The sequence below is a fragment of the Streptomyces indicus genome, assembly GCF_900100315.1.
Lineage (GTDB): Bacteria > Actinomycetota > Actinomycetes > Streptomycetales > Streptomycetaceae > Streptomyces > Streptomyces indicus.
On sequence record NZ_FNFF01000002.1, the window covers coordinates 229,426 to 457,034 of the forward strand.

Annotated in this window: 208 protein-coding genes, 1 pseudogene and 1 riboswitch (1 of these 210 running past the window's edge); of the genes and pseudogenes, 66 read left to right on the forward strand and 143 right to left on the reverse strand. The window is 70.3% G+C overall.

Annotated features, from left to right (window positions below; all coding sequences use genetic code 11):
- Window positions 1–48: 48 nt before the first annotated feature.
- From BLT97_RS07580 to ureA, 5 genes are read right to left on the reverse strand one after another with little or no spacing between them, the layout of a single operon-like run.
- Window positions 49–666: a TetR/AcrR family transcriptional regulator gene (locus tag BLT97_RS07580; protein ID WP_093607989.1), complete on the reverse strand. Its 618-nt coding sequence runs from the start codon at window positions 664–666 to the stop codon at window positions 49–51.
- Window positions 663–1,112, reverse strand: coding sequence for a hypothetical protein (locus BLT97_RS07585; RefSeq protein WP_093607990.1), 450 nt, complete (start codon window positions 1,110–1,112; stop codon window positions 663–665). The genes BLT97_RS07580 and BLT97_RS07585 overlap by 4 nt, the downstream gene beginning before the upstream one ends.
- Before the next feature lie 46 nt (window positions 1,113–1,158).
- Window positions 1,159–2,184 (reverse strand): agmatine deiminase family protein, encoded by a 1,026-nt coding sequence (locus BLT97_RS07590; RefSeq protein ID WP_093607991.1) that lies wholly within the window; start codon window positions 2,182–2,184, stop codon window positions 1,159–1,161.
- A gap of 10 nt (window positions 2,185–2,194) precedes the next feature.
- Window positions 2,195–3,916 (reverse strand): urease subunit alpha, encoded by a 1,722-nt coding sequence (locus BLT97_RS07595; RefSeq protein ID WP_093607992.1) that lies wholly within the window; start codon window positions 3,914–3,916, stop codon window positions 2,195–2,197.
- The gene (ureA, locus tag BLT97_RS07600; protein WP_093607993.1) at window positions 3,913–4,641 is read right to left on the reverse strand and encodes an urease subunit gamma; all 729 of its coding nucleotides are present in this window, start codon (window positions 4,639–4,641) and stop codon (window positions 3,913–3,915) included. Before ureA ends, BLT97_RS07595 begins: the two co-directional genes overlap by 4 nt.
- Window positions 4,642–4,863: 222 nt before the next feature.
- Between ureA and BLT97_RS07605 the strand changes: the two genes are divergently transcribed.
- On the forward strand, window positions 4,864–6,075 hold the full coding sequence (locus BLT97_RS07605; RefSeq protein WP_093607994.1) for a NupC/NupG family nucleoside CNT transporter: 1,212 nt from the start codon (window positions 4,864–4,866) through the stop codon (window positions 6,073–6,075).
- A 103-nt stretch (window positions 6,076–6,178) separates the two neighbouring features.
- On the opposite strand, the gene BLT97_RS07610 is transcribed toward BLT97_RS07605, so the two are convergent.
- The 3 genes from BLT97_RS07610 to BLT97_RS38880 form a co-directional block, all read right to left on the reverse strand.
- Window positions 6,179–7,267, reverse strand: a complete 1,089-nt coding sequence (locus BLT97_RS07610) for a branched-chain amino acid aminotransferase (RefSeq protein WP_093607995.1) — start codon at window positions 7,265–7,267, stop codon at window positions 6,179–6,181.
- A gap of 291 nt (window positions 7,268–7,558) precedes the next feature.
- The gene (locus BLT97_RS07615; RefSeq protein ID WP_093607996.1) at window positions 7,559–8,599 is read right to left on the reverse strand and encodes a 3-isopropylmalate dehydrogenase; all 1,041 of its coding nucleotides are present in this window, start codon (window positions 8,597–8,599) and stop codon (window positions 7,559–7,561) included.
- Between the two features lie 455 nt (window positions 8,600–9,054).
- Window positions 9,055–9,189: a hypothetical protein gene (locus BLT97_RS38880; RefSeq protein ID WP_093607997.1), complete on the reverse strand. Its 135-nt coding sequence runs from the start codon at window positions 9,187–9,189 to the stop codon at window positions 9,055–9,057.
- Between the two features lie 361 nt (window positions 9,190–9,550).
- Between BLT97_RS38880 and BLT97_RS07625 the strand changes: the two genes are divergently transcribed.
- From BLT97_RS07625 to BLT97_RS07635, 3 genes and pseudogenes are all read left to right on the forward strand, one after another.
- Window positions 9,551–10,165, forward strand: a complete 615-nt coding sequence (locus BLT97_RS07625; protein WP_093607998.1) for a CDP-alcohol phosphatidyltransferase family protein — start codon at window positions 9,551–9,553, stop codon at window positions 10,163–10,165.
- On the forward strand, window positions 10,162–11,007 hold the full coding sequence (locus tag BLT97_RS38430; RefSeq protein WP_093607999.1) for a phosphatidate cytidylyltransferase: 846 nt from the start codon (window positions 10,162–10,164) through the stop codon (window positions 11,005–11,007). Before BLT97_RS07625 ends, BLT97_RS38430 begins: the two co-directional genes overlap by 4 nt.
- Window positions 11,004–11,609, forward strand: a pseudogene (locus tag BLT97_RS07635) (lysophospholipid acyltransferase family protein); the annotation flags it as partial. The gene BLT97_RS38430 and the pseudogene BLT97_RS07635, both read left to right, overlap by 4 nt.
- Before the next feature lie 13 nt (window positions 11,610–11,622).
- On the opposite strand, the gene BLT97_RS07640 reads toward BLT97_RS07635, so the two are convergent.
- The 4 genes from BLT97_RS07640 to BLT97_RS07655 all read right to left on the reverse strand — a co-directional run bounded on the left by BLT97_RS07640 (window position 11,623) and on the right by BLT97_RS07655 (window position 15,562).
- A complete protein-coding gene (locus BLT97_RS07640; RefSeq protein WP_093608000.1) occupies window positions 11,623–11,925 on the reverse strand; it encodes an NIPSNAP family protein in 303 nt (100 codons plus the stop codon).
- Between the two features lie 134 nt (window positions 11,926–12,059).
- Window positions 12,060–12,812: a tyrosine-protein phosphatase gene (locus BLT97_RS07645; protein ID WP_245769203.1), complete on the reverse strand. Its 753-nt coding sequence runs from the start codon at window positions 12,810–12,812 to the stop codon at window positions 12,060–12,062.
- A 143-nt stretch (window positions 12,813–12,955) separates the two neighbouring features.
- The gene (gene pruA / locus BLT97_RS07650; protein ID WP_093608001.1) at window positions 12,956–14,587 is read right to left on the reverse strand and encodes an L-glutamate gamma-semialdehyde dehydrogenase; all 1,632 of its coding nucleotides are present in this window, start codon (window positions 14,585–14,587) and stop codon (window positions 12,956–12,958) included.
- 48 nt (window positions 14,588–14,635) lie between these two features.
- On the reverse strand, window positions 14,636–15,562 hold the full coding sequence (locus BLT97_RS07655; RefSeq protein WP_093608002.1) for a proline dehydrogenase family protein: 927 nt from the start codon (window positions 15,560–15,562) through the stop codon (window positions 14,636–14,638).
- A gap of 595 nt (window positions 15,563–16,157) precedes the next feature.
- Here BLT97_RS07655 and BLT97_RS07660 point away from each other — a divergent pair.
- A complete protein-coding gene (locus BLT97_RS07660; protein WP_093608003.1) occupies window positions 16,158–17,354 on the forward strand; it encodes a PucR family transcriptional regulator in 1,197 nt (398 codons plus the stop codon).
- A 55-nt stretch (window positions 17,355–17,409) separates the two neighbouring features.
- Here BLT97_RS07660 and BLT97_RS07665 read toward each other — a convergent pair whose 3' ends face one another.
- Complete coding sequence (locus tag BLT97_RS07665) at window positions 17,410–17,991, reverse strand: TetR/AcrR family transcriptional regulator (RefSeq protein ID WP_093608004.1); 582 nt, start codon at window positions 17,989–17,991, stop codon at window positions 17,410–17,412.
- Window positions 17,992–18,088: 97 nt separating this feature from the next.
- Here BLT97_RS07665 and BLT97_RS07670 point away from each other — a divergent pair, with 97 nt between their 5' ends.
- Complete coding sequence (locus BLT97_RS07670) at window positions 18,089–19,666, forward strand: MFS transporter (protein ID WP_093608005.1); 1,578 nt, start codon at window positions 18,089–18,091, stop codon at window positions 19,664–19,666.
- Between the two features lie 77 nt (window positions 19,667–19,743).
- Here the strand turns inward: BLT97_RS07670 and serA are convergent, their stop codons facing one another.
- From serA to BLT97_RS07700, 6 genes are all read right to left on the reverse strand, one after another.
- Window positions 19,744–21,348 carry a phosphoglycerate dehydrogenase gene (gene serA / locus BLT97_RS07675; protein ID WP_093608006.1) on the reverse strand — a complete coding sequence of 535 codons (1,605 nt, stop codon included), beginning with the start codon at window positions 21,346–21,348 and terminating at the stop codon, window positions 19,744–19,746.
- 253 nt (window positions 21,349–21,601) lie between these two features.
- Complete coding sequence (ilvC, locus tag BLT97_RS07680) at window positions 21,602–22,600, reverse strand: ketol-acid reductoisomerase (protein ID WP_093608007.1); 999 nt, start codon at window positions 22,598–22,600, stop codon at window positions 21,602–21,604.
- A gap of 122 nt (window positions 22,601–22,722) precedes the next feature.
- Window positions 22,723–23,247, reverse strand: coding sequence for an acetolactate synthase small subunit (gene ilvN / locus BLT97_RS07685; RefSeq protein WP_093608008.1), 525 nt, complete (start codon window positions 23,245–23,247; stop codon window positions 22,723–22,725).
- Window positions 23,248–23,278: 31 nt separating this feature from the next.
- A complete protein-coding gene (locus tag BLT97_RS07690; protein ID WP_093608009.1) occupies window positions 23,279–25,156 on the reverse strand; it encodes an acetolactate synthase large subunit in 1,878 nt (625 codons plus the stop codon).
- A gap of 256 nt (window positions 25,157–25,412) precedes the next feature.
- The gene (locus BLT97_RS07695; RefSeq protein WP_176953710.1) at window positions 25,413–28,190 is read right to left on the reverse strand and encodes a putative bifunctional diguanylate cyclase/phosphodiesterase; all 2,778 of its coding nucleotides are present in this window, start codon (window positions 28,188–28,190) and stop codon (window positions 25,413–25,415) included.
- Between the two features lie 563 nt (window positions 28,191–28,753).
- The gene (locus BLT97_RS07700) at window positions 28,754–29,692 is read right to left on the reverse strand and encodes a 2-hydroxyacid dehydrogenase (protein ID WP_093608011.1); all 939 of its coding nucleotides are present in this window, start codon (window positions 29,690–29,692) and stop codon (window positions 28,754–28,756) included.
- Window positions 29,693–29,785: 93 nt separating this feature from the next.
- Here BLT97_RS07700 and BLT97_RS07705 point away from each other — a divergent pair, with 93 nt between their 5' ends.
- Both BLT97_RS07705 and BLT97_RS07710 read left to right on the forward strand, forming a co-directional pair.
- Complete coding sequence (locus BLT97_RS07705; RefSeq protein ID WP_093608012.1) at window positions 29,786–30,778, forward strand: aldo/keto reductase; 993 nt, start codon at window positions 29,786–29,788, stop codon at window positions 30,776–30,778.
- Window positions 30,779–31,098: 320 nt separating this feature from the next.
- Window positions 31,099–32,301, forward strand: coding sequence for a PQQ-dependent sugar dehydrogenase (locus tag BLT97_RS07710; protein WP_093608013.1), 1,203 nt, complete (start codon window positions 31,099–31,101; stop codon window positions 32,299–32,301).
- A gap of 79 nt (window positions 32,302–32,380) precedes the next feature.
- Here the strand turns inward: BLT97_RS07710 and BLT97_RS37780 are convergent, their stop codons facing one another.
- The 14 genes from BLT97_RS37780 to BLT97_RS07770 all read right to left on the reverse strand — a co-directional run bounded on the left by BLT97_RS37780 (window position 32,381) and on the right by BLT97_RS07770 (window position 52,636).
- The gene (locus tag BLT97_RS37780) at window positions 32,381–32,554 is read right to left on the reverse strand and encodes a DUF6191 domain-containing protein (protein WP_176953687.1); all 174 of its coding nucleotides are present in this window, start codon (window positions 32,552–32,554) and stop codon (window positions 32,381–32,383) included.
- 630 nt (window positions 32,555–33,184) lie between these two features.
- Entirely contained in the window at window positions 33,185–36,223 is a 3,039-nt protein-coding gene (locus BLT97_RS07715) for a helix-turn-helix transcriptional regulator (protein ID WP_093608340.1), read from the reverse strand.
- A 231-nt stretch (window positions 36,224–36,454) separates the two neighbouring features.
- On the reverse strand, window positions 36,455–36,631 hold the full coding sequence (locus tag BLT97_RS37785) for a hypothetical protein (RefSeq protein WP_176953688.1): 177 nt from the start codon (window positions 36,629–36,631) through the stop codon (window positions 36,455–36,457).
- A gap of 262 nt (window positions 36,632–36,893) precedes the next feature.
- A complete protein-coding gene (locus tag BLT97_RS07720; RefSeq protein WP_425442673.1) occupies window positions 36,894–37,472 on the reverse strand; it encodes a hypothetical protein in 579 nt (192 codons plus the stop codon).
- Window positions 37,473–37,514: 42 nt separating this feature from the next.
- Window positions 37,515–39,734 carry an MMPL family transporter gene (locus tag BLT97_RS07725; RefSeq protein WP_093608014.1) on the reverse strand — a complete coding sequence of 740 codons (2,220 nt, stop codon included), beginning with the start codon at window positions 39,732–39,734 and terminating at the stop codon, window positions 37,515–37,517.
- A 314-nt stretch (window positions 39,735–40,048) separates the two neighbouring features.
- The gene (locus BLT97_RS07730; protein WP_093608015.1) at window positions 40,049–42,136 is read right to left on the reverse strand and encodes a phosphocholine-specific phospholipase C; all 2,088 of its coding nucleotides are present in this window, start codon (window positions 42,134–42,136) and stop codon (window positions 40,049–40,051) included.
- 232 nt (window positions 42,137–42,368) lie between these two features.
- Window positions 42,369–43,874: an Asp-tRNA(Asn)/Glu-tRNA(Gln) amidotransferase subunit GatB gene (gene gatB / locus BLT97_RS07735; RefSeq protein ID WP_093608016.1), complete on the reverse strand. Its 1,506-nt coding sequence runs from the start codon at window positions 43,872–43,874 to the stop codon at window positions 42,369–42,371.
- A gap of 16 nt (window positions 43,875–43,890) precedes the next feature.
- Window positions 43,891–44,124, reverse strand: a complete 234-nt coding sequence (locus BLT97_RS07740) for a hypothetical protein (protein ID WP_176953711.1) — start codon at window positions 44,122–44,124, stop codon at window positions 43,891–43,893.
- Between the two features lie 5 nt (window positions 44,125–44,129).
- Window positions 44,130–45,629, reverse strand: coding sequence for an Asp-tRNA(Asn)/Glu-tRNA(Gln) amidotransferase subunit GatA (gatA, locus tag BLT97_RS07745; RefSeq protein WP_093608018.1), 1,500 nt, complete (start codon window positions 45,627–45,629; stop codon window positions 44,130–44,132).
- Window positions 45,630–45,635: 6 nt separating this feature from the next.
- Entirely contained in the window at window positions 45,636–45,932 is a 297-nt protein-coding gene (gatC, locus tag BLT97_RS07750) for an Asp-tRNA(Asn)/Glu-tRNA(Gln) amidotransferase subunit GatC (protein ID WP_016432511.1), read from the reverse strand.
- A gap of 258 nt (window positions 45,933–46,190) precedes the next feature.
- On the reverse strand, window positions 46,191–48,338 hold the full coding sequence (locus BLT97_RS07755) for a putative bifunctional diguanylate cyclase/phosphodiesterase (RefSeq protein ID WP_342742716.1): 2,148 nt from the start codon (window positions 48,336–48,338) through the stop codon (window positions 46,191–46,193).
- Between the two features lie 210 nt (window positions 48,339–48,548).
- Window positions 48,549–50,741, reverse strand: coding sequence for an NAD-dependent DNA ligase LigA (gene ligA, locus BLT97_RS07760; protein ID WP_093608020.1), 2,193 nt, complete (start codon window positions 50,739–50,741; stop codon window positions 48,549–48,551).
- A gap of 97 nt (window positions 50,742–50,838) precedes the next feature.
- Window positions 50,839–51,801, reverse strand: coding sequence for a methionine synthase (locus BLT97_RS07765; RefSeq protein WP_425442674.1), 963 nt, complete (start codon window positions 51,799–51,801; stop codon window positions 50,839–50,841).
- A gap of 145 nt (window positions 51,802–51,946) precedes the next feature.
- Window positions 51,947–52,636: an SDR family oxidoreductase gene (locus BLT97_RS07770; RefSeq protein WP_093608022.1), complete on the reverse strand. Its 690-nt coding sequence runs from the start codon at window positions 52,634–52,636 to the stop codon at window positions 51,947–51,949.
- Between the two features lie 168 nt (window positions 52,637–52,804).
- Here BLT97_RS07770 and BLT97_RS07775 point away from each other — a divergent pair, with 168 nt between their 5' ends.
- The 3 genes from BLT97_RS07775 to BLT97_RS07785 all read left to right on the forward strand — a co-directional run bounded on the left by BLT97_RS07775 (window position 52,805) and on the right by BLT97_RS07785 (window position 54,657).
- On the forward strand, window positions 52,805–53,350 hold the full coding sequence (locus tag BLT97_RS07775; protein ID WP_093608023.1) for an LOG family protein: 546 nt from the start codon (window positions 52,805–52,807) through the stop codon (window positions 53,348–53,350).
- A 51-nt stretch (window positions 53,351–53,401) separates the two neighbouring features.
- Complete coding sequence (locus BLT97_RS07780; RefSeq protein ID WP_245769204.1) at window positions 53,402–53,728, forward strand: DUF427 domain-containing protein; 327 nt, start codon at window positions 53,402–53,404, stop codon at window positions 53,726–53,728.
- Window positions 53,729–53,859: 131 nt separating this feature from the next.
- A complete protein-coding gene (locus tag BLT97_RS07785; protein ID WP_093608341.1) occupies window positions 53,860–54,657 on the forward strand; it encodes an alpha/beta fold hydrolase in 798 nt (265 codons plus the stop codon).
- A 35-nt stretch (window positions 54,658–54,692) separates the two neighbouring features.
- Here BLT97_RS07785 and mnmA read toward each other — a convergent pair whose 3' ends face one another.
- Window positions 54,693–55,820, reverse strand: coding sequence for a tRNA 2-thiouridine(34) synthase MnmA (mnmA, locus tag BLT97_RS07790; RefSeq protein ID WP_093608025.1), 1,128 nt, complete (start codon window positions 55,818–55,820; stop codon window positions 54,693–54,695).
- A 170-nt stretch (window positions 55,821–55,990) separates the two neighbouring features.
- Here mnmA and BLT97_RS07795 point away from each other — a divergent pair, with 170 nt between their 5' ends.
- Window positions 55,991–56,686 carry an N-acetylmuramoyl-L-alanine amidase gene (locus BLT97_RS07795; protein ID WP_176953712.1) on the forward strand — a complete coding sequence of 232 codons (696 nt, stop codon included), beginning with the start codon at window positions 55,991–55,993 and terminating at the stop codon, window positions 56,684–56,686.
- A 15-nt stretch (window positions 56,687–56,701) separates the two neighbouring features.
- On the opposite strand, the gene BLT97_RS07800 is transcribed toward BLT97_RS07795, so the two are convergent.
- From BLT97_RS07800 to BLT97_RS07870, 15 genes are all read right to left on the reverse strand, one after another.
- Entirely contained in the window at window positions 56,702–57,865 is a 1,164-nt protein-coding gene (locus BLT97_RS07800) for a cysteine desulfurase family protein (RefSeq protein ID WP_093608027.1), read from the reverse strand.
- 199 nt (window positions 57,866–58,064) lie between these two features.
- Complete coding sequence (locus BLT97_RS07805; RefSeq protein ID WP_093608342.1) at window positions 58,065–58,919, reverse strand: thioesterase family protein; 855 nt, start codon at window positions 58,917–58,919, stop codon at window positions 58,065–58,067.
- Window positions 58,920–58,998: 79 nt separating this feature from the next.
- Complete coding sequence (locus BLT97_RS07810; protein ID WP_093608028.1) at window positions 58,999–59,661, reverse strand: trimeric intracellular cation channel family protein; 663 nt, start codon at window positions 59,659–59,661, stop codon at window positions 58,999–59,001.
- A 70-nt stretch (window positions 59,662–59,731) separates the two neighbouring features.
- The gene (locus BLT97_RS07815; RefSeq protein WP_093608029.1) at window positions 59,732–60,859 is read right to left on the reverse strand and encodes an ABC transporter ATP-binding protein; all 1,128 of its coding nucleotides are present in this window, start codon (window positions 60,857–60,859) and stop codon (window positions 59,732–59,734) included.
- Window positions 60,856–61,938 (reverse strand): ABC transporter ATP-binding protein, encoded by a 1,083-nt coding sequence (locus BLT97_RS07820; protein WP_093608030.1) that lies wholly within the window; start codon window positions 61,936–61,938, stop codon window positions 60,856–60,858. The genes BLT97_RS07815 and BLT97_RS07820 overlap by 4 nt, the downstream gene beginning before the upstream one ends.
- Entirely contained in the window at window positions 61,935–62,945 is a 1,011-nt protein-coding gene (locus BLT97_RS07825) for an ABC transporter permease (RefSeq protein ID WP_093608031.1), read from the reverse strand. Before BLT97_RS07825 ends, BLT97_RS07820 begins: the two co-directional genes overlap by 4 nt.
- 117 nt (window positions 62,946–63,062) lie before the next feature.
- Entirely contained in the window at window positions 63,063–64,829 is a 1,767-nt protein-coding gene (locus tag BLT97_RS07830; protein WP_093608032.1) for an ABC transporter substrate-binding protein, read from the reverse strand.
- 79 nt (window positions 64,830–64,908) lie between these two features.
- Window positions 64,909–65,907 (reverse strand): ABC transporter permease, encoded by a 999-nt coding sequence (locus BLT97_RS07835; RefSeq protein ID WP_093608033.1) that lies wholly within the window; start codon window positions 65,905–65,907, stop codon window positions 64,909–64,911.
- A 244-nt stretch (window positions 65,908–66,151) separates the two neighbouring features.
- Window positions 66,152–67,561: an ABC transporter ATP-binding protein gene (locus tag BLT97_RS07840; protein WP_093608034.1), complete on the reverse strand. Its 1,410-nt coding sequence runs from the start codon at window positions 67,559–67,561 to the stop codon at window positions 66,152–66,154.
- Window positions 67,558–68,595 carry an ABC transporter ATP-binding protein gene (locus tag BLT97_RS07845; protein WP_245769205.1) on the reverse strand — a complete coding sequence of 346 codons (1,038 nt, stop codon included), beginning with the start codon at window positions 68,593–68,595 and terminating at the stop codon, window positions 67,558–67,560. Before BLT97_RS07845 ends, BLT97_RS07840 begins: the two co-directional genes overlap by 4 nt.
- 6 nt (window positions 68,596–68,601) lie before the next feature.
- A complete protein-coding gene (locus BLT97_RS07850) occupies window positions 68,602–69,564 on the reverse strand; it encodes an ABC transporter permease (protein ID WP_093608035.1) in 963 nt (320 codons plus the stop codon).
- A gap of 1 nt (window position 69,565) precedes the next feature.
- On the reverse strand, window positions 69,566–70,570 hold the full coding sequence (locus BLT97_RS07855; RefSeq protein ID WP_093608036.1) for an ABC transporter permease: 1,005 nt from the start codon (window positions 70,568–70,570) through the stop codon (window positions 69,566–69,568).
- 105 nt (window positions 70,571–70,675) lie between these two features.
- Window positions 70,676–72,349 (reverse strand): ABC transporter substrate-binding protein, encoded by a 1,674-nt coding sequence (locus BLT97_RS07860; RefSeq protein ID WP_093608037.1) that lies wholly within the window; start codon window positions 72,347–72,349, stop codon window positions 70,676–70,678.
- A 268-nt stretch (window positions 72,350–72,617) separates the two neighbouring features.
- Window positions 72,618–73,388, reverse strand: coding sequence for an enhanced serine sensitivity protein SseB C-terminal domain-containing protein (locus BLT97_RS07865; protein WP_093608038.1), 771 nt, complete (start codon window positions 73,386–73,388; stop codon window positions 72,618–72,620).
- 216 nt (window positions 73,389–73,604) lie between these two features.
- A complete protein-coding gene (locus tag BLT97_RS07870; protein WP_093608039.1) occupies window positions 73,605–74,387 on the reverse strand; it encodes an enhanced serine sensitivity protein SseB in 783 nt (260 codons plus the stop codon).
- Between the two features lie 226 nt (window positions 74,388–74,613).
- Here BLT97_RS07870 and BLT97_RS07875 point away from each other — a divergent pair, with 226 nt between their 5' ends.
- The gene (locus BLT97_RS07875) at window positions 74,614–75,621 is read left to right on the forward strand and encodes a hypothetical protein (RefSeq protein ID WP_093608040.1); all 1,008 of its coding nucleotides are present in this window, start codon (window positions 74,614–74,616) and stop codon (window positions 75,619–75,621) included.
- 95 nt (window positions 75,622–75,716) lie between these two features.
- Window positions 75,717–76,421 carry a hypothetical protein gene (locus BLT97_RS07880; protein ID WP_093608041.1) on the forward strand — a complete coding sequence of 235 codons (705 nt, stop codon included), beginning with the start codon at window positions 75,717–75,719 and terminating at the stop codon, window positions 76,419–76,421.
- A gap of 177 nt (window positions 76,422–76,598) precedes the next feature.
- On the opposite strand, the gene BLT97_RS07885 is transcribed toward BLT97_RS07880, so the two are convergent.
- Window positions 76,599–77,273, reverse strand: a complete 675-nt coding sequence (locus BLT97_RS07885; protein WP_093608343.1) for an AAA family ATPase — start codon at window positions 77,271–77,273, stop codon at window positions 76,599–76,601.
- Window positions 77,274–77,516: 243 nt separating this feature from the next.
- Window positions 77,517–77,612: riboswitch (glycine riboswitch) on the forward strand.
- Between the two features lie 151 nt (window positions 77,613–77,763).
- Here BLT97_RS07885 and gcvT point away from each other — a divergent pair.
- The 5 genes from gcvT (at window position 77,764) to BLT97_RS07910 (ending at window position 83,951) form a co-directional block, all read left to right on the forward strand.
- On the forward strand, window positions 77,764–78,879 hold the full coding sequence (gene gcvT / locus BLT97_RS07890; protein ID WP_093608344.1) for a glycine cleavage system aminomethyltransferase GcvT: 1,116 nt from the start codon (window positions 77,764–77,766) through the stop codon (window positions 78,877–78,879).
- Between the two features lie 64 nt (window positions 78,880–78,943).
- Window positions 78,944–79,321 (forward strand): glycine cleavage system protein GcvH, encoded by a 378-nt coding sequence (gene gcvH, locus BLT97_RS07895; RefSeq protein WP_093608042.1) that lies wholly within the window; start codon window positions 78,944–78,946, stop codon window positions 79,319–79,321.
- Between the two features lie 13 nt (window positions 79,322–79,334).
- Window positions 79,335–80,594 (forward strand): serine hydroxymethyltransferase, encoded by a 1,260-nt coding sequence (gene glyA, locus BLT97_RS07900; protein ID WP_093608043.1) that lies wholly within the window; start codon window positions 79,335–79,337, stop codon window positions 80,592–80,594.
- 161 nt (window positions 80,595–80,755) lie between these two features.
- Window positions 80,756–82,399 carry an APC family permease gene (locus BLT97_RS07905; RefSeq protein ID WP_093608044.1) on the forward strand — a complete coding sequence of 548 codons (1,644 nt, stop codon included), beginning with the start codon at window positions 80,756–80,758 and terminating at the stop codon, window positions 82,397–82,399.
- Window positions 82,400–82,568: 169 nt separating this feature from the next.
- On the forward strand, window positions 82,569–83,951 hold the full coding sequence (locus BLT97_RS07910; RefSeq protein WP_093608045.1) for an L-serine ammonia-lyase: 1,383 nt from the start codon (window positions 82,569–82,571) through the stop codon (window positions 83,949–83,951).
- Between the two features lie 193 nt (window positions 83,952–84,144).
- Here the strand turns inward: BLT97_RS07910 and BLT97_RS07915 are convergent, their stop codons facing one another.
- Window positions 84,145–85,137 (reverse strand): hypothetical protein, encoded by a 993-nt coding sequence (locus tag BLT97_RS07915; RefSeq protein ID WP_093608046.1) that lies wholly within the window; start codon window positions 85,135–85,137, stop codon window positions 84,145–84,147.
- Window positions 85,138–85,145: 8 nt separating this feature from the next.
- Window positions 85,146–85,502, reverse strand: a complete 357-nt coding sequence (locus tag BLT97_RS07920) for a nucleotide pyrophosphohydrolase (RefSeq protein WP_093608345.1) — start codon at window positions 85,500–85,502, stop codon at window positions 85,146–85,148.
- Window positions 85,503–85,594: 92 nt separating this feature from the next.
- Here BLT97_RS07920 and BLT97_RS07925 point away from each other — a divergent pair, with 92 nt between their 5' ends.
- The 3 genes from BLT97_RS07925 (at window position 85,595) to BLT97_RS07935 (ending at window position 90,512) form a co-directional block, all read left to right on the forward strand.
- Window positions 85,595–87,493, forward strand: a complete 1,899-nt coding sequence (locus tag BLT97_RS07925; RefSeq protein ID WP_093608047.1) for a DNA/RNA helicase domain-containing protein — start codon at window positions 85,595–85,597, stop codon at window positions 87,491–87,493.
- Window positions 87,494–87,558: 65 nt separating this feature from the next.
- A complete protein-coding gene (locus tag BLT97_RS07930) occupies window positions 87,559–88,884 on the forward strand; it encodes an SRA domain-containing endonuclease (protein ID WP_176953690.1) in 1,326 nt (441 codons plus the stop codon).
- Window positions 88,885–89,030: 146 nt separating this feature from the next.
- The gene (locus tag BLT97_RS07935) at window positions 89,031–90,512 is read left to right on the forward strand and encodes a hypothetical protein (protein ID WP_093608049.1); all 1,482 of its coding nucleotides are present in this window, start codon (window positions 89,031–89,033) and stop codon (window positions 90,510–90,512) included.
- A 15-nt stretch (window positions 90,513–90,527) separates the two neighbouring features.
- Here the strand turns inward: BLT97_RS07935 and BLT97_RS07940 are convergent, their stop codons facing one another.
- Together BLT97_RS07940 and BLT97_RS07945 are read right to left on the reverse strand one after the other, a co-directional pair.
- Entirely contained in the window at window positions 90,528–91,550 is a 1,023-nt protein-coding gene (locus BLT97_RS07940; protein ID WP_093608050.1) for an HNH endonuclease, read from the reverse strand.
- Window positions 91,547–92,191, reverse strand: coding sequence for a class I SAM-dependent methyltransferase (locus BLT97_RS07945; RefSeq protein ID WP_093608051.1), 645 nt, complete (start codon window positions 92,189–92,191; stop codon window positions 91,547–91,549). The genes BLT97_RS07940 and BLT97_RS07945 overlap by 4 nt, the downstream gene beginning before the upstream one ends.
- Window positions 92,192–92,445: 254 nt before the next feature.
- Here BLT97_RS07945 and BLT97_RS07950 point away from each other — a divergent pair, with 254 nt between their 5' ends.
- Together BLT97_RS07950 and BLT97_RS07955 are read left to right on the forward strand one after the other, a co-directional pair.
- The gene (locus BLT97_RS07950; protein WP_093608052.1) at window positions 92,446–93,258 is read left to right on the forward strand and encodes a ParB/RepB/Spo0J family partition protein; all 813 of its coding nucleotides are present in this window, start codon (window positions 92,446–92,448) and stop codon (window positions 93,256–93,258) included.
- 406 nt (window positions 93,259–93,664) lie between these two features.
- Window positions 93,665–93,997 carry a hypothetical protein gene (locus BLT97_RS07955; RefSeq protein ID WP_093608053.1) on the forward strand — a complete coding sequence of 111 codons (333 nt, stop codon included), beginning with the start codon at window positions 93,665–93,667 and terminating at the stop codon, window positions 93,995–93,997.
- Window positions 93,998–94,083: 86 nt separating this feature from the next.
- Here the strand turns inward: BLT97_RS07955 and BLT97_RS07960 are convergent, their stop codons facing one another.
- The 4 genes from BLT97_RS07960 to BLT97_RS07975 form a co-directional block, all read right to left on the reverse strand.
- The gene (locus BLT97_RS07960; RefSeq protein ID WP_093608054.1) at window positions 94,084–94,989 is read right to left on the reverse strand and encodes a JmjC domain-containing protein; all 906 of its coding nucleotides are present in this window, start codon (window positions 94,987–94,989) and stop codon (window positions 94,084–94,086) included.
- A gap of 12 nt (window positions 94,990–95,001) precedes the next feature.
- Entirely contained in the window at window positions 95,002–95,400 is a 399-nt protein-coding gene (locus tag BLT97_RS07965; RefSeq protein ID WP_245769206.1) for a hypothetical protein, read from the reverse strand.
- Between the two features lie 186 nt (window positions 95,401–95,586).
- Window positions 95,587–95,823, reverse strand: a complete 237-nt coding sequence (locus BLT97_RS07970) for a DUF397 domain-containing protein (RefSeq protein ID WP_093608056.1) — start codon at window positions 95,821–95,823, stop codon at window positions 95,587–95,589.
- A 136-nt stretch (window positions 95,824–95,959) separates the two neighbouring features.
- Window positions 95,960–96,223, reverse strand: coding sequence for a hypothetical protein (locus BLT97_RS07975; protein ID WP_093608057.1), 264 nt, complete (start codon window positions 96,221–96,223; stop codon window positions 95,960–95,962).
- A gap of 336 nt (window positions 96,224–96,559) precedes the next feature.
- Here BLT97_RS07975 and BLT97_RS07980 point away from each other — a divergent pair, with 336 nt between their 5' ends.
- Genes BLT97_RS07980 through BLT97_RS07995 form a run of 4 tightly spaced genes read left to right on the forward strand, consistent with a single transcriptional unit; the run spans window position 96,560 to window position 98,514 of the window.
- Window positions 96,560–96,967, forward strand: coding sequence for a hypothetical protein (locus BLT97_RS07980; RefSeq protein ID WP_093608058.1), 408 nt, complete (start codon window positions 96,560–96,562; stop codon window positions 96,965–96,967).
- The gene (locus tag BLT97_RS07985) at window positions 96,939–97,463 is read left to right on the forward strand and encodes a DUF6879 family protein (RefSeq protein ID WP_093608059.1); all 525 of its coding nucleotides are present in this window, start codon (window positions 96,939–96,941) and stop codon (window positions 97,461–97,463) included. Before BLT97_RS07980 ends, BLT97_RS07985 begins: the two co-directional genes overlap by 29 nt.
- A 7-nt stretch (window positions 97,464–97,470) precedes the next feature.
- Window positions 97,471–98,316 carry a helix-turn-helix domain-containing protein gene (locus BLT97_RS07990; RefSeq protein ID WP_093608060.1) on the forward strand — a complete coding sequence of 282 codons (846 nt, stop codon included), beginning with the start codon at window positions 97,471–97,473 and terminating at the stop codon, window positions 98,314–98,316.
- A gap of 21 nt (window positions 98,317–98,337) precedes the next feature.
- Entirely contained in the window at window positions 98,338–98,514 is a 177-nt protein-coding gene (locus BLT97_RS07995; protein WP_176953691.1) for a DUF397 domain-containing protein, read from the forward strand.
- Between the two features lie 91 nt (window positions 98,515–98,605).
- Here the strand turns inward: BLT97_RS07995 and BLT97_RS08000 are convergent, their stop codons facing one another.
- The 34 genes from BLT97_RS08000 to BLT97_RS08155 form a co-directional block, all read right to left on the reverse strand.
- On the reverse strand, window positions 98,606–99,241 hold the full coding sequence (locus BLT97_RS08000; protein ID WP_093608062.1) for a hypothetical protein: 636 nt from the start codon (window positions 99,239–99,241) through the stop codon (window positions 98,606–98,608).
- A gap of 968 nt (window positions 99,242–100,209) precedes the next feature.
- Window positions 100,210–100,461, reverse strand: a complete 252-nt coding sequence (locus BLT97_RS08005) for a hypothetical protein (protein WP_245769207.1) — start codon at window positions 100,459–100,461, stop codon at window positions 100,210–100,212.
- The gene (locus BLT97_RS08010; protein WP_093608063.1) at window positions 100,458–100,727 is read right to left on the reverse strand and encodes a holin; all 270 of its coding nucleotides are present in this window, start codon (window positions 100,725–100,727) and stop codon (window positions 100,458–100,460) included. Before BLT97_RS08010 ends, BLT97_RS08005 begins: the two co-directional genes overlap by 4 nt.
- Window positions 100,728–100,741: 14 nt before the next feature.
- Window positions 100,742–101,677, reverse strand: a complete 936-nt coding sequence (locus BLT97_RS08015; protein ID WP_093608064.1) for an N-acetylmuramoyl-L-alanine amidase — start codon at window positions 101,675–101,677, stop codon at window positions 100,742–100,744.
- A gap of 27 nt (window positions 101,678–101,704) precedes the next feature.
- A complete protein-coding gene (locus tag BLT97_RS38885) occupies window positions 101,705–101,827 on the reverse strand; it encodes a hypothetical protein (RefSeq protein ID WP_281251117.1) in 123 nt (40 codons plus the stop codon).
- On the reverse strand, window positions 101,827–102,951 hold the full coding sequence (locus BLT97_RS08020) for a hypothetical protein (RefSeq protein WP_093608065.1): 1,125 nt from the start codon (window positions 102,949–102,951) through the stop codon (window positions 101,827–101,829). The genes BLT97_RS38885 and BLT97_RS08020 overlap by 1 nt, the downstream gene beginning before the upstream one ends.
- Window positions 102,952–102,966: 15 nt before the next feature.
- On the reverse strand, window positions 102,967–103,971 hold the full coding sequence (locus BLT97_RS37795; RefSeq protein ID WP_176953692.1) for a hypothetical protein: 1,005 nt from the start codon (window positions 103,969–103,971) through the stop codon (window positions 102,967–102,969).
- A gap of 117 nt (window positions 103,972–104,088) precedes the next feature.
- Window positions 104,089–104,994, reverse strand: a complete 906-nt coding sequence (locus tag BLT97_RS08030; protein WP_093608066.1) for a phage distal tail protein — start codon at window positions 104,992–104,994, stop codon at window positions 104,089–104,091.
- 4 nt (window positions 104,995–104,998) lie between these two features.
- Window positions 104,999–108,001 (reverse strand): phage tail protein, encoded by a 3,003-nt coding sequence (locus BLT97_RS08035; protein ID WP_093608067.1) that lies wholly within the window; start codon window positions 107,999–108,001, stop codon window positions 104,999–105,001.
- Between the two features lie 26 nt (window positions 108,002–108,027).
- Window positions 108,028–108,465: a hypothetical protein gene (locus BLT97_RS37800; RefSeq protein WP_176953693.1), complete on the reverse strand. Its 438-nt coding sequence runs from the start codon at window positions 108,463–108,465 to the stop codon at window positions 108,028–108,030.
- Window positions 108,417–108,770: a phage tail assembly protein gene (locus BLT97_RS08045; RefSeq protein WP_093608068.1), complete on the reverse strand. Its 354-nt coding sequence runs from the start codon at window positions 108,768–108,770 to the stop codon at window positions 108,417–108,419. Before BLT97_RS08045 ends, BLT97_RS37800 begins: the two co-directional genes overlap by 49 nt.
- Window positions 108,771–108,821: 51 nt before the next feature.
- The gene (locus BLT97_RS08050; RefSeq protein ID WP_093608069.1) at window positions 108,822–109,391 is read right to left on the reverse strand and encodes a phage tail tube protein; all 570 of its coding nucleotides are present in this window, start codon (window positions 109,389–109,391) and stop codon (window positions 108,822–108,824) included.
- Between the two features lie 29 nt (window positions 109,392–109,420).
- Window positions 109,421–109,849: a phage tail termination protein gene (locus BLT97_RS08055; protein WP_093608070.1), complete on the reverse strand. Its 429-nt coding sequence runs from the start codon at window positions 109,847–109,849 to the stop codon at window positions 109,421–109,423.
- A complete protein-coding gene (locus BLT97_RS08060) occupies window positions 109,846–110,130 on the reverse strand; it encodes a DUF5403 family protein (protein WP_093608071.1) in 285 nt (94 codons plus the stop codon). The genes BLT97_RS08055 and BLT97_RS08060 overlap by 4 nt, the downstream gene beginning before the upstream one ends.
- A gap of 7 nt (window positions 110,131–110,137) precedes the next feature.
- Window positions 110,138–110,452, reverse strand: coding sequence for a hypothetical protein (locus BLT97_RS08065; protein WP_093608072.1), 315 nt, complete (start codon window positions 110,450–110,452; stop codon window positions 110,138–110,140).
- Complete coding sequence (locus tag BLT97_RS08070) at window positions 110,449–110,865, reverse strand: Gp19/Gp15/Gp42 family protein (protein WP_176953694.1); 417 nt, start codon at window positions 110,863–110,865, stop codon at window positions 110,449–110,451. Before BLT97_RS08070 ends, BLT97_RS08065 begins: the two co-directional genes overlap by 4 nt.
- Window positions 110,849–111,880, reverse strand: a complete 1,032-nt coding sequence (locus tag BLT97_RS08075) for a glycosyltransferase family 4 protein (RefSeq protein ID WP_093608074.1) — start codon at window positions 111,878–111,880, stop codon at window positions 110,849–110,851. The genes BLT97_RS08070 and BLT97_RS08075 overlap by 17 nt, the downstream gene beginning before the upstream one ends.
- On the reverse strand, window positions 111,880–112,860 hold the full coding sequence (locus BLT97_RS08080) for a phage major capsid protein (protein WP_093608075.1): 981 nt from the start codon (window positions 112,858–112,860) through the stop codon (window positions 111,880–111,882). The genes BLT97_RS08075 and BLT97_RS08080 overlap by 1 nt, the downstream gene beginning before the upstream one ends.
- 28 nt (window positions 112,861–112,888) lie before the next feature.
- On the reverse strand, window positions 112,889–113,410 hold the full coding sequence (locus BLT97_RS08085; RefSeq protein WP_093608076.1) for a hypothetical protein: 522 nt from the start codon (window positions 113,408–113,410) through the stop codon (window positions 112,889–112,891).
- 60 nt (window positions 113,411–113,470) lie between these two features.
- Window positions 113,471–114,472 (reverse strand): VG15 protein, encoded by a 1,002-nt coding sequence (locus BLT97_RS08090; RefSeq protein WP_093608077.1) that lies wholly within the window; start codon window positions 114,470–114,472, stop codon window positions 113,471–113,473.
- Window positions 114,456–115,910 carry a phage portal protein gene (locus BLT97_RS08095; RefSeq protein WP_093608078.1) on the reverse strand — a complete coding sequence of 485 codons (1,455 nt, stop codon included), beginning with the start codon at window positions 115,908–115,910 and terminating at the stop codon, window positions 114,456–114,458. The genes BLT97_RS08090 and BLT97_RS08095 overlap by 17 nt, the downstream gene beginning before the upstream one ends.
- 25 nt (window positions 115,911–115,935) lie before the next feature.
- Complete coding sequence (locus tag BLT97_RS08100; protein ID WP_093608079.1) at window positions 115,936–117,600, reverse strand: terminase; 1,665 nt, start codon at window positions 117,598–117,600, stop codon at window positions 115,936–115,938.
- Between the two features lie 792 nt (window positions 117,601–118,392).
- The gene (locus BLT97_RS39160; protein ID WP_483883496.1) at window positions 118,393–118,881 is read right to left on the reverse strand and encodes a phage terminase small subunit; all 489 of its coding nucleotides are present in this window, start codon (window positions 118,879–118,881) and stop codon (window positions 118,393–118,395) included.
- A 769-nt stretch (window positions 118,882–119,650) separates the two neighbouring features.
- The gene (locus BLT97_RS39075) at window positions 119,651–119,857 is read right to left on the reverse strand and encodes a helix-turn-helix domain-containing protein (protein ID WP_107406997.1); all 207 of its coding nucleotides are present in this window, start codon (window positions 119,855–119,857) and stop codon (window positions 119,651–119,653) included.
- A 34-nt stretch (window positions 119,858–119,891) separates the two neighbouring features.
- Window positions 119,892–120,575 carry a hypothetical protein gene (locus BLT97_RS37510; RefSeq protein WP_143041316.1) on the reverse strand — a complete coding sequence of 228 codons (684 nt, stop codon included), beginning with the start codon at window positions 120,573–120,575 and terminating at the stop codon, window positions 119,892–119,894.
- A 126-nt stretch (window positions 120,576–120,701) separates the two neighbouring features.
- Window positions 120,702–121,352, reverse strand: a complete 651-nt coding sequence (locus BLT97_RS08115) for a hypothetical protein (RefSeq protein ID WP_093608081.1) — start codon at window positions 121,350–121,352, stop codon at window positions 120,702–120,704.
- A 45-nt stretch (window positions 121,353–121,397) separates the two neighbouring features.
- Window positions 121,398–121,745, reverse strand: a complete 348-nt coding sequence (locus tag BLT97_RS08120; RefSeq protein ID WP_143041317.1) for a hypothetical protein — start codon at window positions 121,743–121,745, stop codon at window positions 121,398–121,400.
- Window positions 121,742–122,056, reverse strand: a complete 315-nt coding sequence (locus BLT97_RS08125; RefSeq protein ID WP_093608083.1) for a hypothetical protein — start codon at window positions 122,054–122,056, stop codon at window positions 121,742–121,744. Before BLT97_RS08125 ends, BLT97_RS08120 begins: the two co-directional genes overlap by 4 nt.
- Window positions 122,053–122,463 (reverse strand): hypothetical protein, encoded by a 411-nt coding sequence (locus BLT97_RS08130; RefSeq protein ID WP_093608084.1) that lies wholly within the window; start codon window positions 122,461–122,463, stop codon window positions 122,053–122,055. Before BLT97_RS08130 ends, BLT97_RS08125 begins: the two co-directional genes overlap by 4 nt.
- A complete protein-coding gene (locus BLT97_RS08135; RefSeq protein WP_093608085.1) occupies window positions 122,460–123,446 on the reverse strand; it encodes a hypothetical protein in 987 nt (328 codons plus the stop codon). Before BLT97_RS08135 ends, BLT97_RS08130 begins: the two co-directional genes overlap by 4 nt.
- 27 nt (window positions 123,447–123,473) lie before the next feature.
- On the reverse strand, window positions 123,474–123,815 hold the full coding sequence (locus BLT97_RS08140) for a hypothetical protein (RefSeq protein WP_245769208.1): 342 nt from the start codon (window positions 123,813–123,815) through the stop codon (window positions 123,474–123,476).
- Window positions 123,812–124,255, reverse strand: coding sequence for a hypothetical protein (locus BLT97_RS08145; RefSeq protein WP_093608086.1), 444 nt, complete (start codon window positions 124,253–124,255; stop codon window positions 123,812–123,814). The genes BLT97_RS08140 and BLT97_RS08145 overlap by 4 nt, the downstream gene beginning before the upstream one ends.
- A 13-nt stretch (window positions 124,256–124,268) precedes the next feature.
- On the reverse strand, window positions 124,269–124,547 hold the full coding sequence (locus BLT97_RS08150) for a helix-turn-helix domain-containing protein (protein ID WP_093608087.1): 279 nt from the start codon (window positions 124,545–124,547) through the stop codon (window positions 124,269–124,271).
- Complete coding sequence (locus BLT97_RS08155; RefSeq protein ID WP_093608088.1) at window positions 124,540–124,764, reverse strand: helix-turn-helix domain-containing protein; 225 nt, start codon at window positions 124,762–124,764, stop codon at window positions 124,540–124,542. Before BLT97_RS08155 ends, BLT97_RS08150 begins: the two co-directional genes overlap by 8 nt.
- 178 nt (window positions 124,765–124,942) lie before the next feature.
- Here BLT97_RS08155 and BLT97_RS08160 point away from each other — a divergent pair, with 178 nt between their 5' ends.
- From BLT97_RS08160 to BLT97_RS08180, 5 genes are all read left to right on the forward strand, one after another.
- Entirely contained in the window at window positions 124,943–125,449 is a 507-nt protein-coding gene (locus BLT97_RS08160; protein ID WP_176953695.1) for a helix-turn-helix domain-containing protein, read from the forward strand.
- 109 nt (window positions 125,450–125,558) lie between these two features.
- Complete coding sequence (locus BLT97_RS08165) at window positions 125,559–126,104, forward strand: ImmA/IrrE family metallo-endopeptidase (protein WP_093608090.1); 546 nt, start codon at window positions 125,559–125,561, stop codon at window positions 126,102–126,104.
- Window positions 126,074–127,507 carry a tyrosine-type recombinase/integrase gene (locus BLT97_RS08170; protein ID WP_107406998.1) on the forward strand — a complete coding sequence of 478 codons (1,434 nt, stop codon included), beginning with the start codon at window positions 126,074–126,076 and terminating at the stop codon, window positions 127,505–127,507. Before BLT97_RS08165 ends, BLT97_RS08170 begins: the two co-directional genes overlap by 31 nt.
- A gap of 295 nt (window positions 127,508–127,802) precedes the next feature.
- Window positions 127,803–128,258: an NUDIX domain-containing protein gene (locus tag BLT97_RS08175; RefSeq protein WP_093608091.1), complete on the forward strand. Its 456-nt coding sequence runs from the start codon at window positions 127,803–127,805 to the stop codon at window positions 128,256–128,258.
- A gap of 81 nt (window positions 128,259–128,339) precedes the next feature.
- Window positions 128,340–129,851: a DUF4246 domain-containing protein gene (locus BLT97_RS08180; RefSeq protein WP_093608092.1), complete on the forward strand. Its 1,512-nt coding sequence runs from the start codon at window positions 128,340–128,342 to the stop codon at window positions 129,849–129,851.
- A 25-nt stretch (window positions 129,852–129,876) separates the two neighbouring features.
- Here the strand turns inward: BLT97_RS08180 and BLT97_RS08185 are convergent, their stop codons facing one another.
- The 8 genes from BLT97_RS08185 to BLT97_RS08220 all read right to left on the reverse strand — a co-directional run bounded on the left by BLT97_RS08185 (window position 129,877) and on the right by BLT97_RS08220 (window position 137,345).
- Window positions 129,877–131,121 (reverse strand): NADH:flavin oxidoreductase, encoded by a 1,245-nt coding sequence (locus tag BLT97_RS08185; protein WP_093608093.1) that lies wholly within the window; start codon window positions 131,119–131,121, stop codon window positions 129,877–129,879.
- 173 nt (window positions 131,122–131,294) lie between these two features.
- The gene (locus BLT97_RS08190; protein WP_245769209.1) at window positions 131,295–132,002 is read right to left on the reverse strand and encodes a winged helix-turn-helix transcriptional regulator; all 708 of its coding nucleotides are present in this window, start codon (window positions 132,000–132,002) and stop codon (window positions 131,295–131,297) included.
- A gap of 128 nt (window positions 132,003–132,130) precedes the next feature.
- Window positions 132,131–132,988, reverse strand: a complete 858-nt coding sequence (pstB, locus tag BLT97_RS08195) for a phosphate ABC transporter ATP-binding protein PstB (protein ID WP_093608095.1) — start codon at window positions 132,986–132,988, stop codon at window positions 132,131–132,133.
- A gap of 40 nt (window positions 132,989–133,028) precedes the next feature.
- On the reverse strand, window positions 133,029–133,934 hold the full coding sequence (gene pstA / locus BLT97_RS08200) for a phosphate ABC transporter permease PstA (RefSeq protein ID WP_093608096.1): 906 nt from the start codon (window positions 133,932–133,934) through the stop codon (window positions 133,029–133,031).
- On the reverse strand, window positions 133,934–134,884 hold the full coding sequence (gene pstC / locus BLT97_RS08205; RefSeq protein WP_093608097.1) for a phosphate ABC transporter permease subunit PstC: 951 nt from the start codon (window positions 134,882–134,884) through the stop codon (window positions 133,934–133,936). Before pstC ends, pstA begins: the two co-directional genes overlap by 1 nt.
- Entirely contained in the window at window positions 134,881–135,867 is a 987-nt protein-coding gene (locus BLT97_RS08210; protein WP_245769210.1) for a PstS family phosphate ABC transporter substrate-binding protein, read from the reverse strand. Before BLT97_RS08210 ends, pstC begins: the two co-directional genes overlap by 4 nt.
- Window positions 135,868–136,121: 254 nt before the next feature.
- Window positions 136,122–136,334: an EF-hand domain-containing protein gene (locus BLT97_RS08215; RefSeq protein WP_093608098.1), complete on the reverse strand. Its 213-nt coding sequence runs from the start codon at window positions 136,332–136,334 to the stop codon at window positions 136,122–136,124.
- A gap of 96 nt (window positions 136,335–136,430) precedes the next feature.
- Complete coding sequence (locus BLT97_RS08220) at window positions 136,431–137,345, reverse strand: helix-turn-helix domain-containing protein (RefSeq protein WP_093608099.1); 915 nt, start codon at window positions 137,343–137,345, stop codon at window positions 136,431–136,433.
- A gap of 68 nt (window positions 137,346–137,413) precedes the next feature.
- On the opposite strand from BLT97_RS08220, the gene BLT97_RS08225 reads away from it, so the two are divergent.
- The gene (locus tag BLT97_RS08225; protein ID WP_093608100.1) at window positions 137,414–138,055 is read left to right on the forward strand and encodes a GNAT family N-acetyltransferase; all 642 of its coding nucleotides are present in this window, start codon (window positions 137,414–137,416) and stop codon (window positions 138,053–138,055) included.
- A 97-nt stretch (window positions 138,056–138,152) separates the two neighbouring features.
- On the opposite strand, the gene BLT97_RS08230 is transcribed toward BLT97_RS08225, so the two are convergent.
- From BLT97_RS08230 to BLT97_RS08265, 8 genes are all read right to left on the reverse strand, one after another.
- Entirely contained in the window at window positions 138,153–139,358 is a 1,206-nt protein-coding gene (locus tag BLT97_RS08230) for a YVTN family beta-propeller repeat protein (protein ID WP_093608349.1), read from the reverse strand.
- Window positions 139,359–139,378: 20 nt separating this feature from the next.
- Window positions 139,379–140,146: a polysaccharide deacetylase family protein gene (locus BLT97_RS08235; protein ID WP_425442664.1), complete on the reverse strand. Its 768-nt coding sequence runs from the start codon at window positions 140,144–140,146 to the stop codon at window positions 139,379–139,381.
- Window positions 140,147–140,541: 395 nt separating this feature from the next.
- Complete coding sequence (locus BLT97_RS08240) at window positions 140,542–142,089, reverse strand: choice-of-anchor I family protein (RefSeq protein ID WP_093608102.1); 1,548 nt, start codon at window positions 142,087–142,089, stop codon at window positions 140,542–140,544.
- Between the two features lie 126 nt (window positions 142,090–142,215).
- Window positions 142,216–142,719, reverse strand: coding sequence for an ATP-binding protein (locus BLT97_RS08245; protein WP_093608103.1), 504 nt, complete (start codon window positions 142,717–142,719; stop codon window positions 142,216–142,218).
- 319 nt (window positions 142,720–143,038) lie between these two features.
- The gene (locus BLT97_RS08250) at window positions 143,039–143,812 is read right to left on the reverse strand and encodes a hypothetical protein (RefSeq protein WP_093608104.1); all 774 of its coding nucleotides are present in this window, start codon (window positions 143,810–143,812) and stop codon (window positions 143,039–143,041) included.
- Window positions 143,813–143,918: 106 nt separating this feature from the next.
- Window positions 143,919–144,686, reverse strand: a complete 768-nt coding sequence (locus tag BLT97_RS08255; protein WP_093608105.1) for an enoyl-CoA hydratase/isomerase family protein — start codon at window positions 144,684–144,686, stop codon at window positions 143,919–143,921.
- 157 nt (window positions 144,687–144,843) lie between these two features.
- The gene (locus BLT97_RS08260; RefSeq protein ID WP_093608106.1) at window positions 144,844–146,100 is read right to left on the reverse strand and encodes a L,D-transpeptidase; all 1,257 of its coding nucleotides are present in this window, start codon (window positions 146,098–146,100) and stop codon (window positions 144,844–144,846) included.
- A 285-nt stretch (window positions 146,101–146,385) separates the two neighbouring features.
- Entirely contained in the window at window positions 146,386–147,603 is a 1,218-nt protein-coding gene (locus BLT97_RS08265; RefSeq protein WP_425442665.1) for a L,D-transpeptidase, read from the reverse strand.
- A 223-nt stretch (window positions 147,604–147,826) separates the two neighbouring features.
- On the opposite strand from BLT97_RS08265, the gene glgX reads away from it, so the two are divergent.
- Window positions 147,827–150,154, forward strand: a complete 2,328-nt coding sequence (gene glgX, locus BLT97_RS08270) for a glycogen debranching protein GlgX (RefSeq protein ID WP_093608107.1) — start codon at window positions 147,827–147,829, stop codon at window positions 150,152–150,154.
- 52 nt (window positions 150,155–150,206) lie between these two features.
- Here the strand turns inward: glgX and BLT97_RS08275 are convergent, their stop codons facing one another.
- From BLT97_RS08275 to BLT97_RS08290, 4 genes are read right to left on the reverse strand one after another with little or no spacing between them, the layout of a single operon-like run.
- Window positions 150,207–150,854, reverse strand: coding sequence for a response regulator (locus tag BLT97_RS08275; RefSeq protein ID WP_093608108.1), 648 nt, complete (start codon window positions 150,852–150,854; stop codon window positions 150,207–150,209).
- Window positions 150,844–152,343 (reverse strand): sensor histidine kinase, encoded by a 1,500-nt coding sequence (locus tag BLT97_RS08280; protein ID WP_425442666.1) that lies wholly within the window; start codon window positions 152,341–152,343, stop codon window positions 150,844–150,846. The genes BLT97_RS08275 and BLT97_RS08280 overlap by 11 nt, the downstream gene beginning before the upstream one ends.
- A gap of 8 nt (window positions 152,344–152,351) precedes the next feature.
- Window positions 152,352–153,110, reverse strand: a complete 759-nt coding sequence (locus BLT97_RS08285) for an ABC transporter permease (protein ID WP_093608110.1) — start codon at window positions 153,108–153,110, stop codon at window positions 152,352–152,354.
- Window positions 153,107–154,078, reverse strand: coding sequence for an ABC transporter ATP-binding protein (locus BLT97_RS08290; RefSeq protein ID WP_176953696.1), 972 nt, complete (start codon window positions 154,076–154,078; stop codon window positions 153,107–153,109). Before BLT97_RS08290 ends, BLT97_RS08285 begins: the two co-directional genes overlap by 4 nt.
- A 256-nt stretch (window positions 154,079–154,334) precedes the next feature.
- On the opposite strand from BLT97_RS08290, the gene BLT97_RS08295 reads away from it, so the two are divergent.
- Window positions 154,335–156,332, forward strand: a complete 1,998-nt coding sequence (locus tag BLT97_RS08295; RefSeq protein ID WP_093608112.1) for an ABC transporter ATP-binding protein — start codon at window positions 154,335–154,337, stop codon at window positions 156,330–156,332.
- A complete protein-coding gene (locus BLT97_RS08300) occupies window positions 156,329–158,176 on the forward strand; it encodes an ABC transporter ATP-binding protein (RefSeq protein ID WP_093608113.1) in 1,848 nt (615 codons plus the stop codon). The genes BLT97_RS08295 and BLT97_RS08300 overlap by 4 nt, the downstream gene beginning before the upstream one ends.
- 71 nt (window positions 158,177–158,247) lie before the next feature.
- On the opposite strand, the gene BLT97_RS08305 is transcribed toward BLT97_RS08300, so the two are convergent.
- The 3 genes from BLT97_RS08305 to glgP all read right to left on the reverse strand — a co-directional run bounded on the left by BLT97_RS08305 (window position 158,248) and on the right by glgP (window position 161,832).
- A complete protein-coding gene (locus BLT97_RS08305; protein WP_093608114.1) occupies window positions 158,248–158,622 on the reverse strand; it encodes a type II toxin-antitoxin system VapC family toxin in 375 nt (124 codons plus the stop codon).
- The gene (locus BLT97_RS08310) at window positions 158,622–158,864 is read right to left on the reverse strand and encodes a type II toxin-antitoxin system Phd/YefM family antitoxin (protein WP_093608115.1); all 243 of its coding nucleotides are present in this window, start codon (window positions 158,862–158,864) and stop codon (window positions 158,622–158,624) included. Before BLT97_RS08310 ends, BLT97_RS08305 begins: the two co-directional genes overlap by 1 nt.
- Window positions 158,865–159,219: 355 nt before the next feature.
- Window positions 159,220–161,832, reverse strand: a complete 2,613-nt coding sequence (gene glgP, locus BLT97_RS08315) for an alpha-glucan family phosphorylase (protein WP_093608116.1) — start codon at window positions 161,830–161,832, stop codon at window positions 159,220–159,222.
- 344 nt (window positions 161,833–162,176) lie between these two features.
- Between glgP and BLT97_RS08320 the strand changes: the two genes are divergently transcribed.
- On the forward strand, window positions 162,177–163,379 hold the full coding sequence (locus BLT97_RS08320; protein ID WP_093608117.1) for a S8 family peptidase: 1,203 nt from the start codon (window positions 162,177–162,179) through the stop codon (window positions 163,377–163,379).
- Between the two features lie 157 nt (window positions 163,380–163,536).
- Here the strand turns inward: BLT97_RS08320 and BLT97_RS08325 are convergent, their stop codons facing one another.
- Window positions 163,537–165,081: a DEAD/DEAH box helicase gene (locus tag BLT97_RS08325; protein WP_093608118.1), complete on the reverse strand. Its 1,545-nt coding sequence runs from the start codon at window positions 165,079–165,081 to the stop codon at window positions 163,537–163,539.
- Between the two features lie 189 nt (window positions 165,082–165,270).
- Window positions 165,271–165,474: a cold-shock protein gene (locus BLT97_RS08330; protein WP_093608119.1), complete on the reverse strand. Its 204-nt coding sequence runs from the start codon at window positions 165,472–165,474 to the stop codon at window positions 165,271–165,273.
- 395 nt (window positions 165,475–165,869) lie between these two features.
- Between BLT97_RS08330 and BLT97_RS08335 the strand changes: the two genes are divergently transcribed.
- The 4 genes from BLT97_RS08335 to glgB all read left to right on the forward strand — a co-directional run bounded on the left by BLT97_RS08335 (window position 165,870) and on the right by glgB (window position 173,863).
- Window positions 165,870–167,873, forward strand: a complete 2,004-nt coding sequence (locus tag BLT97_RS08335) for an alpha-1,4-glucan--maltose-1-phosphate maltosyltransferase (RefSeq protein WP_176953697.1) — start codon at window positions 165,870–165,872, stop codon at window positions 167,871–167,873.
- 20 nt (window positions 167,874–167,893) lie between these two features.
- A complete protein-coding gene (treS, locus tag BLT97_RS08340) occupies window positions 167,894–169,594 on the forward strand; it encodes a maltose alpha-D-glucosyltransferase (RefSeq protein WP_093608120.1) in 1,701 nt (566 codons plus the stop codon).
- 120 nt (window positions 169,595–169,714) lie between these two features.
- Complete coding sequence (locus tag BLT97_RS08345) at window positions 169,715–171,148, forward strand: maltokinase N-terminal cap-like domain-containing protein (RefSeq protein ID WP_093608121.1); 1,434 nt, start codon at window positions 169,715–169,717, stop codon at window positions 171,146–171,148.
- A gap of 78 nt (window positions 171,149–171,226) precedes the next feature.
- Window positions 171,227–173,863 carry a 1,4-alpha-glucan branching enzyme gene (glgB, locus tag BLT97_RS08350; protein ID WP_425442667.1) on the forward strand — a complete coding sequence of 879 codons (2,637 nt, stop codon included), beginning with the start codon at window positions 171,227–171,229 and terminating at the stop codon, window positions 173,861–173,863.
- Between the two features lie 111 nt (window positions 173,864–173,974).
- On the opposite strand, the gene BLT97_RS08355 is transcribed toward glgB, so the two are convergent.
- Both BLT97_RS08355 and BLT97_RS08360 read right to left on the reverse strand, forming a co-directional pair.
- Complete coding sequence (locus BLT97_RS08355; RefSeq protein WP_245769211.1) at window positions 173,975–176,248, reverse strand: HelD family protein; 2,274 nt, start codon at window positions 176,246–176,248, stop codon at window positions 173,975–173,977.
- Between the two features lie 164 nt (window positions 176,249–176,412).
- Entirely contained in the window at window positions 176,413–177,189 is a 777-nt protein-coding gene (locus BLT97_RS08360; RefSeq protein WP_093608122.1) for an NAD(P)H-dependent oxidoreductase, read from the reverse strand.
- Window positions 177,190–177,456: 267 nt separating this feature from the next.
- Here BLT97_RS08360 and BLT97_RS08365 point away from each other — a divergent pair, with 267 nt between their 5' ends.
- Window positions 177,457–178,350: a helix-turn-helix transcriptional regulator gene (locus tag BLT97_RS08365; protein WP_093608354.1), complete on the forward strand. Its 894-nt coding sequence runs from the start codon at window positions 177,457–177,459 to the stop codon at window positions 178,348–178,350.
- Here the strand turns inward: BLT97_RS08365 and BLT97_RS08370 are convergent.
- The 4 genes from BLT97_RS08370 to BLT97_RS08385 form a co-directional block, all read right to left on the reverse strand.
- Window positions 178,327–178,878, reverse strand: a complete 552-nt coding sequence (locus BLT97_RS08370; RefSeq protein ID WP_143041320.1) for a hypothetical protein — start codon at window positions 178,876–178,878, stop codon at window positions 178,327–178,329. The two genes, BLT97_RS08365 and BLT97_RS08370, sit on opposite strands and share 24 nt — an antisense overlap.
- 115 nt (window positions 178,879–178,993) lie before the next feature.
- Complete coding sequence (gene trxA / locus BLT97_RS08375) at window positions 178,994–179,326, reverse strand: thioredoxin (RefSeq protein ID WP_093608124.1); 333 nt, start codon at window positions 179,324–179,326, stop codon at window positions 178,994–178,996.
- Between the two features lie 5 nt (window positions 179,327–179,331).
- The gene (locus tag BLT97_RS08380; RefSeq protein WP_093608125.1) at window positions 179,332–179,808 is read right to left on the reverse strand and encodes a MerR family transcriptional regulator; all 477 of its coding nucleotides are present in this window, start codon (window positions 179,806–179,808) and stop codon (window positions 179,332–179,334) included.
- Between the two features lie 92 nt (window positions 179,809–179,900).
- Window positions 179,901–180,248 (reverse strand): DoxX family protein, encoded by a 348-nt coding sequence (locus tag BLT97_RS08385; protein ID WP_093608126.1) that lies wholly within the window; start codon window positions 180,246–180,248, stop codon window positions 179,901–179,903.
- Between the two features lie 107 nt (window positions 180,249–180,355).
- On the opposite strand from BLT97_RS08385, the gene BLT97_RS08390 reads away from it, so the two are divergent.
- Both BLT97_RS08390 and BLT97_RS08395 read left to right on the forward strand, forming a co-directional pair.
- Window positions 180,356–180,811 (forward strand): MarR family winged helix-turn-helix transcriptional regulator, encoded by a 456-nt coding sequence (locus tag BLT97_RS08390; protein ID WP_093608127.1) that lies wholly within the window; start codon window positions 180,356–180,358, stop codon window positions 180,809–180,811.
- Window positions 180,812–180,815: 4 nt separating this feature from the next.
- A complete protein-coding gene (locus BLT97_RS08395) occupies window positions 180,816–181,304 on the forward strand; it encodes a cytidine deaminase family protein (RefSeq protein ID WP_093608128.1) in 489 nt (162 codons plus the stop codon).
- Window positions 181,305–181,418: 114 nt separating this feature from the next.
- On the opposite strand, the gene BLT97_RS08400 is transcribed toward BLT97_RS08395, so the two are convergent.
- Window positions 181,419–182,798: a cation:dicarboxylate symporter family transporter gene (locus tag BLT97_RS08400; protein ID WP_245769212.1), complete on the reverse strand. Its 1,380-nt coding sequence runs from the start codon at window positions 182,796–182,798 to the stop codon at window positions 181,419–181,421.
- Between the two features lie 229 nt (window positions 182,799–183,027).
- Between BLT97_RS08400 and BLT97_RS08405 the strand changes: the two genes are divergently transcribed.
- The 5 genes from BLT97_RS08405 to BLT97_RS08425 all read left to right on the forward strand — a co-directional run bounded on the left by BLT97_RS08405 (window position 183,028) and on the right by BLT97_RS08425 (window position 188,700).
- Entirely contained in the window at window positions 183,028–184,665 is a 1,638-nt protein-coding gene (locus BLT97_RS08405) for a sensor histidine kinase (RefSeq protein WP_093608130.1), read from the forward strand.
- A complete protein-coding gene (locus tag BLT97_RS08410) occupies window positions 184,662–185,372 on the forward strand; it encodes a response regulator (protein ID WP_093608131.1) in 711 nt (236 codons plus the stop codon). The genes BLT97_RS08405 and BLT97_RS08410 overlap by 4 nt, the downstream gene beginning before the upstream one ends.
- Before the next feature lie 169 nt (window positions 185,373–185,541).
- A complete protein-coding gene (locus BLT97_RS08415) occupies window positions 185,542–186,909 on the forward strand; it encodes an extracellular solute-binding protein (RefSeq protein ID WP_176953698.1) in 1,368 nt (455 codons plus the stop codon).
- A 23-nt stretch (window positions 186,910–186,932) separates the two neighbouring features.
- Complete coding sequence (locus BLT97_RS08420; protein ID WP_425442675.1) at window positions 186,933–187,841, forward strand: carbohydrate ABC transporter permease; 909 nt, start codon at window positions 186,933–186,935, stop codon at window positions 187,839–187,841.
- A 1-nt stretch (window position 187,842) separates the two neighbouring features.
- On the forward strand, window positions 187,843–188,700 hold the full coding sequence (locus BLT97_RS08425; protein ID WP_093608133.1) for a carbohydrate ABC transporter permease: 858 nt from the start codon (window positions 187,843–187,845) through the stop codon (window positions 188,698–188,700).
- A 47-nt stretch (window positions 188,701–188,747) separates the two neighbouring features.
- Here the strand turns inward: BLT97_RS08425 and BLT97_RS08430 are convergent, their stop codons facing one another.
- From BLT97_RS08430 to BLT97_RS08440, 3 genes are all read right to left on the reverse strand, one after another.
- Window positions 188,748–190,001 (reverse strand): glycoside hydrolase family 64 protein, encoded by a 1,254-nt coding sequence (locus BLT97_RS08430; RefSeq protein WP_093608134.1) that lies wholly within the window; start codon window positions 189,999–190,001, stop codon window positions 188,748–188,750.
- A 132-nt stretch (window positions 190,002–190,133) separates the two neighbouring features.
- A complete protein-coding gene (locus BLT97_RS08435) occupies window positions 190,134–191,222 on the reverse strand; it encodes a hypothetical protein (RefSeq protein WP_093608135.1) in 1,089 nt (362 codons plus the stop codon).
- Complete coding sequence (locus BLT97_RS08440; protein ID WP_093608136.1) at window positions 191,219–192,439, reverse strand: hypothetical protein; 1,221 nt, start codon at window positions 192,437–192,439, stop codon at window positions 191,219–191,221. Before BLT97_RS08440 ends, BLT97_RS08435 begins: the two co-directional genes overlap by 4 nt.
- Before the next feature lie 177 nt (window positions 192,440–192,616).
- Between BLT97_RS08440 and BLT97_RS08445 the strand changes: the two genes are divergently transcribed.
- Window positions 192,617–193,300 carry a helix-turn-helix domain-containing protein gene (locus tag BLT97_RS08445; protein WP_093608137.1) on the forward strand — a complete coding sequence of 228 codons (684 nt, stop codon included), beginning with the start codon at window positions 192,617–192,619 and terminating at the stop codon, window positions 193,298–193,300.
- A 268-nt stretch (window positions 193,301–193,568) separates the two neighbouring features.
- On the opposite strand, the gene BLT97_RS08450 is transcribed toward BLT97_RS08445, so the two are convergent.
- Window positions 193,569–194,594: an ATP-dependent 6-phosphofructokinase gene (locus BLT97_RS08450; RefSeq protein WP_093608138.1), complete on the reverse strand. Its 1,026-nt coding sequence runs from the start codon at window positions 194,592–194,594 to the stop codon at window positions 193,569–193,571.
- A 407-nt stretch (window positions 194,595–195,001) separates the two neighbouring features.
- Here BLT97_RS08450 and pta point away from each other — a divergent pair, with 407 nt between their 5' ends.
- The 3 genes from pta (at window position 195,002) to pyk (ending at window position 199,903) form a co-directional block, all read left to right on the forward strand.
- The gene (pta, locus tag BLT97_RS08455; protein WP_093608139.1) at window positions 195,002–197,083 is read left to right on the forward strand and encodes a phosphate acetyltransferase; all 2,082 of its coding nucleotides are present in this window, start codon (window positions 195,002–195,004) and stop codon (window positions 197,081–197,083) included.
- 34 nt (window positions 197,084–197,117) lie between these two features.
- Complete coding sequence (locus tag BLT97_RS08460; protein WP_093608140.1) at window positions 197,118–198,338, forward strand: acetate kinase; 1,221 nt, start codon at window positions 197,118–197,120, stop codon at window positions 198,336–198,338.
- Window positions 198,339–198,472: 134 nt separating this feature from the next.
- A complete protein-coding gene (pyk, locus tag BLT97_RS08465) occupies window positions 198,473–199,903 on the forward strand; it encodes a pyruvate kinase (protein ID WP_093608141.1) in 1,431 nt (476 codons plus the stop codon).
- Between the two features lie 111 nt (window positions 199,904–200,014).
- Here the strand turns inward: pyk and BLT97_RS08470 are convergent, their stop codons facing one another.
- The 4 genes from BLT97_RS08470 to BLT97_RS08490 form a co-directional block, all read right to left on the reverse strand.
- The gene (locus BLT97_RS08470; RefSeq protein ID WP_093608142.1) at window positions 200,015–201,418 is read right to left on the reverse strand and encodes a prolipoprotein diacylglyceryl transferase; all 1,404 of its coding nucleotides are present in this window, start codon (window positions 201,416–201,418) and stop codon (window positions 200,015–200,017) included.
- On the reverse strand, window positions 201,408–201,929 hold the full coding sequence (locus BLT97_RS08475; protein ID WP_093608143.1) for a DUF6114 domain-containing protein: 522 nt from the start codon (window positions 201,927–201,929) through the stop codon (window positions 201,408–201,410). The genes BLT97_RS08470 and BLT97_RS08475 overlap by 11 nt, the downstream gene beginning before the upstream one ends.
- Window positions 201,930–202,119: 190 nt before the next feature.
- A complete protein-coding gene (locus BLT97_RS08480; protein WP_093608144.1) occupies window positions 202,120–202,758 on the reverse strand; it encodes a DUF6230 family protein in 639 nt (212 codons plus the stop codon).
- A 761-nt stretch (window positions 202,759–203,519) separates the two neighbouring features.
- On the reverse strand, window positions 203,520–204,488 hold the full coding sequence (locus tag BLT97_RS08490; RefSeq protein WP_093608145.1) for a tetratricopeptide repeat protein: 969 nt from the start codon (window positions 204,486–204,488) through the stop codon (window positions 203,520–203,522).
- A 979-nt stretch (window positions 204,489–205,467) separates the two neighbouring features.
- Between BLT97_RS08490 and BLT97_RS08495 the strand changes: the two genes are divergently transcribed.
- Window positions 205,468–206,085 carry a TetR/AcrR family transcriptional regulator gene (locus BLT97_RS08495; RefSeq protein ID WP_093608356.1) on the forward strand — a complete coding sequence of 206 codons (618 nt, stop codon included), beginning with the start codon at window positions 205,468–205,470 and terminating at the stop codon, window positions 206,083–206,085.
- Between the two features lie 40 nt (window positions 206,086–206,125).
- Window positions 206,126–206,761 (forward strand): CatB-related O-acetyltransferase, encoded by a 636-nt coding sequence (locus tag BLT97_RS08500; RefSeq protein WP_093608146.1) that lies wholly within the window; start codon window positions 206,126–206,128, stop codon window positions 206,759–206,761.
- A gap of 63 nt (window positions 206,762–206,824) precedes the next feature.
- Here the strand turns inward: BLT97_RS08500 and BLT97_RS08505 are convergent, their stop codons facing one another.
- Window positions 206,825–207,838: a GDP-mannose 4,6-dehydratase gene (locus tag BLT97_RS08505; RefSeq protein ID WP_093608147.1), complete on the reverse strand. Its 1,014-nt coding sequence runs from the start codon at window positions 207,836–207,838 to the stop codon at window positions 206,825–206,827.
- A complete protein-coding gene (locus tag BLT97_RS08510) occupies window positions 207,835–208,995 on the reverse strand; it encodes a UDP-N-acetylglucosamine--N-acetylmuramyl-(pentapeptide) pyrophosphoryl-undecaprenol N-acetylglucosamine transferase (RefSeq protein WP_093608148.1) in 1,161 nt (386 codons plus the stop codon). The genes BLT97_RS08505 and BLT97_RS08510 overlap by 4 nt, the downstream gene beginning before the upstream one ends.
- Window positions 208,996–209,059: 64 nt before the next feature.
- Here BLT97_RS08510 and BLT97_RS08515 point away from each other — a divergent pair, with 64 nt between their 5' ends.
- The 3 genes from BLT97_RS08515 (at window position 209,060) to BLT97_RS08525 (ending at window position 211,919) form a co-directional block, all read left to right on the forward strand.
- A complete protein-coding gene (locus BLT97_RS08515) occupies window positions 209,060–209,782 on the forward strand; it encodes a response regulator transcription factor (RefSeq protein WP_093608149.1) in 723 nt (240 codons plus the stop codon).
- A 179-nt stretch (window positions 209,783–209,961) separates the two neighbouring features.
- A complete protein-coding gene (locus BLT97_RS08520) occupies window positions 209,962–211,338 on the forward strand; it encodes a sensor histidine kinase (RefSeq protein WP_245769234.1) in 1,377 nt (458 codons plus the stop codon).
- Window positions 211,339–211,361: 23 nt separating this feature from the next.
- Entirely contained in the window at window positions 211,362–211,919 is a 558-nt protein-coding gene (locus BLT97_RS08525) for a sugar O-acetyltransferase (RefSeq protein ID WP_093608150.1), read from the forward strand.
- Between the two features lie 6 nt (window positions 211,920–211,925).
- Here the strand turns inward: BLT97_RS08525 and BLT97_RS08530 are convergent, their stop codons facing one another.
- Window positions 211,926–212,912, reverse strand: coding sequence for an ArsR/SmtB family transcription factor (locus tag BLT97_RS08530; RefSeq protein WP_093608151.1), 987 nt, complete (start codon window positions 212,910–212,912; stop codon window positions 211,926–211,928).
- Window positions 212,913–212,985: 73 nt separating this feature from the next.
- Here BLT97_RS08530 and BLT97_RS08535 point away from each other — a divergent pair, with 73 nt between their 5' ends.
- Complete coding sequence (locus tag BLT97_RS08535) at window positions 212,986–214,233, forward strand: MFS transporter (protein ID WP_093608152.1); 1,248 nt, start codon at window positions 212,986–212,988, stop codon at window positions 214,231–214,233.
- On the opposite strand, the gene BLT97_RS08540 is transcribed toward BLT97_RS08535, so the two are convergent.
- Window positions 214,224–215,144 carry an EamA family transporter gene (locus BLT97_RS08540; RefSeq protein ID WP_093608358.1) on the reverse strand — a complete coding sequence of 307 codons (921 nt, stop codon included), beginning with the start codon at window positions 215,142–215,144 and terminating at the stop codon, window positions 214,224–214,226. The genes BLT97_RS08535 and BLT97_RS08540 overlap by 10 nt on opposite strands.
- A 99-nt stretch (window positions 215,145–215,243) precedes the next feature.
- Between BLT97_RS08540 and BLT97_RS08545 the strand changes: the two genes are divergently transcribed.
- From BLT97_RS08545 to BLT97_RS08565, 5 genes are all read left to right on the forward strand, one after another.
- On the forward strand, window positions 215,244–216,146 hold the full coding sequence (locus BLT97_RS08545; protein ID WP_093608153.1) for a LysR family transcriptional regulator: 903 nt from the start codon (window positions 215,244–215,246) through the stop codon (window positions 216,144–216,146).
- Window positions 216,147–216,257: 111 nt separating this feature from the next.
- Window positions 216,258–216,767, forward strand: a complete 510-nt coding sequence (locus BLT97_RS08550) for a MarR family winged helix-turn-helix transcriptional regulator (protein ID WP_093608154.1) — start codon at window positions 216,258–216,260, stop codon at window positions 216,765–216,767.
- A gap of 67 nt (window positions 216,768–216,834) precedes the next feature.
- A complete protein-coding gene (locus BLT97_RS08555; RefSeq protein WP_093608155.1) occupies window positions 216,835–217,176 on the forward strand; it encodes a DUF3817 domain-containing protein in 342 nt (113 codons plus the stop codon).
- Between the two features lie 79 nt (window positions 217,177–217,255).
- Window positions 217,256–218,956, forward strand: a complete 1,701-nt coding sequence (icmA, locus tag BLT97_RS08560) for a coenzyme B12-dependent isobutyryl-CoA mutase large subunit (RefSeq protein WP_093608156.1) — start codon at window positions 217,256–217,258, stop codon at window positions 218,954–218,956.
- A 200-nt stretch (window positions 218,957–219,156) separates the two neighbouring features.
- Window positions 219,157–220,197: a glycoside hydrolase family 6 protein gene (locus BLT97_RS08565; protein WP_093608157.1), complete on the forward strand. Its 1,041-nt coding sequence runs from the start codon at window positions 219,157–219,159 to the stop codon at window positions 220,195–220,197.
- Window positions 220,198–220,300: 103 nt separating this feature from the next.
- On the opposite strand, the gene glxA is transcribed toward BLT97_RS08565, so the two are convergent.
- From glxA to BLT97_RS08600, 7 genes are all read right to left on the reverse strand, one after another.
- Window positions 220,301–222,259: a radical copper oxidase GlxA gene (gene glxA / locus BLT97_RS08570; RefSeq protein ID WP_093608158.1), complete on the reverse strand. Its 1,959-nt coding sequence runs from the start codon at window positions 222,257–222,259 to the stop codon at window positions 220,301–220,303.
- A 3-nt stretch (window positions 222,260–222,262) separates the two neighbouring features.
- Window positions 222,263–224,137 (reverse strand): glycosyltransferase family 2 protein, encoded by a 1,875-nt coding sequence (locus BLT97_RS08575; protein WP_093608159.1) that lies wholly within the window; start codon window positions 224,135–224,137, stop codon window positions 222,263–222,265.
- A gap of 203 nt (window positions 224,138–224,340) precedes the next feature.
- Entirely contained in the window at window positions 224,341–225,018 is a 678-nt protein-coding gene (locus BLT97_RS08580; RefSeq protein WP_093608160.1) for a TetR/AcrR family transcriptional regulator, read from the reverse strand.
- Complete coding sequence (locus BLT97_RS08585; RefSeq protein WP_093608161.1) at window positions 225,015–225,695, reverse strand: DUF4166 domain-containing protein; 681 nt, start codon at window positions 225,693–225,695, stop codon at window positions 225,015–225,017. The genes BLT97_RS08580 and BLT97_RS08585 overlap by 4 nt, the downstream gene beginning before the upstream one ends.
- A 1-nt stretch (window position 225,696) precedes the next feature.
- Window positions 225,697–226,488: a hypothetical protein gene (locus BLT97_RS08590; RefSeq protein WP_093608162.1), complete on the reverse strand. Its 792-nt coding sequence runs from the start codon at window positions 226,486–226,488 to the stop codon at window positions 225,697–225,699.
- Between the two features lie 165 nt (window positions 226,489–226,653).
- A complete protein-coding gene (locus tag BLT97_RS08595; RefSeq protein ID WP_093608163.1) occupies window positions 226,654–226,953 on the reverse strand; it encodes an MTH1187 family thiamine-binding protein in 300 nt (99 codons plus the stop codon).
- On the reverse strand, window positions 226,950–227,294 hold the full coding sequence (locus tag BLT97_RS08600; RefSeq protein ID WP_093608164.1) for a DUF3817 domain-containing protein: 345 nt from the start codon (window positions 227,292–227,294) through the stop codon (window positions 226,950–226,952). Before BLT97_RS08600 ends, BLT97_RS08595 begins: the two co-directional genes overlap by 4 nt.
- Window positions 227,295–227,403: 109 nt before the next feature.
- Here BLT97_RS08600 and BLT97_RS08605 point away from each other — a divergent pair, with 109 nt between their 5' ends.
- On the forward strand, window positions 227,404–227,609 hold the beginning of the coding sequence (locus BLT97_RS08605; protein ID WP_093608165.1) for an AIM24 family protein. It continues 433 nt past the right edge of the window; the window shows 206 of its 639 coding nt (coding positions 1–206); the start codon lies at window positions 227,404–227,406; the stop codon falls past the right edge of the window.

Consider the following 227,609-nt stretch of genomic DNA (forward strand, 5'->3'; position numbering starts at 1 on the left):
GTCTCCTCACCCCGTCTCAGGATGCGGTCTGTGGTCCGCGCCACGTTCTCATCGGACCGCGAGCGATGCGTCGAGGAACTCCCGTACGTGGACGAGGACTTCATCCCGGTCCGCACCCGGCAGCCCCACGGCCACATGCACCGAGAACCCGTCGAGGAGCGCGCGCAGCCGCAGCGCGAAACGCTCGGGGTCGAGCGCGGCGAACTCGCCGCGCGAGACACCCTCCGCGAGCAGCGCGACGAGATCGCGATGCCAGGCCCCTTCGATCGCGGCCTGCCGCCGCCCCGCCTCCACGCCGGGATCGGTACGCGGCGAGCGGTTCCAGACCTCGAGCCACAGCGTCCAGTGCGGGTCGCGCGGCCCGGCGGGCACGTACAGGTCGACGTAGGCGTCGAGCCGCGCCCGCACGGACCCCGGCCGGGAGAGCACCGCACGCCGCTCCTCCCCCAGCTTCCCCTCGCTCCACTCCAGGGTCTGGAGCAGCAGCTCGTCCTTGGTCTTGAAGTAGTAGAGAAGATGCCCGCTGCTCATCCGGACCGCCCGCCCGAGCGCGGCCATGGTGAGCCCTTCGAGCCCGCCTTCGGCGACCATGGCCATGGCGGCGGCGAGCACGTTTTCGCGTGGGGGTGCGTGCTTGCGGGGGCGTGACACGGCCTCGGGGCTCATACGGCGGGCTCCACTCGGACGGCGTCGGGGACGAACCTCAGCTCGTAGGACGTGTAGCAGTCGGCGCTCAGGATGGCGACCTCGGCGCCGCAGGTGCAGAGGCGGTTGACACCGTCCCGGCCGGCGGGACCGCAGCACCCCACGTTGCGGCGCGGGACGGGGTGCGGCTCAAGGTCCAGGACATCGTCCGGGTTCAGGACCATGGTGCCGCGCGGTCCGTCTGCGATGCACGGGTCCCACTCACCGGCACCCGAGGGCTGGACGTATGGGGCACCGAACGGCGCCTCGTCGATGCAGTACGCCCCGCGCGGCAGCGTCGCAGGCGCCCGGTACAGCCCGTCGGGCGCGGCGCCCCCCTCGTACGGCGGCGGCTCCGGCACGGCGTCGAGGCGCCGCACCGGCTCGGTCAGTCGACGGCCGCACGCGGCGCAATGCAGCACATTCACGCGTACGTTCTACCTCACTCGATCCCGCACGTACCCGGCCCGCCCGTCACACCCGCGGCTGCTGCTGGGTGATGCAGTGCACGCCGCCCCCACCCGCGAAGATCGTGCGGGCGTCCACCAGCGTGACCGTGCGGTCCGGGAAGAGGCGGCGGAAGATGCCTGCCGCGTGTTCGTCGCGCGGGTCGTCGAAGGCGCAGAGGACCACGCCTCCGTTGCAGAGGTAGTGGTTGATGTAGGAGTAGTCGGCCCAGCCGCCCTCCTCGTCGCGGACCTTCGTCGGGGCCGGGATCTCGACGACCTGGAGGCGGCGGCCCTTGGCGTCGGTCTGGGTGCGCAGGAACTCGACGTTCTCGCGGCAGAGTTCGTGGTCCGGGTGGGAGGGGTCCGGCTGGGTGTGGGCGACCACGACGCCCGGTCCCGCGAAGGCCGCGACGATGTCGACGTGGCCGAGGGTGCCGTAGCCGTGCGGCGGATAGTCGGCGGTGAGGCCGCGCTTGAGCCAGATGGCCTTGGTCGTGCCGAGCTTCGCGTGGATCTCCGCCTCGACCTGTTCGCGGGTCCAGCCGGGGTTGCGCTCCGGGCCCAGCTGCACGGTCTCGGTGAGCAGGACCGTGCCCTCGCCGTCCACGTGGATGCCGCCGCCCTCGTTCACCAGAGGGCTGCTCAGGACGGGGACGCCGGCCAAGTCCGCCACGTACGAGGCGATCTTGGAGTCGTGCTCCCAGGTGGCCCAGTCCTGGGCGCCCCAGCCGTTGAACACCCAGTCCACGGCGGCCAGTTCGCCGCCTTCACCGACCACGAACGTGGGGCCGATGTCCCGCATCCAGGCGTCGTCGAGTTCGCGCTCGACCAGGTCGATCTCCGGGCCGAGCAGCGCGCGGGCGGAGTCCGCCTGGCCGGGGCCGTGCACGACGGTGACCGGCTCGAAGCGGCGTACGGCGCGGGCCACCGCGGCCCAGGCCACGCGGGACTCGGCGAGTTCCTCGGCCGAGGAGAAGGTGGTGTTGGGGCCGGGCCAGGCCATCCAGGTGCGCTCGTGCGGGGTCCACTCGGCGGGCATACGGAAGGTCATCACTGGATCCTCAGAGGAAGTAGAGGCGGTTCAGGGACACGGAGTCGGCGGGGTCCGAGCGCATCGGGCGCCCGTCCAGCGTGACGAGGCCGCTGCGGGCGTCCACGTCGACCGCTCCGATACGGGAGTTGAGGAGCAGGTCGCCCGGGCCGATCCCCCGCGTGCCGCGCACGCCCACGCGGCGGCGGCGCGTGGGCAGCCGGTCTCCTTCGAGCGCGGCGGCGGCCTGCGAGACGAAGGCCACCGAGAGGTCGGCGGCGGTGGCGCCGTGGGCGCCGAACTGCGGCCCGAGGACCAGGGGTTCGCAGGTGTCCGTGGCCGCGTTCGGGTCGCCGGTGACCCCGTACGCCGGGAAGCCCGACTTGAGGACCAGCTGCGGCTTCGCGCCGAAGAAGGCGGGCTGCCAGAGCACGATGTCCGCCAGCTTGCCGACCTCGATCGAGCCGATCTCGTGCGCGAGGCCGTGGGCGATCGCCGGGTTGATGGTGAGCTTGGCGATGTAGCGAAGCACACGCGCGTTGTCGTCGTGCGCCCCGTCGCCTTCCAGCGGGCCGAGTTCGGCCTTCATCTTGCCCGCCATCGCGAAGGTGCGGCGCACGGTCTCGCCGGCCCGCCCCATGCCCTGCGCGTCGGAGGAGGTGATGCCGATGGCGCCCAGGTCGTGCAGCACATCCTCGGCGCCCATCGTCCCGGCGCGGATCCGGTCGCGGGCCATGGCGGCGTCGCCCGGCAGATCGGTCTTGAGGTCGTGGACCGAGACGATCATCCCGTAGTGCTCGGCGACCGCGTCCCGGCCGAAGGGCAGGGTGGGGTTGGTGGAGGAGCCGATGACGTTGGGGACGCCCGCCATCTTCAACACGTTCGGCACGTGGCCGCCGCCGCAGCCCTCGATGTGGAAGGCGTGGATGGTGCGGCCGTCGAGCACCCGCAGGGTGTCCTCGACCGACAGGCACTCGTTCAACCCGTCGCTGTGCAGGGCGACTTGGACGTCGTACTCCTCGGCCACGCGCAGCGCCGTATCGAGCGCCCGCGTGTGCGCGCCCATGTCCTCGTGCACCTTGAAGCCGGAGGCGCCGCCCTCGGCGAGCGCCTCGACCAGCGGGGCCTCGTGCGAGGAGGAACCGCGGGCCAGGAAGCCGATGTTGACCGGCCAGGCGTCGAAGGCGTTGAAGGCGTGCTTCAGGGCCCAGGGCGAGTTGACGCCCACGCCCCACACGGGCCCGAACTCCTGCCCGATCACCGTGGTCACGCCGGAGGCGAGCGACGCCTCCATGATGCGCGGCGAGAGGAGGTGGACGTGGGTGTCCACGGCTCCGGCGGTGGCGATCATGCCCTCGCCGGACACGATCGAGGTGCCCGTGCCGACGACGACCTCCACACCGTCGAGCGTGTCCGGGTTCCCGGCCCGCCCGATCGCGCGGATACGGCCTTCGCGGATGCCGATCGAGGTCTTGCGGATGCCCTGCACGGCGTCGATCACCAGGACGTTGCTGATGACGACGTCGCAGGTCTCGCGCACGGCGGCGGCCTTGAGGTGCAGCCCGTCGCGGGCGGTCTTGCCGAAACCGGCGAGGAATTCCTCGCCGTACGCCTGCGAGTCCGACTCCACGCGGACGACGAGGCCCGAGTCGCCGAGGACGACCCGGTCGCCGGCGCGCGGGCCGTGCGTGGCCGCGTACTCCTCGGGGGTCAGCCGGCGGGCTTCGGCGGGGTGGCCTCCGGGACGGCTCATCGGCCTTCCCCCTTCTGTGTCGTCTCGGCCCGCGCTTCGGCCGTCGTTCCGGCTCCGAGATAGCCGCAGGCGGCCGCGCGCCGCAGCGCCTCCTCGCGGGCGCCGGGCGCGTCCAGAGGTCCGTCGACCAGGCCCGCGAACCCGATCGCGATCCGCTCGCCGCCGATCGGCACGAGGCCGACCTCCGCCGACTCCCCGGGCCCGAACCGCTCGGAGGCCCCGGCCGGGATCGCGAGCCGCATCCCGTACGCCGCCGCGCGGTCGAAGTCGAGCCGCGGGTTGGCCTCGAAGAAGTGGAAGTGCGAGGTCACGCTGACGGGGACGGACGCGGTGTTGCGTACGGAGATCCGTACCGCCGCGGCCGGCTCCTCGTGCGCGGGCCCGGGCAGCACCGCTCCGGGAGCGGTCTCGCCCAGCGAGCCGCCGCCGAGCGGATCGGACACCACGGCGAGCCGCGAACCGTCGTCGAACACGGCCTCCACATGCACCTCGGTGACCACGTCGGCCACCCCCGGCAGCACGTCCTGCGGGCCGAGCACGGCGCGGGCCCGCTCGATCGCCTCCGCGAGCCGCAGCCCGTCGCGGGCGGCCTCGCACACCGTGTCGGCGATCAGCGCGGTGGCCTCCGGAACATTGAGCCGCAGCCCGCGCGCCCGGCGGGCCCGGGCCAGCTCCGCGGCCCCGAAGAGCAGCAGGCGGTCGCGTTCGGTGGGGGTGAGTCGCATGGGGCCGGGTGCTCCCTCGGTAGCTTTTAGAGCACCACTCTAAACATGGATCGCCCGTGAAAGAAAGCAACGGGCCGCCATGGGATCTCATAGATCGAGTGCTGTTCAAACCCAACGGCGCAACCAGCCCCCTCTCCCTCCGGCTACGCGGCACGGGTGGACTCGCCCCGCACGGCCGCGTGGATGCTCCGGCGGACGGGTCCGGCCGGGTCTCCTTGCCGGATGCACATCCTCATCGGACTCGTCGGCCTCGTGGTCTTCCTGCTGCTCGCCTTCCTGCCGTCCCGCGATCTGAAGCTGCTGCGGGTGAAGGCGCCGTATGTCGCGCTGATGCTCGTCGTCCAGTTCGCCCTCGGGCTCGTGATGCTGAAGACGAGCCTGGGGCAGAGCGCCGTCAACGCGCTCGCGGACGGGTTCGGCAAGCTGCTGGAGTACGCGGGGGAAGGCACGGCTTTCGTGTTCGGGAGCCTCGCCGATCCCGACGCCGAGGGGAATGTGCCCTTCCTGCTCAGCGTCCTGATGCCGATCATCTTCGTGTCGGCGCTCATCGGGATCCTGCAGTACCTGCGGGTGCTGCCGCTGATCGTGAAGTACCTGGGCATCGTGCTCTCGAAGGTGACCGGGGCCGGGCGGCTCGAATCGTTCAACGCCGTGTCGGCGGCGATCCTCGGGCAGTCCGAGAGCTTCATCGCGATCAAGACGCTGCTGCCCACGCTGACCCCGAAGCGGCTCTACATGCTGAGCGCCTCGGCGATGTCCACCGTCTCGATGTCCATCGTCGGCGCCTACATGACGATGATCGAGCCGCGGTACGTGGTGGCCGCGATCGTGCTCAACCTGTTCGGCGGGTTCATCGTAGTCTGGCTGCTCAATCCGTACGAGCTGACGCCCGAGGAGGACGTGGTCGTCACGCCCGAGCGCAAGAAGCGGTCGTTCTTCGAGATGCTCGGCGAGTACATCCTCGACGGGGCGAAGATCGCGGTCACCGTCGCGGCCATGCTGATCGGGTTCGTGGCGCTGATCGCGCTGATCAACGGGCTCGTCTCGGGGCTCACGGGCGGCACCAGCTTCCAGGAGCTCCTCGGGTACGTCTTCGCGCCGTTCGCCTTCCTCACCGGGGTGCCCTGGGACGAGTGTGTGGACGCGGGCCAGATCATGGCCACCAAGCTGGTCTCGAACGAGTTCGTCGCGATGCTCGCCTTCACGGACTCCAACCCGGGCGGCAAGGTCGAGCTGAGCGAGCGCGCCACCGCGATCGTCCAGACGTTCCTGGTCTCCTTCGCCAACTTCAGCTCGATCGGCATCATCGCGGGCGCCGTGAAGTCCCTCTCGCCGCCACACGGTGACCAGATCGCCCGCTTCGGCCTGAAGCTCGTGTACGGGGCCACGCTGGTGTCGTTCATCAGCGCGACGATTGTGGGGTTGATCTCCTAACTCCCCTACTCCCCGCACTCCCGCACTCCCGTATTTCCGCACAAGGGAAGGCCGGGCCCCCGAACGGGGAGCCCGGCCCTTCCTTGTGAATGGGGTGCGGGGACTAGCCCAGCGTGTGCATCCAGCCGTGCTTGTCGGAGGCCGTGCCGCGCTGGATGTCGAGCAGTGCCTCGCGCAGGCGGAGCGTGACCTCGCCGGGCTCGCCGCCGGACTGGGTCCACTCGCCCGCGTTGCACTTGACCGTGCCCACGGGGGTGATCACCGCGGCCGTACCGCAGGCGAACACCTCGGTGAGGGAGCCGTTCTGGGCGTCGCGCTGCCACTGGTCGAGGGAGATGCGGCCCTCGGTGGCCTCGTAGCCGAGGTCGCGGGCGACCTGGAGGAGGGAGTCGCGGGTGACGCCTTCGAGGATCGAGCCGGTCAGCTCGGGGGTGACGATCTTGTCCCCGTACACGAAGTACAGGTTCATGCCGCCGAGTTCCTCGACCCACTTGTGCTCGACCGCGTCGAGGTAGCAGACCTGGTCGCAGCCCTTGGCCGCGGCCTCGGCCTGGGCCAGGAGCGACGCGGCGTAGTTGCCGCCGGTCTTCGCGGCGCCCATGCCGCCCGGGACGGCGCGGACGCGGTCCTCGGAGAGCCAGATCGAGACGGGCTTCACGCCGCCCGCGAAGTACGCACCGGCGGGCGAGGCGATGACCATGAAGAGGTACTCGTTGGCCGGCTTCACACCGAGGCCGACCTCGGTGGCGAACATGAACGGGCGCAGGTACAGGGACTCCTCGCCGCCGTGCGCCGGCACCCAGTCCTTGTCCTGCTGCACGAGCAGGTCGCAGGCCTCGATGAAGGTCTCGACGGGCAGCTCGGGCATCGCGAGGCGACGGGCCGAGGCCTGGAAGCGCTTGGCGTTGGCCTCCGGACGGAAGGTGGCCACGGAGCCGTCGGGCTGGCGGTAGGCCTTGAGGCCCTCGAAGATCTCCTGCGCGTAGTGCAGCGTCATGTTCGCCGGGTCGATCGAGAGCGGGCCGTACTCGACCAGCTGGCCGTCGTGCCAGCCGCGGCCCTCGGTCCACTTGATCGTCACCATGTGGTCGGTGAAGTGGCGGCCGAACCCGGGGTTGGCCAGGATCGCCTCGCGCTCCGCGGCGGAGAGCGGGTGCGAGGAGGGCTTGAGCTCGATCGTGGGCGTCGTCATGAGTGGATGTCCTTCACCGGTTATGTGTGTGACGGACCGCGCCTCACGCCTGGTCTCCCGGACGACTGAGAGCTTGCGGCGGAGTGCTTGCCACCCCACATTCCGCGGCCCCACGTTCGATTATCGCTCGTGACCGGGCGTGGACGAAACGGGTCCGGTGCGGGGGCTGTACGGGTGTGGTGCGGCGTGCTGCGGCCCAGGGGTCGATGGTGGCATCCGGCGGTGCATACGAGAAGCCGCCGGGTGCCTCTGCGGCTGCCCGACGGCTTCTGGTTTCCGTATCCGCGGGCGTCAGCCGGATACGCGTACGGCGAGCGCGTCGCCGATCTCCTCGGTGGTACGGGTGGTCTCACCGCGCTCGCCGAGGTCGGCGGCGACGGCTTCCTCGATACGGACGGCCTCGTCCTCGTAGTCGAGGTGACGCAGCAGCAGGGCGACGGACAGCACGGTGGCGGTCGGGTCGGCCTTGCCCTGGCCCGCGATGTCCGGGGCCGAGCCGTGGACGGGCTCGAACATCGAGGGGAATTCGCCGGACGGGTTGATGTTCCCGGAGGCGGCGACGCCGATGCCGCCGGAGACGGCCGCGGCGAGGTCGGTGATGATGTCGCCGAACAGGTTGTCGGTGACGATCACGTCGAAGCGGCCGGGGTCGGTGACCAGGTAGATGGTCGCGGCGTCGACGTGGATGTAGTCGGTGGTGACGTCGGGGAACTCCTTGGCCACCTCGTTGAAGACGTTCGTCCACAGGTGGCCGGCGAAGGCCAGCACATTGTTCTTGTGGACGAGGGTGATCTTCTTGCGGGGGCGGGCCTGGGCGCGGGCGAACGCGTCGCGCACCACGCGCTCGACACCGAAGGCCGTGTTCACGGAGACCTCGGTGGCTACCTCGTGCGGGGTGCCCTTGCGGATGGTGCCGCCGTTGCCGGTGTACGGGCCCTCGGTGCCCTCGCGGACGACCACGAAGTCGATCTCCGGCCGGCCCGCGAGCGGGGAGCCGACGCCGGGGAGCAGCTTGCTCGGGCGCAGGTTGACGTGGTGGTCGAAGGCGAAGCGGAGCTTGAGCAGGAAGCCGCGCTCCAGGACGCCGCTCGGCACGCTCGGGTCGCCGATGGCGCCGAGCAGGATGGCGTCGTGCGCCTTGAGCTGCTCGAGGTCGGCGTCGGTGAGGGTCTCGCCGGTGGCGTGGTAGCGCTTGGCGCCGAAGTCGTACTCCTGCGTCTCGAGCTTCACGTCCTGCGGAAGCACGGCACGGAGCACCTTGAGGCCCTGGGACACGACCTCCTGGCCGATTCCGTCGCCGGGGATCACTGCGAGATTGATGCGTCGAGACATGTTCCTCACGGTACTCGGGGTTTCAGCTGCTGACACAGGGTGTCCAGCATGCGGACGCCGTCCGCGGGGGTTGCTCCGCCGCTCCGCGCCGGGTCCTTGCTGTGGGGGCTGCCGCCCCACACCTCCGCGACGGGGAGTTGGGGCAGGGCTGACGCCCCACGCCCGCCCCGGCGGGGGCTGCGCCCCCTGCACCCCCGCTCGGGGGCTGGGCAACTGCCTGCTCGTGGGCGGCAGCCCGTGGGCGACCACTCCTCGTGAGGGCAGCCCTCTGCCTGCCGGGCAATCGGCAGGCGGTGGGGCAGCTTTCAGCCCGTCCGGCGTTTGAGGACGAGCACCCTTAAGGCGCGAAAGGGAGCAAGGGGCGAAGCCCCAACCGGGGGGCAGGGGGCGAAGCCCCCGCGTGGGTGCCTGCCCAAGTAGGCAGCCCATCGGCGCCGTACATCAGGACGTACAGGTCAGTGACCCGCCGCGCCGCCGTTGTCCCTGCGGTCGAGGGCGCGCTGGAGGGCGGCGGCGGCGTTCTTGCGCTCGGCTTCGGCGGTCCGCGAAACGTGGCGGACACGGCGGGCGGCGACGGTCGTCTCGGACATGCTGACTCCTTGGGGCATGAGTGGAGTACGTGACTGAGGGGTCGACAGAGTCGACGGGATATCGAGACGCCGGAGGGGCGGGGAGCGGAGGCCCGCAGGGGTTGCCTGCATGGGGGCACGGCCCACAACCGCCATTCGCTTGATCGAGCGATTCGTTCGGCTCCTACCAAGCTAGGACAGCTGAGCCGGTCTGTCTCTACAATTAGTCGGACTTCCTAGTATCTGAGACGGCAGGCAAAATCCCGGCTCGTCACGTTTGACGTGAAGGAGCCCGTACGGGGGTTTCAACTCACCGGTACTCAGGCCGGTTTGAGTACCTGAGCCGTGTCGGGCCCCCGCCCCGCGGCGGGACAGTCCCCGTATGAACGGCCTCTACGCATTGAAGCCCTGGTACGCCGAGCGGCTGGCCGGCGTCCGTGCCGCGCTGGTGCGCCGCGCGGTGTCGCCGGACACCCTCACGTGGGCGGGTGTGCTGTGCGCGGCCGGCGCGGGCGCGGCGCTCGGGCTGCTGCCCGCCCCGTATGCCGCGCTCCCGGTCGCCGTGCTGCTCGCGGCCCGGCTCGCCTTCGCGAACCTGGACGGTGCGCTGGCCCGCGACACCGGGCGGTGCACCCGGCGCGGTGCGGTCCTCAACGAACTGGGCGACCGGCTCGCCGACTTGGCGGTGCTCGCCGGGTTCCTGTGGGTGGCCCCGGTGGGACCGGTCGCCGCCGCCGCGCTCGCCGCGACGCTCCCCTCGTGGGTGGCGCTCGCGGGCGCGGCGACGGGGGCGCCCCGGCGCAACGGCGGCCCCATGGGGAAGACCGAGCGGTGCGCGCTGGCCGTGGTCGCGGCGGCGTCCGGCTGGTACGTGCCGGTGCTCGCCCTCGTCGCAGTGGGTTCGGTGGTGACGGCGGGGGTGCGGCTGCGGGGAGTGTGGCGTGAGCTGACCGACCGCCCGGCGCCCGCCGCCGATCTCACCGGGAGCCCGCGATGAGCGCCCTCTCGCGCGCGGTGCCCGTCGTCGCCGGCGTACTCGGCACCGCCGGGATCGCCGTCGCCGCGCTCCCGGCCCGGGTGCGGATGCGCACCGAGCTGCGCCGGCGGTGGCGCACCTGGGCCTTCGCCGCGCCGCTGTTCCTCGGCGCCTTCTTCCTCGGCACCGGCGGCGTGGCGGTGTTCGCCGCCGGGCTCGGGGTGGTCGCCGTCGCGGAGTACGTACGGATGGCCGGGCTCACCCGGGCCGATCAGTCGGTCCTGGTCCTCGCGGCCATGGCCCTGCCCGGCCTTGCCTGGCTCGCCCCCGGCGCCCTCGGCCCCCAACTTGCCCTCGGCGCGCTCCTGTTGGCGGCGGGCCCCGCCCTGCTCACGGCCGACGCGGCCACCGGCTTCACGCGCGCCTGCCGTACCGCCTTCGGACTCCTGTGGATCCCGCTCGGCCTGGCCTGTCTCGTCCTGCTCGGCGAGACCGCACTGGCCGTCGGGGTCGCGGTGGCGTTCGGGGACGTGGGCGCTTGGTGCGGGGGCATGGCGCTGGGCCGCAGCGGACCGTTCGCCCGCCGGCTCTCCGCCCTGTCGCCGCACAAGACGTGGGCGGGCGTCCTCGGCTGCGCGGCCGCGACCGCCGGTGCGCTTGCCGTGCTCGGCGCCTTCACGTTCCCCGTCTGGGCCGCCGTGCTCGCCGGCTGCGTCCTGGGCGACCTGCTCGAATCCATGGTCAAGCGCGAGGCGGGCGTGAAGGACGCGGGCAGCTGGCTGCCCGGCTTCGGCGGTCTGCTCGACCGCATCGACTCGCTGCTCGTCGCGCTGCTCCTGACGGCGGGAGTGACGTTCCGGTGAGCCCCGTACGGCACTGCGCCCATCTGCCCGCACTCCCCCGGCGGCTCTCCGCCCGGCTGCGCAAGTCCCTGTGGCGCGCCACGCTGACCGCGACCGGCGGGGTGCGGCGCGAGGGCCGGCTGCCGCGCGGCGGCTGCGTGGTGATCGCGAACCACACCTCGCACGCCGACACCGCGGCCCTGCTCGCCGCGCTCGACGCCCGCCACGCGCCCCGTATCGCGGCCGCCGCCGACTACTGGTTCGCCACCGCGTGGCGGCGCCGGATCTGCCGCCGGCTCGCGGCGGGTTTCCCGGTGCGCAGGACGGGCGGCGGTCTGCGCGACCTGCTCGCCATGACCGAGGCGCTGCACCGCGGTCATGCGGTCGTCCTGTTCCCCGAGGGGACGCGCGGCCGGGAGGGCTCACTCGGCGCGTTCCACCGCGGCGCGCTGCTGCTCGCCCGTCATGCCCAGGTGCCGGTGGTCCCGGTGGCCCTGATGGGGACGGGTCAACTGCTGCCGAAACACGGCTCGTTGACCCGTACGCGGCTGCGGGTGCGGATCGGTGCGCCGCTCGCGCCCACGGCGGGCCCGGCCGAGGCGCGGGCCGCCGTGGAGGCGCTGCTCACGGGGGCGGTCACGCCAGAGGACGGAGGAAGCGGCGCTCGTACCGCCTGATGCACTTGGTCCGCCGGGCCAGTTCGAATGCCTCCTGGCAGTCGGGGTCGGCCATGGAGTCGGTGCGGTAGCGCTCGTAGGCGGCGAGGCTGGGAAAGGAGAACAGCGCGTACGCGATGTCGCTGTCCCCCTCGCTGGGCAGGAAGTAGCCGTGGTGGGAGCCGCCGAACCGGCTGACCAGGTCGACCCAGCGTCGCCCGTACTCCTCGAAGTCCGCGATCCGGTCCGGGTCGATCTCGTACCGCAGATGAATCGTGATCATGCGGTGATGATGCCCGCTGGGACGCCGCGGGTCACCGCCCGTGCATCAACCGGAGGATGAAGTTCGGGCGGCGCCCGGGCGGAATGTCAGGCGGCGCGCAGGCGGAAGTTCCGGCGGCGGCTCGGCCCTCCGCGTCAGCCGGAGACGCGGGCGCGTACGGCGGCGAGGTCGGCGGGGGTGACCCCGGCCGCCAGCAGATACGGCTCGGCGGCCAGGGCCCGCGCGGCGGCGGCCATGTCCGCGTGCGGCGTGGAGCCGTGCTCGGCGTAGGCGGCCTCGATGGCCTCCTGGTGGCTGGGCCTGCCGGTGGCGGCTTCCAGCGCCGCCATGTTGGCCGCGCTCGCCACGTAGTCCGCGGCGATCTCCTCGGGTCCGGCGCCGAGCAGGGAGAGCAGGACGAGCGCGATGTTGCCCGTACGGTCGCGGCCGGCCGCGCAGTGGAAGGCGACCCCGCCGGGAGCGGCTTGGGCCACGGCCTCGACCACCGCCGCGACCCGGTGCGGGAAGCGCTCCATGAACGGCCCGAAGAACTGCGGGGTCCCCCACCGCCAGTCCTCGGTCCACCGTCCCCAGAACTCCGCGTCCTCCGCCATGCCGTCCAGCGCGACGCGCAGCGTGGTGATCCCCTCGGGCCGGGGCGCGGCGTCGGTGCCGTACTCGTCGGGCTCCCTCAGGTCGATCACCGTACGGATGCCGTGCGCGTGCGCGGCGGCCCAGCCCTGCGCGGTGAGCTTGTCGAGTCCGTCGGCGCGGACGAGGGCGCCCCGGGCGACGGAGCCGAGCCCGCCGAGGTCCCGGACGTTGTGGCAGCCGTCCCAGTACAGGTCGCGGCCCGTGCCGGAGGTGCCGGTGGCCGTGCTCGGCGTCATGCTCGGGGTGGTCGTCATGGTGATCAAGATGCCGGACGGCGGGCGCGCGGTTCCTCCGGGGGCACCAATGGAAACCGCCCCCGTCCAGGTGTGGGGCCTGGATGGGGGCGGAGTCTCAAGGGGCGTCGGCCTTGTACGCGGCGTCGGCCCCGTGGGCGGGGTCAGCCCATGTGCGGGTAGCGGTAGTCCGTCGGCGGGACCAGGGTCTCCTTGATGGCCCGGGTCAGGGTCCAGCGCATCAGGTTCTGCGGAGCGCCCGCCTTGTCGTTGGTGCCGGAGGCGCGGCCGCCGCCGAAGGGCTGCTGGCCGACCACGGCACCGGTGGACTTGTCGTTGATGTAGAAGTTGCCCGCCGCGTAGCGGAGCTTCTCCATCGCGTCGGCCGCGGCCGCGCGGTCACCGGCGATGATCGAGCCGGTCAGGGCGTACGCCGAGACGGACTCCATCTGCGCCAGCATCTCCTCGTACGCCTCGTCCTCGTAGACGTGGACGGCGAGGATCGGGCCGAAGTACTCGGTCGTGAAGACCTCGTTGGCCGGGTCGGTGCACTCGATGACGGTCGGGCGGACGAAGTAGCCCACCGAGTCGTCGTACGTGCCGCCCGCGACGATCGTGCAGGACGGGTCGGCGGCGGCGCGGTCGATCGCGGCCTTGTTCTTCGCGAAGGCCCGCTCGTCGATGACGGCGCCGATGAAGTTGTCCAGGTCGGTGACGTCACCCATGGTGATGCCGTCGACCTCGGCCGCGAACTCCTCCTTGAAACCGTCGTTCCAGATGGAGGCCGGGATGTACGCACGCGACGAGGCGGAGCACTTCTGGCCCTGGAACTCGAAGGAGCCGCGGGTCAGGGCGGTCTTGAGGATCGCGCGGTCCGCGGACGGGTGCGCGACGACGAAGTCCTTGCCGCCGGTCTCGCCGACGATGCGCGGGTACGAGCGGTACTTCTCGATGTTGTTGCCGACCGTCTTCCACAGGTGCTGGAAGGTCTTGGTCGAACCCGTGAAGTGGATGCCCGCGAGCATCGGGTGCTCCAGGGCCACGTCGGAGACGGCGAGGCCGTCACCGGTCACCAGGTTGATGACGCCCTTGGGCAGACCGGCCTCTTCGAGCAGCTGCATGAGGAGGACAGCCGCGTGGGTCTGCGTCGGGGACGGCTTCCACACGACCACGTTGCCCATGAGGGCCGGGGCGGTCGGCAGATTGCCCGCGATGGCCGTGAAGTTGAACGGCGTGATCGCGTAGACGAAGCCCTCGAGCGGGCGGTGGTCCAGACGGTTCCAGACGCCCGGCGAGTTGGCCGGGGGCTGCTCGGCCAGGATCTGGCGGGCGTACGCGACGTTGAAGCGCCAGAAGTCGACGAGCTCGCACGGGGTGTCGATCTCGGCCTGCTGGGCGGTCTTCGACTGGCCGAGCATCGTGGAGGCGGCCATGGTCTCGCGCCAGGGTCCGGCGAGCAGCTCGGCGGCGCGCAGGATGATCGCGGCTCGGTCGTCGAAGGACATCGCGCGCCAGGCCGGGGCGGCGGCGAGCGCGGCGTCGATGGCGTCCTGCGCGTCCTGCTGCGTGGCGTTGCGGTACGTGCCGAGGACGGCCTTGTGGTTGTGCGGCTGCACGACCTGGAACGGCTCGCCGCCGCCCATCCGCTTCTCACCGTTGATGGTCATCGGCAGGTCGATGGGGTTCTCGGCCAGCTCCTTGAGCTTGGCCTCCAGGCGGGCGCGCTCGGGGGAGCCGGGGGCGTAGCCGTGCACCGGCTCGTTGACGGGAGTGGGGACCTGGGTCACAGCGTCCATGAGTCTCTGAACTCCTTTGTGAGGGGTGTCGTTACTGCCGGAGGGGGCTCAGCCCTTGGTGAGGATCGAGCGGGCGAAGAAGAGGAGGTTGGCCGGCTTCTCCGCGAGGCGGCGCATGAAGTAGCCGTACCAGTCGGTGCCGTACGCGGTGTACACCCGCATCCGGTGGCCTTCGGCCGCGAGGCGCTCCTGCTCCTCGCTGCGGATGCCGTACAGCATCTGGAACTCGTAGTCGTCGAGCTTGCGGCCCGCGCGACGGGCGAGCTCCTGCGTGATGGCGATCAGGCGCGGGTCGTGGGACCCGATCATCGGGTAGCCGTCGCCCTCCATGAGGATCTTCAGGATGCGGACGTACGCCTTGTCGATCTCGGCCTTGTCCTGGTACGCGACCTCTGCGGGCTCCTTGTACGCACCCTTCACGATACGCACCCGGGAGCCGGCGGCGGCCAGGCGGCGGGCGTCGTCCTCGGTGCGGAACAGGTAGGCCTGGATGACGCAGCCGGTCTGCGGGAAGTCCTTCCGCAGCTCCTCGTGGATTGCGAACATCGAGTCGAGGGTGGTGTGGTCCTCGGCGTCGAGCGTGACCGTGGTGCCGATGGCGGCGGCGGCCGCGACGACGGGCTTGATGTTGGCGAGTGCGAGCTCGTGGCCGCCTTCGAGGGCCTGGCCGAACATGCTGAGCTTCACGGACATCTCGGCCTTGGTGCCCAGGCCCAGGTCCTTCAGACGCTCGATCAGCTCCAGGTACGCGTCACGCGCGGCGTACGACTGCTCGACCGTGGTGATGTCCTCGCCGACGACGTCCAGTGTGAGCTCCAGGCCCTTGGCCGCGGTCTCCTGGACGATCGGGATCACCTGGTCGACGGTCTCGCCGGCGATGAACCGGTCGACGACCTGCTTGGTGCCCGGTGCGGCAGAGACGAAACGGCGCATCTTGTCGCTGCGGGACGCGGCGAGGATCACGGGACCCAGCACGGGGCACCTCCAATTTTACGGGGGGTCAGGGGTGCCGCACCAGGAAACGTCAACGATCCGGGAACGGCACGGAGAACCTCCGTGAAACCTAAGGATCCCGCCGATTCGGGGCCATCTACAGGTGTCACGCATCCGTGCCGTGGATCTCGTACATCTGTATGAGGGTGCGGTGCGCTTGCCCTGCGCCTGCGCCGCACTGTGCTGCGCCGCTCCGCGGCGCGGGGTTCTTCGGGGGCTGACGCCACCCCGGCCACACGCACCCCGTCCCTGCACCCCCGCCCCACGCCCTCGCTCCTGCACCCCCGCCCCGCGCACCCCACGCCCCCTGCACCCCGGCCCCCCCTTCGACGGATGGGGCACCTCTCAGCCCGTCCGGCGCTTGAGGACGAGCGCGTTCAGCGCGACAGGGGGCAAGGGGCGGAGCCCCAAACGGGGTCCGGGGGCGGAGCCCCCGGTTTCGGGAAGGGGCGGGTAGGGGAAATCCGCCCGCCGCAGGCGCCCCACCGCAACCACGACGCACCCGCACCCACACCAGCACCCGCACCCACACCCACACCCACACCCACAAAGGAACCCACCCCGCCCCTCCCCCAGAATGGAACCCGTGAAAGGCGACTACCAGGACCTCGTGGACGAGATCTCCGCCCTCCTCGGCGCACCCGCGACCCTCGAGGACCGCGATTTCCGTCTCGTCGCCTTCGGCGCGCACGAAGGCGACGACGAGATCGAGATGGACCCCGTGCGGACGCGGTCGATCCTGACGCGGAAGTCCACCGCCGCCGTGCGCGCCTGGTTCGAGGGGTACGGGATCGCTCGTGCCACCGAGCCCGTTCGGATCCCCGCGGCCCCCGACGCGGGGGTGCTCAGGGCCCGCATCTGCCTTCCCGTACGGCATCGCGGCGTCGTGCACGGCTACGTGTGGCTGCTCGACACCGACCCGGGCCCGAGCGCCGAGCAGCTCGCCGCCGCGATGGACGTGACCGAGCGCATCGGCGTGCTGCTCGCCGACGAGGCGAGCGCCGGCGAGGACGTCACGCGCGAGCTGCGGGCCGTCCTGACCAGCGGCCGCGGCTGGCAGCGCGACATGGCCGTGGCCGCGCTGCGGGCCGCGCTCGGCCCGGGCGCCGACGACCTGCTCACGGTCGTCTGCGTGACCCCGTGGCCCGGCACCGGCACCAGCGCGCTGCGCGTCCCCGGCACCGTCGCCGCCTGCTCCGTGCCGCCCGCCGCCGACGACGACCAGGCACCCACGGCTTTCGCCGCCCTCGTACGGGTGCGCGCCACCGACGCCCTCTCCCCCGCCCGCGCGGTCGCGACCCGGCTGCTGTCCACGGCCCCCGCCCGGGCCGCGGCCGGCATCGGCGGCGCCCGGCGCGGCCTGGCCGAACTGCCGGACGCCTGGCGGGAGGCGCTCGCCGCGGCCCGTACCGCCGCCGCGCGCGACGGGTCCGGCCATGGCGGACCCTCCCGTACGAAGGAGGACGGGGCACGCATCGCCGAGTGGTCCGGACTCGGCCCGTACCGGCTGCTGACCGCGCTGCCGCCCGGCGCCGCGCAGGACCCCGCCGTCACCGCACTGCTGCGCCATCCCGAACTCGCCCACACCGCCGAGGTGTTCCTCGACCACGCCGGCCAGGCGGGCCGGACGGCGGCCGCGCTCGGCATCCACCGCCAGACCCTCTACTACCGGCTGTCCCGCATCGAACAACTCACCGGCCTCGACCTGGACGCCGGCGAGGACCGGCTGCTGCTGCACATGGCGCTCAAGACAGCCCGCCTCCAAGGCAGTTGAGGATGCAGCAGTTGAGGACGCAGAGCGGACGCGTATGCAGGGCGGACGGGGTCCGTCAGGACTCCGCGCCGTCCGCCGCCTTCATCAGCCGCCGCAGCCCCTCCGTCAGCTCGCGCCCGCTCGGCGCCGTCTCCGGGGCGAACGAGTACTGCGCGATCAGCCCCGTCATCATCGTGGTGAGGAACTTGCCGAGGGTCGCGACCTCGTCGTCGGACACCGCGGCCTCCTCGACCCCCATGAGCATCGCGATGAACCCGCGGCCGCCCTCGGCCTGCTCCTTGGCCAGGTAGTCCCGTACGGCGGGCATCTTGTCGCCCATGGCGATGATCTCGATGCTGAGCCGCCACACGGAGCCGGGCTCCTTCATGGTCCGCACGACCCCGCCCCAGACCTCCTCGAAGCGCTCCAGCGAGCCGGGCCGCGTCGCGAAGCTCGCCTGCTCCCAGTCCGCGGACGCGGAGCTGACCAACGCGATGTAGGCCTCGGCGAGCAGCGCGTCCTTCGAGCCGTAGTGGTAGCCGATCGACGCGAGGTTGGTCCCCGACTCCTTGACGATGTCGCGCGCCGTCGTGCCGACGAAGCCCTTGGCCAGCAGACAGCGCTTCGCGCCTTCGAGCAGATCCTCACGGTGTCCCATGCCGGACAGCCTACCCAGCGCGCAGACACACGTACAAGACGAGCGTTTTACACACTCGTACTAGACAGGCGTTTAATACGTCCGTACAGTCGCTGTCATGACGAACTCACCGCGCACCACCCCGGGCCCCCCGCAGGAGCAGGGCACCGTCCCCGAGCGGGCAACGCGCAAGGAATGGACGGCACTTGCGGTCCTGATGCTGCCGCTGATGCTGGTCTCGATGGACGTCTCGGTCCTCTACTTCGCGGTGCCCGCGATCACCGCCGACCTGGAGCCCTCCGGCACCCAGCAGCTGTGGATGTTCGACATCTACGCCTTCGTGCTCGCCGGCCTGCTGATCACGATGGGTTCGGTGGGCGACCGCATCGGCCGCCGCAAGCTGCTGCTGTTCGGCGCCGCGGCCTTCGGGGCGGCCTCGGTGCTCGCGGCGTACGCACAGAGCGCCGAGATGCTGATCGCGGCCCGCGCCCTGCTCGGCATCGGCGGCGCGACCCTGATGCCGTCCACGATGGCCCTGGTCAGGAACATGTTCCGGGACGCGGGTGAGCGCGCGAAGGCGATCGGGATCTGGCAGGCCGTGATGGTCTCCGGGGTCGCGCTCGGCTCCGTGATGAGCGGTGTGCTCGTCGAGCACTTCTGGTGGGGCTCGGTCTTCCTGGTGAACCTGCCGGCGATGGCGCTCCTGCTCCTCCTCGCGCCGGTCCTGATCCCCGAGTTCAAGGACCCGGCCCCCGGGCGCTTCGACTGGGTGAGCGTGCCGCTGTCGATGGCCGCGGTGCTGCCGGTGGTCTACGGCCTCAAGGAGTTCGCGGCCGAGGGCTTCGAGCTCGCGTACGCGGTGTGGGTGGCCGTCGGTCTGGTCTTCGCCGCCCTGTTCGTGCGGCGGCAGCGCACCTCGGCGTCCCCGATGATCTCGCCGGACCTGTTCCGCGGCCGCAGCGGGTTCGGGTCGGCCGTCTCGCTCAACCTCGTCTCGTCGATCACGATGATGGGTTCGGCCTACTTCACCACGCAGTACCTGCAGTCGGTGCTCGGCAAGTCCGCGATGGAGGCGGCCCTTTGGGCCCTGCTGCCCTCGGTCCTGATCGGCTTCGCGGCCCCGGTCGCGACGGTGCTCGTGCAGCGCGGCGTGAACCGGGCCACCGTCGTGGCCACCGGCTTCCTGACCTCGGCGGCCGGCTTCGCCCTGCTGCTCCCGGCCGGCACGGACTCGATGTGGACGGTCCTGGTCGCGGCCGGTGTCCTCGCCGGCGGTGCCGTGATCATCGGCGCGGTGCTCACCGACCTGGCGATGGGTGCGGCGCCGCCCGAGAAGGCGGGCAGCGCCTCCTCACTCCTGGAGACCGGTACGGAGTTCGGCGGCGCGATGGGCATGGCGCTGCTCGGCTCGATCGGCAACGCGGTCTACCACGCCCAGGCCCCCGCCTCCGCGCCGCCGGAGGCCCGCGAGACGCTCGGCGGAGCGGTCGCGGTGGCCGAGGCGCTGCCCGGCAAGGCGGGCGAGGCCCTGCTCGCGGCGGCCCGGGAGGCGTTCACGAGCGGGATGCATGTGGCCGCGACGGTGGGCGTGAGCATTCTGCTTGTGGCGGCGGGGGTCGCGGCGGTGACGCTGCGGAAGGTGCGGGTGCGCTCACCTCAGGCCGAGACCGAGGAGCTCACACCCTCGGGCGTGTGAGCGTGACGAACGGAGCTCGGAACGCATGAGGGGGCCCGGTCACCGCGAACGGTGACCGGGCCCCCTCAACGTACCGACTACTCCGCCAAGTTGACCGACCGGGCCGAGACCGCCCCGATCTCCTCGGCCAGCTCCGTGAGCACGGCCGGCGGCACCGTGTCGTCCACGGTCAGGACGGCCAGCGCCTCGCCGCCCTCCTCGGCGCGCGAGACCTGCATGCCCGCGATGTTGAGACCGGCCTCGCCGAGCACGCGGCCGACGGTGCCGACGACACCCGGGCGGTCCGCGTAGCGCAGGACGACCATGTGGTCCGCGAGGGCCAGCTCGATCTCGTGCTCACCGATGCCGACGATCTTCTGGTGGTGCTTGGGCCCGGCGAGCGTGCCGGACACGGCCACCTCGTCGCCGCCCGCGAGCGTGCCGCGCACCGTGACCACGTTGCGGTGGTCGGGCGACTCCGAGCTCGTGGTCAGGCGCACCTCCACGCCGCGCTCCTGCGCGAACAGCGGCGCGTTCACGTACGAGACCGTCTCGTCCACGACATCCTCGAACACGCCCTTCAGAGCGGACAGTTCGAGCACCTTGACGTCGTGCTGCGTGATCTCGCCGCAGACCTCGACGTCGAGGCGGACGGCCACCTCGCCGGCGAGCGCGGTGAAGATCCGGCCGAGCTTCTCGGCGAGCGGCAGACCCGGGCGTACGTCCTCGGCGATGACACCACCCTGCACGTTGACCGCGTCCGGCACCAGCTCGCCGGCGAGCGCGAGGCGCACCGACTTGGCGACGGCGATACCGGCCTTCTCCTGCGCCTCGTCCGTGGAGGCGCCGAGGTGCGGGGTGCAGACGACCTGGTCGAGCTCGAAGAGCGGGGAGTCCGTGCAGGGCTCCTTCGCGTACACGTCGAGGCCGGCGCCGGCGACGCGGCCCTCCTTGAGCGCCGAGTACAGCGCGGTCTCGTCCACGATCCCGCCGCGCGCGGCGTTGACGATGCGGACGTGCGGCTTGACCTTGTGCAGCGCCTCGTCGCCGATGAGACCGAGGGTCTCGGGGGTCTTGGGCAGGTGCACGGTGATGAAGTCGGCGACCTCGAGCAGCTCGTCGAGGGTCAGCAGCTTCACGCCCATCTGGGCGGCGCGGGCGGGCTGCACGTAGGGGTCGTACGCGACGATCTTCATGCCGAAGGCCGACATGCGCTGGGCGACCAGGACACCGATGCGGCCCAGGCCGACGACGCCGAGGGTCTTCTCGCTGAGCTCGACGCCCGTGTACTTCGAGCGCTTCCACTCGCCGTTCTTCAGCGCGGTGTTGGCCTGCGGGATGTTGCGCGCGGTGGCGATGAGCAGACCGCAGGCGAGCTCGGCGGCGGTGACGATGTTGGAGGTCGGCGCATTGACGACCATGACGCCGGCCTTGGTGGCGGCGGAGACGTCGACATTGTCGAGACCGACGCCGGCGCGGGCGACGACCTTCAGCTTCTTCGCGGCGGCGATGGCCTCGGCGTCGACCTTGGTGGCCGAGCGGACCAGGATCGCGTCGACGTCGGCGATGGCGGGCAGGAGCTCGGCGCGGTCCGCTCCGTTGCAGTGGCGGATCTCGAAGTCCGGGCCGAGCGCGTCGACGGTCGCGGGCGACAGCTCTTCAGCGATGAGTACGACAGGTTTGCCGGTGGCAGCAGTGCTCACGTGAGTCCTCGCAGGTTCCAGTGCAGGCGGCCGTCCCGTGGCCGCAGGCGGTGGAGGTGGCTTGCCGCGTGGAAGACGCACGACGCTGTGGGCCTGACGCGTATGTAGTTGAGCAGTGTAGTGGGGCCGAAGGTCCCGTAATCCGCCGGAGCGGAAGGATCACTCGTACGGGGTTCGACAGAGTGTCCAGTGCGATTCCAGTGGTACGCGGGAGGGCCGGACCGCCGTGGTCCGGCCCTCGCGCCGTACGGGCTTACGCCTCGGTGTCGACCCAGCTCATGAGCTTGCGCAGCTCCTTGCCGGTGGTCTCCAGGAGGTGGTTCTCGTCCTGCTTCTTGTACTCGTTGTACTTCGGCAGGCCCGACTCGTACTCCTTCATCCAGTTGTTGGCGAAGGTGCCGTCCTGGATCTCGGCCAGGACCTTCTTCATCTCGGCCTTGGTCTGGTCCGTGATGATGCGCGGGCCGGTGACGTAGTCGCCCCACTCGGCGGTCTCGGAGATCGACCAGCGCATCTTCTCCAGGCCGCCCTCGTACATGAGGTCGACGATGAGCTTCAGCTCGTGCAGGCACTCGAAGTACGCGATCTCGGGCTGGTAGCCGGCCTCGACCAGCGTCTCGAAGCCCGCCTTGACCAGCGCGGAGGCGCCACCGCACAGGACGGCCTGCTCACCGAACAGGTCGGTCTCGGTCTCCTCGGTGAAGGTGGTCTTGATGACGCCGGCGCGGGTGCCGCCGATGCCCTTGGCGTACGAGAGGGCGAGCGCGAAGGCGTTGCCCGAGGCGTCCTGCTCGACGGCGGCGATACACGGAACGCCGCGGCCCTCCTCGAACTGGCGGCGGACCAGGTGGCCCGGGCCCTTCGGGGCGACCATGCAGACGTCGACGTTCGCCGGCGGCTTGATGAAGTCGAAGCGGATGTTGAGGCCGTGGCCGAAGAACAGGGCGTCACCGTCCTTGAGGTTGTCCTTGATGGACTCCTCGTAGACCTTCGCCTGGATCGGGTCCGGGACCAGGATCATGATGACGTCGGCCTCGGCGGCGGCCTCGGCGGGCGTGACCACGCGCAGACCCTCTTCCTCGGCCTTGGCCTTGGACTTGGAGCCCTCGTGCAGACCGACGCGGACGTCGACGCCCGAGTCCCGCAGCGACAGCGCGTGGGCGTGGCCCTGGCTGCCGTATCCGATGACCGCGACCTTGCGGCCCTGGATGATGGACAGGTCGGCGTCGGCGTCGTAGAACAGCTCGGCCACTGGAAATCTCCTCGGTGTACTGGTGTTGCGTCCCACCGTACGGCGGGCGGGGGAAAGGGGTCTGACGGTCTTACGATGCGGTCGGATCCGGTCGCGCCGGCTGCCCGCCGCGACCGGAACTGCTACGCGCTGCGGTCCAGTGCGCGCAGCGAGCGGTCCGTGATGGAGCGCGAGCCGCGGCCGATGGCGATGGTGCCGGACTGGACGAGCTCCTTGATGCCGAAGGGCTCCAGCATCTTGAGCATGGCCTCCAGCTTGTCGCTGGAGCCGGTGGCCTCGATCGTGACGGCCTCGGGCGAGACGTCCACGGTCTTGGCGCGGAACAGCTGCACGATCTCGACGATCTGCGAGCGGGTCTCGTTGTCGGCGCGCACCTTCACCAGAACGAGTTCACGGGCGACGGCCTGACCGGGCTCCAACTCGACGATCTTCAGCACGTTGACGAGCTTGTTGAGCTGCTTGGTGACCTGTTCGAGCGGCAGGTCCTCGACGTTCACCACGATGGTGATGCGGGAGATGTCGGGGTGCTCGGTGACTCCCACCGCGAGCGAGTCGATGTTGAACCCGCGCCGCGAGAACAGGGCGGCGATCCGGGCGAGGATGCCGGGCGTGTTCTCGACGAGAACGGAGAGCGTGTGCTTGGACATGGCGTCTGTCTTCCTTTTCCGTCTCTCGTCCTCAGTCGTCCGCGCCGTCGCCGAAGTCCGGGCGGACGTCGCGGGCGGCCATGACCTCGTCGTTGGAGGTGCCGGCGGCGACCATCGGCCACACCTGCGCGTCCTCGTGGACGATGAAGTCGATGACGACGGGGCGGTCGTTGATCTCGTTCGCCTTCTGGATGACGGCGTCGAGCTCGGCCGGGTCCTCGCAGCGCAGGGCGACACAGCCCATGGCCTCGGAGAGCTTCACGAAGTCCGGGACGCGGGTGCCCTTGCGCGGGGCCTCGCTCTCGCCGACCTGCGAACCGGGGCTGTGGTTGGTCTTGTCACCGTGCAGGACGGTGTTGGAGTAGCGGCCGTCGTAGAACAGGTTCTGCCACTGGCGGACCATGCCCAGGGCGCCGTTGTTGATGATGGCGACCTTGATCGGGATGTTGTTCAGCGCGCAGGTGACCAGCTCCTGGTTGGTCATCTGGAAGCAGCCGTCGCCGTCGATCGCCCAGACCGTACGGGTGGGCTGGCCGGCCTTGGCGCCCATCGCGGCCGGGACCGCGTAGCCCATCGTTCCGGCGCCGCCGGAGTTGAGCCAGGTCGCGGGCTGCTCGTAGTCGATGAAGTGCGCGGCCCACATCTGGTGCTGGCCGACGCCCGCGGCGAAGATCGTGTCCTTCGGGGCGAGCTTGCCGATCCGCTCGATGACCTGCTGCGGGGCGAGCGAGCCGTCCTCGGGCTGGTCGTAGCTGAGCGGGTAGGTCTTGCGCCAGCGGTTGAGGTCCTCCCACCAGGCGCTGTAGTCACCGGTGTTGCCCTCGGTGTGCTCGGCCTGGATCGCCTGGATCAGGTCGGCGATGACCTCGCGGGCATCGCCGACGATCGGCACGTCGGCCGCACGGTTCTTGCCGATCTCGGCCGGGTCGATGTCGGCGTGCACGACCTTCGCGTACGGGGCGAAGGAGTCCAGCTTGCCGGTGACGCGGTCGTCGAAGCGGGCGCCGAGGGCGACGATCAGGTCGGCCTTCTGCAGCGCGGTGACGGCGGTGACCGCACCGTGCATGCCCGGCATTCCCACGTGCAGCGGGTGGCTGTCGGGGAACGCGCCGAGCGCCATCAGGGTGGTGGTGACGGGCGCCTGGGTGAGTTCGGCCAGGACCTTCAACTCGGCCGTGGCGTGGGCCTTCAGGACACCGCCGCCGACGTACAGGATCGGGCGCTTGGCCTGGGTGATCAGCTTCGCGGCCTCGCGGATCTGCTTGGCGTGCGGCTTGGTCACCGGGCGGTAGCCGGGCAGGTCGGTCTGCGGCGGCCAGCTGAAGGTGGTCTGGGCCTGCTGCGCGTCCTTCGTGATGTCGACGAGGACGGGGCCGGGGCGCCCGGTCGAGGCGATGTGGAAGGCCTCGGCGATGGTGGGCGCGATGTCCTCGGCCTTGGTGACCAGGAAGTTGTGCTTCGTGATCGGCATCGTGATGCCCACGATGTCGGCTTCCTGGAAGGCGTCGGTACCGATGTTCTTGGAGTTGACCTGACCGGTGATCGCGACGATCGGCACCGAGTCCATGTGCGCGTCCGCGATCGCGGTCACCAGGTTGGTGGCGCCGGGGCCCGAGGTGGCCATGCAGACGCCGACCTTGCCGGTGGCCTGCGCGTAACCCGTTGCGGCGTGGCCTGCGCCCTGCTCGTGGCGGACCAGGACGTGCCGGACCTTCGTGGAGTCCATCAGCGGGTCGTAGGCGGGCATGATCGTGCCGCCAGGGATGCCGAATACGACCTCGGCCCCGACTTCCTCGAGCGAACGAATAAGGGACTGCGCGCCCGTGACGTGCTCGACGGGGGCGGTCTGCTGCTGTCCAGAGGATCGGGGCCGCGGCTGCGGATGGGCCCCGGTGGCCTGCTCGGTCATCGGCGTCTCTTCTCGATGCTGAGGGTGGTTATGCGAGGGTTTTCGAGCTTACGGGCGGTGCTTATGGATGCTTTTGGGCGGTGCCTGTGCAACAAAAAACCCCCCGTGCCCGGAGGCAAGCGAGGGGAGCGCGTCGGTGCGGTGCGCTGAGCGTTCTAGGTCCTGTCCAGAAGGCTCAGCTTCAGCCGACGCGCTTTCCAAGTACGAGAATTCGGGTGCGCATGGCACTGACCCTCTCTCCAGCGCCAGGGGACTGTCAAGTGGGTGGGACAGCCGTCTCATTATGTGAACGGACGACCGTCCCTCCTGCGAACACAGGCTCGATCGGGCCGTGCGGCAGCGGGTAGTGCCCGGAGGCCAGCGCACGCCGCAGGCGGTACTCGTCCAAGGGGCCGGAGAAGGCCATGCCCTGCGCGTGAGTACAGCCCATCGCGCGCAGCGCCACCACCTGTTCGGGCAGATCCACGCCCTCCGCCACCGACTGGAGACCGAGATCGCCTGCGATCTTCAGGAGACCACTGGTGATCTTGTGCAGCCGGGCGGACTCCACCACGCCCTCGACGAGGGAGCGGTCCAGCTTCAGTACGTCCACGGGGAGCCGGCGCAGTGCGGTGATGGCCGCATACCCGTTGCCGAAGCCGTCCAGGGCGATGCGGACGCCGAGCCGGTGCAGGGCGGTCAGGCGCCGCTCCAACTCGTCGAACGGGATCCGCGGGTCGTGGTCGGCGAGCTCCACGATCAGGGCGCCCGAGGGCAGCCCGTGCCGGGTCAGGAGCGCCTCCACGCTGCCGAGCGGCATCGAGCGGTCGAGGATGCGGGCCGCGCTGATCCGTACGGAGACCGGCACCGCGTGGCCGGTGGCACCGCGCTCGGCGGCCTGCTCGACGGCCTCTTCGAGCAGCCAGCGGCCGAGCTCGGCGGTGCGGTCGGTGTCCTCGGAGACCCGCAGGAATTCGGCCGGGGTGAACAGGATCCCCTGGGCGCTGCGCCAGCGCGCCTGCGCGGCGACCGCGGTGATACGGCCGGTGTCCAGCCGTACGACGGGCTGGTGGAGCAGGGCGAACTCGCCCTCGTGCAGGGCCGACCGCAGGCGCGTGGCCAGCTCCGCCTTGCGGACGACCTCGGCCTTCATCTGGGGCGCGAACATCACCACGCGGCCCTTGCCCGCGGCCTTCGCGCGGTACATCGCCAGGTCCGCGTTGCGCAGCAGGTCGCCCGCGGAGATGCCCGGTTCGGCGAAGGCGACACCGATCGAGGCGGCGACGCGGACATTGCTGCCGTCCACTTCGTACGGCTGCGAGAGCGTCACCCTGAGGCGGTCGGCGAGCTCCTGGATGTGGCGCTCGCGGGCCGCGTGGTCGCGGGTGCCGTCGCCGACGATCAGGGCGGCGAACTCGTCGCCGCCGAGGCGGGCCGCGGTGTCGCCCTGCCGCACGGAGTCGGCGAGGCGGCGGGCGGCCTGGACGAGCAGGTCGTCGCCGGCCTGGTGGCCGAGCCGGTCATTGACCGCCTTGAAGCCGTCGAGGTCGATGAAGAGCACGGCGGTGCCGCGGTCGGTGGCGCGGCGGCCGTGCAACGCCTGGCCCACGCGCTTGGTGAACAAGGCCCGGTTGGGCAGGTCGGTGAGCGGGTCATGCTCCGCGTTGTGCTGCAACTGGGCCTGGAGGCGGACCCGTTCGGTCACATCGCGGCTGTTGAAGAGCAGGCCGCCGCCCTGGTGCCGGTTGACCGTCGACTCCACGTTGAGCCAGTCCCCCGAGCCGGACTTGAAGCGGCATTCGATACGGGTGGTCGGCTCCTCGAGCGGATTGGCCGTGAGGAAGCGGCGGATCTCGTGGGCGACGCGGCCGAGGTCCTCGGGGTGGATGAGGTCGGCCAGCTCGGAGCCCTTGAGCTCCTCCGCGCTGCGTCCCCAGACGCCGGAGGCGGCCGGGCTGACGTAGTGCAGTATGCCGCTGGGCGCGGCGATCATGATCACGTCGCTGGAGCCCTGGACCAGGGAGCGGAAGTGGTTCTCCTTCTGGGCCAGCTCCTGCGTGAGCGTGATGTTGTCGACGAGCATGATCGCCTGCCGTACGACCAGGGCGAGCACCACGGTGCAGGCCGTGAAGAGCACGACGCGGTCCACGCTGCGGCCGTTGAGCGTGTTGTAGAGGATCCCCAACGTGCAGACGGCGGCGGCCAGATACGGCGTGAGCGCGGAGATCGAGCCGCCGAGCCGGCCGCGCGTGCGGACCGTCGCGCGCCGCACCACACGGGGGTGCTCGACCGCGGGGCCGCCGCGGGTGCCGACCCACGGCGCGTACGCGAGGAGCAGCGAGCCGGCGAACCAGCCCGCGTCGAGCAGCTCACCGGAGCGGTAGGTGGCCTTGAGCAGCGGGGAGGTGAACAGCGCGTCGCACATCACGGTGAGCGCGAGGGCGGCGATCGCGGTGTTGATCGCCGAGCGGTTGGCCGAGGAGCGCCGGAAGTGCAGCGCGAGCACCATGCTCACGAGCACGATGTCGAGCAGCGGATACGCGAGGTCGAGCGCCGCGTGCGGCACGCTGCGGCCGTCCAGCTGCGAGTTGTGCGCGAGGGCCAGGCTCCACGACAGGGTGAGCAGCGAGCCGCCGATCAGCCAGGCGTCGAGGCCCAGGCAGACCCAACCGGCCTTGGTGACCGGCCTCTTGGCGAGGACGAGCAGGCCGACGATCGCGGGCGGCGCGAAGCACAGGAAGAACAGATCGGCGATGCTGGGGCTGGGCACCTCGATGCCGAGCACGACCTCGTACCAGCCCCAGACCGCATTGCCCAGGGCCGCCATCGCGGAGGAGAGGGCGAAGAGGAGCCAGGCGGGTCGAAAACGGCTCTCGCTGCTGCGCCCGTAGAGGAAGCAGGAGACGGCCGCGGTGGCCGCGGCGACGCTCAGGCCGAAGTCGCCCATGATCAAGGCGAGTTGTTCGGATCCCCAGCCGAGGGCGGAGCCCACCGCATAGCCCGCGCAGATCAGGGCGAGCGTCAGCTGGGACAGGAGTCCCGCCCTGCCGCCCATCGGTGCGGCACGGCGGGTGAGAAGCGCCCCCGGGGTGCTCACCGCGCCGCCCGGACCGGGCTCGTCGGCCTCCCCCAGGCTCCGCCCGGGGGCCTTCCCGGCGGCTGCGTGCGCGCCGTCGTCCGGCGGTGTGCACGCGGCTGCGCGGTGATCGGTCTGCGGCAGGTCGGCGCATGCGAGGGCCGCTGTCGGCGGTCCTGCCGCGTCGGAATGTTCGTCCATAGGCCGTGCATCGCCCGTCGCCCCCCTCGCAGTTCGGTGCCTTGTGTGTGTCCCCGGCGTATCCCGGCGCACCCGGTCTCTTCCCGGCGCCGAACAGTGCACGGCGCAGCCCCTGTCGGGACGATACACCAGTCTCGTCACTCAGGGACATAGTTCCTCTACTCTCCGTGACGACCGAGGTCGCCGCGGGTGCCCTGCGCCGGGGAAATGTTGCAGAGCGTACCGAGACGGGGGCTCTCCGTACGCCCGCAGTGCAGTCTGGCCGAACTCCGTTGAGCGTGTGGGGCGTTCGAGTGTCCTGGGGCGTCAGGCCGCGGTGCGCGCGCCCGCGCCGGGGCGGCTCACTCCGTCGTGAGGACCACGTTGTCCAGGGGCTCCCCGGCCGCGAAGCGGGTCAGCTGGCGCGCGAGCAGCCGCTTCGCACGCGGCTCGAACGCCGAGGTGGAGCCACCCACATGAGGGCTGATCAACAGGTTGGGCGCATGCCACAGGGGGTGACCCGCGGGCAGCGGCTCGGGGTCCGTGACGTCGAGCGCCGCCCGGATGCGGCCCGACTCCAGCTCCGCGAGCAGGGCCTTGGTGTCGACCACGGCACCGCGCGCGACGTTCACCAGCAGGGCGCCGTCCTTCATACGCGCGAGGAAGTCCGCGCCGGCCAGGTGGCGGGTGGCGTCCGTGAGGGGTGTGGAGAGGATCACCACGTCGGCTTCGGGGAGCAGGGCGGGCAGTTCGCCGAGCGGATGCACGGGGCCGCGCTCCGTGGTGCGTGCGGAGCGCGCGACGCGCGCCACCCGCGCGCACTCGAAGGGCGCGAGCCGGTCCTCGATCGCGGCGCCGATCGATCCGTATCCGACGATGAGCACGGACTTGTCGGCGAGCGCGGGATAGAAGCCGGCGCGCCACTCCTCCTGCTGCTGCCCCTGCACGAATCCGGGGATGCCGCGCAGCGAGGCGAGGATCAGGGCGAGGGTGAGCTCGGCGGTGGAGGCCTCGTGCACGCCCTTCGCGTTGCACAGGCGCACGCCCGGCGCCAGCGAGCCGAGTCCGCCCTGTACGTGGTCCACGCCCGCGGAGAGGGTCTGCACGACCTGGACGGAGCTCATGCGCGGCATGGGCCGTACCGCGATCTCGGGGCCCTTCATATAGGGGACGACGTAGTACGCGCAGTCGGCGGGGTCGGCCGGGAAGTCCGACGCACCGTCCCAGAAGTGGTAGGTGAGGCCTTCGGGCAGGCCGTCGATGTCCTCGGCGGCAAAGGGGAGCCATACGTCTGCGGTCATGGTCAGGAGGCTAATCGGCGCGGGGCCGTTGGCCGCGGGCGGGAGGCGAGAGGTTAGTTTGGGGCCCGTCGGTCGAAGGGGAGGCACAGCCAGGTGGAGCGCAGGACGGTCGGCTCGGCGGCACTCGAAGTGGGCGCGATCGGGCTCGGCTGTATGCCGATGAGCTGGGCGTACACCGCTTCACAGCAGTACGGCGAGGAGTCGCTGCGGGCCGTGCACACCGCACTGGACGCGGGGGTCTCGCTGCTCGACACGGCCGACATGTACGGGCCGTTCACCAACGAGCTGCTGCTCGGGCGGGTGTTGAAGGAGCGGCGCGCGGACGCCTTCGTTTCGACGAAGGTGGGACTGCTGGTGGGCGAGCAGCACATCGTCGCCAACGGGCGTCCCTCGTACGTGAAGCGGGCCTGCGACGCCTCGCTGCGGCGGCTGGGGACCGATGTGATCGACCTGTACCAGCTGCACCGCGCGGACCCCGAGGTGCCGGTCGAGGAGACCTGGGGCGCGATGGCGGAGCTGGTGACCGCAGGGAAGGTGCGCTCGCTGGGGCTGTGCGCGGTGGGCGCGCGGGCGGGGCGGCGTCCCGGCGCGCGGCTGCACGACGCGACGATCCGCCAACTGGAGCGGGTGCAGCAGGTGTTCCCGGTGAGCGCGGTCGAGGCCGAGCTGTCGGTGTGGTCGCCCGAGGCGCTCGACGCGCTGCTGCCGTGGTGTGCGGCGCGCGGGGTGGGGTTCCTGGCGGCGATGCCGCTCGGGAACGGGTTCCTGACGGGGACGCTGACGCCGGGCGAGGGCTTCGAGCCCGACGATCTGCGGGCCAGGCACCCTCGGTTCACGGCGGAGATGATGGCGGCGAACCAGCCGATCGTCGCGGGCCTGCGCCGCATCGCCGACCGCCACGGCGCCACCCCCGCGCAGATCGCGCTGGCCTGGGTCCTGACGCGCGGCCGCCACGTGGTGCCGGTGCCGGGCACGAAGCGCGCGGCGTGGGCGGCGGAGAACGCGGGCGCGGCGGGGGTGCGGCTCGGCGAGGAGGACCTGCGGGAGATCGCGGAGTTGCCGGCTGGGGTGGGGTCTTGGGAGTAGGTGGGTGGGGCGGTGGCCGGGCGGCGGGGGTCGGGGGTCGGGGGTCGGGTGAATGGCGCGCGGTGATCGGGGTGGCTCGTCGGGTGGTGGCTGACGGTTGGCCGCAGAAGGCTGGCGGTTGATGGTTGGCCGCTGAGGGCTGGTGGTGGGCGGTTGGCCGCTGACGGCTGGTGGGCGGCTGCGGGCGTACGAGGATCCGCGGCGCACGCGCGTGGCCCGTGTGTGCTGACCGGCCGGACCGCCGGGCGGGGCAGGCGATCCCGGTGCGGTGGGCCGGGCGCGGGGAGAAGTTGTGGGAACCCGGGCGGCCCGAGCGGTGTATGAACGATAGGACCGCGATCGTCGAAGGGACCTCGGCTGTGCAACGAACCGCAGTACCCGCCGTGTTGGCCGCCTCCGTGCTGCTGCTCTCCGCCTGTTCGGGCGACGGGGACGGCTCCCCCAAGGAGAGCCCGCGCGCCTCGACCCCGGGCAAGCAGGGCGAGCCCTCGGCCTCGGGCAAGCCCGACCCGGACCTGCCGCCGGCGGAGGGTTCGGCGAAGGTGGTCAAGACGCTGGCCGCGGACCTCAAGTCGCCCTGGGGGCTCGCCGCCCTGCCCGACGGCGACCTGCTCGTCTCCTCGCGCGACGAGGCCACGATCACCAGGATCGACGCGGAGAGCGGCAAGAAGACCGAGATCGGCGAGGTGCCCGGCGTGGCGCCCGGCGGCGAGGGCGGCCTGATGGGCCTCGCCCTCTCCCCCGCGTTCGCCTCGGACCAGTATGTGTACGCGTACTTCACCACCGCGTCGGACAACCGCATCGTGCGGCTGCAGTACGACGAGAAGAAGCCCGCGGGGCAGCAGCTGGGCGCGCCCGACACAGTGCTGCGGGGCATCCCGAAGGGGTCGAACCACAACGGCGGGCGGATCGCGTTCGGCCCGGACAAGATGTTGTACGCGGGTACGGGCGAGACCGGGGACACAGGTCTGTCGCAGGACAGGAAATCCCTGGGCGGCAAGATCCTGCGGATGACGCCCGAGGGCGATCCCGCGCCGGGGAACCCGGAGGCGGACTCGGTGGTGTACTCGTGGGGCCACCGCAATGTGCAGGGGCTCGCCTTCGACAAGGAACAGCGGCTGTGGGCCGCCGAGTTCGGCCAGAACACGTGGGACGAGCTGAACCAGATCGGGCCCGGCAAGAACTACGGCTGGCCCGATGTCGAGGGCAAGTCGGACGATGAGTCGGAGTTCGTGAACCCCGTGGAGCAGTGGTCCACCGACGAGGCCTCGCCCAGTGGCATCGCCTGGGCCAAGGGGTCGATCTGGATGGCGGGGCTGCGTGGCGAGCGGCTGTGGCGGATCCCGCTGGACGGCACGAAGGCGCTCGCGAAGCCGCAGGCGTTCCTGGAGGGCGAGTACGGCCGACTGCGGACCGTGCTGCCCGCGGGTGGGAACCGGCTGTACGTGGTGACCAGCGAGACCGACGGCCGAGGGTCGCCCGAGGGCGGGGACGACAAGGTGCTCGTGGTGGAGGTGGAGTAGGACGCGCGCGGGGCGAGCCCGGAAGGCGGCGGTAGAGCAAGGGGCCCGGAGGAGCAGTGGGGGCCGGGCCCGCGCCCGGCTACTCCTTCGGCTGAGCGGGGACGCGGATGACGACCTTGCCCGAGCTGAGGTCGATCTCGCCCTTGCCGGGATCGCCGTCGTTGATGTCGACCTTGGTCAGGGCGAGGCGCTTGCGTTCCTCGTCCGTGTGCTTGCGGCCGGGATTGAAGAGCTCTTCGATCAGGTTGAACATCCTGCACCTCCAGGGGTGGGCTCTGCCTGACCAACGGAGACGGGGCCCGGGAAATTCCCGAAGCGGGGCTCGGGGATGGGCGAGGCAGGGGCGGCCGGAGGGTGGCGCGGGCTGCGGATGGTGCGGGCTGCGGATGGTGCGGGCTGCGGATGGTGCGGGGAGGGCGCCGGTCCCGGCCGGAGACGGCGCCGGAGCATGGGCGGGGCGGGTCCCGGCCCATGGGCGGCACGGGCTCCGGACCACACGGGCGACTCGGATCCGGTCCGCGGGGCGACTCGGATCCGGTCCACAGGCGAACCGGTTCCGGCCCACCAGGGCAACTCGGAATCCGGCCGGCAGGCGAGACAGGTTCGGCACCGCCACGGATGGCGCGGGCTCACAGCCGCGGCAGGCTCCGGAGCACGAGCGGGCGTGACGGGCCTCCCGAGCACCGGGAGACAGGCTCCCGCGCACGGCGGAACAAGCCTCCGGAGCACCGGAGAGACAGGCCCCGACCCACGGACGGCACAGGGCCACGGCCCGCGCGCGGGACAGGTCCGGCTCGTCGTCGGCGGGCGGGCCCCGGACCACAGGCAGGGCGCCAGACCACGGGCCGGGCGGCCCACCTCGCCCGGCCCGGACGCCCCCCGCTCAGAACAACCGCAGCCGGTGGGCCAAGGCCGCTGCCTCGCCTCGGCTTGTCACGCCCAGTTTCGCCAGGATGTTGGAGACGTGGACGCTTGCCGTCTTCGGGGAGATGAACAGGGACTCCGCGATGCCGCGGTTGGTCTGGCCTGCCGCCACCAGGCCGAGGACGTCCCGTTCGCGGCTCGTCAGGCCGAAGGTCTCCAGGGGGTCGTCCGGGGCCGTGTCCGCTTCCGTGAGCGCCGGCCGGTCCTCGGTGAGCGTGAGGCGGGCGCGCCGGGCCAGCAGTGAGATGTCCTCGATGAGCGGCTTCGCGGACAGGGTCTCGGCCACCTCGCGGGCCGCCAGGAGCAGGTCGCGGGCGCGGGCGCGGACGAGGTCGCCGGTGCCGGAGGTCAGCAGGGACTCCGCGTAGCGGTAGTGGACGCGGGCCAGTCCGTAGGGGCGCTCGGCCGCTTCGAAGGGCTCGACCACCTCGGCCCAGTCCTCGGGCGTCGCGCGGTCCTCGGCGCGCAGCAGCTCGGCCCGTACCCACCGCTCGTACCCCTGCCATACGGGCACGGGCGTGGCCACGGTCTTCGCCGCGCGGCGGATCAGCTCGATCGCCCGCTCCCGGCCGGCCTCGGCGGCGGGCAGCCCGCGGGCGTCCGCCTCGGCCACCGCCGCGGTCAGCAGCAGCGGCCAGGCATAGCGCTGGGTGCCCGGCGGCAAGCCCTGCTCCAGGGTCTGCGCCAACTCGGCGCGCAGATCGGCGATCCGGCCCTCGCCCGCCGCGACGCCGAGGGAGAGGCGTACAAGGGGAATGAGGTACTGCGGCTGCGGGTCCTGGCTGCCGTAGAGCCTGCGGGCCTGGGCGAGATGGCCGGCCGCGGCCTCCCACTCGCCGCGGTACAGCGCGAGCCTGGCCAGCCGCTCGGCGGCCCCCACGCGGGGTTTTGCGCTGGAGGCGGTACGGCCGACCTCGGCCACCGCTGCCACCGCCTCGTCCCACTTGCCGTAACTGATCAGGGATTCCGCGAGGTTGGCCCAGACCCAGCCCTCGGCGTCGGCGAGCCCGTAGCGCCGGCAGAACTCGATGCCCTCGCGGCCGTACGCGATGGCCTCGGCCGAGCGGCCCACGCCTTCGAGTACGGACGGCAGATTGACGTGGACGCGCGTGAGGTCCCGGGTGAGCCGGCCACCCGAGACCTTGCCGCGCACGGCCAGCATCAGCTCGAGGCCTTCGTCGATCTGGCCGGACTCCACGAGGAGTCCGCCGAGCGTGAGCTGCGCATTGGACTCGATGTCCGTGGCGCCGACCATCCGCGCGTACTCCACGGCCCGTTCGGCCGCGACGAAGGTCTCGGGGCCCGGGTGGTGCAGGGAGCCCCAGGTGGCGCGGTACGCGAGGATCTCGGCGTGCACCGGGGAGGGTTCGAGGCCGCGCAGGAGCTCCTCGGCGCGGGCCAGCTCCGGCCAGCCGTCGCCGCGGCCGAGGGAGGTGAACAGCCAGGACTTCTGGTTCCAGAACCAGGCCTCGCGCAGCGCGTCCGGCTCCTCCTCCAGGAGACGGAGCGCCCGCTTGGTGATCTTCAGGGCGCGCTCGCGCTCGCCGCAGAAGCGGCCCGCGATCGCCGCCTCCGCCATCAGGTCGAGGTATTGCAGCGGCTTGGTCCCGGGGTCGCTGCCGCACGGCGGGTACGCCTCGGTGTAGTCGGCGGCCCGCAGCCGGCCGCGCACCTCGTCGCCCACCAGCTCCCAGAGCTCCATCGCCCGCTCCAGGAGCCGCAGTTGCTCCGAGAAGGCGAAGCGCCGGCGGGCCACGACGGCGGCGGTCAGGATGGCGGGCAGGGCCTTGGCGGCGTCCTTCGCGCAGTACCAGTAGCTGGCCAGGCGCGGCGCGCGCTCGTCGGCGCGCAGCAGTCCGGGGTCGGCCTCCAGGGCTTCCGCATAGCGCCGGTTGAGCCGGGAGCGCTCCCCCGGCAGCAGGTCGTCGCTGACGGCCTCGCGCACCAGGGAGTGCCGGAAGCGGTAGCCGTCGCCGGCCGGGGTGGCGAGCAGGATGTTGGCGCCGACGGCGGCGCGCAGGGCCTCGATCAGCTCGTCCTCACCGAGCCCGGCGACGGCGGCGAGCAGGTCGTACTCCACCGTGGAGCCGCCCTCGGCCACCACGCGGACCACGCGCTGGGCGTGCTCGGGCAGCGCCTCGACCCGTACCAGGAGGACATCGCGCAGCGTCTCGGGCAGGGCGTGGTCGCAGTCGTCGTCGGAGCAGGCGAGCTCCTCGACGAAGAACGCATTGCCGTCGCTGCGCTCGAATATCCGCTCCACCAGGGCCTCTTCGGGCTGCGCGGCGAGGATGCCGGCGAGCTGGCGGCGCACCTCGCCGCGCGTGAAGCGGGACAGCTCGATGCGGCGCAGGGTGCGCAGCCGGTCGAGCTCGGCGAGGAGGGGGCGCAGCGGGTGGCGCCGGTGGATGTCGTCGGCGCGGTACGAGGCGATCACGACGAGGCGGCCGCTGCGCAGCGTACGGAAGAGGTAGGTGAGCAGATGGCGCGTGGAGGCGTCGGCCCAGTGGAGGTCTTCGAGCACGAGCACGAGGGGGCGCTCGGCGGCGACCCGTTCGAGCAGGCGGACCGTGAGCTCGAAGAGGCGGGCCATGCCTTCGTCCTCGCCCTGCAGGCCGTGCGCCGGCGGGCGGGCGGGGTCGGCCAACTCGGGGAGCAGCCTGGCCAGTTGCTCCTCCTGGCCGGCCGCGGCGGCGGCCATCTCGTCCGGGAGCTCGCGCAGGAGGGAGCGGAGCGCGGTGGAGAACGGCGCGAACGGCAGCCCCTCGGCGCCGATTTCGACGCACCCGCCCACCGCGACGACCGCGCCGTCCTTCGCCGCGGCGGCGCAGAACTCCTCCAGGAGACGGGTCTTGCCCACCCCCGCCTCACCGCCGAGCAGCAAGGCCTGCGGCTCGCCGGCGGTGGCGCGGGCGAGCGCATCGTTCAACACGGTCAGCTCATCGGCACGACCCACGAACACCGGACTGACGGACCTGGTCTCCACAGCGCCGAGCATCGCACGCGGGTCCGACAACGCGGCACCCTCTACCGGGATGACCCCGGTCACCTGCGGTGATGCGGTCCTCCAGGGTGCGGGCACGGCACGTGTGCCTTCCTCTGTACCCGACAGCGGAAGGGCCCCGCCACCCGGCCCGGTGCCCGGGCCGGCGGCGGGGCCGGTCGCTGCTGCTTCTGTGCTCATGTGGGTGCTCCCTCGACGCTCGCGCGGCGGGTACGGACTCGTCGCTCACGCGGCGCGTACGAAGCGGAGCTTCCGCTGCAGGTGTGTCACCCGCCCCTCCGTGTCCTGGTCGGCGGCCCTGCGCTGACGGCGCAGCTTGCGGGCCTCGGCGGCACGGCGCTGCTCGGCGGCCTCACGGACGAGCTCGGCCTGGCGCAGCTGCTGCATCTCGTACTCGAACATCTCGGTCTCCCCTGGGAGTCGGCGGCCGGTCGGTTCCGGCCTCTCGCTCTCTGCGATGCCTCTACTTTCGCGGCCCAGAGGGGTCCGCCACATCGGGAGAACGCCGCATCTGCGGGACCCGTATGCCTTAGTCCGCGGGCCCCACCCCCCTCAGACACGCCTAAGCCCCCTGGATCCGCGGGGATTCAGGGGGCTTAGACGGCTTAGACGGCTTAGAAGACTTAGAGGGGTCGGGGGCTGAGGGCAGGGGCGGTACGAGACCTCAGGAGGTGGACGGCAGTCCCATGAAGAGGTCCAGGTACTTCGCCACGGCGAGCAGCAGGCCGATGATGCCGAGCGCGACACCCGCCCAGGCCACCGACTTGATCCACGGCGCCTGCACCCGGCCCGGTGCGCCGAACGCGGGCCGCGCCAGCACGAACGCGCCGATGAGCAGCGCGACGAGCGCGAAGGCACCGCCCACCAGGGCGGTGGCGTGCCAGGCGTTCCCGTACACCGCCTCCACCTGCTTGGCCACGCTCGCGGAGCTCGAGGTCTCCAGCTGGCCGACCAGCGAGGTGCGCGCGGAGGCGATGGTGCCGACCCAGCTCCCGGTCAGCGCGACGATGCCGAGTCCCGCGGAGACGACGGCGGCGGCACCCTGGCCCACGCCGGCGGAGGGCCGCTCCACCGGAGCCTCCGCCTCGTCGAAGCCGTCATCGTGGCCGCGCGTCGAGGCCGTCCTCGGTGCCGTCCCCGTCGACCTGGTCCGCCCGGCCTTTCTGGCCCTCGGCCCGCTCGCCCGAAGCCGAACCCTGCCCGTCCGCCACCCCGGCGTCCGTTTCACGCTTCTCGATCTCAGTGCTCATGCACGGCACGCTAGGTGGACCGTCTGAGAGCTTCCTTAACGTTCCCCGGCCAGCTCGGCACCGGCGTCCACCGCACCCGGCACCCGCTGCCCCGGCACCGCCACCCCGCGGCACTCCGGCGGCTCGATGCTGATCCGCGGCAGGATCCGGTCCAGCCACTTCGGCAGCCACCAGTTCGCGCCGCCCAGCATGTGCATCAGGGCGGGCACGAGCAGCGTGCGCAGCACGAACGCGTCGAGCGCCACCGCCGCGGCAAGCGCGATGCCGAACATCGCGATCACCCGGTCCCCGCTGAGCACGAAGGCCAGGAAGACCGAAATCATGATCACCGCGGCCGAGTTGATCACCCGGCTGGTCTCGGCGAGGCCCACCCGGACCGCACGCCGGTTGTCCCCGGTCTCCAGCCACTCCTCGTACATCCTGCTGACCAGGAACACCTGGTAGTCCATGGAGAGCCCGAAGAGCACCGACACCATGATCACCGGCAGGAAGGGCTCGATCGGTCCCGCGGTCCCGAGCCCCATCGCGTCGGCGCCCCAGCCCCACTGGAAGATCGCGACGACCACGCCGAACGCCCCCGCGACGGCGGCGATGTTCATCGCGGCGGCCTTGAGCGGGATGCCGATCGAGCGGAACGCGAGCAGCAGGAGCACGCAGCCGAGGCCGACCACCACGCCCACGAAGAGCGGGAGTTTGCCGACGATGATGGCCGCGAAGTCGTCGTATCCCGCGGTGATGCCGCCGACGTAGGTCTCGAGCGAGGTGCCCTTCTCGGCGGCCGGCAGGAGCTCGCCGCGCAGGGTGTCGACCAGGCGGCTGGTCGCCTCGGACTGCGGCGAGGACTCGGGGACGACGGTGAGGTGGGCGACCCGGCCGCTCTCGTCGTACGTCACCGGGGTCACGGACGCGATGCCGTCGGTGGCCGCGAGCCGTTCGGCGAGCTTGTCGAGGGCGAGGCGGTCCTCGGCGCCGTTCACCTCGGCGGCCACGGTGAGCGGGCCGTTCACGCCCGGCCCGAAGCCCTCCGCGAGGAGGTCGTAGGCCTGGCGCGTGGTGGACGAGCGCGGGTTGTTGCCCTGGTCGGAGGTGCCGAGCCGGAGCGAGAACGTCGGCAGCGCGAGCACCGTGATCACCAGCAGCGCGAGGGCGCCGAGCAGCTTGGGGCGGCGCTCCACGAAGGCGGACCAGCGGGCGGCGAGCCCGGTGGGCAGCTCGGGCGTGGGCCCGTCGGCGGCGAGCTTGGCGCGTTCCCTGCGGCTGAGGGCGCGCATCCCGATGTACGACAGGAGGGCGGGCAGCAGCGTCACCGATGCGGCGACCGTCAGGACCACGGTCAGGGAGGCGGATATCGCCACGCCGTTGAGGAAGTTGAGGCGCAGGATCAGCATCCCGGCCAGGGCTATGCACACGGTCGCGCCGGCGAAGACCACGGCACGTCCGGTGGTGGCCACGGCCTCGCGGGCGGCCTCCGCGACCGGCAGGCCGCGCTTCAGGCCGCGGCGGTGGCGCGTCACGATGAACAGCGCGTAGTCGATGCCGACGCCGAGGCCGATGAGGGTGCCGAGCATGGGCGCGAAGTCGGCGACGGTCATGGTGTGGGCGAGCAGCACCGTACCGGCGTACGCGGTGCCGACGCTGACGAGCGCGGTCGCGATGGGGATGAGGCTGGCGGCGAGCGACCCGAACGCGAGGAAGAGCACCACGGCCGCGACGAGCACACCGACGGCTTCGGCCGTGTGCCCGGTCTTCGCCTCGGTGAGGCCGATCGCGCTGCCGCCGAGCTCCACCTGGAGCCCGTCGCCGGCCGCGTCCTTGGCGGTGTCGACGAGCGCCTGCGCCTCGCCCCTGTCGATGTCGTTCGCCGCCTTGTCGAAGGTGACGACGGCGTACGCGGTGTGCCGGTCCTGGCTGATCTGGCCGGCGCCGGCCTTGTGGTACGGGCTGACGACGGTGGAGATGCCCGGCAGCGCGGCGACCTCGTCGAGGGTCTTCGTCATCGTCTGCTGGACGTCGGCGGCGTCGACGGTGCCTTCGTCGGTGTGCCACACGATGGTGTCGCTGTCACCGCCGAGCTGCGGGAAGCCGCTCTCCAGGAGTTCGGCGGCGCGGCCGGACTCGGTGCCGGGGACGCTGTAGTCGTTGGAGTAGGCGCTGCCGGCGAGCATCGCCGCGGTGCCGGTGCCGAGCAGGGCGCCGATCCACAGCAGGACGGCGGCCAGTCGGTGCGTGATGCACCACCGTGCGAGTGCTGCCACGGAGCTGCTCCCTGGTCGTGCTGGACTTCAACGGTCTGGGGGTCGGGAACAGCCCTGGTGGAACTCGCGCCCTGTGCACGGGCGTCCGCCCGCTGCCTGTGCGGGCACGCGGCCCGTCACGCGGACACTCTTGCAGCGAATAGAGATCGATTGTCCCTTTCGTGTCCTTCCTCACAGGAGTGCTCGGTCATACGGTGCGTTGGTCCCGCGCCCCACGGGCAACGGCCCGCGGACGCGGGACCAACGGCAAGGGCGCCCGCCGGGGACGCGCGCCCGCTCGTGCGCCATCCGGAGACGCGCGCCCCGCCCGTGCCCTATCCGGAGACGCTCGCCCGCCCGTTCTCGATGTGGCCCGCGAGCCGGCGCCGGAAGCCCTCGTCGCCCGCGGCCGTGATCTCCAGGTCGTACCAGCCGTGCGCGTCCCCGGTCCGGTGCGTGAGGGTGCGGGCGCGCCCCGGGCGGACGTGGAGCTCGCGCGGCCGCTCGTCCCCGTACGCGAGGGAGCGCACCGTGAAGGTCAGCTCCTTCTCGCCGTCGTTGCGCAGGGTGATCCGCACTCCGCGCCCGTGCCCGTCGATCTCCGTGGCCACCGCGGCCGTCCCCGCCGCACGTCCCGCGAACTCGCGCCGGAAGCCGTTCGGCCCGGTGACCGTGAACTCGTACGCCTCCCCGGCGAGCGGCACCTGCCACTCCTTGCGGCCCGTCACGTCGGTGTGCTGGGGCACGGCGAACTCCCCCGCGTACGGGTAGAGCGCCAGCGGCACACTGGAGCGCCCACTGTTCGTGACCCGCAGCCGGAAGACCTTCTCGCGTACGGATCCGTAGGCGTCCGGCTGGTACGGCAGCGCGCGGGCGGGCCGGCGGCCGGGCTCCTGCTCGGGCATCTTCTGGTCGGCGGGCGGCTGCGGGCGCCAGCGCCCGGTGAACGGCGGGATCGCGGCGGGCTGCTCGACCTCGGGCTGCCTGCGGCCCCTTTTGAAGTCGAAGGCTCCCGTCAGGTCGCCGGTGATACGGCGGCGCCAGCTGCCGATATTGGGCTCGCGGATGCCGGTCCACTTCTCCAAGAAGCGGATCACGGAGGTGTGGTCGAAGACCTCCGAGGAGACGTAACCGCCCACCGACCAGGGCGAGATGACCAGCATCGGCACCCGGATCCCGAGCCCGGTCGGCAGGTCCTTCCAGTACTCCTCGGTGTCGCCGGCGGGCGGCACCGGCGGCGGTACGTGGTCGAAGAAGCCGTCGTTCTCGTCGTAGTTGATGAGGACGACGGTGTGCCGCCACACCTCGGGGTGCGAGGCGAGCGCGTCGAGCACCTTGTAGACGAGGGTCGCGCTGTGGATCGGCGAGGAGGTGCCCGGGTGCTCGGAGTCGATCGCGGAGGGCACGAGGTAGGAGACCTCGGGGAGCTCACCGGCGGCCACGTCCGCGGCGAAGGTCTCGGCGAGCTTCCCGGTGGGGACCCGCCGCAGCCCGCGCTCGAACAGCGAACGCTCCGCCTCGTCAAGGGCCTTGACGCCCTCCTCCAGAGCGGCGAGCAGCCGGGTGCGCTCGGCCTCGTCGGCCGTGTCCCGCACCTTGGCGTAGAACGCCTCCATGTACGTGAAGCCGGTGCCGGCGAGCACCTTGCGCGCGATGGCCTTGAAGGGGGTGAAGAACTCGATCTGGTTGTCGGTGAAGTTCTCCCACTCGGTGTACGTCTGCCACGTGCGGCCCGCCTTCTCCAGGCGCTCCGGGTACGAGGTCCACGCGTAGCCGGGGTGGGTGCCCTCCGCGTAGGCGCCGTTGCCGACCGCACGGTCCCCGTTGGCCTCGAAGCCCGTCTTGCCGCTCCACAGGTGGTTGCGGTTGGGGCTGGTGGAGGTGTGGATGGACGAGTGGTAGGCGTCGCAGATCGTGAAGGTGTCGGCGAGCTCGTAGTGCAGCGGGATGTCCTCGCGCGTGTAGTACGCCATCGTGGCGGCCGACTTGGCGCTGATCCAGTTGTCCATCCAGCCGCCGTGCCAGGCCTTGCCGCCGCCGGTCCAGTCGTGGTTGAGGTCGCCGATGTACTGGAGGTCCTTCTGCGCGGCCGCCGCGGCCTCGCGCACCGGGAAGGGCAGCACGGTGCGCAGCAGGTCGGGCTGCTCGAACACGCTCTTGCCGGTGGGCAGCCGGATGGCGTTGCGGTCCCCGAAGCCGCGTACGCCTCTGAGCGTGCCGAAGTAGTGGTCGAAGGACCGGTTCTCCTGCATGAGGATCACCACGTGCTTGACCGCCTTGAGCCCGCCGGGCGGCGGCTCGTGCGCCAGGGCCTCCTGGAGCGAGGGCGGGAGCAGCGATCCCGCGGCGGCCGCGCCCAGCGCTCCGCCGCCGAGGGCGAGCAGGCGTCTGCGGGAGATGTCGGAGGGCGTCGTCGAGGACACGGTGGCTGACCTCCTGGTCGGGGGCTCGGACGTTCACCGGCGCCACAGGGGCACCGTCCGTGGACGCTAGGCCGCGACGGTGGCGAGGAGAAGTCACCGGCACGACTTGACAGTGAACGACCAACTCCCGCGGCGCCTGGCCGGAATACGCAGAACGGCGCCCCCGCCGCGTACAACCGATGAGGTCGTACGGGAACGGGGGCGCCGCTCGTGGTGCGGTGAAGCGGGAGGATCAGCCCTCGACGCCCAGCTCCTTGAGGATCAGCTCCTTCACGCGGGCCGCGTCGGCCTGCCCGCGCGTGGCCTTCATGACCGCGCCGACCAGCGCGCCCACCGCGGCGACCTTGCCGCCGCGGATCTTGTCCGCGATGGCCGCATTGCCCGCGATGGCCTCCTGGACCGCCGTGGTCAGCGCGCCGTCGTCCGAGACGACCTTCAGACCGCGCTTCTCGACGACCTCGTCCGGGGTGCCCTCGCCCTTCAGGACCCCTTCGAGGACCTGGCGGGCCAGCTTGTCGTTGAGGTCGCCGGAGGCGACGAGCTCGCAGACGCGGGCGACCTGCGCCGGGGTGATGCCGAGCTCGTCGAGGGCCTTGCCCGACTCGTTGGCGTGACGGGCCAGTTCGCCCATCCACCACTTGCGGGCCTGGTCCGACGGGGCGCCGGCCTCGATCGTGGCGACGATCGGGTCGACCGCGCCGGCGTTGAGGATCGACTGCATGTCGAACTCGCTGACGCCCCACTCCTCGCGGAGCCGGTTGCGGCGCACGCGCGGCATCTCGGGCAGCGCGGCCCGCAGTTCCTCGACCCACTCGCGCGCGGGAGCCACCGGCACCAGGTCCGGCTCGGGGAAGTAACGGTAGTCCTCGGCATTGTCCTTGATGCGGCCGGAGGTCGTGGAGCCGTCCTCCTCGTGGAAGTGCCGGGTCTCCTGGACGATCTTGCCGCCGTCCTTCAGGACCGCCGCGTGCCGCTGGATCTCGAAGCGGGCCGCACGCTCGACGGAACGCAGAGAGTTCACGTTCTTCGTCTCGCTGCGCGTACCGAACTCCTTGGTCCCGTGGGGACGCAGGGAGAGGTTCACGTCGCAGCGCATCTGGCCCTTGTCCATCCGGGCCTCGGAGACGCCGAGCGCCTTGATGACCTCGCGCAGCTCGGCCACGTACGCCTTGGCGACCTCGGGAGCACGCTCGCCCGCGCCCTCGATCGGCTTGGTGACGATCTCGATCAGCGGGATGCCGGCGCGGTTGTAGTCCAGCAGGGAGTGGGACGCGCCGTGGATACGGCCGGTGGCACCGCCCACGTGCGTGGACTTGCCGGTGTCCTCCTCCATGTGGGCGCGCTCGATCTCCACGCGGAAGACCTCGCCGTCCTCCAGCTGTACGTCGAGGTAGCCGTTGAAGGCGATGGGCTCGTCGTACTGGGAGGTCTGGAAGTTCTTCGGCATGTCCGGATAGAAGTAGTTCTTCCGGGCGAAACGGCACCACTCGGCGATCTCGCAGTTGAGCGCGAGGCCGATCTTGATCGCCGACTCGACGCCGATCTCGTTCACCACCGGCAGCGCGCCGGGCAGGCCGAGACAGGTCGGGCAGGTCTGGGAGTTGGCGTCCTGCTTCAGCTCGGTGGAGCAGCCGCAGAACATCTTGGTCTTGGTGCCGAGTTCGACATGGACCTCAAGGCCCATGACCGGGTCGTACGACGCCAACGCGTCCTCGTACGACAGAAGTTCGGTGGTCACGGTGAAACTTTCCCTCTCAGCCCAGCAGGACGTCGTCGTCGCCGAGCTTCTTCAGCTCACGGAAGAGCAGCGCCAGGCCGGTGACGATGGCGGCCGCGGAGACGGCGGCGTCGACGAGGCGCAGCGTGTCGTGCTCCTTGCGGGCCATCCGCGCCTGCTTGACGACGCCGATCGCGCCGGCGGCGGTCGTGGCGATCGACAGGTACGCGCCGGGCTTGGACTTCTTGAAACCCTTGGCCTTGGCAGTCATGGGACTCACAGCGACGGTGCCTCCTCGAGCAGCGGGTGACCCCACTTTTCCACGAAGGCGGCCTCGACGGCAGCGCCCACCTTGTACAGGCGGTCGTCCTTCATGGCGGGGGCGATGATCTGCAGGCCGACCGGCAGACCGTCCTCGGGTGCCAGGCCGCACGGGAGCGACATGGCGGCGTTGCCGGCCAGGTTGGTCGGGATGGTGCACAGGTCCGCGAGGTACATCGCCATCGGGTCGTCGGCGCGCTCGCCGATCGGGAAGGCCGTCGTCGGGGTCGTCGGGGAGACGATGACGTCGACCTGCTCGAAGGCGGCCTCGAACTCGCGGGTGATGAGCGTGCGGACCTTCTGCGCGCTGCCGTAGTACGCGTCGTAGTAGCCGGAGCTCAGGGCGTACGTGCCGAGGATGACGCGGCGCTTGACCTCGTCGCCGAAGCCGGCCTCGCGCGTGAGCGCGGTGACCTCCTCGGCGGACTTGGTGCCGTCGTCGCCCACGCGCAGGCCGTAGCGCATCGCGTCGAACCGGGCGAGGTTCGAGGAGCACTCGGAGGGCGCGATCAGGTAGTACGCGGACAGCGCCAGGTCGAAGGTCGGGCAGTCCAGCTCGACGATCTCGGCGCCGAGCTCCTTGAGCAGCTCGACCGACTCGTCGAAGCGCTGCACGACACCGGCCTGGTAGCCCTCGCCGCGGAACTGCTTGACGACACCGACGCGCATGCCCTGCACCGAGCCGTTGCGCGCGGCCTCGACGACCGGCGGGACCGGGGCGTCGATGGAGGTGGAGTCGAGCGGGTCGTGCCCGGCGATCACCTCGTGCAGCAGCGCGGCGTCCAGGACCGTACGGGCGCAGGGACCGCCCTGGTCGAGGGAGGACGAGAACGCGACCATGCCGTAGCGGGAGACGCCGCCGTAGGTGGGCTTCACGCCGACCGTGCCGGTGACGGCCGCGGGCTGGCGGATGGAGCCGCCGGTGTCCGTGCCGATGGCGAGGGGGGCCTCGTACGCGGCGAGCGCGGCGCTGGAGCCGCCGCCCGATCCGCCCGGGATACGGGTGAGGTCCCAGGGGTTGCCGGTCGGGCCGTACGCGCTGTTCTCGGTGCTCGACCCCATGGCGAACTCATCCATGTTGGTCTTGCCGAGGATGACGACGTCGGCGGCCTTCAGCTTCTTGGTGAGCGTGGCGTCGTACGGCGGGATCCAGCCCTCGAGGATCTTGGAGCCGACCGTGGTCGGGATGCCCTCGGTGGTGAAGATGTCCTTGAGCGCGAGCGGGACGCCGGCGAGCGGGCCGAGCTTCTCGCCGTTCGCACGCTTCTGGTCGACGGCGCGGGCCTGCGCGAGGGCGCCCTCACGGTCGACGTGCAGGAAGGCGTGCACCTTCTCGTCCACGGCCTCGATCCGGGCCAGGTGGGCCTCGGTGACCTCGACCGCCGTGAGCTCGCCGTCCTTGATCTTCTGCGCGATCTCGGCGGCCGTGAGCTTGATGATGTTGCTGTCCGTCATGGTGGGTTAGTCCTCCCCCAGGATCTGCGGCACCTTGAAACGCTGCTGCTCCTGGGCCGGGGCGCCGGAGAGCGCCTGCTCGGGGGTGAGCGAGGGGCGGACCTCGTCCTTGCGCATGACGTTCGTCAGCGGCAGCGGGTGGGAGGTCGGCGGTACGTCTTGGTCGGCGACCTCGCTGACGCGGGCGACCGCGCCGATGATGTCGTCGAGCTGGCCTGCGAAGTGGTCGAGCTCTTCGGGCTTCAGCTCCAGACGCGCCAGCCGGGCGAGGTGGGCGACCTCCTCGCGCGTGATGCCAGGCATGCGGATCCTCACGGGGGTGCGATTTCTATGGTTCGGCGTTTGGGGCAATCCTATGGGGCCCGGCCCTGTGCCCGTTAAACGGTTTCGCGCGGGCGCGGACCGGGGGCGCCTGCGGCGGGCGGATTTCCCCTACCCGCCCCTTCCCGAAACCGGGGGCTCCGCCCCCGGACCCCCGTATCGCGCTGAACGCGCTCGTCCTCAAACGCCGGACGGGCTGGAATGCCGGCCCCCCACCGGCCTCGCACCCGGGAACGAGACCTACGGCACAACCGACCCGGACGCCCGGTCCACGTCGTCCACATCCGCGGCGCCCGCCTCCAGCTCCGCCGGCCGCCGCCACCCCCGCGACCCCCGCGCCAGGAGCCACGCCGTCGTCTCCTCCGCCGGCATCGCCGCCGCGACCAGCCAGCCCTGGACCGCGTCGCAGCCCAGGTCCCGCAGGCGCTCCCAGGTCTCGTCGTCCTCGACGCCCTCCGCGACCACGACGAGGTGCAGGGAGTGGGCGAGGTCCACGGTGCAGCGGACGATCTCCGCGTCCTCGGCGTCCACCGCCAGGCGGGCGACGAAGGAGCGGTCGATCTTGAGCTCGCTGACCGGCAGGCGGCGCAGGTGGACCAGGGAGGAGTAGCCGGTGCCGAAGTCGTCCAGGGACATCTTCACGCCGTGCGCCGTGAGCCCGGCGAGCGTGTCCGCGGCACGCTGCGGGTCCTCCAGGAGGACGTGTTCCGTTATTTCCAGCTGCAAGGCGCCCGCGGGCACCCCGTGGCGCGCGAGGCGCGCGGCCACCGAGCCGGCGAAGCCCGGGGTGTGCACGTCGCGCGGCGAGACATTGACCGCCACGGGGACCTCGAGGCCCTGGGCGCGCCAGCGCGCCACCTGGGCGAGGGCGGTGTCCAGGACGTACTCGGTGAGGTGCGGCATCAGGCCGGAGGACTCGGCGATGGCGATGAACTCGTCCGGCGGGACCTTTCCGCGCTCGGGATGCACCCACCGTACGAGCGCTTCGAGGCCCGCGACCTGGCCGTCGAAGCGGACCTTCGGCTGGTAGTGCAGCTCGACCTCGCCGGCGTCGAGCGCGCGCCGCAGGTCGCCCAACAGACCGAGCCGGTCGGGGGTGTTGGAGTCGCGCTTGGACTCGTAGACCTCCACGCCCGTGCGGTCCACCTTCGCCTGGTACATCGCCACGTCCGCGCGGCGCAGGAGCCCCTCGGCGTCCAGGGCGTGGTCGGGGTAGACCGCGAGGCCCGCGCTCGCTTCGAGGACGAGGGTGAGGCCGTCGAGGTCGAGCGGCGAGGAGAGTTCGGCGACCAGGAGGCGCGCCATGCGCTTGGCCGTCGTGGTCGAGTCGCAGGTCGGCAGGAGGACCGCGAACTCGTCCCCGCCGAGGCGGGCCGCCTCCGCGCCCTTGGGCAGGGCGAGTTGGAGCCGGTCGGCGATCTGAAGCAGGAGCCGGTCGCCCGCGAGATGACCGAGGGTGTCATTCACCGAACGGAAGCGGTCGAGGTCGATCAGGACCAGGGCGGAACGCGCACCGATCCGCTCGGCCTCGTCCAGTGCCGCCCAGGTCCGCTCCAACAGCCACTGCCGGTTGGGCAGTCCGGTGAGCGGGTCGCGCAGCTGCTCCTCGGCCCGCGCCCGCGCGATCCACAGTGTGGAGTCGAGGGCCACGAGCGGGATCGCGAAGAGCGGCAGCAGGACGGGCAGCGCGACGGCGACCACGCAGATCAGCGGGGCGATGCCGAGCAGCGCGACACCGACCAGACCCTGGCGGACCATCGCGGTCCGGGCCACCGTGGGCAGTCCGGCCGCGTGCGGCGCGTGCACGTACCAGAGCAGCAGGCGGGTGACGACGAGATACGCGCCCGCGACGAGCGCGACCTCGGGGACGGCCCACAGGTCCCAGGCCTCGGGCGTCCAGGGCGTCTCGACGGTGGGCACCTCGCCGAACGCCGCCATGACCAGCGCGCCGGCGCCGATCCCGAGCACGTCGACCGCCCCGTGCACCAGACCCTGGCGCCAGCGGCGCCTGCGGGCCGCGCCCACCAGGATGATCACGGTGAGGCTGACCATCCCGGCCGGCACCCAGCCGTAGAGCAGCAGCACCGCAAGGGTGAGGGCGGCGCCCGAACCGGTGCCGCCCCACCAGCGCTCCCGCCCGAGCGCGACCAGATGCGCCACGATCACGCCGACCAGGACGGCGAGCGACCAGCCGACGGTGGAGCCGGGGAACAGCGCATGGTCCTCGGTCAGCGCTCTGTACACCCCGGCGCCGAGCACGACCGCGGCGACGGAGACGACGGCGGTGGGCAGCGCGGGCGCCCATGACCAAGGCAGCCGGGACACCGGATCGGCGCTCTCGGTCGGTTTCATTCCCGTCCCTCTCACAGCCGGCGGTGCCCACGCCACGCGGCCCCTGTCAAAAGTCACCGCGTCCGAAACCTTTTCCCCCGCTCCTGGTGAGCGGGAGAAGCCCCATCCGCAACTGGACACGGCAGGTGCACACCTCAACAGTAGGCCGCAGAAGGCTTCCACGGGCAGCGGTCGAGCACGGTTGCCCGAATGCGACCCGGCCACCCGTATGCATCTGGTATGCGCCGAACGGGTGGCCTTCAACCGCTACTCGGGTACCGGAAGTGCAACGTCCTGTGCGGCCTCCGGGCCTTGTTCCAGCAGGACGGCGAAGCCCTCCTCGTTCAGAACCGGCACCTTCAGCTGCATCGCCTTGTCGTACTTCGATCCAGGGTTGTCACCCACCACCACAAAGGAGGTCTTCTTCGAAACCGAACCGGTCACCTTCGCTCCGCGCGTCTGGAGCGCCTCTTTCGCGCCATCTCGCGTGTGGCTCGCGAGGGTGCCCGTGACGACCACGGTGAGCCCTTCGAGGGGCCGCGGACCCTCGTCCTCGCCGCCCTCCTCCTCCATGCGGACCCCGGCGGCGCGCCACTTGCGGAGGATCTCGCGGTGCCAGTCCTCGGTGAACCACTGCTTGAGCGAGGCGGCGATGGTCGGCCCGACGCCCTCGACGGCGGCCAGCTCCTCCTCGGTGGCCTGCTCGATGCGGTCCATGGAGCGGAACTCGCGCGCGAGCGCCTCGGCGGCGACCGGGCCCACGTGCCGGATCGACAGGCCCGTGATGATGCGGGCGAGCGGGCGGTCCTTGGCCGCGGCGATGTTGTTCAGCATCGCCACCGTGTTGGTCTTGGGCTCGCCCTTCTGGTTCGCGAAGAAGGTGACGACCTTCTCCTCGCCCGTCTTCGGGTCGCGCTTGGGCAGGCCGGTGTCCTGGTCGAGGACGTACGACTTGATCGGCAGGAGCTGCTCGACGGTGAGGTCGAACAGGTCGCTCTCGTCCCGCAGCGGAGGCTCGGACGGCTCCAGGGGCTGGGTGAGGGCGGTGGCGGCGACGTATCCGAAGTTCTCGATGTCGAGGCACTTGCGGCCCGCCAGGTAGAACAGGCGCTCGCGCAACTGGGCCGGGCACGAGCGGGAGTTGGGGCAGCGCAGGTCGATGTCCCCCTCCTTCATGGGCCGCAGCTCCGTGCCGCACTCGGGGCACTCGGCCGGCATCACGAACGCGCGCTCGCTGCCGTCGCGCAGGTCGACCACCGGGCCCAGGATCTCGGGAATGACGTCACCGGCCTTGCGCAGCACGACGGTGTCGCCGATGAACACGCCCTTGGCCTTGACCACGTCCTGGTTGTGCAGCGTGGCGAACTCGACCTCGGAGCCCGCGACGGTGACCGGCTCGACCACCGCGTAGGGCGTCACACGGCCCGTGCGGCCGACGCCCACGCGGATGTCCACCAGCTTGGTGTTGACCTCCTCCGGCGGGTACTTCCAGGCGATCGCCCAGCGCGGGGCGCGCGAGGTGGAGCCGAGCCGGCCCTGGAGCGGGATCTCGTCCAGCTTGACGACCACGCCGTCGATCTCGTGCTCGACGGAGTGCCGGTGCTCGCCGAAGTACGCGATGAACTCCCGTACTTCTTCGAGGGTCTGCACGACCTTGTTGTGCTGCGCGGTGGGCAGGCCCCACCCCTCCAGCAGGTCGTACGCCTGCGAGAGGCGGGTGATCTCCAGGCCCTCGCGGGCGCCGATGCCGTGCACCACCATGTGCAGCGGGCGCGTGGCGGTGACGCGCGGGTCCTTCTGGCGCAGCGAACCCGCCGCGGCGTTACGGGGGTTGGCGAAGGGCTTGTCGCCGCCCTCGACCAGGCGCGCGTTCAACTCCTCGAACTTCTCCATCGGGAAGTAGACCTCCCCGCGGATCTCCACCAGATCCGGGATCTTCTTGCCCTTGAGGCGGTCGGGGATGTCGGCGATCGTGCGCACGTTGGGCGTGATGTCCTCGCCCTCGCGCCCGTTGCCCCGGGTGGCCGCGCGGGTCAGGCGGCCCTTCTCGTACGTGAGGTTGACCGCGAGGCCGTCGACCTTGAGCTCGCACAGGAAGTGGTGGTCGGAGGTGCCGACCTCGGCGGACACGCGGCCCGCCCAGGCCGCGAGCTCCTCGTCGTCGAACGCGTTGTCCAGCGAGAGCATGCGCTCGCGGTGCGCGACCGTGGCGAAGTCCGTCTCGTAGGAACCCGCCACCTTCTGGGTCGGCGAGTCGGGCGTGCGGAGCTCCGGGTACTCCTCCTCGAGCGCCTCCAGGGAGCGCAGGAGCTTGTCGAAGTCGGCGTCGCTGATGACCGGTTGGTCCTTCACGTAGTACCGGAAGCGGTGCTCCTCGATCTCCTCCGCGATCTGCGCGTGCCGCTCACGCGCCTCGCCGGGCACCGAAGACGTGCCGCCTGCCTGCTCCGTGCCGACCATCGTGTGTCCTCCCACGCCTTTGAAGAAAGCCAGTCCCGTTGGCCTGTCGTCCTGCGTCTCGTGCTGCGTCACCGCGGTGCTGCTCGCCCCGGGCCCGTCACTCAGGGTTGTCCGCGAGCGAACGCGCCGCCGCGACGCAGTGGGCGAGCGCCTTGCGCGCGTACGCGGGCGAGGCCCCCGCGAGCCCGCACGACGGCGTGACCACGACCGACTCCGCGAGCAGCCCCGGATTCAGGCCGAGCCTGCGCCACAGCGTCCTGACACCCATGACGTTACTGGCAGGGTCCGACAATGCGGCCTCCGACGACGGCAACGACAGCACGACTCCCGCGAAGAGTTTCAGTCCGGCCTCCACGCCCTCGCCGATCGGCTCGTCGTCACGCTCGGTGAGCAGCGCGGCGTCGAAGGAGACACCGGCCGCGCCCGCGCGGCGCAGGAGGCGGAAGGGGACGTCCGGGGCGCAGCTGTGGACGACCGCCGGGCCGTCGTGCGCCTCGATGAGGGTGCGGAGCGCGGACTCGACCACCTGGCGGTCCACGGCGCGGTGGGTGCGGTAGCCGCTCGCCGTCTTGATCTGTCCGCGCAGGACGGCGGTGAGCGAGGGCTCGTCGAGCTGGAGCACGATCTGTGCGCCCGGGATGCGGCGGCCGACGTCGGCGAGGTGCTGGGTGAGACCCTCGCGCAGGGAGCCCGTGATGTCGCGGCAGGCGCCCGGGTCGGACAGCGCGGACTCGCCGTTGCGCAGCTCCACGGCGGCGGCGAGCGTCCACGGTCCGACGGCCTGGATCTTCAGCGGGCCCTCGTACCCTTGCGTGAACTCCTCCAGGGCGTCGAGGTCCTCGCCGAGCCAGGACCAGGCGCGGCGGGTGTCGCGTCCCGGCCGGTCGCCGAAGCGCCAGCCGCTGGGCTCGACGCGCGCGTACATCTCGACGAGCAGGCCGAGGGTGCGGCCGATCATGTCGGCGCCCGGGCCGCGGGCAGGCAGCTCCGGCAGGAACGGGAAGTCCTCGAAGGTGCCCGCGGCGGTCTTCGCGGCCTCGCGTGCGTCGCCGCCGGGCATCGAGCCGACACCGGTGGCCGGGCCCCAGGTGAAGGTGGTCTTTTCGCTCACCCCGGAAGGGTACGTAACCGGCCGGGCCCCGGCGGCCCGCCCCGGGTGCTGCGGCACCCGGAGCGCCCGGCAGGCGGGAGAGGGAAGACAGGCCCTAGCGCCCCGGCCGGACCGTCAGGTCGTTCACCTCGGCGTCCCGCGGCAGGTCGATGGCCATGAGGATGGTGGTGGCCACCGACTCGGGGTCGATCCAGCGCGCCGGGTCGTACTCCTTGCCCTCCTGCTGGTGCACCTTGGCCTGCATCGGGCTGGTGGTGCGGCCCGGGTAGACGGTGGTCACGCGCAGGCCGTTGGGCTTCTCCTCGTGGCGCAGCGCGTCGGCGAGCGCCTTCAGACCGTGCTTCGATGCGGCGTACGCGGACCAGTCGGCGTGCGCGTTGAGGCCCGCGCCCGAGTTCACGAAGAGCACATGGCCCTGTGTGACGCGCAGTTGGGGCAGGAAGTGGCGGGTCAGCTCGGCCGGGGCGATCAGGTTGACCTCCAGCTGGGAGCGCCAGATCTTCGGGGTGAGTTCGCCGACGGGTCCGAGGTCGACGATGCCCGCGATGTGCAGCAGCGTGTCCACGCGGTCGGGCAGCGACTGGTGCGAGAAGGCCCAGGAGAGGCGGTCCGGCTCCGCGAGGTCGCCGACGAGGGTCTGCGCACCCGGGTAGCGGTCGGCGAGTTCCTTGGCGCGGCCGGCGTTGCGGGCGAGCAGCACGAGGTCGTCCCCGCGGGCGTGCAGCCGGGCCGCGACGGCGGCGCCGATGCCCGAACCTGCTCCGGTGATCACATGAGTAGCCATGCGTTCATCGTGCCAGGAGCCGCCTGACCTGCGTCGCGGCGCCCGGGATCCGGGAGGGGCCCGCGTTCTCCGCACGGCCCGCGATCCGGGACGGGCCCGCCTTCCCGCGTACGGCCCGCGATCCGGGACTCCCCGCGCCGCGCCGCGTGCCGGGCGTACGGTTGCCGCATGAACATCTGCGTCTTCCTCTCGGCCGCCGACCTCGACGAGCGCTACACCCGCCCGGCCCGCGAGTTCGCCGAGCTGCTCGGCAAGGGCGGGCACACGCTGGTGTGGGGCGGGTCCGACGTGGGCCTGATGAAGGTCGTCGCGGACGGGGTGCAGGAGGCGGGCGGCCGGCTGCTCGGCGTCTCCGTGGAGTTCCTCGCCGCGAAGGCGCGCCCGGTGACCGCCCCGGACGAGATGCTCGTGACGCGCGACCTCGCCGAGCGCAAGGCGCAGCTCCTGGAGCGGGCCGACGCCGTGGTCATCATGGTGGGCGGCACCGGCACCCTCGACGAGGCCGCCGAGATCCTTGAGCTGAAGAAGCACGGCCACACGACGAAGCCCGTGGTGCTGCTCAACACGGCTGGTTTCTACGACGGGTTGAAGCAGCAGTTCCGCCGCATGGAGGACGAGGGCTTCCTGCCGGTCCCGCTCACCGACCTGGTGTTCTTCGCGGAGGAGCCGGTGGGCGCGCTCGCGTATCTGGAGGAGTCGCGCGGCGTCGCCTAGCCCGCACACTCCCCCATGGAGTATTCCACCGACCGCCGAGGAGGACGCACAGTGAGCCAGGGACACACGATCACCGTCGAGCAGGGCACGCAGCGGGTGCGCGTGGTGCACGACGGACAGGTCGTCGCGGAGAGCGACCGCCCGCTCGTGCTGCGCGAGACCGGCTGCCCGGTGCGCTACTACCTGCCGCCGGAGGACGTCCGTACGGACCTGCTGACCGCATCCGAGACCCACACGTTCTGCCCGTTCAAGGGCACCGCCTCCTACTGGTCGCTGCCCGGCAGGCAGGACACGGTCTGGGCGTACCCCGACCCGAAGCCCGAAGTCGCCGCGATCAAGGGGCACTTCTGCTTCTACGAGACCGAGGAAGCCTCGTAGAAGAATTTCCGGCGACTCGGCATCGACTGAACTCGCAGGTCAGGGCGGGTGGTTGAGGGAGTCTCCGGGATCCGCCGAAGTTTTTCGCGGCGCGGCGATGAGTTCCGGTGACGGCCGGAGTCTGCACCGTCATGGACACCCTTGGAAAAGTTCTGTCGGCCGACGGAACCCCCATCGCCTACGAACGGTTCGGCACCGGTGGCCCGGTCGTCATCCTCGTCGCCGGCGCCCTGTGCACCGGCATCACCGAGGACCGGCCGCTCGCCGAGCGGCTCGCGTCCCTCGGCTGCACAGCGGTGACGTACGACCGCAGAGGCCGGGGCAACAGCGGTGACACCCTGCCGTACGCGGTCGCCAGAGAGGTGGACGACCTCGCCGCGGTCATCGACTCCGTGGGCGGCCGCGCCGCCCTGCACGGCAACTCCTCGGGGGCCGCGCTCGCCTTCGAGGCGGCGGCCTGCGGCCTGCCGGTGACCCATGTGTCGGGCTACGAACCGCCGTTGACACTCGACGAGATCGGCGTCGCGGCCCGCCAGGAGCAGGCGGACCGGCTGCGCGCGCTGCTGGCCGAGGGCCGGCGCGACGCCGCCGTGGCGCACTTCATCTCGGGCACCGGCGCACCGGCCGAGGTCATCGAGCAGCTCAGGCGCTCGCCGCTGTGGGACGAGTGGGAGGCGCTCGCGCCGACGATCGCGTACGACTACGCGGTGCTCGGCGACAGCCTCGTGCCGGTCGACCGGATCTCGCAGATCGACGTGCCGCTGCTCGTGGTGAACGGCGCGGCGAGCTTCGAGTGGATGGGCGCCTCGGCCGACCTGGTCGCCCGTTCGGCCCGCGCGGGCCGCCACCTCACCCTGGAGGGGCAGACCCACATGGTGGACCCGGACGTGCTTGCGCCGGTGCTCGCGGGGTTCTACGCGCACGCGTGAGGGGCGGCAACTCCCCCGCCCGAGAGGGGAGTTGCTCAGACCGCCGCCGTCGCCCGCGTGGTGGCGGCGATGGTGGCCGAGCCGACCACGCGCGTGCCGTCGTACAGGACGACCGCCTGACCGGGCGCCACGCCGCGTACGGGCTCGTCGAAGACCACACGCAGCTCGCCGTCCACGAGCTCGGCGGTCACCGGGGTCTCGTCGCCGTGCGCCCGCAGCTGGGCGGTGTAGCGGCCCTCGCCGACGGGTGCGGTGCCGCACCAGCGCGGCTTGATCGCGGTCAGCGCGGTGACGTCGAGCGCGGCCGCGGGGCCGACCGTCACCGTGTTGTTCACGGGCGAGATGTCGAGCACATAGCGCGGCTTGCCGTCCGGCGCGGGCGTGCCGATCCTGAGGCCCTTGCGCTGGCCGATCGTGAAGCCGTACGCACCCTCGTGCGTACCGACCTTCTCCCCCGACTCGTCGACGATGTCGCCCTCGGCCTTGCCGAGCCGGTCGGCAAGGAAGCCCTGGGTGTTCCCGTCGGCGATGAAGCAGATGTCGTGGCTGTCGGGCTTCTTGGCCACCGCGAGCCCGCGGCGCTCGGCCTCGGCGCGGATCTCGTCCTTGGTGGTGACGGTGTCGCCGAGCGGGAAGAGCGCGTGCGCCAGCTGCCGGTCGTCCAGGACGCCGAGCACGTACGACTGGTCCTTGGCCATGTCGGAGGCGCGGTGCAGCTCGCGCGTGCCGTCCTCGCGGGTGATCACCTGCGCGTAGTGGCCGGTGGCCACGGCGTCGAAGCCGAGCGCGAGCGCCTTGTCGAGCAGCGCGGCGAACTTGATCTTCTCGTTGCAGCGCAGGCACGGGTTCGGGGTGCGCCCCGCCTCGTACTCGCTGATGAAGTCCTCGACCACGTCCTCGCGGAAGCGCTCGGCGAGATCCCATACGTAGAAGGGGATGCCGATGACGTCGGCGGCGCGGCGGGCGTCGCGGGAGTCCTCGATGGTGCAGCAGCCGCGGGCGCCGGTGCGGAAGGACTGCGGGTTCGCCGAGAGCGCCAGGTGGACGCCGGTCACGTCGTGGCCCGCCTCGGCGGCGCGGGCGGCGGCGACGGCGGAGTCCACACCGCCGGACATGGCGGCGAGGACACGGAGGCGGCGGGGCTCGGCAGGAGTCTCAGTCATAACCCCTCCAGGGTAAGCCGGAACCAATGGCCGCCTTCCACCCGTTTCTCTGTACGGAGATCAGCGCGGCTCCATCAGGAGACGAGCACAGCTCCCCCGGGAGACCAGCGGGTCTCGATACGGACATCAGCAAGACATCAGCACGGCATCTGTGAAGAACGGGGGTGGCCGTGGGCCAGGACCGGGCCAAGGGCGACAAGGGCGAGGGCGTCCCGCGCCGCGGGCTGCTCGTCGCCACGGGTGTGACCGTGGCGGCCGGGGTCAGCGCGCTCGCCTTCCGCGAGGAGCTCGGGCGGCTGTGGTGGCAGATCCCGGGGGTGGACAAGCAGCGCACCGAGGGCGAGGTGGATCAGCCGGGAGCCCGCTGGGTGGCGGCCTCGGCGGCCAATCTGCGGCTCGCGGACCGGCCGGCGGACTACGAGATCGACAAGATCGTCGTCCATGTGACCCAGGGCAGCTATGCCACGGCGATCAAGGTGTTCCGCGACCCGGCGCACGCGGCGGCCGCGCACTATGTGATCCGCGCCAGGGACGGCGAGATCACGCAGATGGCGCGCGAGCTGGACGTGGCCTTCCACGCGGGCAACCGCTCGTACAACGAGCACAGCGTCGGCATCGAGCACGAGGGCTTCGTCGACCGGCCCTCGTCCTTCACCAAGGCGATGTACGAGTCCTCGGCGCGCCTGGCCGCGGACATCTGCGGGCGCTACGACATCCCGATCGACCGCGAGCACATCGTCGGCCACAACGAGGTCCCGGGCGCCACGCACACGGATCCGGGGCCGCACTGGGACTGGGACCGGTACATGGAGCTGATCCGGAGGGCGGCGAGCCGGCCGAAGTCCACGACCGCTGCCGAGCGGTGAGCCCGGCCGCCCGGCTCAGCTGAGGCCGGCCGCCCGGGCCCGTTCCACCGCCGGGCCGATCGCCTTCGCCACCTCGTCCACGTCGGCGCGGGTCGAGGTGTGTCCGAGGGAGAAGCGCAGGGTGCCGCGGGCCAGGTCCGGGTCGGTGCCGGTGGCGAGCAGTACGTGGCTGGGCTGGGCGATGCCGGCCGTGCAGGCCGAGCCCGTGGAGCAGGCGATGCCCGCCGCGTCGAGCAGCAGCAGCAGGGAGTCTCCCTCGCAGCCGGGAAAGGTGAAGTGGGCGTTGGCCGGGAGGCGGTGCTCGGGGTCGCCGCCGAGGATCGCGTCCGGGACGGCCTCGCGTACGGCCTCGATCAGCGCGTCCCGCAGGCCGCCGATCTCCGCGGCGAAGCGCTCGCGGCGCTCGACGGCGGTCTGCGCGGCCACGGCGAAGGCGGCCGCGGCGGGCACGTCGAGGGTGCCGGAGCGGACCTGGCGCTCCTGGCCGCCGCCGTGCAGCACGGGGACGGGGGTCTGGTCGCGGCCGAGCAGCAGCGCGCCGATGCCGTACGGGCCGCCGATCTTGTGGCTGCTGACGGTCATGGCGGCGAGTCCGGACGCGGCGAAGTCCACGTCGAGCTGGCCGAAGGCCTGCACGGCGTCGGAGTGCAGCGGGATGCCGAACTCCTGGGCGACTTCGGCGAGTTCGTGCACCGGCATGACGGTGCCGATCTCGTTGTTGGCCCACATGACCGTGGCGAGGGCGACATCGTCGGGGTTGCGCTCGATCGCCTCGCGCAGCGCTTCGGGGTGCACCCGGCCGTACGCGTCCACCGGCAGGTACTCGACCGTCGCGCCCTCGTGCTCGGCGAGCCAGTGCACGGCGTCGAGCACGGCGTGGTGCTCGACAGGGCTGGCGAGGACGCGGGTGCGCGCGGGGTCCGCGTCGCGGCGGGCCCAGTACAGGCCCTTGACGGCGAGGTTGTCGGCCTCGGTGCCGCCGGAGGTGAGGACCACCTCGCTGGGCCGGGCGCCGAGGGCCGCGGCGAGGGTCTCGCGCGCCTCCTCGACCGTGCGGCGGGCCTGGCGGCCGGCGGCGTGCAGTGCGGAGGCGTTGCCGACGACGGTGAGCTGGTTCGTAAGCGCCTCGATCGCTTCCGGCAGCATCGGGGTGGTCGCGGCGTGGTCGAGATAGGCCATGGTGCGTTTGATTCTACGAGGCGGTGGGTGGGGGTATGTCCGGCGCACGGGTGCAGGGCCGTTGCACCTGCGGCGGGCTTTACCCCCTCCCCGCCCCTTCCCGCTGTATTGATTTGCGGCTCCGCCGCGGGCGGGGGCTCCGCCCCGGACCCCGCATCCGGCCTCCGGCCGGATCTGCTCAAACGCTGCAGGGGCTGAGTTACCGCCCCAACGGCGTGCGCGCCAACTGGCGCGACTGGGCCACCAAGCGGTCGGCGCTGTCCCAGACTTCGGCGTCCTCCTCCAGGAAGCCGCCGGCCAGGTTGCGGGTCGAGATGGCGATACGGAGCGGGCCCGGCGCGGGGCGGCAGCGGACGTGGACCGTGAGCTCGACCGTGGGGACCCAGCCCTGGATGCCGAGTTCGAAGGCGGTGGGCGGCAGGGCGTCGACCGCGAGGAGCAGGGACAGCGGGTCCGCGTCGCGGCCGTCGGCCAGGCCGAACCACGAGCGCATCTCGCCCTTGCCGGAGGGCGCGCCGAGCGCCCAGCCGAGCGTGGCCGGGTCCAGCTTCAGCCAGAGCCGGTCGGTGATCGCGGTGCTGCCCTTGATGGGCGCCGGGGCGTCCTGCGGGCCGAAGCACTGGTCCACGGGCGGGATGGCGGGCAGGGCGGCGGAGGTGCGGACGTCGTCGGGGAGCGCGTCGAGGTCTCCGTACGAGGCGAGGACGCGGATGCGCTCCACCTCGCGGCCCTCCTCGTCGTACTGGAAGAGCGAGGCCTGGCCGGTGGAGAGGGTGCGGCCGCTGCGGACCGTCTCCGTGCGGATGACGGCCGGGCCCGGCTGCGAGGCGGTGAGGTAGTGCGCCGAGACCGTGAACGGGTCCGGGTGCGGCAGCGCCTGGCCGAGCGCGCGGCCGATGACGGCGAGCAGGTAGCCGCCGTTGACGGCGTTGATGATCGTCCAGCCGGCGGAGAGCTCGGTGTCGTACACACCGGGCTCGCGCAGGGTCACCGCGGTGTCGCGGTCGAACTCGCTGTCGCCGATGGTGGCCTGTGCGGACGTTCCCTGAGTCATGTCGTGCACGGTACATCAGGTTGCTACTGAGCGGTAGCTTTGTGTCGGGGTACGCAGGCCCGGCTGCACGGCAGACCGGTCAGGCCGTCTCCTCCTGCGCATGCGACCTGCGGTTCCACGCCCGCGGTGCCCGCCAGTGGTAGCGCATCGCGAGCAGGCGCAGGACGAAGGCGGTGATGACCGCGGTGCCCATGGTGAAGGTGTTGAGGGCGTCGTAACGGATGCAGAGCACCACGATGCCGGCGCCGACCATCGCGGGCACCGCGTAGAGGTCGCGGTCCCAGCGCAGCAGCGAGGGCACCTCGTTGGCGAGCACGTCGCGCAGCACGCCGCCGCCGACCGCGGTGGCCAGGCCCAGGGCCGCCGACGAGGTGAGCCCGAGCCCGTACTCGTACGCCTTCGTGGTGCCGGTGACGCAGAACAGGCCGAGGCCGGCCGCGTCGAAGGTGTTCACCGCACGGTTGATCCGCTCGACCTGGGGGTGCAGGAAGAAGACGAGCGCCGCGGCGAAGAGCGGGGTCACGAAGTAGCCGAGGTCCGTGAACGCGGCGGGCGGCACGGCGCCGATCATCAGGTCGCGGAAGAGTCCGCCGCCGAGGGCGGTGACCTCGGCGAGCACGGCGATGCCGAAGACGTCGAAGTTCTTGCGCACGGCCAGGAGCGCGCCGGAGATCGCGAAGACGAAGATGCCGGCGAGGTCGAGGCCGTGTTGGACGGAGGGGGAGAAGAGGTCGTGCAGCACGGTTCATTGTGACGTGCGGGAGGGCGCGGTCCTGCCGGAGCCGGGCCGTCCCGCACGACCGATGAGCCGGTCAGCCGGGTGGCGCGCCGTCCGCCGCCGGCACCTCACGGGCGTCCTCGGCCGGTGTCCCCGCCAGTGGTTCCGTGTCCGTGGGGACCTGGTCCGGTGCGTTCTCCGGGTGGTGGCAGGCCACGCGGTGCGACGGGGCCAGCTCGACCAGCGGCGGCTCGGTGGACTTGCAGACCGCGGTGGCCTTCCAGCACCGCGTGTGGAAGCGGCAGCCGGACGGCGGGGAGATCGGGGAGGGCACGTCGCCGCGCAGCAGAATCCGCGACGCGCGGGCCGATTGGCGGCGCCTGGGGTCGGGCACCGGGACCGCCGACAACAGCGCTTTGGTGTACGGGTGCATCGGCCGCTCGTACAGCGGCTGCCGGTCGGCGAGTTCGACGATCTTGCCCAGGTACATCACCGCGATGCGGTCGGAGACATGGCGGATGACCGAGAGGTCGTGGGCGATGATCACGTACGTGAGACCGAGCTCATCCTGGAGGTCGTCGAGCAGGTTGACCACCTGGGCCTGGATGGACACGTCGAGGGCGGAGACCGGCTCGTCGGCCACGACCAGGCGCGGTTTGAGGGCGAGCGCGCGGGCGATGCCGATGCGCTGGCGCTGGCCGCCGGAGAATTCGTGCGGATAGCGGTTGTAGTGCTCGGGGTTGAGGCCGACCAGCGAGAGCAGGTCCTGGACGCTCTTCTTGACCCCGCCCTCGGGGGTCACGCCCTGGAGCCGGAACGGCGCCCCCACGATCGTGCCGATCGTGTGCCGCGGGTTCAGGGAGGAGTACGGATCCTGGAAGATCATCTGGACGTCTTTGCGTAGCGGGCGCATCTCGCCCACGGACAAATGCGTGATGTCCTTGCCCTCGAACTCGATCCGCCCGCCGGTCGGTTCGAGCAGCCGGGTGATCAGCCGGCCCATGGTGGACTTGCCGCAGCCCGACTCCCCCACCACGCCGAGGGTCTCGCCCTGGCGGACGTCGAAGGAGATGCCGTCCACGGCCTGCACCGCGCCGACCGTGCGCTGGAGCACCCCCTTCTTGATGGGGAAGTGCTTGACCAGTCCCTCGACCTTGAGGAGCGGTTCGGTCGTCGCGGGGGCATCGGTGCGCTTCGTCAGGTCCGTCGCATCGTCGCTCACAGCTTCGGCTCGACCTCCTCGGTCCAGATCCGGGTCCGCTCCTCCTGCGGCAGATGGCAGGCCGTGAAGTGCCCGCTGCCCACGGTCTCGCGCAGCTCGGGCCGTACGGTGCGGGTCACGTTGTCCTCGGGGATGTCGGCGTACGGACAGCGCGGGTGGAAGGGGCACCCGTCGGGGACGTTGATCAGGCTGGGCGGGGTGCCGCGGACGGGGACGAGGCGTTCGGTCTGGGCCCGGTCGATCCGCGGCATCGAGCCCAGCAGGCCCCAGGTGTACGGGTGTTGGGGGGACTCGAAGACCTGCTCGGCCGTGCCCCGCTCCACGCACCGGCCCGCGTACATCACCAGCAGGTCGTCCGCCATCTCTGCCACCACGCCCAGGTCGTGGGTGATCACGATGACGGCGGAGCCGAACTCCTTCTGCAAGTCGCGGATCAGGTCCAGGATCTGCGCCTGCACGGTGACGTCGAGCGCGGTGGTCGGCTCGTCGGCGATGAGCAGTTCGGGGTTGTTGACCAGGGCCATCGCGATCATCGCGCGCTGGCGCATGCCGCCGGAGAACTCGTGCGGATAGCCCGCGTAGCGCTTGTGCGGTTCAGGGATGCCGACGCGGTCGAGCATGTCGATCGCGCGGGCCTTCGCCACCGCCTTGGACACCGGGTGGTGCACCCGGTAGGCCTCGGTGATCTGCGCGCCCACCGTGTAGTACGGGTGCAGCGCGGAAAGCGGGTCCTGGAAGATCATGGCCATCTTGCGGCCGCGCTGGCGGCGGACGAAGTCCTCGCTCGCGGCGATCAACTCGTCGCTGTCCAGCCAGACTTCACCGGTGATCCGGGCCCGGCGCGAGCGGTGCAGGCCCATGATGCCGAGCGAGGTCACCGACTTTCCCGAGCCGGATTCGCCGACGATGCCGAGGGTGCGTCCGCGCCGTACGTCGAAGGAGATCCCGTCGACCGACTTGACCAGGCCGTCGTCCGTGTCGAAGTGGATGCGCAGATCCCGTACGGAGAGGAAGACGTCGTCCTCGGTCCGCGGACCCGGCACCGACGAGCGGCCCACGGTGGATTCGAGTTCGCTCACGAGTACCTCACCCGGGGGTCGATGGCCGCGTACAGCAGGTCCACGATCAGGTTGCAGAAGACGATGAAGAACGCGGCGACCAGCGTGACGCCCATGACGATCGGCAGATCGCTGTCCTTGACGGCCTGCACCGCGTACGCGCCCATCCCCTGGAGCGAGAAGACCTGTTCGGTGATGATCGCGCCGCCCACGAGGAGGCCGAAGTCCATGCCGAAGATGGTGACGATCGGGGTGAGGGCCGCGCGCAGACCGTGCTTGGTGACGACCTTGGACTCGCGCAGTCCCTTGGCGCGGGCCGTGCGGATGTAGTCCTCGCCCATCGTCTCCAGCATTCCGGCGCGGGTGAGCCGGGCGTAGAGTGCCGAGTAGAGGAAGGCGAGGGAGCACCACGGGATGATCAGGTTCCAGAACCATTCACCGGGGTCCTCGGTGATCGGGATGTAGTCCACGCTCTCCCAGATCGGCCACTGCGAGGTGAAGAGCGCGAGGCCGAGCAGACCGGTGAAGAAGATCGGCAGCGAGACGCCGAGCAGCGCGACGGTCATCGCGAGGCGGTCCACGAAGGTGCCGCGATTCAGGGCCGAGATGACGCCGATGGTGACGCCGGAGACCACCCACAGGACGGCCGCGCCGACCGCGAGGGACAGGGTGATCGGGATGCGCTGGGTGATCTCGGGCCAGACCTCGACATGCGTCTTGAACGAGTAGCCGAAGCAGGGGGCGTCGCAGGTCGAGGCGTCGGGGCCGAACTTGTACTCGGCGCCCACGAAGATCGCCTTGATGAAGTCGGCGTACTGCACGATCAGCGGCTGGTCGAGGCCGAGGTTCTTCTTCACGGCCGCGACCGACTCGGGGTTCGCGTCCTTGCCGACGTACTGCACGGCCAGCTCGTCGATCGACTGGCCGCCGAGCCTGGGCACGAGGAAGAAGATCGCGAAGGTCACGGCGCTGACGACGAACAGGAGCATCAGCGCGGCGAAGAGCCGGCGGATGAGATACGCGGTCACAGTGGCGCGGCGCGGGCGCCGCCGGACCGGGTCCCTTCACCCGGCCCGGCGGACGCCGATGCCTTCACCTGCCTTTCCGAATTCCCTTGAGCGGACGGGGAGTTGGCGCAGGCGGCGCTACTTCTTGGACGTGCTGAGCAGCAGGTAGTCGTACATGCCCAGATACGCCTGGGTGACCGTGACGTTGGTCGCCGAGTCGGGGCGGTAGAGCAGGTTCTTGCGGTAGATCAGCGGCACCGCGGAGGCGGTGTCCATGACCAGCTTGTCGACCTCGCCCCACTTCTTGGTGCGCTCTTCGGCGTCCGTCATGCCGATGCCGTCGGCCAGGGCCTGGTTGACCTTGGGGTCGTCGAGCTCCATCAGGTTGTTGCCGCCGGAGGGCTTGATCGCGGAGCCGTTGACGATCTGGTCGAGGAAGCCGAAGCCGGTGGGCCAGTCGGCGCCCCAGGCCATCATCATCAGGCCGAGCTTGTGCTCGTGGACGTAGGACGGGTTGCCCGCGAAGTTGGCGAAGTACTTGCCGGAGGGGAACTGCTTGATCTCGGCCTTGATGCCGACCCGCTCCAGGGAGGCCTTGATGGCGGTGGCCATGGCGATCTCGTCCGGACGGTCGGAGCGCGCCGAGAGGTTGGTGGTGAAGCCGTTCGGCTGGCCGCAGGCCTTCAGGTGCTCCTTGGCCTTGGCCTCGTCGCCCTTGTTGCCCTCGCTCGGGTACGTGTCGAACTTCGTGTAGCCGTTGACCGACGGCGGGAGCAGCGTGGTGGCCACGTCACCCTTGGTGTCGCCGCCGAGCGCCTGCTGCACCGAGGCCTTGTCGACCGCGTACTGGACGGCCTTGCGGCACTCGATGTTGTCGAACGGCGCCACCTTCACCGACATCGCCAGATACGAGGTCGCACCGGCGTACGGGTTGTCGGTCTGGTTCTTCTCGGAGGCCTTGAGGACCTTCGGCTGGGTCTTGGACTGCACGCCGGTGCCGGCCGCGTCCACGGTGATCTGGTCGTTGAGCAGGTGCTGGTCGACCGTGGTCGGGTTGACCTTGAACTTGACCTCGATGCGGTCGGGGAGCGCCTTGCGGACCGGGTCGGTCTTCTGGTCCCACTGCTCGTTGCGCACGAGGACGGCGCTGCGGCCCTCGTTGTACGACTCGAACTTGTACGGGCCCGAGGACACGATGTTCTGCACGTACGACGCGCCCTTGTCCTTGGCCTGCGGCACCGGGGCCGTCTGCGAGAAGGTCGCGAGGTAGTCGAAGTCCGCGAAGGGCTTGTTGAGTTTGAAGACGATCGTGTGGTCGTCCGGGGTCTCGATGGACTTGATGCCCTCAGGGCTCTTGTCCTTGTACGGACCCTTGTACTTGTCGCCGCCCACCAGGTACGCCTTGAAGTAGGTCGGCCCGTTGGACAGCGCCTCCGGCGCGAAGTTGGAGCGCTGGATGGCGTACTTGACGTCCTTGGACGTGACCTCGGTCCCGTCCTCGAACTTCACGCCCTTGCGCAACTTGTACGTCCAGGTCTTGGCGTCCGCGCTCGGCTCGCCGAGCGACTCGGCGAGGTCCGGCACGACTTCGAGGCCCTCGGCGCCGGCGGCCGGCTTGAAGGTGGTGAGCGTGCGGCCGTACAGGCGCGAGAAGTTCTGCACCCAGCCGTAGTACGTGTTGCCGGGGTCGAGCGAGTCGGGAACGTCGGAGTGCTCGTACTTGACCGTGCCGCCCTTCTCGGAGGACTCGTTCACGATCGACTCGAGTGCGGCGTCGGCGACGGCGTTGCTCTTGCCGTTCTTCTTGTTGCCGTCACCGTCGTCGTCGGAGCCGCCGCATGCGGACGCGGTGAGCGCGAGGGTCAGTGCCGTCGCGAGAACGGCCGTGACTTTCTTGGTCTTCATGCTGAGGCTGCCTCCTGAATCGCTGCCTGCAGGTGCATGTCGCTGCCGTGAGCTGCATGTCGCTGCCTGGGGACGTGGACTATTTGCTCCGGGGGTCGAGGGCGTCGCGCAGCCCGTCCCCGAGAAGGTTGAAGGCGAGGACGGTGATGAAGATCGCGAGGCCGGGCACGAACATGTACTGGAGGTCGGCCTCGTAGCGGTCCGCGGCGTCCGTGAGCATGCCGCCCCACGAGGCCTGCGGCGGGGCGATGCCCACGCCGAGGAAGCTGAGCGCGGCCTCGAAGAGGATGTTGGTCGGGATGAGGAGCGTGGCGTACACGAGGATCGGCGCCACCAGGTTCGGCATCAGCTCGCGGAAGATGATGAACGGGCCGCGCGCGCCGAGCGAGCGCGACGCCTCCACGAACTCCCGCTCGCGCAGGCTCATCGTCTGCGCCCGGACGATCCGGCCGATGTAGGGCCAGGCGAAGAAGCCGATGACGAAGATCAGGACGGCGATCCGCAGCGGGAGCCCCGTCAGCCCCCAGAAGCCGTCCTGCACCGAGGCCGAGAGCGAGATCGCGAACAGCAGCAGCGGGAACGCCAGGAAGGTGTCCATGAGCCGGCTGACCACACTGTCGACCCAGCCGCCGTAGTAGCCGGCGACCACACCGAGGATCACGCCGATCAGGACGGAGACCAGGGTCGCCCCAACCGCGACGAGCAGCGAGACCCATGAGCCCTCGATGACACGGGCGAGCAGGTCGCGCCCGAAGCCGGGGTCGACACCGAGCGGGTGCTCCCAACTCATCCCGCCCCAAGGCCCCTTGGGCGCCTGGAGCGCGGGGTCGACGAGGTCCTGGTTGAACTTGTTCGGGTCCAGGTCGAAGACCGCCTGGATCGGCTTGGCCAGGGCGGCCATGAGCACGAGACAGACCACGACGATGCCCCCGGCCACCGCCGCCTTGTCGCGCTTGAACCGGGTCCAGGCGATCTGGCCGAGCGAACGGCCCTCGATCTGGCTGCGCCCGGCTCCGGCGAGCACGGCTTCCGGCTGCGCCTCGGCGCTCGCCGATGTGGTCTCGATTGGTGCGGTCACGCGCGTCGGACCTCCCTCTGAGATGGGGATTGGCCTGAACATTCGCTTGCCTTCGGGGAGTGTTCATTGTGATCAAGATCACGCGCCAGAGGGCGGCCAGGAAGTTTGCGCAACCGTAATTCCTGTGCTGGGAGCACCGGTTGGGCGCAGAGGTGTCATGAGCAGCACGAAGCCCCCGGGAGAATCTCTGGGAGATCCCGGGGGCTTCTGTGGTGCCGGTCGGGGCCGGCGGGGTGTGACGGTGTTACGCGCCGCGCGCGCTGGAGTCCTTCGCCGATTCTGTCGAGTCGGTTTCGGCCGGGGTGGTTTCGGCCGGGTCGGTTTCGGCCGGGGCGGTTTCAGCCGGGGCGGCGGACTCGGGGGTTTCGTCGGCGCCGGAGGCGGGGGCCTCGTCCGCGTCGGAGGCCGAGGTCTCGTCCGCGTCCGAAGCCGGAGCCTCGTCCGCGTCGGAGGCGGCCGGTCCGGATTCCGTTTCGGATTCCGCTTCCGCCTCGGACCGCGCGTCCGCCGGCGTGACGTCGGCGTCCCCGTCCGCCATCGCCTCCGCGTCCTCCGCCTCCAGAGCCGCCTTGGTCCCGGCCGACTTGGCCACGGCCTCCTCGACGGCGTCCTGCTCCGTACGGGCCGCGGGCACCACGGCCGCGCGCTCGGTGCCGATCTGGAGCAGGCCGGACTCGATGTCCTCCACGAAGTGGCAGGCCACCCGGTGGCCTTCGCCGACCTCCCGGAGCTGCGGACGCTCCTCCTTGCACTTGGGCTGGGCCCAGGGGCAGCGGGTGTGGAAGCGGCAGCCGGACGGCGGGTTGGCGGGCGAGGGCAGGTCGCCGGTGAGCAGGATGCGCTCGCGCGCCTCCTCCACCGTCGGGTCCGGAATCGGCACCGCCGACATCAGGGCCTTGGTGTACGGGTGCTTCGGCGCCGCGTACAGGTCGTCGCTCGGCGCCTCCTCGACCAGCGAGCCCAGGTACATCACGCCGATGACATCGGAGATGTGCCGGACGACCGCGAGGTCGTGGGCGATGACGACGTACGTCAGGCCCAGCTCCTCCTGGAGCTCGTCGAGCAGGTTGACCACCTGTGCCTGGATCGACACGTCGAGCGCGGAGACCGGCTCGTCGCAGATGATCACGTCCGGCTCCAGGACCAGGGCGCGCGCGATGCCGATGCGCTGACGCTGACCGCCCGAGAACTCGTGCGGGTAACGCGACAGGGCGTTGGACGGCAGCCCCACCTTGGCGAGGATCGCGCGGATCTTCTCGCGCCGCTCCTCCTGGTTGGCGCCGATGCCGTGCGCGGCCATGCCCTCGGAGAGGATCGACTCGATGTTCTGGCGCGGGTTGAGGCTGCCCAGCGGGTCCTGGAAGACCATCTGGAGCCGGCGCCGCATCGTGCGCATGTCCTTGTCGGGCAGCGAGGCCAAGTCCGTGCCGTCCAGGACGACTTCACCGCTGGTGATGTCGACCAGGCGCAGCACGGCACGCCCGAGGGTGGTCTTGCCGCAGCCCGACTCCCCCACGAGGCCGTAGGTCTGGCCGGCCTCGACCTTCAGGGAGATGCCGTCGACCGCGTAGACGTAGCCGACCGTGCGGTCGACGAACAGGCCCTTCTTGATGGGGAAGTGGACCTTGACGTCGTTCAGTTCGAGGAGGCTCATGCGTTCTTCCCTCCGTGTGCCGTCACGGTGGCGTCGCCGGCGTCGAGCGTGGCGATCTCGACAGGCTCCCGTACGGGGTTGACGCACCGGACCTGGTGGCCGGCCGCGGCGGGCTCGGTCAGGGCGGGAGTGCCGGTCAGGCACTCCATCGTGTAGTAGTCGCAGCGGGGCGCGAAGGCACAGCCCTCGGCCCAGGCGATGCGGTCGTTGATGGACCCGCGGATCGGCTTGAGCGGCTCGCCGCGCGGCGCGTCGAGCCGCGGGATCGATTCGAGCAGGCCGTGTGCGTACGGGTGCATCGGGTGGGCGAACAGCTCGTGGCGGTCCGCGGATTCCACCACCTTGCCCGCGTACAGCACGTTGACCTGGTCGCACAGGCCGGCGACGACACCCAGGTCGTGGGTGATCATCAGGAGCGCGGTGCCCTCCTCGTCCACCAGCTCCTTGAGGAGCTCCAGGATCTGCGCCTGGATGGTGACGTCGAGCGCGGTGGTCGGCTCGTCCGCGATCAGCAGGCGCGGGGCGCAGGCCACGGCCATGGCGATCAGCGCGCGCTGGCGCATACCGCCGGAGAGCTGGTGCGGGTACTCCTTGAGCCGGCGGGCCGGGTCCGGGATGCCCACGCGGTCGAGCAGGTGCGCCGCTTCCTTGCGGGCGGCCTCGCCCTTCAGGCCGCGGTGGCGCTGGAGGATCTCGGTGACCTGGATGCCGATCGGCACGACCGGGTTCAGCGAGGACAGCGGGTCCTGGAAGATCATCGCCATCTGGCTGCCGCGCATGTCGCGGAGTTCGCGCCGGCTCATGGTGAGCAGGTTGTTGCCGTCGAAGTCGGCGCGGCCGCCGAGCTTGACGCCCTTGTCGGGCAGCAGGCCCATCAGGGCGAGCGAGGTCACGGACTTGCCGCAGCCCGACTCGCCCACGAGGCCCACGACCTGGCCCTGGTCGACGTCGAAGGAGACGCCGTCGACCGCCTTGGACTCGCGTCCGCGGGCGCCGAAGGTGACGGTCAGTTCGTCAACGGAAAGCAGTGCCATGGCAGATCAGCCTCGCAACTTCGGGTCGAGCGCTTCTCGCATGGCCTCGCCGAGGAGCGTGAAGCCGAGGGCGGTGATGATGATCCCGACCGCCGGGTAGACCGCCATCATCGGCGCGTGCTCGAAGAAGCGCTGCGCCTGGGAGAGCATGACGCCCCACTCGGGGACCGCCGGGTCCGGGTTGCCGAGGCCGAGGTAGGACAGGGCCGCGGCTTCGATGATCGCGGTGGCGAGCGAGAGCGTCGCCTGGACGATCACCGGGCTGAGCGAGTTCGGCAGGATGTTGGTGACGACGATGCGGCGCTTGCGGATGCCGAGCGACTGGGCCGCGAGCACGTAGTCCTTGCTGCCCTGCGCGAGCATCGAACCGCGCAGCAGACGCGCGAAGATCGGGATCTGCACGACACCGACGGCGATCATCACAGTGGTCAGGGACTGGCCCATGACGGCCGCGATGGAGACCGCGAGGAGCAGCGACGGCAGCGCCAGCATCATGTCGACGACACGCATGATGACGGTGTCGATCTTCTGCCCGAGCCGGCCGCCGAGCGTCGCCGCCGCGCCCGACGCGGCGCCGATGACGGCACCGACGATCAGACCGATCAGCATCGAGACGACACCGACGAGCAGGGTCTGGCGGGCGCCGATCAGGAAGCGCGAGAAGGTGTCGCGGCCGAGGTGGTCGAGGCCGAACCAGTTCCCGCCGCGCGGGGAGTCCACGAACTTGCCCTGGTTGACCAGGACTTCGCTCTTCCACGTCAGCGCGGTGGCGCTGTGCGGGGCGAGCCACGGCCCGACGATCGCCATCACGATGAACACGGCGATGATGGCGGCGCCGATGATGGCCATCTTGTTGGTCTTCAGGCGCCGGAAGGCCTCGCGCCACAGGCTGGCACCGCTGGTGGTCTCGTTCTGCGCGGTGAGTTCGGCCAGCCGGTCGATCTTGGCCGTTTTGGTGCTGGTGGTCATGTCAGTGCACCCGCACTCTCGGGTCGATGAGGCTGTACGCAAGGTCGACCAGCAGGTTGATCAGCACGTAGATCATGGCGATGAACATGATGAAGCCGACGAGCACCGGGTAGTCGCGGGCGTCGATCGCGGTGCGGATGAAGGAGCCGATGCCGCCGAAGGTGAACACGGACTCGGTGAGCACGGCACCGGAGAGCAGCGAACCGGTCAGCAGACCGATGGCGGTGATGACGGGCAGCAGCGCGTTGCGCAGGATGTGCCGGCCGCGGACGACCTTCTGCTCGAGACCCTTCGAGACGGCCGTGCGGATGTAGTCCTCGCCGACCACTTCGAGCACGCTGGCCCGGGTCATCCGGACGATCACGGCGAGCGGGATCGAGGCCAGGGTGATGGCGGGCAGGATCAGGTGCATGATCGCGTCCCACGTGGCGTCGAACTCGCCCGTGAGGATGCCGTCGAGTGTCGCGAGCCCGGTCACGCTGGTGGCGTCGATCCCGGTGGACAGACGTCCGTACGACGGGAAGATGCCCAGCTCCACCGAGAAGATCCCGCGCAGGATCATGGCGAGGAAGAAGACCGGGATGCAGATGCCGACCAGCGAACCCGAGACGCTGGCCACGTCGAGCCAGCCGCCGCGCTTGCGGGCGGCGAGGTAGCCGAGCGGCACACCGACGACCACCGCGATGATCATGGCGGCGATGGAGAGTTCGACGGTGGCCGGGAAGCGCAGCGTGAACTCGTCCCAGACCGGCTGACCGGTCTGCGTGGAGGTGCCGAGATCGAGCTCGGCGATGCGCTTGAGGAACCGCCAGTACTGGACGTAGACCGGCTGGTCGAGCCCCAACGCCCGGTTGATGCGCGCCACATCGGCTTCGGTCGCCCGCTCGCCCAGGATCGCTGAGGCGGGTCCGCCGGGCAGTCGGTTCAGCCACAGGAAGAGCAGAACCGACAGGCCGAGCAGGGTGGGTATGAGCTGTAGCAGTCTGCGTATGACAAGTCGCAACACCCCGCGTGCCCCTTTCTGAGTGTTTCTACGTGGATCTGTGTGGGGAGATGCAGGTCCGCCCGGCCACCTGAGGTTCTGTGGCCGGGCGGACCCTGCGAGGTGTGCTTACTTGAAGGAGACCTCGGCGAAGTTCTCCTGCGTCAGCGGGGAGACCTTCGGCGGGTTCACGTTCTTGCCGAAGGCGATCGCCGGCGGCGAGGACGAGATCGGAACGCCCGGGACGTAGTCCATGAGCGCGACGTTGGCGGCCTCGTACGCGGCGACGCGGGCGGCGGGGTCGCCCTCCTTCGAGCCGGCGTTCACGGCCTCGAAGAGCTTCTTGTCGTCGAAGCCCCACTGCTTGGACTTCGCGGCGAACCAGGTGCCGATGAAGTTGAAGCCGTCGTTGAAGTCACCGGTCCAGCCCAGCATGTGCAGGGCGCAGGCGCCGGCCTCGGTGGCGTCGGTGTAGTCCGGGTTCCACTTGAGCGGCTTCGGGGTGACCTTGATGCCGGCCTTCTCGAGGTCGTTCTTCATGAGCTCGAAGAGGTCCTGCGGGTTCGGCATGTACGGCCGGGTGACCTCGGTCGGGTAGCAGAACTCGATCTTCAGGTTCTCTTCGCCGGCGTCCTTGAGGAGCGACTTGGCCTTCTCGGTCGAGTGCTCGTACTTGGCGACCTTGTCGGTGTGACCCGCGATGGTGTCCGGCATGAACTGCGTCGCGACCTTGGCGCCCTCGGGCAGCTGGGTCTTGACGAGGTTCTCGCGGTCCAGGGCGTGCGCGATGGCCTTGCGGACCTCGGGCTTCTTCAGGGCCGGGTTCTTGCCCTGCGACATGCCCACGTAGAGCAGGTTGAAGACGTCACGGGTCGGGACCTGGAAGCCCTCGCCCTCGAGGGTCTTCACGTCGGCGGGCGAGACGAGGTCGTAGCCGTCGATGTCACCGGCACGAAGGGCGTCGCGACGGCCTTCCTCGGTGTCGATGGTACGGAAGACCAGGTTCTTGACCTTGGCCTTCTCGCCCCAGTAGTCGTCGAAGCGCTCGAGCGTGACTTCCTTGTTGCCCTTGTTCCACGACTTGTACTTGTACGGGCCGGTACCGGCGAGAGCACCGGCCTCCTGGCTGTACTTCGGGTACGTGATCGCGTCGTCCTTGGCGGTGGCCTCCTGGCTCGCGAAGGTCTTGAGCGACTTCGGCGAGTGGATGGCGAGCGCCTGCAGCGAGAAGCCGCCGGGCAGCTGCGCGGAGGGCTCGTTGACCTCGATGACGGCGGTGTTCTCGTCCTTCGCGGTGCAGGACTTGTAGTTCGCCTTCGGCGTCTCCTTGTCCTCGTTCTTCGCGAAGCCGCCCATGATGGTCTGCCAGTAGTAGGAGACCGCCGAGTTCTGGTACGTGCCCTTCCAGTTGAACCAGTAGTCGTAGTTCGCGCAGACGGCCGCGGCGTTGAACGCCTCGCCGTCGTGGAACTTGACGCCCTGGCGCAGGTTGAAGGTCCAGACCGTGCCCTCCGGGTTGGAGGACCACTTCTCGGCGAGGCCGCCGACCATCTTCGAGCCGCCCGGCTCGTGCTCGATCAGCGCCTCGAAGGCCTGACGCGTGACGCGGAAGGTCTCACCGTCACTCGCGAGCGCAGGGTCGAGAGAGGCCGGGTCGCCGGCGCCGGCGAAGACGAACGTGTCGTCCTTGCCCTTGCCTTCGTCGCCGCCCTTGTCGCGGTCGCTGCCGCACGCGGTGACGACCAGCGTGGCCGCGACGGCCGCCGTGGCCATACGCGCACCACGGGATTTCAGTATTCGCATTGCTCCACCCCTGAGTTCGGCGAATGCCGGGATCTTGAACTGCGCCGCACACTACAGTCACCGCTCACAACGGAGAATGGTCCGCATAGCGGTGATACCTAGATGAGACCCAGGGCCCCAACAAATCGGTCACGTACGGGACATGGCGCCCCAACCAGCGCAGATTCCCTGCGATGGGGCGGATTCGCCGGTTCCGCTCACTCAGCGCCGACGGCCGCTCACCGTCAGCGGGCGCAGGCCCGTCCCGGCCGGGGGACGGGTGTGCGGCTCAGCCGACGGGCGGATACCCGTATCCGCCGCCTGCCGCGGGTCCGTGTGCCTCGCGGTCGTAGAACGGGCGGGAGTTGGCGCGCAGCCACATCGTGACCGGGTCGTACTCGTCGGACATCGCGACCGTGGAGACCGGCAGGCCGTCCGGGACGGAGGCGATGGACTGCTGCATCATCACGCGCACCGAGTCGACGGCCGCCGGGGAGGTGTCGTACACGTCGAGGCCGATCGCCAAGTACGGGGCGCCCAGCGCGGGTTGCACCCAGGCGCGGCGCAGCGAGCGGACCGCGGGGGTGCGGTGCGCGTTCTGGCTGAGCTGGGCGTAGAACTGCGGGATGTCGATGGCAGGCTCGGTCAGCCGCAGCGGTCCGGCCGGCACCTTCGCGAGTCCAGTGGCGATACGGCGCAGATCCAGCCACGGGACACCGACGCCGCCGCCCGGGGCGTGCGGGTTCAGCCACAGGCCGTAGTGGTCGGGGTAGAGGGTGTGCGCGACGTCGAGTCCGGAGACGACCTCGTGCGCCCTGTTCCAGCCGGAGGCGGCGAGCTCCTGGGCGGAGGTCACACAGGGGGCGTACGAGAAACCGTCGACCTCCATGTTCCCGTACTGGGCGTCCGGCGAGCCGGCCTGGCCGTGCCAGAGCAGCATCCAGATCCGGCCATCGGTGATGGCCTGGAGCAGCGCCTCGTACGCGTCGTACCGCCCGGGTGTCACCTGGCGCAGCATGTGCTCGACCTGCCCGGCCGCAGCCGTGCCCGACGCACTCACTCTTGACCGCCCCTTCGCCCCGTTGTCCTGCCCCGTACCGGTTCGTCCGTCACTGCGGCACGTACCGGCCCGGGCTATGTAACCAGCTTATGCGGCGGTCCTGACACCGACTTGACGCTCCCCGTGACGTAATTCGCGTCGGCCCTCGCGGCGGCGGGACGCGCGCGGCCGGATCGTACGGGGTCGTACGGATCAAGCCGCCGCGTGCGGTGGGGCTCAGGCGGGCTCGCGGCGGTAGAACGGGCGGACCTTCTCGGTCATCCAGTCGCCCACCGGGTCCTGGGCCACGTCCAGGAGGACCAGGTTCACCGGCCAGGGCGGTGCGATCCGGCCGAGCGCGCGGCCGAGGGCGTCCATCGGCAGGTTGCGGTCCGGGCCCTCCCAGTGCGCGAGTTCGACGCCGACGAAGAGCACGGGGTCGGCGGTCTCGATCGCGGCGAGACAGCGGCGCGCGGAGAGCACCACGCCGGTGGCCTCGAACTCCTCGGACGCGGCGCGCAGGAAGTCGACCGGGTCCTCCTGCCAGTCCGGCTCGTAGAGGCGTACGCGTCCGCCGCTCGCCGGCCCGTCGAGCGGGGTGCGGCCGGCCCGGCACAGTTCGGCGACGGCCGCGGGCGGCAGCGGGATGCCCACCGCGCCGTCGGGGTTCACGGCGATGCCCACCTGGGGCGGCAGGCCGCGCGCGAAGTCCACGGCGGGCGCGATGGTGAAGGACATGGCGGGCCCGGTGACCTGCGCCAACTGCTGCTGCGAGCTGAAGACCGGCACGTAGGCCTGGCCCTGGAGTTCGAGCGTCGGCACGTCGAGGTTCCGGCTGCCGCGCCCGCCGCCGTTGGGCAGCGGCACCCAGACGAAGCTGCGGCCGAGCACTTCGAGGATGCGGCCGGCCGCCGCGGGTCCGGCGCCGAGGGAGGCGGCGAGCACCTCTTCGAGTTCGTTGGCGGGCCAGCCCTGCGGTTCGCCGTACGCGCCCGCCGTCCCGTTCGCCGGAATGTCCATCTGCCCGCCCCGCCTCGCTCGTCCTGCGCGCGCACCTTGCTGCCGCGTGCGCGCCCTGCTCCTTGCCGTGTGCGCGCTCGACCCTAACGCCGTCGCCCGGCAGGCCGCCTCGTACACCCGTATGGCCACGCTCCGCATCTGTCTGGTTGCGGAGTGTGTACGGCGCTTCGAGGGTGGCCGTAACGAGCGCCGGGCCTCCGGCGACCCTTGTCGAGAGGACTTCCCAATGACGGCGCACCGGGCGAAGCCCCTGACGGCGCACCGGGTGAAGAAGGCACCGCGCAGGTGGCGCGGGACGCTGCCGCTCACGGTCGGCGCGTGTGTCTGTGCGCTGGCGCTGGGACTGCCGGGCGTGGCCGCGGCACACGCGTTCTCCGCACCGGGCCCGGACGGCACCCCGCCCGCGGCCGGTCCCGCCGCGGCCGAAAGGCCGGCCGCGCTGGAACGGCCCGCCCTGCCCGAGCGGCCCCGCAAGCCGGGCCGCCCCTCGCTCCCCGACCGCCCCTCGCTGCCGGAGCGCCCGGCCGCGCCCGAGGCGCCGTCCGTGCCCGTCGACCTCGAGGACCTGATGGAGGCGGTGGAGGGGCTGAGCGCCTCGCCGCTCACCAACCTCGGGGTGGCCGACCCCTTCTGGCTCGCGGAGATCGACCGCGAGATCGAGACCGTGCTCGGCGAGGAGGACGGCGGCCAAGGCGCCGACGACTGGCCCGTGGGCCCGGCCCGGATCAAGCTCAAGAAGGAGATCCAGCGGTTGCAGGAGGCGGCGCTCAACGGCGACGTGCTGACGGCCGCGGACGCCAAGACGAAGATCCCGAAGCTGACGGACGAGCTGCTTCAAGCCGCGGGCCTCGGCTCCTTCCTCGACCAGCTGCCGCCTCCGCCGGAGCCCGGTGAGGACGAGGCGACGGAACCGGCCGACCCGGCGGACCCGACCGCGGACGCGGGCGACACCGGCACCGAGACCGGCGCCGATGCGGAGGCCGAGGAGACCGGGGACGGCTCCACGCAACCGCCCGTGCTGCCGCCGCCGGTGCCCTCCACCCCGACCGCGCCTCCGCTGTTCCCCGGCTTCCCGCCCGCTCAGCCCGCGAAGCCGGCCGCGTTCCCGTCGCTGCCGCTCTTCCCGTCGGCGCCCACCGCCCCCTTCGGCGGTCTGCCGCCCGCACCGGCCGCCGTCCCCGGGCTGCCGGCCTTCCCGCCCGCGCCGTTCGGGGGACTGCCCAAGTTCCCGTGATCCGGCCGGAGTCCGGGTCGGCCGCGGCCGGCCCCTCGCGTTGCCCGCTCCCCCACCGAATGTCCCCCGCTCATCTCCCGAAAGGCACTCTCCCCATGCGAGTCACCAGAACCCTCACCGCCCTCGCCGTCACCGTCTCCCTGGCCGGCGGCGCCGCCGTGCTCAGCGCCTCCCCCGCCCTCGCCGCCGCGCCGGCCGCCGCGACCGCGCCGGTCGACAGCGAGACCGAGCGCCGGGTCCAGCGCAGCCTGGACGCGCTGTACGCGGCGATCGACGAGGCCGCCAAGAACGGCGCCGAGGGCACGTACGACGAAAGCCACCGCACCCAGCTCGACCACGCGGTCATGGAGCTGATCGCGGCGACCAGCGCGGTGGACCCGGAGCCGGTGGCCGAGGCGCCGAAGGCGGAGGCCGTGGACCCGAAGGAGGCGGTGGACGAGGCCACCAAGAAGCTGGAGGCCCAGGTCAAGGTCATCGTGGACGCCGCGGCCAAGGGCGATCTGGCGAAGCTGACCGCGTCGGTGGAGGTCTCCACCAAGATCGTCGTCGACCTCCTCGTGAAGGTCGGTCTCGGGCCGCTGCTCGCGAAGCTCGGCCTCGGCGACGTATCGAAGCTGCTGCCGGGTCTGACGGACCTGCTCACGAAGCCGGGCGCGCCGGTCGCGGGCCTGCCGGCCACCGGTCTTCCGCTGCCCGCGCTGCCGCTGCCTGCGCTCCCCGCCGGCCTGCCGACCGGCCTTCCCACGGGCCTGCCCACGGGCGGCCTGCCGCTTCCGCTGCCCCTGCCGCTGGGCAAGTGAGACCGGGGCCGGCCCGGTCCGGCCCCCGCAACTCCCCCGCCCCGTCCCGCCGTTCACGGCAGGGCGGGGCGTGGTCGTGCTCACCTCTTGCGAAGCTCCTCAGGCCGTACGCAGCCCCGCCGGTCTCACGCCGTACGCAACTCCGCCGGTCTCACGCCGTACGTAACCCAGCCCGTCTCACGCCGTACGGAACCCCACCAGGCTCAGCGACCCGGCCGATTCACGGTCCAGCAGGACCGCGGAGGAACAGCCCGCGGGCAGCGTGCCCGCTTCCGCGTCGCGGACCAGGCGGCGCACCGCGCCCCGGTGGCGGGTGAACGCGTACCGCGAGACGCCGCGGCCGCGGTCGCGCTGGCCGGCGAGCGCGGTGGAGGGGTCGACGTCGAGCAGCAGCAGGTGCAGCGAGGTGCCGCGGCGCCGGGCCTCGCGGGCGAGCCAGCGGCGCACCCAGGCCTGGGTGCCGCAGTCGTGCACGACGGCCTCGGCGCCCGAGCGGAGCGTGCGGCGCAGCCGCGCGTAGTGGGCGAGGCGGACGAGGGGGCGGTAGACCGCGTACGGCAGGAAGCGCGGCATGAAGGCGGCCCAGCGGTCGCGGGAGTCCTGCGAGTCGAGGCGGGGTGCGCGCACCGCGCGCTGGATGAGGGTGGTCTTGCCGCTGCCGGGCAGTCCGGAGACGACCACGAGGTCACCGGGGCCGAAGACCAGCCGGTCGGGAGCGGGGCGGCCGCGCAGATCGCGGACCACCGTCCGCTCGGTGTCGCGCACGACCGCGAGCCGTCTCGCCGGTCCTGCCTGCTTGGGCACCGCCACTCCGTTCGTGGCGTACGCGCTGCTGTGCGATCGCACGGTGATCGTCCTCCCCCTCGATGGACTGGGGACCGCCTCCTGTGTGGATCCGCCCTTCCTCTTCCGCTTCTCTTCCGCTCCGGTGTGCTCCGAAACCGGGAGGCCGTCCTCGCACTCTGCCCTCCCGAGTGTAAAGAGTCGGTAATACAGAAGGGTCTGCTTTATCGCGACCCCACCCGTCGCAACGCTGCGGCAGACGGGTTCCCGCGGACGTGCAATGATGTGCGCGCCAACTGCATACCGGCCGTTCGAAGCCACGCGGGAGAGTCCTGGACGCAAGCGTCCGGGCGCCGAAGGAGCAAGTCCCTCCCTTGAATCTCTCAGGCCCCGTACCGCGTGGACGAGGCAGATCTGAAAAGCGGGCTGCGCTGTGATGTGCGGCTCCACCCAAGGTGCAAGCCGCACCGTCTTTTACGGACGGGCGTGGTGAACCTCTCAGGTTTATGACAGATGGGGAGGACCGACCTCACCAGTCATGCCCTGGGAGCCCTTGAAGATGAGCAACGCCCCCCGACTCACCGCACTCGACGCCCTTCACCGGTCGCTCGGCGCCACGATGACCGACTTCGCCGGCTGGGACATGCCGCTGCGGTACGGCAGTGAGCGCGACGAGCACAACGCCGTCCGCACGAAGGCCGGCCTCTTCGACCTCTCCCACATGGGTGAGATCACCGTCACCGGCCCCGAGGCCGCCAAGCTGCTCGACTACGCCCTCGTGGGCAACATGGGCACGATCGGTGTCGGCCGCGCCCGCTACACCATGATCTGCCAGGCCGACGGCGGCATCCTCGACGACCTGATCGTCTACCGCCTCGGCGACACGGAGTACATGGTCGTCGCCAACGCCTCCAACGCGCAGGTCGTGCTCGACGCGCTGACCGAGCGCCAGGCCGGTTTCGACGCCGCCGTACGCGACGACCGCGACGCCTACGCGCTGCTCGCCGTGCAGGGCCCGCACTCGCCCGCGATCCTCAAGGCGGTCACCGACGCCGACCTGGACGGCCTGAAGTACTACGCCGGTCTGCCCGGCACGGTCGCGGGCGTGCCCGCGCTGATCGCGCGCACCGGCTACACCGGCGAGGACGGCTTCGAGCTCTTCCTCAAGCCCGAGCACGCCGAGACGGTCTGGCAGGCGCTGACCGAGGCGGGCCAGGAGTACGGCCTGGTTCCGTGCGGTCTGTCCTGCCGCGACACCCTCCGCCTCGAGGCCGGCATGCCGCTGTACGGGCACGAGCTGAGCACCTCGCTCACGCCGTTCGACGCGGGCCTGGGCCGGGTCGTGAAGTTCGAGAAGGAGGGCGACTTCGTCGGGCGCGAGGCCCTGCGGGCCGCCGCCGAGCGCGCCGAGCAGAACCCGCCGCGCAAGCTCGTCGGCCTGATCGCCGAGGGCCGCCGCGTCCCGCGCGCCGAGATGCAGGTCGTCGCGGACGGCGAGGTCATCGGCTCCGTCACCTCCGGCGCCCCGTCCCCGACGCTGGGCAAGCCGATCGCGATGGCGTACGTGGACGCCGCGCACGCCGAGCCCGGTACAAAGGGCGTGGGCGTGGACATCCGCGGCACGCACGAGCCGTACGAGGTCGTCGCGCTGCCGTTCTACAAGCGCCAGAAGTAGTTCCCGTATACCCCTCTGCACCTCACTGAGATCCCACTCCCCCGCGTACAGGAGAATTCAGGCCATGAGCAACCCCAAGGAACTGCGGTACAGCAAGGAGCACGAGTGGCTGTCGGCCGCCGAGGACGGCGTGGCGACGGTCGGCATCACCGAGCACGCGGCCAACGCGCTCGGCGATGTGGTCTTCGTGCAGCTCCCCGAGGTCGGCGAGACCGTGACGGCCGGTGAGTCCTGCGGCGAGCTGGAGTCGACCAAGTCGGTCTCCGAGCTGTACTCCCCGGTCACCGGCGAGGTCGTCGAGGCCAACCAGGACGTGGTGGACGACCCCTCGCTCGTCAACTCGGCCCCGTTCGAGGGCGGTTGGCTGTTCAAGGTGCGTGCCACCGCCGAGCAGGACGACCTGATGTCCGCCGACGAGTACACCGAGTTCTCCGGAAGCTGAGGCCTGTACCTACATGTCTTCTCTGAACACCTCGCTGCACGAGCTCGACCCGGACATCGCCGCCGCGGTCGACGCCGAGCTGAAGCGCCAGCAGTCCACGCTGGAGATGATCGCCTCGGAGAACTTCGCTCCGGTCGCGGTCATGGAGGCGCAGGGCTCGGTCCTCACCAACAAGTACGCCGAGGGCTACCCGGGCCGCCGCTACTACGGCGGCTGCGAGCACGTGGACGTGGCCGAGCAGATCGCGATCGACCGGGTGAAGGAGCTGTTCGGCGCCGAGTACGCCAACGTGCAGCCGCACTCGGGCGCTTCGGCCAACCAGGCCGCGCTGTTCGCGATCGCCTCGCCCGGCGACACGATCCTCGGCCTGGACCTGGCGCACGGTGGTCACCTGACCCACGGCATGCGCCTGAACTTCTCCGGCAAGCAGTTCAACGTGGTCCCGTACCACGTGGACGACGCCGGCCTGGTCGACATGGCCGAGGTCGAGCGGCTCGCCAAGGAGCACCGCCCGAAGGTGATCATCGCCGGCTGGTCGGCGTACCCGCGTCACCTGGACTTCGCCGAGTTCCGCCGTATCGCGGACGAGGTCGAGGCGCTGCTCTGGGTGGACATGGCGCACTTCGCCGGTCTGGTGGCGGCGGGTCTGCACCCGAACCCCGTCCCGTTCGCGGACGTGGTCACCTCCACCACGCACAAGACCCTCGGCGGTCCGCGCGGCGGCATCATCCTGTCGCGCGACAAGGCCTTCGCGAAGAAGCTCAACTCGGCGGTCTTCCCGGGCTTCCAGGGCGGTCCCCTGGAGCACGTGATCGCGGCCAAGGCGGTCTCCTTCAAGGTCGCGGCCTCGCTGGAGTTCAAGGAGCGCCAGGAGCACACGATCGAGGGTGCCCGCATCCTCGCCGAGCGCCTGACCTCCGCGGACGCGCGTGAGGCGGGCGTCAACGTGCTGTCCGGCGGCACGGACGTGCACCTGGTCCTCGTGGACCTGCGCGACTCCGAGCTCGACGGCCAGCAGGCCGAGGACCGCCTCCACGAGGTGGGCATCACGGTCAACCGCAACGCCGTCCCGAACGACCCGCGGCCGCCGATGGTCACCTCGGGTCTGCGCATCGGTACGCCGGCGCTGGCGACGCGCGGCTTCGACGCCGAGGACTTCCGCGAGGTCGCGGACGTCATCGCGGAGGCGCTGAAGCCCTCGTACGACGCATCGGCGCTGAAGGCGCGTGTGACGGCCCTGGCCGAGAAGCACCCGCTGTACCCGGCGCTGTAAGGCGACCTGTCGAAGGGCCCGCCCCGTGGTTATCCACAGGGCGGGCCCTTCGTCGTGACCTAGGGCCTCCGCATACGTGCCGAAGCGCGGACTTGTCCGCGGATGTTCCCAAATACGTTCTGGATAAGGACCTCGTACGACCACCAGAACGGTACGCACCCATGGATATGAGCGCGGGCAACCGCAAGGGGCTCAGCCTCTTCGCCCTCATCATGATCGGGCTCGGCTCGATCTTCGGCTCCGGATGGCTCTTCGGCGCGGGCACCGCCGCCTCGGTCGCCGGCCCCGCCGCGATCATCGCCTGGGTCATCGGTGCCGTCTTCATCGGCATGATCGCCATGTCGTACGCGGAGGTCGGCGCGGCCTACCCGCTGCCCGGCTCCATGGCCCGCTTCGGCGCCATCTCGCACGGTCCAGTGCTCGGCTTCATGACCGGCTGGGCCTGCTGGATCGCGATCGCCGCCCTGATCCCGATCGAGTCGATCGCCTCCACCCAGTACATGGCGTCCTGGAACTTCGGCTGGGCCAAGGGCCTGGTCGAGAACGGCGGTCTGTCCACGACCGGCATGGGCATGGCGTTCGTGCTGACCGTCGTGCTGTGGCTGACCTGCTACTGGTCGGTGGCGCTGCTTGCCAAGGCGAACAACGCGCTCACCCTGGTCAAGTTCGCCATCCCGGTGCTCGCGGTCGTGGCGCTGATCGCCTCCGGGTTCCACACCTCGAACTTCACCGACCACGGCGGTTTCGCGCCGAACGGCTGGACGGCCGTGATGACGGCCGTCACCACCTCCGGTGTGGTCTTCGCCTTCAACGGGTTCCAGGCCGTGGTCAACCTCGGCGGCGCCGCCAAGAACCCGGGCCGCGCCATCCCGCTCGCCCTCGTGGGCGCGCTCTCCCTCGGTCTCGTGATCTACCTGGCCCTCCAGGTGGCCTTCCTCGGCGCCGTACCGCCGGAGCGGCTGGCGGCGAACGGGGGCTGGGCCGGGATCAACTTCGCCTCGCCCTTCGCCGACCTGGCCAAGATCCTGATGCTGCACTGGGTCGTGATGATGCTCCAGTTCGGCGCGTTCATCTCGCCCTCGGGCGCCAACATCGGCAATGTCTCCTCGGCCTCGTACATGGCCGCGAACCTGGCCGAGTCCGGGTTCTTCCCGAAGAAGATCCGCGAGGTGCACCCGAAGTACGGCAACGCGCGTCCCGCGATGTGGCTGAACCTCGTCTTCGCCTTGGTCCTGCTCTTCACCGTGGGCCACAGCTGGGAGGCGCTCAGCGCCGTGGTCTCGGCCGCGATGGTGGTCTCGTATCTGATCGGCCCGATCGCCGTCGGAGTCTTCCGCGAGACCAAGCCGGAGCTGCCGCGCCCGTTCCGGCTGCCGGCGGCCCGCATCCTGTGCCCGGTCACCTTCGCCTTCGCCGCCTGCGCCCTGTACTGGTCGAAGTGGCCGGACACCGGCAAGGTGGTGGGCCTCACCCTGGTCGCCGCGCCGATCGCCGCGATCGTCCTCAAGCGCAAGGGCGCCGATCTGCGCGAGCAGTTCGCCCCGGCCTGGTGGCTGATCGGCTTCCTGCTCTGGCTGGGCACGCTGTCGGCGCTCGGCTCCCCGGAGTTCGGCGGCCACGGGGTCATCCCCGGCGGCGTGGACATCGCCCTGGTCGCGGTCTCGGCGCTCGGCTTCTACTTCTGGGCCGTACGCTCGGGTATCAGGGCCCACATGGCGGGGCTGCCGGGTCCGGACCCCGTGATGGACCTCCCGGCCGAGGTACCCGCCCAGGCGGCGGACGAGCGCGAGCTCACGCCCGCCTGAGCCGAGCTGTGACCCGATGGTCACCGTCCTGCGGACGAGCCGTACGCCGGTCCGCGTTAGGCTCGTCTGCCGGACACAATCCGTACAAACACGCCTCGTACGCACCCGCTCACGCAGCAGGTACACGCCCCCTCGCACACCCCACGAGCAGACAAGGGAGTCGGCCACCGTGGCAATCTCCGTCTTCGACCTCTTCTCCATCGGCATCGGCCCGTCCTCCTCGCACACGGTCGGTCCGATGCGGGCGGCCCGGATGTTCGTCGGCCGCCTGAAGAAGGACGGTCTGCTCGCCCAGACCGCCTCCGTGCGCGCCGAGCTCTTCGGTTCGCTGGGCGCCACGGGTCACGGGCACGGCACCCCGAAGGCGGTGCTCCTCGGCCTCGAGGGCCACTCCCCTCGTACGGTCGACGTGGAGGTGGCCGACGACGAGGTGGAGCGCATCCGGCAGACCGGCAAGCTGCGCCTGATGGGCGCCGAGATAGGCGATGCCCACGTCATCGACTTCGACGAGCCCAACCAGCTGATCCTGCACCGCCGCCGTGCGCTGCCGTACCACGCGAACGGCATGACGCTCGCCGCCTACGACGCCGCCGGCGCCCCGCTCCTGGAGAAGACCTACTACTCGGTGGGCGGCGGCTTCGTCGTGGACGAGGACGCGGTGGGCGAGGACCGGATCAAGCTGGACGACACCGTCCTGAAGTACCCCTTCCGCTCGGGCGACGAGATGCTCCGTCTCGCCCGCGAGACCGGCCTGTCCATCTCCTCCCTGATGCTGGAGAACGAGAAGGCCTGGCGCACGGAGGAGGAGATCCGCGAGGGTCTCCTTGAGATCTGGCGCGTGATGCAGGCCTGCGTATCCCGCGGCATGTCCCGCGAGGGCATCCTGCCGGGCGGCCTGCGCGTCAAGCGCCGCGCCGCCGCCCAGGCCCGCCAGCTGCGCGCCGAGGGCGACCCGATGCTGCACCGCGGCGAGTGGACCACGATCTACGCGATGGCGGTGAACGAGGAGAACGCGGCCGGCGGCCGTGTCGTCACCGCCCCGACCAACGGCGCGGCGGGCGTGCTCCCCGCCGTCCTGCACCACTACATGAACTTCGTCCCGGGCGCGGACGAGGACGGCGTGGTCCGCTTCCTCCTCGCGGCCGGCGCGATCGGCATGCTCTTCAAGGAGAACGCCTCCATCTCCGGCGCCGAGGTCGGCTGCCAGGGCGAGGTCGGCTCGGCCTGCTCGATGGCGGCCGGCGCCCTCGCCGAGGTCCTGGGCGGCACCCCGGAGCAGGTCGAGAACGCGGCCGAGATCGGCATGGAGCACAACCTGGGCCTGACCTGCGACCCGGTCGGCGGCCTCGTCCAGATCCCGTGCATCGAGCGCAACGGCATGGCGGCGGTCAAGGCGGTCACCGCCGCGAAGATGGCGATGCGCGGCGACGGCTCCCACAAGGTCTCCCTCGACAAGGTGATCAAGACCATGAAGGAGACGGGCGCGGACATGAAGGTGAAGTACAAGGAGACCGCCCGCGGAGGCCTCGCGGTCAACGTCATCGAGTGCTGATCGAACTAGTTCTGACCTGGGAGTTCTTGCGTTTCGGAGCGTTCACGACGCAGTGTCGTTGATCGCTCCGGCGCCCCCCAAATAGCCCCCAGGGAAAGCTGGTTCCCCCCAGCCACCCCCCAGGAACGCGCTGAAACGGCCGCTGCTCCTCCCCGTTGTCGGGGAGGAGCAGCGGCCGTTGGCCTTCATGTGGTCATGCCGGCGGGCTGTCCTTGAACGTGTGGGTACGGTGCCACTGGTAGTACTTCTCCCGGTCCTCGTTCCACCAGGTGACCTTCCGCCCGGCCAGTCTTTCCTCGATGTGCTTCGCGACTTCAGGCAGGTCCTTGGCGAGGGGACTCACCTGGATCACACCGTCAGGAGCCACCGCGATATAGCCGTGCTCGTAGAGGGCGTCGCAGCCGAAGGTGCAGGCGAGCATCGCGATGTTGGCCAAGTCACGCTTCTCGGCGTCGTCGCACACCGAGCGCTTCTTGATGTGGGCTCCTATGAGGAAAGCACCGGGAAGGTGGCGCCCGCACAGGGCACACTCACCCGTGTTGCCGGGCAGGAGACGGCGCTTCAAGGCAGCCTGCTCGCCCCGGTGGGCCCGTTGAGACTTGCGCTCCAGCTCCCCGTCGAAGTTGGCAATGGCCGCTTCTTCCTCCTGCTCATCGACGGGCGCAGGTGCGGCCGGCGCCGGGTCGAGCGTCAGGAGGGAGTGGAGGGTGTCGCTTTCGTCGTCGCCGAGGACCGTGATCCCCATGACGTTCCGCTTCTCGTTCCACTCAAGAAGCTTGCGAACTTCCGCGATGGGAATGTCGAAGCCCTGCACGCCGGAGATGGCGTACATGAACTCCCATGTGCTGCCGTCGTCTTCGGTCTCCCATAGGTTCATCGCCATGGCCTTGTTGCGCCAGGTCAGTGCAATGGTTCCACCGAGGTAGAGCTTGTTGTCGCCGGTGAAGACCACCCCATCCCCCGGACGCATCTTCTTGATCTGGGGGGCGTTGGCGTCGTTCTTTCCTGGCGCGACGCCCCACATGGGGGCAGAGCCATCAGGGAACAACGTGTGGAGTTGGTCAAGGACCTGGGCGTCGAGCAGATGCGCGTAGTCGTCAAAGACCACCGGTTTCGCGATCGTGTCCTGGTAGTGCTTGTTGACGACCTTCCTCGAGCGCCTGGCCGGCTGCATGACGATGCGCATCGGCTGACTCATCCCCCCAGCTGTGTGTACTTGTCCGCCCGGCCTCGTGCGAGGTGCGCCGGGTACTTCCGGTGGTTGGTCTCGATCTTCTCAACCAGAGCCTGCTCCAGGTCAAGATCGAGAACGTCGGCCAGCCTGAGCAAGTACGCGAAGACGTCGGCCATTTCCTCGCGCACTTGCGGCGCCCGGACGGGATCCTCCATGACGGCGCTGGACTCTTCAGGTGTCAGCCACTGGAAGATTTCGAGGAGTTCGCCGCTCTCACCGGCCAAGGCCATGGCCAGGTTCTTCGGGGTATGGAACTGTTCCCACTCGCGTTCAGCGGCGAAGTCGGCCAGCGACTTCTGCAGAGATCCGATCGTCATGCTCCCAGCAATACCAGGCACCACTGACATGCTGTCGCGATCTCATCCAGCCCAAAGCCGAGTTGTCAGTCACAGCTGGTATACGTCTGGCCATGCATCTTCACGGGGGAGAAGTCGCCGAGGTAGCGCGGGTCGTCACACAGCCCGCGTTCATCGAGGAGTGCGAGCGGCGGTTCATCAAGGTGTTCGGCTTCGCGCCGAGCCCTGAAGAGGTACGAAGCTGGAAACGCAGCTGGCCGGCCCTCATGTCTGCGCTGTGCAACGCAGGCCTGGGCGAACTCCGTGTCCTCCTCGAGTACTCCCTTCCTGCCACAGGGGAGCGCATCGACGCACTCGTCATCGGCGAGACCGCCGACGGCCAGCTGTGCACCGTGGTGATCGAACTCAAGCAGTGGACCAGTGCCCAGACGACCCCATTGCGCCCAGGCATGGCAAAGATCGGCCAGCGCACGGTCCAGCACCCTGCCCGGCAGGTCCGCGGGTACGTCCGCTACCTGGAGGACTGGGTCGCTCGGGACGAGATCCCGCTGCTGACGCGCGGCATCACCGTGCTTCACGATGCAGGTCCTGAACTGATCCGCCAGCTCCGGGCAGGGGTAGCCCGTGGGGCAGCCGCCGAGTTCCCGCTGCTCGGCCGTGATGACCTCGCAGCCGAACCCTCGCGTGAAGCTCTTGCCGAGCGCATGGGATGCGCCGCATTGCGGCCGGCCGAGCAGGAAAGCGTCAAGGCCTTCTTGGACGCAGAGCACCGCCCCTCTCCCGCCTTGCTGACCAGGGTGGGCCACCTGATCGAGGGGAACGATGCATTGACGCTCCTCGGTGACCAGGACCTGGCGCTCCAGGAGGTATGGCACGCAGTCAAGGCATCGCAGGAGCACGGGAAGCGCAGCACGATTGTCGTGACCGGAGGCCCCGGCACCGGAAAGACCGTGATCGCTTGTCGACTACTCGGCGATCTCTGCCGCGAGCGAAACGCCAACCCGCGGCTGCTGTCGCCTTCCGGCACGCTCACCCGCCAGCTGCAACGCACAGTTGGGGATACGTCCCGTGGTCTCATCGCCACGTTCACCAACAACATCCCGGCTGGGGTGACGGCCAACAGCGTTCTGTTGCTCGACGAAGCCCACCGGGCGCGCACGTACCCCGACTACAGCCACGGCGCCTTCCCGCTCACCCTGGGGAAGCTCCTGAATCAGGCATCGGTCGCCGTCCTCTTCCTCGACGAACAGCAGATCGTCCGACCCACGGAAGGCGTCACACTCGACGAACTCGAACGGCATGCCCGTGACCAGGGCCGGTACTTCTGCCACATCGACCTCACCACTCAGTTCCGCTGCAACGGCTCGAGTGCCTACCACCGATGGATCGACCAGTTCCTCCAGCCGGAGGGACCTGCCGTGCCCTGGTCCGGCTCGGACTACGACCTCGCCGTGATCGGCGACCCCGACCAGTTCACCGATTGGGTCAGTTCACATACGGACAACCGTCTCACTGCCCGGATCACGGCGGGCTTCTGCTGGCCCTGGAAATCACCCGACACACCCCCACTTCGCCCTGAGGTCGAGATCACCTGGAGTAGGCCCGACGGGCCTCGAACCTGGATCCGGCCGTGGAATGCGCGCATGGAGCGGCCCGACCTCGACCACCCGCATGTACCGGCGCGGCCCTTTTGGGCCACAGACGAAGGTGGTCATGAACAGGTTGGCTGCATCTACACCGCCCAAGGCATGGAGTACGCCTACAACGTCGTCGTCATCGGCAAGGACCTCGTCCGCCGAGGCGACAAGTGGGTTGCCCAGCCCCACGAGAGCCGCGATCCGGCGTTCAAGGACGTCTCCCCGGACCGCTACCTGCGATACGCCCTCAACAGCTACCGCGTCCTCGCCACCCGGGGAACCAGAGGTACCCGCCTCTATTCCACAGACGACATGACCCAAGCCCACCTCGAGGCACTGCTGCCACGTCATGGTCGACGTCCCGGCCAAGACTGAGTGTCAGTGGGGTGCCGTAGCCTCGGTCAGCAGCTGAAGTCATTCGACTGCCTGACGGGGATGCTGTGACTGCGTGGATCCTGACCTGCAATCTCGACACCTTTGATCTTGAAAAGTTTCGGCGTGACGGTCAGGAGCTCCAGTCATGGAGCGTGGGCCGCTTCCGCGATGAGCTCACGGCCGGCGATACCTTCGCCTTGTGGATCACCGGTGCTGGCGGAGGTGTTGTCGCCCGCGGTCACCTCACCGGGCCGCCTACCCAGACCTTGTCAGCTGACGAGGCTTACTGGAAGAAGGACCCTGGAATTCGTTGGTACGTCCCGCTGGTCGTCGACGAGTGGCTGGAGCGCCCCATCCCGCGCAGCCAGATCATCGACGATCCGCTCTTCTCCAACTCCTCCCTGCGCAAGCAGCCCTTCGCCGCCAATCCGCACCGCCTCGACGCTCAGCAATGGGACTTGATCACCAGTGCGCTCGAGCACGCCACCGGCGAAGACCCAAACTGGCACCTGCAGCCTGGGGACACCATCCGCCGGGTCGACCTGCATGACCGCTACGGCGGCAGCAGCCAGGGCGGGATCTGTCCGTCAGGGCGCACGCCGAACGTACTGATCTTCACGGATTCACGCTCAGGCCATCAGCACGGGTACTACGACGAGTGGAGCGAGGACGGGACCTTCCACTACACCGGCGAAGGCCAAAAGGGCGATCAGGTCTTCACCAAGGGCAACAAGGCGATTCGCGACCACAGCCTCACGGGAAACCGACTGCGCCTCTTCGAAGGCGCGCGAGGCACCGTGCGCTACGTAGGGGAAGTAGTCCTAGACCCAACCACCCCGCACTCCTACGGCCAGGCCCCACCGACCGGTGGCGGCGCCCTGCGCCAGGTCATCCGGTTCCACATGGTGCCGGCCGGGACCAAACCCCAGGCACCGGACGTTCCCGTGGGCACCGAGTACCGACCAGCCGACGAGAGCGTCCAACCTGCCATCGCACAGCCTGGTCCTCCCGACCCGGATCTCTCAGGACGAAATCTCAAGGCCCACCGGCGACTCCAGAACGAGCTCGCTGCTACCGCCCAAGCCCGAGGCATGGAGGTCTTGTCTCCCACAGCCTCTGACCCCGACTTCGACCTGGCATGGCGCGCCCCCGCTGGCCATCTCACGGTCTGCGAGGTCAAGTCGTTGACGCTCTCGAACGAGGCACGTCAGCTGCGCACCGGCTTGGGCCAGATCTTGGACTATCAGGACCAACTGCAGGGGCGGAACAGCGAAGTTCGCGCCATCCTGTGGGTGGAACGGGCACCGACTGACCCGCGATGGGTCGGCCTATGTAATCGAGTTGGTGTCACGCTCTCATGGCCTGGTGACGAGGACGCGGTCTTCGCGTAGACCGCTCAGCTGCCGCTTGAACATCGTCGCCCCGGCGCTGCTGTTTCCGGCCAAGTCAATGCCTCCAACGGGTGATTGAACCTCACTGCGGGTATCCATGCCCCTCCCAGGAGGGGCTGGGCTACAACATGGGGGCTTCGATGCGAGTGTCCGAGCACTACAAGCTGAGCCGTACGCAGCCGACACTCGATTTCGTCGATGTCGACGTGGAAAATGACACGCCTGTTTACATCGATCCCAGCTCACTTAAGAACCTTCCGGACGAGTGGTCGAGCCAGTGTCACACTATGCTCTCCACCTTCTTCCACAGCGTGGTGGACGCCATCAACCACCGCGATCAGACACGACTTCGCGAACTCCTGATCCGCTTACAGGAGCCGAATGAGACGCACTTCGGGCTCTCGAAGGGAAAGTCGCGAGGCCGAGCCCTCGGCCCTCACCTCGTGGAACGGATATCCAACAACCTAGCAGTGAGCAAGGCGGCAGAAACGGGGCTTCTTGAAGACCTCGAGGACACCGCACTGTTCATAGAGGGCATCGGACGCGACATCGTCTCCGACGTAACCACGAACATAATCCGTGGAATGCTCATCTCGTACACTCAGTCAATGGCATCGATGTATGGCATGCCACTGCTGGACGGCATCCGAAGCGGCCTCGTATGGAATCCTTCGAACCGTGAATGGGAAGAGGGGAACACCAGGATGCTGGTACCAGTCGGAACCCCTCTATTGCTGGTACCCAAGGCGGTGGTCCGGCACGACCTCCTCTTGACCAAGGAAGACTACTTCAGGAATTACCTAGCTCCTGTGCTCCAAGACGAGGAGCTAGATAACCCCGCAAGCAAGCTCGTCCAAACCGCTAAGAGCGGACGCAAGTATGTGACAAAAATGGATATCGAGATCGAGTACGGCGGCAACAAGGCCAAAATGGTTGATCTGTCCGCAGGGCGATCGGGCGTATTCCGTGCCTACAAGGAAGACAAACGACGGAACCCATCTCCCCCAATGGAGCACGACGAGCTGAGTGCCGCCACTGGAACAAAGCCGGTGAACTTCCAAGCACTGTTGGCGGAAGTCCTTGAAACGCCACCCGGCCTTGAGCATGCCACGACTTACCACAAGAAGGTACACGCCCTTCTTAGCGCAATCTTCTATCCATGGTTGACATACCCTGTCGTCGAGCACCCTTTGAATGAGTCCAGGAAACGAGTCGACATAACCTACACCAACCGTTCCACGGACGGCTTCTTCGGGTGGGTTACGCGACAGGGCCATCCAAGTTCGCACATATTCGTCGAGTGCAAGAACTACAATTCCGAGCTCGGAAACCCCGAGCTCGATCAGCTTTGCGGCAGGTTCTCTCCGCTCCGCGGCAAAGTTGGTCTCCTGCTGTGCAGGTCACTGACAGACAAAGAGAAGTTCCTCCAGCGCTGCAGGGACGCTGCCATCACCCGACATGAGTTCGTCCTTCTCCTCGATGACAGCGACCTAACTGCGCTCGTCGAAGAGGTCGTAGCCTCATATGCTCCGGAGGACCCAGACGTTGAAGCTACGGAGGAGCCGGAACCTCCGTCGCCTGGAGAGTTCCGTCTGCTCTTCGAACGGTTCCGAGGCCTCGTCAGCTGAAGCACGACGACTCTTTCAGCTGCAACACTTCTGAACCTCGAGCAGGAAATCTACCCAAGAGGCACCCTGCTGGCCCCTGTTCGTCCGGCCCAGAGCGATGGACAGCGTCTTCCTCAGCGGATGGGGGGAGCCCATGATCGCCTCGTTGCGCCGCGCCAGCCGCTCGAGTTCGTGGGGACGTGGGAGGCGATCGCTCTTGGTGCTGTTGCACGTCTCATGGGCGGGGGCGAGATTCCACAGCACGTCCAGGTCGGGGCCGCTCCAGCCGCCCACACTCGCGTAGCGCTGCATGAGCGAATAGGGGAAGACGTGGTCGACAGCGACAGCGACCGCGTCGGCGAGGTCGAGCACGTCGTCGCAGATGAGGCAGCGGCCGTGCTGGAAGCCGATCAAGGCGTCGGCTACACCAGTGACCGGGCGGCGTCGGCGCTTGTCGGTGAGTTTCAGCGTCGCCCAGTCGACGGTCACGCCCTCCTCGATGAGGGCGCGGCCGATGCCGGCGGCAAAGGAGGACTCCACGATGCTCCACCGTGCGCCGAGCTCCGCACGGAGTCCAGGAGCTTGTTCCGACTGCGCCACCTGCACGAGTTGTGGCGTGAGGCGAACGATGCGCTGGCGCGGATTCCCGGCCATCTCGTAGAAGCGGTGGGGGACTTCGGTGCCGCCGCGCAGGTTGTGGAACTTCTGCATGACCATCGCCGGCATCGACTTGACCGCGGCGTCCAGCAACAGGTCGGTGGGCCGGCCGAGCTTCCGTGCCTCCGCGCACTCGGCGGCAGCGATGGCGAGGAAGTCGGTCTTGCCGATCGCGGTTCCTTCGGGTGCCTGCGGGGCCGTGGCCGCGTGCTCGACCAGGCTCATGGCATAGGGGACGGCGAGCTCGCTGAGCGGGATCTCGGCGTGGCCGTGTCGGGCGTGCTCGAGCAGCGCGTCGCCGAGGGCGAACTTGTACGTGCGGGAGTTTGCCCCCATCAAGATCGCCAAACGCCAGGACGACCGGACGGAGGGCTCGGCCGAGAAGAAGGCATCCACCGTCATGCGTGCTCCTTCCGCAGGGCCAGCTCACTCCAGCGGACGTCGTCCCGGCCGAGCTGATCCTGGCCGCCGCCAAGGTGCAGGACATCCAGTCCGCACTCCTGAGCCAGGTTGGCCGTCTCGTCGGCGGGCACGTCGAACATCTTGCGGTCCGAAGGAGGTGGTCCATGTCGGAGCGAAATAATCAACAAGCCTCCAGGGGAGAGAAGTTCGGCCAGCCGCCGCATTGCGTCGGCGCGCTCCTGTTCATCCAGGTGCATCCACACCGCAGACAGCAGGATCAGCCCGAAGTCCCCCTCCAGCCCCCGCAGTCCAGGCAGCGAGTCCTCCACCCAGTCAATGGGGGCATCACCGTGCAGCCTCTGGGCCACCAGCCGAAGCTCCCGCACGGGCTCGACCGCCGTGACTTCGTGACCTCGTCCAGCCAGGGCCGCCGCGTCTCGGCCGGTGCCGGCACCAATGTCGGCGACCCTGACGGGGGCGTCCGGCAACAGGTGGAGGATCTCCGCGTGTACGGACTCGAAGGTCAAGCTCTCGTACCGCTGGGCCAGCTGATCGGCAGCGTGAGCGTAGTAAGGCTGGGCACCTCCGACCGGGTCATGGGGCGTGGTGGGTACGTCTCCCTCGGCAGCAGATCTCGTCATGCAGGGACACTACGGCGCCCCACTGACAACTCCCCCGGCCGGCACGGCCCGCTGAGGTGCGGACCCAACCAGCGGATGAGGACCGTACGTTCACGTGGCACCCGCTCCACCAGGTCAGCTGGACGGGTGAACTCCCCTACCACATCGAACACTTGACGTACGCCTGGTCTCATGATTGGCTGCCCGGCGCGCTGTATCCCACATCCCGGCTCCGGCCTCTGAATCCCCTGAACGCAGCGCGGAAGGGCACCTCCATGCCTAAGCCCCAGTACAACTATGACCTGCCACCTCACAAGGTGGAGTACGGGCTGGAGGTCGCGGTCAGCGATCTCGACATCGACCCTCAGGCGCAGCGGACGCTCAGCGAACCGCGGGCCCAGCGTATGGCCGACAACCTCGTCGTTGAGGCCATCGGCTTGATCATCGTTTCGGAGCGGGACGACGGCAAGAAGTACATCGTCGATGGCCAGCACCGGAAGCGCGCCTGCGAGCTCGCGGGTATCCCCACCGTCAAGGTCGAGATCCACTATGGACTGACTCTTGATCAGGAGGCAAAGCTCTTCCTGATCAAGAACCGCGAATCCCACAAGCCGCGCCCTATCGACGAGTACCACGTGGGGCTTACTGGCGGAGTGCCTCTTTTCGTAGACACCGACCGCGTCCTCAAGGCCCACAACCTGACGCTTGGCTCCACGTCCACCAACGGGGTCGGCGCCGTGTCCGGAGTTCTGCGGATCGTGGAGCGCTGGGGCGCCGACGCCCTGGACCGGACCCTCACGGTCGCGGAGGAGGCGTGGGGGCGAACCGAGCAAACCTGGGACGGCATGCTCCTGGGGGGCATCGGACAGTTCCTCGGCCGGTTCGGCGGTGAGATCGACGACCAGGAGCTCTCCAAGCGACTCCTCGAGTCCGGTTCCGCCGCCGCTTGGCGCGCCGAGATCCTCACCCAGTCGTCCCGCGGCGGATTCAACAACAGCGGCACTGGCTCCCGTGTGACCACCGCCTACAGGCTCGTCGCGCAGGCATGGAACAGGCGGCGCAAGGCGGCAAACCGCATCGAGATCTAGCTCATCTGAGTCGGCCGGTGTCCCTTGCAACCTGGGCAGGGGACAAGAATCCTCCGGCTTGACCAGAGCAGCCGCGATCTTCTGCCAAGCTAGATGCGTGGAAGGGCCGAAAATCGTCAGGCGACTCGGTGCTGCGCCGCGGATGCCGCTGCGGATGTGGCGTCTGATCGTCCTGCTGTGCGCGCTGTTCGTTTCGCGCCGAGGGATCCAGTGCTACTTCGCACTTCTCGCTGCACTCCACGAGCCCCTCGATGCTGGCGTACCGGTACCCCTGCGTATCTGACAGACCCTCCTGCCCTGCGTGATCCATAGTCCTCAAGGCGGGGTAACTCTGTGCCGTGGCAGGCGCGCTTTCGATGTGCTGCTCTCGTCTTGCCGACCGCAGTGAAGGGTCAGCAAATCCGCCATGTTCCAACTTCCTGACGGCATGCCGCTGTGGGTGATCCTCATCCTCAGCGTCGTCGGTATCGCAGTTTTCGGCCTGGTCCGCATGGTCGGGAAACTCCCGAAGGACTGGTACAAGCACCGCTCCGAGTTCCTCACGCGCAGGGAGGAGTTGAGGAACAGCCACAAGGAGGGCCGAGCGGCCACACTCGAGAAGCCTCGGCTGATCTTCTCCGGGTTCGTGCTCGCGTGCATCGTCATTGTGGTCGTGGTCATCGTGGCCGTGACGTCCCGAAACAGTGAGGCGTCCCCGACTCCCGGCACTCCCCCGGCGAGTTCGGCCTCGGCTCGCTGAGCCTGGTTGTCGATGCTCGGCGCCGCGTCTCGACCCAGTGCATGGGTTGAGACGCGGCCGGCAGGTTGGTCCGCCTCTGGGGTCCGTCAGCTCGTGTACTCCAACTCCGTCATCGCGACCTTGTGCACATTCGAGGCCACTTCCTTCAGGTCCAACCCCTCCAGATACTGGATCAGGGCCGCCCGGGTCTCATACAGCTGGCTGCCCAGTTGGGCGCTCGTGATGACGCTGGGGAGGAGAACTCTCCGGAAGTCCGGGGTCGCGATGGCCCCCTCGACGAGCTTCTCGGCCAGCCACAACGGCGTGCGTTCCCGTATCGCGAAGGTCAGATGAACGCTGAGCTCGTCGGAATCGAGTACGTGAGGGTTGTGGACCCAGCCGCGCGGTAGCAGTAACGACTGGCCGGCCCGCAGGTCGATCTCGACGTCGGGACCAGCTGCTTCCCACGTGGCTATGTAGTCGTCCTTCCAGACCCGGAAGCTTTCGTTGTACTCGCGCATGGGCGCTTCCACTGGCGGTCGCCAGAGCTGCCACCGCTTGGTGCCCGAAACTTGGACGATCACCGCCATCTGCTGGTCCCAGTGGTGGCGAAGCCCTTGGTTGCCCGGCGGGGTCAGGAACGCGTGCACGTAGTTCGAGTAGCCCGTGTCCTCCTGGATCTGGCGGGACACCTGGGCCAGAAACGGCATGACCCGCTGAAGGTTTCCCAGCCGGATCGTGTGCCCCTGGCCGTAGAGCTTGCGCAGCTTGGCCGGGTCGCTCCGGCCGCTGCCGTCCATGAAGGCCCTCTGGTTCAGGGACGGGTTCGGGGCCTTGATGACCGCGATCTCGTCTGCGGGCACGCAGCCAGTGAACACGTAGTCCGTGAGGTACTCCGCGGTAATGGTGTCGTCGAGCGCTGTTCTGCCGCGCTCGAAGACGCGCGGCTCGTCCGGCCACGTGAGCATCAGCTCGGACACTCCGTCCTCGGGCAATAAGAGGCGCAGAGACATGGCTTCGACTCCTTACGACGGCGGGAGCGGGCAGGGGATCTGCGGATGGAATCGGTTCGGGCAGCACACGACGGAGAACGAGATGAGGTTCTTCGACGGCATGTAGTACACCCAGCTCACATCGACGCCACGAGGGAGGACGTCCGAGGCGTACTCCAACTTGATGTCGAGGCCGCTGTACGCCTGGAGCCCGTCTTCCCGTTCGAACGGCGGACTTGCCTCGTACTGCTTCGTCAGCCAGGCGAGGGCGATCCCCAGATCGGCCCAAGTGCGCTCGGCTGAGGCCTGGTTCTTCTTGAGGAGCCAGTAGCCGGTCATCGTGGGCGGGACGTTGCCTGTCTGGAACTCCGCGGCAGCCTCGCGGTAGCGATCAAGTACTTGCTGTTGCTTCTTGTCCTCGGGGTTGAGCACCGAAGGTGGTCCATTGGAATGAGGTGGCCGCCGGCCGCCTTCCTGCCCGTACACCTTCGACGCCCCGACCCACGGCCCGTACCCGTGCCAGTGCCCTGACCAGCTCATTTGCGCCCTTCTGTGAAGTGCCGGGCCGCCCCGCCGAAGCGGGGTGGCCCGTCTGATGCGGCATAGGGAGGCGCCAGACTAGAGCGCCAGGCCCCGCATCTTGGTCCAACCGGCCGCGAAGTCGTCGAGCTCTGCGGCGGTAAACCTCAGTTCGACACCGGCTCCCTCGGGCTTGCTGTCACGGACCACGAATCCGGACTCTGTGCCGGGGATGGCGGCCACGTCCACGCAGGACTCGTGCTCGCCCTGAAGGTTGCCGCCGCAGAAGTTTTCGAACTGCGCTCCGTCGACCGGCAGGCGGTAAAGGTCGCTCATGAGAGGGTCCTCCTGGTGCTTGGCTGTCCGGAGATTCGTCCTCCGGGCCGTCGTGCACTGCTACGGACCCGCCTTGGGCGGGTCGGCCCCTCCCCGGCCGCCGGTCCAGGGGTCAGCCGGGGAGGGAATTCGCGGGCTACTCCGTGCGGATGTAACGGAGCGTGCCGGAAAGGGCGTTGAAGTCGATCGGCCGATAGGCCAGCGTCGGGCCGGCCACCGTGTACGGCTCACGCCCCTTGAAGATCAGAACCTTCGCTCCGCCTCGACCGGCGACCATGTCCCTCACGGGGAAGAAGACCCCATCGAAGCGGATCAGATCCCCGATCTTGAGCTGCCCCGGGGCCAGGATCGTGCCGGTGGTGCCCGGAGGGCCCGGCGGAATCTTGTCCTCGTCAGGCATCACGGCGCGGTCCCGGCAGGACTGGGGCGTCGTCTAAGTCCATCAACTCCGGGGCGAGTTGCTCATCGACGTAGACCCGCCCTTCTCGCGTCACCCGGTAGACGCGGATGGTGTCCGGCCCGGACAAAGCAACCGGTCTGGGCTTTGAAGGTGTCACGCTCATGGATTCCCCTCGTTGCTGTGCCGGTGGGTTCTGACACGAACGTAGGGCGGGCCTCAGCCAACTCCCAAGCAGATTGCGCGAGTTTGCAGCAGCGCGATTGACTAGGTCGAACGGCTCGCCGAGCATCGAGTTGCCACGCAAACTCGCGCAAGACAGCGGACGGGAGAGCGGCCATGAAGTTACGGTTCCTTGGTAAGAACTCCACTCCCGGAGACAGCCCCACCCTGTATGCCAGCGACCAGGACAGCTACGTCGTCCAGGGCTGGAAGGTCTACGCGAACGACCTGCTGATGCAGCTCGATGTCCCCGACGGCCACACGGTCGTCGAGGTACCCACCGAGCTCTTCGAGCACTTGACCAAGGACGGCTTGCCGTCCGGCGAGATCAAGAATTTCGCGGCACCGATCATGCTCCTTACCGAGCAGGGAACGTGCATCGTCCAGGGTCCGGAGATGCACGATGCCGAGGCCTTGAGTCAGATGCGCATGCCCGACTATGAAACCTGCATCGAGGTGCCGAAGTCCTCGATCACGGCCCTGCTGGAGGAGAACGGTGGACCTGATCACCAGCGCCCAGCGTGACGAGCTGTTCAACAGCTTCGAGCGGGATGCCTTCCACCTGGAGCTGCGGGACGACTACGGGTCGCCTGTCGAGGACACGCCCTACGCCCGTTGGCAGCGCGGCGAACCCGATGACTACGCCTGGCTCGACCCGTGGATGACGCTCATGAAGCGGGTCACCAGCGAGGGCAGGACCGTACGGAGGGTGCGCGTCATCACGGAGCCGCATTCCCAATACGTCGGCTGGGAGCACTCGTTGACGCGCCTGAACCTGGAGGCCGGGGAGGACATCCGGTGGATGCCACGGCACCAGCTACCCGAAGGCGTCACCTTCCCCGTGGCCGGCAACGACTGGTGGCTGTTCGATGACCACCTGCTCGCCGTGGGCCACTTCGACCAGGACGGAAGAGTCCTTGGGTCCGAGCTGATCGAGGACCCGGAGACCGTAGCGGAATGTATCCGCGTACGGGACTTTCTCTGGACCGTCGCCACCCCACACACCGAGTACAAGCCCTGAATCATCCGTGAGCACTGAAGCACAGTCACAGCGCGAGGCCTTGGGTGCCCGGCTTCGGGGATTCCGTAAGGACGCGGGGTTCTCGAGCGGCCGGGCATTCGCCCAGGCGACCGGTTGGGCAGAGTCCAAGGTCTCTCGGATCGAGAACGGCCGGCAGAACGCCAGCGAGGACGACATACGCCTCTGGTGTGCCCTGACCGACAACCAGGAGCACGTCGGCGACCTGATCGCCACGGCCCGGCACATCGAGGAGCTGTGGCTCGAATGGCGCCGGCAGCTCGCCACCGGCGCCGCACCTCGGCAGCAGAAGGCCCTGCCGGTCTACTCCAAGACCAAGGTGTTTCGGATCTGGCATCCGACCCTGGTCTGGGGATCGCTCCAGACGGCGGACTACGCGGCGGAGACCTTCAAGCAGGTGATCGAGTTCTACGGCATCCCGGACGACATGGACGCCGCCGTGGCGAAGCGCCTAGAGAGACAGAAGTACCTCCACCAAGGAGACCGCATCTTCAACGTCCTACTCGCCGAACAGGCGCTGTACAGCAACTTCGGCGGGACGGACGTGATGATCGGGCAGCTCGACCGTCTGCTGGCTGTGATCGGCCTGCCGAGGCTGAGCCTTGGTCTGGTTCCCCGGTCTGCGCCCATGCACATCTGGCCCGGAAACTCGTTCTCGATGTTCGACGACAAGTTGGTACTCGTGGAGACCTACTCCGCCGAGCTCTCTGTGACTCAGCCCAGGGAGATCGCTCTGTACGCGAAGGCTTTCAAGCTCTTGAAGCGGTCGGCCGTCTACGGCGACAGGGCCAGGGCGCTCATCTCGCAGGCAATCCAGCACCACGACCGGCACTAGCAATCAGCATGGAGAGGCATCATGTCAGACGCCCCGAACTGGCGAACGAGCTCCTACACCGGCACCGAGAACTGCGTGGAAGTCGCTGACAATGACCCCAGTGTCGTCAGGGTCCGCGACAGCAAGAGGCGCGAAGGCCCAACCCTGGATATCGCCCCCGCAAGCTGGCAAGCGTTCACGGATTGCATAAAGTCCTAGACGCCTTAGATGTCGAGTATTCATGCCAGCTCGGGCCTGTCTCAGTGTTCGAGTGATTCCTGATTGTCCCCCAACATCTCCGGCATTGATGTCAGCTCAATCGCCGCTCGATAGCTTCGCGGATCGTCGGCACAGCCTGCTGGTCGAAGCCCTCACTCAGGAGTCTGAAACGGTGCAGCTTGGGTGGATCGCCATCCTTGTATCCGGTCACCTTGTCACCCTCAATGTGCCGGTTTGGATCCATTTCCACGTCAACTAGGCCAAAACGACTGAGTATTCGATGGGACTCATACGCGTCTCGGCCAAGCCCAAAGTGGAGAAGCCTTACGTCACTCGGAACAAACACCTGCTGCTGCCAACCGAAGTGCGTGTGCAAGCACGCCAGCATCAGCAGGAATGCAAGCTCGCTGTCTTCCAGTAGGTGGATCCAACCATTGAGGAACAGACCAGCAGGCAGCCGCAGTAGACCTCGTTGGTCCGACGGCACCGTGTAGCGATCTGTGTCACCTCCGTCATACGGCGCCCCAGACTCCTGAAGCAACAGGAACCCTTCGTACTTGCCCGTGGCTTCACGAAGGTTCGGTAGGTGCACTAGCCGGAACTCGGGCTCAGCTAGCCGCTTCAGAGCATGCTGGAGCTGTCGAATCTTCTTGTCCCGCACACTGGCATAGCTCAGTGCGCCGCCGCCCTGCTGGGCGGTGGTGGCTAGCAGGTCGACCCAACTCACAGAGCTATCCGCTGCGTTCAGGCGAAGCCGGTTGCCTGGACGTGTGCCTGCGCGCCCTACCTGCGCGACAAAGAGAGCAGTGAGGTACGTCTTCAGAGCGATGCCACGAGGCGACGACAGGCGGGTCGCAGGCGGCCTATCGGCAAGTGGCGGCAGCAGCCGATCCGAGGGCTCACCTAGGACGTCGGCAGGCTCGTCCCGGTACACGAAGCTTCTACGGATCACCAGTTGCTCGCCATGCGGGATTCTGGCGAACGCTCCACACGCTCGACCGACCTCGGTCTCGCTCCTCTCAAGCTTGACCTGGCGAGCCTCAAACCGCTTGCGCTCGCTAGGCGACGGCGGGAAGAGCTGAGGAAACGACAAGCTCAAAACGACTTTTCCCCCTCTGATCTGAGCCTCTTGATCCGCCAGAGATGGGCTCCATTTAGTCAACCATGTGCACTCACTGGCGGATCAAGCCGCGCTCGGAGTCTACTCGCCTCGCCGAGACAACGCGTGCATTCTCATGTGCAGGAGCCCCGGAAGTGCCGATCGGTTCATGTATATGAGCGGCCCTCGGCTGTCACCCAAGGGCCGCTCATCCGGTGCTCCATTCCTGATCGCATACAGAGTTAGGAGACGCACCAGTGCCGAGAGTACGCAACGGAGGCCAGCACGACGAGCCCGAGCGGCTCCCGCTTCGGTGGGCAGTGATCTTCGTGGCCTCAGTCGGGGCCGCGGCATTCACCGCAGTGGTAACCGGTCCCGTTGTAGCTATAGGAGTCTTCTTTGCCGTAGCGGGCGGTTTGCATGTCATGGTGGCTTGACCACGCTCGACGACGAGCGTCGGGCCGTGCATGCACCACCGTGTGCGCTCCCCGCTCAGCCCCCGCGTGCTAGACCCGGCTCAGACGCTCTTCCCAGTCTTGCCACTTGAACGTAAGTCCGCGCCCCGCTCCGGCACTGTGCCGGAGCGGGGCGCGGACTTACGTGGCCGCGAGCTGCCACGCGGTCGCGAAGGCTGCGACCGCTGTGGCCAGGGCCACGATGATCTGCCAGGGCCATCTGTTGGCTTCGAGACGGCGGAGGCGTTCCTCGTGGTCGTCGAGCTGCTCGTTGATGCCGGCGAGGCCGTCAAGTTTGCCCTCAATGCGGCTGACGCTTTCACGGACGCCGCGGAGTTCGCCGTACATCTCGGCGGCGGTGATGGTGACGACCGGAGCGTCGTCCCCGCTCACCGATTCAGCCCCTGCGGGGCGGCACCCTCAACGGTGTTAGCGGTCTCGGTGATGCCAGGACCGCTGCTGCCGGTGGTGCCCGTGGCTATGGACGTGACAACCGAGAGAATCGCGGCGATGCCGGCAAGGGCGAGTCCGCGGCCCCAGGGGAGAGCGAGGACGTCGGCCGCGTCGAGGCCGAGGGCCGCGATGAGAGTCTGGGCGAAGGTGCGGACCGCTCGCTCGGTGGTGGCGAGCCAGAAACCAGTGCTGTTGATGGTGGCCATGGTGGATCTCCTGTTCAGCTGTAGACGGGGAAGGCGTGGCGAGTGCCGAGGGCGGTGAGGGACTTGCGGCCAGGGATGCCGTCCGCGTCGGCACCGGAGTAGCCGAGACGGCGCTGCCAGGCCGCGTAGGCGGCGAGGGTCTTGGTGCCGTACGAGCCGTCGATCCACTTCTCGGCGAGCAAGCCCTCGGCGTGCAGGGCTTTCTCGACGGTGAGGACGCCGGAGCGGTAACTGGTCTGGCTCTGCGGGGCACTCGGGTCCTCGCGGGCTGCAGTTCGCAGGCGGGCGAGGCTGACCGGTGATCCGACCGGCAGAGTCTGGGGATGTGTCCCGCTCCCGGCACTGGGCTTGTGCTTGAGGCGCTCCGCGATGCGGGCGCGGATGGTCGTGATGCTCACGCCGCGGGGATCAATCTTGGCGTTCGTCCACTCTTTGTGTCCGATGACGGACTTCGCGGTCCATCCGTGGCGGCGGCAGATCGCGGCGGCGACGCGCTCAATGGCCTCGATCTGGGCGGCGGGCCAGGGGTCTTGGCCATCGCCGAGGTTCTCGCATTCGAAGCCGTAGAAGCGGGCGTTGCCGTCGGTGTCGTTCTGGTTCGGGCGCGGTGGGGTGGTGGCGTAGCTCTCGCGCTGGACGGCGTGCAGGACGTCTGCGTCGCCGCTGCCGGCGTGGTTGGCGCGGCCGTGGCCGATGAGGTGGACGGTGCCGTCCTTAGCGATGACGCCGTGGCAGAGCGGGCCGGGGAGGTTGGTGTGGCCGTCACGGCAGATACGGACGGTGTTGTCGGTGCCGCGGGTGACGGTGTGGTGGATCACAATGCCGTTGACCGGTCCCCAAGGTCCTTTGTGGTTGCGGTTGTGGGTGCGCCAGCCGTTGTGTTCAACGACGGTGACGCCTTCGGCGCGCAGTGCCTTGATCAGGGCGTCGGCGGACAGGGGTATGGCCATGCGGTGGGGCTCCTTCGGGTTGGATCGCTATTCGTCTGCTGTCTCGGTGGCCTCGCCGTCGGGTGGGGCGGGCAGGCGGCCGCGGAGTTCGCGGACGTCTTCTTCGAGGCGGCGGATGCGGTCGAGCAGGTCGGGCGGGATGACAGCCACTACTCGTCTCCTTGATCGGTACCGGTGTGGGTGGCGGTGTCGAGGAGGAGGGAGGCTGTCTCGGACTGGCCGCGTTCGGGGGCGCGGGCGGTGAAGCCGACGACGCGGTAGCGGCCGGCCAACCGGTTGGTCCACACGTCGGCGATGCGCAGGCGGATGGTGGAGCCGAGGACGGCTGGGGTCAGGGCGGCAGCGTCGAGGTTGACGGTGATCTGGGGGACGGTCTGCCGGTTCCATGCCTCGCGAAGGTCGGCGGTGGCGTGCTCATTGAGGACGGATGTGCGGGTGACGGTGGTGTAGTCGCTAGTGCCGTCGAGGCGGGGCCAGCCCTCCTCGATGGCGCCCGGAATGTAGAGGGCGCTGGACATCAGCGGGCGTTGGCTGGTCTTTCCCGAGGCGCCTCGCGAGCGCCAGTGGGTGGCACGGGTGGTCGCGTCGTACGGAAAGCGGTACGAGGTGACGGGGCCGGGAAAGTTGAGGACCGTGTCGTTGCCCGAGCTGGACGTGGTGATGCGTGGGTAGCCGAGGTGGAGTTCCTTGACCCGTTCGCCGGCGGTGTCGCGGTAGCTGCGGATGCGCCACTCGAAGCCGTTGTCCGTGGCGGCCAGCTTGTCGAGCAGTTCCCGGACCTTGGGCAGGTCGTAGCGGGAGTAGCCGCGGGTCCGTTTGACGCCGGAGGATTGGTCATCGTTGACGCGGAGGCCGATGTCGCCGCCCTCGGCCGCTTGCACGAGGCCGATCAAGCGCCGAGCGATGGCGAGTTGATCGATATCGGTGGCGGTGAAGTCGACGGTCAGGAGCCGGTGGCCCAAGTAGCTGTCGAAGGTCGCTGCCTGGATCTCCGCCTTGGCTGGGGTGCCGCGGGCGGTGGCGGACAGGGCGCTGGTCCAGACGATGCCGCCCCACCAGATGGTGCGGTCGCGCTCGATCCAGACCGCGGTGCGGCCGGGTATAACGGCGGTGGTGATGCGCTCGGCGGTGACCGTGTCGGGAGCGGCGAGAGTGCCGGACATGGTGCCGGTCTTGCCGATGTAGTCCTCGATGCTCACGCCGGAGATCGGGAAGGCGTCGCGGATCTGGTCAGTGCGCAGATCACAGAACAGGGCGCGGTACATCGCCGTCATGCACGCTCCCCTCGGTCAAAGCGCGTACATGACGCCGTTCAAGCTCACCCATGGCGGGGCGTCCCCTGGGTCGCTGAGGAGCACGGCAGTGCCATTGGTGTGGAAGTCGGCCTTGAGGGCCAGGATGGTGCTGTTGGAGGCCGAGCACGCCACCGGAACTGTCCGCAGCCCGGTGGGCCGGGCGGTCGAGGGGAGCACGCTCCGCAGGAACTTGCCCTCGCCGCGTGGGGCGCCTCGGCTGTAGCTGACGTTCATGCCGCCGCGCCATTGCACGAAGCGGGTGCCGAGCAGGTCGATGACGCGATAGCGGACGTCGCCGTTGCTGTTGCCGTTGTGGCCGTAGCCGGAGGCCAGGGACGCCTTGGTCCAGCCGATGATCTCGGCGGCCAGTCCGGACCAGGTGGTACCGGTGAAGCGTTGCAGGCCGGTGCCGGTGTCGCGGTACTGACCGCGGTAGGCGCCGCCGACGCTGTAGGGGGTGATGCCGCCGACCGCGGTGGTGTAGCGGCGTACGTCGGTGGTGGCGGCGGGGAAGTCGATGCCGCCACTGCCAGCGGAGAGTCCGGCGGCGACCTGGACGCGGTATAGGGCCAGGGCCCCGGCCGGGGTGGGCGGTGGTGTGGGGGCGGCGCCGGGGGTGCCGGGGATGATCTCGACGGTGGCGAGGGTCTGGCCGGAGCTGTCGTATGCGGTGTCGTAGATCCGTAGGACCACGAGGTCGATACGGGAGTTGGCGGGGTCTCCGTCCGCGAAGACCAAGGCCTCCGGGGCGGTGATCGCTACGGGGTAGGCGCCCTGGGGAATGGTGCCCTGGACGATGGCCCGCCCGGTGGCCAAAGTGGCGGTCATGGGTCCGGTGGCGGCGAGTTCGAAGGGATCGCCGCCGGGGATGACGCCGGGCGCTGTGGTGAGTTCGGCGGCTGGGGTCATGGCGCCGAGTGGGGCGAGACGGGTGTCGTTGCGGGTCTGTCCGCCGGCGGCGTCGCCCCGGGTGGTCAGCCACACCGCGCGTACAGGCATGAAGGCTCCTAAGGACGGTCGAACACAGTCGAACGATGTGGCTCGAATTCGAGCCAGACCGTTCGATTACTTACGAACGGTCTGAGGCCTTTCGCTTCTCCGAGAGGTCACGTCGGGTCACCAGTAGGCGGAGCGCCAGAGCACGGTCAGGGCCCCGTTGGGGTTGAACTCGGCGGCGCGGAAGGTGAGCAGCGAGTCGCCCGGCGGCAAGGTGAACGCCTGCTCGGGGGTGCTGCGGGCGGTCGCGGTGTAGAGGCGCGGCGCGGTGTCGTTGAGGGTGACGGTGCCGGCCTGGGTGTCGATGACGAGCCGGTCGGTGGCCGCGAGGGTGATGTCGTACTCGAACGTGGCGCCGGTGGCCTGGTTGGTGACCGTGGGGTGTGTGACCGGGCCGGTGATCGCGAGTACGGGGTGGGTGTCGGCGTCGCCGGTGTTGTCGATGAGGACGGCGCCGGGGGTGCCGGCGGCGCCGTAGTCGAGGTCCCATTCGATGCCGGGCGGTGGCTGGGTGGGGTGCCAGTCGATGCCGGGTTCCGGCTCGGGCAGTCCAGTGCGGGCGACTTGCTCCTCGACCTGGTACCGGCGTGGGTCGGCACATGTGAACTGGACGGAGCCGGTGGGCTTGCCCCAGGTGTAGGCGCGGGAGGCCGGCAGGGTGCGGCGGGTGACGCGAGCCCACATCAGGCGGCGGGATCCGGCGAGTTGGACGATGAGCGGTGACTCGTCTTGGCGTACGGCGGTGGCCGTGTGCAGCTCCTCGAGTACGCCCGGGAGCCCGGTAAGGCCGTTGTCGGCGTAGATGAGGAAGTCGAAGACGAGGACGCGAGGCCCAGCGAGCAGCCAGCCGGGCCAGGCGCCGTGTGCGGAGGGCATGGGGACGGTGGCGTCGTCCAGGTCGGGCAGGTCGTCCCAGCCGGACAGCTGCCGACCATGGACGGGTGTGGTCTCCCCCATCAGATAGGCACCGAACTGGAGTTGTCCGTCCTGGGTGACCTTCACCTCGCCGAGCGGCAGTCGGGCCATGGGCTCACCCCCTTGCCTTGGCGAGCCAGGTCAGTTCGCGCGCGATGGCTGCCGGACTCTGGTTCTGCTGGGCCACGAACGTGCCGATCGAGACCGCCGAACCGGAACGATCTGCCGCCGTCGCGAACTCCGGTTGCATCGACTCAAGTTGCGGTGTCACGGTGGGCCGGTATCCGGCGACCTCGTCGGTGACCGCTCGCAGGCGGGCGCGCAGGTCAGGCACGGCGTCGGTGATGCCATCGGTGAATCCGGCCAGGACCAGGCGGCCGGCCGGGCGCAGGAGGACAGCGTCGCGCTTCGGCGGGCCCTTCCATGACGTCAGGGAGTCGGTCAGGTCGCCGAGGGTGTCCTTGACGCTGCCCAGCATGCCCTTGATGCCGTCGATGAAGCCTTTGATCAGGTCCTTTCCGGCGTTGATCAGGACCTTTCCGAGATCGCCGAGGGCCTTGCCGATGTTGCTGGGCAGGTCCTTGAACCACTGCTTCAGGTCCTCCCACTTCTCCCGGAGGCCGGTAAGGAAGCTGAGCAGCCCGTTGACGGCCGCGGTGCGCAGCCGCGGGCCGAACTCCTGGATGGCGTTCCAGGCGCGTCCGGGCAGTCCGGCGAGCCATTCGATGACGGCGGAGATTCCGTTGGCTGCCCAGCGGCCGAAGCTGACGAAGATGTCCCGGAAGAACTTGCCGATCCCGGCTATGAGGTCTTTGGCGCTCTGCCAGGCGCCGGAGAAGTCGCCGCTCAGCAGGTCAGTGATCATCTTGAGGGCGGGGATCAGGATGTTCGTCACGGCCGAGGCGAGGACGTCCGCGAGGATGCCGGCGAGCTGGCCGACCACGCCGATGATCGGGGTCAGGATCGGCATGAGCGCGGACAGGACGTTGACCATCAGCTCGGTAAAGGCTGCGATCAACGGGGCCAGGGCAACAAGGAGTTGCCCGAGGATCTGGCCGACCTGGGCCAACGAGGGCGCGAGCGCGGAAATGATCTGCGTCGCGATCGTGACCAAGATCGGCGCAAGCTGGGTGGCCATCGCGAGGAACGGCGCCAGCAGGGCTGGGAGTTGGGCGAGGATCGGTTGCAGGGTGGTGCCGAGCGCGGAGACCAGCTGCCCGATGACGGGGCCGAGCGAGGCCAGGATCGGAGCGAGGGCACCCGCGATCATGGTGACGACCTCGGCGACGATGGGCACGATGTCGGCCAGCATGCCGGCGACCGCGGAGACCACCGGCGCGAGCCCGGTGCCCAGCGCGGTGATCAGGGTTTCCAGCGCGGGGCCGATGGCCGCGAAGGCTTGTTGTAGTGGCCCGGCCAGGGCGCCGATCAACGAGGACAGCAGAGGCAGGGCGGCCTGTAGGGCTGCGCCGAGGACGCCGGAGATCACGCGCCCGGCCGCGGCCAGGGTCTCGAAGAGCCCGCGGAAGGCTTCCTGCGCCGCGTCGGTGCCGGTGACGTCGGCGAGAGTCTGGGAGACGCTGTTCAGGACGCCGAGGAAACCGGCGCCCGCGTCGGCGGCTGGGCCGAAGATGTTGCCGAGGGCCGTGCCGAGATTGCCGAAGGTATCGAAGAGCTGCCGCACCTGGCCGAGTGCGCTCTCGATGCTGGCCTGCATGGAGCCGGAGTTGAAAGCCCGGTCCATCTTTCCTGAGAGCCGTACGAGCGCGTCGTCCGCGCCCTTGGTGAGCCGTTCAAAGGCGGGTCCGGCAGCGGCGCCGATTTGTACCAGGCCCTGGATGAGGACCGCGGGTGCCTTGGACAGGTTGCCGAGGCCCTTGTTGGCCGAGGTCATCGCCTCGCCGAGCGGGCCGCGGAAGGTGACCGCGGCGCTGGCGGTCTCCCGTGCCATCTGGTTCAGCGATGTGGCGGTGACAGTGAGCCCGGTCTTCACCACCGGCAGGACGGAGTTGCCCAGCTCCTTCAGGCTGGCGCTCATGTCCTTGAACAGCGCGCCCTGCACCGAGGAACGCACGCTCTGCCAGGCGGGTGCCATGGCGCGCAGCTGACCCACCGTTGCCTGAGCGGCGGGTGCCAGTTTCGCCAGCGCGTCGGCGTCGCCCTTGAGTGCCTCCGCCACCCCGTTGGTGCCTATCTTGATGACAGCGGCGGCGGACGCCATGGCGATCAGACCGGTCGCGGCAACGCCAGCGGCGGGTGCCATCTGCACCAGTCCGGCGCCGAGTCCTGCCAGGTTCGGGATGGCGGTCAGGGCGGCGGTGCGCACGCTGCCGATGGCGCGTGCCACGTTCGCCAGCGGGCGGCCGGCACTGTCGCCGCGGCCGCCGAGTCCGCCGATGGCGGAGGCGACTCGGCTCAGGCCCGAGCGGTCGACATCGACACGGACGGTGGTGCGGTGGTCCCGGGTCAGCAGAGCGAGTTGGGCCCGTGCCGCTGCTTCGTCCAGGTCTACGTCGACGGTGGCGCGGCGGTGACGGGTCAGCAGCGCGAGCTGGGCACGGGCCACGCCGTCGTCGAGATCCACCCGGAGGTCGATCTGCCGCGGCCGGGTGAGCCGTTCGAGGGCAGACAGCACGCGGCTCGTTGCGGCGCGCTCGAGTACCGGCGCGATCGGCACCCGTACCGGGCGGGCGAGGCGTTCCATCCGGGTGGCGAGGTCGCCGAGCGTGGCGGTGTTGAGCCGCGGCTCGACTGCGACCTCGATACGGCCGTCCAACGTGCTGGTCAGCGCGCGGAGTTCGGCGGCGAGGCGGGAGGTGTCGGCTTCGACTGGAACACGCACCTTTGCCCGCGTGCCGGCGAGGGCGGTCTGCAGGTCGGTGCGGAAGGTCCGGGCGTCTGGTGTGACGGGAATGGTGACCCGGGTCTGGATGGCGCCGAGCTTGTCGCGCAGCTCGGCGCCGAAGCCGCGGGTGTCGGGGGTGACGCGTACGGCGATCTTGGCGCGCTGCTCGATCCGGTCGAGGAACGTCTGGAGCGAGGCGCCGAAGCCGGAGGTGTCGGGCAGGACGCGGATGGCCAGGCGCTCGACTTCGCGGCCTCCGGGTGATCCAGCCAACCCTGATCACCTCCTCGCCACGGGGGTCAGGGCGGTGCGCTGCGATAGCGCTCCGGGAGGGGCTTGGCGAGGGGGTGCGCCGAGAGGTCCAGCGGGCCGCGGCGCACGGAACGTGTGCCGGGTCGGGGCAGCGGTCTGGGGCGCTGGACTGGCTTGCGGCTGTTGGCCTGGGCGACGGTCCAGGCGGTGTGATGGGCGGCGTCGATGACGTGCGCGATCAGGTGGGCGTGTAGGTCCCAGCCGCGGTGGGCCGGGTCGCCGCCGAGGCTGGTGGCGAGGGCGGAGCCGGTGGGAAGGTGCTCGGCCAGATCAAGGACACGGCGCGGGGCGAGGCGACCGCGCCATATGTCGGCCAGATCGAGGCCGTACTGGTGCTGGAGATCAGCGCGCAGGGCGGCGCCGTGTCCCTCGCGGATCAGTTGGCCGAGCTGGAGGCTTCCGGGACCTGGGTGCCGTTCTGCCAACGCTCGATCAGGGTCACGAGCAACCCCAGGGGCCACGTGGCAAGTTCGGCCTCAAGGGTCGCCGCATCGTCGGCCACCAGAAGGAGTAGGCGCCGCATCGCGCCGATGGCAGCGGTAAGGCGGTTGTCCGTGCTCGCTGCGTTGATCTCTTCGAGGAGCTGCTCGACCACGACGTAGTCGGCCTCGGCGAGCATGAGTGTGGAGCGCAGCCAGATGGCGGAGCCGGATTCCAGGGTCAGGGGCAGTGCTTCGTAGGTGGTCTCGGCTTCGGCGCGCAGGGCGGCGATCGAGAGGGCTTCAGCCACGGTCGGGGTTCTCCATCACGGTTGCAGGGGTGGACTGTTGGCGGTCGGTGATCAGGAGCCGGGGCCGGCGCCGAGGATCGCAGCCCATTCGCCGATAGCACCGCCGAGGGTGGAGGAGCCCAGGAAGGTGCCGGTGATGGGGAAGGAAATGAACGCCTCGGCATCCAGGCTCACCGCGTCCGAGCCGAGCAGCGAGGTACGCGGGTGCCACAGCGGGACGAAGTTCTGCCCGTCCACGATGATGAACAGCAGGGCGCGCACCTGGGGTTCGGGCCGGGCGGGGATACGGAAGGAGCCGTCCGGCTGCACGGCTTCCTCGCCGGCGCCGAAGTAGAGGCGGTAGGTGTCGGTCGATGCCTGGACCGACTGGAAGGTCACGGCGTAGGTGACGTCGGGGGAGGTCTGGCGGAGCTTGGCGTTCTGCCAGGAGCCGATCGTTTCGGGCTCGTCGCCGTCGCGGGCGAACTCGGGGAGCTCGTCGCGGGAGGTGTGGCCGATGTTGGTCCAGCCGGGCCCGGGGTTGAGCGGGTCAGTGATGGCGGTGGGCTTCGGGGTGTCGGGGTCGGCGAGGTAGATGTAGCCGGTCCCCGGGATGAGGGCGGCCTCGTCGATCAAGGGCATGGCGGGTCAGCCTCCAAATGGGCGGACGGTCAGGTCGGTGGTAGCGGCCGGGCGGTGATCCGGTAGGTGGCCTGGAACCGGAACAGGTCTGCGCCCGGGGTGGGGAAGGTGTCGCGGATCTCGGCGGGGCCGGAGGGCTCGGCCGCGAACCGGGAGAGGTAGCCCTCTGCTTCGGGGTGGGCGAACTGGGCGGCGCAGGCGTCGAAGAGCACGGCTCTCACCTGCCGGGCCAGCCGGTGGGCGGTGCGCCGGTCGGCGGCAGCGCACTGCACATCGACTACGGCGGCGTCCAGGCCGCGCGGGTCGGGGGCGGCGCCGGCGACGCGGCGGGCCACGACGAGCGGGAGACGCTGGGGCCAGTCGTCGGGCCACAGCGTGAACACGCTCGTCCCGGCGGGCAGTCCGGCGGTCAGGGCGGCGCGGACGAGTTCGTCCACGTCGGGCAGGACGGGGGTCATGCCTGGCCCGCCTCGATGGCGTGGATGCCCTCGACCCAGCGGCCGTTGGTCGCGGTGTGCCCGTAGTTGATGGACATGACCAGCGGGTGGGCGATGGAGACGGTGGAGTCGGTGGTGTTCGACTCCACGCGCAGCGAGGCGCGCAGCCGTCCGGTGTGCACGTGCTGGTCGACCACGGCTTGTACGCGGGCGGCTCGGGCTTCGAGTTCGGCGCGTACCGCGGCGCGTACGGCGGGCAGGTGAGCGATGCGGGCGTCCAGGTTGCGGGAGACGCGGGCCATGGGCTCCTCACCTTCTGCGGATCGTCGCGGTGTCGTGCCGGGTGCGGGCCGACCCGCGGCGGTGGGCGGGTTCGCCGACGACGGTCCAGGTGCGGCCGCGCCACGTGACGCGGGCCCAGGGGCCGGCGGGCAGTGTGCGGGCGATGACCCGGTAGACGGTGGTGTCGAGGTAGCCGGGCTCGGGCTGCTCGGTGGAGGTGACCGGCTGGACGCGGCAGCGCACGGCGACGGGAGCGCCTTCGGCGCCCCGGGTGCCATCCGGCAGCACGGGGCCGGCCGGGTAGATGACGACGGTTTCGGGACCGCGGTCCAGCAGGCTCATCCCCGCCACCAGTCGGGGGGCCAGACCGGGCCGGGGAGGTGACGGTGTCGGCGACGGGGCGGGTTGGCGGGGGCGATGGTGAAGGCGCCGCGGCCGATGCCGAGCATGATCAGCTCGTCGGGGAGCAGGGTCAGGAAGCCGGCCGCGGCACGGGAGTCGAGTTGGTAGGAGTAGTCGCCTTCGGTCTCGGCGCGGTAGCCATCGGGGTTGCGGGCCACCCGGGCGACCATGGATGCCTCGATGAAGTCCACAGTGGCCTGGGTGACTTGGCCGCAGGCGATACGCCGATCGAGATCCGGGACGCGGGCGTACAGATACGTTTCCGCCTGGGTGATCAGGGCCTGAATCTGCGGGTCGCCCAGGTCGGTGCCCTCGGGCAGCAGGGCCTTGACCTGCTCAACGGTCGCGGTCACCTTCCCCCCTTCGCCGGGCAAGGGCTTCGACCGCTTCCGCCCAGGTCTTCAGGTCGCCTGCCGGGTCCAGCTCGGCGGAGCGTTCCAGGGCGCGGGCGGACGCGGTGGCGTAGGCGTCCGGTTCCAGCACTGTGGCGAGGACGGACAACCAGGAGTCGAGGTCGTCCCGGTCGGCGAAGATCCCCGCGTGGCCGAGGGACTCGGTCAGTCCCGGGGTGGGGTGGGCGATGACCGGGATTCCGGAGGCGAGGGCTTCGACGCCGACGCGGCCCCAGGACTCGTACGAGCTAGGCATGAGGACCACGCGGGAGCGGCTGTAGACCTTCTCGCGCATGTCGTGCCCGGAGATATGGTCGATGATCTCCAGGTTCGGCAGCGGGTGCGGCGGTCGGATCTGGTCCCCGTACGCGCCGAGCACGCCGAGGAACTTCGTCTGGGGCATGCGGGCGGCGAGGCGCCAGAACAGGTCGCCGCCCTTGTCCGCGTTGAGGTTGACCAGGGTCACGCACTCCCCCGGCGTCGTGCGGTACTCGTCTGCGTACACCGGGGGCCGCACGATCGCGCTGTCCTGCGGGCGGGCGTGGTCGGCGAACTCGCCGTAGAACACCTCGGCTTCGGCCCGCATCCAGTGCGAGTTGTAGACCGCGAGGTCCACCCCGGCGGCGTGCCGGAAGGTGGGCAGGTGGGTGTTGTGGCAGATCGCCGCCATCGGCACGCCGTACTCGCGAGCCAGGGCGGCGACCATCGGCACGTTCTCCAGGTGGGAGAGAAGTACGTCGCTGTCGCGGGCGTGGGCGGCGAAGTCGATGCGGGCCTGGAACGGGATGACCTGCACGCCGTCCAGGGTGTAACGGTGCGGGATCGGCCCGTACCGGGAGAGCCACACGGTGGCCTCGTGGCCACGCTCGACCAGGGCGCGGAGCATGGAGTGGAGCATCCATTCCCCGCCCGCGTTGTGGGCGGGCGGGTAGGCGTGCACCCGGGCCGTGACCTTCAGCGGGCGGGGGTCGGTCATCAGCTGCTGCCGCCCTTGGCTGTCAGCGTGACGAACGCCTTCGGGTTGCCGACGACGAACCCGAAGTAGGCCTCAGCGAGGACGAGGACGAGGTTCTCCTGGAAGGCGGAGTGCCAGATGCCGTCCGCGTCGACGTATCCGGCCTCGGTGGAGATGCGGAGCGTGATGTCCATGCCGACGCCATACGCGCACTGGGAGAAGTCGCCGCCGATCAGGCGCAGTCCGCTGTCACGCAGGCCGCTCTGTCGAACGAGCTTGCCGGAGATCGCGCGGCTATAGGTGAGTGGTTCGCTGAGCAGGGTGCCGGAGCGGACCGCGTCAACACCAGGGGTGGTGGTGTCGACAAAGATTGGCCGGCCGTTGAGGTCGGTGGCCAGGAGGAGTTCGGGGCGCAGGCGGGGGTCGCCGACCCAGCCAGTGACGTCGTATCCCTCGGACGGGTCGTTGGGGTCGTCGTCGCCGTCGACCACGAGCTTCATACCGTTCACGAGGTCGGCCCAGACGCCCCCCTTGTTCTGCGCCGCGGCGCCGAGCTGCACGGTATAGGGGGTAGCGGTGAGGAAGTCGTCGAACGGTCCAGGACTGCCGAGCAGGGTCTTGCCATGGATGGCAGCCATGTCGAAGGCGCGGGCGAGGGCGACTGGGAGATCGCGCTGGACCTGGGAGTACAGGCCGGCCGCGTTGTTGTTGGCGACCTCCTGGGAGATCGGTACGAGGACTGCGACCTTCTCGCCGTGAATCTTTTTGGCGCCCTTGCCAGCGGTGCCGGTGGGCTTGGGGCCGCCCTCCTTGACCCACCCGGCCACGGGCACGTCGAGGGAGATCGGGATCGCCGTTTCCGCGACCATCGACAGCGGTACGCGATCGGCGAGCCGCATGACTGCGGAGGTCTCCGTCGTGCGGTCGAAGATCGGGCCGGTGATCTCCGGTGGGAGGAGGACCGGTTCAATCGCGGAGAGCTTGACGGGGGTATCTGCCATGACTGGCCCTTCGGTGGGGGCATGCGCGTCAGCGCAGCCGGGTCTGGATGATCTGGGCGAACTTCTCGGCCGCGGACAGCGGCGCCGCCTCGCCGCCGCCTTGGAGGCGGTCGGGGCGGGGCGGACGTGCGGCGCTGGCCGGGGCCAGCTCGGCGAGCGCCTTGGCGTCCTTGTCCATCGCCGCCTCGTCCTCGCCCTGAATGCGGGCGACCAGGACGTCGGGCAGCTGGTACTTGCGGCCCAGCCGTTCCCGGGTGAGCTGCAACTCGGTCGTGGCGAGCCGGTCGTGGGCCTCTTGGATGGCGACCTTGGCCTCTTCGGGGTCGGCCGCCTTGGCGAGCTGGTCCTTCAGTTCGCGCAGTTCGATGCGGCGCCTGGCCGCCTCGTCGCGAGCGCGGGTGAGCTCGCTGCGGGCCCAGTCCGGGAGCGTGGTCTCGTCCCGCTCGGCGGTCAGGTCCTGCCCGCCCAACTGCGGGTTCTCGTCGGTGCCGTCCGCGGCGGTCTCGCTGCCGGGGGTCGGGGGTGCTGGCGCGGTCGACGCGTCAGACATGCGTGATCAACTCCCTTGAGGCCGCGGCGCGGCGGGGTAGTGGCGTGGGTGGGGTATGCGTCAGGCGAGTGGTGCGCCGCGGGTTCGGGCGCGGCGGCGCCGGGCCTCGATCGCGCGGCGGTAGGCGTTGATCGCGTCCTGCCCGGTGTGGCCCTGGGTGGCCTCGTCCCACAACTCGCGGAAGGCACGGCCCTGTTCGGGCAGCCAGTCCGTGCGGGAGTAGATGGGCAGTACCTGGCAGTGGCACAGGTCGTGGTACTTGGCCAGGTCTTCCGGATCGACGGCGGGCGGGGTCTGTCCGGCGCGGCCGCGGAGCTGTCCGGCGTCGCGGGTGCGGTAGACCGCGCCGCGGGAGGCGAGCATCGCGCACCATGCGCACGGGTCGGTGTCGGTGACGCGGGCCCAGCCGATGACGCGCGGGTCGGTGGCCGAGGCGGTGTGGAGGAGGTCGCGGCCGCCGCGGAGTACCTCGCGGTCGGCTGCTCCGGCGGCGGTGGCGCCGGCGTCGCGCATCAATGCGTCGAGTTCTTCGAGGAAGTCGGCGTCGTCCAGGCGGCCGCTGTCCACGCTGCGCTCGGCCTCGGTGAGCCGTTGGCGTGCGTGTGTAGGGCCGGTGACGATCAGCGAAGTGCGGGCCGCGGCGTTGTGGCCGTCCGTGTCCGGCTCGGGCCAGGTGTAATCGTCCTCGATGACGACTACGACGCCGTCGTCGCGGGCCCGCCCTAGTTCGGTCTCGGCGAGGTCGGCGAAGTCCTGGCGCAGTTCGCCGAGCGTGATCACGTCGTCGGCCGGGTGCTCGTCGTACGGCGGCAGGGTCGTGTCGGTGCTGAGCGCCCGGTGCAACCGCAGGTAGGAAGCGGCGAGTTCGCGGGACTGCGTACGCTCGACGCTGACCACATCAAGGGATACATCCAGCCAGCGCGGCGCGCTCTCCTCTAGCCGCCTCGGCTGGACCAGGCGGTGCCAACCGTCCAAGACCTGGGCGGCGGTCCGGGAGGCGACGGCGGTCTGGGCGCGACGGTGTTCGTCGGCAAGCTGCCGGGCGCTATTGATCGTCGCCATTCGGCCCCTCCTCCGCTGCGTCGCCGGGATCGGCCGATGGAATGCGAGAGGCACGGTTCAGCGAGTCGGCCAACCGGGAGGCAGGGTCAGCCTGTTGCCATAGGTCAGCGATACGTTCCTGCTCACTGACCGGGAGGCCGAGGGCCTCGGGGCCATAGGCGGGCGGAAAGACCTGGGCTGCGACCATCTTGGAGACGTAGTCCGCTTTCGCGGCCATCGTCGGCGTGGACGGATCACGCCACACGGTCGCCAACTTCTCCATGCCCTCGGGATAGTTGCCGCCCTCGGCGATCCAGACGGCGAGCCGGAGCACCTGCTCCCACGGTCCGCCGAAGGCCCGTTGACGTCGCTCGCACGCCTTGACCAGCCGGGCCTCCTCGGCCCGGATCGCGTCCGCGCTGGTGGGGTTGTCCGCGCCGGCTGCGAAGTACGACAGCGGCACCCCCTGCAACGAAGCGGCGAGCTTTCCGTACTGCGTGATCGCGTCCGTGAAGTTCCGCAGCTCGGCGGCTGGGAACTGCCCCGCCTTGGCCTGGTCGTTGGCGAGCGCCCAGACCCGGCCGAGGTACGCCTCCCACGCGGGGATCTTGTTGCCGTCGGCGTCCTCGAAGTCCTCCGGTGTGGCGCCGAGGATGTAGCGCTGCGGGACGGCCTGGAACTCGGTGGCGATCTGCATGTTGGTGATCGCCCGGCAGCAGGCATCGGCGACGGGGATCACGCGCAGCATTTCCGAGCGCCCGGCCCGGTCGGCGACCCGGGGCCGGTTGACCAGCGGGACGACGGGGATCTGCGGCATGCCGTGTGCATCCCGATCCACCACCGCCCAGCCGCCGGCCGGTCCGCCTTCACGGATCACCTGCACGGTCTGGCCCGGCAGGAAGAGTGAGGCGGCGACCGCGGTGGAGCTGTGCGCGTACTGCGGCAGATCGACCTCGCGCGGGTCCTGCACGAAGCGGGCCGCGCCGCGGACCTGGCGGGTCAGCGGGTCGCGCTCGTGCGTCATCCACAGCGGCGACTCCACGGTGATCGCCGGACCGCCGGTCGCGTCGGTGCCGACGACGACGTAGGAACGGCCATAGATCAGCGCGTCGGCGTGGGCGAGCTGGGATTCCTCGTCCAGGCCGCTGGCCTGCCAGATGTCCCACAGGATCTCGGACGGGGCGTCCGTGGCCGAGGTGCGAAAGCCCTCGACGTCGAGGCGTTCCTCGATGGTGTCGGCGGCCTGGGCGGGCCAGGCGATCACCGTGCGCAGCGCCTCGTACCCGGGCGGGACGTTCAGGCCGATGGAACGCATGTAGGTGTCGGCGTCGTAGTAGCGGCTGAGCACCTCCAGTCCACCATCGTGCAGCGACGCCGTCCGGGCGTTGAGGAGCCGCTGGTAAAGCCGGTTAAGGATGCGCTCCTCGTCCCCAGTGAGCCGCTCGGCGGGGGTAGACATGTGCGGCCACCCCCGTCCCTAATGGTCAGCGCAAGATCATGACCTTGCGGGAGCGGTTGCGAGCGCCGGTGGCCACGGCGTCGAGGCGGCACTGCCAGGCGAGGACCGAGGCGACCGCTGCATCGATCTTCCGAGGCGAGTCGGGGTGTTCCTTAGCGATCTGCAGTCCCGACGCGGAGGGGCGGCGCCGCGCGTTGAGAATGTGCCGGGTCAGCACCGACGAGCCGTTGTGGGTCAGCTCGCGGTCGATGACCGCGGCGTGGAACTTGTCCAGGGCACGGACGATCAGCCCGGAGCGGCCGCCGGTCATCCACCATTCAATAGGGTGCTGGCGGCCTGCCTTCACAGGGAGCTTGGCCCCGTACTTCGCTTCCCAAGTGGCGATGTGTCCTTCCCACTTGGCAGGGTCGGCGTAGAAGCCGACCACATCGAAGCGACGGAAGGTGTCCTCCACCGCGGCGAGCACCTCGGCGACCGGCACCTCCCAGTCGTCTCCGGCCGGGCCGTCCGGCTGTTCCCAGACCTGGATCGGAAAGAGGTGACCGTCCTCGACCCGGCAGGCAATCAGGGCGGTGGCGTCAGTGACGCCCTTGCGGCGCCGGCGCGAGCCGTCGAAACCAAGCACGATCCGGTCACCGCCGCTGACGGTCTTCTCGGAGGCGGCGCAGCCGGCCCATTCGGGCTGGGCCAGCCAGGAGTCAGTGGCGTGCGTGACCTGGTTCAGGAAGTAGCGGCGCGCGTCTTGCGGGTCGGTGTCCGGGTCCCAGTAGTCCATCAGGACCCGGCGCAGGTTCACCCAGCCGCCATTCGCGTCCGCGCTGCCCCCGTAGGCGACCGCGAGGCCGGCAAGCAGGGAGTCCTCTTCGGCGGGGTCGGTCTCGGCCGGGGCCTCACGGTGGTCGAAGAGGAGGCCGTCGTCGGCCTTGGTCTTCCCCTCTACCTGCTTCTTCCAGGCTTCGAAGGACCGCTCGGCCACCGAGTCCTCACCGGGCACGAAGGCGTTCGGCGTCTCGACCGACGCCCCGTTGACCTTGGTCAGGTTGCGACGGATGGTCGCGGCGAGTTTGCGGCCGCCGTTGCTCGGCGTCCAGGACTCGGTCTGGTCCATCACGGAGAACACCGGGCGGAAGCCCTCGCGCGAGTTGGCCGCCGAGGTCGTGAACTCGATGCGCCCATCGGGGACGTTGACGAACGACTCCATCGGCTCGATGGCGTACGCATCGCGTACCCCGCCGTTCCGCGCCATCTCCAACAACGGGTCCCAGGTGTTCGCCGTCTGATCCTCAGAAGTGGCGACCACCTGCACCTTCGCCTTGAACCCTAGGGAAGTCCACTCACGCCCCACCGGCTCTCCGTCGGCATCCCAGCCGTCCGGCACTACCGGACCGAGCGCCTCGGCCAAGCAGAGCGCCGCCAGGAGCGGGGATTTACCCCAGCCCTTGGGGCGGGACAGCACCGCGCGGCGGATCCGACGGCCATTAAGAAGGGAACGCCCGCGGATCGCGGGGCCGTTGAAGTGCGGGTCGATGGCGTAGAGCTGCAGGACGAACATCGCCTGCTCGTCAGTAAGCACGAGCGGCTCACCGGCGGCGGGTCCATCTGGAACGATCAGGTACTCGCCAATCCAATCCAGGATCTTCCAACCCAACGTCGGCAACTCGCCGGGATAGTTCGAGCCACGCCAAGGCACAAGGAGCCCTCCATCAAGCCGCCGGTGCGTGCCGAGCTACCGAGACACACACGTCGACCCGGTGCCTCCACAGCGCGGCGCACCAAATGACAGCAGAGGCAACGCCTCCGAAAAGGCTAGCCCTATCGCAGTCCAGCATGGACAAGAGGAAGGGCTGCCGGATTCGCTCCTCCCGCGGAATGTTCCATCCACGGATGGAACGTTGCCCGGAACCACGGAACCCTTAACGCACGGCTCTGCACCCCAGAAGCCAATTTCCTGTTTCGGCCGCGCACACCCATGCGCCTGCCATAAAGTCGGAAACTGCGGTGCTGCTCTCGCACCACCACGCACTTCCCTACCGCGGACAACCAATGTCCGAATTGCGCGGAAGGGGGCGTTAGATGGAGAACGCGAAGAATGGCCCGCAACGAGACAGGCCCCCGGACTCGGGCCGCCGACCCTCTTGGGTCGACATCGCTCGACTGATCCTCGAGCTGCTCAGGTTGATCCTGGGCTCCTAAGTCCGGGGCCTGCATCCGGCGGGGCCGTCTTCCCAGGTGGGAGGCGGTCCCGCTCCTCATCGCACGCAACCTCGCGGCTCGTTACGACACGTCGTAGATTACGCGAAACTCGTAACGATTGCCGGAGCTTTCGCGAATCTAACTCTCCTTGAATCATCTTTGATTCACGTCTTCGTTCGCGTCTTCTGGAACGTCCTAGCCTGCGTATCACAACTCGTCTTCGTTCGCGTCTTCTGGAATGTCTTCGCTCAGGCCCCAATCAGCTTCTCCGTTACGTCCCTGAACCTACTTAACATCCACCCGAACCGTCTTCGCGAAACTTGGGTTCTTCGCTACTTCGCCGAACCTGTACCACTCTGAGTCCCGAGTAGCGTTCCTGCGCTCTAACTAGCCCCTCGCTCAGCCCATCTGCAGTCTCTTCAACCTGAGAAAACTGCATCCGGAGCCGAGCTCGATCCTCTGGCGTTGCACCAAACTTGGCGACACGAAGCCGCAGCTCAGCAGCAGCGGAGAGGTCACCTGACCACAGACGCGCATGAACGAGCGCGGTGTCGAGGAGGAAGTCCCAGTCCGTGGACGAGAGGTGCTCGGCCTGCGGCGAGGACTGCCACATCCTCCACCACGCCTGTGTGCGCTGCGGCCAGTCACCCTCATCAGGCCACGAAGGTAGCTCTGGAGGAACGGACCGCTCGAATCTCAGGACCGTCTGTGGCGCAGGGTCTCTGTTCCGGCGCGCTCGGCGCCCTGGGTCCTTCGGTGCTGGGCCTCGGCCACTCACATGATCCCCTCCTCACGCGAGTAGAGGTTCCACCGCGAGGCCCTACTCACGCGAGTAGGGGGTCCGATCCAGATCCCCAGACCCGTACATGGGCCGAGCCGCAATACGCTTGCGGTCTTCCAGACGCCAGGGAGGGGGGCTCCCCCCAGCCTTCGCGTCAGCGCAGCCCCGGATGGCGCTCAGCGGGGCGACGTCGTAGTGGCTGCTTGGCACGACGTGCTGCTGCACTCTCCATGGCTGTCTTCCGCCTGTGATGCCAACGGCAAAGCGACTGAAGATTGTTGTCACTGTGATCGCGACGGTCGCCGATGTGGTCCACATCAGTAGCTGCTGCCGGGCAACGGCTACCGTCTCGCATCCGTGCAACGCATCGGTACCCGTCGCGAGCCAGGATTCGGGGACGCCGACGGGAAGCCCAGTCCGCGGGAAGTTCTGCCCGCCGGCGGCTGGTAGACCAGGCCATCGGTGATCACACTCCCGCCAGTTAGGGACTGGACGGTGGGTTGTTGATCCCTATCAGGACGCCCACCAGGACGATGACAGCCAGCCAGAAGATCCTTTTCCTCACCTCGGCTACCTCCCGTTCGCGCATGCCGCCGGGGCGTACATCGACCCTGCCTGGCGGCGTGACGCTGCGAAAGCAGGTAAGAGGAAACCCCCGAGCAATGCAGTCTCGGGGGTTTCATGAAGATCCGTGCGGCGGGTACAGGTCACCACCATCTGATGGAAGTGTGACACCAACCAGCGTCAAGATCAAGGCTGTTCTAGTTCAGCCTGCACGCCGACCGCCACGTCGACGGGTCTCCCGCTCCACCGTCAGTACATCCAGCTCCCGCCACCAGGATGAGCGCGAGCCCGGGATCCGGACAGGCTTCAGATAGCCGCGGCGCGCCCACTGACGCAGGGTCGTTGGCTGGACTCCAGCCGCCTCGGCGGCCTGCGCTGTGGTCAGGAAGTTGTTGTTCAGCCTGGGCATGCGTTGAATGCGCTCCCTACTCCGCCGATGCGCGTCACGGTCGCGCCAGTGCCGCCCGACGTACTCGACGGCCGTACCCGTCGGAGGTACCGAGGAGTTGACCAAGTTCGACGCCGTTCAGGCTCGGGTTGTCGGCGAGCAAACGCCGGGCGGTGGCCAGATTCTCCGGACTTACACGCTCTTGCGATCCCGCGGCACCTCTCCCCTCGTTGGTGCCGCGTGCCTTGCCGCCCACTTTCGAACCCCGCTTCGCCGCGGCCGGCACCAAGTACGGAACCAGTACCACTCGAGGCAGTGCCGCTGGTCCGGTGTCGGGAACCGCAGCCGATGCCACCACAGGTTCCGCTACGGAGTCAGGTCTCGGAGGCGCCTGGAGTGCGTGCACCCGCCAGATCACCAACGGAACCAGCAGGGAGACCCCAACGATCAACGGAACTGTGGCAATGATCAGTTGGGCTTCGAGCAGGTGGGCCGCCACCTGCGCGCTACCCATGATTGCGAGAGCGCCAGCGATGTCCCCGGCGCGGCCACGCCGTACGGCGGCAATCACGTACACGTCTATGGCTGCGGGCAGCAAGGCTGCGACGAACTGTCCGGAGCCGAGAGCGCGGGCCAGGTGGTATTCGGCTACCGCAGTGAAGAGCACGCCGGCAGCAAGGGCGATGTTCACCAAGGCGGTGCCGGTTCTGTCGGTGCCGGTAGCGTGGGAGCTACGCATTCAGGGCCTCCTATTAGGTCCTGGGTGTCAGGCCCCGGGCCGGTGTTCGAGCACCGCCTGGGGTCGATTCATGTGCGGATCATGGTTCCGGTGCCGGAATCCTCGGCGTGGTTCCGCTACTCGCGGTCAAGCGGCGGAGTTCAGGAAGGTTCCGGCCCAGGCGTCGTACCGGTCCCAGGTGGTGAACCAGCGGCAGACTCGGCACCGGACGGTGTCGGTTCCGCCCTCCCGCTCGAGGGCCCGCAGATCGCACTGCGGGCAGGGTGCCGAAAGGCGGGAGGTTCCGCGATCGGCGCGGAGGAGGCGCCGGGTTCCTGCTGCCAGCGCGAGGATTTCGTGTCCGTAGTCAGTGGCGAACGGGGTGGACATCGCGGCGGTGTGGCGGCGGCCGAGGTAGTCCACAGCCGAGGTGAGGGCGCGGCCCGCACCGGTGTGGTCGGTGCCGACCGCGGCGGCTGGGTGGCTGAGGTGGGTGCGCAGCGCGTCCTCCCAGGCGCACGTGGTGCGCAGGATCTCGTCAGCCTGGTCGGCGCCTGGACTCACGGCGGGTGTTCTGGTGCCGCGACTGGTGGTGACCTTCTCCCCTGCTCTGACCGCACGTTGGCCGACGCCCCACAGGGCGGCGTACAGATCGACCAGTTCCTGCAGGGCGACGTGGATGGCCTGCTGGCACGCACGGCACCACACCGGGGAGCCCGGTATCTGGTCACCGTCGACGCGGTCACGATTGCAGCGGCCGGGGCAGGGCGGCATTCCGGTGTCCGCGAAGTCGTTCACGTTAGGCCTCCCTCGAGTTAGGCGAAGTGGCTGGTATCGCCAGGGTCAGCTGATGGCACGCCCGCCGAAGGCGTCGGTGGCGATGGCATGGGCCAGCTCGTCGATGGTGTGCTCGCCGAGGTGTTCAGCGAGCTGCTGCCGTGTGTACGTCCGGTCGTCCAGGCATTGATACAGCGGGCAGACCATGGCCTCGGCCGGGCCGGGTATGGCGGGCATCCGCTTGTCCGGTGCCATGGTCGACAGAGCGCTGATGGTCCAGCCGTCCACAGCCAGGGTTGTAATGATCTCAACGGCCGCTTCGTCAGGAGTGGCTGTCGGGCTGTGCTCGAGGACGGCGGCGATGGTGTCGGTGATGGCGTCGGCCATCGGTGCCGGCGTGGATTTTGTGATCATGCGGCAGCTCCGTATCGGGTGTGGGCGCGCTGTGCGGCTTCGGATATCAGGGCGACGAGGGCGGTGCGTGTGGGGCTGTTGTTGTGGCGGCCGTTCCACCGCTCGGGCGGCAGGTAGCCCGTCCATGCCTGCGCAGTCGCGTAGTTCAGCGGTGCGATCGTGAGCCGATCTGCGAGGTCAGGGTGGGCAAGGACCTGAGCGCGGCGCCGTGCGCAGTCGTTGCGAGCGCGGGTTACCTCGGCGCGTATGAAGTCGGCGAGGTCGCCTTGGCGGCGCATGAGCCCGATGTCCTCTTCGCTGACATCGGTCATCGCGCTTGCCCGGCGGGAACTCGGTGACCGACTCCGCCAAGGAGTGCCTGGACTTCACCTGGATCTCCGCTGATAGGGCTGGCGGCGCGGAAGCGCTGCTGGCGCAGAGCCGCGAGGTAGGCAGGTACATCGTCTGGGTCGGCGTCGGGGATCTGGGCAGCAAGTCCCGGTCCTTGGAAGTCCTTTGCGCGATTGCTGCGGGCTCGACGTATCTCGGTGACGATCTCGCCGACCGCGACGAAGGCGTGTCCGGCTTCGACGTGGGCGACGACCGCAGCGCGTGCCTCTGCCAGCGAGTAGCGCTGGAGGACGTCGTGCCACGCGTCGGGGGTATATTCGTCGAATTTCTGCTGCGGGCATTGGGCGTGGACGTAGGCGGCGAGCATCACGGTCTCGTCGGGAGTCATCCGGGTGGCACCTCCTGGTTCATGCGGGTCTGGGCCCGGATCATTGCTCGCCCGAACAAGCCGTCGGCTGGCCCGGATTGGCCAGAAGCGGTAGGCAGAGCAGCTGCGGCATCGGGCGGCGGAGGGGCGGCGCTGGCCCCGGTGGGTAGACCGGCCCAAGGCTTGAGCCAGGCACGGGCCGAATGCGCTGGAGTGCTCCGTGAGGCATGCAGGCGCCGGGCGTGCTCAACCAGAGCAGGGATGCCAACGCGATCTATGAGGGCTTCGATCTTGAGCCACTCCGCATCGGTGAGCCGCCAGGCGACCACCAGTCCGGTCGCGGTGCACGCATCGATCAGGGGCACGGCTTTGGCGGGCGGTGGCGGATCGTCGGCCGTGGGGGCGACGACAAGCCGAGGGCGCCCGTGCGTCCCCGCGCCCGCGCGCTGCTTGCCTACCTCTCCGTTAGGAGAGGTAGTGGGGTTGGGGTTGGGAGCAGGCGTTACAGGAGCGTGAGTAACGGAGTTACGCGCACCGTCATCGCTCGCGTCACTCTGAGAGGGCCGCGTCGAGTCCGGCTTCTTCCTACGGTCGCGAAAGGCCTTCTGGCGTGCGGCGCTGCTCTTACGCTCGCCTTCGATTTGCTCGGCGGACTTCTGGTAGTCGAGGTAGTCGTGAATGCGGAAGCCGCCTTCGACCTCCTCCCACAGTCCAGCCATGACCAGGCGCCGGACGGCGAACCGTGCGATCAACGGGGCGAGGTCCTCGTGATCCACGTCGTGAGTAACGGCGTTACTTCCTGCGTGATGCTCGGCGTACCGCACCGCTTCAGCGGCGTCCTCGAAGTCCAGCAGCCGCAATGCAGATCGGCGCGGTATGAACCCGTCCGTCAGGTTGCGGTTGGACCACGCCAGGCCGGCCACCCACAGTGCGGTCCCGAGGGCGCCGGCGGCGTCGCACTTCGGGTGGTCGTAGAAGTCGTCGGAGATACGGACCCAGGCCATGAGACGGGTTCCTCTTCCCGTAGCAGATCAGGCAGCGGCAGTGTGATCAGGCGACAACGCCAGGCCAGTCCAGGTCTTCACTCCCGAGCCGTGGACTGTCGGACGAGTCCCGTTGGTCCAGCCGTCATGGCGGATCAGGCCTTCGTCCCGCAGCAGGCTCATCAATCGGCCCCACAGGCACGAGTGCGGCGGGTCGGGGAGCTGTCGCTCACTCGCAACTTCATAGGTGGTGAAGACCCGGCCGGATGCCGCTGCCTCCTCGAAGGCCGGACGCACTTGCGTCAACCAGTCCTCGAACCCCAGGACCGCATGCTCGTCTTCGCCCGTGGTGATCGGCTCGAGGAGGTTGAACGCCGGCTGCTTGCTCACGGAGCGGCGTCCGGGGCTACGTCACGCAGTGATTCCAGCGCCAAGTCGTAGACGGCAATGGCGCATTGCGGGAAGTAGAAGGGGTCAGGGTGGCCAGCCGCCACCTCGAAGAGCGCGGCCATCATTGCGTCGTCGTCGTTGGCACACGCGACGGTGAACCGCATGGCGAAGATCTGGTGTTGCTCGACGGCATCGATCGGGACATCTGCGCCTTCCTCGTCCACCGCGCCGAACACCCACAGCCCGTCGCGATCCGCCTCGCCGTGCCGCTGCACCCAACTCCGAGTCGCGATAAGCGCGTACGCGTGCAGCATCCCGAAGGCGTTCGCCCGCCCTCGGAGGATGAGCGTTGCCAGCGTGCCCATCGCCTCCTGCCGCTCATCGGCAAGGCCTTGCCCCAGGGCGCTGAGCGCCAGGTTGGTGAGCTCCTCACGGGTCATGAGCGATCTCCGTTTATGCTGCATATGGCGGTCGGGCGCGACCTTTGCGGGACTCCGGATCTTGTTGGAGCGGGTCCAGCTCGGAGTTGCTGCGGGAGTCCACTGACTCGCACTCGGCGATCCAGGCGTCCAAGTCGGCGATTCGGTACATGACCTTGCGCCCTTGCCGGAACGACGGCGGCCCGAAGCGGCGGTGGCGCCAGACGCGCAGGGTGTCCACCGGACGGTTCAGGTACGCGGCTGCTTGCCGAGTCGTGAAGAACGGCGACGCCGGCAACGCCTGGTCAGTCATGAACGGGCTCCTCTGGTTCGTGGTGGCACGCGATGGTTGTGATCCGAACCCCGAGGCCTTCAGCAATCCGCTTCAAGAGATCCGGCCGTGGGTTGGACTGGCTGCGTTCGATCCGAGAGAGCTGCGCAGGGCTCACCTGCACCCGGCGCGCGAAGCCGCGCAGCGGAAGCCCCCGTTCCTCACGCAGCGTCCGGATGGTGTCTCCGTTCGCTCGCATGACGGGAACTTTAGGGAACGATGAGGAACGAATCAAGTATTGACGTATCTCGTTTCCGTCGGACAGGATGCCAGACATGGGGAACGAGAGACAGGAGGGAACGCCATGGATGGGAAACGGCGGGCGTATCGACTCCCCTGGGTTCCAGTTGTTACGTGTTTTGGGGGAGACTGCCCCCATGCAGGCAACGGACGAGCAGTGGAAGCAGCTCGGTCAGCGGATCGCGGACCGGCGGCGAGAGCTCGGGCTCACACAGGTAGAGCTCGCCCAGGCAGCAGGCGTGGACGTGAAGAGCGTCGTCAGCATCGAAAAGGGGACCACCCGCAAGCGCTGGCCGATCTCGCTGCCTCGACTCGAGGCACCGCTCGGCTGGGCGCCGGGGAGCACCCGCGAGATGATCAACGGCGGCGACCCCACCCCCCTGACGTCAGCCAATCAACCCGGACGCGCCCCGCAAGGCACGGCAAGCGCAGGCCTCGACGCCGAACTCCTCATGGAGCTCGCAACGGCTACCCCCGAGCAGCAGCAGCGCGTCAAGGACTTCCTCCTCGGCCTGAAGCAGGCGAGCCGGTCCGACTACGCACTCGCCGCCCACCGACCGCACGCCGTCTCCGACGGCCCGGCCAACCAGGACCTGCGCGACGCCCTCGACGTCCTGGACGGGATCCAGCCGGAAGACGGCTGACCTGCCGATCCACCAGCGAACGAGCTTGCTGTCGCGACGTCGCCTTGATTGAATCGAACATTCATTCGGCATATGCGTCACTCGCGACGCCTGACACAGTGGGGGTGGCGTGCCCGCCATCCAGAACGAGGGCCCGTCCGATCAGTCCAACGAGCAGCGCTCCAGCAAGCGCTCCGCCTTCAAGCGGAGACTGATGGGCGGAAGCCCTCGCGGCAGCGCAGCACAGCCATCCGGCCCCTACGCACCCGACATCGAGCTGTCGAAGCTCGGCGTCATGGTCAAGCGCAAGCGGATGCAGGACACCTGGGCCATCTGGTTCCCCCACCGACGGGCGATCGTCGTCGCCTCCGGCCTCACGCGCGTTCAAGAACGCTGCGTCCTCGCCCACGAGCTCGAGCACGTCCTCGCTGACGACGGCGAGTGCATTCCCCACGATTCGCTTCGCGAGCACATCACCGTGCGGCAGGAGCGCATCGCCGACATACGTGCCGCACGCAAACTGATCGCTCTCAGCGACCTCGCCCGCGTCCTCCCATGGGCTACCAGCTACGAGGAGGCCGCAGCCGAGCTCGACGTGACCGAGCGCATGCTGCGAGTGCGGCTCATGGACCTGGAAAAGGATTCATGGCTGGCCACATCGAAGACCGCTGGCTGAACAAAAGACCCGACCCCAAGACCGGGAACCGGGAACGTACCGACCGCTGGGGCAAAGGCAAGCGCTATCGCGTAGCTCGTATCCCCGGCGTACGAGATCGCAGTTTCGACAACCTCACCGACGCCAAAGCGTGGAAGGCCAAAGCCGAGCACGAGTCCCGGGTAGGCGACTTCGTCGACCCCAGGCGCGGTGCCATGACGCTCACCGAATACATCGAAGACCACTGGTGGCCAGGGCGGACGGACGAACCCTCGACTGCAGCCCCCATGCGCAGCAGGATCTGGAACCACATAGTTCCGCTGATCGGCAGTAAGCCCCTCCGCGCAGTGGACGCCTCCGTACTGCGTGCGTGGAAAGGGGACCTTTTGGCGCGCGTCGAATCGTCGACAGCCGAGGTCATCTGGATCCATCTAGCAACGATCTTGCAGGCGGCTGTAGATGACGGCCGCCTGACCAGGAACCCCTGCCGCGTCCATCGCAGCATCAAGCCACCGAAGCGGACGAAGAAGAAGGCGAAGGCGTGGGCGCGGGAGATCGTGGATGCCGTCCGAGCTGGGCTGCAGGAGCGATACCACCTGGCGGTGGACCTCGGCGTCGGCCTCGGACTCCGACAGGGGGAGGCATTCGGTCTCGGTGAGGACGACTTCGACTTCGAAGCCGGCGTCCTGCACGTAAGGCGCCAGCTGCGCTGGGACTCCCGCGGCCGTCCGTACTTCTGCCTACCGAAGGGAGGCAAGACTCGCGACGTACCTGTGTCCCCTCGTCTGGCCCACCGGATCCTCGATGCCCTCAAGCGCTTCCCGGCGGTCGAGTGCACCCTGCCCTGGCGGAACCCCGAAGACCCTGAGACCGAGCTGCAAGCCCGCCAGCGGAAGCCCATCACGGTGCGGCTCGTGCTGACGACCTCCCACGGCAACCGGATCTACTACCGCACATGGAACGACCGCAGCTGGAAGCCTGCCCTCTTCGCCGCGGGCGTCATCAAGAAGATCGGCGAGAAGGTTCAGAAGTACAGCGGCCGAACCCGCAAGAACCCGATCTTCGAGCAGTCCCGCGAGGACATGTTCCACGTGCTCCGGCACACCTACGCCAGCGTGCAGCTCGAGGCGGGCGAGTCCATCGTGTCGCTCTCCCAGTGGCTCGGTCATGCCTCACCAAACATCACACTCGAGCACTACGCTCACTTCATGCCGCAAGCCGGAGCACGCGGATTGCAGGCCATGGACAGCTGGTTCGCTCCCCCAGCGCCCATTCCCCCCAGCCACCCCCCAAAGGCTCCAGTCCCCTACTGGGACAAGGCAAAGGCGCTGGCTAACCTCAAGATCAGCGCGTTTGACCACAAGAAGGTCAAGTACAAGGAGACGGCGCGGGGCGGGCTTGCGGTGAACGTGATCGAGTGCTGAGCCGGCCGCCCTCGGCGGTCTGAGCGACGGGAAGCGCCTCGTACCCCTGACTCGGGGTGCGAGGCGCTTCCCGTGGGCCGGCCGTGCGTGTCCGGATCCCGCCGTGGTCGCAGCCGGTCCGTGCCGGTCCCGCGCCCCGGTGCGCGCCGTGCGGTGATGTGTGCGCCTCGGTACCGACTCCCCTGCTGCACAAGGCGTATCTACGCTCGGCCGTCTCGACGAAACCGTCGGGAATGTCCACACGACCGAGTCGTCGGGGCCGCCGGGCGCGCGGCCCGGGATCAGGGGCCTGGCCATGCAGCATCGCGTCATCGTCGGTGTGAACCTCGTCCTCGTCCGAGGTGATCACGTGCTTCTCGGGTTGCGCCGCAACACCGGCTGGGCCAACGGCCGCTGGTACTTCCCGGCCGGGCGGCTCGAGGAAGGCGAATCGGTCCTGCACGGCATGGCCCGCGAAGCACGCGAAGAGCTCTCCATCGGCATCGCCCCGGAGCACCTGTGCCTCTTCCACACCCTCCACCATCCCGCCGCGGACCAGGGGAAGGGGTGGCTGCAGCTCTACTTCACCGCCTCCCGGTACACCGGGCACGTGACCAACGCCGAGCCGTCGCGGTGCGAAGAGGTGCGGTGGTGGCCGATCGGCGGGCCGCCGCCCGCGCAGTCCGTGCCGTACGTCGCTCCGGTGCTCGAAGCTCTCGCCGCGCGGCGCCGGCTCACCGTCCTCGCCTCCGATGTCCGGCGTATCGCCTGACAGTTCACGCGCCCGCGGGGCCTGTCAGTGCGCTCGCGTAGTCTTCCCGCCACCGCACCCCGACCGGGAGGATCAAGCACCGTGACCGGCCTGTCCGCCTTTCCCCTGCCGTTCCAGGCGTCCCGCTCCATATGGTTCGCGAAGCCCCGTACGCTGCGGGAGCTCGAGATGATGGCGTGCAGTGCCCAACTGCGGGCCAAGGAGCGGTGGTTCGAGAAGAAGGACGACACCGGGATCGTCGCCAAGTGGACGCGGGAGGCCTTGGAGCAAGGGCTCACCGAGGCGCAGGTGCGGTATGTGCTCGACGAGCTCGCGCACTATGCCGTGCTGCGGGACGAGCGCACCGGGATCGAGGTGTCCGCCGTCGACGGGGTGTGGCAGTCGGACGTGCTGGTCGAGGACGGGCTCAGGGAGCGGCTGCGCGCGGCGGTGCGGGTGCTCGAGGACGTGCCGGAGGCGGAGCGCGACTGGCACCCCGGGTCCGGCGGGCAGGTGCTCGACCTGGTGCATCCCTCGCTGTTCTGCCTGGTGAACGGGGTGAGCGGCGGGCCTGAGAGGGCCTGGGCGAATCCCACCGACAAGTACACGCGGCACGAGTTCTCGGAGAAGTTCCAGTGGCTGCCGACAGATGTCGAGGTCGACGAGGACGGGCGGGTCCGCTTCCTGTCGTACGTGAACAACGTCCATCCGGAGCTGCACGGTGAACTCGCCGCTGTGCTGCCGGAGTTGTTCGGGCGCATGCGTCCCCTGTTCGAGCGTGTGCTGACCGATCTGCGTCATCCGCGGCCGCTGCGGATCACGGCCGATCCGTACAGCTGGTACGAGGACTCGGAGCCGGAGTATCCGGACGAGGACGACTTCAGCGACGAGGAGGCCTACGAGGCCGCCGTGCTCGCGCACGAGGAGGCCCAGGACGACTGGTGGGAGAACCGCCGCCCGGTCATTCCCGACGCCCCCGGGTTCACCCCGCCCCCGCTGCCGGCCGAGGCCGACCGGGTCGGCCTGCGCGGCCGCCGTCTCCAGGTGATCGTCAAGCTCGCGAGCATCCACCTCACGCCGGACCGGCCCGAGTACGCGGGCGGCTCCTGGCACGTCGAGGGCATGCTCAACGAGCGGATCGTCTCGACCGGCCTCTACTACTGGGACAGCGAGAACATCACGGAGAGCCGGCTCGGCTTCCGCACGGCCCTCGACGACCCGATGTACGAGCAGAACGACGACAACGGGATGCGGGAGGTCTACGGCCTGGAGAACGAGGAGGCGCTCAACCAGGTCCTCGGCTCGGCGGCGACCCCGGCCGGCCGCTGCCTGGCGTTTCCGAACGTGCTCCAGCACCGCGTCAGCCCGTTCCGCCTCGCGGACCCCACGCGCCCGGGGCACCGCAAGATCCTCGCCTTCTTCCTCGTCGACCCCTCGGAGCGGATCGTCTCGACCTCGGACGTGCCGCCGCAGCAGCCCAGGGCGTCGACCTCGACCATGACCCTGGAGCAGGCGAAGGACTTCCGTGAACAGCTCATGCGGGAGCGGAAGTTCTTCGTCGACGAGCACAACGAGCAGGTGTACGAGCGGGAGTTCTCGCTCTGCGAGCACTGAGCGCCGCAAGGCAGGGTACGGGGGCTCAGTCCACGTACCCCTCCGGTGTCCCCCACGTCCCGCTCCGGCTGGTCGTCGGGGAGATCAGGACGCAGCGGGTGCCGGTGAAGTTGGTCGGCATGCACTTGTTGCAGTGGATGCACAGGGAGGGCGTGGCCGCGTCCGCCGCGATGCGCCGCACGAGGTCGGGCTCGCGCAGCAGCGCGCGGGCCATGGCCACGAAGGCGAAGCCCTCGCGCATGGCCCGGTCCATGACCGTCCGGTCGGTGACCCCGCCGAGCAGGATCATCGGCAGCCGTACGGCCTCCCGTATCCGCAGCGCGTCCTCCAGGAGGTAGGCGTCGCGGTACGGGTAGCTGCGCAGGAAGCGCCGGCCCACCAGCTTCAGGCCGAGCCGGACCGGCTGCGGGAAGACCTCGGCGAACTCCGCGTGCGGCGCGTCGCCCTTGAACAGGTACATGGGGTTGAGCAGGGAGCTGCCGGCCGTCATCTCCAACGCGTCGACGGTGCCGTCCTGTTCGAGCCACCGCGCCACCTGGACCGCCTCGTCCGTACCGAAGCCGCCGGGGACCCCGTCGTCCAGGGTGAGCTTGGCGATCACCGCGATCCGTCCGCCCACCGCGTCGCGGACCGCGCGCATGACCTCGCGGGGGAAGCGGGCCCGGTTCTCCAGGCTGCCGCCGTACGCGTCCTTGCGGCGGTTGAGCTTGGGGCTGAGGAAGGCGCTGGCGAGGTAGTTGTGGCCGAGGTGCACCTCGACCGCGTCGAACCCGGCCCCGACCGCCCGGCGCGCCGCCTCGGCGTGCGCCTGCGTCACGCGGTGCAGGTCGGCGGCCGAGGCGGGCCGGGTCAGGCCGAGCCCGCGGGGGTCGAAGCGCCGCGACGGGGACAGGGCCGGAGCAGCGTTCGCCCGGGCGTCGGCGACCGGGCCCGCGTGCCCGATCTGCGCGGAGACCGCGGCGCCTTCGGCGTGCACCGCGTCGGTGAGCCGGCGCAGCCCCGGGAGCGCCGCGTCGCTCCAGTGGATCTGGTGCCGGTCGGTACGCCCGTCCCTGCTGACGGCGAGGTAGGCGACGGTGGTCATGCCGACGCCGCCGCGCGCGTAGGCGACATGGAAGCGAAGCAGGTCCTCGGTGACCCGTCCGTGGTGGCTGAGGCCTTCGTAGGTGGCGGCCTTGATGACCCGGTTGCGCAAGGTGACGGGCCCGATCCGTCCCGGCGACAGGACGTCCGGGGGCGGGGGTGCGTCGGGTGGGTGGGGCGTACTCACGTGGCTCTCCCCTCGGTTCGGTTCCCCGGCGGGCTCCGCGCTGCGCACCGCCGGGGCGGCGACCGTAGTGAAGCCGGGCACAAGGCGGAAGAGGCAACCACCGAAGAGACGTCACCGATGAGACGTCACCGAAACGGCGGTCAACGCCCAATGACCGCTCGCCCACCGGGAGTTCACCGACTCACCCGCGCCCCTTCCAGCCGGTACCCCATCCCCCGTATCGCGTCGATCGTGCAGGAACTCCCCCCGTCCTCACGGAGCTTGGTGCGCACGCGGCGGATGTGCACCGTCAGCGTGTTGCTGTCGAGCGTGTCCGTGCCCCACAGCGCCCGGGTCAGCTCGGCGCGGGAGACCACCCGGCCCGCGTGCTCCATGAGGTAGTGCAGGACCATGAACTCCCGTACGGGGAGCCGCAGTCGGCGCCCTCGTACGTGCACGTGGAAGCCGACCGGGTCCAGTTCGATGTCGCCGACGACCAGCGGCCCGTCCGTCCGCGGTGCCCGCAGGAGCGGGATGATCTCCTGGGTGCGGTAGGGGCGCGCGACGAAGGCCGTCGCGCCGGCCGCCACCGCCGCCGAGGCCTCCGCCGCGCCGTCCGCGCCCGCCGCGACCACCACGGGTACGGGATGGAGGCGGGCGACCAGCGCCGTGACGCGGGCGCAGTCCACCACCGGCAGCGGGGCGCCGAGCAGCAGGGCGCGCGGGCGCCGGGCACCGGCCTGGAGCAGCGCCTCGGCGCCGTCGCCGCAGACCACCGTCGCCACGCCTGCCGCCTCGAAGCGGGCGGCCGCGGCGGCGGCCAGCGCGGGGTCCGGGTCGGCGAGCAGCAGGCCGGGCGGTCCTGCGCCGCCCGGCGGGGCGGCGGTCGCGTGGGGGGTCACGTGTGGTCCTCCTTCGGACGGGCCACCAACCGTGGTGCTGCGAGGGCCAGTTGGGTGCGGGGCGCGGCGTGGCGCGGCGTGGTGCGGGCGCCGCACGGGTCGGGTGCGCCGCCGCATGGACCGGGCGGTCAGCCGAAGCGCCCCGAGATGTAGTCCTCCGTCCTGCGGTCGGAGGGGTTGGAGAAGATGCGTGCCGTCTCGTCGTACTCGACGAGCCGCCCGTGCCGCTCGCCCTTGTCGTCCACATCCGCCGTGAAGAAGGCCGTGCGGTGCGAGACCCGGGCCGCCTGCTGCATGTTGTGCGTGACGACGATGATCGTGAACTCCTCGGCCAGCTTCTCCATCAGGTCCTCGATCTTGGCCGTGGCGATCGGGTCGAGCGAGGAGCAGGGCTCGTCCATGAGGATCACCTCCGGCTTCACCGCGATGGTGCGGGCGATGCACAGGCGCTGCTGCTGGCCGCCGGAGAGCGCGAGGGCCGAGGTCTTGAGCTTGTCCTTGACCTCCTCCCAGAGCGCCGCGTGCGTGAGGGTCTCCTCGACGAGGTCGTCGACGTTGCCCTTGAACCCGCCCACCCGGGGCCCGTAGGCGATGTTGTCGTAGATGGACTTCGGGAAGGGGTTGGGCTTCTGGAAGACCATGCCGATCCGCCGGCGCACCTCGATGGGGTCGACCTCGCGTCCGTACAGGTCCTCGTTGTGATAGTGGATCTTGCCGTGCACGCGGGCGGTGGGCACGAGGTCGTTCATGCGGTTGAAGCAGCGCAGGACCGTGGACTTGCCGCAGCCGGAAGGGCCGATCATGGCGGTGATCTGGCGGTCGCCGATGGACATGTTGACGTCGCGCACGGCCTCGTGGTCGCCGTAGAACACGGAGAGTCCGCCGACCTCGAAGACCGCTTCCGCGAGCGAGCGGGCCTGCCGGTAGGAGACCTGGGGGGTGCGGGTGCCGCCGCCGGCGGCTCCGGAGGTGTCGGGGGTCGTCATTGCGGGCTCCAGACGGGGATACGGGGGTACGGCACCGCACTCACCACCGGCGCGCGTACCGGTTGCGCAGCCAGATGGCCAGGGAGTTCATCGCGAGCAGGATCACCAGGAGGATCACGATCGCCGCGGACGCCAGGGCCACGAACTCGGCCCGTGACTGGCTGATCCAGTTGAAGATCTGAATCGGCAGGACCGTGAACTCGCTCTGGATCCCTGTGGGGTTGAAGGTGATGAAGGTCAGGCCGCCGAGCAGCAGCAGCGGCGCGGCCTCGCCGATCGCGCGGGACAGCGCGAGGATCGAGCCGGTCGCCATGCCGGGCACGGCGGCGGGCAGGACCTGCCGCCAGATCGTCTGCCACTGCGTGGCGCCGAGAGCGAGCGAGGCCTGGCGGATGGACTGCGGGACCGCCCGGATCGCCTCGCGCGAGGCGATGATGACGATCGGCAGGACGAGCAGCGAGAGGGTCAGCGAGGCGGTGAGCACCGTCTGGCCGAAGCCGAGCCCCCGGGAGATCACGCCGAGTCCGAGGATCCCGTAGACGATGGACGGTACGGCCGCGAGGTTCTGGATGTTGATCTCGATGACCTTGTTCCACCAGCGGTCCGGATCGGCGTACTCCTCCAGGTAGATGGCCGCGAGGATGCCGGTCGGCAGACAGTAGACGGCCGTGAAGGCGATCACCCAGAGCGTGCCCATGATCGCGGACTGGGCGCCGGCGTTGGTGGGGTCGATGATGTCCGGGAAGTTCGACCAGATACGGGAGTCCAGGCGCGGCCACGCCTCGACCACCACGTACAGGAGCAGGCCCGCGAGGAAGACCACGCCGACCGCGAGCGAGGCCCACAGGCCGAGCCGGAAGAATCGCTCGCGCAGGGGGGTGCCGCGGCCCTTCAGGCGCGGCGGCGGCAGGGCGGGTGCGTCCTGCGTGACGACGGGGGCGCCCATCACTCGTACACCTCCCGGTACTTGCGGACGAGGCGGATGCTGATCAGGTTCATCACCAGCGTCAGGACGAACAGCAGCGAGCCCACCGCGAAGATGGTCTTGTAGCCGATCGAGCCGACCGGGACGTCGCCGATGCCGGCGGCCGCGATGAAGGCGGTCATGGTCTGCATGCCTTCGAGCGGGTTCCAGGACAGGTTGGGACGCAGGCCCGCGGCGATGGCGACGATCATGGTCTCGCCGATCGCGCGCGAGATGCCGAGCACCACCGCGGCCACGATGCCGGACAGGGCCGCCGGGAAGACCACGCGCGTGGAGACCTGCATCCGCGAGGAGCCCAGGGCGAACGCGCCGTCGCGCAGGGCCCGCGGCACCGCGGCCATGGCGTCCTCGGAGAGCGAGGCGATGGTCGGGATGATCATGATGCCCATGACGAAGCCCGCGGAGAGCGCGTTGAAGATCTGCGGCGGCTCGTCGAACCACCAGTGGTCGCGCAGGAAGGGCGTGATCGCCTTGAGCGCGAAGAAGCCGTAGACGACGGTCGGGATGCCGGCGAGGACTTCGAGCACCGGCTTGAAGACCGTGCGGGTGCGCGGACTCGCGTACTCGCTCAGGTAGACGGCCGCGCCGAGCCCCAGCGGCACCGCGACGACCAGCGCGATCAGGGTGATCAGGAGGGTGGCACCGACCAGCGGCAGCACACCGAACTCCGGCGGGTTGAACAGCGCCGCCCACTCCGTACCGGTGAGGAACTCACCGATGCCGATCTCGGCGAAGAAGTCCCGGGTCGGCGGGATGAGGGCGACCACGATCCCGACGGTGGTCAGCACCGAGACCAGCGAGGCGGCCACCAGGAGGACCTTGACGGCCTGCTCGCCGTAGCGCGGCTGGGACCGCTTCAGGAACCCGGGGGTCCCCGAAGCGGTCCGCTGCCTCTGCTGCGGGACGCTCATGACGTGTGCTGTGCACGCAGCTTGTCGAGGGCCGACTTGAGTGCGGTCTCCTGCTCCGTGTTCAGCGGCACGAAGAGGGCCTTCTCCGCGATCTCGGCGTGCTTCTCGACGTAGAACTCGACGAAGGCCTCGACCTCGGCACGGTCGAGTGCCTTGGCGCTGGGGTAGATGAACAGCGGCCTGGACAGCGGCTTGTACGAGCCGTCCTGGACCGTCTCGGTGGTGGGCTCGACACAGCCGTCGCCGGCGTCGACCTTCACGACCTTGAGCTTGTCCTTGTTCTCCTCGTAGTAGGACAGGCCGAAGTAGCCGAGGCCGCCCTTGGATCCGGAGACGCCCTGGATGATGACGTTGTCGTCCTCGCTCGGCGAGTAGTCGGTGCGCGAGGCGCCGTCCTCGCCGTTGATCGCCTCGGTGAAGTACTCGAAGGTGCCCGAGTCCGTGCCGGGGCCGAAGAGCTCCAGCTTCTCGTCGGGGAACTCCGGGTCGACCTGGTTCCAGTTGTTCACCTTCGACTTGGGCTCCCAGATCTTCTTGAGCTGGTCGACGGTGAGGCACTCGGCCCAGTCGTTGTCCTTGCTGACGACCACCGACAGGCCGTCGTTGGCGACCTGGAACTCCTCGTACGCGATCTTCTTGCCCTCGCAGGCCGTCTTCTCCTCGTCCTTGATCGGGCGGGAGGCGTCCGAGATGTCGGTCTCGCCGGCGCAGAACTTCTCGAAGCCGCCGCCCGTGCCCGAAGTGCCGACGGTGACCTTGACCCCGGAATTCTCGGCCTGGAAGAGCTGGGCCGCGGCGGAGGACAGCGGCGCGACGGTGGAGGAGCCGTCGATCCGGATGTTGCCCTTCAGATCGCCGCCCTTGCCGCCTCCTCCTCCGCCGCCGCCGGCGTCCTCGCCTCCGCAGGCGGTGGCGGCGAGCAGAAGGGCGGCGGTGAGGGCCAGCGGAGTCCTGGCCCGGCGCAGCGCAGTGGATGTGTTCACGACTCACGACCCTCGCGTCGGCCGGGGTGTGCCCGGCGCCGTGGACCGGGCTCGGAGAGGGCCCGGTCGGAATACTCCGGATCGAAGTCCTCGGGTGTGAACCCTCGGTGTACGCGGACGCGGAAGGACATGAACGCGGGACAGTCTTTGCCCGTACGTTGTTGACAGTCCCAACTCCGCTTTCGCGGCGGGGAGTTGAGGGCGCGCACGAGAAAGCCCACCGACGCACGCGCGCCGGTGGGCTCAGCTCCTGCTCACTTGTTCAGGTGCGTCCAGAACTCGTCGAAGGAGAGCTTCTTGTCGCCGTCGAGGTCCTGGGCGCGTATGACGGCCTCGGCCACCGACTCGGTGACGTTCCAGTCGCCGCCCTGGGCGAGCGCGGTCTTGAACTCGGCCGCGGTGATGAGACCGTCACCATCCGTGTCGATCCGGTCGAACTGCGCGCGTGCCGCCTCGATGTCGGCCATGGCTTCCACCCCTTCTTGGTGCTGAACTGACCGGGTCAGATTAACGACCCGGATGTACGGGGTCGTCGGGGGCCTCGGCTCGGGGCGACCGGCCTCTCAGCGGCCGAGCTCGGCCTCCAGGGCCGCAAGGACCCAGGCGAACTCCTCCTGGTACCGCGGCCCCTCCGCCACCCCGCGCACGCGCGCGATCAGCTCCCGCAGCCGGGCCACCTCCGCCTGGCTCGCGGACCGCATCAGCTCCAGGACGTGCGCGCGGTCCGCGTCCCCGAGCAGCTCCGCGAGGACCTCCCTGGCGGCCGCCGAGTCGGGTGCCACGCCCCGCCGCCGCGCCTCGCCCGCGTGGTGCACGAGCCGGCTCATGAACCACAGCGAGCTGCCGGGCGGGGTGGCGGGCGTGCGGCCCGCCGCGTTGAACTCGATCACCTCGCGCATCGACCTCCGGAACCCGGGGTCCTGCAACATCTCGGCCAGCTCCACCCAGGCGTCGACCTGCTCCGGCGTGGGGTCCTCGGGCAGGTCCGGGATGCCGAACTGGAGGCGCGTACGGATGTCGGGGTCGGTGGTGTCCAGGCCTCCGAACACCTCGGCGGTGAACTCGTCGACGATGCGCTTGCGTTCGGCGGCGGACAGCCGCGCCAGCTTGTTCATCAGGGTCATCTCCTCTGCGGTCGAACCGCGTGCGGCCACGGTGGCGAGGACGGCCCGGGTCACCTTGAGGCTGCTGATCTGCGCGTCGAGGGCGCGCACATGCCGTGCCGCGACCTGCGCGACCGTGACCTGTCCGGCCAGTACGGCCCGTACGTCGTCCAGGCCGAGGCCCAGGTCGCGCAGGGTGCGGACGAGTTCGAGGCGGGCCACGGATGCGGCGTCGTACAGCCGGTAGTTGCCCTCGCTGCGGGCAACCACCGGCAGCGCGCCCGCGTCCGACCAGTAGCGGATGGTGCGCACCGGAAGCCCGGTGCGCCGGGCGAGCTGCCCGATGGTGAACAGCTCGGGGCCGTCGTCGATCATGGAGAGGAGTCTGTGCCTTCCAGTGGGTGGAGACTCAAGCGGTCCCACTCGATCTCGGGGGTACGAGGATGAACAGCACGCTCGGCCGGATTCTGGCGGACGCGGCGGCCGGCCGCTTCCCGGCGCCGGACGGCACGACCACCATCGTGCCGCAGCCGAACCCGCGCGACGCGGGCGTCATCGCCTTCACGGCCCACTCGGTCGTCTTCACCGACGAGGACCCGGCCTGGGTGCGCGAGACCCTCGCCGCGCTGGACTGCGACGCGCTCGCGGCGACGATGAACCCGCGGTTCCTGGCGGCGTTCATGGAGCGGACGGGGCGGCGTACGGACACGGTCGACCTGATGACCTGTGCGACGCCGTTGAGCGGTGAACTCCCGGTCGCCCTGCGGGAGATCGAGGACGTGGACCATCCGCGGGTGGTCTCCGCGCGCAAGCGTCGCGACGACGTACGGGTGTGGACCGCCGAGGGCGGAGTGCTCACCGTGGGGCGCGGCCTCGGCGGGCGCTGGGAGACCTCGGTCGAGGTGGACGAGGCGGCCCGCCACCGGGGACTCGGGCGCAGACTCGCGCTCGCGGCCCGCCACCTCGTACCGGATGACACCGTGGTCTGGGCGCAGGTATCGCCGGGCAATGCACGCAGCCTGCGGGTGTTCCAGGCGGCGGGGTACCGGCCGATGGGGTCCGAGGCCGTGTTCTTCGCGGGCTGAACATCGCCGTACGGCCAAAGAAGAACCGGGTGCGGGCGCCTCCGAGTAGCGTCCGCACCCGGTGGTCTCCGGGAGGGTCTTCCGTGGACTGCGAGGGTCAGCGGAAGATGCCGGTGTGGCCGAGCGAGTAGCGGCCGGGCTGCGGGTAGACCGCGAGTCCGTGCGGGCCGCCGCCGACCGGGATACGGGCCAGCTGGACCCCGCTGTGCGTGTCGATGGCGTACACCTCGGAGTCGTAACGCCCCGAGAGCCACAGCACGTTGCCGTCGGCCGAGACGCCGCCCATGTCCGGGGAGCCGCCGTCCGGCAGCCACCACTTCTTGGTGAGCTTGTTCTTGCCGAAGTCGAAGACGGAGATGGAGCCCTCGCCGCGGTTGGGGATGTACATCTCCTTGGAGTCGCGCGAGATGTACAGGCCGTGGCAGCCCTTGCCGGTCGGCATGAGCTTCGGCGTCGTGAACTTCTCGCCGTCGAGGACCCACATGCCGTGCGCCATCATGTCGGCGATGTAGAAGGTCTTGCCGTCGGGCGAGATCTTCACGTCCTGCGGCATCGCGCCCTCGAAGGGCAGCTTCATCTGGCCGACGACCTTCATCTTCTCGGTGTCGACCTTGAGCAGTTCGGCCGAGAACTCGCAGGACACGATGAAGTAGCGCCCGTCGAGCGAGAAGTCGGCGTGGTTCACGCCGTAGCAGCTCACCGGCTCGGTGTGCTGGCGCTTCATGGTCTGCGGGTCGCGGAAGACCAGCTCGCGGTCGAGCGAGGCCATCACGATGGCGTGCTTGCCGTTCGGCGTGAAGTAGAGGTTGTACGGGTCGTGCACCTCGACGTCGGCGCCCTTGCGCTTGGCGGTGCGCGGGTCGAGCGGGGTGAGCGTGTGCCCGCGGTTGTTGTTGACCCAGAGGGTCTTCATGTCCCAGGACGGCACGACGTGCTGGGGCTGGGTGCCGGTCTCGATGGTGTCGACCACCTGGAAGGTGTTGGGGTCGATCACCGAGACGGTGTTGTCGTTGGTGTTCGGGACGTAGACCCGTTCCTTGACGGTCTTCATGAACGGCGACAGGTTGTTCGGCCGGTTCGCCGCGTAGAGGTCCTTGGGGTTCTCCACCGGCGGCATGCCGGGCAGCCCGTAGACGGGCTTGGGCCCGGCCGGCTTGAGTGCGGCCTGCTGGGCGGCCGGGTCCTTGGCCGGCTGCTCCGGGCTGCCGCAGGCGGCGAGCGCGGCCGCCGTGGCGACCAGGCCGGCGGCGAGCAGCCGGGTCCGGTGCGAGGTGGCGAGGCGGGTCCTGTCCGCGGGTCTCATCGGGTTCTTGTACGGGGGTCTCATGAGGTCAGCAGCTCCGTGGTGGTCACCGCGCTGAGGTCGCGGCGGGCGAGTTCTTCCAGGACGGCCGGGAGCGCGGCGACCGTGTCCGCGTACCCGAAGTGCAGACTCACCACGGATCCGCCGCGCACCGAGCCGGTGACGTTGCGGACCACGGCCTGGGCGCCGGGCGAGGTGAAGTCCAGGGAGTCCGTGTCGTACGACAGGACGTGCGGGTAGCCGGCCCGGCGGGCCAGCTTCTGTACGAGCGGGCTCGCCTGCTGCGTACGGGAGGGGCGGAACCACGTGCCGATCGAGCCGGTCAGCCGGCGCAGGCGGTCCGCGCAGCCGGTGATCTCGGCGAAGGCCTCGGCCTCGGAGAGCTGGTTGATGTCGAGGTGGCGCAGGGTGTGGTTGCCCAGTTCATGGCCGCCGTCGAGGATGCGGCGGGCGATCTCGGGATACCGGTCGAGCCAGCTGCCGACGGCGAGCACCGTGACGCGGGCGCCGGCCTGCTCGGCCTGCTCCAGGAGCCGGCGGGCGGTCTTCGGGTCGCCCTGGCCGTGGAAGGTGAGCGCGACCTGGCGCTTGGTGCGGGGGCCGTGCTCGATCTGGGCGGGGAGGCCGGGGAAGCGGCGCGGTCCGGGCGCGGGCGGCGGGGCGGACGGGCGGGCGGACGCCGGCGCCTCGGGGGCGGGCCGGCCCGCGGAGCAGGCCGTGCCGAGCGGGCTCCCGGCGAGGGCGAGCAGGGCGGCGGCGCGCAGAGCACCGCGGCGGTCGGTGGTCACGGCGCCCATTTAAAGGGGCTATCGCATAAAAGGTAATGATTGACCCAATTCGGGACTGTCGCGGGTCGCGGGCCCCGAGGGCGGCCCAGCCGCCCGGCCACTCACCGTTCAGCTTGCGGAGCGCTTATTTAGCCGATGTTTACAAGGTCAGTGCTCCATCTCACCAAAGATTCATTATCAAACTGTCAGCATTTGTGCCGCTATGTCCAAGTAAGGACCTTTGGCTTGGAGACCCCCCGTCTGCCATAGTCGGAGACACGCGATGCCCATTGACCCGAGCATTCGCCCATACGACCGTGGATCACACCCCCCAAGATCCGCGGCGCACGCAGAAGCCCCCAAGGCAGCCGTCACCCCCGGCGCGATGGGGGCTTCTGCATGTCCGCGTCCGGGACTCAGCGCCCGAGCTCGTACGTGGTGGTCGTCTGGCTGCCCTCGTTCGCGACCAGGAGCAGCGGCTCGCGGGTGGGCGAGGCGTACGCCGGGACGAAGCTGACGCCCTCGGGCGAGGCGTCGCCCGCGGTGCGGGTCCAGCCCTGGAAGCGGGGCTTGCGCGGGTCGGTGATGTCGAAGGTCATCACGCCGCCCGGGCGCTCCAGGAGCACGAAGGCGTACGTGCGGCCGTCCACCTCGCCGACCGTCAGGCCCTCGGGCTCGGGGCCCTTGTTGTCGCTGCGCTTGTCGAAGTCGCCCTCGCCCTCGGCGTTGAAGTTCGCCGGGTCGATCTGCGCGGTGAGCCGCTCCAGGAGGTCGCCGCTGTCCCAGACGAGGCGGCCCTCGGCGTCACGGATCGAGAAGGAGCGTCCGCCGGCGGAGTACAGCGGGCCGCCGGGCCCGGCCGGCGCGGAGTTCAGCACGTCGAGGCGGCCCATCGCCTTGTCGTCGAGCAGCGCGGGGTCGAAGCCCTTAGGCAGCAGCGCCGGGTCGAGGTCGGCGAGCCGGGTGAGGTCCTCGTAATCTCCGTACTCGCGGGCGTCGCCCTCGTTCGCGACCACGTAGTACGTGCGGCCGCGGCGCTCGAACGCGGCGGCCGCGTCCGGCATGTAGACGCCGAGCAGCGGGCGCGTGGTGATGGCGATCGCGCCGTCCTTGTCGCTGGTGTCCAGGCCGTTGCCGGACCGGGAGTGGTCCTTGTACCCGAGGCCCGTGAGGTCGGTGACGCGGCCGGAGCGCAGGTCGACGGTGGCGACGGCGTTGTTCTCCTGGAGGGTCACGTACGCCTTGCGGGAGTGCTGGTCGACGGTGATGTACTCGGGCTCCAGGTCCTGGGCGACGCTCGCGCCCGGGCCGCTGATCCGCACGCTCGGGTCCAGACGGCGGTGGTTGTACGCGCGGAAGTCCGCGGTCCGCGTGGCGGCGCGCTGCCAGCCGCGCGAGAGGTCGACCAGCGTGACGCTGCCCTCGGGGTCGGTGTCGCCCGCCGCGTAACCGCCGGGCTCCCCCTCGTCGGCGACGAGGACCGTGTCCCCGTCCTTGCTGAAGGTGACCATGTCCGGGCCGTATCCGGCGGGCAGGGCGCGCAGGACCCGGCCGTCGGGGCGCAGCAGGACGACGGTGCCGCGCGTGGCCGCGTCGGCGCTCTCCACGGCCACCGCTATGAGGCCGTCGTGCGCGGCGACGCTGGTGACCGCGCCGTCGCCGTACGCGGACAGGTCGACCGTCCGTACGCGGCGCGGGAGTTCGGCGTCGGCGACGTCGACGATGTCGAGCGTCAGGGTGTCCGCGCCGGTGACGAAGGCGTGCCGCGAGGTCCTGTCGTACGCGACGATCTCGGCCGCCTGCGAGGAGAACGTCGACAGGTGCCGGAGCTCAAGTGGCCGCTGGTGGGCGGGGGTTCGGTCGGCCTCGGCCGCGGCGGGCGCGGCGGGGGACGCCACGGCGGTGAGCGAGGAGACGAGAAGGGCGGCCAGGGAAGTGCGGGCCGCGCGCCGGGTGATTCGCATGGGCGCATCGTTCAGCCGGTGGTTGAACGAGCGGGGATGCGGCGGCTGAACCGCCGGGGAACGGAAGGTGTTGCGTGGGCGGCCGACGGGGCTCCGGAGCTCGGGTCACGGGATGCGGAGCCCGGGTCAGCGGTCGGAGATCCGCATTTCGAACCAGGTGGTCTTGCCGCGCGGCAGCAGGTCGACACCCCAGCGGTCGGAGAGCTTGTCGACGAGGAAGAGGCCGCGGCCGCTCGTGTCCATCTCCTGCACCGGCATCAGACAGGGCAGTCCGCGGGAGGGGTCGCGCACCTCGATACGGATCCAGCCGCGCCGGCGCAGCATGCGTAACCCGAACACCCGCGCCCCGGTGTGCCGAACGGCGTTGCCCACGAGCTCGGAGACGAGCAGCACCACCGCCTCGGTGATCTGCGGGCTCAGGCCCCAGTGGCGCAGCACGACGATCTGGGCGAGCCGGCGGGCCGTGCCGGCGGACTCGGGACGGGACGGGAGCGGGACCTCGTCCTCCGTGGGGTTGCCGAACAACTCCAGGGCCCTCAGGGCCCGTTCGTCCTCTACGGCAGGGGTCCACCGCGACACGGTCGCGCTGCCGTGTGGCCGTGTGTGTTCGCCGCTCTCCAGCCCCGCCATGCCCCCATCATGGCGTCAGCGGGGCCCCCTTGGAGCCCTTACGCGAGAAGTCACATCGCGGAACGGGTGGTTCCGCAGGGCGCGTTCGGCATATGCCTACGGCACTTAAGGCGCCGTCGCGGCCCGCGTGACCTGCGATGACACCCCGCTGCCGGGAGATCACCCAGAGTTTTGGCCAAGGCAGGCTTAAGGCTTTCTTAAGGTTCTTATAAGCCGGAGGTGAGGGCGCCGGACGTCAACCGGCCGCCCTCACCTTCACCAACTGGGCGTGCTGCGGGCCGAGTTGGACCGCGGCACGCCCCGTCGGCGGGTCAGCGGCTCACTGCACGACGACGTGGTCACCCGGCGCGTAGGAGACCCCGGTCGTGGAGTTGCCGTAGTACGCCCAGCGCCAGGTGCCGGTCCGGTCGGCCTTCACCGTCGTCCTCAGTCCGCCCGCGCTGTCCGCGTACACCATCTTGACCGTGGTGAAGGAGGTGGCGCCCGCGGGCTTGAACTGGAGGTTGACGTGCCGGCCGCCGTAGCCGGCGTACTTGTTGGTGTCCCAGTTGGCGCGGGTGATCTTGCCCGTGACGGTGATGGTCCTGCCCTTGGCGACCGGCTCCGGGGAGGCGTTGACGGTGAGGTGGGAGTTGCGCTTGACGTGGACGGTGAGGTTCTGGGCGTCGGTGTCCTCTGCGTCGCCCGCGAGATACGCGCGCCCCGCCACCTTCCAGGCGCCCGCGTACTCGTTCCCGAAGTCCCCGTGGGCCGGATCGATCGTCAGGGTTTCGGTGAAGTCACAGGCACCCCTGGTCCCGCTGTCGCAGTCGCTGGACACCAGCAGGGAGTGCCACAGCTCGTTACTGGACGACGTGCTCCCGCGGTACAGGTACACGTGCGCCGAATCCCAGTAGCGCTCGGCCGTCATACGGAAGGAGGCGGGTACCTCCACCTCGTTCGCCACCCCGACCACGACCGCCTTGCCCTTGTTCACCGTGACGCGCGAGAACGAGATCCCGTTCTCCGCAGCCCCGGCCGGAGCCGCCGCCACCGCCGTGAACACCGCAGCCGCACCGCCGGCCACGGCGAGTCTCCATGCGCTCTTCCCCATCTGATCCCCGATCCCCTACGGAAAGACGCCGGAGGATCATCCTCCGGCGCCTTTCAGACACCCGGCACCCGCAAGGGGTTGCACACCCGGGGGTCACGAACAGGGATCAGGCGAACTTCGCCTTCCCCGGCCCCTCCTCCACGAAGCTGCGCATCCCGCGCTCGCGGTCCTCCGTCGCGAACAGGGCGGAGAACCAGGTGCGTTCGATGGCGAGGCCCGTGTCGATGTCCGCCTCCAGTCCCGCGTCGATCGACTCCTTCGCGGCGCGCAGGGCGATCGCCGGGCCCTGGGCCAGCTTCGCGGCCCAGGCGTGCGCCTGCTCGTAGACCTCGGCGGCCGGCACCACGCGGTCCACCAGGCCGAGTTGGAGCGCCTCGTCGGCCTTGACCATGCGGCCGGTGAAGATGAGGTCCTTGGCGCGGGACGGGCCGATCAGGCGCGACAGGCGCTGGGTGCCGCCGGCGCCCGGGATCAGGCCGAGCAGGATCTCGGGCTGGCCGAGCTTGGCGTTGTCGGCGGCGAAGCGGTAGTCCGCGCACAGGGCCAGCTCGCAGCCGCCGCCCAGCGCATAGCCGGTGACGGCGGCGACGACGGGCTTGGGGATACGGGCGACGGCGGTGAAGGCGTCCTGGAGATCGCGCGAGCGCAGGACCATCGCGGTGTGGTCCATCGCCTGCATCTCCTTGATGTCCGCACCGGCCGCGAACACCTTCTCACCGCCGTAGAGGACGACGGCCCGGATGTCGTCGCGTGCGGTCACCTCCTCGGCGACCACCTTGAGCCGGTCCTGGAGGGCGACGTCGAGGGCGTTCATCGGCGGACGGTCGAGCCGGATGGTGCCGACGCCCGCGCTGACTTCGAGGTGGAGGGTCATGTACGGAGGTTAGCGGCCGTTCACGCACGGAGGCCCGGTGCGCTTCGTCACAGCGCGGAACCCGCACTGGGCGGCTCCGCCGCCACGCCGCTTCGCCGCTCCGCGGCGAGGGGGGTGCGGGGGCTGACGTCCCCGCACCCCCCTCCTCACAACGACGTCACTTCTCCCACTTCTCCCACGGGAGGTTCCACACGTTCAGGCCGTTGTGCCACGCGATCGTGTCGTCCTTGGAGTTCTTGATCGTGACCACGTCGCCGATCATCGACTGGTCGTAGAACCAGGCGGCCGGGGTCTTGCCGTCGTAGCCGCCGCGGACGTCGCGGATGCCGACGCAGCCGTGGCTGACGTTGGCCGAGCCGAAGGTGGAGGCGGACGCCCAGTAGTTGCCGTGGATGAAGGTGCCGGAGGTCGACAGACGCATCGCGTGCGGCACGTCCTTGATGTCGTACTCGCCCTCGCCGTCCGCGTCCGTGAAGCCGACCGTCGCACCGTTCATGCGGGTCACCTTGTGCTTCTCGGTGATGACCATCTGGCCGTTCCACGAGGGCGTGGCCGGGGCGCCGGTGGTGATCGGGATGGTCTTGATGACCTTGCCGTCCCGCTCCACCGTCATCTTCTTGGACTTGGCGTCCACCGTGGAGACCTGGCTGCGCCCGATGGTGAAGGTGATCGACTTGTTCTGCGAGCCGTAGACGTCGGGCCGGCCCTCGACCCCGTCGAGGTTGAGCTTGACGGTGACCTTCGTGCCGGGCTTCCAGTACTCCTCGGGGCGGAAGTCGAGCCGGTCGTTGCCGTACCACTTGTGCCGGATCTCGACGGCGGGCTCGGCGGTGACCTCGATCGCGTCCTCGACGGCGTCGGGGTTCGTGATGCCGCGCGTGAAGTTCAGCGAGACCGGCATGCCCACGCCGACCTTGTCGCCGTTCTCCGGCGTGAAGTGCCCGACGAAGGTGTTCTTCGGGGTGAGCGTCGTGAAGGTGGTGTCCTTCGCGGACGTACGGCCTTCGGCGTCCTTGGCCGTGGCGTGCACCTTGTACTTGGTGGACGCGGCGAGGTGGCTCTCGGGCTTCCAGGTGAGACCGTCCTTCGCGATCTCGCCGGGTATCTCGTTGCCCTTGCTGTCCTGGACCTTGACCTCGCTGAGCTTGCCCTTCTCGGCGGTGACCTCGAGCGCGCCGCTCGTCGCGACGTCCTTGGCACCGTCCTTCGGGGATATCTCGACGACGGCGACGGACGGGGTGTTGGGCTTGGCCTTGCCCGCGCCGTCCTTTTCTTCCTTCTTGCCGCCCCCGTCACCGCCGCCACCGCAGGCCGTCACGGCGAGCAGCAGCGAGCCGGTGATCAGTGCCACCGATCCCCGGATCCGGCGCCCTCGCGCACCAACCGACGCCCCCGATATCGGTCGCCCGTTCACGTGTCGTTCTCCCCTCGCACGGCCTGGTCAGGCCTGCACCCCTGGCTGCGCGTTCGCGCGCATGCGCAAGGGGTATCACACGGGCTCGTGGGCCCGCTCCCCCGGGATGTCACTGTTCCGTCCCAACTGGGCGGGTGGGCAGCGGCTTTGTCCCGGGGTGGGTGCCGGTTGCGGCCTGGGGACGCTTCCGGTCGCGGACGCGAGGCGGGCGCCGGTTGCGGCCGAGGACGGGGTTCCGGCTGCGGTCCGGGGTGCGCACGAGCGGGCGCACCCCGGACCGGGAGGTCAGCGCGGGACGCGCCCCTGGCCCTTGCCCCGCACGGCCAGGGCCGAGCCCTTCTTCCACTTCGGCCAGGACATGTTCCAGCCGCCGAGCCCGTTGTCGGGGGCCACGGTCTTGTCCTTGGAGCCGACGACCTCGACCACGTCGCCGATCAGCGAGCGGTCGAAGAACCAGCCCGCGGGCGTCTCCGCGCTGCCGCCCTTGATGTCGCGCAGGCCCACGCAGCCGTGGCTGACGTTGTCGCGGCCGAAGGTGGAGGCCGGCGCCCAGTAGTTGCCGTGCAGGAAGGTGCCGGAGGTGGTGAGGCGGATGGCGTGCGGCACGTCCTTGATGTCGTACTCGCCCTTGCCGTCGGAGTCCGTGAAGCCCACGGTGGCCCCGTTCATCCGGGTCACCTCGAGCATCTCGGTGATCACCATCTTCCCGTTGTACGTGGTGGTCTTCGGCGCTCCCGCGGTGATCGGCACCTTGGACAGGAGCTCGCCGTCGCGGCGTACCTCCATGGTGTGGTTCGCCGCGTCCACGAGGGAGACCTGGCTGCGGCCGACCGTGAACGCGAAGGTCTTGTGCTGGAGGCCGTAGACACCGGGCGCCGCCTCGACGTCGCGCAGGTGCAGGTCCACGGTGACCTTGGTGCCGGGCTTCCAGTACGTACGGGGCCGGAAGTCCAGGCGGCCCGAGCCGAACCAGTGGCCCACGATCTCCACCGGCGGCTGCGCGGTCACCTTGACCGCGCGCTCGACGGCCGCCCGGTTCTCCACCTCGCGGTTGAAGTCGAGGGAGACGATCATGCCGGTGCCGACGGTGGAACGGTTCTCCGGCTTCACGTAGGCCACGAAGCGCTCGTCGGGGACGTACGTGGTGAACGTGGTGTGCCGGGCCGAGCGGCGGCCGTGCCCGTCGAGGGCGACCGCGTCGATCTCGTACTTCGCGGCGAGCGCGAGCCGCGGGTCGTCCGGGGTCCAGCGCAGGCCGTCCGCGGAGATCCGGCCGGGCACCGGGTACTCCTGCGCGTCCTGGTACTTGACCACCTTCACGGTCTCCAGGCGCCCGCTGGGCACCTTGACCTCGATGCCCTCCTCGGGCCGTACCCCGCGCTCGCCGTGCGCGGGACTGACGCGGATCGGCTCGGTCTCGCCCTTGCCGAGCATCTCGTCGAGCCGGAAGCCGTCCGCCGAACACCCGGCGAGCAGACTCCAGCTGATCACTGCGGCGGCCACGGCGTGCAGCGCGCGCCGGGTCCGTCGGCCGGCACCCCTGTCGTTTTGTCTCACGTTGTCCCCAACGACGGGCCCCCTCCTGGGGAAACGTGAGGGCGGGGCCGGTTGGGGGCACAACTGGGGGAAGAGACAGCGAGGACCGCACGGGGGGCCGCGGCCGGGACGCCGTACGCCCGCCGGGTGCGGTCGCTCCGATGCACGCTGAGCCGCGGGAGGCTGACAGGTGTCGAGGGCACCCGAGCAAGAGGCGCAGCAAGAAGAGGCACGGCGAGGGGACCACGGAGAAGCGCGGCAGGGGGCGGCGGAGGGCGGTACGCAGGTCGACCGGCTGCTCGGGGCCGCGGCCGTACGGGAGCAGGCGCGGCGCGGGCGGGAGAGCCCGCTGCCCACGCTGCCGGTGTGGCCGGGGACGCCGACACCGCTGGGCGCGCGGTTCCGTACCGGCCCCGACGGTGTCGCGGGCACCAACTTCGCGCTGTGGGCAGGCGGCGCGGAGGCGGTGGAGCTCTGCCTCTTCGACGAGCAGGGGCGCGAGACCCGCTGCCCGCTGACCGAGCTGACGCATGAGATCTGGCACGGCTTCGTGCCCGGGGTGCAGCCCGGGCAGCGGTACGGGTACCGGGTGCACGGGCGCTGGGACCCGTGGACGGGGGCGCGCTGGAATCCGGCGAAGCTGCTGCTCGATCCGTACGCGCGGGCCGTGGACGGTGACTTCGGCACGTACGGGCGGGCCGCCGAGGTGTACGGGCATGTGCGGGACTGGCCCGAGCAGCATGTCGCGGACACGGTGCGCGACGACCGTGACTCGGCGCCGTTCGTGCCCAAGGGCATCGTCGTGCACGACGACGGCCCGGACGAGTGGGCCGAGGACCGGCGGCCGAAGACGCCCTGGGCGGACTCGGTGATCTACGAGCTGCACGTCAAGGGGTTCACGCAGCTGCACCCGGATATACCCGAGGAGCTGCGCGGCACGTACGCGGGGCTCGGCCATCCGGCGGCGATCGAGCATCTCGTACGGCTCGGGGTGACCGCGGTCGAGCTGCTCCCGGTGCACCAGTTCGCGCACGAGGACCATCTGCTCAAGCGGGACCTGCGGAACTACTGGGGGTACAACTCCATCGGCTACTTCGCGCCGCACGCGGGATACGCGGCCGGCGCGACGACGGGGGCGCAGGTCGGCGAGTTCAAGGACATGGTGCGGGCGCTGCACGCCGCCGGGATCGAGGTCATCCTCGACGTGGTCTACAACCACACGGCGGAGGCGGGTGAGTTGGGGCCCACGCTGTCGCTGCGCGGGATCGACAACCGCGGCTACTACCGGTTGCAGGGCGATCCGCGGCGGTACGCGGACTACACGGGCTGCGGCAACACCCTGCACGTCGTGCAGCCGCATGTGCTGCGGCTGATCACGGACTCGCTGCGGTACTGGGTGACCGAGATGGGCGTGGACGGTTTCCGCTTCGATCTGGCGGCCGCGCTCGCCCGCTCCTTCCACGACGTGGACATGCTCTCGCCCTTCCTCGCGGTCATCGCCCAGGACCCGGTGCTGCGGCGGGTGAAGCTGATCGCCGAGCCGTGGGACGTCGGGTCCGGCGGCTACCAGGTGGGGTCCTTCCCTCCGCTGTGGACCGAGTGGAACGACCGCTACCGCAATGCTGTACGGGACTTCTGGCGCGGGGCGCTGCCCGATGTGCGCGACCTCGGCTACCGGCTGTCGGGGTCCAGCGACCTGTACGCGTGGGGCGGGCGCAGGCCGTACGCGTCGGTCAACTTCATCACCGCGCACGACGGTTTCACGCTGCGGGACCTCGTCTCGTACGAGCGCAAGCACAACGAGGCGAACGGCGAGGGGAACCGGGACGGCACCGGCGACAACCGGTCCTGGAACTGCGGGGCCGAGGGCGAGAGCGACGACCCGCGCATCCAGGCGCTCCGGCGCCGCCAGCTGCGGAACCTGATGACCACGCTGCTCCTGTCGACCGGGGTGCCGATGCTGGTCGCGGGCGACGAGCTGGGGCGGACGCAGGGCGGGAACAACAACGCGTACTGCCAGGACAACGAGACGAGCTGGCTGGACTGGTCGCTGCTCGAACAGCCGGGCTGGAAGGGGCTGTTCGAGCTCACCTCGCGCCTGATCCGGCTGCGGCACGAGCATCCGGTGCTGCGCCGGCGCTCGTTCTTCTCGGGCCGGGCGCACTCGGCGGACGGTCTCAGGGACCTGGCCTGGTTCACGGCGTACGGCGAGGAGATGACCGAGAGCGACTGGTACGCGCCGGCCGCGACGCTCGGGATGTACCTGTCCGGGCGCGACATCCCCGGCCGGGACGCGCGCGGCGCCCCGGTGGTCGACGACAGCTTCCTGGTCGTGCTGCACGCCGCGGACCGCCCGGCGAGCTTCACCCTGCCGGGCCCGCCCTGGGCCACGTCGTACGAACTCGTCCTGGACACCACACGCGAGGACCAGTCGAGCGCCCCGGGCACGACACACACGGCGGGGGCCGTGGTGACGGTGCCGGCGCGGGCGGTGCTGCTGTTCCGGGTGGCGGGATAGCGGCAGCCGGGTGGGGTGCGCCGGGCTCCGTGGCGGGGGTGGCCGGGGCTGCTCAGCCGAGGATGCCGCGGTCGTAGCCCGCCGCCACCGCCGCCGCGCGGTCCTTCACGCCCAACTTGGCGTACAGGTGCGTCAGATGGGTCTTGACCGTCGCTTCGCTGATGAACAGTTCGCGGGCGATCTCGCGGTTCGATGTGCCGCGGGCGACGAGGGCGAGGACTTCGCGTTCGCGGGTGCTGAGCGGGGTGTCTCCGGGGGCGGGCGCGGGGGTGCGGACGCGCGAGACCAGGCGGGAGGCGACGGCGGGCGAGAGGACCGTGCGGCCCTCCGCGGCGGCGCGCACGGCCGTGAACAGCTCGTCGCGCGGCGCGTCCTTGAGGAGGTAGCCGGTCGCGCCCGCCTCGATCGCGGGCAGCGTGTCCGAGTCGGTGTCGTACGTGGTGAGGACGAGGACCTTGGCGCGGGCGCCGCTGCGGGCGAGCTCCGCGATCGCGGCCACTCCCCCGCCGCCGGGCATGCGCAGGTCCATCAGGACCACGTCCGGGTCGAGCCGGGCCGTGAGCTCGACACCCTCCTCGCCGGTGGAGGCCTCACCGAGCACCTCGAACCCGGGCGCCGACCGGAACATGCCGCGCAGGCCGTCCCGTACGACGGGATGGTCGTCCACGATGAGCAGGGTGATCGTCGCGTCAGTCGTCATGGCGGTCCCACCGTACGGGACGATCTTGCGCGCGGACGAGGGGCGGTTGCTCCGCGGTCCTGTGGACGAGGGGCGGTTGCTCCGGCTCCTTGCGGACCAGCGGCACGCGCGCCGAGACGGCCGTGCCGAAGCCCGGCTCGGACTCGATCTCCACGGTGCCCGCGACCCGTTCGGCCCGCGCGCGCATCCCGTCCACGCCGAAGCCGCCCGAACCGGACCGCCGCGGCAGGGCGAGCGGGTCGAAACCGGCGCCGTCGTCGCGGACGTCGAGGGCCACCTCGTCGTCCATGTACGACAGCGTGACGCCGAGCCGGGTCGCGGACGCGTGCCGTGCCGCGTTGGACAGGGCCTCCTGGGCGATACGGACGAGGGTGCCCTCGATCTCGTCGTGCAGCGGCTCGGCGGTGCCCGTGACGGTGAACTCGGCCCGTACGCCGGTACGCGCCGACCATTCCGCGACCGTCTGCTTCAGCGCTTCGGCGAGGCCCTGGTCCTGGAGCGCGGCGGGTCCGAGGTTGTGCACGGAGCGGCGCGCCTCACCGAGGCTCGCGCGGGCCAGATCCGCGGCGCGGTCCAGGTGGGCGCGGGCGAGGGCGTGGTCGTCGGTGTTCGCGACGACCTGGAGCTGGGCGATGATGCCGGTCAGGCCCTGCGCGATGGTGTCGTGGATCTCGGCGGCCAGCCGGCGCCGCTCGTCGGCGACCCCGGCTTCCCTTGCCTGGACGAGGAGTTGGGCGTGCAGGGCGGCGTTCTCGTCGAGGGCCTGCTGGAGCCTCGTGTTGGTGCGCTCCAGTTCGGCGATGGTGGCGAGATGCACCTGGGTGCGCTGGTTCTCGTACGTGTTGAGCTTGCTGAACACCCAGAACAGCGCCACGTGGATGGAGAGGATCGCGCCGAACAGGCCCCAGCGCGCGGCGCTCGGCGGCGGGAAGCCGCCCGACTGCGAGCCGGCGATGGTGACGGCGCTCGCGAACAGGCCGAGCGGGACCCAGCGGTGCGGCAGGTGCCGTTCGGCGCCGAAGTAGCCGAGGGCCGCGTAGAAGGCGGCGAAGGGGTTCAGCCAGGACAGGGCGAAGGCGAGCGCCCAGCGGACCGTGTAGTAGCAGGCGCTGGCCGGCGTGGGCGTCGCGTGGCCGCGGTGGTTGCGGCTCCACCACAGTTCGAGCAGCAGGCCGGCGGCGAACAGCCCGGCGGCCGCCCAGAGTTCGGCGGCCGAGGGCATCAACTGGCCCGCGCTGCCGAAGACCAGCACGGCCGAGACGCCGAGCATGGAATACGGCCCCCAGCGCAGGAAGGCCTCCCAGCGCTCCTCGACGCGGCGGTGCGCGGTGGCGGCGTCGAGCGGGAGGACGGCGGGGGTTTCCTCGGGGGCGGGTGAGGACGAGTTCCCCGAGGCGTCCTCCGTGACGGGCGAGGGCCCCGGCTGCTTCGAGGAGAGCCGGGGCACGCCGTCGGACCAGTTGCCGCGCATGGCCTCAGTCTGCTGCACGGGCCCGGTCATTCCCAGCGGAACCAGCGGGCCGCCGCGGCCGTGAGCACCACCGCCCACAGGGCGCCGCCGCCCAGGTGGGCCCAGTCCGGCCAGTCCCCGGCCCCGGCCTGGCTCAGGGCCTGGGCGGCGGCGCCGAACGGGAGCAGTTCCATGATGCGGGCCAGCACGTCGGGCATGGTCTGCACCGGCATCCACAGACCCGCGCTGAACATCATCGGGAAGAAGGCCGCCGCGCCCACCGCGTTCGCGGCCTTGGAGGTCCGCGAGAGCGCCGAGAGCAGGGCGCCCAGGGACAGGGCCGCGCAGACGGAGAGGGCGAGGGCCACCGCGTATCCGAGGAACTGCTGCGGCAGCGCCACGTCGAAGACCAGCCGGCCCACGGCGACGGAGAGCACCGCAGAGGCGAGGGCCGCGACGCCGTGCAGCGCCATCTGCGCGCCGAGCACCGATCCCGGACGTACCGGCGTGGTGGACATCCGGCGCAGGATGCCGCGTTCGCGGTAGCCGGTGACCACCGGGGGCATGGCCTGGAGGCAGGCCATCAGGAGGGCGGTGAGGATCGCGATCGGCACGTAGACGTCGACGAGCCGGAGGCCCGGGATCGCCTCTCCCACCTCGCGGAAGGTGGGGATGGAGCCGAGGACGACGAACAGGGCGGTCGGGAAGACCATGATCCAGAAGAGGGAGCCGGGCTCGCGGCGGAAGAGGGTGAACTCCGCCTTGAGCACGGCGCCGGTGGCCGGGGAGAGGGTCAGGGCGCTCATGCCGAGGCTCCGTTCAGGTCGGTGGCCGATTCAGGGCCGGCTGCTGCGGGCGCACCCTGCGGACCGGCGGTCTCCGTGAGGTCGAGGAACGCGTCGTCCAATGTGGCGTCGGATACGCGCAGTTGGTGGGCCGTGATGTGGTGGCGGGCGAGCAGGGTGATCACGGCGTTGACGGTCACGTCCGAGCCGTGCACCGTGACGCGGCCGTCGCGGGCGTCGGTGGCGGTCGAGGCCGCGTCCGGGAGTCCGGCCAGATCGGCCGGGGCCAGCGGGCGCGAGGGCGTGAAGGAGATGACCGTCGAGCCCGAGGCGCGGCGGATCAGGCCCGAGGGGGTGTCCAGGGCGGCGACCCGGCCGCGGTCGATCACGGCGATCCGGTCGCACAGGCGCTGGGCCTCCTCCATGAAGTGCGTGACCAGGAGGACGGTGACGCCCGAGGTCCGGATCTCCTCGATCAGCTGCCAGGTGTCGCGCCGGGCGCGCGGGTCGAGCCCGGTGGTCAGCTCGTCGAGGACGACGATCCGCGGGCTGCCGATCAGCGCGAGCGCGATGGACAGGCGCTGCTTCTGGCCGCCGCTGAGCTTGGCGTAGCGGGTGCCGAGCTTCTCGGTGAGGCCGAGGCGTTCGGCGAGGGCGCGCCAGTCGGCGGGGCGGTCGTAGAAGGCGCTGTAGAGCTCCAGGGCCTCGCGCACGGTGAGCTTGGCCTGGAGCTCGCTCTCCTGGAGCTGGGCGCCGAGGATGCGCGTGACCTTGTCGTGGTCCGCGACCGGGTCGAGCCCCGCGACGCGGACCCGGCCGGAGTCGGGCACGCGCAGTCCCTCGACGCATTCGACGGTGGTGGTCTTGCCCGCGCCGTTGGGGCCGAGGATGCCGAAGATCTCGCCCTCCTCGACGGAGAAGGAGACTCCGTCCACGGCGGGCCGGCCGGCGTAGGCCTTGCGCAGGTCTGCGACTTCGATGACGGTCATGGCTCCACGGTCCCGGTGCGGGGCCGCGGCCGGTATCGGCTGTCGCGCTCGAACCGGCATCAACCGATCGGTGGATGGGGTCCGCCGGTCGGAGAGGTTCCGCATCACCGGTGGGCGGCGTTCCGCGTCTCGGGTCGGCGGGATGCCGCGTCTCCGGTCGGCGAGGTCCTACGCCTTGCCGCCCATGCCGTGGGCCCCGTCGTACGACCAAAAACCGATAGGGGAATGTCAGGGGTGAAGCCTAGGCTCGGTACTGATGCCCACTACACCTGTCGCCCCCGACCCTGCCGCCGGAACCACCCCCGAGACCACCCCCGAAGCCGCCGGCTCCGCGGACGCCGAGCCGCCCGAGCGGTCCGCCGTCCGCTCCCTGCTGCGGCTGTGGCCGTATGTGCGGCCCGTGCGGACGCGACTGTTCTCGGCCGCCTTCGTCGCGATCCTCGCCTCGTGCGTGGGGCTCGTCATCCCGCTCGTCCTGAAGTGGATGGTGGACGGCCCGGTCGCCGGCCGCGACCCCGGCGGGGTGTGGCTGGGCGCGCTGTACCTGCTGCTGCTCGGCGTCGCCGAGGCGGCGCTCTTCGGCTTCCGGCGCTGGCTGGTGGCGCGTCCGCTGGCGGGCGTCGAGGCGTCGATGCGGGCGGACCTGTTCCGGCATCTTCAGCGGCTGCCGGTGGCGTTCCACGACCGGTGGGCCTCGGGGCAGCTGCTGTCGCGCGGTACGACGGATCTGATGCTGGTGCGCATGTTCCTCCAGTTCCCGCTGACGTTCCTCCTGGTCAACGGGGTGACGATCCTCGTCGGCGTGGTGATCCTGCTCGCGCAGGAGTGGACGCTCGGGCTGGTGCTGCTCGCACCGGTGGTGCCGATGGTGATCGTCTGCTCGGTGTTCGAGCGGCGGTACGCCGAGGTGGCGCGGCGGGCGCAGGACCAGGTGGGCGATCTGACCACGGTGGTCGAGGAGAGCGTGCTCGGCATCCGGATCATCAAGGGCTTCGGGCGGCACCGCTCGCAGGCGCGGGCGTTCGCCTCGCTCGCGCGCACGCTGCGCGGCACCGAGCTGGGCAAGGCGCGGCTGCTCGCGGCGATCTGGGCGGTGATCGTGCTGCTGCCCGAACTCACCATCGGCGCCGCCCTCGTGCTCGGCACGGTGCAGGTCGCGGACGGCGCGCTGTCGGCGGGCACGCTGGTGCTCTTCCTGTCGACCGCGCTCGCGCTGCGCTGGCCCGTGGAGTCGATCGGCTTCCTGCTCGCGATGAGCCAGGAGGCGGCGACCGCGACGGAGCGGTACTTCGAAGTGATGGACGCGGAGCCGGAGTCCGGGGGGCCGGACTCCAGGGTGACGGCTCCGAAGCAGGGGCTCGGGACGACGGCCCGCACGAAACCGGGACCCGTGGCGGAGGCCCGTACGAAACCGGCAGCCGACGAGGGCTCCCGGGCGGCCGGACTCCGCTTCGAAGCCGTCGAGTTCCGCTACCCGGACGCCGCACCCGACGCCCCGCCCGCGCTCGACCGCATCGATCTGCACATCCGCCCCGGCGAGACGATGGCGCTGGTCGGCGCGACCGGCAGCGGCAAGACCACGCTCACGGCACTGGTGCCCCGGCTGCACGAACTCACCGCGGGACGCATCACGTTGGACGGCGAGGACATCACCGCGATGCCGCGTGAGCGGCTGCGCGAGCTGGTCGCGGTGGCCTTCGAGGAGCCGACCCTGTTCTCCGCGAGCGTGGGTGAGAACGTCCTGATGGGCGCCGGGCACGCCACGGCCGACGATCTGCGGCGCGCACTGGCCGTCGCCCAAGCCGACTTCGTGTACGCGCTGCCGCAGGGCGTCGACACCCAGGTCGGCGAGCAGGGCCTGAGCCTGTCCGGCGGTCAGCGCCAACGGCTCGCGCTGGCCCGCGCGGTGGTGGGCCGGCCGCGCTTCCTCGTTCTGGACGACCCGCTGTCCGCGCTCGACGTGCACACGGAAGCGCTGGTCGAGGCGGCGCTGCGCGAGGTGCTCGCCGAGACGACCGCGCTGGTCGTCGCGCACCGCCCGTCCACCGTGCTGCTCGCGGACCGGGTGGCGCTGCTGTCCGGCGGGCGCATCACGGCGGTGGGCACCCACCAGGAGCTGCTGCGGGACAGCACGGAGTACGCGTGGCTGATGTCGGGCGCCGAGGAGGCGGACGACGGGTCGTACGAGCACGGCGACCACGGCTCGTACACGAACGGCTTCGAGGATCTGACGTACGCGAAGGAGGACCGTTGACCACCACGGTGGACCAGCCGGCCGAGGCCGCCGCCGAGGGGCGGGAGGGCGGCGATCCCTTCGACCGGGACGCCCTGCCGGCGCCCGAGGGCGCGACGGGCGCGCTGCTGCGCTCGCTGCTCGCCCCGCTCAAGGCGCGAGTGGCGCTGACGGCCGTCCTGCTGCTGCTCCAGCAGGCCGCGGTACAGGCGGGCCCGCTGCTCGTCGCCTTCGCCATCGACCGGGGTGTGCCGGCGCTGCGCGAGGACGACGCCGGGCCGCTGATCGCCGTCGCCGCCGCGTACGCGTTGTGCTCGCTGGGTTCGGCGGCCCTCCAGTACGCGTTCATCCGCGCCTCGGCCCGGGTCAACCAGGACGTGCTGCTCGATCTGCGCGGCCGGATCTTCCGGCATGCGCAGGCGCTGTCGGTCGACTTCCATGAGCGCTACACCTCGGGCCGCCTGATCTCCCGCTCCACCACCGACGTCGAGTCCCTGCGCGAGCTGCTCAGCGAGGGGCTGCAGGAACTCGTCACGGTGATCCTGTCGTTCGTGTACATCGCGGCGATGCTGCTCTGGCTCGACCTGGGCCTCGGCGGGGTGGCCGTGGCCTCCTTCGTCCCCCTGTACCTGCTCATCCGGCTCTACCAGCGGCGTGCGGGGCGGATCTTCCGGCGGCGTTCGACCACGATCGCCGCGGTGATCGTGAAGTTCGCGGAGACGATGAACGGGATCCGGCCCGTCCGGGCGTTCCGCCGCGAGCAGGCCAACGACGCGGACTTCGCGGTGCTCAACCGGCGCCACGAGCGCACCAACGGCGACGCGATGCTGGAGATGGCCCGCTATGTGGTCGGCTCGCGGCTGGTCGCCAACACGGCGGTCGCGGGCATCGTGCTGTGGGGCGCGTACCGGGTGGCGGGCGGCACGCTCGCGCTCGGGGTGCTCGCGGCCTGCGTCCTGTACCTGCGCCGCCTGTACGACCCGATCGACCGGCTCGGCATGTTCCTCAACTCCTACCAGTCGGCCGCCGCGTCCCTGGAGAAGATTGCCGGGCTGCTGGCCCAGACGCCCTCCGTGCCCGAGCCGTCCGCGCCGCGCGAGCTGCCCGCCCGCGCCGGCGAACTCCCGGGCCGCACCGTGACGTTCGAGGACGTCAGCTTCCGCTACCGCACCGGCGGCGAGGTGCTGCCGCGCTTCGGCCTGACGCTGCCCGCGGGCCAGACGGTCGCGGTGGTCGGCTCCACGGGCGCCGGCAAGTCCACGCTCGCCAAGCTGCTCGCCCGGTTCTACGACCCTTCGGAGGGCCGGGTCCTCCTGGACGGCGTGGACCTGCGCGAGCTCGCGGTGCCCGAACTGCGGCGCGGGGTCGTGATGGTCACCCAGGAGGCCTTCCTGTTCTCGGGCACGATCGCCGAGAACATCGCGATCGGCCGCCCCGAGGCCACCCGCGAGGAGATCGAGCGGGCGGCGCGGGCCATCGGCGCGCACACCTTCATCAGCGCGCTGCCGGACGGCTACGACACGGATGTGCGCAAGCGCGGCGGCCGTATCTCCGCGGGCCAGCGCCAACTGGTCGCGTTCGCCCGCGCGTTGCTCGCGGACCCGGCCGTCCTGATCCTCGACGAGGCGACCAGCTCCCTGGACGTGCCCGGCGAGCGGGCGGTGCAGGAGGCGATGCGCACGGTGCTGCACGGCCGTACGGCGGTGGTGATCGCGCACCGGCTCTCGACGGTCGCGATCGCGGACCGGGTGCTCGTGATGGAGTCCGGCCGCATCGTGGAGGACGGCACCCCGGCCGAACTCATCTCGGGCACGGGCCGGTTCGCGGAGCTGCACCAGGCTTGGCGGGACAGTTTGGTGGGGTGAGCGGGGCGGGCCGGGTGGGCGCCGCGGTGTGGCGGTCGCCGGGGTGGGCGGGCTGTTCGTCGCCCCGGCGGTCAGACCTTGATGACCTGGACGTCGTACTGCGGGATCCACTGGTCCCTGGTGAGCAAGGTCATGCCCTCGATCTGCGCCTGTGCGACCAGGAGGCGGTCGAACGGGTCACGGTGATGGTTCGGCAGCCGCCCTGCCCGTACGCCGTGGCCCGCCGTGATGGGCAGCGCCGTGAACTGGCTGTCCCGGGCCCGCTCCGCCAGATCGTCCGGCCCGTCCAGCTTCCCGAGTCCTTGCTTGATCGCGATCTCCCACGGCGACACAGCGCTCACGTAGACGGCAGGTTCCGTGTCGAGCAGTTCCTTGATGTCGTCCGTGAGCTCGGCGGAGTCGTCCAGCCACCACAGCAGCACGTGCGTGTCGAGGAGAAGGCGCATCAGCGCATCCCGAAGGCGTCGGCGATGTCGTCCGGCAGCTCATCGAAGTCGTCCGCGATCCGGATCTGGCCCCGCAGCGAACCGCGGCCGGTCCTGCGCACCTTGGGCCGCAGCGGCACGACCTTCGCCACGGGCTCGCCGGCCTTGCTGATCACGACCTCCTCGCCGGTCGCGACCTGCTCCAGAATGCGCGAGAAGTGCGTCTTCGCCTCGTGCACGTTGTACTGGCGCGCTGGTTCCACGGTGACCTCTCAGCGATCGGGAACATAGGTGGACTAAGTCATGGACTAAGGGTAGCGGGGCGAGGCGCCGAGCGCCAACGCCTACCGACTCCCTGCAGAGGGCGCACGGATGACCGATGACCGGGTAACGGACGCCGCACGTCGGGCAACGGACGAAATCCGGCCACCCGGCGGTGATGCCTACTGGCATGGACCCGTCAGCACTGCCACGCTGCCCCTCGCGCGCAGCAGCAGCCAAGCACCCGCCGCGTCGCACCTTCCCCGGAGCCCGGGCGGTCCCCCATGCCGCCCGGGCTCCGCCCTGTCACGGCAGGACGGAGCCCGGGCGCAACAACGCGTCCAAGGAGCCGGCGCATCACCGCATGAGCACCCCGGCCCCCTCCCCCGTCAGCTCCGAGGGCAGCAACACAAGGCCCAGGTCCTGGGGTGCGGCGAGGAGGCGGTGGGAGGGCAGGATGCGGACCGTGTAGCCGAACGGCCCCGTGCGGTCCAGGGCCAGCGGACCCTCGTAGATCCAGCGGCCCTCCAGGTCGGGCCCGCCCGCCGGCTTGAGCGGGGTCGCCACCGCGTCGGTCAGGGTGTCCTCGGAGTCCACACGGCCCGTCACGGACTGCACCTCCACGTCGTCCGGCTGGAGTTCGCCGAGCCGGACGCGCACGCGCAGGGCGACCGTCGCGCCGAGTTCCGCCGTGGAGCCGACGGCCGCCGCCTCCACGTGGTCGACCGCGACATGGGGCCAGGCCGAACGGATCCGGCCTTTCCACGCGGCGAGTTCCCGCGCGGCCCCGATGTCCAGGCCGCGCTGCGCGTGGGCCGCCGGCGCGTACAGCTTCGCCACGTACTCGCGGACCATCCGGCCGGCCAGGACCCGCGGCCCGAGCGAGGTCAGGGTGCGGCGGACCATCTCGATCCAGCGGTCGGGCAGGCCGCCGGGCCCGCGCTCGTAGAAGCGGGGGGCGACCCGCTGCTCCAACAGGTCGTAGAGCGCGGCCGCTTCGAGGGCGTCGCGGCGGTCCTCGTCCATGGCGGCGCCGTCCGCCGTGGGGATGGCCCAGCCGAAGTCCGGCTCGTACCACTCGTCCCACCAGCCGTCCAGGACGGACAGGTTGAGGCAGCCGTTGAGCGCGGCCTTCATACCGCTGGTGCCGCAGGCCTCCAGGGGACGCAGCGGATTGTTGAGCCAGACGTCGCAACCCGGGTAGAGCTTCTGCGCCATCGCCATCCCGTAGTCGGGCAGGAAGACGATGCGATGCCGTACGCGGGGGGCGTCCGCGAACCGGACCAGCTCCTGGATCAGCCGCTTGCCGCCGTCGTCCGCCGGATGCGCCTTGCCCGCCACCACGATCTGGACCGGCCGCTCGGGGTGCGTGAGCAGGTCCATCAGCCGGTCGCGGTCGCGCAGCATCAGCGTCAGGCGCTTGTACGAGGGGACGCGGCGGGCGAATCCGATGGTGAGCACGTCCGGGTCCAGCACGCCGTCGATCCAGCCCAGTTCGGCCGCGCCCGCGCCGCGCTGGCGCCAGGAGGCGCGCAGCCGCTCGCGCACCTCGTCCACCAGGTGGGAGCGAAGGACACGCCGCAGCTCCCAGATCTTGTCGTCGGGGATGTCGGCCACGGCGTCCCAGCGCTCGGAGCCGCCGACCGTGAAGGCGTCCTCGGTGCGCTGCGCCCCGATCTGCTGGGCGCCGAGCCGGAACACCTCGGGCGCGACCCAGGTCGGCGCGTGCACCCCGTTGGTCACCGAGGTGATCGGCACCTCCTCGGGATCGAATCCCGGCCAAAGCCCGGCGAACATCTCGCGGCTGACCTTGCCGTGCAGCGTGGAGACCCCGTTGGCGCGGCCGGCCAGCCTGAGCCCCATCACGGCCATGTTGAACAGGTTGGGCTCCCCGCCGGCGTACGTCTCCATGCCGAGGCCGAGGATCCGCTGCACGTCGATGCCGGGCAGTTCGGCGCCGGGCCCGAAGTGCCGGGCGACCAGCTCGCGGTCGAAGCGGTCGATGCCCGCGGGCACGGGCGTGTGGGTGGTGAAGACGGTCCCGGCCCGTACGGCTTCGAGCGCCGGATCGAACTCCACGCCCTCCTCGGCGAGTTCGGCGATCCGCTCCAGACCGAGGAAGCCCGCGTGGCCCTCGTTCGTGTGGAACACCTCGGGCTCGGGATGGCCGGTCAGCCGGCAGTACGTGCGCACCGCGCGCACCCCGCCGATGCCGAGCAGCATCTCCTGGAGCAGCCGGTGCTCGCTGCCGCCGCCGTAGAGCCGGTCGGTGACGTCGCGCTCGCCGAGGTCGTTCTCCTCGACGTCCGAGTCCAGCAACAGCAGCGGGACGCGTCCGACTTGGGCCTGCCAGACGTGGGCGCGCAGCTGCCGGCCGTGCGGCAGCGCGAGCGCCACCTGGGCCGGGCTGCCGTCGGGCTCCCTGAGCAGGGTGAGCGGCAGCTCGTTCGGGTCGAGGACGGGGTAGTGCTCCTGCTGCCAGCCGTCGCGCGACAGGGACTGCCGGAAGTAGCCGTGCCGGTAGAGGAGTCCGACGCCGATGAGCGGAACGCCGAGGTCACTGGCCGCCTTGAGGTGGTCGCCGGCGAGGATGCCGAGGCCGCCGGAGTACTGGGGCAGGGCGGCGGTGATGCCGAACTCGGGTGAGAAGTAGGCGATGCCCGCGGGGAGTTCGGAGCCGGTCTGCTCCTGGTACCAGCGGGGGCCGGTCACGTACTCGCGCAGATCGGCGGCCGTGGTGCGCAGCCGCGCCAGGAACTCCTCGTCCACGGCGAGCTCGTCGAGCCGCGAGGGAGGGACCCGGCCGAGCAGGTGCACGGGGTCCCCGTCCCACCGCCCGGGGTCGACGGAGGCGAACAGCTCCCTGGTGCCCTCATGCCAGGACCAGCGTAAGTTGCGGGCGAGTTCGGTGAGCGGACGCAGCGGCTCCGGCAGTACGGGACGCACGGTGAATCGACGAATTGCCTTCACGGTTCCACCTTCGCAGGGGGCGGGCGTGCTCCGGGGACCCACGTCGTCGTGGGTCCTCCTCGTCGCCTTCGACGGTAGCGGCGGCCCGGGTTCCCATCCATGGGGCGCGGAGAGGCACGGCACGGGGGCACGAGGGGCGCTCGCCGCGCGGGTACCCGCTTCATGGTCCCTCTACATTCCGTCCACGACCGATATGGCCTGTTCCCCCTTGAGGTACCGGTTGTTCCACTTCGGGGCGTACGGGAGGCTGCGAAGTGTCGCCGGGGGCCGAACGGGGAACGGGCCGCCGACCGGGCCCGCAACTCCTCCTGCGCGACGCCGGATCGAGGAGGGGAACGATCGGCATGCGAAGGGGCAACACTCGGCTGCGGTGGGCCGCCGGGCTGACCGCCGCGACCACCGCCGCGGTGCTCTCGGCCGTCACGGCGCCCGCGCAGGCCGCCCCGCAGGAGGGGCGGATACTCGGCGCCGGACAGGCCGGCGCCATCGGGAACAGCTACATCGTCACGCTGGACGGGGACGTCGACTCCTCGTCGAAGGCGGGCAAGGGGCTGGCCGAGAAGTACGGGGCGAGAATCAGCCACACCTACGACGCGGCGCTCAACGGCTATGCGGTACGCCTGAGTTCCGCACAGGCCAAGAAGTTCGCCGCCGATCCGAACGTGGTGTCGGTGGCCCAGGACAGGAGAGTGACCACCCGGCACACCCAGCCCGGCCCGCCCTCCTGGGGCCTCGACCGGATCGACCAGCCGGACCTGCCGCTCGACGCCTCGTACACCTGGCCGGAGTCCGCGGGCGCCGGGGTGACGGTGTACGTCCTCGACACCGGGGTGCGCGTCTCGCACACCGACTTCGGCGGCCGTGCGCACAACGGCTGGGACTTCATCGACGACGATCCCGTGGCCCAGGACGGTTACGGACACGGTACGCACGTGGCCGGGACGATCGCCGGTGAGCGGTACGGCGTGGCCAAGCAGGCCGAGATCGTGGCGGTGCGGGTGCTCGACGACGAGGGCGCGGGCAGCACGGCCGGCATCCTCGCGGGCATCGACTGGGTGGTGCGCGGCGCCGAGGGCCCCGCGGTGGTCAACATGAGCCTGGGCGGCCCCGCCGACCCGGCGCTCGACACCGCGGTGCGCCGGGCGATCGCGGCCGGGATCACCTTCACGGTCGCGGCGGGCAACGAAGCGCGGCCCGCCTCCCTGGTCTCGCCCGCGCGCGTCCCCGAGGCGATCACGGTCGGCTCGACCGAGGCGGACGACCGGCGCTCGGACTTCTCCAACTGGGGCCCCGCGCTCGACCTGTTCGCCCCCGGCGGCGCGATCACCTCGCTCTCGCACACGAGCGACACGGCCGTGGCCACCGAGTCCGGTACGTCGATGGCGGCGCCGCACGCGGCGGGCGCGGCCGCGCTGTACCTGGCCGACCACCAGGAGGCCACACCGGCCGAAGTGGGCCTGGCGCTCCGGCAGAAAGCCGCCCAGGGCAAGGTGGGCGGCGCGCTGCCGGGCTCGCCCGACCTGCTGCTCCAGGTCGACAACCCGTAGGAACGCGTGTGTTCGGACGGCCGGCCCCTCGGAGGAGAGAGGGCCGGCCGTTCCGTACGGGAATCGGACGCCAGGCGTCAGGCATCGGGCGTACCCCTTGCACGGACGCGTGACGCGAACCCGGGAGACGGACCCGTGACGCGTAACCCGCAGCGCGTCAGGCCGACTTGCGCACCCGAGCCGCCTTGCGCGCCTCCGCCATCTGCCGGGCCTCGGCGGTGCGGCGCGTGCCGCCGCCGGAGCGGCCGCCGCCGGGGCGCCCCTCCTGGCCGCGGCGGGTGCCCCGGCCGCGGAAGGGCGCGCCACCGCGCTGCTTCGGGCGGTCGGTGACCGGCGCGGCCATGACCACCGGCACCCCGGAGGGCGCCTGCGCGCCGGTGAGGCGGCTGAGTTCGGCCTCGCCGGAGCGCACGTCGGTGACGGTCGGACGGATCCCGGCGTCGGACATGAGCCGGGTCATCTCGCGGCGCTGGTTCGGCAGGACGAGCGTCACGACGCTGCCGGACTCCCCGGCCCGTGCGGTGCGCCCGCCGCGGTGCAGATAGTCCTTGTGGTCGCTCGGCGGGTCCACGTTCACCACGAGGTCGAGGTCGTCGACGTGGATGCCGCGCGCGGCCACGTTGGTGGCGATGAGGGCCGTGACCTCACCCGTCTTGAACTTCTCCAGGGTGCGGGTGCGCTGCGGCTGGGACTTGCCGCCGTGCAGCGCCCCGGCCCGCACACCGCTCGCGAGCAGGTGCTTCACGAGCTTGTCCACGGCGTGCTTGGTGTCCAGGAACATGATCACGCGCCCGTCGCGGGCGGCGATCTCCGTGGTGACCGCGTACTTGTCGGCGATCTGGATGTGGAGCAGGTGGTGGTCCATGGTGGTCACCGCGCCGGCCGACGGGTCCACGGAGTGCACGACGGGGTCGTGCAGGTAGTTGCGCACGAGTTTGTCGACATTGCGGTCCAGGGTCGCGGAGAACAGCATGCGCTGGCCCTCGGGGTGCACCTGGTCGAGCAGTTCGGTGACCTGCGGCATGAAGCCCATGTCGCACATCTGGTCCGCCTCGTCGAGCACGGTGATCTGCACCCGGTCCAGACGGCAGTCGCGGCGCTCGATGAGGTCCTTGAGGCGGCCGGGGGTGGCGACGACGATCTCGGCGCCGGAGCGCAGCGCACCGGCCTGGCGGCCTATCGACATCCCGCCGACGACGGTCGCCATGCGCAGCTGTACGGCACGGGCGTACGGCGTGAGGGCGGCGGTGACCTGCTGGGCGAGCTCGCGCGTGGGCACGAGGACCAGGGCGAGCGGCTGCTTGGGCTCGGCGCGCCGCCCGGCGGTGCGCGCGAGGACCGCAAGGCCGAAGGCCAGGGTCTTGCCGGAGCCGGTGCGGCCGCGGCCGAGCACGTCACGCCCGGCAAGCGAGTTCGGCAGCGTGGCGGCCTGGATCGGGAAGGGCGCCGTGACGCCCTCGGCGGCCAGCGTCTTCAGAAGCGCGGGCCGCAGGCCGAGCTCCTCGAAGGACTCGACGGCGGGCAGCGCCGGGGTCAGCGTCTCGGGGAGCGCGAACTCGGCGGGCGGGGTGCTGCGCTTGCGGTTGCGGCCGGCGCTCGCGCCGGCGTTCCGGCCGCCGAAGCGGCCGCGGCGGTCGCCCGGCCGGTTCCGGTGGTCTCCGGAGCGGTTCTGGCGGTCATTCCTGCGAGCGGCATGGTTCATGAGAACCTCCTCGATGGGGCACGTATCGAGGAATTCCCGGCGCAACGACAGCCGGCCGAATTGCAAGAACGAGCCGATAGATAAAGCAAGGGAAATCCCGGAAGTCCCGTGAGTTCCCGTCCCCCGAAAAATCACGACGCAGCCGGGGTCCGCGGGAGCGGACCCCGGCTGCGTCGTGCTGTCCTGCGATCAGGCGGGAACGATGTTCTCCGCCTGCGGGCCCTTCGGGCCCTGCGTGACGTCGAAGGTCACCTTCTGACCCTCGAGCAGCTCACGGAAGCCCTGGGTGGCGATGTTCGAGTAGTGGGCGAAGACGTCGGGGCCGCCACCGTCCTGCTCGATGAAGCCGAAGCCCTTTTCCGAGTTGAACCACTTCACGGTGCCATTAGCCATGACATTTCTCCTTCGGGGCAATGCCCTTGGGTCAACACTGTGCCGACCCGGTGTCGCGCGTGATAAAAGCCCTGTCCGGAAAACGCCAGAAATACAAAAGTGCCTCACGGCATCCAGCCGTCGAGGCACCTGAAGTCAAGGGAAAACCACAACTGCAACTCCTCCAAGGTAGCATCTCCGCCCCCGTAGCGCCTGCCGGTGAGCCGGGTGTCACACACGGACACCCCGCCCCGTCGCACACGGACACCCCACCTCGTCTTGTCCGAGCCGTTACGTGCGAGTAGTTAACAAAGCGGCGGATTGCGTACCCGTGGACCGTGGAAGGCTCCCCCGGTACCTGCTCCCCTTCGCTGCACCACGTCCGCGCCCCGACCACCCCACACCCAGGTGATGTCGTGAATCCAAGCGTGAACTCCCGCACGAGCACCTCCGTCGGACGGATACCCGTCCTCGACGTCCGGCCCGTGGTGGCCTGCGGGAGACGGCCCGCGAAATCCGTGGCCGGCGAGCCCTTCCAGGTCAGTGCCACGGTCTTCCGCGAAGGGCATGACGCGGTCGCCGCCAACGTGGTCCTGACCGGACCCGACGGCCGGGAGGGCCCCTGGACCCCGATGCGCGAGCTGGCACCCGGCACGGACCGCTGGGGCGCCGAGGTGTGCGCGGACCGCGAGGGCCTGTGGACGTACCGCGTGGAGGCCTGGGGCGATCCGGTCTCGACCTGGCGGCACGCGGCGGGCATCAAGATCCCGGCCGGGATCGACACCGAACTCGTCCTGGAGGAAGGCGCGTTGCTGTACGGGCGCGCGGCCGAGGGCATACCCAAGGACCAGGGCAGGGACGCCGTCCTGGAGGCCGCCGACGCGCTGCGGGACACCCGGCGCCCGGCGAGCGCCCGGCTCGCGGCGGCCCTCACCCCGCAGGTCGACAGGGCGCTGAGCCGCCATCCGCTGCGTGAACTCGTCAGCGCGTCCGAGGAGTTGCCGCTGCTCGTGGAGCGGCCGCGGGCGCTCTTCGGGTCCTGGTACGAGTTCTTCCCGCGCTCCGAGGGGGTGCGCGAGAACCCGGACGGGACGCTCACGAGCGGCACGTTCGCCACCGCCGCAGAGCGGCTTCCGGCCATCGCCGCGATGGGCTTCGACGTGGTCTACCTGCCGCCCATCCACCCCATCGGCACCACCTTCCGCAAGGGCCGCAACAACACCCTGTCCCCCGAGCCGGACGACGTGGGCGTGCCCTGGGCGATCGGCTCGCCGGACGGCGGGCACGACGCGGTCCACCCGGATCTCGGCACCCTCGAGGACTTCGACGCGTTCGTCGCCCGGGCCCGTGAACTCAACCTGGAGATCGCCCTCGACTTCGCCCTGCAGTGCTCCCCCGACCACCCGTGGGTGCACAAGCACCCGGACTGGTTCCACCACCGGCCCGACGGCTCGATCGCGTACGCGGAGAACCCGCCGAAGAAGTACCAGGACATCTATCCGATCGCCTTCGACAAGGACATGCCGGGGCTCGTCAGGGAGACCCTGCGGGTGCTGCGGCACTGGATGGACCACGGTGTGCGGATCTTCCGCGTGGACAATCCGCACACGAAGCCGGTGGTGTTCTGGGAGCAGGTGCTCGGCGAGATCCGGCGCACCGACCCGGACGTGATCTTCCTGGCGGAGGCGTTCACGCGCCCGGCGATGATGCGGACGCTGGCCGCCATCGGCTTCCAGCAGTCGTACACGTACTTCACCTGGCGTAATGAGAAGCGCGAACTGACGGAGTACGCCGAGGAGTTGGCGCGCGAGACGGCGCACTACATGCGCCCGAACTTCTTCGTGAACACTCCGGACATCCTGCACGCCTACCTGCAGCACGGCGGCCGCCCGGCCTTCGAGGTGCGGGCCGTCCTGGCCGCCACCCTGTCCCCGACCTGGGGTGTCTACAGCGGATACGAGCTGTGCGAAAACGTTCCGGTGCGGCCCGGCAGCGAGGAGTATCTGGACTCCGAGAAGTACCAGCTCAGGCCGCGGGACTGGGCGGCGGCCGAGCGTGAGGGCCGGACGATCGCCCCGCTCCTCACCCGCCTCAACAGCATTCGCAGAAACAGTCCCGCGCTGCGTCAGCTGCGCCGCATCCACTTCCACGAGGTCGACAACGACGCCGTACTCGCGTACTCGAAAACCCATGGCCCGAACACGGTTCTGGTGGTCGTGAACCTGGACCCGCACCACACCCAGGAGGCCACCGTCTCGTTGGACATGCCACAACTGGGCCTCGACTGGCACGAGTTCACCGGGGTACGCGATGAACTCACCGGTGAGGTCTATCACTGGGGCAGGGCCAACTACGTGCGTCTGGAGCCGGGCCGCGCGCCCGCACACGTCCTCACCGTCCTGCGACCGTCCTCGCCGTGAATCGGAGGGTCACCCACAACATGATCGTCAATGAGCCCGTCCCGGACACCTTCGAGGACACCCCCGCGAAGGACCGGGACCCCGAATGGTTCAAGCGCGCCGTCTTCTACGAGGTCCTCGTCCGGTCCTTCCAGGACAGCAACGGCGACGGCATCGGCGACCTCAAGGGCCTCACCGCCAAGCTGGACTACCTCCAGTGGCTGGGTGTGGACTGCCTGTGGCTGCCGCCGTTCTTCGCCTCGCCGCTGCGCGACGGCGGCTACGACGTCTCCGACTACACCGCCGTCCTGCCGGACTTCGGGGACCTCGCGGACTTCGTGGAGTTCGTGGACGCCGCCCACCAGCGCGGCATGCGCGTGATCATCGACTTCGTCATGAACCACACCAGCGACCAGCACCCGTGGTTCCAGGAGTCGCGCAACAACCCCGACGGCCCGTACGGCGACTACTACGTCTGGGCCGACGACGACAAGCAGTACCAGGACGCGCGGATCATCTTCGTCGACACCGAGACGTCCAACTGGACCTTCGACCCGGTGCGCAAGCAGTACTTCTGGCACCGCTTCTTCTCCCACCAGCCGGACCTCAACTTCGAGAACCCGGCGGTCCAGGAGGAGATCATCTCCGCGCTGCGGTTCTGGCTGGACCTCGGCATCGACGGCTTCCGGCTCGACGCCGTGCCGTACCTGTACGCGGAGGAGGGCACCAACTGCGAGAACCTGCCGCGGACGCACGAGCTGCTCAAGCGGGTGCGCAAGGAGATCGACGCGCACTACCCGGACACCGTGCTGCTCGCCGAGGCCAACCAGTGGCCCGAGGACGTCGTCGACTACTTCGGGGACTTCCGGGAGGGCGGGGACGAGTGCCACATGGCCTTCCACTTCCCCGTGATGCCGCGCATCTTCATGGCCGTACGGCGTGAATCGCGCTACCCGGTCTCGGAGATCCTGGCGAAGACCCCGGCGATCCCGTCCGGCTGCCAGTGGGGCATCTTCCTGCGCAACCACGACGAGCTGACGCTCGAGATGGTCACGGACGAAGAGCGCGACTACATGTACGCGGAGTACGCCAAGGACCCGCGGATGCGCGCCAACATCGGCATCCGCCGCCGGCTCGCCCCGCTGCTCGACAACGACCGCAACCAGATCGAGCTGTTCACGGCCCTGCTCCTGTCCCTTCCCGGCTCGCCGATCCTGTACTACGGCGACGAGATCGGCATGGGCGACAACATCTGGCTGGGCGACCGGGACGCCGTGCGGACGCCGATGCAGTGGACCCCGGACCGCAACGCGGGCTTCTCCTCCTGCGATCCGGGCCGGCTCTTCCTGCCCACGATCATGGATCCGGTGTACGGGTACCAGGTGACGAACGTCGAGGCCTCCATGTCCTCGCCGTCCTCGCTGCTGCACTGGACGCGCCGGATGATCGAGATCCGCAAGCAGAACCCGGCGTTCGGCCTCGGCTCGTACACCGAACTGCCCTCGTCCAACCCGGCCGTTCTGGCCTTCCTGCGCGAGCACGGGGACGACCTGGTCCTGTGCGTGCACAACTTCTCGCGCTTCCCTCAGCCCACCGAGCTCGACCTGCAAGCCTTCAACGGGCGGCATCCGGTCGAGCTGATCGGCGGGGTGCGCTTCCCGGCGATCGGTGAACTGCCGTACCTGCTCACGCTCGCGGGGCACGGCTTCTACTGGTTCCGGCTGCGCACCGAAGCGGCGTAGTTTGGGTGACCGGGACGGGTTTGGCATCGCCCGTCCCGGTCACCGTGAAGGGTGACCTCCCGGCCGTGAGGCCGTCACCGGGCACAGCTCCCCCACCCGTACGGGGAAAGGAAGCACGCCATGTCGGAAGCCGTCGTCCGCCCGGCCGCAGGGCACACGAGTGCGCGGCCGGACCTGCTCGCCTCCCTCGATCCGCTCCTGCGCGCGTGGCTGCCGCGGCAGCGCTGGTTCGCCGGGAAGGGCAGGCCGGTGACGGGGTTCTCGCTGGTGGCCGTGACGGAGCTGCTGCCGGCCGGACTCCTGCACGTGCTCATACGCGCCGAGCAGCCCGCCGTGGCGGAGAGCCCGCCGGCGGCCGACTGCTACCAGCTGTTCCTCGGGATACGCCGGACGCTGCCGCCGCATCTCGCCGCCGCCCTGATCGGCCACGCCGACACAGGTCCGCTGGCCGGCTCGGCGGTGTACGAAGGGCTCCAGGATCCGCGCCTGGCCTCGCTGCTCCTGGAGCGGTTACGGGCCCCGGGCCGCAGCGGGGTGCTGCGCTTCGAGCGGGCCGAGGGCGTGGAGCTGCCGGGCGGTCTGATGCCCCGGACGCTGGGCGCCGAGCAGTCCAACTCCTCGCTGGTGTACGGCGATACGTACATCCTGAAGCTGTTCCGCCGGGTCACCCCCGGCCTCAACCCCGATCTCGAACTGCCGCTGCTGCTCGCCCGCGAGGGCAGCGGGCGTGTGCCCGCGCCGGTCGCGTGGTTCGGCGCCGAGCCGGACGGTCAGTTCCTCTCGGGCCTCGCGGGCGCCGAGTCCGAGGAGACGATGACGCTCGGGGTGCTCCAGCCCTTCCTCGCCGGCGCCGAGGACGGCTGGGAGCTGGCGCTGCGCTCCCTCGCCAAGGGGGACGACTTCCGGACGGAGGCGCACGCGCTCGGCCGCGCCACCGCCGAGGTGCACGCGGCGCTCGCGGCCGCGGCGCCCACCGTCTCGCTCGGCCCGCAGCAGCGCGAGCTGATCGCGGACGGCATGCTGGAGCGGCTGCGGGCCACCGCCCAGGACGTGCCGATGCTGCGGCCGTACGTGCGCTCGCTCGCGGCCGCGTTCGATGAGGTGCGCCGACTGCCGGAATCGGACGCCCTGTTCGCGCAGCGGGTGCACGGCGATCTGCACCTCGGGCAGTGTCTGCGGCCCGCCGACGGAGCCTGGAACATCATCGACTTCGAGGGCGAACCGGCCCGCCCGCTGCCCGAGCGGCGCCGTCCGCAGCCCGCGGTGCGCGACGTCGCGGGGATGCTGCGCTCCTTCGACTACGCGGGCCGCTCCCACCGCCCCTGGGCGCCCGCCTGGGCGGCGGGGTGCCGGGCCGCGTACTGCGAGGGGTACGTGGCGGGCGGCGGCACCGACCCGTCCGTCCACCCCGCGCTGCTGCGGGCCTACGAGACCGACAAGGCCGTGTACGAGGTGCTGTACGAGGCACGGCACCGTCCGGACTGGCTCGCGGTGCCCATGGCCGCGATCCGGCGCCTGGCCGGGGAGGCCGACGAGCACCCCGAAGACAACTGAACTCACTTCGCCCGACCTGTAGTTGGGCCTTTGCCACCGGTACGCCACGCCTGTACGTCCCACGAGGAGGCCCCACCCGTGAGCACGCGTCCGCCCGAGCCCCAGCCGCCCGAGAAGCCCGCCGCCCGGTCCGCCCGGTCCGGCCGCAAGGGCGAGAAGCCCGCGCCGGAGGAGGCGGTGGTGCCGCGGCAGCGGAAGAAGTCCGCGGAGCCGAAGGCGGCGGCCAGGAGGACCACGGACCCGGCCGCCAAGAAGGCGGCGGTGACGAAGAAGGCCGCGGTCACGAAGAAGGCTGCCGTGCCGAAGGCGGCCGCGGTGCCGGAGGCCGCTGTCGAGCCGAAGGCCGCTCCCGCCTCGAAGAAGGCGGCGGCGAAGAAGACCGCCTCCAAGGCCAAGAAGACGGCGGCGAAGAAGACCGTCGTGCGGGCGACGGCCGCGAAGAAGCCTGCGACCAAGAAGTCCGCAGCCAAGAAGCCCGCCGCCAGGCAGCCCGCCGCCGCACCGACCGCCCCGGCCACCTCCCCCCGCGTCCCCTCCGCCCTCCCCGTCGAGGACCGCGACCGGCTCGTGTACGGCACGCATCACGACCCCCACGGAGTGCTCGGTGCGCATCCGCACCCCGAGGGTGTGGTCTTCCGGGTGCTGCGCCCGTACGCGCTGAAGGTGACCGTCCTGACCGAGGGGCTGCGGGCCGAACTCGACGACGACGGCGGCGGTTTCTTCTCCGGGGTGCTGCCACTCCAGTCCGTGCCCGAGTACCGCCTCCTTGTCACGTACGAGTCCGGCGACTTCGAGACCCCCGACCCGTACGCCTTCCTGCCCGCGCTCGGCGAGTTCGATCTGCACCTGATCGGCGAGGGCCGCCACGAGCAGCTGTGGAAGGCGCTCGGCGCCGAGCCCATGACGCACCAGGGCGTGAGCGGCACCCGCTTCACCGTGTGGGCGCCCAACGCGCGGGGCGTGCGCGTGGTCGGCAACTTCAACTACTGGGACGGCACCGGCTTCCCGCTGCGCTCGCTCGGCTCCTCGGGGATCTGGGAGCTGTTCGTGCCGGGCGTCGGCGAGGGCGAGCTGTACAAGTTCCAGATCACCCGGCCCGACGGCTCCATGACCTTCCGCGCGGACCCGATGGCGCGGCGCACCGAGGTGCCGCCGGCCAACTCCTCGGTCATCCACACCTCGCACCACGCCTGGGACGACGAGGAGTGGATGAGCCGGCGCGGTGAGCGGCCCGCGCACGAGAGCCCGTTCTCGGTGTACGAGGTGCACCTGCCGTCCTGGCGTCCCGGGCTCACGTACCGCCAGCTCGCCGAGCAACTCCCCGCCTACGTCAAGGACTTGGGGTTCACCCACGTCGAGCTGATGCCGGTGGCCGAGCACCCCTTCGGCGGCTCCTGGGGCTACCAGGTCACCGGCTTCTACGCGCCGACGGCCCGCATGGGCACCCCCGACGACTTCAAGTACCTGGTCGACGCCCTGCACCGGGCCGGCATCGGTGTGCTCATGGACTGGGTGCCCGCGCACTTCCCGCGCGACGACTGGGCGCTCGCCGAGTTCGACGGCCGTCCGCTGTACGAGCACGAGGATCCGCTGCGGGCCGCGCACCCCGACTGGGGCACCCTGGAGTTCGACTACGGGCGCAACGAGGTGCGCAACTTCCTCGTCGCCAACGCCCTGTACTGGTGCGAGGAGTTCCACATCGACGGGCTCCGCGTGGACGCGGTGGCCTCGATGCTCTACCTCGACTACTCGCGCGAGCACGGCCAGTGGACGCCGAACGCGCAGGGCGGCCGCGAGAACCTGGACGCGGTGGCCTTCCTCCAGGAGATGAACGCGACCGTCTACCGGCGCGAGCCGGGCGTCGTGACCATCGCCGAGGAGTCCACGGCCTGGGACGGCGTCACCCGCGCCACCCACCACCAGGGCCCGGGCGGCTTCGGCGGGCTCGGCTTCGGCCTCAAGTGGAACATGGGCTGGATGCACGACTCGCTCGGCTACGTCCAGCACGAGCCGGTGCACCGCAGGTACCACCACAACGAGATGACCTTCTCGATGGTGTACGCGTACAGCGAGAACTACGTCCTGCCGATCTCGCACGACGAGGTGGTGCACGGCAAGCGCTCGCTCGTGTCGAAGATGCCCGGCGACTGGTGGCAGCAGCGCGCCACGCACCGCGCGTATCTGGGCTACATGTGGGCGCACCCGGGCAAGCAACTGCTGTTCATGGGCCAGGAGTTCGCGCAGGGCGCCGAGTGGTCCGAGGCGCACGGCCCGGACTGGTGGCTGCTCGATCCGCAGTACGGGGCCGAGTCCGACCACCGGGGCGTACGCGACCTGGTCCGCGACCTGAACCACGTGTACCGCGCCCAGCCCGCCCTGTGGGAGCGGGACACCTCACCGGACGGGTTCGCGTGGGTGGAGGGCGACGCGGCGGAGGACAACGTGTTCGCGTTCCTGCGCTACGACGCCGCCGGCAGCCCACTGCTCGCGGTCTCGAACTTCTCACCGGTGGTCCGGCACGGCTACCGGCTCGGCGTCCCCGAGGAGATCCCCGCCTGGTCCGAGGTGCTCAACACGGACGAGGAGCGGTACGGGGGCTCGGGCGTGTCCAATCCGGGGTCACTCAAGCCGGACCCGATGGCCTGGCAGGGCCGCCCGGCCAGCCTTCAACTGACCCTGCCGCCGCTGGCGACCGTCTGGCTGCGGCCGGCATGACGACGCACGGCCGCGGGTGGGTGCCCTCGTCGCACAGGGCACCCACCCCGGCCACCGCACAGGGCACCCACCCCGAAGGTCAGCGCGTCACCGCGTCCGCGAGCCCGAAGGTCAGCGCGTCACCGCCTCCGCGAGCCCGTCGGGCAGCGCGGCCGAGTACAGCACGCCCAGCCGCTGGGTGGCCCGGGTGAGCGCGACGTACAGATCGCTCGCCGACAAGGACCCGGGCTCGACCACCAGCACGTTGTCGAACTCGAGCCCCTTGGACTGCCGCGCGTCGAGCAGCACCACGCGGTGCGTCAGATCGGGTGCCGCACCCGGCACGATCTCCGGCAGCCGCGCGGCCAGCTCCGCGTGCAGCTCCCGGGGCGCGATGACCGCGAGCCGCCCCTCCTCGGGCAGGAACTCCCCGGCCAACTCACCGACACGCGCCGGGAGTTCAGACTCCTCCACGGACACGAACCGGGGCGGCACCCCCGTGGACCGCACCGACCGCGGCGGCTCCAGGGCCGGGTCGACGGACCGCAGCACCCCGGCCGCGAGCTCCATCACCTCCGACGGCGTGCGGTAGTTCACCCCCAGCCGCACGTGCTCGAACCGGTCACCGACGTACGGTCCGAGGATCGACGACCACGAGCCGAGCGCGGCCGCGTCCGCCGTCTGGGCCGGATCGCCCACGAGCGTCATCGACTTGGTGGGCGAGCGGCGCATCAGCAGGCGCCACGCCATCGCCGACAGCTCCTGGGCCTCGTCCACGATGATGTGTCCGAAGGCCCAGGTCCGGTCGGCGGCGGCGCGCTCGGCGGCGGAGCGCAGGTCCTCCTCCTCCTGGCGCTCGGCCATCCGCTCGGCGTCGATGATGTCGTGCGCCGAGAGCACCTCGGCGGCGTCCTCGTCGAGTTCTTCCTTGTCCTCGAACTCGTAGGTGCGCGAGGCGTACGAGAGGTCGAGGACGCCCTGCGCGTATTCGATACGGCGCTGGCGCTCGGCCTCCTGCCGGGCCCGCTCCGCCGAGTCGTCCACCCCGAGCAGCTCGGCCGCCTCGTCGAGCAGCGGCACGTCCGCCGCGGTCCACGGCCCGGAGGTGCGGCGGATCAACTCGGCGTCCGCGGCCGGGAGATAGCCGACGGGGTCGGCGAGCAGCTCCCGTACGAGCTGCTGCGGGGTGAGCTCCGGCCACAGCTCCGCGATGGCCTCGTGCACGGCGGCGCTGGTCGCCACGTCCTTGCCGAGCTGGGCCATGTCGTCGGGACCGAGCAGGTTCGGGCCGCCGTACGGGTCCGCGCCGATGCGCTCCACGAGCTGCTCGGTGAGGGCGTCGATGATGCGGAACGCGAAGTGCGGGCGCGCCAGGTTGTGCGGCAGATGCGTCTCGCGCGCGGCGGCCCGCGCGGTCTCGGCCGTCTTCCGGTCGAGCAGCAGCGTGCCGTGGTCCTCGTGGTCGATCTCCAGGACCTCGTCGGGCACGGACTGCCGGTCCCGTACGAACTCGGCGAGCACCTCGGCCATCGCGGCCCGCCCCTTCACCTCGGCCGCGGCCTGGGTGTCCTCGCCGGTGGCCTCGACGCCCGGGAAGAGCTCGCCCACCGTCGCGAGCAGCACGCCGGTCTCGCCGAGCGAGGGCAGCACCTCGCCGATGTAGCCGAGGAAGGCCGGGTTGGGACCCACGATCAACACGGCGCGCTTGGCGAGGAGTGCGCGCTGTGCGTAGAGCAGATACGCGGCCCGGTGCAGCGCCACCGCCGTCTTGCCGGTGCCGGGCCCGCCCTCGACGACCATCACTCCCTGGTGCGGGGCGCGGATGATGCGGTCCTGCTCGGCCTGGATGGTCTGCACGATGTCGCCCATGCGGCCCGTGCGCGCGGCGTTGAGCGCGGCGAGCAGCACCGCGTCCCCGTTGGGGTCCTCGAAGCCGGTGCGCTCCTCGTCGCTCAGGTCGAGGATCTCGTCGTGCAGCGCGACGACCTCATGGCCCTGCATCGTGATGTGCCGGCGCCGGCGCAGACCCATCGGGACATGGCTGGTCGCCAGATAGAAAGGCCGCGCGACGTCCGCGCGCCAGTCGATCAGAATCGGAGTGCGCTCGTGGTCGTCGGCGCGGATTCCGATCCTTCCGATGTGGAAACTGTCGCGTTCCTCGACGAGATTGTCGGGGTGGTTGAGATCGATACGCCCGAAGACGAGCCCGTTTTCCACTCCGTTCAGCTCGGCGACGAGGCGGCCCTTCTCCAGGACCGCCACATCCCGTTCGAGCCGGGCCTGCCGGCCCGCCCCGACCTGCTCGAGGGCCGCCGCGGCCGCACGCTCGGCGGCCTCCTGGAGCTGCCCCAGACGCGTGTAGACACGGGCGACGAATTCCTGCTCGCTCCGCAGCTCCTCGGACATTGACAATTCGGCTCCTCGCGCGATATGGTGTCTTCATCGGGCCTCTTCAAGAGGTCCTTTTCTGTTTTCACAGAAACACCCAATATACGCGCGGGAATGCCCCGACTGTCAAACAGCCGGGGCTTTTTCATGCCCGCTCACGGGCGCGGGCGCCCACCGGATCCTCACCGCACATGCAGTCCGAATCCGCTGCGGCCCGCGGGCTCCAAGCCCTCCCTGAGCTGGAGCGAGGGGATCGCGTAGTCGCCGAAGTTCTGCCGCCGGAACGGGATCGGCTCCGTGGACTCCAGCATCAGCAGGCGCTCGCGCCAGGCCTTGGCCACGTCCGGGAACTCCTCCTCGGTCAGCCGGTCCGTGCCGTACAGGACGAACGGCGACACGGGCTCGATGCCCGGGTAGAAGAGGATGCCGTGGTGGATCGGGAACAGCAGGTCGTCGATGGGGCCGTTGATCCCGCGCGCCGCGTAGTGCGGCTCGGGCCCGCCGACGGTCACCGACAGCAGGGCCCGCTTGCCGGCGAGGGTGCCTTCGCCGTACCGCTCCCCGTACTTGGTGTCGCTGTGCTCGCCGACCCCGTACGCGAACCGGTAGGTGAACACCCGGTCCACCCAGCCCTTGAGGATGGCCGGCATCGCGTACCACCACAGCGGGAACTGGAAGATCACCGTGTCCGCCCACAGGAGTTTCTCCTGCTCGGCGCGGACGTCCTCGGTGAGCGCCCCGGCCTCGAAGGCGCGGCCCGAGTCGGCGGCGACCCGGAGCGGGCTCGAAGCGTGGGGGCCGTAGTCCGCGGCGTCGACCACGGGCTTCCAGTGCATCGCGTACAGGTCGCTCACCCGCACCTCGTGCCCGGCCCGGGTCAGGGTCTCCACCGCGAGGTCCTTGAGCGCGCTGTTGAGGGAACGGGGCTCGGGGTGGGCGTGGACGATGAGGGTCTTCATGGTCGCTCCTCGGACGGGGTCGGCTGGTCCGTGCCCCACGGAAGGGGGGTGGCTGTGCGCGCCCCTCGGAAGGGGGCGGCCGGTCGCGCCTCTCGGAAGGGGGCGGCCGGTCTGTCTCCGATCCTGGGCGCTGCGGTCCGCGGCGTTCAGGGGCGCCGTATCCGTAGGACCGGACTTCCTGGTACTCGCAGGGCCACCCTCGCCGCGGTCCGGCCGGGCGATACTCGGGGCATGGCCGACGTTGCAGGCATGGACGATCTCGCGGGCATAGACGATCTCGCCGGCTTTCTGCGCACCCGGCGCTCCCGGGTCGACCCGGCGGCCGCCGGCATCCCCACCGACAGCCGGCGCCGGGTCGCGGGGCTGCGCCGCGAAGAGGTGGCGCACCTGTCCGGCGTCAGCGTGGACTACTACGTACGCCTGGAGCAGGGGCGCGCCACGCAGCCGTCCGAGCAGGTCCTCGACGCGCTCGCCCGCGTGCTCGGCCTGGACGAGACCGAGCGCGAGCACCTCCACCGGCTCGCGCGCCGCCGCCGGCCCCGGGCGAAGGCGCCGGGGACGCGGCTGCGGCCGGAGCTGCTCCGCGTCCTGGACCTCGTGCCGGACGCGCCCGCGCTGATCATGAACCACCGCATGGACGTGCTCGCGGGCAACCGGCTCGCGGCGCTCCTGTTCGGCCGCACCTCGGCGGCGGGACTCAACACCGCGCGGCACATCTTCCTCGCGGAGGCCGAGCGCGGGCTCTACGCGGAGTGGGAGCAGTGCACGCTCGACGCGGTCGGGCATCTGCGCCTGGCGGCCGGCAAGTACCCCGACGATCCGAAACTCGCCTCCCTCATCGGCGAGTTGGCGATGGGCAGCGAGCGCTTCCGCAAGCTGTGGGCCCGTGCCGACGTCCGCGCCCGCACCCACGGCCCCAAGCCCTACCGGCACCCGCTGGTCGGCCTGCTCGAGCTGCACCAGGAGAACTTCGCGCTGCCGGACGCGTCGGGCAGGGAGCTGATCGTGCTCTCGGCCGCCCCCGGCAGTCCGACGGAGGACGGGCTGCGGCTCCTGTCCACGATGGGCCCGGGCACGGAACCGGATACGCGGGAGCGGCCGCGGTCCTCGGTGGGCGGCGGCTCGGTGCAGGGCGGGTCAGCGCGAGACGAGCGGGGCTGACGCGGCGGGGCTCAGGTCGGCCAAGGCGTCCGCGAACACCGCCATCAGACCGAGGGCGTTGACGAGATCGCGCTCCAGGCCGGCGGTGGTCTCGCGGACCTGCGCGCCTGCTCCGGGATCGGCGGCCGCGGTGTGCAGCAGCTCCCGGAAGACGGCCGTGCCCTGCTGCACGTCCTGCCGGGTGAGCGCGGCCAGCGGCCGGACCTTGGCGAGCAGCGCGCCGGTGCGCGGGTCCCGCGCCGCGGGGACGAGCACCCGCGCGACCAAGTGGTCGGCGAGCTCGGCCCGTTGGGGCGCGGTGAGGTGCGGGGCGTAGACGGCGAGCCCGCGGGCGAGAACGCTGCGGGCCTGCTCCTGCCGCGCGGCCTGCGCCTGCGGGTCGTCTTCGGGAGCGGAGGCGTCGGCGGTACGGATCACCGAACTGACTGAACTCACCGGTTCCGCCGCGGCCGCCGGCGCGGTGAGAACGGTGCACCCGAGCGGAAGCAGCGCGGCCAGGGCGAGCGCACAGAGCGGGGAACGACGCATGGGGCGGCTCCGGGAGACGTACGGGTACAGGCTGAACACCTCCACCCTCGGCCTCCCGGCGCCGCCCCACCAGCACAGCGGCCCGAACGGGTCCGTGCACGCGAGCCCGGAAGCGTCAGACCACGTCCGCCAGCTCGGCGAGCAGCTTGCGCTTGGGCCGGGCGCCGACCACCTGCCACACCGGCTCGCCGCCCTTGAACACCATCAGCGTCGGCATCGACAGGACACCGTACGCCGTGGTCGTCCCGGGGTTGGCGTCCACGTCCAGCTGGACCACCTTCAGGCGCTCCCCCTCCTCGCGGGCGATCTCGCTGAGCACGGGCGCCAGCTGCCGGCACGGGCCGCACCAGTCGGCCGTGTACTCGACCAGCACGGGCAGCTCCGCCCGCAGCACCTCCTGCTCGAAGTCGGCATCGGTCACCTCGGGCACCCCCTCGGCCTTCACCATGGTCCTCACCCCTTGTTCTCGTACGTGACATGCGCGGGCACGGCCGCATCCGCGGACAGGGCCGCCTCGGCCAGCTCGCACAGCGGCTCGGGTCCGCCCGGCAGCTCCGCCTCGGCCGCGAGCCGCGCCCTGGCCTCCTCGGCGCGCTCCAGCTGGCCGCGCACCTTCGCGCGCACCGACTCCAACTCGCCGATCAACGCGTCGAGTTCATCGAGCTTGCGCCGGTAGACCGCGAGCGACGCGGGACAGGAGTCGCCCTCGGGGTGCCCGGCCCGCAGACACTCCACGAACGGCCGGGTCTCCTCCAGACCGAACCCGAAGTCCTGGAGCACCTTGATCTGCTCGACCAGCCGCAGATCGCTCTCGTCGTACGCGCGGTAGCCGTTGCTGCCGCGCCGCGCGGGCAGCAGCCCGCGGGACTCGTAGTACCTGAGCGTGCGCGGAGTGGTCCCGGCCCGCTCGGCCAGCTCGCCGATTCGCATGCCACGACCGTAATCCTTGACGCCGACGTCAAGGAAAGCCCCGACGGGCGTGATCGGGACGCCGGTGGCGTCAGATCGGAACCCCGGTGGCGTCAGGCCGAGGCCACCCGCAGGACCAGCGCCGCGACGGCGAGCAGCGTGAGCACGGCCGCGGGCGCGAATTCGTAGTCCTTGACGCGCAGATGGGCCACGACGGCCCCGATGAAGTAGAGCACCACGCCGACGCCGGCCGCCGCCCCGATGAACGGGACCGCGAGCCCGGCGAGCAGCCCCACCGCGCCCGCCGCCTTCAGCGAGGCGAGCCGTGGCAGCCAGGCGTCGGGGACCCCCACCTTGCCCATGGACTCCGTGATCGCGGGGTTGCGGGCGAAGGTGAACGTGGCGGAGGCGGCGAGTACGAGGGCCAGCAGGACTCCGACGATCGCGTAGGCAAGGAACATGAGCACTCCAAACGGTCAGGCGCCCTAAACCGTAGAGGGCCCGATATCGTTGAAGGCTATCAATGATTTATCTGGCTCCACAATAGAGCCCTTGATACGGTGTGGGCATGGCAGCCTCCGAGCGCGCAGCAGAACCGCACTACCGTCCGGCTTTCCTGCTCGCGTACCACGGCGGGATCACCGACGGGCTGATCCGCAAGGCGGTCGCCACGGCCGGGCTCAGCCCTCGGCACGTGGCCACGCTCCAGCTCCTCGCCGACGGCCCGGTCTCGCAGAAGGCCCTCATCGAAGGGCTCGGTGTGGACCCGAGCGTGCTCGTCGCGCTGCTCAACGGCCTGGAGAAGGACGAGCTGGTGGAGCGCCGGCGCGATCCGGCCGACCGGCGCCGGCACATCGTGGAGATCACCCCGGAGGGAACCGCCCGCCTGCGCAAGGCGGACGCGGCGCTGGACATGGTGGAGCGGGAACTGTTCGCGGACCTCTCCGAGCGCGAACTCGCCACGCTGCGCGGCCTCCTGGACCGGCTGAGGACCTCGGCCGGGTCCTTCGAGTGCGGTGAGTGAGCCCATGGACGCGAACTTCGACGACACCGTGCTCGACGAAGCGAAGCTCGACGGCACCGAGCCCGACGACGCGAAGCTCGACCAGGAACTGATCGACGTCGCCACCGAGCTGGCCGCCCGCTCCTGCCACGGCGACAACCACACCGTCGCGTCGGCCGCGCGCGCGGCCGACGGCCGGATCGTCTCCGGCGTGAACGTCTACCACTTCACCGGCGGCCCCTGCGCCGAGCTCGTCACGATCGGCGCGGCCGCCACGGCCGGGCTCGGCGAGCTGAGCACCATCGTCGCGGTGGGCGACGGCGGCCGCGGGGTGATCGCCCCCTGCGGGCGCTGCCGTCAGGTGCTGCTCGACTACTTCCCGGAGATCCGGGTGATCGTGCCGACCGGGCCGGGCGCGGTCGGCACCGTTCCCGTACGGGAACTGCTGGCCCATGCGTACGTCTGGCATGACCACCAGGAGCCGAAGGAACCCGAACCCGAACCCGAGGCGTGAAGGCGCCCGAGGCCAGGACGTGAACGCGCCCGGGCCCGGGACCAGTTGAGGTCCCGGGCCCGGGCGTCGGGTGCGGTGCCGCGCGCTGCGGCGGTACGGCGCGGTGCGGAGGAATCAGACCGCCGCGCCCTCCTTCTCACCGCTCTTCTGCAGCGGCACGCCGTCACCTTCCCCGGCGGGCGAGCCGTGGCCGTCGTCGAGCAGGGTGCGCTCGTCGAAGGGGGCCCGGCCGGCCAGCACCTCGTCCACGCGGGCGCGGTCGATCTCCTTGGTCCAGGTGCCGATGAGGACAGTGGCCACCGCGTTGCCCGCGAAGTTCGTCAGGGCGCGGGCCTCGCTCATGAAGCGGTCGATGCCGACGATCAGACCGATGCCGTCCACCAGGGCGGGCTTGTGCGACTGGAGGCCGCCGGCCAGCGTGGCGAGGCCGGCGCCGGTGACGCCGGCGGCGCCCTTCGAGGCCACGAACAGGAAGAGCAGCAGCGGGATCTGCTCGCCGATCGACATCGGCGTCCCCATGGCGTCCGCGACGAACAGCGAGGCCATGGTCATGTAGATCATGGTGCCGTCGAGGTTGAAGGAGTAGCCGGTCGGGACGGTGATGCCGACCACGGGCTTGCTGATGCCCAGGTGCTCCATCTTGGCGATGAGCCGCGGCAGCGCCGACTCGGAGGACGAGGTCGACAGGATGAGCAGGAACTCGCGGCCCAGGTACTTGAAGAGCGTGAGGATGTTGAGGCCGGCCACCATGCGCAGCAGGACGCCGAGCACCACGAAGACGAACAGCACGCAGGTCACGTAGAACCCGAGCATCAGGACGGCCAGCGACTTGAGCGCGTCCAGGCCCGCGGAGCCGGTCACGGCCGCGATGGCACCGAAGGCGCCGATCGGCGCGGCCCACATGATCATGGCGAGGATGCGGAAGACCAGGCGCTGGATGTGCTCGACCCCGCGCAGGATCGGCCGGCCCGCGTCGCCCATGGCCTGGAGCGCGAAGCCGGCGAGCAGCGCGACGAGCAGGGTCTGGAGCACCTCGCCGCCGGTGAAGGCCGAGACGAGCGTGGTCGGGATGATGCCGAGCAGGAACTCGACGGTGTCCTTGGCCTCGGCGTCCACCTGCGCCTGGCCGGTCTCCTTGACCGCGTCGGTCACGGCGAGCCCGGTGCCCGGGTCGATGATGTTGCCGACGATCAGGCCGATGGCCAGCGCGACCATCGACATGACGGTGAAGTAGAGCAGGGCGATGCCGCCGACGGCGCCGACCTTGGCGGCCTTCCGCACGGACCCGATGCCGAGCACGATCGTGCAGAAGATGATCGGCGAGATCATCATCTTGATCAGATTCACGAAGCCGGTCCCGATCGGCTTCAGCTCCACCGCCACCCCGGGCGCCGCGAAGCCCACGGCGATGCCGAGCAGCACCGCCACGATGACCGCGATGTAGAGATAGTGAGTCCTGTCCCGCTTGGCTGTTGGAGCGGCTGTCCCTGCCACGGTGCCTCCTCGCACGTACGGCTCTCATGCGCCTCGATTGCGCCGCCGGGCCCAGGCCCTCCCCTGTACGGCCCTGACAGTTCTGCCCAGCGGGCCCGGCGGCGGTCCCGGTGAATATCCATGAGTCCGTGAGCGGGGTCACCCTTGCGTACATTTAGTTCGCGCTTACGTCGTGTGCACACTGGGCGGCGTGCCACCGATATCCCGGATCCCCCGCATCGCCGGGCCGATGCCCCGGATCCCGCGTCCCCGCTCCCTCGCCGCCCAGCTGTTCGCCATGCAGGTCGTCCTGGTCGCAGTGGTCGTCGCGGGCTGCGCGGTCTTCGCATACGTGAGCGCGCACCACCAGGCCGAGCAGGCGGCGGTGCACCAGGCGCGGGCCGCCGCCCGTGCGGTGGCGCTCTCGCCGTCGGTGCGCCAGGCGATCAGCGGCGAGCATCCGACCACGGAGCTCCAGCCGTACGCCGAGGCGGTACGCGAGGACGCCGACGTGGACTTCGTGACGATCATGGATCCGGACGGCATCCGCTGGACCCACCCGAACCCCGAGAACATCGGCGAGAGGTTCCTCGGCCACATCGAGCCCGCCCTGGACGGCGGCACGTTCTCCGAGACGTACACCGGAACGCTCGGCCCCTCGGTCCGGGTGGTCACCCCGATCCGGGACGGCGAGCGGATCGTCGGCCTGGTGAGCGCCGGCATCAAGATCGAGGAGATCACCGACGGGGTGCAGCGGCAGCTGGCCGCGCTGCTCGCGGTGGCGCTCGGCGCGGTGACGCTCGGCGGCATCGGCACGTATGTCATCAACGCCCGGCTGCGGCGGCACACCCACGGCATGAACGCCGCCGAGCTGAGCCGTATGCACGACTACCACCAGGCCGCGCTGCACGCCGTACGCGAAGGGCTGCTCATGCTCGACGGGCAGCGCAGGATCGCGCTGCTCAACGACGGGGCGCGCGAACTGCTCGGCGTCGAGGGCGAGGTGGTCGGGCGCAATGTCGCGGACCTCGGCCTGCCGGCCCCGCTGACCGGGGCGCTGCTCGCGGCCGAACCGCGCGTGGACGAGGTGTATCTGACGGCGGACCGGGTGATCGTCGTGAACACCTCGCCGGTGTCCGGCGGCGAGCGGCGCGGCACCGTCGTGACCCTGCGCGACCACACCGAACTCCAGGCCCTGACCGGCGAGTTGGACCACGAGCGCGGGTTCACCGAGGCGCTGCGCTCGCAGGCGCACGAGGCCGCGAACCGGCTGCACACCGTGGTCTCGCTGATCGAGCTGGGGCGCGCCGACGAGGCCGTCGAGTTCGCCACGGCCGAGCTCGAACTGGCCCAGGCGCTCACCGACCGCGTGGTCACCGCCGTGGGCGAGCCGGTGCTCGCGGCGCTGCTGCTCGGCAAGGCCGCGCAGGCCAACGAGCGCGGGGTCGAGCTGGAACTCTCCCCCGACAGCCGGCTTGACGACCGGCTGCTTCCGGATACGCTGCCCGCCCGTGACCTGGTCACCGTGCTCGGCAACCTGATCGACAACGCGATGGACGCCGCGACCGGCACCCCCGGCGCCGCGGTCACCGTGACCGCGCTGGTGCACGGGGGCGAGCTGCTCCTGAGCGTGTCCGACAACGGGCCCGGGGTGCCGGCCGGCGCGGATGTGTTCGCGCGCGGCTGGTCCGGCAAGGGGCCCGGGCGCGGGATCGGTCTGGCCCTGGTGCAGCAGACCGTGCGCCGGCACAGCGGCACGGTCACGGTGGACGCGTCCGAGGACGGCGGCGCGCAGTTCACCGTACGGCTGCCGCTCGAGCCGCCGCCGAAGCCGACGAAGCTGCCGAAGCCGCCTGAGCCGACGACACAGAAGGAGATACGGGCATGAGCGTGACCGGCGCGCCCGCGGGCGAGGGCGCCACCGGGCCCATCCGCGTCCTGATCGTCGAGGACGACCCGGTGGCCGCGGACGCGCACGCGATGTACGTGAACCGCGTGCCCGGCTTCAAGGCCGTGGCCAAGGCCCACTCGGGCGCCGCCGCCCGCCGCGCCCTGGAGCGCACCCTGGTGGACCTGCTGCTGCTCGATCTGCATCTGCCCGACGGCCACGGTCTCCAGCTGGCCCGCAGTCTGCGCGCGGCCGGGCACCACGCGGACGTGATCGCCGTGACCTCGGCGCGCGATCTGGCCGTGGTGCGCGAGGGTGTCTCGCTCGGTGTGGTGCAGTACGTGCTCAAGCCGTTCACGTTCGGCACGCTGCGCGACCGGCTCGTGCGCTATGCCGAGTTCCGTACGGCGCAGGGCGAGGCCACCGGCCAGGACGAGGTGGACCGCGCGCTGGCCTCGCTGCGCGCACCGCAGCCGGCCGCGCTGCCCAAGGGCCTCAGCGCGCCCACCCTCGACCGGGTGATCAGCACGCTGCGGGCGGCGCCCGAGGGTCTGAGCGCCGCGGCCGCCGCCGAGACGGCGGGCCTCTCGCGGATCACCGCCCGCCGCTATCTGGAGCACCTGGTGGAGTCGGGACGCGCGGTGCGGGCGCCGCAGTACGGCCAGGTGGGGCGGCCCGAGCTGCACTATCGCTGGCTCACGGGCTGAACCGGCCGCGCGCGGCTGATCAACTCGCGGCCCGGATAACAACGTTGTCACGGATCCGATCTCGCCGGGCGCACGGGCATTGACCCTCGGTGAACAACAACCGTACGTTCACCGAGCAGCAAACGCGTTCCACGCAGCCGCCCCCGCAGGCTCGCAGGAGGTCGTACCCGTGCGTCCCAAGCGTTCCACCGCGCCCCTCGTCCTCGGCGCAGCAGCTCTGCTCGCCGCCACCACGCTGACCGCCTGCGGTGACGACTCCGGGGACGACCCGGACACCCTCAAGGTCTCGTTCAAGCAGTCCACGGACAACTCCATCAAGGTCCAGGACAACTTCCTCGCTGCGATCAAGAAGCAGTTCGAGAAGGAGAATCCGGGCAAGAAGGTCGAGCTCATCCCGATCAAGGCCCCGGATGCCGAGTACTACACGAAGGTGCAGCAGATGCTGCGCTCGGCGAAGACCGCGCCCGACCTCGTGTACGAGGACACCTTCCTCATCAACTCCGATATCACCAGCGGGTACTTGACGCCGCTGGACGCGTATCTGAAGAAGTGGAAGGACTGGCCGCAGTTCATCGAGACGGCCCAGGCCGCCGCGAAGGGCGAGGACGGCAAGACGTATGGCGTTCCGGACGGCACCGACACCCGCGGCCTCTGGTACAACAAGTCGATCCTCAAGAAGGCCGGACTGCCCGAGGACTGGCAGCCGAAGACCTGGGACGAGATCCTCGACGCCGCCCGCACCATCAAGGAGAAGGTGCCGGGCGTCATCCCGCTGAACGTCTACACCGGGAAGCCCGGCGGCGAGCAGTCCACGATGCAGGGCTTCGAGATGCTCCTGTACGGGACGGGCGAGGACCCGCTGTACGACCCGTCGGCGAAGAAGTGGGTGCAGGGCAACCAGGGCTTCAAGGACGCGTTGATGTTCGTGGAGACGGTCTACAAGGAGAAGCTGGGTCCGCCGGTCGAGGACGCGCTCGACCCGAACATCGGCCCGACCGTGCGCGCGGAGCTCCTGCCCAAGGGCAAGCTGGCCATCAACCTCGACGGCTCCTGGCTGCCGCAGGACTGGCTGGAGGGCTCGGGCCACGAATGGCCCACCTGGTCGCAGGAGTTGGGGCTCGCGCACATGCCTACGCAGAACGGCCAGGCACCCGGCAAGGTGTCGCTGTCGGGCGGCTGGACCTGGGCGATCCCCTCGAAGGCGGCCAACAAGGACCTCGCCTTCGAGTTCATCAAGACGATGCAGACCAAGGAGAACGCCCAGAAGTGGTACATCTCCAACTCGGGCATCGCGGTCCGCAAGGACGTGGCCGAGGATCCGGAGTACGTGAAGGCGCAGCCCGGCATCAAGTTCTTCACGGACCTCGTGGAGTTCACCCACTACCGTCCCGCGTACCCGGCGTATCCGAAGGTGTCGGTGGCCATCCAGGAGGCGATGGAGTCGGTCACGACCGGTGACGCCTCCGTGGACGAGGCGGCGGCCACGTACGACGAGGAACTCGCATCGGTGACCGAGGGCGAAGTCATCAAGAAGTGAAAAGCACGCCCGCACCCGCACCCGTGCGCACACCCGGGCCCGCCGCCCCGCGCACACCCGCACCGCGCACCTCGACGAAGCGCACCCTGACCCGGGCCCTGCCCCTGTCGCCGGCCGTCCTGCTTCTGCTGGCGTTCCTGGCGGGGCCCATCGGGTACTGCGTCTATCTGGCGTTCACGGATCTGCAGCTGACCGGCCAGGCGGACTCCTCCTTCATCGGCTTCGACAACTTCCGTGAGGCCTTCGGCGACGAGGACTTCCTCAACGCCGTCTGGCTGACGCTGGTCTTCACGGTGCTCTCCTCGCTGATCGGGCAGAACACGCTCGGCCTCGGTCTCGCCCTGCTGATGCAGCGCGCCTCGAAGACGGTGCGCACGGTCACGGGCGGGATCGTGGTGACCGCGTGGGTGCTGCCCGAGGTGGTCGCGGGCTTTCTCCTGTACGCGTTCTTCCGCCGCGAGGGGACACTCAACGCGATCCTCGACTTCCTCCATCTCCCGTCCCAGAACTGGATGTTCACGCTGCCGATCCTGGCGGTCTCGTTCGCGAACGTCTGGCGCGGCACGGCCTTCTCGATGCTGGTCTACTCGGCCGCGCTCAACGAGATCCCCAAGGAGGTGGTCGAGTCGGCCGAGGTGGACGGCGCGGGCGGCTGGCGCCGCCTGTGGCACATCACGCTGCCGATGATCCGCCGCTCCATCGGCACGAACCTGATGCTCAACACCCTTCAGACGCTCTCCGTCTTCGGTCTGATCTGGGTGATGACCCGCGGCGGGCCCGGCGGCCGCAGCCAGACGCTGCCGCTCTACATGTACGAACAGGCCTTCCAGAACAGCATGATCGGATACGCCACGGCCGTGGCGCTGCTGCTCCTGATCGTGGGCTCGCTCTTCTCGCTCGTGTACATGCGGCTGCTGCGGACGGAGGTCTGAGATGGCACTGTCCCGCCTCGCGCCCCGAAGCGCGCGCAGCCGCCGTACGAGCCGGCGGCTGGCCGCGGACCTGGGCCTGCTGGTCGTGGCCGCGGCCTTCGTGCTCCCCCTGGCCTGGGTGGTGCTCTCCTCGCTCGACGCCGACGCGAACCTCAAGGTGAAGCTGCCGGAGAGCTGGACCTTCGACAACTTCGACGCTGTGCTCGTCGACGAGATCACGTTCACGCCGCTGCTCAACAGCCTGATCCTGTGCGGGTTCGCGACCGCGCTCACGGTGGCGTGCGCCGCCTTCGCCGCGTATCCGCTCTCGCGCTACCGCACGCGCTACAACCGCCCGTTCCTGCTCACGATCCTCTTCGCGACCTGTCTGCCGATCACTGCGGTGATGGTCCCGGTGTACGCGCTGTTCGTGCAGATCGAGCTGATCGACACGATGCACGGCACGATCTTCTTCTTCGCCGCCTCCCAACTCCCGTTCGCCATCTGGTTGATGAAGAACTTCATGGACGGGGTCCCGAAGGAGCTGGAGGAGGCCGCGTGGACGGACGGCGCGTCCACGCTCACCTCCATGCTCCGGATCGTGCTGCCCCTGATGGGGCCGGGCGTCGCGGTGGTGACGGTGTTCTCGTTCGTCATGATGTGGGGCAACTTCTTCGTGCCCTTCATGCTGCTGCTCGACCCCGCGCAGATGCCCGCCTCGGTCTCGATCAACGACTTCTTCGGCAACCGCGGCACAGTGGTGTACGGGCAGCTGGCCGCCTTCTCGATCATCTACTCGACGCCGGTGATCCTGCTGTACGTGCTGATCGCCCGGCGGCTCGGCGGGGGGTTCGCGCTCGGGGGTGCGGTGAAGGGCTAGCGAGGTGGCGGGGCCCGGGGGCAGCCGGACCCCGCCGTCCGAGGGCGTCAGGCTCCGACGCTCACCGTGAACCGCCGCGGGTTGCCGTCGTGCGCTGCGCCGGACACGTCCGGCTGGCCGTCGGGGCGTACGTCGTCATACGGGAAGGCGTACCCGATGGGCGCGTTGGCGTGGACGATGCGCGACCAGTGGTTGGTGGTGGCGTCCCGGTAGTAGTCACCGGCCGTCACCCCGTTCGGCTGGTCGGGGTGCGTGAGCATGATGCTGCGGTTGAACCCGGCGGCGAGCCGCGCGAGCAAGCCCTTCCTGTCGTCGGGGTCGGCGGGGTTGTTGGTGAACGGGCCGTGGTTGCAGGTGAACACGTCCTTCGAGGTGGGCTTCGGGAAGCTGTGCCCGCCGGTGAACGTCAGTGTGTCCCCGCTGACCCGCCCGGTGAACACCCCGCGGCCGCCCTGGAGGTCGATGCGCAGGTCCTCGCCCCGGTACTTCTCCCAGACCCGGTCGATGTAGCCGTTCCACACGTCGCGGAACGGCATCTGGTCGGGTCGGTCGAAGTACGGCGCCATGAGGTTCTGCGGCGAGATGCAGCGCAGCACCTTCCCGTCGCCGGCCCTGATCACCAGCTGGTCCCAGGGCTGTCCGTCGCGGGCGGCCTGGGCCTGGAGATCGGCGGCGATCCGGTCGACCGCGCCGTCGGGCAGCGGGGCGACGGTGTGCGTGGCGTCGCCTTCGAGGCGCAGCCCGATGGGCAGGGCGGTCACGAGGTCGACGTAGGAGATGTTCGCGAACAGCTGCTGCGGGTTGAAGGTGAACTCGCAGAACGACCACGTCTTGCCGTAGTTGGGGTCGGCGGGCGTGGCGAAGGCGGGCTCGACGAGTCCGGGTCCGGGGTTGAGGAAGAAGTCGAGGGTGTCGTCGCGCACGAAGTAGACGCGCGCGCCGTACATCTGAGGCAGCGTCACGACCTTGGGCGGCGCGCCCGCCGGGTTCAGCGGGATGGCGCAGTCGACGGGCAGCGGGGTCTGCGGTGCGGAGGGCGACTCGGGCCGGTAGATCCCGCCGTCGGCCCGGAGCAGCACCCAGGCGCCGCTGCCCTGCTCGTGCCCGGTGACGTAGGCCCGCACGGTGCCGCTCAACGACTTGTTCTCCAGGGCCAGTTCACAGGTCGCGGGGGCGGCGGCCCCGGCTGCGCGGGAGGAGGGGGCGGCGGCTCCGGCCGTCCAGGACGGCACGGCCAGCGAGGCGGCGGCAGCGGCGGCGCTCGCACCGGCGCCCGTGAGGAACAGTCTGCGCGATATCACGATCGGCGCTCCTGAAGTGGGGGGTTGTGGGGGTGAGCCCACTGTTGCGAGCGGTACGGGAGGCGTCAAGACTTGTCACAGGGAGCGCTCCCACTTTTCCGTTCCCTTCAGAAGCCGAAGGGCGCGGGCGGGTCAAGGGACCGCAGGCGTACGGCAGTTGTGGGCCTTCGCCGCGCGTTCGGCGAAGGTCTTCAGGGCGGCACGCTCCTGGGCCCGGTCTCCGGACACGGGCGCGGAGTCCTTGTCGTCGCGGTCCCCGTCGGCGAACAGGGTGAACAGGGCGGTGCCGTCCGGGCACGCGGCCGTGGTCCAGCTGACGCGGCCGTCGCGGGTGCGGTGGTGTGCGGGCTTGTCGCCGGTCGGCAGGTCGTCCTCGCGCAAGGACATGCGGTTGCCCCGGAAGAAGGCCTGGGCGTACGGCCCGAAGGACGCCTCCAGTCCGTAACGGTGCCCGCCGCGCGCGTCGTTGAGCTGACACCGCTCGTACGGGGCTCCGCCGCGCGCGGTCTCGAGCACGGTGCGGACCCCGCGTACCGACGCGATGCCGGCGCAGGTGCCCTCCGCCTCGGCGAGCGGCTTGTATTCGTCCTTGCGCACGGGGAGCGGAAGACTGCGCACTTTCGTGCCCAACTCGGCCTTGCAGCCGCGCACTTCGTCTGCCTTGCGGGCCGTGGCCTCGGCGATCCGGGTGTACGCGGGGCGCACGGCGGGGTCGTCGAAGGAACCGGGGTCGGCGAAGCCGGTCTCCACGGTGACCGTGAGGGCCTTCGTCCCGCCCGCCGTGCAGCGCAGCACCAGCACCGTGGTCACCTCGTCCGCCTCGTCCGTGGCGCCGGTGCGGCCGAACTCGGCGCCGAACAGGCCCGTCCAGCCGTGGCCGACCGGCACGGCCAGCTGCTTCTTCCGGCCGCCCAGGTACACCTCGGCGAGCGGGTCCTCGGCCCCGGCGTCGTCGGTCACCCGCACATCGGCGCGGCCGCCGTCCTCCACGACCACCTCGCAGCGCACGTGGTGCGGCGCGCCTTCCCACGCGCGCACGGTGACGTCGCCGTCGCCGAAGACCTCCTGCACCACCGCCCGGTCGAGCAGCCCGTCGCAGGCGCTGTCGAGCCGGGCCTCGTTGTCCCAGCGCCGGAAGTCCCCGTGCAGCCAGAGGTATCCGGTGGCCAGCACGGCGAGCGCGACCGCCGCGCCCGCGACCCTCAGCACGATCCGCTTCACAGCGCCGCCTCCGCCTTCCCGAGCACGTGGGTGTCGTGGCAGCGCTGCTGCCTCGGCCAGCCGCCGGGGTCCGCGAGGTAGGCGTCGAGGGCCTTGCGGGTCTGCCTCTCGTAGCGGGCCCGCTGCTCCTTGGTCAGGGGCGTCTCGTCGCCGTACTCGTCCGCGTACGGATCGTCGTACTCCAGGGTCACGGCGACCCGGTGCAGCGTCGGGCCCGCGGCGCACCGCGCAGTCGCCCACAGGGCCACTCCGGCGTCCTCGTGGTCACCGTGCCAGGCGGACTCGCGCAGCGGCCCCGCCCAGCTCGCGGCGGAGACATAGAAGACCTCGCCCTCCTCAAGCTCGGGCTCGTCCGTCTCGCCACCGCGCCCGCGCTGCGTGGCATCGCAGACGCTGAGCAGCCGCGACTCCTGAAGGTCCCCGGCCACGGACCACGTACCGGGCAGACCTTTCGCCAGTCCGCGGCACTTGGCGAGGCCGAGTCCGGGAATGTCCACGCCCTGCACCTGGATGTTGCTGCCGTCCGGTTCGCTGGTGACCTCGGCCTCGTACGTGTCGACGACCGCGTCGGGCAGGGCCAGCGCCTCGCTCCCGCACTTCTGCGCCCGGCTCAGCGCGTTGGCGACCGCCACGCCGGTACGGAGCTCCCGCAGCGCGTCCGCCTTGCCGCCGCTCTTCTCCGCCCCCGCGCCGAACCGGTCCACCGACACGGTCACGTACATCCCCGGCACCTCGCGCGCCCGCGTCCCCAGACCTTCCGGACACTCGGCGACCAGCCAGGTCGGCGCCTGTTCACCGGCCCGTCCGGTCACGCCCCGCGCCTCGTACCCCTCCGACGAGGGCCCCGGCAGCAGCTCGCCGGCCGCCACGGACAGCGGCTCGGGCAGCTCGGACAGCAGGGGTGCCGCCTCCACCGACACGCCTCCGTGATCGGGCCAGGTGACCTCGCAGTGCAGCAGCGCGCGGCTCTCCTCATCGGGCGTGAGCTGGGCCCCGTACGCCAGGACCTCACCCGGAACGTCATCCGGCACGAGCCCCCGCAGCTCCTCGTACGGAAGCAGACCACCGCACGCACGCTTCAACTGAGCCCGGTTCGCGGCGAGATGACCGCCTTCGTCCTCCCCGGGCCCCAGGACCAGAACCCCCGCACCCACGATCAGCACCATCGCGAGACCGGTGACCAGCGGTACGCGCAGCGGCGCGGGCAGCCGCCCCATGAGTCCTCCCCCGAGTTCCCCAAGTGTCCGCCGGAGTCCCGGCGTCCCGTCGTATGCGGCCGCCGCGCAAACGGTCGAACCGACTCCGGAACGTATCAGAACCGTAGATTCCTACGACCAGTGATCCTGGGCGAACGCACCGTAGCCACACGCCACTCCCGCCCCTAGCGTGACCGCGTGTCTCAACCCACTCCTCCGTTCAACGCCCTCGCCGCCCGCCGGCTGCGGGAGGCGCTGGGCATGGCGCCCGGGCATGTGGCGTACGGAATCCGGGCCGGCTTCGGCCTCGCGCATGTCACCCCGGACACCGTCACCGCCTGGGAGCGCGGCCTCGTGGCGCCCACCGGCGGCGAACTGACCGCTCTGGCGGGCGCTTTGTGGTGCACGCCGGCCGAACTGCTCGGTGCGGCACGGACGTTGCGCGAGCACCGGCTCGCGCGCGGGATCGCCTCCGAGGACATTGCGCGTGCGGTGGGGATCGAGCACCGCGCGTATCTGCAGATGGAGGAGCGCGACGCCTGGAAGGGCAACGAGCGCCAGTCGGCGACGCTCGCCCGCCTCCTCGACCTGTCCCCCGAGGCGTTCAGCACGGTCATGGGCCGCGACGACCGCCTGACGGAACTGCTCACCTTCGCGGTGACGGCGCGCTGGCAGCCGTACGTGAAGCCGATCGCCAAACTGGTCCCGCTGGCCCACCGCCACATCGAACCGGCCCTCGAATCCCTGCACGAGGAGTACCAGGGCCGGATGGCGGCCACCCTCGTCTGGGGTGATTCCGGCGACACCGGAGAGTCGGGCCGCGCCTTCCTGGCGGAGATCCGGTCCCTTTTCTGGGCGCGGGTCGGGTCGAATCAGGCCTGAGGTCCCGCACATCGGGGACTTTCGCCCCCACGCCCAGCCCTGGGCTTCTCAGTGCGGCAGCTTTCAGCCGGAGGGCAACTTCCAGCCCGTCCGGCGTTTGAGGACGAGCGCGTTCAGCGCGATAGGGGGTCCGGGGGCGAAGCCTCCGGTTTCGGGAAGGGGCGGGGCGGGGAGAAAAGCCCGCCGCAGGCGCCGAACCGCACCCCGAATCCGCCCAACACAAAGGCCCCCGGCACAAGCACCGGGGCCCGACAAGAGAAGGCGCGGCTCAGAACACCGACTCCGCCTCCGCCATCCGGTACTCCGGCACCGTCTTCAGCTCACTCACCGCATCCGCCAACGGCACCATCTCGATATCCGTCCCCCGCAGCGCCGTGAACTTCCCGAACTCACCGCGGTGCGCCGCCTCCACCGCATGCCACCCGAACCGCGTCGCGAGCACACGGTCGTACGCGGTCGGCGTGCCGCCACGCTGGACGTGACCGAGGATGACCGGCTTGGCCTCCTTGCCGAGCCGGTGCTCCAGCTCGTGCGCGAGCGCCGTGCCGATGCCCTTGAAGCGCTCGTGGCCGAACTGGTCGATCTCGCCCGTGCCGTAGTCCATCGAGCCCTCGATCGGATGCGCGCCTTCCGCGACGCAGATGACCGCGAACTTCTTGCCGCGCGCGAACCGCTCCTCGACCATCTTGACCAGGTCGGCCGGGTCGAAGGGCCGCTCCGGGAGGCAGATGCCGTGGGCGCCGCCCGCCATGCCGGACTCCAGGGCGATCCAGCCGGCGTGCCGGCCCATGACCTCGACGACCATCACGCGCTGGTGCGACTCGGCGGTGGTCTTGAGGCGGTCCATCGCCTCGGTGGCGACACCGACCGCAGTGTCGAAGCCGAAGGTGCGGTCCGTGGCATTGATGTCGTTGTCGATCGTCTTCGGGACGCCGACCACCGGCATGCCCGCGTCCGACAGCATGCGGGCCGCGGTCAGCGTGCCCTCGCCGCCGATCGGGATCAGCACGTCGATGCCGAGCTTCTTCGCGAGCGCGGGCGCGTTGGCGACGGCGTCCTCCAGGCGGCCCTTCTCCAGCCGGGCCGAGCCGAGGATCGTGCCGCCGCGCGAGAGGATGCCGCTCACGCCGGTCAGGTCGAGGGGACGGTAGTAGCCGTCGAGGAGACCCTTGTAGCCGTCCTCGAAGCCGATGACCTGGTCCCCGTGCGCCGCGACGGCGCGGTGCACGACCGACCGGATCACTGCGTTCAGGCCGGGGCAGTCGCCGCCTGCGGTGAGTACTCCGATACGCATCGTGCTGTGTCTCCTGCTCGCTAGTCGTACGCGTGAGCCCGGGTCCGATTGTTCCACGGGCCACACAGGTGCGCCCCTTTCACTTACTCCACGTGAAGGGACCCTCGGGGCCCTTCGTCCCACCGGTCTCGGGGCCTTCGTCCGGCGGGCGCCCTATCCACCCACGGGGGTATTGTCAAGAGGGCAAGCACACCATAACGGGTAATTTTCAGCCGTCCCGCCTCGGTGGATGACCATACGAACTCTGGTACCCACACCGCAGGCGCGACACCGCCTGTCACCCGACAATCGGGGAAGCCGACCGGTGCGGCAGCCGGACCGGCCGGCGACCGCGGGCCGGCCGTGCGGGAAGGCCCTGCGGGCAGGGCCCGACAGGCGACGAGTGAAGCGAAGAACGGAGAGCACGCGTGACGCGCAGCGTGTACGTGACCGGGATCGACCGAGGAGACGGCCGGCAGGTCGTCGAGCTGGGAGTCATGGAGCTGCTGACCCGGCAGGTCGACCGGGTGGGCGTGTTCCGCCCGCTCGTCCACGACGGTCCCGACCGCCTTTTCGATCTGCTGCGGGCGCGCTACCGCCTCACGCAGGACGCCTCGTCCGTGTACGGCATGGACTACCAGGAGGCCTCCGCGCTCCAGGCCGAGAAGGGCACCGACGAGCTGGTCTCGCAGCTGGTCGACCGCTTCCACCAGGTGGCACGCGAGTACGAGGTGGTTCTCGTGCTCGGCACCGACTTCGCCGACACCCAGCTCCCCGACGAGCTGGCGCTCAACGCGCGGCTCGCGAACGAGTTCGGCGCCTGGGTGCTCCCGGTGGTCGGCGGCAGGAAGCAGGCCGCGGGCTCGGTGCGCTCCGAGGCGCGCAACGCCTACCGGGCGTACGAGGCGCTCGGCTGCGATGTGCTCGCGATGGTCGTGAACCGCGTCGCCGGCGAGGACCGCGATGTGATCGCGGAGAAGCTCGGCACCCAACTCCCCGTCCCCTGCTACGTCCTGCCCGACGAGTCGGCCCTGGCCGCGCCCACCGTCGCGCAGATCACGCACGCCCTGGACGGCAAGGTGCTGCTGGGCGACGACTCCGGCCTTGCGCGCGACGCCCTTGACTTCGTGTTCGGCGGCGCCATGCTGCCGAACTTCCTCAACGCCCTGACCCCGGGCTGCCTCGTGGTCACCCCCGGCGACCGCGCCGACCTGGTGGTGGGCGCGCTGGCCGCGCACAACGCCGGTACGCCGCCGATCGCGGGCGTGCTGCTCACCCTCAACGAACGGCCCAGCCAGGAGATCCTGCGCCTGGCCGAACGCCTCGCGCCCGGCACGCCGGTGATCTCCGTGGCCGGGAACTCCTTCCCGACCGCGGCCGAACTCTTCGCGCTCGAAGGCAAGTTGAACGCCGCCACCCCGCGCAAGGCGGAGACCGCGCTCGGCCTCTTCGAGCGGCACGTCGACGGCCAGGAGCTGCTCGGCCGCCTGGAGGTGTCCCGCAGCGGCAAGGTCACGCCGATGATGTTCGAGCACAAGCTCATCGAGCAGGCCCGCTCGGACAAGCGCCGCGTCGTACTGCCCGAAGGCACCGAGGAGCGCGTGCTGCGCGCCGCCGACGTGCTGCTCCGCCGCGGCGTCTGCGACCTGACGCTGCTCGGCGACACCGAGGCCATCCGCAAGAAGGCCGCCGACCTCGGCATCAACCTGGCCGACGCGCAGATCATCGACCCCGCGACCTCCGAGCTGCGCGCCCGCTTCGCCGAGGACTACGCGAAGATGCGCGCCCACAAGGGCATGACGGTCGAGCTCGCCAACGACGTCGTCGTGGACGTGAACTACTTCGGCACGCTGATGGTCCAGAGCGGTCTCGCCGACGGCATGGTCTCCGGCTCGGTGCACTCCACCGCGGCCACCATCCGCCCGGCCTTCGAGATCATCAAGACCAAGCCGGACGCGAAGATCGTCTCCTCGGTGTTCTTCATGTGCCTGGCCGACAAGGTCCTCGTGTACGGCGACTGCGCGGTCAACCCGGACCCGAACGCCGAGCAGCTCGCCGACATCGCGCTCCAGTCGGCCGCCACCGCCGAGCAGTTCGGCGTGGAGCCGCGGATCGCGATGCTCTCGTACTCGACCGGCACCTCCGGCAAGGGCGCCGACGTGGACAAGGTGCGCGAGGCCACCGAGCTGGCCCGCGGCCTCAACCCGGCCCTGAAGATCGAGGGCCCGATCCAGTACGACGCGGCGGTCGAGCCCTCCGTCGCGGCCACCAAGCTGCCCGACTCCGAGGTGGCGGGCCAGGCCAGCGTGCTGATCTTCCCCGACCTCAACACCGGCAACAACACGTACAAGGCCGTGCAGCGCTCGGCCGGCGCGATCGCCGTCGGTCCGGTGCTCCAGGGTCTGCGCAAGCCGGTGAACGACCTGTCCCGCGGCGCCCTCGTCCAGGACATCGTCAACACCGTCGCCATCACGGCGATCCAGGCCCAGACCCCCGCCCCCACCGCGTAACACCCGTACCCCCCCACAAGGAAGCGCCACCTCAGTGACTGTCTCTCGCGCAGCGAATCGCGTACTCGTCCTCAACTCCGGCTCCTCGTCGGTGAAGTACCAGCTGCTCGACATGGCCGACGCCTCGCGTCTGGCCGTCGGCCTGGTCGAGCGCATCGGTGAGGAGACCTCCCGCCTCAAGCACACGCCGCTGACCGGCGGCGGCGCGGAGGCCCGGGTCTTCGAGGGCCCGATCGCCGACCACAAGGCCGCCCTCGAAGCGGTCGCGGCCGAGCTGGCCAAGGACGGCCTCGGCCTGGACTCCCCCGAGCTGGCCGCGATCGGCCACCGTGTGGTGCACGGCGGCACGAAGTTCACCCAGCCCACCGTGGTGGACGCCGAGGTGCTCGCCGAGCTGGAGCAGCTGGTGCCGCTCGCGCCGCTGCACAACCCGGCGAACGTCACGGGCATCGAGGTGGCCCGCGCGATCCGCCCCGACCTGCCGCAGGTCGCGGTGTTCGACACCGCCTTCCACGCGACGATGCCGGAGGCCGCGTACCGCTACGCGATCGACCGCGAGACGGCCGACGCGCTCTCCATCCGGCGCTACGGCTTCCACGGCACCTCGCACGCGTACGTGGCGCGCGAGACCGCGAAGCTGCTCGGCAAGGCGCCCGAGGAGACCAACGTGATCGTGCTGCACCTGGGCAACGGCGCCTCGGCGTCCGCGGTCCGTGGCGGGGTGTGCGTGGACACCTCGATGGGGCTCACGCCGCTTGAGGGGCTCGTGATGGGTACCCGCTCCGGTGACCTGGACCCGGCCGTGATCTTCCATCTGGCCCGGGTCGGCGGGAAGTCGGTCGACGAGATCGACGCGCTCCTGAACAAAAAGAGCGGCCTGATCGGCCTGTGCGGCGACAACGACATGCGCGAGATCCTGCGCCGCCGCGACGAGGGCGACGCGAGCGCCGCGCTCGCCTTCGACGTCTACATCCACCGCCTGAAGAAGTACATCGGCGCGTACACCGCGGTGCTCGGCCGGATCGACGCGGTGGCGTTCACCGCGGGGGTCGGAGAGAACTCCACGCCGGTGCGCGAGGCCGCGATCGCGGGCCTGGAGGAGCTGGGCCTGGCCCTCGACGGCGAGCGCAACGCCGTGCGCGGGGACGAGCCGCGGCTGATCTCCGCGGACTACGCGCGGGTCGCGGTGGCCGTCGTACCGACCGATGAGGAACTGGAGATCGCCACGCAGGCGTACGCGCTCGTGACGGGATGAAAGGCGTGAATGCAGGTGAATGCAGCGTGGAATGCAGCCCCCTGAATTCCCCTCATCTGAGCGGCAGTTCGCCCCTTTGGACTTTCCACTAGACGGAATATTCCGCACCGAAACAAACCGATAGGATCCGCCCCATGCGCCGTTCCAAAATCGTCTGCACTCTGGGCCCCGCCGTCGACTCGTATGAGCAGCTGAAGGCTCTCATCGAGGCCGGAATGAATGTGGCCCGCTTCAACTTCAGCCACGGATCCCACGCAGAGCACCAGGAGCGGTACGACCGTGTCCGCCAGGCCTCCGCCGACACCGGCAAGGCCGTGGGTGTGCTCGCCGACCTTCAGGGGCCCAAGATCCGCCTGGAGACCTTCGCCGAGGGTCCCGTCGAGCTGGTGCGCGGTGACGAGTTCACCATCACCACCGAGGACGTGCCGGGCGACAAGTCGATCTGCGGCACGACCTACAAGGGTCTGCCCGGCGATGTGGCCAAGGGCGACCAGGTGCTCATCAACGACGGAAACGTCGAGCTGAAGGTCGTCTCCGTCGAGGGCCCGCGGGTCAAGACCGTGGTCATCGAAGGCGGTGTGATCTCGGACCACAAGGGCATCAACCTGCCCGGCGCCGCGGTCAACGTGCCGGCCCTTTCCGAGAAGGACGTCGAGGACCTCCGCTTCGCGCTCCGCATGGGCTGCGACATGGTCGCCCTGTCCTTCGTGCGCGACGCCAACGACGTCAAGGACGTCCACAAGGTGATGGATGAGGAGGGCCGCCGCGTCCCCGTCATCGCCAAGGTCGAGAAGCCGCAGGCCGTCAACAACATGGAGGGCGTCGTCTCGGCGTTCGACGCCGTGATGGTGGCCCGTGGCGACCTGGCCGTCGAATACCCGCTGGAGAAGGTCCCGATGGTGCAGAAGCGCCTCGTGGAGCTCTGCCGCCGCAACGCCAAGCCGGTGATCGTGGCGACCCAGATGATGGAGTCGATGATCACCAACTCCCGTCCCACGCGCGCCGAGGCCTCCGACGTGGCCAACGCGATCCTGGACGGTGCGGACGCGGTCATGCTGTCGGCCGAGTCCTCGGTGGGCGCCTACCCGATCGAGACGGTCAAGACGATGTCGAAGATCGTCGCCGCCGCCGAGGAGGAGCTGCTCTCCAAGGGTCTCCAGCCGCTCGTACCCGGCAAGAAGCCGCGCACGCAGGGCGGTTCGGTGGCCCGTGCGGCCGCCGAGATCGCCGAGTTCCTGGACGCGAAGTCGCTCGTCGCCTTCACGCACTCCGGTGACACGGCCCGCCGGCTCTCCCGCTACCGTCCCGTGCAGCCGATCCTGGCGTTCACCACCTCGCAGGACACCTGCAACCAGCTCACCCTGAGCTGGGGCGTGAACACCCAGATCGTGCAGCACGTCGACAACACCGACGACATGGTCGAGCTGGTCGACGCCGAGATGATGAAGATCAACGCGTGCAGCACCGGCGACACCATCATCATCACCGCCGGCTCGCCCCCCGGTATCCCCGGCACGACCAACATGGTCCGGGTGCACCACCTCGGCGGCGGCCGCCGCGACTGAGGTTCTTCCGGTACGACGAAGAGGGCGCCCTCCGCTGCGGAGGGCGCCCTCTTCGTATGTGCGGCAGGAGCGGGCTGCTGCGGGCAGCCGCGGGCGGCTGCCGGAACTCCCTTACTCCACCACGTAATTCTCGAACCCTGGCACCGTCAGCGTGCCGCCGAACTGGCCGGCCTGCATCACGGTGACGTTGGTGAAGAACGCGAACGGCACGTTGAGCGGCGGCGGCGTCTTCGGCGTGAACTCGACGGGGATCAGCCCGAAGAGGTTGCCCTTGAGCGACTCGGTGTACATCGTCACCGTGCCGCCGCGGATCTTCGAGGTCGCGCCCTTGGAGCCGTTGACGTGCGCGGCGGGCCCGCCCTTGGGGTCCTGCACGATCTGGTGCAGGTCCTTGATGTCCACCTCGTCGGCGGTGAACTTCAGGACCGGCTTGACCGTGCCGTTCGCCGTCTTGACGTTGACGACACCGTGGTAGTCGAGGCCGCGCAGCGTGAGCATGCTGGACTCGAGCTTCCACGGGTAGTCGGGCAGCGCCGGGATGCCGGGCTCGAGGTCGGCGTCCGCCAGGGCCTTCGGGTCCGACTCGGCACACGGGAAGCGCGGCTTGCCGTCCTCGCCGAGCGGCAGGTCCTTCAGGGCTTCGTCGAGCGTCGGCACGTCCAGGCCCTCGACCTCGGCGCCCACCTTGTCGGCGGCCTCCTCGATGTCGGCCTTGAGCTTGTCCGCGGCCTTGTCCGCCTCGTCGGTGACCTTGTCGGCCGCGTCCTCGGCGGGCTTGTCGGCAGGCTTGTCCGCGGCCTCGTCCTCGGCGGGCTTGTCCGCGGCCGGCTTATCGGTCTCCTCGGCGGAGGGCTTCCCGCTCGGCTCGGCCGAGGGCTCCGCGGAGGGCTCGGGAGCGGCCGTCTCCTCGTCGCCCGGCGTGAAGAAGTCCTTGACGTCCTCGCCGAACTGCTCCAGCTTGTCGCCGACGCCCAGCGGGTCCAGCGGGTTCTTGGACTCGCTCGGCGCGGGCGTGGGCTCGGCGGCGGGCTCGTCGGCCGCCTTCGGCTCCGCGGCGTCCGCCGTGCCGTCCTCGCCCGAGGCACTGGCCGACGGCGAGGGCTCCCCGGAGGGCTCCGCGCCGGGCTTCTCGGTGTCTGCCGTGTCCTCTTCGCCCTTGGAGTCCTCACCCGTCTCGGAGGCCGAGGGAGTCGGCGTCGGGGACGCGCTCTCCTTCTTCTCCTCCTCCTGGGCCGCCTCGACGTCCTCGCGCGTCACGCACGGGCCGGAGGAGAAGGGGATCGCGCTGTCGTCGGCCACCGCCGGCTTGGGCATGAGGCCCATGCCGACGAACACGGCGGTGGGCATCGCGGCGAGCGCCATGGCCTTGTTGGCCGGCAGTTGCAGCTTCGTCAGGAGCGACTTGCGCGGAGCCGCGTGCTTGGGACCGGTCTTCCCCGTGCGTATGCCGTCCAGCGCCGGGCTCTCGGCGCCGTCCGCGGCATCGAGGGCCAGTTGCGTACCGTCACCCGGCACTGTGGTGCCTCCCGCCGTTGGTCTCCAGTGTGGTGTCCGCACCGCTGGCGTCGTCGGTGTGCGGTGCGGGGGCCGGCTCCGGCTGCTCGTCCGCCGCCTCCTCCTTCGCGGCCGGCCGGCCGGGCGCCCACGAGATGGACAGCGCGCCGCCGATCATCGCGAGCAGGAAGCCGATCAGGAAGCCGCCGAGGTTCGACACGGGGATCGAGATCAGGGCGAGCAGAATCGCCGCGACGCCCGCGAAGACCCGGACGATGTGGTGGAACCACATGGTCAGGCCGAGCGTGACCAGGAGCACGCCGATGATCAGCGAACCGGCTCCGGCCGTGGTGGCCATGGCGAGCGTGACATTGCCGAGCTTGATGTTCCCGTACGGCAGATACGCGATCGGAATGCCGCCGAGGATGGTGAAGAGGCCCGCCCAGAACGGTCGGGCACCTCGCCAGGCCCGGAACTTCCTCCAGTAGACCTTGACGATGTGGTCGTTCGGCCCCGGTGCATCGGCGCTCATGGGACAACAGCTCCTTGGAACCGGCAGTACATGAATTCAGAAGGTCTGTGTGGCGGGCGGGGAGACGATGCTCCGCGCCCGCCGGGCCAGTCGCCCGACGGCCGGCCCCTCTCAGCGAGGGGCGGCGGCCGCAGTGCGCAGCGAGTGCGCGGCAGCGCTCAGCGAGTGCGCGGCGGCACCCGGCGAGTGCCTAGTAGCACTCGTTCTTGCCCTTGCTGAGCGCCATGCCGAAGCCGCTCAGCTTGAACGTGCCCGCGCTGGTCGCCCAGGCGGTCTGCTTCACGTCCTTGATGACGGCACGGTCGGCACGCTGGGCGAAACCGTTGGGGTTCGCCTGCTCGCCGCCGCCCTTCATCGGGGGCACCTTGTCGCCGGCGGAACCGGCGGCGACGCCGATGTCCACGTTGGAGAACGTGGCCTCGGACGACTCGAGCTGCGCGACATCGATGTAGATGTTGTCGGCCTCGACGGGCGTGCCCTTGCCACCGGCGGTGAGCTTCAGCGTCACGTCACCGATGACCGGGACGTGCGTGACCACCGACTGGCACAGGTTGGTGATGTAGGCCTTCTTGAAGGCGTTGATGGCCACCGGGTGGGCGGCCTTCTTGCCTTCCATGTCCACGCCGACGTCAACGCCGCCGTACTGGAGCATGTTGCGTCCGTCGAGTTCGTTCGCGGTGACCTTGAACGACTGACCGGACACGCTGAACGATGCCGCGAGCGCACCCTGCGAGAGGGCGACACCTATCGCGGCAGTAGCCGCGACGCTCGGCACCATGACGACGGCGAACCGCTTCCATCTGGTTCCGCCACGAGCCACGGATTCCATGACTTTCCTCCTTCTCGGACGTACATCTCCTGCCCCTGACTGCCTCTAGCGGCTCAGCCGGGCAGGGATGGGAGAAGTGCTACGTCCTCGGGAAGGAGAGCGCCTCTATCCGGTACGCAGGCATGTACTGCGGTGCGGAACACGGGCGATCACCCCCGAGCGACAACCACGAAGCCGCGCCGGAGCGCGACCGGTCGGACAGGCCCCGCCGGTCGGCGGAGACCCCCCTGTCCAGGCCGGCGACGTGTGTCTCCGGCCGCTCGGTGGGGACCCAGGAACCCGCTTCCCGAGCTGGCTGTCGGGCGTACGTGAATGGACCGAGCGTGGCCGATCGTGGTGCATTCGGAGCGCCCGCACAAGGGGGTTCGTTACTCACTGGTAACGGCTCCATAACCCCGTCACTGCAGCGTGATGCCGGGCGGGCACACAGGGTGCATACGACCCTGGGGACAGATCAGTTGATCGTCTGGCAGAACCGGACAGAACACCAGCTTCGCTTTACTCCAAGTAACAGCGGCCGCGATTACCAAGATTTGGTAAAGCGCGGCCGCCGTGTCGCTGTGTCGTCAAATCTTCACAAGACCACTGGTGGGTGGCCGGTTTAACGACTGGTCAGCTACGCACCATCCGGATGATTCGGGTGGATGGTGCGTACTGACGTGTCAGAACCGGGATTTATCCCTCCGGTCCGCCTCCGGCCACTCGTCCGATCCTCGTCCGATCCTCGTTCGCTCCTCGTCTCGTCCGTATACGAGGAGCGGTCAGAACAAGGCGCGGGCGAGGGCCGAACGGGCCTTGGCCACGCGCGGATCGTCGGCCCCGACCACCTCGAACAGGCCGAGCAGATGCACGCGTACGGCATCGCGGTCGTCGCCGAAGACCTTCTTGACCGTGTCCACGAGCCGGCCGAAGGCGTCCTCGACGTGGCCGCCGACGAGGTCCAGGTCGGCCGCGGCGATCTGCGCCTGCGGGTCGGCCGGGTTCTCGGCCGCCGCCTGGCGCACCTGCTGCGGGTCCAACCCCTGGACGCGCTGGAGGAGTTCGGCCTGGGCGAGGCCCAGCTTGGCCTCGGTGTTGGCGGGGTCGTCGGCGAGGACATTCTTGTACGCCTGCACCGCGCCGCCCAAGTCGCCCGCGTCCAGGGCCTGTACGGCGGCTTCGAGCAGGGCGTCGTACGGTCCGGCCGGCTCGGGCGCGGCCTGCGGTGCGCCGCCCTCCGCGTCCGGGTCGACGACGAGGCCCGTCAGACCGAAGCGCTCCTCGCCGACCTGGATCAGCTGGTCGAGGGTCTGGCGGATCTGGGCCTCGGGGGCGGCGCCCTGGAAGAGCGGCAGCGCCTGCCCGGCCACGACCGCGAAGACGGCCGGGATGCCTTGGATCCCGAACTGCTGCATCAGCATCTGGTTGGCGTCGACGTCGACCTTCGCGAGCACGAAGCGGCCGTTGTACTCCAGGGTCAGTTTCTCGAGCAGCGGGCCGAGCTGCTTGCAGGGCTCGCACCACTCGGCCCAGAAGTCGATCACGACGGGCACTTCGGTGGAGCGCTGGATGACGGCGCTCTCGAACGTCGCCTCGCTGACGTCGATCACGAGGTCGGCGGGTGAGACGGCGCCGCCGCCCTGCCGGGCCGCTTCGGCCCGCGCCTGCTCCGCCTTGGCCTTGGCCTCCTGGGCCGCCTTCACCGCGGCGAGGTCGACGACTCCGCTCATGGACATGTTCCGTGGCTGCATGGTCCTATCCTCCCCCCTCGGGGTGGGCCGGTGAAAAGCCGTTGCCCAATTCATGGGCAAACGCTCTCCCCTGCCGGGGTGGGACCTGCGCCCCGCGCCCGCCTTCCGGGGCTGCGCCCCGCTCGCTGCTCCGCCGCTCCGCGGCGGGGTTGGGATGTAAGGGCTGACGCCCCCACGCCCCGCTCCGGGGCTCCGCCCCAGACCCCGCTGACGCTCCGCCGCTCCGCGGCGGGTGAGGTTCCAGGGGCTCACGCCCCCACACCCCCTCCGGGGCTTCGCCCCTGACCCCGCTGATGCTCCGCCGCTCCGCGGCGGGTGAGGTTCCAGGGGCTCACGCCCCCACACCCCCTCCGGGGCTCCGCCCCAGACCCCGCTGACGCTCCGCCGCTCCGCGGCGGGTGAGGTGGCAGGGGCTGGCGCCCCTGCACCCCGTTCGGGGGCTCCGCCCCCTGGCCCCCGCGTGGTGCGGGGAGCACACCGGGGCGCCCCGTGACGTGCGCAGTACACCGGGCCACCCCGTGACGTGCGCAGTACACCGGCGCGCTCGCGTGGCATGCGCAGTGCACCCGCGCACCCGCGTGCCGGCGCGGCGGGTCGCACACCAGCCGCCCCAAAAGCTCATCGGCTGCAGGCCTGCGCCCCGTCCGTAAGCCCCCCGCCGGATGCGGGGCGTACGGGTAGGGCGCGGCCGGTGGGCCCGGTGCGGTGGCCCGGTGGTCCCGAGGAGGCGGGACCGGTGGTCCGAGGAGGACCGGGTGGTGCGGGGTCCCCACCCCGCACCTGTGGTTGCCGCTCGCGGTGAGAGGTTCACGTGCGAGCTTTCGCTACGACTCGTAGCGTATATCGTCTGCCGGGCGCTCGGCTCGTGATCTCCCTCACGGGGGTGGGGCGATCACGGGCCGGGCCGCCCGCCCCGCCACGCCCTCGGCACCCCACCCGCACCCCCGCCCGTCCCGTACCGCCCGGTATGGTCACCGCCATGCACAGCAGTACCGAGCGGTCCGGCCGCACCGGGCGCCCCCGCAGCGTCGAAGCGGATGCCGCGATCCTCGGGGCCACCCGGGACGCCCTCGTCGAACTCGGCTGGTCGAAGCTGACGCTCGGGGACGTGGCCACACGCGCCGGCGTCGCGAAGACCACCCTGTACCGGCGGTGGGCCGGCAAGAACGAGCTCGTCGTGGACGCCGTCGCCGTGCTCTTCGACGAGCTGGAGCTGCCCGACCTCGGCAGCCTCGCGGCCGATGTCGAGGACGTGGTGCTCCAGTTCGCGCGGCTGCTCGAGCGCCCCGAGACGCGTACGGCCCTGATGGCCGTCGTCTCCGAGTCCACCCGCGACGACGCCCTGCGCGCGCGGATCCGCTCCTCCATCGTGGAGCGGCAGAAGCGGCTCGTCCTCGAAGGGCGGCAACGGGCCCAGGAGCGGGGCGAGTTGCCCGTACAGAGTGACGACGAGGCCGCCGCCCGTACCGCCGACCTCATCTTCGACGTCGTCGCCGGCGCCGTGGTCCACCGCTCCCTGGTGAGCGCCGAGCCGGTGGACCGCGCGTGGGCGGCCTCGTTCGTGCGCCTGCTGCTCAACGGACTGACCCATGTGTGACGGCATGGGTGAAGACGCGTAAGAAGAGAGGCTGCCCGCGATGCCCGTGCCCGCCGATCCGACCGTCCTGCACGCCATGCCCGACCAGCCGCGCGTGGTGCTGCTCAAGCCGCTGGTGCAGTCCCCGCTGATCGAGGTCGGGGAGTTCTCGTACTACGACGATCCGGAGCACGCCACCGCCTTCGAGACGCGCAATGTGCTCTATCACTACGGGCCCGAGCGGCTGGTCATCGGGAAGTTCTGCGCGCTGGGCACGGGCACGCGCTTCATCATGAACGGCGCCAACCACCGTATGGACGGCCCCTCCACCTTCCCCTTCCCCACCATGGGCGGGTCCTGGGCGGAGCACTTCGACCTGCTGACCGGCCTGCCCAACCCCGGGGACACCGTGGTCGGGAACGACGTCTGGTTCGGCAACGGCGCCACCGTGATGCCGGGCGTGCGGATCGGGCACGGCGCGATCATCGCGACCGGCGCGGTGGTCACCGGCGATGTGCCCGACTACGGGATCGTCGGCGGGAACCCGGCCCGCCTCATCCGCACCCGCTTCGACGAGCAGACCGTCGAGCGGCTGCTCGCTGTGGCCTGGTGGGACTGGCCGGCCGAGCACATCACCGCACACGTCCGCACGATCATGTCCGGATCGGTGACGGAGCTGGAGGACGCGGCTCCGTGACGCGGACCGGGGTGGACGCGCCCGGCACGTCCACCCCGGATCGGCCGGACACCCCGACCGGCCTCAGACCTGGTAACGCTCCACGTCGAACAGCCGCAGGTTCTCCGCCACCCACTCCGACGTCCGCTTCAGGCCCTCGCCCAGCGACATCTGCGGCTCCCAGCCCGCCCATTCACGGGCCCGGGAGTTGTCCGAGAGCAGGCGCTCCACCTCGCTGCCCGCGGGCCGCAGCCGCGCGGGGTCGACCACCACGGTGGCGTCCCGGCCCGAGGCCGCGATGAGTTCCTCGGCGAGACGGCCGATGGAGATCTCGCGTCCGGTGCCGAGGTTCACCACCTCGCCGAGCGCCCGGTCGCACGCGGCCACCGCGAGGAACCCGCGCGCGGTGTCCGTGACATACGTGAAGTCGCGGGTGGGCGTGAGCGAGCCCAGCTTGATCTCCCGTACGCCCGCGTGCAGTTGGGCCAGGATCGTCGGGATCACCGCGCGGGCCGACTGGCGCGGGCCGTAGGTGTTGAAGGGGCGGACCACCGCGACCGGCAGCTCGAAGGCGTGGCGGTGCGAGAGCGCCATCATGTCCGCGCCGATCTTCGAGGCCGAGTACGGGGACTGCGGCTGGAGCGGGTGGTCCTCACTGATCGGGACGGTGAGCGCGGTCCCGTAGACCTCGCTGGTGGAGGTGTGGATCAGGCGGCGCACTCCGTGGCGTCGGCAGGCCTCGGCGATGTTCTCGGTGCCGACGACGTTCGTCTGCACGTACGCGCCGGGCGAGTCGTAGCTGTACGGGATGCCGATGAGGGCCGCGAGGTGGAAGACGGTGTCGCAGCCGGCCACCGCGTCCATCACGCGCCCGGGGTCGCGCACGTCGCCCGCGAGCATCTCGACCTCGGAGGTGCCGAGGTAGCGGGCGAGGTGCCCCTTCTCGGCGTACGGCTTGTAGTGCACCAACGCCCGGACGCGCGCGCCCTGTTCGACGAGCAGGTCGACGAGCGTGGAGCCGATGAAGCCCTCGGCGCCGGTGACGAGGACGGTGCGACCGCTCCAGTCGAAGGAGTTCCGGTCGGATACGGGGTTCATGCGGCGTTCTCCATCAGGGTGAGGCGGGCGGGGTGGCCGGCGAGGCGCAGGACCTCGGCGGTCAGGTTGCGGGCGGCGTCGGCGTGCGGGCCGGGGTCGGCGGCGCGGGCCATGGCGGCGAGGCGTTCGGGACGGTCGAGCAGCGGGCCGACCAGGTCGGCGAGGTGCTCGGCGGTGGTCTCGGCGTCGGGCAGGAGCAGTCCCGCGCCGACGTCGCTGAGCACGCGCGCGTTGTGGGTCTGGTGGTCGCCGGGCGCGTGCGGGTACGGGACGAGGACGGCGGGCACGCCCGTGGCAGCGAGTTCGGCGACGGTGGCGGAGCCGGCCCGGCAGACCACCAGGTCGGCGGCGGCGTACGCGTGGTCCATGCGGTCCAGGTAGGGCACGGCCCGCGCGACGGGCGAGGCGCCGAGCCGGCGCCGGGTCTCCTCCAGGGCGGCCGGGCCCGTCTTGATGAGAAGGAACACGTCGGTGCGCGAGCGCCACAGCTCCGCGAGGCCGAGTGCCGCCTCGGTGAGGCGGGCCGCGCCGAGGCTGCCGCCGTTGAAGACGATCACGCGCGCGTCCTGCGGCACCCCGAGCGCCCGGCGCGCCTCGGCGCGCAGGGCGGGACGGTCGAGGCCGGCCAGTCCGGCGGCGATGGGCATGCCGACCACCCGGGCCCGCTCACCGCCCGCGAGATGGGCGCGGCTGCGGTCGAAGGCGACCGTGAGGTGCGGGGTGAGGCGGGCGGCGAACTGGTTGGCGCGGCCCGGCACGGCGTTGGACTCGTGGATCACGCTCGGCAGCCCGGCGAACCGCGCACCGACGATCACCGGCGCGCTGGGATAGCCGCCCATGCCCACCGCGACCTGCGCGCGCTGCTCGCGCAGGATCGAGCGGACCTGCATCCCGGACTTCACCAGCGCCGCGGGCAGCAGATAGCGGCGGGCGCCGAGGGAGGGGTCGAAGGGGATCATGTCGACGGTGTGCAGCCGGTAGCCGGCCCCGGGTATGAGGCGGGTCTCCAGACCGCGGGTGGTGCCCACGAAGGAGATCTCCGCGTCGGGCACGGCACGGCGCAGGGCGTCGGCGAGCGCGAGACCGGGATAGATGTGGCCCCCGGTCCCGCCCGCACCGATCACCACGGACAGGGGCGGTGTGGGTGAAGTCAGCATGCGAAGCACCCTGACGAACCGGACTAAGAGGGTTCTAAGAGTCCGGTTTGGCAGTCTTTACGGCATGGCAGCGAACTCCCCCGCCCCACCCGCCCCTCCCGTACGCGCGCGGATCCTCGTCGTCGACGACGAGCCCGAGGTGCGGGCCGCCGTCGAGGACGGCCTCACGGTCGAGGGGTACGAGGTGCGCGGCGCGGGCGACGGGCTCGCGGCCCTGTCCGCGGTGGCCTCCTGGCAGCCGGACGCGCTCGTCGTGGACGTGATGATGCCCGTGATGGACGGGCTCGCGCTGTGCCGCCGGCTGCGCGCGCTGGGCGACCGTACGCCGGTCCTGGTCCTGACCGCGCTCGGCTCGGTGAGCGAGCGGGTGGACGGCCTGGACGCGGGCGCCGACGACTATCTGGTGAAGCCCTTCGCCCTGGACGAGCTGGCCGCGCGGGTCCGGGCGCTGCTGCGCCGGGCCGCGCCGGACCCGGTCGAGTCCGGCGAGCTGCTCGCGTTCGCGGATCTGACGGCCGACCCCGTGACCCGCACCGGGCAGCGCGGCGGCCGGCCGCTCGAGTTCAGCCGGACCGAGTTCGCGCTCCTGGAGCAGCTGCTGCTCAGCCCGGGCCAGACGCTGCCGCGCGAGCTGCTCCTGGAGCGCGTGTGGGGCCAGGACTTCGGCCCGGACTCCAACTCCCTCGCCGTATACGTGGGTTATCTGCGCCGCAAGCTGGAAGCGGGCGGCGAGCCGCGCCTCGTCCACACCGTGCACGGCGTGGGCTACCGCCTGGACGTGGCGTGAGCTCGGCACGGGACGCGGGCCAGGAGCGCGGCGGCGCGCCCTCCCGCGGCAACGGGCCCGCCCACGACAGGGAGGCGACCGGACACGGCCGGGGATCCGCACACGACCAGGGACCCTCCCGCGGAAGGGGATCCGCCCCCGCCCACGCCCTCGGCGCCCGCTGGCGGCGGCGCCGTCCGCTGCGCACCCGGCTCGCGCTCGCCGCGACGGCCGCGGTGGCGCTGGTCGCGGTGGGGATCTGCACGGCCGCGTTCTTCGTGATCCGCTTCAAGCTCTACCAGCAGCTCGACCAGAACCTCGCCCAGTCCGCGAACCTGATCGCCCAGCAGCACCAGCGCGAGTCCATCGGCGTGTACACCGGCGAGTGCCGCTACCTGGGCGCGCCCGCCTGCGTCCAGCGGGTGCCGGAGGATCCGGCGAAGGACCCGTCGAAGCCGTACGCGGAGAAGGGCCCGGAGGGGGACGCGCGTCCGGACGATCCGTACGTCCTGCCCGTGTCGGGCACGACCCGGCAGGTCGCGTCCGGTCAACACCCCGCGTACTACACCAACTTCACGCTCGACGGCCATCCGGCCCGGATGTACACCACCCCTTCGACCGACGGCACGGCGCTCCAGGTGGCGCTGCGCGCCGACATCGCCGACCGCGGGGTGCGCCAGGCCGCGACCCTGCTCGCCCTGGTGGGCGGGGCCGGGGTGCTGCTCGCGGGCGCGGCCGGGTACTGGGTCTCGCGCACCGGGCTCGCACCGGTCACCCGGCTCACCGCCACCGCCGAGCGGATCGCCGCCACGCGCGACGCCCGGCACCGCATCGAGCTGCCGCCGGGGCGTGCGGGCCGCGAGGACGAGGTGACGCGGCTCGCGGCCACGTTCAACACGATGCTCGGCGAGCTGGAGCAGTCGGTCACCGCGCAGCGCCGCCTGGTCGCCGACGCCTCCCACGAGCTGCGCACCCCGCTCACGGCGCTGCGGACGAATGCCGAACTCCTCGCCCGCGCCGACCGGTTGACGCCCGCGCAGCGCGACCGCGCCGCCCAGGCTCTCGGCCGGCAGCTGCGGGAGGTGACCGGGCTGGTGAACGACCTGATCGAGCTGGCCCGCGACGAGGAACCGCTGCCCCTGCTGGAAGAGGTGCGGCTGGCGGCCCTGGTGGGGCATGCAGTGGAGGCGGCCCGTACGCACTGGCCCGCGGTCTCCTTCACCTGGGACGTGGACGAGCCGGCCGCCGCCCTGACGCTGCCCGGGGTCCCCTCGCGCCTGTCCCGCCTGGTGACGAATCTGCTCGACAACGCGGCGAAGTTCTCCCCGCCCGGCGGCCCGGTCGAAGTGACCCTCACCGAGCGGACGTTGACCGTGCGGGACCACGGCCCGGGCATCGACCCGGCGGACCTGCCGCATGTCTTCGACCGCTTCTACCGCGCCGAGTCCGCCCGCGCCCTGCCCGGTTCGGGGCTCGGCCTCGCGATGGCCCGCCAGATCGCCCGCGCCCACGGGGCGGAGCTCACGGCGGGCCGGGCGCCGGGCGGCGGGGCGCTGTTCACCCTTGCGCTGCCTTGATCCCGCTGATCCATAGTGGGGCCATGGGAGAGAACAAGAAGCGCATGCTGGCGGGTGACTGGTACATCGCCGACGACGAGGAGCTGCTCGCGGCGACGGTGCGGCGGGCCAAGCTGTGCGAGCTCTACAACGCGGCCTCGACGGCGCCGGCCGACCAACGCCGCAACCTGCTGAAGCAGTTGATCGGTGAGCTCGGCGAGGACGTGCGCATCCGCCCGCCGTTCCAGTGCGACTACGGCACGTACATCTCGATCGGCGCCCGCACCTTCGTCAACTTCGGCGCGGTCTTCCTGGACGCGGCCCCGATCACGATCGGCGAGGACGTCCAGATCGGCCCGAACGTCCAACTTCTCACCCCCACCCACGAGTTGGATCCGGTGCGCCGCCGGGAGGGCTGGGAGAAGGGCGAGCCGATCACCATCGGCGACAACGTCTGGCTCGGCGGCGGCGTGATCGTCTGCCCGGGCGTGACCATCGGCGCGGACACCGTGGTCGGCGCGGGCTCGGTGGTCACGCGCGACCTGCCGGCGGGCGTCCTGGCCGTGGGCAACCCGGCGCGGGTGGTGCGCAGCCTGCGCTGACCGCCCTCACACGTCGGCCCCCGCCAGGGCGATCCCCAACGGCGTCCGCTCGTAGAGGACTTGGTGCCCGTAACGGCGCGAGGTGAGCAGGCCCGCACCCTTGAGGGCCGACAGATGCGCGGATACGGAGGAGGGGGCGAGGCCGAGCCGGTGGGCGAGCGCGGAGGTGCTCGCCGGGTCGGCGAGTGCGGTCAGGACGTCTGCGCGGGCCCGGCCGAGCAGGCGAGCGAGTGCGTCGGCGGTACCGGCGCCCGCCTCGCTCCACAGGCCGCCGATGCCGCGCGCCGGATAGATGATCGCGGGCCGCCACGGCTCCTCCTGGCCGCTGACCACATGCGGCCAGGTGAACACCGAGGGGATCAGGACCAGGCCCTCGCCGTGCAGGGTGCGCTCGTACTCCCCCAGGCTGCTGACCACGGTCAGGGTCGAGCCCTCCCAGCGCAGATTGGGGTTCAACTCGCCGAGCAGCTCCCGGAATCCGACCGCCGCGAGCACCCGCGAGTGGTACGCGATATCCGCTTCGAGCAGCGCGCGCAGGCGCGGCCACTCGGGGGCGATCAGCCGGTGCCAGGCCTGTTCGATGCGGTCGGCCAGGAGCTGGACGGCGGCCGCCGGGTCGGCGAGCAGCTGCCGCCCGAGCGCGCTCTCCAGCGCTCCCGGCTGGTCCGCGAGCGTCTCGTACAGATCGGTGTACGCGTCGTCGGCGGGCGTCTCCCGTACCCGCGACAACTCCTCGTCGAAGGTGGAGAGCGCGTTCGTCGGCGGCGGGCACCAGAAGTCCGGGTAGCGCCCGCGCTGCGGCATCAGGCGCAGGACCGGGGCGAGGTCGAGCTCGGCTGCCGCGTCCTTGATCCGGCGCAGCCACGGCAGGTGGTAGCCGTGGCTCTCGGGTCGCCCGAGCATGCTGATCGCCGCCTGCGTCTCCCAGATCGGCGAGATCGCGAACCGGCAGTGCAGCAGGTCCTGTTCACCGAAGTGCAGATGGAAGGGCATGCCTTACGGTACGAAGATTCGGCCTGAGCCGAAAGTCTTAGCCGTACGGGCCCGGGAGGCCACGCTGCTGCACATGTCGACCGAGACCCGTGCCAGCGCCCTCGATGCCGCCCCGCCCCAGGGGTACGGCGCCGTCTTCCGTGTCCGCGAGTTCCGTGCCGTGTTCGCGGCGCATCTGCTCTCGCTGCTCGGCGTGATCGTCAGCGAGATCGCCCTGACCGTGCTCGTCTACGAGCTCACCAACTCGCCGCTGCTCAGCGCCCTCACGTTCGCGCTCGGCATGCTCCCGTACCTCATCGGCGGCACGCTGTTCGCCGGGGTCGCCGACCGCTACCCGGCCCGCCGCGTCCTCGTCGTGTGCGATCTGGTCTGCGCCGCCTGCGTGGCCGTGATGATCGTGCCGGGCACCCCGGTGGCGGCGCTGCTCGCGCTGCGCGTCCTGATCGCCGCGATCGCGCCGGTCTTCACCGGCACGCGGATGGCCGCACTCACCGACATCCTCGGCGAGGGCGACCTTTTCGTCCTGGGCCGCTCGCTCCTGCGCATCGTCTCGCAGAGCGCCCAGCTCGCCGGGTTCGGCGTGGGCGGCATCCTGCTCGCCGTGGTCTCGCCGCGCGGCGCGATCACGATCACCCTCGGCACCTTCCTCGCCTCGGCCGCCCTGCTGCGCTTCGGCACGAAGGCCAGGCCCGCCCGGACCCGCGGCAGCGCCACCCTCCTGCGCGAGTCCCTCTCCGGCGCCCGCCTGGTCTTCGCCGACCGGCGGATGCGCGCCCAGATCCTGCTCTTCTGGATCCCCGCCATGTTCGTGGTCGCGCCCGAGGCGCTCGCCGCCCCGTACGCCGCGCACATCGGCGCGGGTCCCGCGGCGCTCGGCCTGATGATGTGCGCGATGCCCGTGGGCCACATCGCGGCCGAGCTGTGGGTCGGCACCCGTCTGAGCGGACGCACCCGCTCGCGCATCGTCTACCCCGTCGCGGCGGTGGGCCTGCTCCCCTACCTGGGATACGCGATGGCGCCCGGCCTCGGCCTCACGCTGCTGCTGCTCGTCCTCGCGGGAGCCGGCGGCGCGTACGTGCTCGGCCTCGACCAGTGGTTCGTGGCCACCGTGCCCGAGGAGCTGCGCGGCCGTGCCATGACCCTGATGACCGCGGGCCTGATGACGGTCCAGGGCGCGGGCATGGCGCTCGCGGGCCTGGCCGCTGAGTTCTGGCCCGTGCACCAGGTGGTCACCGGCGCCGGCGTCCTCGGTACGGCGCTGTCCGTACTCCTCGTATGGGAGGCGCGGCGGGCCGGGGCCGAGCCTCCGGTTCACACCTGAGACCGCTCCACAGCCGGAGCCGGAGTCACCGGAGCCGGGGCGGGCGGCCGCGCGCCGCCCGCCCGCGCCAGCGAGGTGACCGCGACCCCGCCCACGAGCAGCACCGCCGCGGCCCAGCGCAGACCGCTGACCGACTCGTCGAGCAGCAGCGCCGCCGAGGACATCCCGAAGACGGGCACGAGCAGCGAGAAGGGGGCCACGGCGGAGGCGGGGTAGCGGCGCAGCAGGAAGCCCCAGGCGCCGAACCCGAAGACGGTCGCGCCCCAGGCGACGTAGACGAGCGCGCCGAGGCCGCCCCAGTCGAGGCCGCGCAGCGCCGCCAGGCCCGCGTCCGGCCCCTCGAAGAGCAACGACAGGGCGAGCAGCGGCAGTACGGGGATCACGGACACCCAGACCATGAAGTTCAGCGCGTCCGGCGGCGCGGCCTTGCGGGTGAGCACGTTGGAGACGCCCCAGCAGGCCGCGGCCGCGATGACGAGCACGAAGGCGAGCACGGGGCCCGACGCCCCCTCGTCCACGGCGGCGAGCGCGATCCCGCCGAGCGCGAGGGCCATGCCCGCGACCCGCACCTTGCCCGGCCGCTCCCGCAGCACCAGCGCCGCGAACACGGCCGTGAAGACCGCCTGGATCTGGAGCACCAGCGAGGACAGACCGGCCGGCATCCCGCGGTCCATCCCGAGGAAGAGCAGCCCGAACTTGGCCACGCCCAGGGCGACTCCGACCCCGATCACCCACTTCCAGGCGACCTTGGGCCGGCCCACGAAGAAGACGGCGGGCAGCGCCGCCACCAGGAACCGCAGGGCGGAGAAGAGCAGCGGCGGGAAGTGCCCGAGCCCCACCTCGATGACGACGAAGTTCACGCCCCAGACGGCGGCGACCAGGACGGCGAGAGCGATGTGTACGGGGCGCATGCACCGAGGATCGACGACCGCGACCATTCAGCACCAGCGCGGATTTCTTCATGGTTGGATTGAGCATTGCTTACGGATCGCCAGGCTGTGGAGGCAGACATGCTCGACCTGGGACGCCTGCGGGCGCTGCACGCCGTGTCCGTGCACGGTTCCGTGGCCGCGGCGGCGGCCGCGCTCGGCTACACCCCGTCCGCCGTCTCGCAGCAGATCACGAAGCTGGAGCGGGAGACCCGCAGCAAGCTGCTCGAGCGCCGCGGCCGGGGCGTCGCCCTCACCGAGGAGGCGCTCCATCTGGCCGCCGCCGCCCAGGAGTTGCTGGCGATCGTGGAGCGCGCCGAGACAACCCTGGAGGAGCGCCGGGGCAAGCCGACGGGCCTGCTGACGATCGGCGCCTTCGCCACCGCGGCCCGCGGCCTGCTCCCCGGGGTGCTCGCCACGCTCGCGCGCGAGCACCCCGGACTCGACGTGCGGATGAACGAGGTCGATCCGCATCTCTCCGTCGACCTGGTCGCCCGCGGCATGCTCGACCTCGCGGTCGCCCACGACTGGGACATCGCACCGCTGCCGGCGCCCGAGGGCGTGGAACAGGCGGTGATCGGCGACGACCGCTGCGATCTGCTGGTGTCCGAGCACCACCCGCTGGCGGCACGCGCGTCCGTACGCCGTGCGGAACTCGGCGGCGAGCGCTGGATCTGCCAGCCGCCGGGGACCGTGTGCCACGACTGGCTGGTGCGCACGCTGCGGGCGGCGGGCTGCGAGCCGGATCTCGCCCACCAGGCGGCCGAGTACCACACCCAACTCGCCCTGGTGGCGGCCGGCCTGGGCGTCGCCCTCGTCCCGCGCCTGGGCCGCGGCCCGCTGCCGGCCGGCGTGCGCGCGGTGCCCATCGAGCCGGTGCCCGTGCGGCGGCTCTACGCGCTGTGGCGGCCGGGCGCGGCCCGCCGCCCGGCCATCACGGCGACCGTACGGCTGCTGCAACAGCACTGGGCGCACACCGGCTGACGCGACCGGCACCCGCCGCCTCTGCTGGAGGCCCGGCACCCCGCCACCGGCGGCAGACCGAACTGCGAGACAGCTGTGGCCAGAATGTGACTGCCCGGTAAGGTCGGTGCCGTGCCGAAGCCGCTCAGCCTCCCCTTCGACCCCATCGCCCGAGCCGACGAACTCTGGAAGCAGCGCTGGGGAACGGTGCCGTCCATGGCCGCCATCACCTCGATCATGCGCGCCCACCAGATCCTGCTCGCCGAGGTCGACGCGGTGGTCAAGCCGTACGGACTGACCTTCGCGCGCTACGAGGCGCTGGTCCTGCTCACCTTCTCCAAGGCGGGCGAGCTGCCGATGTCGAAGATCGGCGAGCGCCTCATGGTCCATCCGACCTCGGTCACGAACACCGTCGACCGCCTGGTGAAGTCGGGCCTGGTCGACAAGCGCCCCAACCCCAACGACGGCCGCGGCACCCTCGCCTCGATCACCGACAAGGGCCGCGAGGTGGTGGAGAACGCCACGCGCGACCTGATGGCGATGGACTTCGGCCTCGGTGTGTACGACGCGGAGGAGTGCGGCGAGATCTTCGCGATGCTGCGGCCGCTCAGGGTCGCTGCGGCGGACTTCGAGGAGCGCTGAACCGGCGCCTCCCGGGCGCCCGCACCCACGTAAAGATCACGCAAACCGGGCGGTTACCCTCGTCCGTATGAAGAAGAGCGTCCTGACCCGCTACCGCGCCCTCGCCTACATCACGGGTGTCCTGCTCGTCCTGCTCACCCTGGGCATGATCGGCAAGTACGCCCTGGACATGGACGGCGCCGCGGACTTCACCAAGGTCGTCAGCATCGCGCACGGCTGGCTCTACGTCGTGTACCTGGTCTTCGCCTTCGACCTGGGCTCCAAGGCCAAGTGGCCGGTGGGCAAGCAGCTCTGGGTGCTGATCGCGGGCACGATCCCGACGGCCGCCTTCTTCGTCGAGCGCAAGATCTCCCGCGAGCTGGAGCCCCTCTTCACCGAGGACTCGGACGCCGCGGTCGCCAAGGCGTAAGGCTTCCGGTACCCCCGTGGCGCGCACCACGGGGGTTCGCCATCGACATTTACTAGGACGTCCTAGTAAATTCGAAGGCATGGACGCTGACGCCATCGAAGAGGGCCGCCGCCGCTGGCAGGCCCGGTACGACAAGGCCCGCAAGCGGGACGCCGACTTCACGACGCTCTCCGGCGATCCGGTCGAGCCGGTCTACGGGCCGCGCCCGGGCGATACGTACGAGGGCTTCGAGCGCATCGGCTGGCCCGGCGAATACCCGTACACGCGCGGTCTGCACGCGACGGGTTACCGCGGCCGGACCTGGACCATCCGCCAGTTCGCGGGCTTCGGCAACGCCGAGCAGACCAACGAGCGCTACAAGATGATCCTGGCGAACGGCGGCGGCGGGCTGTCCGTCGCCTTCGACATGCCGACCCTGATGGGCCGCGACTCCGACGACCCGCGTTCGCTCGGCGAGGTCGGGCACTGCGGTGTGGCCATCGACTCGGCCGCCGACATGGAGGTCCTGTTCAAGGACATCCCGCTCGGCGATGTCACCACGTCCATGACCATCTCCGGTCCGGCCGTCCCCGTCTTCTGCATGTACCTGGTCGCGGCCGAACGCCAGGGCGTGGACCCGGCCGTGCTCAACGGCACGCTCCAGACGGACATCTTCAAGGAGTACATCGCGCAGAAGGAGTGGCTCTTCCAGCCGGAGCCGCATCTGCGCCTGATCGGCGACCTGATGGAGTACACCTCCGCCGGGATCCCCGCGTACAAGCCGCTCTCCGTCTCCGGCTACCACATCCGCGAGGCCGGGGCGACGGCCGCGCAGGAGCTGGCGTACACGCTCGCCGACGGCTTCGGTTACGTGGAGCTGGGGCTCTCCCGCGGCCTGGACGTGGACGTCTTCGCGCCCGGCCTGTCCTTCTTCTTCGACGCGCATGTGGACTTCTTCGAGGAGATCGCCAAGTTCCGTGCGGCGCGGCGCATCTGGGCCCGGTGGATGAAGGAGGTCTACGGGGCGAAGACCGACAAGGCGCAGTGGCTGCGGTTCCACACGCAGACCGCCGGGGTCTCGCTGACCGCGCAGCAGCCGTACAACAACGTCGTACGGACCGCGGTCGAGGCGCTGGCGGCGGTGCTCGGCGGGACGAACTCGCTGCACACCAACGCCCTCGACGAGACCCTCGCCCTGCCGAGCGAGCAGGCCGCGGAGATCGCGCTGCGCACGCAGCAGGTGCTGATGGAGGAGACGGGCGTCGCCAACGTGGCGGACCCGCTGGGCGGCTCCTGGTACATCGAGCAGCTCACGGACCGGATCGAGGCGGACGCCGAGAAGATCTTCGAGCAGATCAAGGAGCGCGGTCTGCGCGCCCACCCCGACGGTCAGCACCCGATCGGCCCGATCACCTCCGGCATTCTGCGCGGGATCGAGGACGGCTGGTTCACGGGCGAGATCGCCGAGTCGGCCTTCACGTACCAGCGCGCCTTGGAGAAGGGCGACAAGAAGGTCGTCGGCGTCAACTGCCACACGGGTTCCGTCACCGGTGACCTGGAGATCCTGCGGGTCTCGCACGAGGTGGAGCGCGAGCAGGTGCGGCTCCTGGGCGACCGCAAGGCCGGCCGCGACGACGCGCGCGTCCGGGCCGCCCTCGCCGCGATGCTCGACGCCGCGCGCGACGGCTCGAACATGATCGAGCCGATGCTGGACGCCGTACGGGCCGAGGCCACGCTCGGCGAGATCTGCGGGGTGCTGCGGGACGAGTGGGGTGTGTACACGGAGCCGGCCGGCTTCTGAGTCCCGCCCGCCGCGACGTCGCCGTCGCCGCATACGACCGGGGGCGCCCCTCCTGACGGGGGCGCCCCCGGTGTCGTGCCCGCCCCGGCAAGGTCTGCCGCTGGCGCCCGCACCGATGGGCCCGGTGTCGTGACCTGCCGATTCCTGTCCGTTATGTAACGATTGCCCGGTCCCGTGCGCCGTCCCACCAAGGGGTCCGGATGACCGCCCGCAATGCCCGCACCGTCCGCGGCAGGCTGGCCATCGCCGCCGCTCTCTGCGCCTCGGCCGCCCTCACCGCCGCCTGTTCCGGCGGGGACGCCGGCCCGGGCGCCGACCACCGCGAGGCCGGCCTCGTCCAGTCGCCGCCCAAGCCCGCGCCCGCGGGCCAGCCGTTCTGGGTGGACCCGAACAGCCCGGCCGCCCAGCAGGTCAAGCAGTGGCAGGCGAACGGCCGCGCCTCCGACGCGGAGGTGCTGCGCCGTATCGCCGACCGGCCGCTCGCGGTGTGGCCCGCGGGCGACGAGCCGGGCTGGCAGATCCGGGCCGCGCGCGACGGCGCCGCGAAGTCCGGCAGCACGATGGTGCTGGTCGCGTACAACATCCCGCACCGCGACTGCGGCCAGCACTCGGCCGGCGGTGCGCACAGCGAGGACTTCTACCGGCAGTGGATCGGCGCCTTCGCCGACAACATCGAGGACAAGAAGGCCATCGTCATCCTGGAGCCGGACGCGCTGCCGCACGTGGCCGACGGCTGCACCCCGGCCGAGTACCACGAGCAGCGCTTCCGGCTGATGTCGGAGGCGGTCGCACGCCTGAAGAAGCAGAAGAACACCAAGGTCTACCTGGACGCCGGCAACCCGGACTGGATCAGGAACCCCGGCGATCTCGCGCAGCCGCTGTGGCGAGCGGGCATCGCCCAGGCCGACGGCTTCGCGCTCAACGTGTCCAACTTCCAGCCGACGGCCGAGAACATCGCGTACGGCAAGAAGCTCTCCGCCCTGGTCGGCAACAAGCACTTCGTGATCGACACCAGCCGCAACGGCAACGGGCCGCTGCCCGGCCGCGGCGGCGAGGCCTGGTGCAACCCGCCGGGCCGCGCGCTCGGCGCCGCGCCCACGACGAGGACGGGCGAGAAGCTGGTGGACGCCTTCCTGTGGATCAAGCGGCCCGGCGAGTCGGACGGGCAGTGCCGCGGCGGCCCGCCGGCCGGCAAGTGGTGGCCGGAGTACGCGCTCGGCCTCGCCCGCAACAGCAAGTAGCCGAACAGCCCGGCAGGACAGGAAACGGCCCGTCCCCTCTCGCCAGAGGGACGGGCCGTTTCGTCTGCGGGGTCCGGTGGCCTCGAGTCACCGGACCGTGCGGCTACTTCGCCACGTGGATCCACTTCGCCGCCGAGGGTGTCCCCTCGCCGTCCACGGCGAACACCATGTACCAGCCGGGCGGCACCAGCGTCCGGTCCTTCGGCACCGTGACGGTGACGGAGTCCCTGCCCTTCGTCAGGTCCAGGGCGATGGAGCGCTGTTCGACGTCCGTCGTGTGCGTGACCGCGCTAGGCCGCATCAGCCGCGCCTTGACGATCTTCGACGGGTCCTGCGTCCTGAAGGTCGCCCGGCCCTGCGCGTCCGGCTCCCGCGGCCCGTCGCCGAGCTGCGGACGGCTCTCCTTGTCGCGGTAGAGGTACGGCGGTGTGTAGACCTCCATCCGCTGCTCGAACTTGCCGAGCTTGGTGTTGTCCTTGTCGCCGAAGAGCGAGTCGGAGCCGAAGGTGGCCACGCGCCCGTCGGGGAGGAGCAGCGCCTCGGAGTGGTAGTTGCGGCCCACGGTCGGGTCGGCCGCCGCGAAGAAGCGGTCCGCCTCGGGGTCGTAGAACTGGGCCTTGAGGATGTTGGAGGCGCCGCGCCCGCGGTAGTCGTACGAGCCGCCGCTGGTGAACACGGTGTCGTCCGGCATGATCACGCTGTTCAAGTAGCGCGTGCCCTGCGGCAGTTGCGGACCCGTGCGGAACTCCGGGTCGTCCTCCTTGAGGTCGATCACGGCCGTGCGCGCGGTGGACTTCTCGGACTCGCCGACCCCGCCGCCGCCGAGGATCATCACCTTCTGGTCCTGCGCGGGCGGCAGCAGCAGCGAGGCGGAGGTCTCGGTCTGGTCCATGTCCTCCAGGCCGGGGACCTTCTCGAAGGTGTTCTTCTCCAGGTCCCACAGGCCCGGCTCGCGCCCCTTCTCTGCGGGCCCGTAACCGGCGTTGGACGCCGGGTAGAAGAGCTTGCCGCCCTTGGTGAGGAAGAGCGCGGGGTACGTGGGGAAGTAGCGGAACGGGCCCTTCTTCCACTTCTTCGTGGACGGGTCGTAGATCTCGTTGTCCCCGGGGTCGACCACGCCGACCTCGTCGAGCCCGGAGACCGCGAGCACCTTGCCGTCCTGGAGCGTGACGAGGGTCGGGTACCAGCGGGCCTTGGCCATCGGGTCGACCTGGATGTACTTCTCGGCCACCGGGTCGAACTCGTATGCGGCCCGGATGCCCTGGAAGTCCTGCTTCTCCATGTCGATCTTCTCGGTGAGGCCGTAGACGTTGTCGGCGTCCTTGCCCCGCAGGCCCTCGATCTCGTACTGCGCCCGCTTCGTGGTGACGGAGGCCTCGCCCTCCTCCACGGCCTCGACGAAGACCCGTTCCTCGGCGGCGAGGACCTTGGTCTTCCAGGGCTTCATCGCCCCGCTCCGCGTGTACGAGATGTCGAACTTCCGCTTCGCCTTGGGGATCTTCACGTCGAAGCGGCTCACGTACTTGGTGCCCGTCGGGGAGCGGAAGACCGTGCCCTTCGCGAGGGTCACCTCCTTGTCGGGGCTCTCGTTCTTGACCCGCATCAGGCCGCCGGCCCGGGTGACCGCGCCGTCGAGTACCTCGTAGCGCGCGGTGCCGCCGGCCACCAGGAGGCGGCCGTCGGCGAGCTGGGTGTGGCCGGAGCAGAAGAAGTCCTCGGGGGTGGGGATCTTCTTGAAGGAGTTGTCGGCCGGGTTCCAGAGGATGGTGTCGAAGGTGCCGGCGTCGAAGTTCTTCTGGTTGTTGCCCGAACCGGCCACGATCAGGACCTTGCCGGTGTGCAGCAGGGCCGCGTGGATGGCGTTCGTACGGAACTCCTCGGGCACGTCCACCGTGTTCCAGGAGCCGTACTTCGCCTTGTAGCCGGGCTGGGAGATCTTGTACGCGTGGTACTGGTCCTCGGCGAAGCCGACGGCGGCGGGGGCGTTCAGACCGGCGAGCAGGACGACGGCTCCCGCGCCCAGGACCGTCTTCTTCTGACGCTTGGTCGGTGAGAACGGCATGGGTCAGTTGCCTCCCGTCGTGCTGCTGGACACCGTCGAGCCGGTGGGGACCGCGGAGCCGGTGGCGACACCGGCCTGCGAGACATGGGCGGGCGCGGGCCCGGCGGCCGCCCGTGCGGCCGTCGCCGCGGCAGGGGCGGCCGTGGCTGTCGCCGTGGCCGTCGCCGCCGCGAGGGCCGGTTCGGGTGCGCCGGCCCGCAGGGTGCGCCGCCTGCGGATCTCGCCGCCCGCCCAGACGGCCACCGGCGCGAGCGAGATGGCGAGCGCGAGGAACGCCCAGGTGCGCATGGCGACATGGGTGTGGCCGAGCACGAAGGAGGCCACCAGGGAGGTCGCGAGGATCGCCGCCCAGAAGAGGTGGATACGGAAGGTCAGGAGCCGGTCGGGCGAGGCGTCGCCGCCCTTGGGCGTGACCACGAAGCGGCTCGGGCGGCGCACGACCGCCTCGCCGAGCGACTTGGCGTAGATCGGCGCGGAGAGCGCGGACATCGCCATGCCGGCCAGCCCGCCGGAGCCCTCGGGCTCGTGCGGCGAGACGTTGTGCCGCCGGTTCCACAGATAGAGGCCGACCTGGAGGGCCGCCGCGTCGCTGTAGAGCATCAGCCAGATGGAGGCCGCGACCTGGGTCCCGGAGGCGCCGAACCAGAGGAAGAGTCCGCAGCTGAGGATGCCGAGCACCCAGTTGACCGCGGTCATGGGGTAATACACCAGCATCAGCGAGTAGTTGAAGAACCGCCCCAGCGGCATCCGGAAGGGCGCCTTCCAGTACTGCTTGATGAGGGTCTCGTACGTCCCGCGCGACCAGCGCATCTGCTGGGTGAAGAAGTCGGTCCAGGACTCCGGGCCCTCCCCCACGGCCAGGACGTCCGGGGTGTAGACGGAGCGCCAGTGGTGCCCGGTGCGCGGGTTCTTGGTGCGGTGCAGCTCGAAGCCGGTGGCCATGTCCTCGGTGATCGAGTCGTAGAGCCCGCCGACCTGCTTGACGGCGCTGATCCGTACGGCGTTGTTGGTGCCGACGAACATCGGGGCGCGGTAGCGGTTGCCCGCGCGCTGGATCAGCGCGTGGAAGAGGAACTGCTGGGATTCGGCGGCCTTGGTGACGGCCGGGGAGTAGTTGCCGTACACCTGCGGTCCGACGACGAAGGCGATGTCCGGGTCGCGGAAGTAACCCAGCATCCGCTCGAGGAAGTTGGGCATCGGCACGTGGTCGGTGTCGACGGAGGCGAAGAACTCGTAGTCGTCGCCGTGCATCGCGAGCCACGCGTTGTAGTTGCCGTGCTTGGTCTTGGCCTTGTGGACACCCTTGTCGCGGTTCCACTCGGGGACGCCCTTGCGCGTGAAGTGCCGGACGCCGAGTTCGGCGCAGAGGGCCTTGGCCTCGGGGTCGTCGCCCTCGTCGAGCAGCCAGACGTCCAGGTGCCCGTCGTGGCGCATCTTCATCGCGCCTTCGAGGGTGCCGCGGACCATGGATATGGGTTCCTTGCCGGGCACGTAGGTCGTCAGGAAGGCGACGCGGGTGCCGGGCTCGGGTGTCACGGGTATCGGGTCGCGGGCCACCATCGTCGCGTGGGCGATGGAGACGACGTTGATCAGCATGAACAGCTCGATCAGTCCGATCGCCACGAGCATCGTGACGTCGAGATAGACCAGCCACTGGTCGCCGCCCTCGCGCTTGGTCCAGTGCGTGGGCCAGACCAGGTAGACGAGCAGGAGGCCGGTGAGCACCGGGGCGAGCGTCATCAGCAGGATCGCTCGTATTCGGTGCGGCTCACGCGAGAGGAGCTTGGTGTACTGCACCCGGTAGGCGGCTCCGTCGGGCTCGGTGAGCGGCCCGGCTATCCGGCTGTGGGTGTCGTAGTCGTAGCCCTCCGGCGGCACAGCGCCCTCCTCTGGATCGTTCGGCTCGCCCTGATCGAACGAGCCAACACCCCCACAAAAGTGGAGAAACTCGGGCGTGTCGACCGGAAGGGGCCGAGCGTGCGCTTTATTTCCCGGACGGAGGGCCGGTCAGGGCTCGCGAGTTGCGATCACGCGGAGGTGGTGCGCTGGGCGGGAGGAGGTGCCGCGAGGGGCCGAGAGGGCTACTTGCGTACGGTCTTCCGCAGCCGGTGGCGTACCGCGCGCTGGGCGATGGGACCGAGCTCCTCCACCGCCGCGACCAGCACGGACAGCTGTTCCAGGGCGGCCAGGGCGCGTTCGGCGCCGGCCGGGTCGACCCCTTCGTACAGCTCGATGCCGACGAAGGAGGCGCTGACCGCGCGGGCGAGTCCGACCGGGTCGGCGAACTCGCCGAGCGGGCTCGCGGACAGGACGCGCACGAGGACCTTCTCGATCTCGGCGATCCACAGGTCGAGCCCGGCCGCGGTCGCGGGGGCGAGCGGCGGGTGGGTCTGGGCGCCGGCGAGCAGCTGGGCGAGCACGGCGACATGGCCGTCCGCGCTCTCCCGCTCGTGCATCTCGCGGCCGAAGACGAGCAGGTCGGCGAGGGTCTCGATGCGGTCGAGCCGCTCGCGGTAGAGGGCCACGCGCTGTTCCGAGGCGTACCGGCAGGTCTCGGCGAGCAGCTCATCGACGGAGCCGAAGTGGTAGAAGACCAGCGCCTGGTTGACGCCCGCGGCGGCCGCGATGGAGCGGGCCGAGGTCTTGGCGATGCCCTGCTCGACGAGGGTGCGCAGGGCGCCGTCGACCAGCTTCTGCTTGGTCTCGGCGCTCTTGGCGGCCTTGTCCTTGGCGGACGCGGAGGTGGCGCGGGGTGTCATGCGCGCGCCTCCTCGCGTACGGGGCGCAGGCCCGGCCGGACCCCGCAGCGGCCGACGCTCTCGTAGCGGGCGGTGAAGGAGCCCTCGTAGCCGAAGAGCGGTCCGAAGCGGCGGTTGGTGACGCGCACGCGGATACGGAAGCGGCCGGCCCGCTCGTCGTAGTGCTCGCGCACCTCGGCGTCGCCGCCGATCAGCTCGGGGACGCGGAGGTCGACGCGGCCCTCGCGGAAGCGGTGAATCCCGGAGCGGATCACGAGTCCGCCCCGCTCGTCCACGGAGAGGTGCAGGTCGGACGCGAGGTGCTGGTGCGTGCCGAGGTAGTCGAGGATGCGGTCGCCCTGGGGGCCGAGCACCATCTGGGCGTCGAAGCGGCGGGGACCGCCGGGGAGGTTGAACGTGCGCACGAAGCTCACGGTCTCACGGCCGTAGGTGTCGGTGTACGGCACGTTCTCGATGGTGAAGGGGACGTGCCGGCCTTCGCGCGGAACCAGGATGTTGCGCGTGGTGCCGAGCGCGAGGAAGGGCTTGACCCATGGGCCGCCGTGCCAGATGCGGTCCATCACTCCGGTGCCGAAGCAGGCCTCGCCGCTCGCGAGACCGACGGAGAAGCGGCGCCGCATCTCGGGGTGGAGGCGGTCGAAGTCGGCGCCGAGGACGGTGCGGAAGATCGAGGTCACGTCAGTTCTCCTGCGTGGTGAGGGTGCCGAGGATGCGGGGTGCGCGGGCGCCGGCCCGCGGGGTGCGGCCGCAGCGGCGGGCGGCCGGGGTGAAGGGCAGGGGCGGCAGGCGGAGCAGGAGCACGAAGAGGGTGGCCGGGATGCCGACGATCGCGAAGAGGAAGAAGAACACCCCGAAGTCGGCGTAACCACTGGCCAGGAGGAACACCAGGGGTTGGAGCGCGAAGACGAGGAACAGGCCGAGCAGCGCGAGCAGCAGCAGCGTCCGCATCAGCATCTCGGTGAGCCAGTGCACCAGCGACCAGCGCGGCGTGATGCCCTCCTCCAGCCAGAGCCGCAGCCGGTCGAAGGACCAGGCGGTGGCCCAGCCCATCAGCGGCCGGAACACGCAACGGTCGGCCGCCTTGCCGAACCGCCCCCAGCGCGGGGTGTAGTCGTACCCGGTGATGAAGCGGACGCCGCCCTCCTCGGGCACGTACCGCCAGTAGCCGCTGCCCTCCTTCAGGAGCGAGAGCGGGTGCGGCGAGGAGAAGCGCAGGGCCGAGGTGCGGGTGCCGTCGGGGCGGATCTTCTCGCCGGCCGAGATCCCGGTGCCGGCGATCTTCAGGAAGGGCAGCAGGCGGGTGGCGTACCGGAAGTGCTGCGGCTCGCCCGCCGCCTTCGGGAGGTAGTCGATCTCGCCGAAGCGCAGGTCCCAGCGCCGGTGTTCGGCCGGGTTCTGGGTGCGCTCCCAGAGGTCCTCCATGTCGGCGCGGATGAACGCCTCGACGTACAGACCTGCTCGTTCCCCCATGACAAACCCCCTGCTCGGTACGTTATTGAGCGACCGCTCAAAAAGAAGGTACGTCTTTTTGAGCGACTGCTCAACTCCCGGACGGGGTCCGCGTCCGTGACCTCGGGCACAAGAAAACCCCCGCCCGTGGGCGGGGGTTCTCAAGAAGACGGTCGGGCGCCGGGCTCAGTCGCCCTGGGTCAGATACCGCTGCACCGTCTCGGCCTTCTTCGTCAGACCGTCCGTGACACCCGGGCGGATGTCCGCCTTCATCACGACGGAGACCCGCGGCGCACGCGCCTCGACGGCCGCGACGGCGCGCTTGACCACGTCCATCACCTCGTCCCAGTCGCCTTCGACCGAGGTGAACATGGCGTCGGTGCGGTACGGGAGCCCCGAGTCCCGTACGACACGGACGGCGTCGGCGACGTACTCCCCCACTTCCTCGCCGACACCGAGCGGCGTGACCGAGAACGCTACGATCATGCGCCGACGACCCCTTCACGGCGGGCGCGCGCGGCGATGACCTGGTCGCGCTCCTCGGCGCGCAGCATCTTCTCGGCGTAGAAGCCGCCGAAGGGGATCACGGAGAGGACGAACAGGATCAGCGGGCGCTTGACCTCCCACTTGGTCCGGTTCCAGGCGTCCGCGAGGAAGACCAGGAAGAGCACGACGAGCACGCCGTGCACCGCGCCCATGACCGGGACGGCGTTGAAGTCCGTGGTGCGCTTGAGCACCGAGCAGACGAGCAGCAGGAGGAACGACACCGCTTCGACGGCGGAGACCAGTCGCAGGCGTCGGACGGCGGAGGCGGTCTTGATGTCCACTTCGAGGGCACCTTCGAGACAGGGGGTGACGGAAGTCAGGGCACTCTCAGGGTACGGATCCGACTTCTGACCCTGTCGGCGGGTATGCCCTGACGGCTAACGTCGCTCCGTGGCAACGTTCCGACTCCAAGGCAGCAAGGTGCTCGCCGTCGACATGACGGGCGACGCCGTGAAGGCGAAGAACGGCTCGATGGTCGCCTACGACGGCCAGATGGCGTTCAAGAAACTCTCCGGCGGCGGCGAGGGCATCCGTGGCATGGTCACGCGCCGGCTGACCGGTGAGCAGATGGTGCTGATGGAGGTGAAGGGGCACGG

Excerpts from the sequence above, each read along its gene's own strand:
- BLT97_RS07580 (WP_093607989.1), bottom strand. The coding sequence starts at position 666 with ATGAGCCCCGAGGCCGTGTCACGCCCCCGCAAGCACGCACCCCCACGC.
- BLT97_RS07590 (WP_093607991.1), bottom strand. The coding sequence starts at position 2,184 with ATGACCTTCCGTATGCCCGCCGAGTGGACCCCGCACGAGCGCACCTGG.
- BLT97_RS07595 (WP_093607992.1), bottom strand. The coding sequence starts at position 3,916 with ATGAGCCGTCCCGGAGGCCACCCCGCCGAAGCCCGCCGGCTGACCCCC.
- ureA (WP_093607993.1), bottom strand. The coding sequence starts at position 4,641 with ATGCGACTCACCCCCACCGAACGCGACCGCCTGCTGCTCTTCGGGGCC.
- BLT97_RS07605 (WP_093607994.1), top strand. The coding sequence starts at position 4,864 with ATGCACATCCTCATCGGACTCGTCGGCCTCGTGGTCTTCCTGCTGCTC.
- BLT97_RS07610 (WP_093607995.1), bottom strand. The coding sequence starts at position 7,267 with ATGACGACGCCCACGATCGAGCTCAAGCCCTCCTCGCACCCGCTCTCC.
- BLT97_RS07615 (WP_093607996.1), bottom strand. The coding sequence starts at position 8,599 with ATGTCTCGACGCATCAATCTCGCAGTGATCCCCGGCGACGGAATCGGC.
- BLT97_RS38880 (WP_093607997.1), bottom strand. The coding sequence starts at position 9,189 with ATGTCCGAGACGACCGTCGCCGCCCGCCGTGTCCGCCACGTTTCGCGG.
- BLT97_RS07625 (WP_093607998.1), top strand. The coding sequence starts at position 9,551 with ATGAACGGCCTCTACGCATTGAAGCCCTGGTACGCCGAGCGGCTGGCC.
- BLT97_RS38430 (WP_093607999.1), top strand. The coding sequence starts at position 10,162 with ATGAGCGCCCTCTCGCGCGCGGTGCCCGTCGTCGCCGGCGTACTCGGC.
- BLT97_RS07640 (WP_093608000.1), bottom strand. The coding sequence starts at position 11,925 with ATGATCACGATTCATCTGCGGTACGAGATCGACCCGGACCGGATCGCG.
- BLT97_RS07645 (WP_245769203.1), bottom strand. The coding sequence starts at position 12,812 with ATGACGACCACCCCGAGCATGACGCCGAGCACGGCCACCGGCACCTCC.
- pruA (WP_093608001.1), bottom strand. The coding sequence starts at position 14,587 with ATGGACGCTGTGACCCAGGTCCCCACTCCCGTCAACGAGCCGGTGCAC.
- BLT97_RS07660 (WP_093608003.1), top strand. The coding sequence starts at position 16,158 with ATGGAACCCGTGAAAGGCGACTACCAGGACCTCGTGGACGAGATCTCC.
- BLT97_RS07665 (WP_093608004.1), bottom strand. The coding sequence starts at position 17,991 with ATGGGACACCGTGAGGATCTGCTCGAAGGCGCGAAGCGCTGTCTGCTG.
- BLT97_RS07670 (WP_093608005.1), top strand. The coding sequence starts at position 18,089 with ATGACGAACTCACCGCGCACCACCCCGGGCCCCCCGCAGGAGCAGGGC.
- ilvN (WP_093608008.1), bottom strand. The coding sequence starts at position 23,247 with ATGTCCAAGCACACGCTCTCCGTTCTCGTCGAGAACACGCCCGGCATC.
- BLT97_RS07690 (WP_093608009.1), bottom strand. The coding sequence starts at position 25,156 with ATGACCGAGCAGGCCACCGGGGCCCATCCGCAGCCGCGGCCCCGATCC.
- BLT97_RS07695 (WP_176953710.1), bottom strand. The coding sequence starts at position 28,190 with ATGGGCGGCAGGGCGGGACTCCTGTCCCAGCTGACGCTCGCCCTGATC.
- BLT97_RS07700 (WP_093608011.1), bottom strand. The coding sequence starts at position 29,692 with ATGACCGCAGACGTATGGCTCCCCTTTGCCGCCGAGGACATCGACGGC.
- BLT97_RS07710 (WP_093608013.1), top strand. The coding sequence starts at position 31,099 with ATGAACGATAGGACCGCGATCGTCGAAGGGACCTCGGCTGTGCAACGA.
- BLT97_RS37780 (WP_176953687.1), bottom strand. The coding sequence starts at position 32,554 with ATGTTCAACCTGATCGAAGAGCTCTTCAATCCCGGCCGCAAGCACACG.
- BLT97_RS07715 (WP_093608340.1), bottom strand. The coding sequence starts at position 36,223 with ATGCTCGGCGCTGTGGAGACCAGGTCCGTCAGTCCGGTGTTCGTGGGT.
- BLT97_RS37785 (WP_176953688.1), bottom strand. The coding sequence starts at position 36,631 with ATGTTCGAGTACGAGATGCAGCAGCTGCGCCAGGCCGAGCTCGTCCGT.
- BLT97_RS07740 (WP_176953711.1), bottom strand. The coding sequence starts at position 44,124 with ATGACTGCCAAGGCCAAGGGTTTCAAGAAGTCCAAGCCCGGCGCGTAC.
- gatA (WP_093608018.1), bottom strand. The coding sequence starts at position 45,629 with ATGACGGACAGCAACATCATCAAGCTCACGGCCGCCGAGATCGCGCAG.
- gatC (WP_016432511.1), bottom strand. The coding sequence starts at position 45,932 with ATGCCTGGCATCACGCGCGAGGAGGTCGCCCACCTCGCCCGGCTGGCG.
- ligA (WP_093608020.1), bottom strand. The coding sequence starts at position 50,741 with ATGGTCGGCACGGAGCAGGCAGGCGGCACGTCTTCGGTGCCCGGCGAG.
- BLT97_RS07765 (WP_425442674.1), bottom strand. The coding sequence starts at position 51,801 with ATGCCCGGCGGCGACGCACGCGAGGCCGCGAAGACCGCCGCGGGCACC.
- BLT97_RS07770 (WP_093608022.1), bottom strand. The coding sequence starts at position 52,636 with ATGGCTACTCATGTGATCACCGGAGCAGGTTCGGGCATCGGCGCCGCC.
- BLT97_RS07775 (WP_093608023.1), top strand. The coding sequence starts at position 52,805 with ATGAACATCTGCGTCTTCCTCTCGGCCGCCGACCTCGACGAGCGCTAC.
- BLT97_RS07785 (WP_093608341.1), top strand. The coding sequence starts at position 53,860 with ATGGACACCCTTGGAAAAGTTCTGTCGGCCGACGGAACCCCCATCGCC.
- mnmA (WP_093608025.1), bottom strand. The coding sequence starts at position 55,820 with ATGACTGAGACTCCTGCCGAGCCCCGCCGCCTCCGTGTCCTCGCCGCC.
- BLT97_RS07800 (WP_093608027.1), bottom strand. The coding sequence starts at position 57,865 with ATGGCCTATCTCGACCACGCCGCGACCACCCCGATGCTGCCGGAAGCG.
- BLT97_RS07805 (WP_093608342.1), bottom strand. The coding sequence starts at position 58,919 with ATGACTCAGGGAACGTCCGCACAGGCCACCATCGGCGACAGCGAGTTC.
- BLT97_RS07830 (WP_093608032.1), bottom strand. The coding sequence starts at position 64,829 with ATGAAGACCAAGAAAGTCACGGCCGTTCTCGCGACGGCACTGACCCTC.
- BLT97_RS07840 (WP_093608034.1), bottom strand. The coding sequence starts at position 67,561 with ATGAGCCTCCTCGAACTGAACGACGTCAAGGTCCACTTCCCCATCAAG.
- BLT97_RS07845 (WP_245769205.1), bottom strand. The coding sequence starts at position 68,595 with ATGGCACTGCTTTCCGTTGACGAACTGACCGTCACCTTCGGCGCCCGC.
- BLT97_RS07850 (WP_093608035.1), bottom strand. The coding sequence starts at position 69,564 with ATGACCACCAGCACCAAAACGGCCAAGATCGACCGGCTGGCCGAACTC.
- BLT97_RS07860 (WP_093608037.1), bottom strand. The coding sequence starts at position 72,349 with ATGCGAATACTGAAATCCCGTGGTGCGCGTATGGCCACGGCGGCCGTC.
- BLT97_RS07870 (WP_093608039.1), bottom strand. The coding sequence starts at position 74,387 with ATGGACATTCCGGCGAACGGGACGGCGGGCGCGTACGGCGAACCGCAG.
- BLT97_RS07875 (WP_093608040.1), top strand. The coding sequence starts at position 74,614 with ATGACGGCGCACCGGGCGAAGCCCCTGACGGCGCACCGGGTGAAGAAG.
- BLT97_RS07880 (WP_093608041.1), top strand. The coding sequence starts at position 75,717 with ATGCGAGTCACCAGAACCCTCACCGCCCTCGCCGTCACCGTCTCCCTG.
- gcvT (WP_093608344.1), top strand. The coding sequence starts at position 77,764 with ATGAGCAACGCCCCCCGACTCACCGCACTCGACGCCCTTCACCGGTCG.
- gcvH (WP_093608042.1), top strand. The coding sequence starts at position 78,944 with ATGAGCAACCCCAAGGAACTGCGGTACAGCAAGGAGCACGAGTGGCTG.
- glyA (WP_093608043.1), top strand. The coding sequence starts at position 79,335 with ATGTCTTCTCTGAACACCTCGCTGCACGAGCTCGACCCGGACATCGCC.
- BLT97_RS07905 (WP_093608044.1), top strand. The coding sequence starts at position 80,756 with ATGGATATGAGCGCGGGCAACCGCAAGGGGCTCAGCCTCTTCGCCCTC.
- BLT97_RS07915 (WP_093608046.1), bottom strand. The coding sequence starts at position 85,137 with ATGCGCATCGTCATGCAGCCGGCCAGGCGCTCGAGGAAGGTCGTCAAC.
- BLT97_RS07920 (WP_093608345.1), bottom strand. The coding sequence starts at position 85,502 with ATGACGATCGGATCTCTGCAGAAGTCGCTGGCCGACTTCGCCGCTGAA.
- BLT97_RS07925 (WP_093608047.1), top strand. The coding sequence starts at position 85,595 with ATGCATCTTCACGGGGGAGAAGTCGCCGAGGTAGCGCGGGTCGTCACA.
- BLT97_RS07940 (WP_093608050.1), bottom strand. The coding sequence starts at position 91,550 with ATGACGGTGGATGCCTTCTTCTCGGCCGAGCCCTCCGTCCGGTCGTCC.
- BLT97_RS07945 (WP_093608051.1), bottom strand. The coding sequence starts at position 92,191 with ATGACGAGATCTGCTGCCGAGGGAGACGTACCCACCACGCCCCATGAC.
- BLT97_RS07950 (WP_093608052.1), top strand. The coding sequence starts at position 92,446 with ATGCCTAAGCCCCAGTACAACTATGACCTGCCACCTCACAAGGTGGAG.
- BLT97_RS07955 (WP_093608053.1), top strand. The coding sequence starts at position 93,665 with ATGTTCCAACTTCCTGACGGCATGCCGCTGTGGGTGATCCTCATCCTC.
- BLT97_RS07960 (WP_093608054.1), bottom strand. The coding sequence starts at position 94,989 with ATGTCTCTGCGCCTCTTATTGCCCGAGGACGGAGTGTCCGAGCTGATG.
- BLT97_RS07970 (WP_093608056.1), bottom strand. The coding sequence starts at position 95,823 with ATGAGCGACCTTTACCGCCTGCCGGTCGACGGAGCGCAGTTCGAAAAC.
- BLT97_RS07975 (WP_093608057.1), bottom strand. The coding sequence starts at position 96,223 with ATGCCTGACGAGGACAAGATTCCGCCGGGCCCTCCGGGCACCACCGGC.
- BLT97_RS07980 (WP_093608058.1), top strand. The coding sequence starts at position 96,560 with ATGAAGTTACGGTTCCTTGGTAAGAACTCCACTCCCGGAGACAGCCCC.
- BLT97_RS07995 (WP_176953691.1), top strand. The coding sequence starts at position 98,338 with ATGTCAGACGCCCCGAACTGGCGAACGAGCTCCTACACCGGCACCGAG.
- BLT97_RS08010 (WP_093608063.1), bottom strand. The coding sequence starts at position 100,727 with ATGGCCACCATCAACAGCACTGGTTTCTGGCTCGCCACCACCGAGCGA.
- BLT97_RS08015 (WP_093608064.1), bottom strand. The coding sequence starts at position 101,677 with ATGGCCATACCCCTGTCCGCCGACGCCCTGATCAAGGCACTGCGCGCC.
- BLT97_RS08020 (WP_093608065.1), bottom strand. The coding sequence starts at position 102,951 with ATGACGGCGATGTACCGCGCCCTGTTCTGTGATCTGCGCACTGACCAG.
- BLT97_RS37795 (WP_176953692.1), bottom strand. The coding sequence starts at position 103,971 with ATGCCTGTACGCGCGGTGTGGCTGACCACCCGGGGCGACGCCGCCGGC.
- BLT97_RS08030 (WP_093608066.1), bottom strand. The coding sequence starts at position 104,994 with ATGGCCCGACTGCCGCTCGGCGAGGTGAAGGTCACCCAGGACGGACAA.
- BLT97_RS08050 (WP_093608069.1), bottom strand. The coding sequence starts at position 109,391 with ATGCCCTTGATCGACGAGGCCGCCCTCATCCCGGGGACCGGCTACATC.
- BLT97_RS08055 (WP_093608070.1), bottom strand. The coding sequence starts at position 109,849 with ATGACCCCCGTCCTGCCCGACGTGGACGAACTCGTCCGCGCCGCCCTG.
- BLT97_RS08060 (WP_093608071.1), bottom strand. The coding sequence starts at position 110,130 with ATGGCCCGCGTCTCCCGCAACCTGGACGCCCGCATCGCTCACCTGCCC.
- BLT97_RS08065 (WP_093608072.1), bottom strand. The coding sequence starts at position 110,452 with ATGAGCCTGCTGGACCGCGGTCCCGAAACCGTCGTCATCTACCCGGCC.
- BLT97_RS08075 (WP_093608074.1), bottom strand. The coding sequence starts at position 111,880 with ATGACCGACCCCCGCCCGCTGAAGGTCACGGCCCGGGTGCACGCCTAC.
- BLT97_RS08080 (WP_093608075.1), bottom strand. The coding sequence starts at position 112,860 with ATGGCAGATACCCCCGTCAAGCTCTCCGCGATTGAACCGGTCCTCCTC.
- BLT97_RS08085 (WP_093608076.1), bottom strand. The coding sequence starts at position 113,410 with ATGTCTGACGCGTCGACCGCGCCAGCACCCCCGACCCCCGGCAGCGAG.
- BLT97_RS08090 (WP_093608077.1), bottom strand. The coding sequence starts at position 114,472 with ATGGCGACGATCAATAGCGCCCGGCAGCTTGCCGACGAACACCGTCGC.
- BLT97_RS08095 (WP_093608078.1), bottom strand. The coding sequence starts at position 115,910 with ATGTCTACCCCCGCCGAGCGGCTCACTGGGGACGAGGAGCGCATCCTT.
- BLT97_RS39075 (WP_107406997.1), bottom strand. The coding sequence starts at position 119,857 with ATGCCCAGGCTGAACAACAACTTCCTGACCACAGCGCAGGCCGCCGAG.
- BLT97_RS37510 (WP_143041316.1), bottom strand. The coding sequence starts at position 120,575 with ATGCGTAGCTCCCACGCTACCGGCACCGACAGAACCGGCACCGCCTTG.
- BLT97_RS08120 (WP_143041317.1), bottom strand. The coding sequence starts at position 121,745 with ATGATCACAAAATCCACGCCGGCACCGATGGCCGACGCCATCACCGAC.
- BLT97_RS08125 (WP_093608083.1), bottom strand. The coding sequence starts at position 122,056 with ATGACCGATGTCAGCGAAGAGGACATCGGGCTCATGCGCCGCCAAGGC.
- BLT97_RS08130 (WP_093608084.1), bottom strand. The coding sequence starts at position 122,463 with ATGACTCCCGACGAGACCGTGATGCTCGCCGCCTACGTCCACGCCCAA.
- BLT97_RS08135 (WP_093608085.1), bottom strand. The coding sequence starts at position 123,446 with ATGGCCTGGGTCCGTATCTCCGACGACTTCTACGACCACCCGAAGTGC.
- BLT97_RS08145 (WP_093608086.1), bottom strand. The coding sequence starts at position 124,255 with ATGACCCGTGAGGAGCTCACCAACCTGGCGCTCAGCGCCCTGGGGCAA.
- BLT97_RS08150 (WP_093608087.1), bottom strand. The coding sequence starts at position 124,547 with ATGACTGACCAGGCGTTGCCGGCGTCGCCGTTCTTCACGACTCGGCAA.
- BLT97_RS08155 (WP_093608088.1), bottom strand. The coding sequence starts at position 124,764 with ATGCGAGCGAACGGAGACACCATCCGGACGCTGCGTGAGGAACGGGGG.
- BLT97_RS08160 (WP_176953695.1), top strand. The coding sequence starts at position 124,943 with ATGCAGGCAACGGACGAGCAGTGGAAGCAGCTCGGTCAGCGGATCGCG.
- BLT97_RS08170 (WP_107406998.1), top strand. The coding sequence starts at position 126,074 with ATGGCTGGCCACATCGAAGACCGCTGGCTGAACAAAAGACCCGACCCC.
- BLT97_RS08175 (WP_093608091.1), top strand. The coding sequence starts at position 127,803 with ATGCAGCATCGCGTCATCGTCGGTGTGAACCTCGTCCTCGTCCGAGGT.
- pstB (WP_093608095.1), bottom strand. The coding sequence starts at position 132,988 with ATGACGACCCCCGACACCTCCGGAGCCGCCGGCGGCGGCACCCGCACC.
- pstA (WP_093608096.1), bottom strand. The coding sequence starts at position 133,934 with ATGGGCGCCCCCGTCGTCACGCAGGACGCACCCGCCCTGCCGCCGCCG.
- pstC (WP_093608097.1), bottom strand. The coding sequence starts at position 134,884 with ATGAGCGTCCCGCAGCAGAGGCAGCGGACCGCTTCGGGGACCCCCGGG.
- BLT97_RS08215 (WP_093608098.1), bottom strand. The coding sequence starts at position 136,334 with ATGGCCGACATCGAGGCGGCACGCGCGCAGTTCGACCGGATCGACACG.
- BLT97_RS08220 (WP_093608099.1), bottom strand. The coding sequence starts at position 137,345 with ATGATCGACGACGGCCCCGAGCTGTTCACCATCGGGCAGCTCGCCCGG.
- BLT97_RS08225 (WP_093608100.1), top strand. The coding sequence starts at position 137,414 with ATGAACAGCACGCTCGGCCGGATTCTGGCGGACGCGGCGGCCGGCCGC.
- BLT97_RS08230 (WP_093608349.1), bottom strand. The coding sequence starts at position 139,358 with ATGAGACCCGCGGACAGGACCCGCCTCGCCACCTCGCACCGGACCCGG.
- BLT97_RS08240 (WP_093608102.1), bottom strand. The coding sequence starts at position 142,089 with ATGCGAATCACCCGGCGCGCGGCCCGCACTTCCCTGGCCGCCCTTCTC.
- BLT97_RS08245 (WP_093608103.1), bottom strand. The coding sequence starts at position 142,719 with ATGGCGGGGCTGGAGAGCGGCGAACACACACGGCCACACGGCAGCGCG.
- BLT97_RS08250 (WP_093608104.1), bottom strand. The coding sequence starts at position 143,812 with ATGGGGAAGAGCGCATGGAGACTCGCCGTGGCCGGCGGTGCGGCTGCG.
- BLT97_RS08255 (WP_093608105.1), bottom strand. The coding sequence starts at position 144,686 with ATGACCCTCCACCTCGAAGTCAGCGCGGGCGTCGGCACCATCCGGCTC.
- BLT97_RS08275 (WP_093608108.1), bottom strand. The coding sequence starts at position 150,854 with ATGACGACTGACGCGACGATCACCCTGCTCATCGTGGACGACCATCCC.
- BLT97_RS08285 (WP_093608110.1), bottom strand. The coding sequence starts at position 153,110 with ATGAGCGCCCTGACCCTCTCCCCGGCCACCGGCGCCGTGCTCAAGGCG.
- BLT97_RS08290 (WP_176953696.1), bottom strand. The coding sequence starts at position 154,078 with ATGACCGTCATCGAAGTCGCAGACCTGCGCAAGGCCTACGCCGGCCGG.
- BLT97_RS08295 (WP_093608112.1), top strand. The coding sequence starts at position 154,335 with ATGCCCACTACACCTGTCGCCCCCGACCCTGCCGCCGGAACCACCCCC.
- BLT97_RS08305 (WP_093608114.1), bottom strand. The coding sequence starts at position 158,622 with ATGCGCCTTCTCCTCGACACGCACGTGCTGCTGTGGTGGCTGGACGAC.
- BLT97_RS08320 (WP_093608117.1), top strand. The coding sequence starts at position 162,177 with ATGCGAAGGGGCAACACTCGGCTGCGGTGGGCCGCCGGGCTGACCGCC.
- BLT97_RS08325 (WP_093608118.1), bottom strand. The coding sequence starts at position 165,081 with ATGAACCATGCCGCTCGCAGGAATGACCGCCAGAACCGCTCCGGAGAC.
- BLT97_RS08330 (WP_093608119.1), bottom strand. The coding sequence starts at position 165,474 with ATGGCTAATGGCACCGTGAAGTGGTTCAACTCGGAAAAGGGCTTCGGC.
- treS (WP_093608120.1), top strand. The coding sequence starts at position 167,894 with ATGATCGTCAATGAGCCCGTCCCGGACACCTTCGAGGACACCCCCGCG.
- BLT97_RS08345 (WP_093608121.1), top strand. The coding sequence starts at position 169,715 with ATGTCGGAAGCCGTCGTCCGCCCGGCCGCAGGGCACACGAGTGCGCGG.
- BLT97_RS08355 (WP_245769211.1), bottom strand. The coding sequence starts at position 176,248 with ATGTCCGAGGAGCTGCGGAGCGAGCAGGAATTCGTCGCCCGTGTCTAC.
- BLT97_RS08360 (WP_093608122.1), bottom strand. The coding sequence starts at position 177,189 with ATGAAGACCCTCATCGTCCACGCCCACCCCGAGCCCCGTTCCCTCAAC.
- BLT97_RS08370 (WP_143041320.1), bottom strand. The coding sequence starts at position 178,878 with ATGCGTCGTTCCCCGCTCTGTGCGCTCGCCCTGGCCGCGCTGCTTCCG.
- trxA (WP_093608124.1), bottom strand. The coding sequence starts at position 179,326 with ATGGTGAAGGCCGAGGGGGTGCCCGAGGTGACCGATGCCGACTTCGAG.
- BLT97_RS08380 (WP_093608125.1), bottom strand. The coding sequence starts at position 179,808 with ATGCGAATCGGCGAGCTGGCCGAGCGGGCCGGGACCACTCCGCGCACG.
- BLT97_RS08385 (WP_093608126.1), bottom strand. The coding sequence starts at position 180,248 with ATGTTCCTTGCCTACGCGATCGTCGGAGTCCTGCTGGCCCTCGTACTC.
- BLT97_RS08390 (WP_093608127.1), top strand. The coding sequence starts at position 180,356 with ATGGCAGCCTCCGAGCGCGCAGCAGAACCGCACTACCGTCCGGCTTTC.
- BLT97_RS08395 (WP_093608128.1), top strand. The coding sequence starts at position 180,816 with ATGGACGCGAACTTCGACGACACCGTGCTCGACGAAGCGAAGCTCGAC.
- BLT97_RS08405 (WP_093608130.1), top strand. The coding sequence starts at position 183,028 with ATGCCCCGGATCCCGCGTCCCCGCTCCCTCGCCGCCCAGCTGTTCGCC.
- BLT97_RS08410 (WP_093608131.1), top strand. The coding sequence starts at position 184,662 with ATGAGCGTGACCGGCGCGCCCGCGGGCGAGGGCGCCACCGGGCCCATC.
- BLT97_RS08425 (WP_093608133.1), top strand. The coding sequence starts at position 187,843 with ATGGCACTGTCCCGCCTCGCGCCCCGAAGCGCGCGCAGCCGCCGTACG.
- BLT97_RS08440 (WP_093608136.1), bottom strand. The coding sequence starts at position 192,439 with ATGGGGCGGCTGCCCGCGCCGCTGCGCGTACCGCTGGTCACCGGTCTC.
- BLT97_RS08450 (WP_093608138.1), bottom strand. The coding sequence starts at position 194,594 with ATGCGTATCGGAGTACTCACCGCAGGCGGCGACTGCCCCGGCCTGAAC.
- pyk (WP_093608141.1), top strand. The coding sequence starts at position 198,473 with ATGCGCCGTTCCAAAATCGTCTGCACTCTGGGCCCCGCCGTCGACTCG.
- BLT97_RS08475 (WP_093608143.1), bottom strand. The coding sequence starts at position 201,929 with ATGAGCGCCGATGCACCGGGGCCGAACGACCACATCGTCAAGGTCTAC.
- BLT97_RS08480 (WP_093608144.1), bottom strand. The coding sequence starts at position 202,758 with ATGGAATCCGTGGCTCGTGGCGGAACCAGATGGAAGCGGTTCGCCGTC.
- BLT97_RS08490 (WP_093608145.1), bottom strand. The coding sequence starts at position 204,488 with ATGCAGCCACGGAACATGTCCATGAGCGGAGTCGTCGACCTCGCCGCG.
- BLT97_RS08495 (WP_093608356.1), top strand. The coding sequence starts at position 205,468 with ATGCACAGCAGTACCGAGCGGTCCGGCCGCACCGGGCGCCCCCGCAGC.
- BLT97_RS08500 (WP_093608146.1), top strand. The coding sequence starts at position 206,126 with ATGCCCGTGCCCGCCGATCCGACCGTCCTGCACGCCATGCCCGACCAG.
- BLT97_RS08505 (WP_093608147.1), bottom strand. The coding sequence starts at position 207,838 with ATGAACCCCGTATCCGACCGGAACTCCTTCGACTGGAGCGGTCGCACC.
- BLT97_RS08510 (WP_093608148.1), bottom strand. The coding sequence starts at position 208,995 with ATGCTGACTTCACCCACACCGCCCCTGTCCGTGGTGATCGGTGCGGGC.
- BLT97_RS08515 (WP_093608149.1), top strand. The coding sequence starts at position 209,060 with ATGGCAGCGAACTCCCCCGCCCCACCCGCCCCTCCCGTACGCGCGCGG.
- BLT97_RS08525 (WP_093608150.1), top strand. The coding sequence starts at position 211,362 with ATGGGAGAGAACAAGAAGCGCATGCTGGCGGGTGACTGGTACATCGCC.
- BLT97_RS08530 (WP_093608151.1), bottom strand. The coding sequence starts at position 212,912 with ATGCCCTTCCATCTGCACTTCGGTGAACAGGACCTGCTGCACTGCCGG.
- BLT97_RS08535 (WP_093608152.1), top strand. The coding sequence starts at position 212,986 with ATGTCGACCGAGACCCGTGCCAGCGCCCTCGATGCCGCCCCGCCCCAG.
- BLT97_RS08540 (WP_093608358.1), bottom strand. The coding sequence starts at position 215,144 with ATGCGCCCCGTACACATCGCTCTCGCCGTCCTGGTCGCCGCCGTCTGG.
- BLT97_RS08545 (WP_093608153.1), top strand. The coding sequence starts at position 215,244 with ATGCTCGACCTGGGACGCCTGCGGGCGCTGCACGCCGTGTCCGTGCAC.
- BLT97_RS08555 (WP_093608155.1), top strand. The coding sequence starts at position 216,835 with ATGAAGAAGAGCGTCCTGACCCGCTACCGCGCCCTCGCCTACATCACG.
- icmA (WP_093608156.1), top strand. The coding sequence starts at position 217,256 with ATGGACGCTGACGCCATCGAAGAGGGCCGCCGCCGCTGGCAGGCCCGG.
- BLT97_RS08565 (WP_093608157.1), top strand. The coding sequence starts at position 219,157 with ATGACCGCCCGCAATGCCCGCACCGTCCGCGGCAGGCTGGCCATCGCC.
- glxA (WP_093608158.1), bottom strand. The coding sequence starts at position 222,259 with ATGCCGTTCTCACCGACCAAGCGTCAGAAGAAGACGGTCCTGGGCGCG.
- BLT97_RS08580 (WP_093608160.1), bottom strand. The coding sequence starts at position 225,018 with ATGACACCCCGCGCCACCTCCGCGTCCGCCAAGGACAAGGCCGCCAAG.
- BLT97_RS08590 (WP_093608162.1), bottom strand. The coding sequence starts at position 226,488 with ATGGGGGAACGAGCAGGTCTGTACGTCGAGGCGTTCATCCGCGCCGAC.
- BLT97_RS08595 (WP_093608163.1), bottom strand. The coding sequence starts at position 226,953 with ATGATCGTAGCGTTCTCGGTCACGCCGCTCGGTGTCGGCGAGGAAGTG.